We start from the raw sequence: 230,186 nt of genomic DNA, 5'->3' as shown, positions 1-230,186 counted from the left end.
GCTGGATCTTGCCCGTCTGGATCAGCGTCAGCAGCTCGAACAGCTCGTCGAACGTCCCGAACCCACCCGGAAACGCAGCAAGCGCCCGCGCATGCAGCAGGAAGTGCATCTTCCTGAGCGCGAAATAGTGGAACTGCACGGACAGCGACGGCGTGACGTACGGGTTCGGCGCCTGCTCGTGCGGCAGGACGATGTTCAGCCCGATCGACTCGGCACCGACGTCGTCCGCGCCGCGGTTCGCCGCTTCCATGATCGACGGACCGCCTCCCGAGCACACCACGAACTGCCGCCAGCCACGCTCGTCGCGCGGCAGCACGCTGACCTTGGCGGCCAGCTCGCGCGCGACGTCGTAATATTTCGACTTCTCGACCAGCCGCTCGGCGATCTTCTTCGACTTGTCATCGGTGGCAAGCTTCAGCAAAGCCTGCGCCTTGGACGGCTCGGGAATGCGCGCGGAGCCGTAGAACACGAACGTCGAACCGATCTTGGCCTCGTCGAGGACGAGTTCGGTCTTCAGCAGTTCGAGCTGGAACCGCACCGGCCGCAGGTCTTCGCGCAACAGGAAATCCATGTCCTGGAAGGCGAGCCGGTAATGCGGGTGCTGCGTCTGGGGGGTGGAAACGGAGTCGCGGGCGGACTCGGCATCCTGGCTGGCGTTCGGAAAAACGCGCGATGGTACTCGTGTATCGGTCATTCAGGCGCGATTAGAGGAAACACGAGGGGAGGGCTAGAGCGGTGCGCTAGCGGCAGAAATTGGCGTGATCGTCTTCGAGATGGAGGTGGTTGCGGTGCGCGGCGTTGTAGTCGGGGCTGAGCACCGTGCCGAACCGCTTGCAGGCCGACGCGCGGATCGTCTGGAGGAATTGCCGGACCTGCGGGTCGGGCGAGCTCCAGTCGCTGAGCACGGTGATGCGCCGCCCGTCCTTCAGCACGAACCCGCCGATATCGATCGCGTTGGCGATTGCATGGCCCGAGCGGCGGGTGGGACCGCGCGTGGAGCCGACGACGTTGCGGCACGCATAGCTTCCCATGCTGTCGATCCGCGCGAGTTCGCTGCCCAGCATCTGATACGCGGCGGGCGCCACCGCGTTGCGCGTCCAGCCGATAAACGCGCGCGCCGCGCCGCAACGGACCGCGGTGAGGTTGGCGACGGGGACGCCGATGTCGACGAGCTTCACCGTGCCGTTGAGCCCGCAACCCGGCCCCGTTTCGCGGTCGGGCAGGACCTGGAACGACACGTGGAGTTCGCGCAGGTCGGCGAGACACTGCGCCGTTTCGCGGTTGCTCGGGACGGAGAGATTGGGGCGAGTCTTGGTCGGTGCCGTGGGGCGATCGGCGCGTCCGCATCCGGCTAAAGTCAGTGCGAGAGTCGCTACTACCACCCACTCCGTCATGCCGGGCCTGTTCCGGCATCCACTCATCGTCTTGTCCCCCATGCCTAAGGCCGTGAGGCACGGTGGGCCCCGGGACAAGCCCGGGGTGACGGAGCGAGTTTGGCGCACGGTAGGGCGAGTCCCGCCGCCGCGCGCTTGCAATCGAACGCGGTTGACACCCCCGCGAACGCCGTTAGGGCCGGCGACGGGCCACGCGGTCCCAACGCCGCGCGTGCTCTCTGTGAGGAGAGATACATGACTGATACGACCTACGCACCCGCTACAAATGCGCCTGCACTGCCCGCTACGAAGCCGGCACGTCCCTTTTTCAGCTCCGGTCCTTGCGCGAAACCTCCGGGTTGGTCCGCGGACAAGCTCGCCACCGATTCGCTCGGTCGCTCGCATCGCTCGAAGATCGGCAAGACCCGCCTCCAGTACAGCATCGACCTGATGCGCGAACTGCTGAAGCTCCCCGAAACGCACCGCATCGGCATCGTCCCCGGTTCCGACACCGGCGCGTACGAGATGACGATGTGGACGATGCTGGGCGCCAAGCCCGTCACCGCGCTCGCCTGGGAAAGCTTCGGCGAGGGCTGGGTCACCGATGCGGTCAAGCAGCTCAAGATCGACCCCACTGTCGTGCGCGCCGATTACGGTCAGCTGCCTCACCTCGACGCGGTCGACTGGTCGAACGACGTGCTGTTCACCTGGAACGGTACCACCAGCGGCGTGCGCGTGCCGAACGCGGACTGGATCCCGGACGACCGCGAAGGCCTCTCGTTCGCCGATGCGACCTCCGGAGTGTTCGCCTACGATATCGACTGGACGAAGATCGATGTAGCCACCTTCTCGTGGCAGAAGGTGCTCGGCGGCGAGGGCGCGCACGGTGTGCTGATCCTCGGGCCGCGCGCGGTCGAGCGGCTCGAAACGTACACCCCCGCCTGGCCGTTGCCGAAGGTGTTCCGCCTCGTTTCTAAGGGCAAGCTCACCGAGGGCGTGTTCAAGGGTGAGACGATCAACACGCCGTCGATGCTGGCTGTCGAGGATGCGATCTTCAGCCTCGAATGGGCGAAGTCGCTTGGCGAGGACGGCTTGATCAAGCGGTCGGATGCGAACGCCGCGGCTTTGGACAAGATCGTGGCGGAGCGTGATTGGCTGGGGCATCTGGCGGTCGATCCGGCGACGCGGTCGAAGACCAGCGTTTGCCTCACGGTCGAGGGAGCCGACGAGGCGTTGATCAAGGCGATGGCCTCGGCGCTCGAAAAGGCTGGCGCGGCGTATGACGTGGCGGGTTACCGCGACGCGCCTCCGGGCTTGCGGATCTGGTGCGGCGCGACCGTCGACACTGCCGATATCGAAGCGCTCGGCCCCTGGCTCGACTGGGCCTATGCGACCGCCAAGGCGGCTTAAATATTCTCGCTCCCTCTCCCCTCCGGGGAGAGGGCTGGGGTGAGGGGCTGCCACGCACGCCACCTCCCCGTACCACCCCTCACCCCGACCCTCTCCCCGGAGGGGAGAGGGAGAAGAAGGAAATCCCATGCCAAAAGTCCTTATCTCCGACAAAATGGATCCCCGCGCGGCGCAGATCTTCCGCGAGCGCGGGGTCGAGGTCGACGAGATCACCGGCAAGACGCCCGCCGAACTGATGGCGATGATCGGCGAGTATGACGGCCTCGCGATCCGCAGCTCGACCAAGGTGACCAAGGAAATCCTCGAGCACGCCACCAACCTCAAGGTCGTCGGCCGCGCCGGCATCGGCGTCGACAACGTCGATATCCCCGCCGCGTCGGCAAAGGGTGTGGTCGTGATGAACACGCCGTTCGGCAACTCGATCACCACCGCTGAGCACGCGATCGCGCTGATGTTCGCGCTCGCCCGCCAGTTGCCCGAGGCCGACGCATCGACGCAGTCCGGCAAGTGGGAGAAGAACCGGTTCATGGGCGTCGAGCTGACGTCGAAGACGCTCGGCCTGATCGGTGCGGGCAATATCGGCTCGATCGTCGCCGATCGCGCGCGTGGCCTGAAGATGAAGGTCGTCGCGTTCGATCCGTTCCTGACGCCCGAGCGCGCGATCGAGATCGGTGTCGAGAAGGTCACGCTCGACGAGTTGCTCGCGCGCGCCGACTTCATCACGCTGCACACGCCGCTGACCGACCAGACGCGCAACATCCTCTCGGCCGAGGCGCTCGCCAAGGCGAAGAAGGGGGTGCGGATCATCAACTGCGCGCGCGGCGGCCTGATCGACGAGGTCGCGCTGAAGGCGGCACTCGATTCGGGGCAGGTCGGCGGCGCCGCACTTGACGTGTTCGTCGAGGAGCCCGCCAAGGCATCGCCGCTGTTCAACACGCCGAACTTCGTCAGCACGCCGCATCTCGGCGCGTCGACCACCGAGGCGCAGGTCAATGTCGCGATCCAGGTCGCCGAGCAGATGGCTGATTTCCTGATGTCGGGCGGCGTCACGAATGCGCTCAACATGCCGTCGCTATCGGCCGAGGAAGCGCCGAAGCTGAAGCCGTACATGGCGTTGGCGGAGAAGCTGGGGTCGCTGGTCGGGCAGCTGACGACCGGCGCGGTGTCGCGGATTTCGGTGCATACCGAAGGCGCCGCGGCCGATCTGAACGCGAAGCCGATCGTGAGCGCGGTGCTCGCCGGCTATCTCCAGACGCAGACCGCAACGGTCAACATGGTCAACGCGCCGGTGCTGGCGCGCGAGCGTGGCCTCGAGGTCCGCGAAGTGCGTACCGAGCGTGAGGCGGATTACCACACGCTGCTGCGCGTTGCGGTAAAGACCGAGGATGGCGAGCGGTCTGTGGCCGGCACGCTGTTCGGCGATTCGGCGCCGCGTCTGGTCGAACTGCTGGGGATCAAGATCGAGGCCGATCTGGCGGGGCCGATGCTGTACGTCGTCAACGAGGATGCGCCGGGGTTCATCGGGCGTCTCGGGACGGCGTTGGGCGAGGCTGGGGTGAATATCGGAACGTTCCATCTGGGTCGTCGTTCGGCGGGCGGCGAGGCGGTGCTGCTGCTCTCGGTCGACGAAGCCGTGACGCCCGATCTGCTCACCAAGGTCCGCGCGCTCCCCGGCGTGAAGACCGCAATGGGCCTCAACTTCTAACCCTGCTACGCTCTTCTAAAGCCCTCTCCCCTCCGGGGAGAGGGTTGGGTGAGGGGTAGTTGGGATGGGCATCGCTCGCGGCGCCCCTCACCCCGGCCCTCTCCCCGGAGGGGAGAGGGAGCAGTGAAGGTCGACGACCTACTTCTCGATCGCGCCAAGCGGATGCGGCGGCAGCCTACTCCTGCGGAGGCTAAGCTCTGGCGCCACCTCCGTGACCGGCAGATCGCCGACACCAAATTCACCCGCCAATTCATCATCGGCCCCTACATCGCCGACTTCGCCGCACGAGACGCAAAACTCGTCATCGAGGTTGACGGCGATACGCATAGTGACCAAGCGCGCGACGCAAGCCGAACGGATTGGCTCCAACGACAGGGATATCGCGTGATACGGTTCAGCAACGCCGACATCATGTCCGGGATGGACGGAGTCTGGCACGTTATATCTACTGCGCTCGTGGCAGCCCCTCACCCCGGCCCTCTCCCCGCAGGGGTGAGGGAGCAGTGACTGCTTTGCTGCCCGAAGGTTTCCGAGACCGCCTCCCCCCGTTCGCCGATTCGGCGGCGGCGCTGGAAGCTCGCGTGCTCGAAGCAGCCCGTCTCCACGGCTATGAGCGCGTCGATCCGCCGCTCGCCGAATTCGCCGACGGTCTGGAAATGCGCCTCAAAGCCGGCGGGCTGCACGACGCGGTGCGCTTCGTCGATCCGGTGTCGCAGCGCACGCTGGCGATCCGGCCGGACATCACCGCACAGGTCGCGCGGATCGCGGCCACGCGGATGGGGCATCACCCTCGGCCGGTCCGGCTTAGCTATGCCGGCTCCGTCCTGAAACTACGCGCGTCGCAGCTCGCGCCAGCGCGTGAGACCCGGCAGATTGGTTGCGAGCTGATCGGCTTGGACTCGGTTGCCGCCGCGCAGGAACTCGTCGCAGTGGCAGTCGATATGATCGCCGCCGCGGACGTTACCGGTGCGTCCATCGACTTCACGCTGCCTGATCTGGTGCCGACGCTCGCCGCCGGACCTCTTCCCGTCGCGAATGATCTGGTCGCAACCTTGCGCGATCGGCTCGACGCGAAGGACGCCGGTGCCGTCGCTGCGCTCGCCCCCGCTTATCTCCCGCTGATCGAAGCCGCCGGGCCGTTCGACCAGGCGATGGACCGCCTCCGCGCCTTCGACACCACCGGTGCACTCGCCTCCCGCCTCGACGGCCTCGCGCGCATCGCCGAAGCACTCGACGGCCGCGTTGCGCTGACGCTCGACCCGACCGAGCGGCACGGCTTCGAGTACCAGACCTGGCTCGGCTTCTCGCTCTTCGCTGACGGCAGCGCGCGTGAAGTCGGCCGCGGTGGCACCTACACCGTCGTCCATGAAACCGGCGCCGAGGAAGCCGCGACGGGCTTCTCGCTGTTCGCCGACGCACTGGTCGAGCGCGTCGCCACGGTAGACCGCCGCCGCCTCTTCCTCTCGTTCGGCACGCCAGCCAGCGAAGGTGCAGCAATGCGCGCGCAAGGCTGGGTCACGGTCGCCGCTCTGGACGCTGGCGACACCCCCGAAGCACAAGTCTGCACGCATCTATGGGTAGCAGGCGAGCCCCGCGCGCTGTAGGCGCTGCGCGTAATCCTCAGGAGATAGAGTTTGGCCAACGTAGCAGTCATCGGCGCGCAATGGGGCGACGAAGGCAAGGGCAAGATCGTCGACTGGCTCGCCGAGCGTGCCGACATGGTCGTGCGGTTCCAGGGCGGGCACAATGCCGGCCACACGCTGGTCGTCGGCGACAACGTGTACAAATTGTCGCTGCTGCCGTCGGGCATCGTCCGCGGCACGCCGTCGTTCATCGGCAATGGCGTGGTGCTCGATCCCTGGGCGCTGAAGGACGAGATTGCTCGGCTTGGTGCGCAGGGCGTCGTCGCGACCCCGGAGACGCTGCGGATTGCCGATACCTGCGCGCTGATCCTGCCGTTCCACCGCGATCTCGACGGTCTGCGCGAGGATGCGAGTGGCGCTGGCAAGATCGGCACGACCCGCCGCGGTATCGGCCCCGCGTATGAGGACAAGGTCGGCCGCCGTGCGATCCGCGTGTGCGATCTCGCGCATCTCGACGATCTCGGACCGCAGCTCGATCGCCTCACCGCGCATCACGACGCGCTGCGTGCCGGCTTCGGCGAGCCGCCGATCGATCGCGCCCGCCTGATCGCCGAATTGCGCGAGATTGCCGGCTTCGTGCTGCCGTTCGCCAAGCCTGTCTGGCGCGATCTCAACGCCGCGCGCTCGGCCGGCAAGCGCATCCTGTTCGAGGGCGCGCAGGGCGTGCTGCTCGACGTCGACCACGGTACGTATCCGTTCGTCACTTCTTCCAACACCATCGCAGGCGCTGCGGCTGGTGGTTCGGGTCTCGGGCCGTCCGCGGTCGGCTTCGTGCTCGGGATTGCCAAGGCGTACACGACGCGCGTCGGCTCCGGGCCTTTCCCTACCGAGCTCGAGAACGAGACCGGCGAACGCCTCGGCGTCCGTGGCCATGAGTTTGGCACCGTCACCGGGCGGAAACGTCGCTGCGGCTGGTTCGACGCGGTGCTGGTGCGCCAGGCGGCGGCGGTTGGCGGCATCACCGGGATCGCGCTGACCAAGATCGACGTGCTCGACGGGTTCGAGACCGTATCGATCTGTACCGGCTACAGCTTGCGCGGCGAGACGCTCGATTATTTCCCGGCGCACGCGGCGGACCAAGCGCTGGTCGAGCCGATCTACGAGACGATGGAAGGCTGGCAGGAAACGACTGCGGGTGCGCGTAGCTGGGCCGACCTCCCCGCGCAGGCGATCAAGTACATCCGCCGGATCGAGGAGCTGATCCGCTGTCCGGTGACTTTGGTGTCGACCAGCCCGCAGCGTGCCGACACGATCCTCGTCCGCGATCCGTTCTCGGACTGAGCGGACACTAAAAAGCCGGGCGATCGCTCGCCCGGCTTTTCATTTACCGTGGTGGTGATGGATCAGCGCGGCGTCGTCGTGCCGGTCGTCCCGCCCGTGGTCGAACCCATCGTGCCGGTGGTCGTGCCACCCATCGTGCCCGTGGTACCGGTCGTGTCACCCATCGTGCCGGTGGTGCCCGTCGTACCAGTCGTACCACCCATCGTGCTGCCGGTCGTGCCCGACATCGTGCTGCCCGTCGTGCCGGTACCGCTCATGGTGCCCGACGTCGTACCGCGCGTACGGCTACGCGCCTTGGTGCCACGCTGGGTGCGCGTCGTCGTGGTCGATTGGGCGCTGGTCGAGGGGGTGGCCTGATCCATCGTGCCGGTGGACATGCCGCCGGTCGTGCTGGCTGCGGTCGAACCGCCCATGGTACCGCCGCTCATCGTGCCACCCGTGGTGCCGCCCATCGAACCGCCGGTGCCCGTCTGTGCCAGTGCCACGCCTGGAATGATCAGCGCTGCCGCTGCGATCGAAGTCAGAATACGCATTTCGCTCTCCTATGTTATTGAAGAGCAAGCGCTTCAGTCCTGCATAGGTTCCGACGTCAGCCGCACTGTCCCCGATGCAGGAGCGCCTGGTCGGCGAGCACTAGCGCCACCATCGCCTCGACCACGGGGACTCCGCGGATGCCCACGCACGGGTCGTGACGCCCCTTGGTGGCGATCGTCGCGGTCTCGCCGGTCGGGCTGATCGTCTCGACCGGGGTGAGGATCGAGCTGGTCGGCTTGAACGCGACGCGTAGGCGGATCGGCTGACCGGTCGCGATCCCGCCGGCGATGCCGCCTGCATGGTTGGCGAGGAACTCTGGACCATCGGGCCCCGGCCGCATCGGATCAGCGTTCGCCTCGCCCGACAGCGCGGCGGCAGCGAACCCGTCGCCGATCTCAATGCCCTTGACCGCGTTGATACTCATGCAGGCGGAGGCGAGTTCGGAATCGAGCTTGGCGTAGAGCGGCGCGCCCCAGCCTGCCGGCACGCCGGTCGCCTCGCAGGCGATCACGGCCCCGAGCGACGAGCCCGATTTCCGCGCCGCGTCGACGAGCGCTTCCCAGCGGAGCGCTGCCGCGGCATCGGGGCAGAAGAACGGATTCTGGTCGATTTGCGCGTCGTCGAAGTTCGCATGGTCGATCGCATCGCCGCCGATCGCCTCGACCCACCCGCGGACGCGGACCTGCGGGACGACGAGCCGCGCTACCGCACCGGCCGCGACCCGCGCTGCCGTCTCCCGAGCGGAAGAGCGCCCACCACCGCGGAAATCGCGGAACCCGTATTTCGCGTCATAGGCATAGTCGGCGTGGCCGGGGCGATAGGCCTTGGCGACGTCGGAATAATCTTTCGAGCGCTGGTCGACATTCTCGATCATCAGGCTGATCGGCGTGCCTGTGGTGCGCCCCTCGAATACGCCCGAGAGAATACGAACCGCGTCCGGCTCGCGCCGCTGCGTCGTGAAGCGCGAAGTGCCGGGGCGGCGTTTGTCGAGCCAGGGCTGGATGTCCGCTTCGGTCAGCGGAATGCCAGGAGGGCACCCGTCGACGATCGCCCCCAGCGCAGGCCCATGCGACTCGCCCCAGGTGGTGAAGCGGAACAGCCGTCCAAATGTGTTGAAGCTCACTTGCCCCTCTCCCCGACGGGGAGAGGGAGGGGCCCGTGCGAAGCATGGGAGGGTGAGGGCACGCACGTCAGCCCATCGAGGATCACGGCGAGCACGCCGTCCATCCGCTGCATCACGTCGTTGTTCCAGACACGGATCACACGATATCCCTTGGTCGCGAGAAAGGCGGTTCTATCGTCGTCATAGGCGACGTCCTCGATATGTTGGCTGCCATCTACCTCGACAACAAGCATCGCGTCCATGCAGAGGAAGTCGGCGATGAAGGGCCCGATCCATACTTGGCGGCGGAACTTGAAGTTGCCGAGACGACGACTGCGGAGGCGATACCAAAGCCCGTCTTCTGCTTCGGTCGCATCGCGACGTAGCTCTCGGGCTCGGTTCAGTGCTTCGGTGCCGTCGTGTTGCCTCACCTTGCCCTCACCCTCCCATGCTTCGCATGGGCCCCTCCCTCTCCCCGTAGGGGGAGAGGGGTTATACCAGCGCGATATCGGGGGCGTCTTCGGCCTTCATGCCGATCACATTGTAGCCGGCATCGACGTGGTGCGTCTCGCCGGTCACGCCCGAGGCAAGGTCGCTCAGCAGGTACAGCCCAGCGCCGCCGACGTCGTCGATCGTCACGTTGCGCTTGAGCGGCGAGTTCAGCTCGTTCCACTTCAAAATCAGGCGGAAATCGCCAATCCCGCTCGCTGCCAGCGTCTTGATCGGACCCGCCGAAATCGCATTCACGCGGATATTGTCGCGGCCGAGATCGACCGCCAGATACTGCACGCTCGTCTCCAGCGCCGCCTTCGCGACCCCCATCACGTTGTAATGCGGAATGACCTTCTCCGCGCCGTAATAGCTGAGCGTCAGCATCGCGCCGCCTTCAGTCATCATCTTGGCCGCACGCTGCGCCACCGCGACGAACGAATAGACCGAGATGTTCATCGTCATCAGGAAATTATCGAGGCTGGTGTCGACGAACCGACCGCGCAGCTCGTTCTTGTCCGAAAAGCCGATCGCGTGGACGACGAAGTCGATCGTCGGCCATTCCTCGGCGAGCTTGTCGAAGGTCGCATCGAGCGCACCCATGTCCGATACGTCGCAATCGAACAGCCGCGCCACGCCCAATTGCTCGGCGAGCGGGCGGACGCGCTTCTCCATCGTCTCGCCCTGGTAGCTGAACGCGAGGTCCGCACCCGCTTCGGACAGCTTCTTGGCGATCCCCCAGGCCAGCGACTTGTCGTTCGCCAAGCCCATGATCAGCCCACGCTTGCCCGCCATCAAACCGTTCACGCCGTCCCCGCCTATACCTGCATATCCGTAGCAGGCTGCTCTAGCGTTGTTTCGGGTGGTTCCGCCAGTGCCGCGTTCAGATGCGCACCGAATACGAGCCCGAGCCCGATGACATAGAAAAACAACAGCATGATGACGACACCCGCCAGGCTGCCATAGGTGAGGTCGTAACCACCGAGCCGCGACAGGATCACCGGCAGCAACGCGGTCGCGCTGACCCACCAGGCGGTGGTGAACAGCGCACCCGGCCATTTGCGGCATTTCGAGTAGCGATAGCGCGACGGCGTCACCGAATAGAACAGCAGGTACAGCGCACCGAACATCAGCAGGCCAGGGATAAGACGAGAGAGCCCGACCCAGCCGGCGGCGTCCTGCGCGAAGGGGACGAGGCGGTAGATGAACTGCTCAGCCGCGGTCAGGATACCCTGGACCAGGAACGACAATAGCGCGATTACCACCGACAGGATGATCACCGCGGACGAGCCAAGCCGCGATTTCCAGAACGGCGCGGTCGCCTTGATCCCGTAGGCGCGGTGGAAGATATCGCGGATCGTCTCGACGAAGCTGCCGACCGTCCACAACCCGACGAGCGCACCAAGCCACAGCAGCGACCCGGTCCGCGCGGCGAGCACGTCAGCGATCGGCTTGCGCAACAGGTCGCCGACGTTGGGCGGCAGGACGTTTAGGAACGACTCGACCGCGCGCAAAGTCTCGACGCTCTGCCCGAAGATCGACAGGATCGCCGCCGCGACGATGAAGAACGGAAACACCGTCATCAACGCGAGATAGGCGAGGTTACCCGCATGGATGAAGCCGTCGTTGAAGACGCCGACGGCTGCACGTTTGAAAACTTCGAACGCGTAACTGCCCGGCCTGACCTTCGCCATGCCGCGGGTGAGACGGGCGCGCGTCGCACCATGATCATGCGCGCGCGCTTCGGGCGTTAGGGTATTATCATTCACAAGGCGTTCAGACGCCCATGGCCCCCCGAGGGTTCCCCGCGTTGCGCCCATCCCAGCTTTCGACGAACGCGGTCAGTGCCGCATCGCTCGCCGGAATGTCGATCATCAGCGTGACCAACTGGTCGCCCCGCGTGCCGCCCTTCTTGTGGAAACCCTTGCCCTTGAGGCGCAGCGTCTTGCCCGACGTCGTGCCCTTCGGAATCGTCAGCATCACCGGCTTGTCGACCGTCGGCGCCTTGACCGAACCGCCCAGCACCGCTTCGGCGAGCGTGATCGGCAGGTCGAGGCGGACATCGTCGCCGTCGCGCGTGAAGAACTTGTGCGGCTGGACCTCGATCGTCAGGATCGCATCGCCTGCGCCGCCCGGACCCTGCTCGCCCTTGCCGGCGAGCTTCATCTGCGTGCCGGTCTCGACCCCGGCAGGGAGCTTGAGATCGAGCGTCTTGCCGTCTGCGAGCGTCACGCGCTGCGGCTCTAGCGTGGCCGCCTCGACGAACGGGACCTGCAGGCGATACGCGGCATTCTCGCCCTTGGGCTGCGGGCGCCGACCGAAGCCGCCGGAGAACCCGCCGCCGCCGCCACGCTGCGCGCCGCCGAACAGCCCTTCGAAGATGTCGCTCATGTCGGCCCCGCCGGCGCCGCTCTCATAGCCCTCGCTGCGGAAGCCGCCGCCGGGCTGCGGTCGCCCGCCGCCGCCACCGCCGAACCCGAACGGCGACGCGGGATTTCCGTCGCCGTCGATCTCGCCGCGATCGAACCGCGCGCGCTTGTCCTTGTCGTTCAGCAGGTCGTACGCGTTGGTGACCGTGCTGAACCGCTCCGACGCCTTCGGATTGTCCTTGTTGCGATCGGGATGAAGCTCCTTCGCGAGCTTGCGGTACGCCTTCTTGATGTCGGCTTCGGTCGCGTCGCGCGCTACACCCAGAGTCTTGTACGGATCGGCCACTTAGGTCCCCATTCTAACTTGCGCGTCTATGTGGGGCGAGCGCGTCCGCAACGCAATTGCGCGCGGGGTGTTTGGTTGCACGAGAGGAACGATCATGACCAAACAACCGATGCAGGGCGTGCCCAAGAACGACGACGGTGCGAAGGAGAAGGACGGCGTGAACAACGCGCCGGCCAAGGACAAGGGCGGCGAGAGTGGCGGCGGCTCGTATCCGAACCCGCACGACGAGAAGTAAGATCCACCCATTCGGTCATGCCGGGCTCGTTCCGGCATCCACGGTTCCGCACAATCGGGAAAGCTGAGTACGCGGAACGGTGGACCCCGGAACAGGTCCGGGGTGACGGAGTGGGTTAGGAGAGTTGGGTATCCTCCAACGGCGCAACGTCGACACTAACATCCATGTTCTGCGCCCCCGACCCGAGCACCACCCCGTCGACCGGCGCGATCTCGGCATAATCCCGCCCAACCGCCATCACGATGTGATCGCTCGCCATCCAGATCCCGTTGGTCGGATCGACCCCGACCCAGCCGCGCACCGGCCCGCACCACAGCAGCACCCAGGCATGCGTCGCATCCGCCCCGACCAGCCGCGGCTGACCCTCGGGCGGGATCGTCCGGATATACCCCGACGCATACGCCGCAGGCAGCCCCGCCGCGCGTAGCCCTGTGATCATGATCTGCGCAAAATCCTGGCACACGCCCTTGCGCTGGAGGAACGCCTCGTGCGGCGTCGTATCGACGAGCGTCGCGTCGGCGTCGAACTCGAACTCAACCTGGATCCGGCGCGCGAGCGTGATCCCGGCCTCCAGCGCCCCCCGCGAAGGATCGAGATCGACCGCGCAATAGTCCGCGATCGCCTGGTCGAGCGGGATCAGCGGCGAGGGATAGATGTAATTCGCCGGGCTCGCCGCGGAGAGATCGGTGCTCGCCCGCGCCATCGCCGCTATCTCGCCTAGCGTCGGATCGCTGGCATCGGGCACGGGCACGAGGCGGTCCACCGTCATCCGCGACCGGCTCTCGATCGTCAGGTGGCGAACCGGGCTGTCGACGACCAATCGCGTCACGTTGGCCAGCCCCGCCTCCGCCCGCGCCGTGCTGGTACGCCCGGCCGGATGCACCGACAGCGCATAGCTATCCAGATGCTGCCCCGGCCAGTCGATCGGCTTCAACCGCAGATTGCACCGCGCAAACTTCACGCTCGCGCCATAATCGAACGTCGTAACGTGGCGAATATCGTAGATCATGACCGCAAACCGATGCCCGTAGCTGAGAGGGACGCTCTCTTCTTGCCCCCTCTCCCCTCCGGGGAGAGGGCTGGGGTGAGGGGCTGTTCCAGGCGCAGCATTGCTTGGCTGCCCCTCACCCCGACCCTCTCCCCGGAGGGGAGAGGGAGTAGGCCGCGCACAGTCACGCCCACCCTCACGCCAACGTCAGCCCGCTAGTCCGCAACGGCTCGGCCCCTTGCAGGAAATACCGCCGCGCCAGCGCATCCGACACCGCGCCGAGACGCCGCTCGATATCCCCCAGCGTCTCCGCATTCAGTTCCGCCGCGGTCGCGGTCATCACGATCGCCTGCAGCCCGGTCGCCTGCGCCTGTTGCGGCTCCGCCATTTCGTCGTCGCTCAGCACCGGCAACTCCGCCAGTCGCGCCGCGATCCGCTCCGCCGAAAACGCGAGGCTGCGCGGATTGCCTGGATCGAGCGCCACCAGATCCATCACCGGCACGCGCGCGATCCCGGTCGGATAGCGCTGGCGATAACTGATCTGGCTGTCGGCAAGGTCGAGCAGCACCGACAGATCGTCCGGCGACGCCCCCGGCATCCCGAACAACCGGATCGCCCGCGCCATCGCCATCGCCCGCTCAATCCGCCGCCCGAGATCGTGGAAACGCCACGCCGCCGTCCGCCCCATATGCTCCGCCGATAGCCCCGCGATCGCCGCGTACCGCCGTTGCAGCGACCCGGCCCGCTCCAGCATCCCGCGATGCGTCGGGAAGGGCGCCTCGAGCAACCGCACCATGTCCGCCGACAAGCGATCGCGCGAGCCTTCGCCGATCTCGCGCGCGTGGCGGTTGAGCGTCAGGATCGACTGCCAGCGCTCATCCTCCATCGCGGTCCGCGCGAGCGCGGTCAGGTCGGCGCGGCGCAAGCTCGGCGGGTGCGGCGCGCTACCCGCCCCGACGATCAGCCCGACCAGCTTGCCCACCGTAGTGGGCGACAGCACGGCACCCCCGTCGACGTCGATCGAATTGCCAAGCATCACCCGGATCGCGCCGAGCAGAGCCTCACCCCGCTCCAGATAGCGCCCGAGCCAGTAGAAATTGTCCGCCACCCGGCTCGGCAACGTCCCCGGATTGCGCCGCACCTGGAGTGAGTCCGCGGCGGTCAGCAGCGACACCGGCGCGACCGGCTCGGCGCCATAGATGCAGACGTCCGCGGACCAGATGCCTTCGCCCATCACCGCCGCCCGCGCGTCGGGATGCTCGCCGATCCGCGCGAATCCGCCGGGGAGGACGGTCCATTCGCCGTCGCCGTTACGCGCTGCGAACACGCGCAGGGTGAAGGGGCGGGGGACCAGCGCATCGCCGACCACGACCGGCATCGTCGAGAGCTGGACCAGTTCCTGCCCGACATAATCCTGCGGCCGATTCGCCATGTCGGCAAGCAGACGCGTCCGGTCCTCGCCGGTGATGTCGGCCCCCGTGACCGGGCCGCCGGTCATGCCGAGAGGGCGCGAATGGAACGCCGGACCGATCAGCAGGCGATCGAAATTCGCCTCGACCTGCGCCCGCGCGCCGTCCTGCCCGCACCACCACGTCGCGATGTTGGGGAGCAGCAGGTCCTCGCCGAGCAGCGACTTCGCAAGCTGCGGGAGGAACGCGGAGAACGCCGGCGCCTCCAGCACGGCCGAGCCCGGCGCGTTCGATAGCACAACGTTGCCGGCCGCGTACGCGTCGATCAGCCCGGGCACGCCGATCTGCGAATGCGTGTCGAACGCCAGCGGATCGAGCAGTCGCGGGTCGAGCCGCCGCCACAGCGCATCGATCCGCTTGAGCCCGCCGATGGTGCGGACATAGACCTTGTCCTCCAGCGCGGCGAGATCGGCGCCCTCGACCAGCAACAGCCCGAGATAGCGCGCGAGGTGCGCTTGCTCGGGATAACTCGGGTTGAACCGGCCGGGGGTGAGCAGCCCGATCCGCGGGTCGGTCCGCTTGCACATCGCCGCGATCCCGGCGCGGAAGGCTGCGAAGAACGGCGCGTGGCGCTGGACGTTGAGCCGATCCTGCAAACCGCCGAGCGTGCGGCTGACGGCGATGCGGTTCTCCAGCGCGTACCCCGCACCAGCGGGTGCGCGGAGGTGATCGGCGAGCACGCGCCACTCGCCGGTCGGCCCGCGACCGAGATCGATCGCGATGAAATCGAGGTGCCTGCCGCCGGGCGGGTCGAGCCCGACCATCGGTCGCAGGAAGAACGGGCTGCCGGTGACCAGCGCGGCGGGGATATGGCCCTCCGCGACCAGCTTTCCCTCGCCGTAGAGGTCGGCGATCACCGTCTCCATCAACGTCGCGCGCTCGATCACGCCGCGCTCGATGCCGGACCATTCGCCGGCCTCGATCAGCAAGGGTACGGGCGAGACCGGCCAGGGGCGCTCGTCGGGTTCGTCGGCGATGCGGAAGCCGGTGCCAATGTCGACCGCATGCCGCTGGACGCGTTCGCGGATGTGGCCGAGGTCGTCCGAGGCGACCATCGCGAGCTCGGCGAACATCGCCGCCCAGGCGGGGTCGGCGTCCTTGCAGAGCACGTCGGCGCCAGTGGTGCGCGCGCAATAGTCGGCGATCCAGCGCTCGGCATGGATCATCGCGTCGAAAAGGGGCGCGGTGTGCGTCGCCGTGTCCAATGCCTCAAGCCCCCGAATACAGGCGGCGGTGTTTCACCTTTCGACGCGGCGGTGCAACATAAATTGTCGCTTCGGGTCATACCTTACTCTTGTTCCCTCGCGAACGCGGGGCCCCAGGAATCCCAAGCGCTGCGTGCAGTTACCCTGGACCCCCGCGTTCGCGAGGGAACAGTAAGGGGGCAAACTGTCGCCTCCAAAAACCACCACCCCGGCGAAGGCCGGGGCCCAATTGGGGGACGGCGATAATGAAGAGCATCGCTCCGTTACCACCACCTTGCCAATTGGGCCCCGGCCTTCGCCGGGGTGGTTATGGTTGTGGTTGTGGGGAGGGGGAATGGCTCAAAGATCCGGCAGCACCTGATCCGCCACACCCCAACCCGCCAGCGCCCGCGACCCAGCCCGCGCGATCAACTCCGCCCCATCCCGCACACCCCATCTCGCGGCCGTCTCGATATCCCGCAACTCGGTCCAAGACACCGGTGCCGCCACCGGCGCCCCCGCTCTCGCCCGCGCCGAATACGGCATCACCGCGGTCGCCCCGCGCTGGTTGCGCAGCCAGTCGATGAAGATCCGCCCCTTCCGCTTGGCCTTCGCCATTGTCGCGACGAAGCGGTCGGGATCCGCCCCCGCCATCGCCCGCGCGAAGCGATCGGCGAAGTCCTTCACCGCCGGCCATTCCGCGTCCGGCGTCAGCGGCACGACCACGTGCACGCCCTTGCCGCCCGAGAGCATCGGGAAGCTGACCAGCCCGAGTTCGGCGAGCTGGTTTTTCAGATGTTCGGCCGCCTTCTTGGTGTCGCCGAAGTCGAGCCCCTCGTCCGGGTCGAGATCGAATATCAGCCGGTCCGGCTTCTCCAAGGTCGCGTTCGACGATCCCCAGCCGTGGAACTCGATCGTCCCCATCTGCACGCACGCGACCAGCCCGTCGGCATCGTCGACGTACAGATAGTCCTCGGTCGAGCCGTCCTTCTCGCGGATCGGCACCTGATGCACCGCGTCGCCGAAGCTCCCCGCGTCGTGTTTCTGGAAGAAGCACGCGCGCGAGCGGCCCTGGGGGCAGCGGACGAGGCTGATCGGGCGATTGCCTGCAACCGGGAGCATGATCCCCGAGACCGCGACGTAATAATCGGCGAGATCGCCCTTGGTGACGTCCGACCTGTCGAAGATCACGCGGTCGCGGCTGCTGACCTTGATGCTCGTCTCGGGCCGGGCGTCTGGCAGCGGGGCAGGGGTCTCGGCGACGACGTCCTTCGCCGCCTTGTCCTCGCGCAGGCCGATGAAGCTCGAATGGCGCAGCACGCCGTCGGGGGTGACTTCGGCAAAGGCGACCTCCGCGACCAGTTTCGGCGTCACCCATTTCGCGCCGCGGACCGCTGCCTTGGGGGCTTCGACCGTCGGCGTCTTGCGGTCGAGCGCGTCGAGCTTGTCGCGGATCTCGTCCATCAACGCCTGGTCGAACCCGGTGCCGACCTTCCCCGCATACCGATAGCCTTTGCCCTCGCGGACGCCGAGCAACAGCGACTTGAAGCCGCGTTTCTTGTCCGACGGCAGCCAGCCGACGATCACGAATTCCTGGCGGTGCGTGCATTTGACCTTGAGCCACGCCTTGGTCCGCTTGCCCGCATACGGCGCGTCGGCGCGTTTCGAGACGATGCCTTCGAGGCCTTCGCGGCACATCGTCTCGAACAGTTGCTCGCCTGCGCCGATCACGTGGTCGGAGTAGCGGAGACGGTCCTCGTTCTCGGGGATCAGCGGCTGCAGCCGCGCCTTGCGGTCGAGATTGGAGAGGCCGGTAAGGTCTTCGCCGTCGAGTTCGAGCAGGTCGAACGCGAACAGCGTCATGTCGCCGCCCGCGGAGATCGCGTCCTTCAGCGTCGAGAAATCGGGGTGGCCGTCCTTGAACGCGACGATCTCTCCGTCGATCAGCGCGGATTTTACGGGGAGCTGCGCGGCGGCGTCGGCGATCGCGGCGAACTTGTCGGTCCAGTCGAGGCCGGTGCGGGTGAAGACCTTGGCCTTGCCGTTGGCGACGGAGATCAGTGCACGGTAGCCGTCGTATTTCACTTCGTGGAGCCAAGCGGAGCCGGTGGGGACGGCGTCGACGAGGGTGCAGAGTTGTAGGTCCCGAAATTCCTCCCCGGCACGGGGAGGGGGACCGCCGGGACCTTTCGCGGTGGTGAAGGGGGGCTTGGCGCTGGCGACACCTTTACGGCTGGCGGTACTCTTGCGGCCCGCCCCCTCCACCAGCTTCGCTGGTCCCCCTCCCCGTGCCGGGGAGGATTTGCCCTCCTCGATCTCCACCATCGTGCGGCCGGTCGAGACGCTCGTCAGCGCTTCCTCGACCAGCGTGTCGGTGCCGCCGGCCGCGGCATCGTCGATCTTCCGCAGCAGCCAGTTCTCGCGCTTCTCCTTCGCGCGGGGCTTCAGGCGGATCAGCAGCCATTCGCCCTTCATCCGCTCGCCATCGAGGACGAAGTGGAGATGGCCCTTGTCGAGATCCTTGGCGGACTTGCCCTTGATCGGCGACCAGGTGCCGCGGTCCCACAGCATCACCGTGCCGCCGCCATACTCGCCCGCCGGGATCGTACCTTCAAAGGTGGCGTAGCTCAGCGGGTGATCTTCGGTGCGGACGGCGAGGCGTTTCTCGTTGGGGTCGAGGCTAGGACCACGGGTGACGGCCCAGCTTTTAAGGACGCCGTCGATCTCCAAGCGGAAGTCCCAATGGAGGCGGGTCGCGTCGTGCTTCTGGACCATGAAGCTGTTGCCGTTGCCGGGGGCTAGCGTGCCCGCGGGTTCGGCGGTTTTCGTGAAGTTCCGCTTGGCATTGTAGAGAGCGAGGGGATCGTTGACCATCTTCACCCCTCCCTGGAAGGGAGGGGCCGGGGGTGGGTCGGCCGCTTGGCGGGCGGGGCGCTATTACGGTGAGCGACCCACTCCCAACCCCTCCCTTTCAGGGATGGGAGCTTAAGCACGTTTTTTGGCTGGCGCTTTGGCCGCCGTCTTTGCCGGCGCGCGCTTGGCGGGGGCCTTCTTCGCCGGCGCCTTCTCCGCAGTCCCCCCACTCTTCTCCATCGACTTCTTCAACGCAGCCATCAAATCGACCACGTTCGATCCCGTCTTCCCGCCCGTATCCTTGTCCTCGATGATCTTCTTACCGTTCGACTTGCGCTTGCGTTCGATCAGGTCCTTCAGCGCGTCGACATAGCGATCGTGGAATTCCTGCGGATGGAAGTCCGCGCTGCGCTTTTCGATCAGCGCCTCGGCGAGTTCGAGCAGTTCCTCGGACGGCTTGTCGTCGGGGATCTCGCGGAAATACCCTTGCGCCTTGTGGACCTCATCGGCGTAGCGCAGCGTCTCCAGCACCATCCCGCGTCCGCACGGCTTGAGGCTCACGACATATTCGCGCCCGCGCATCGCGAGCTGGCCGAGCCCGACCTTCTTCGTCCGCTTCAACGCCTCGCGCAGAACGATGAACGCCTCCTCCGCGAGATCGTCGGCAGGCACCACGAAATACGGCTTCTCGTAATACAGCACGTCGATCTCGCTCGCGTCGACGAACTGGGTCAGCTCCAGCGTCTTCTTCGACTCGAGCTTCACCGCGTCGATCTCGTCCTGCTCAAGCAGCACGTATTCGCCCTTCGAGACCTCGTACCCCTTCATGATCTCGTCGGCATCGACCGGCCCGACGCCGGTGACGACCTTGTCGTAATGGATCGGCTGGCCCGACGGCTCGTGGATCTGCTTGAACGACACCGCCGCGCCGGATTTCGTCGCGGAATAGATTTCGACCGGGATCGAGACGAGGGCCAGCCGAATCTGTCCCTGCCAATACGCGCGCGCTGCCACCTTGCGTGTTCCTTCGTTGCGGAAACGATTCGATTACCTGGATCAATCATCGGCGAGGTGGAGTCGTTCCAAAGTTTCGTTCCGCCTCAAATCCCGCTATGGCGCGCGGCATGTCAGACGATCCCTTCACACTGTTCGATAGCTGGTACGCCGAAGCCAAGCAGTCCGAGCCGAACGACCCGAATGCGGTCGCGCTCGCGACGGCGGATGCCGAGGGGCGGCCTTCGGTGCGCATGGTGCTGTTGAAAGGCCACGGCCCCGACGGTTTCGTGATCTATACCAACCGCGAAAGTCGCAAGGCAGGCGAGCTCGCCGCCAATCCGCAGGGCGCACTGCTGTTCCATTGGAAGTCGCTGCGCCGTCAGATCCGCATCGAGGGCCCGGTATCATGGGCGACGGACGAAGAGTCGGACGCCTATTTCGCCTCGCGTGGTCGTGATTCGCAGCTTGGCGCCTGGGCGTCGGAGCAATCGCGCCCGCTCGACAGTCGCGAGACGTTCGAGCAGCGCTTTGCCGAAATGACCGCGAAGTTCGACGGGCAGGACGTGCCCAGGCCGCCGCATTGGGGTGGCTACCGTGTCACGCCGACGCGGATCGAGTTCTGGCAGGACCGTGCGCATCGGCTCCACGAACGGCGGCTGTTCACGCGCGAAGGCGGCAACTGGAGCGAAGGGTTGTTGTTCCCATGACGCAGGACGAACGGCGCAGGGTCATACCTCTCGCAACCCGCGCGGCGCTCGCCAGCGTCGCGATGGCGTGTTTCCTGCTGCTGCTGAAGGGCTTTGCGGCGTGGTCGACAGGCTCCGTCGCGATGCTCGGCTCGCTCGCCGATACCGCGCTCGACCTGCTCGCGTCGCTGGTCACGCTGTACGGCGTGCGGCTCGCGGCGACGCCGGCCGACCACGACCACCGCTTCGGCCACGGCAAGGCGGAGGCGCTCGCCGCGCTGTTCCAGGTCATGCTGATCACCGCGTCGGCGGTCGGTATCGCGTGGCGCGCGATCCTGGCGTTCGGCGATCCGCAGCCGACCACCGGCGCCGATTTCGGCATCGGCGTGTCGGTGATTGCGATCGTCGCAACGGTGTTCCTGCTTTCCTATCAGCGCCGCATAATCCGCCAGACGGGCTCGGTCGCGATTCTGGCGGACAACGTCCACTACCAGTCCGACGTGCTGCTCAACGGATCGGTGATCGTCGCGCTCGTGCTCGATCAATATGTCGGGTGGAGCGGCGCGGATCCGATCTTCGGCATCGTCATCGCGTTGTGGCTCGCCTGGGGCGCGTTCCAGGCGTCGTCGAACGCGATCGACCAGCTGATGGACAAGGAATGGCCCGAAGATCTGCGCACGCAGTTTCTCGACGTGGCGGCGCGCCAGCCCGGCATCCGCGGCATCCACGATTTCCGCACGCGACGCTCGGGCAGCCACGACTTCGCGCAGTTCCACATGGAGGTCGCGCGCGACCTGACCGTGGAACACGCGCACGACATCGTCGAGGCGGTCGAGCGCAATCTCCGCACCGCGTTCCCCAAGGTCGAGGTACTGATCCATCTCGATCCCGAGGGACATGTCGACACCGACAATCCGCTGGTCGAAGCGGACGTGACGCCGCATTGGTTCGGCAAGCGGGTTTAAGGATTCAGGCATGAGAATACCGTTCGCGCAGATCGATGCGTTTTCCGACACGCCGTTCGGCGGCAACCAGGCGGCGGTGATGCCGCTGTCGGCGTGGCTCGACGACGCCGTGCTGCTGAACATCGCGCAGGAGAACAACCTCAGCGAGACCGCGTTCATCGTCGCGTCGGACGACGAGGGCGTCGATTTCGACCTTCGCTGGTTCACGCCGGGGGCAGAGGTGGCCTTGTGTGGTCATGCGACGTTGGCGAGCGGGCATTTCGTGTTGTCGTCGGACACCGCGCTCGACCGGGTGCGGTTCCGGACGCGGCAGGCGGGGATGCTCGAGGTCGCTCGGGCGGACAGCGGCTACACGCTCAAGTTGCCGGCATGGGGACCGAGCCCGAAGGCGATCCCGGAGATCGTCGCGGCGCTGAACGTCGCCGAGCCCGTCGAGACGTTGTGGCACGAGAAGGGCTATGCGCTCGTGATCGTCGACGACGAGGCCGTGGTGCGCGAGTTGAAGCCGGACTTCGCGGCGCTGGCGAAACTCCCCATCGTCGCGATCGTCGCGGCGCGGGGCGAGGCGGCCGACATCGTGAGCCGTGTGTTCACGCCGTATTACGCTATCAACGAGGATCCTGTGACGGGTGCGGCGCACGCGGTGATGGTGCCGTATTGGGCGCCCACTTTGGGGAACAGCTTCACCGCGTATCAGGCGAGCGCGCGTGGCGGGAAACTGACGTGCCGCCTCGACGGCGACCGGGTGGTGTTGGGCGGATCGTGCGTGACGACGATCGAAGGCACGTTCCTGCTGCCGTAAACGCAGCCAAAATACCTCCGTCATCCTGACGAAAGTCAGGATCCAGAGCCACGAACGTCGCCGGTTGTTACCCTGGATCCTGACTTTCGTCAGGATGGCGTGGGGGAGGGGACCCTAGCGTTTCCGCCCCTTGGTCATCGGATCGGGCTTCTTTGGCTTTACCCAGCCGGGCGGTGGCGTCATCCGCTGCTGGCTGGTGCCAAGCCCCATCGCCCCCGGCTGCTGGCGGGTCAGACCAGCCGTGTCCGCCACTTCGCCACCGCCCCGCAACACGCTGATCTGATCGCGCAACTTTCCCGCGGTCTCGAAATCCATCGCCGCGGCGGCGGCTTCCATCTGGCGGCGTAGATCTTCGATATCCATGCCACTCCAACGCGTCAGGCGGCGACGAGTGCCGCTTCGGTTTCCGCGATCCAGCCGCCGCCGAGCACGCGCTCGCCCGCATACAGCACCGCGGCCTGACCCGGCGCAACGCCGTATTCGGGCGCATCGAACACCACGCGGTCGCCGACCAGACGGGCGGGGACGGGCTTCGCCATCGACCGCACCTTGGCGGTCAGCGGTCCGGTGAAGTCGCCGCCTAACCAGTTGATGTCGGTCATCCGGGCAGCCTCGACCGCGAGCGCACGCCGCGGACCGACGACCACTCGCTTCGTGGCGGGCTCCACTCGCACGACATAGAGCGGCTCGGGACTGCCGCCGATCTCCAGCCCGCGCCGCTGGCCAACGGTGAAGTGGATAAGCCCGCGATGTTCGCCAAGCTTCGTGCCCCCCAGATCGACGATATCGCCCGCGGTCTCCGCCGCCTCGGGCCGCAGCTTCTTCACGAGCCCGGCATAATCGCCATCCGGCACGAAGCAGATATCCTGGCTGTCCGGCTTGGCCGCGACGCCGAGCCCGAGTTCGGCCGCGATCTCTCGCACGCGCGCCTTGGGTAGCCCGCCCAAAGGAAAACGCAGATAGTCGAGCTGCGTCTGCGTGGTCGCGAACAGGAAATAACTCTGGTCGCGCGCCGGATCCGCCCCGCGGTGAAGTTCGGCACCATGTACGCCTTCGACTCGCCGGACATAATGCCCGGTCGCCAGGCAATCCGCGCCGAGATCGCGCGCGAGCTTCAGCAGGTCGGTGAACTTCGGCCCCATGTTGCACTGGACGCACGGGATCGGCGTGCGGCCGGCGAGGTATTCGTCGGCGAACTTGTCGACGACCTGCTCGCGAAAGCTCGTCTCGTGATCGAATACGTAGTGCGCGATGCCGAGTCGGTCGCACACCGCGCGGGCGTCGCGGATGTCGCGGCCGGCGCAGCACGATCCCGCGCGGCCGACCGCCTCGCCGTGATCGTACAGCTGCAACGTCACGCCGATCGTTTCGGCGCCGGTGGCATGCGCGAGCGCGGCGACGACCGAGCTGTCGACGCCCCCCGACATCGCCACGACGATGCGCTTTCCGGCCATTACTGGCCCGAGCTGAAAATCGGTCTGATCCATCGCCATCACATAAGCGCGACGGCGTGCGGTTGCAAAAAGATGCGGCGGTTGACGTGGATCAGGGTGAAGCGAACGGAAAACGCGACCAGCGATTGGAAAAAAGCGACAGGTTCACGAAGTCTTTCACGACGTTTTACGGTCCATTCACCCCCTTGCGCTACATCGGGCTTCCCAGACGTTGTCGTGAGTATCCCGTTGGACCTGAGTTTCTCCCGTTTCGATCGCGATGCCGAGCTTACCGTTCTTCCCGGTGAGCTTGCTGTCCTGATCGTCGGCATCGCCGCCCGCCAGGCGGCGAGTCCGACGGCGGCGGTGCAGGCGGGGTTCGTGCGAACGACTGTCGATGCGACGCTGTTCGCGCCGCTCCATGGGGCCTTCAACGGTCCGATGGCAAAGGCCTTAATCCGGTGGAAGGACGAATGAAGATGCTGTTTACTGCGGCGTTTCAGCCGATCTTCAAATCTAGCGACTATCTTTCGCGTGTGCGTATCGAGAGGGGGCCCCCCGCCCCGATCAGAGGTTTCAAATGATCGAGAACCAGAAAATCCGTCCCGGCAAGGTCATCGGGCCGCTTGGCGAGCAACTCACGCTGGACACGCTGCCGCCGCCCGGCACTACGCGGTGGGTGGTGCGGCGCAAGGCCGAGGTGGTTGCCGCGGTGAATGGCGGGCTGCTCAGCGTCGACGACGTCTGCGCCCGCTACGGCTTGACCGTCGAGGAGTTCGCCAGCTGGCAGCGGGCGATCGATCGCTCGGGGATGCCCGGCCTGCGCGTTACCCGCATCCAGCACTATAAATCGCTGTACGAGCGCCAGCAGAAGTATTGAGCGGCAAAACTCAAAACGCGGGCGGAACAAATATCGCCGCTCGCACGTCTTTCCGCCATCGCCCCGGCAACGGGATAAACGGAGGGAAATACAATGGGTCTCATTCTTTGGCTGATCATCGGCGGCGTCATCGGCTGGATCGCTAGCATGATCATGCGCACCGACGCGCAGCAGGGCATCCTGCTGAACATCGTCGTCGGCATCGTCGGCGCGTTCATCGGCGGCCTGATCCTGTCGGGTGGGTCGATCAACAGCGCACCGCTGACGCTGACCTCGTTCCTCGTGTCGCTGGTGGGTGCCGTCATCCTGCTCGCGATCGTGAACCTCGTCCGTCGCGGCAGCGTTCGCTAAACTTCGCTCTCGTCACGCGAAACGAAAGGGCCGTCCGGGCAACCGGGCGGCCCTTTTTCGTGGGCGATCGTCGTCGGATCGGTCGCGATCCTCCCCCTTGGAGAGGGAGGATCGCAGACCTTCAGTTCAGCAGGAACCGAACCGACACCGTCACGGTCACATCCTTCTCGCCGGGCGCGATCTGCGTGCTGTCCTTGGCCATCGACGCGCGGGCCATCATGAACATCGGCTGCGCCGGGCCGCCCGCATCCTGGCCCGATTCGGCGATCGAGACGATCCGCGACACCCGCAGCCCCGCCGCCTTGGCGTACAGATCGGCGCGGCGCTTGGCCTGCGCGATCGCATCGGTCCGCGCCTCGTCGAGCGCCGCGTCGGGCTTGTCGATCGACAGGTTCGGCCCGTCGATCTGGTTCGCACCCTGCGCCACCAGCGCGTCGAGGATCGTGCCGGACTTGGCGACATCGCGGAAGCGGATCGAGACGGTGTTGGTCGCCTGATAGCCGGTGATCACCGGCGGCTGGTTGTCCGCGTAGCGATACTGCGGCGAAAGCTGCACCGACGAGGTCGCGATATCGCGCGGCGCCACGCCCGCGCGCTTCAGCGCGGCGAGCACCTTCGCCATCCGCTGCGCATTGTCGGTCAGCGCCGCCGCGGCGGTCGGCGACTGCGATACGACGCCTGCGCGAATCGTCGCGAGATCGGGCACACGCGTCGTGCGGCCCTCGGCGGTCACGTCCAGCACGGTGCCCGCAGCCGGCACCATCGGCTCGACCGTGGTCGGTGCGGCCTGTGCAAGCGCGGTGCCCGGCAGGACGGCCCCCGGCACGGCGACGACGGCGAGGGCGGCAAGGAACGAGGCGGTCTTCATGATATCTCTCCCGGGTAACTACTGGTGTGCGTGTCGCGCGGATCAGGTCAACGCAAGCTGAACGTCGCGCAAACTCTTCGCACCGCCAGACTCTTCGCACCGCATTGCGAATAGATCGAATTCGAAGCATGTCTTCGTTCCATGCTCGTCGAAGGGCTTGAGCATGGTGACTTATTCAGATAACACAGCGTGCGAACGGCGAAGCGGGTCGAGACAAGACCGGTCGAAATGGGGATTGTGACGCGCATGAATTACGAGACGAAGATGGCGGGTCACCTCGGCGCCAGCGAGAGCGAAGAGCAGCTGGCCCTGCCGGATTACACCGCGCCATCGCATCGCCGTCGTAACATCATCATCGCCGTCCTCGTCGTGCTGGCGATCGTCGCTGCCGTGGTCGCATTCAAGTCGGGGAAGAAGGAGGCCGTCGCCGGCCCGGTGATCGAGCAGGTGCCGACCGTCTCGGTGGTCGTGCCCGGTCGCAAGATCGTCGACCGGACGATCTCCGCCACCGGTACGATCGCGGCGCGTCGCGAGATGCCGGTCGGAGTCGCGGGCGAGGGCGGGATGATCACGCGCGTGCTGGTCGAGCCGGGCCAGTGGGTCGCGGCGGGACAGGTGCTCGCGACGGTCGATCGCTCGGTCCAGACCGAGACCGCGGCGTCGCTGGCGGCATCGGTCAACGTCGCCCGTTCGGACGAGACGATCGCGCAGGCCGAACTCGATCGTGCGCAGCAGCTGGTCGATCGCGGGTTCATCTCGAAGGCCGACCTTCAGCGCAAGGCCGCGACGCGTGATGCCGCCGCTGCCCGCGTGAAGGTCGCGCAGGCATCGCTCGGCGAAGCGCGCGCGCGCAACGGTCGCCTCGACATCCGCGCGCCTGCCGCCGGGTTGGTCCTGACCCGCGGCGTCGAATCGGGTCAGGTCGTCGGCGCCGGGACGGGCGTGTTGTTCCGCATGGCCGCGGCAGGTCAGATGGAGATGCGCGCGCAGTTGAGCGAATCCGATCTCGCCGGTCTGCATCGCGGTGCGCGCGCGACCGTCGTGCCGGTCGGCACGACTCAGGGTTTTCCGGGTGAAGTGTGGCAGGTGTCGCCGGTGATCGACCCGCAGAGCCGCCAGGGCATCGCGCGGATCGCGGTCAAATACGATCCTGCGCTGCGTCCCGGTGGTTTCGCGGCGGCGACGATCGTCGGCGGGGCGACCCAGGCGCCTCTGCTGCCCGATTCGGCGTTGCAGAGCGACGAGAAGGGCAGCTTCGTGTATATCGTCGGCGCCGACGACAAGGCGGTGCGCCGCGCGGTCAAGATCGGTCAGGTCTATGACGAGGGCGTGACGATTCTCAGCGGGCTCGACGGGTCCGAACGCGTTGTTTTGTCCGCCGGCGGATTCCTCGCCCCCGGACAAAAGGTGAAGCCGGTCACGAAGAAAGCGAGCTGATCGCATGAACTTCCGCAACATATCGGCCTGGGCGATCCGCAACCCGGTGCCGCCGATCGTGCTGTTCCTGGCGCTGACGCTGGCCGGCATCGTCAGCTTCATGCGGATGGACGTGAACAACGATCCGGACATCGATTTCCCGATCGCTATCGTCGTCATCAGCCAGCCGGGCGCGGCGCCGACCGAACTCGAGACGCAGGTCACGCAGCGCGTCGAAGCCGCGGTGCGGTCGATCCAGGGGATCGACGAGATCACCTCGACCGTGACCGAAGGCCAGTCGCAGACTGTCGTCCAGCTCAGCATCGGCACGCCGATCGATCGCGCCGTCACCGACGTCCGCGATGCGATCGCGCAGATCCGCAGCAACCTGCCCGAGGGTATCCTCGAACCGCAGGTGTTCCGCGCGAACACTACCGACAACGATCTCGCGAGCTATTCGGTGATCGCCAAAGACATGACGGTCGAACAGCTCAGCTGGTACATCGACAACAACGTCGCCAAGGAACTGCTGTCGGTCCCCGGCATGGCCGCGGTCAACCGCAACGGCGGCGTTAGCCGCGAAATCCGCATCATCCTCGATCCGCTCAAGCTCCAGAGCCAGGGTCTGACCGCGAGCGAGGTCAATAATCAGATCCGCCAGGTCAATCTGAATGCAGCCGGCGGTCGCGCGGAAATCGCCGGTTCCGAGCAGTCGGTTCGCGTGCTCGGCAACGCCAAGGACGCGGTCGCGCTTGCCCAGACCCAGATCAGCGTCGGCAACGGCCGCACCGTGCGCCTCGCCGACATCGCGCAGGTCCGCGATCTCTATGCCGAACAGCGCAGCCGCGCGGCGATCGACGGTCGCCAGACGATCAGCTTCGATTTCCAGCGCTCGAAGGGCTCCTCGGACGTCACCGTCTTCAACGAGGCGGTGAAGAAGCTCGCGGCGATGGAAAAGCGCAACCCGAACGTGCATTTCGTGCTGCGCTCGAACAGCGTCAAATACACCGAAGAGCAATATGAGAGCGCGATCCACGCGATGATCGAGGGCGCTGTGCTCGCGGTGATCGTGGTGTTCCTGTTCCTGCGCGACTGGCGCGCGACGGTGATCTCGTCGCTGGCGATCCCGCTGTCGGCGATCCCCGCCTTCTGGTTCATGGATCTGCTCGGCTTCAACCTGAACCAGATGACGCTGCTTGCGCTCAGTCTGGTCGCGGGTGTGCTGGTCGACGACGCGATCGTCGAGATCGAGAACATCGTCCGGCACATGCGGATGGGCAAATCGGCCTATCAGGCGTCGATCGATGCCGCCGACGAGATCGGTCTCGCGGTGCTGGCGACGACGATGGCGATCGTTGCGGTGTTCCTGCCGGTCGGCCTGATGCCGGGTATCTCGGGACAGTTCTTCAAGAATTTCGGCCTCACCGTCGTTGCGTCGGTGCTGATGAGCCTTGCGGTCGCGCGACTCGTGACGCCGATGCTCGCCGCCTATTTCCTGAAGTCCGCCGGCCCCGCCACGCACGGCGAGGGCATGCTGATGGACGGCTATATGGCCACGCTCAAATGGACGTTGGAGACTGGCAGGGCAAAGGCATCCGCCGCGCGCGGTGGTTTCCGCCGCCTTACCAGCCGTGCCTTCGACCACCGGTTCTGGGTGCTCGGGCTCGGCGTCTTCGCGTTCCTGCTGACGATCGTCATGTTCGGCGTCCTGCCGATGACGTTCCAGCCGGCGCAGGACAGCGATACCTCGATGGCGGTGATCGACATGGTCCCGGGCACGACGCTCGCGCAGACCGAAGCCGTCGTCACGAAGGTCGCCGCGCTGATCGGATCGCAGCCCGACGTCCAGTCGGTCTATGCGCGCAGCGGCGCCAACGGCTCGGTCAATGCCGGCCGCGTCACCGCGACGCTCAAGGACGACCGCAAGATGAAGAGCACGGAGTTCGAGCGCAGCCTCGCACCCCAGCTCGCGGCGATCCCCGACGCGCGCGTCTCGTTCCGCTCGCAGAATGGCTGGGGGGGCAGCACGCGCGACATGAGCGTGACGCTCGGTGGTGACGATCCCAAGCTGCTCGACGAGACCGCGCAGAAGATCGTGACCGAGATGTCGCGCCTGCCGACGCTGGTCGCGCCGCGCGTCGCCGGCAATTTGCAGCGTCCCGAAATCGTCATCAAGCCGCGCTTCGATCTTGCCGCCAATCTCGGCGTGACGACGCAGGCACTGTCGTCCGCGATCCGGATCGCGACGCTCGGCGACATCGACCAGAACTCGGCGCGCTTCTCGCTGTCGGATCGCCAGATTCCGATCCGCGTCGCGCTCGATCAGGGTGCGCGCAGCGAGCTGTCGACGATCCAGAACCTGCCGGTGTCGACCGCGACGGGTGGCTCGGTACCGCTCAACCTGGTGGCCGAGATCACGCTTGGTTCTGGCCCGACCAAGATCGACCGCGTCAATCAACAGCGTCAGCTGACGATCGGTGCCGATCTCGCTCCCGGTATCGTTTCGGGTGTCGCGCAGAAGCAGATCGACGCGCTGCCGACGATGATGAACCTGCCGACCGGCGTGAACAGGCTCGTGCTTGGCCAGTCCAAGTTCCAGGCGGAGATGGTCAACAACTTCATCCTCGCGGTGATCGCGGGCACGTTCCTCGTGTTCGCGGTGCTGGTGCTGCTGTACCGCCGCGCGCTGCCGCCGTTCGTCAACATGGGGTCGCTGTTGCTGGCCCCGCTCGGCGGTCTGCTGGCGCTGTGGGCGACGGGTAATCCGGTGTCGATGCCGGTATTCATCGGCATCCTCATGCTGCTCGGGATCGTCGCGAAGAACTCGATCCTGCTGATCGACTTCGCGCTGGAGGAGATGGGCAAGGGCGTCGACGTCTGGACCGCGGTGGTCGATGCAGGCCACAAGCGCGCGCAGCCGATCGTGATGACCACGGTGGCGATGGTCGCGGGCATGATCCCGACCGCCCTCTCGCTCGGCGGCGACGGATCGTGGCGCGCGCCGATGGGCATCGTCGTGATCGGCGGACTGGTCCTGTCGACCATCCTGACGCTGTTGATCGTCCCCGCGGCGTTCAGCCTCGCGGTCGGGATCGAGCGGTATATCGGGCCGCGCCTCGGCCGCAGCCTGCTCACCTATCGTCCCGGCGACGACGGCAGCGAGGTCATCGGCCTGGCCGATCCGCATCCGTCAGGGCCGCCCTTGTCCGGGCCGCATTCGCCCGGACCGCGGCTCGGGCCGGCGACACCCAAGCTCGGCGACGGCACGCAGCCGGCCGAGTGACACGCCCGCGCCGTTGGTGCTGAGCGAGGTCGAGCCATCGAACGCCGGGATGGCAGTGCGACCTTGCCCGGCACGAACGCTGGCACCGATGGCGTCTGACGGACCGGATTTGCGGCGATCGTGCCGCGCCTTGATCCGGTCGGCGAAACCGACTTGAACTATCCCCGTGTTGAGGGATTGTTTCGGGTATGACGCTTTTACCTCGCACGCGCCCGATCGGCGAAGCACCGCCGGCTGCTCTCGTCCGTATGCGGATCGTCGCCACCGGCCTGCTGGTGCTGATGGCCGCGACGTTCTTCGTCAGCCGCGCACTGATCCCGGTGCACCCCGCGTTCGCGTTCGTCCGCGCGTTCGCCGAGGCGGCGATGGTCGGTGGCTTGGCCGACTGGTTCGCGGTGACCGCGCTGTTCCGCCATCCGCTCGGCCTGCCGATCCCGCACACCGCGATCGTGCCGCGCAACAAGGACCGGATCGGGGACACGCTCGCGCAGTTCCTCCGCGCGAACTTCCTGATCCCCGTCGTCATCGCGCGACGCACGCGTCGGCTCGACGTAGCGGGCGCGATCGCGCGCTGGCTGACCGATCCGCCCGAGGGGGCAGGGGGGCGTTTTCGGCAGGGAGCGTCGAAGCTGGTTGCGCAGGTTCTCGAGGGCCTCGATCCGGCGCGGCTCGGCGGGATGGTCAAGGCCGGGATCGGCGCCCGCCTGCGCGCGACGGAGGTGTCGCCGATCCTCGGTCAGTTGCTCAAGGCCGCGATCGCCGAGCGCCGTCACGCGCCGCTGCTCGAAAGCGCGATCCGCTGGGCGGCCAAGACGCTGGCGGCGAACGACCACCTCGTCCGCGCGATGGTCCACGACAAGGCGGGGTCGATCCTACGCTGGACCGGGCTCGACACGACCGTCGCGGACAAACTCATCAACGGCTTCGACAAGCTGCTCGCGGAGATGGCGGAGGACCCCGAGCATCCGCTGCGGCTGAAGGCGGAGGAGGGGCTCGATCGGCTCGCCTGGGACCTGCAATATGACCGCAGGATGCGCGAGCGCGTCGAGACGATGAAGAACGACCTGCTCGACAATCCGGCGATGCAACGCTGGCTGGATGGCCTCTGGGAGCAGGCGCGCGGTGCTTTACTCGCGATCGCGCGCGATCCGGAGCGCGCGATGGCGGGCAAGCTCGGCGACATCCTGCGCCAATTAGGCGAGACATTACAGCATGATCCCCGCATGTCGCGGACCATCAACCGCTTCGTCCGCCGCGCCGCTGTCGGCGCCGCCGCAGACTACGGCGACAACATCGTCAAGCTGGTCTCGGAAACGGTCCGCAGCTGGGACGCTGATACGATCACTTGCCGCCTGGAAAACGCCGTCGGCCGCGACCTGCAATATATCCGCGTGAACGGCACGATCGTCGGCGGTCTGGTCGGGCTGGTGATCCACAGCATCGATGTGCTGTTGTGAGGGGATGGTGTAGGATTCTTTAGATCGCTCGCGGAACGGCGTGTTTCTGAATAATGTGCCGTAGTTTGTCACTGTCTGCGCTAGGTTAGACTTGAAGATGTTGGCTCCCAAAACAGATCAAGATTCGACCGCATTTGCCGACGTCGAAAACTTGGGTCGGGAGGAACGCGGTCCGACCGCTTTGGGGAATGACAGGTAGCATAGCGGACATAGCTTTCACTCGCTTGCGCGCGCCGCATGAAGGAATGATCCCGACTCCATGCTGCGTTCGAATGGCCGACGATTTTAACCGGCTTTGTGACGTCACGCGGATCGATCCGACTGTCCCGATGCCCTCGTCGCAGAAATGAACGAGGGGCTACGGCCTGCTGGTGCACGACGGCGGTGGCAGCGCGATCGAAATCGCATTCTGCCGGTGGTGCGGAGCTAGCCCGCCCCAATGGACCATTGATGAGAAGAAGCGCGGCTAATCAACTGCCCCGACCAATGTTCGCATATCTCTCAGAAAATTTAAATGCGATTGAACGGTACCACGTATTTCATCCTTATTTAACAAGAATTTTACTAATTGGATCCTAGCTTATTTGTTCAGTATGTCGAAGAAATCGGTTTGCGCGGCATTTGTTTTCGGGATGGCTTCGGGAAAAGCTCTATAGAAAGAGCGTTCGAAGTCCGTCTTATCGCGTGACGCGTTACCGATGCCGATAGTTTGCCAAAGATGTTGACGGAGCGCATCGACCCCCACTTCGTTCGTCAGATACTGATGCAGTTTAAACTTTCGGCCACCGCCCGCGTAAACCACGGGGTTGGCTTCGTCGAGCATTTCTAAAATAGCGCCCTTACTATTGGCGAGAGGGTGATAGATGTATTTTCTCGTAAACCAACCAAAAAACTGCGGGTGCTTAAAGGAGTTCGGATTTTTCCTTTTAAGGCCATATATCTTGTAAATCATGTCGGCGAATTGATTAGGAAATTCTTTTTCCCAAGCCCGAAATTCATTCCGAACAAACTCATTCCACTGTTTAAGGTAGTCTTCCCGCTTTGCGTCCTCGATATAACCGGTCGCAGTATCGACCAAAAATATGATGCCCATCTTTGCTGATGAGCGCATAATTATCTCGGCTTGAACCGCGAGAAAGGCTTGAGAAGGCGCAAGCGCCTTGTCATTGCGGGCTTGTATCAGGGCATCACATATTTCGATAAGGGTCGTGGCCTCATATCCGTCCGCGACGCCCCCAGGCCCCGAGTCGGCATCTGAGTGCCTAAAAAATATGGGGTTTTCGATCTTTTCCCACAGAGAATCGCTTATGGCGGATCGTACCCCCTTGCGCCCCATAGTGCGCAAGAATGCGTTGCCACCTTCGGATTGTAGAGTGAGCGCCCGGGCCATCGCGCCCTTCGCGATTACGCGCCTTTTGTCGAAAAGATTATAAACCTCGATCTCGACATCGCCGATCGGCAACTTGCCTTGATGGCTGGCCTTTGGAAGGCCGTCAGGGTCTTTAATTTTAGCCCAGCGCGCTTGTGCTGCTCGCTTGGCAATTGCCCGCCGGTCCTCCTTCGACAACGAAAGAGCGCGTGCTGCGCCGCCTTTGCTTTGAGGTGAGTCGTCCACGAAGAATCTCCATGCTTGCTGCGCGTGCATGGTGGGATGCTTGCTAAATTACAGCAAGCATTATTTCTCCCGGCGCTAATTATGCTTGCTACTCCGCCTCTGTTTGGCTGCGGATTTGGCACACGCTACGTCCGTCGGGCGTCGTATTCGATGCCTGCTTTGTTCCGCCAAAGTGGCCCCAGTTGGACTGCAGGGGGCGATGCGTTGCGTGGGTCCTTAATCTTACCGGTGGCAATCTTTCCGATCATCACCGCAAGGCCAATCGCGTCGGCTTGGCGTTCAATCCTATTCGGCGCGTAACGGGACTACCGTTCCCAATCTGGCATCGGCCAGCCCTTCGCCTTCGCCAATAAGCGGAGCGGGCCATGTGCGTTCACCGCCAAGGGTTCGTCGGCCCACTCGAAAGTCGGGGCGTCCGAAACATGGTCGGAGTAGAAGCGGATGTGGGCGCGGTCTCGCGCGATGCCTTCGCGGTCCATCCAGGCCTGGATCATGCGCAGTTTGGCCGGGCCGTAGCAATTCTCGCCGTCGATCCCGGCGAGCAGGACGCCGTCGCGGTCGCGGAGGCTCTCGGTGCCGATCACCGCGTCGAAATCCAGACGTCGCGCGATCGCCTCGACGTAGAACCGGTACGACGCGGTTGCCATCACCAGCCGGTAGCCGGCGGCGCGGTCCGCCTCGATCTGCGCGCGGGCGCTGGTGAAGACGCCGTCGCGCATCACGCGGTCGGCGAAGGCTTCGGCAGCCCGGCGTTCCTCGGCGGCCGTCATGCGCTTGCCGAGCATCATCCGCTGCATCATATATTTGAGCCGGCCGCGGCTGATCAGCTTGCCGACATAGCCGAGCGCCGCCACCCCCGCGAACGGGACGAGCGCCAGCCGCCACGGCGCGCCGCCTTTCTTTGCGGTGTGGAGCAGGAACGGCGTCCAGGTCGGCGCGTGCGTGATCGTCTTGTCCATGTCGTAGATCGCGAGACGGATCGCCGGCGTGGTCGAGGGCGCGGTCGCCGGCCTGGTTGCCGGTTCGGCCGAGGGGGAGGCACTGGCAGTCGAGGGGGCAGTCGAGGGGGCGGTCGAGTGCGCGATCGAGGTAGGGGGCGAGGGGGTCGGGGAAGAAATAGTCATCGTCGCGACTTACGCCGCATTCACCTTGCCGATCCAGTCGGTTTGCCGCAAAGGTGCGGCCGATGAGCGCGATGGCCGATTTCCAACAGGACGGTGCCGATACCGGCACGCTTCGGTTTACCGGCGACCTGTCGCTGGCCACGATCGGCAATCTGCCCGATCGACTCGAAAAGATCGATGCGTCGTCCGTCCGCCACGTCGATCTCAGCGGCGTCGACCGGATCGATACGATCGGTGCCTGGGTCGTTCACCGCTTCGCCGCGCGCAATGATGCGACGATCGACGGGCTCGACCCGGATGACCAGACGCTGTTCGACCAGGTCGTCGCCTCCGACCAGCCGATCGCGGCGAAGCCCGCCAAGGTCAGCGCGCTCTCCCGTGTGGTCGGCGAGATCGGCGACGCGGTCGTGCTGTCGGGCAAGACGATGTTCGGCCTGCTCGGGTTCCTCGGCGCAACGACGATCGCGTTCGGCAGCGTCATTCGCCACCCGCGCCGCTTCCGGTTCAATGCCGTGGTCCAGCGGTTCGAGGTCGTCGGCGTCGCCGCGCTCGGCATCGTCGGGCTGATGAGCTTCCTGATCGGCATGGTCATCGCGCAACAGGGCGCGGTGCAGCTGCGGCAGTTCGGCGCGGAGGTGTTCACGATCAACCTCGTCGGCCGCCTGACGATCCGCGAACTCGGCCTGCTGATGACCGCGATCATGGTCGCCGGCCGCTCGGGTTCGGCGTTCGCGGCGCAGCTCGGCACGATGAAGCTCACCGAAGAGATCGACGCGATGCGGACGATCGGCGTGTCGCCGATGGAGGCGCTGGTGCTGCCCCGCGTGCTCGCCGCGATCGTGATGATGCCGCTGCTCGGCTTCTATGCATCGATCATCGCGATAATCGGCGGCGGGCTGCTGTGCTGGATCCAGCTCGGGATCCCGCCGGTGACGTTCATCGCGCGCATCCGCGAGGTCGTGCCGATCACCGATCTCTACATCTCGCTGATCAAGGCGCCGGTGTTCGGCGCGATCATCGCGATCGCCGGGTGTTTCCAGGGCATGCAGGTCGAGTCTGACGCCGAACAGGTCGGTCTCCGTACGACGTCGGCGGTGGTCCAGGGCATCTTCCTGGTGATCGTGCTCGACGCGTTCTTCGCGGTGTTCTTCACCTGGTTGGGTTGGGACTGATGCCCCGCAAGCAAGACGATATCATCATCTCCGTGAAGGGGCTGAAGAACGCGTTCGGCGATTCGGTCGTGCACGACGGGCTCGATCTCGACGTGCGGCGTGGCGAGATTCTCGGCGTGGTCGGCGGCTCGGGCACCGGCAAGTCGGTCCTCATGCGCTCGATCATCGGCCTTCAGATGCCGGTCGCCGGCGAGGTTACCGTGTTCGGCGAGCCGAATATCGGCCGCGAGGAAACCGAGGCGACCGAGATCCGCAAGCGCTGGGGCGTGCTGTTCCAGGGAGGCGCGCTGTTCTCGACGCTGACGGTCGCGGAAAACGTCGAAGTGCCGTTGCGTGAGTTCTATCCCGATCTGTCTCCTGCGCTGTTGGCCGAGATCGCCTCGTACAAGGTGGTGATGACCGGACTGCCCGCGGACGCCGCGAACAAGTTTCCCGCCGAGCTGTCGGGCGGCATGAAGAAGCGCGCCGGGCTGGCACGGGCGCTCGCGCTCGATCCGGAACTGCTGTTTCTCGACGAGCCGACTGCGGGGCTCGATCCGATCGGTGCGGCCGCGTTCGACGATCTGATTCAGTCGTTGCAGAAGACGCTGGGGCTGACCGTGTTCCTGATCACGCACGATCTCGATACGCTGTATGCGATCTGCGACCGGGTCGCGGTGCTGGCCGACAAGAAGGTCATCGCGGTCGGCACGATCGACGAACTGATCGCGCTCGACCATCCGTGGATCGAGGAATATTTCAAGGGGCCCCGCGGCCGTGCCGCGGTCGCGACGCAGGAGGCGCACGAGCGCGCCGACCAGATCGCGGATGCCCATCCTACCGAAGTCCAGTCCAAGCAGTCCGCGCCGGACGACGCCGACGCGACATACGCCGAGAAAGAAGCAAGGACGCGCTGATGGAAACCCGTTCGAACCACGTCCTAGTCGGCGCCGTCGTGCTGATCCTGCTGGCCCTGCTGGCGCTGTTCACGGTGTGGATCGCGCGGCTGGGTGGCAAGGAAGAGAAGGAATACGACATCTTCTTCCGCCAGTCGGTCGACGGGCTCGCGCGCGGGTCCGCGGTGACGTTCTCGGGCGTGCCGTCGGGCCAGGTGAAGACGATCTCGCTGTGGAAGAACGATCCGCAGTTCGTCCGCGTCCGGATCAGCGTCGATGAAGCCACGCCGGTACTGCAGGGCACGACCGCATCGATTTCGGGCGTCGGGTTTACCGGGGTCAGCCAGATCTCGCTCGACGGTGCGCGCAAGGGGGCGCCGGCGATCGGCTGCCCGGAGACCAAGACGCCGACCGAATGCCCGTACGGCGTGCCGGTGATCCCGACCAAGCTCGGCGGTCTTGGCGCGATCCTGAATTCCGCGCCGCAGCTGCTCGAGCGACTGTCGACGCTGACCGAGCGGTTGACCGGATTGCTGACCGACAAGAATCAGGCGTCGATCGCGGGGATTCTCGCGAATACGAACCGCCTGACCGATGCGCTCGCCGATCGCGGTCCGGAGATCGCCGCAACGCTGGCGCAGACGCGGATCGCGATCCAGCAGGCCGGCGATGCCGCACAGCAGTTCGGGGTGCTCGCCAAGACCACCAACGGCGTGCTCTCGGAGGACGTGAAGCCGGCGATGGCGAACCTGAACAAGGCGATCGTCTCCGCGCAGCAGAGCGCCGACACGCTGAATTCGGCGATCGGCGATGCGCGGCCGGGGTTGCAGGCCTTCTCCAAGACGACGATCCCCGAGGCCAACCGTCTGGTCCACGACCTGCGGACGACCGCCGCGGCGCTGTCGTCGGTTGCCGAGAAGGTCGACCAGCAGGGTGCGAGTTCGCTGATCGGGCAGCAGAAGCTCCCGGATTACAAGGGTAAGTGAGGCACGCCATGAAGACACCGCTCATCCTGATCGCGATGCTGCCTCTTGCCGGGTGCATCAGCTTCGGCGCGAAACCGCCCCCCACATTGCTGACGCTGACGAGTGCGTCGTCGGTACCGGTCGGCCAGAACCAGGACTCGGCGACCGCGAAGTCGATCACGATCCAGGTCCCGGTCGTGCCGCAGGCGCTGGCGACCGCGCGCGTACCGGTGCAGGCGACGCCGACCTCGATCGCGTACGTGACCGACGCGCAGTGGGCGGAACCGCCTGCGCGGCTGTTCGCGCGACTGGTGTCGGATACGGTCGCGGCGCGGACCGGGCTGGTCGTGTTGTCGACGGCGCAGTCGGTCGGCGATCCGGGTGCGTCGCTGGGTGGCGAACTGCGCAACTTCGGGCTCGATGCGACGGCGCGGCAGGCGGTCGTGACGTTCGACGCGTCGCTGACGCGCGCGGGCAAGGCCACGGTCGAGAAGCACCGCTTCGAAGCGCGTGTGCCGGTCTCGACGATCGATGCGGCATCGGCGGCGGCTGGGATCAACCAGGCGGCGAACCAGGTCGCGACCGAAGTGGCGGACTGGATCGGTCGGTGAACGCCGCGTCGGCCTGAGCGTTGACGCTCTCTGACGAGGAGAGCGACGATGCCACAGGGCGACAAGAGTGCGTATACCGACAAGCAGAAGCGCAAGGCCGCGCATATCGCGGACGGCTATGAAGAGCGCGGCGTCCCTGAGAAGGAGGCCGAGGCGCGGGCCTGGGCTGCAGTGAACAAGGATTCGGGCGGGGGCAATCTGTCCGGCTCGGGGCGCGGCAAGCCCGATACGCATGCGTCTTCGCAGGAGGGCGGAAAGCGGGCGGCTGGGCGTAGCGATGCGGCTAAATCTGCGGCTGCGAAGAAGGGGTGGGAGACCCGGCGGAAGAACGCGGGGTGACGTCGGAGCGTATCATCGAAGCGATCCGTCATCCTGACGAAAGTCAGGATCCAGGGTAACGCGTGGTGCGCTTCATGGCTCTGGATCCTGACTTTCGTCAGGATGACGGGCGGTATTTGCGGACCGTGCTTGTCGGTGCGTCAGCGAGCCAGTGTTGCTTCAGCCTCGGCTAGATGCAGGCGCTCCACCATCTGGCCATCGAGGCGGATGGCCCCCTTGTCGGCATTCTCCGGTTTCGCGAACGTGGCGACGATCGTTCGTGCCCATGCCAACTCTTCCTCGCTCGGCCCGAACCCGGCATTCGCCGCATCGATCTGAGAGGGGTGGATCAGCGTCTTGCCGTCGAACCCTAGCATCGCCCCTTGGGTACATTCGGCCGCGAACCGGGTCGGGTCATCCAGCGCGTTGCAGACGCCGTCGAGCGCGACGATGCCGGCAGCATGGGCGGCCATGATCGTTGCTGTGAGCGCCGGGATCAGCGGCATGCGATCGGCTCCGAGCCGGCAGCGCATTTCCTTGGCGAGGTCGTTGGTGCCGACAATCAGCGCGGTGAGTTGCGTTTCGGCTGCTGCTGCGGAGAGCGAGGGGAGCGCGAGGATCACCGCGCAGGTCTCGATCATCGCCCAGATCGGCGGGCCGTCTTCGCCGAGCGATGCGCGGACTCGCGTAAGGTCAGCGACCGACGAGACCTTGGGGACGAGCACTGCATCGACGCCGCTCGCGTAGATCGCGGCGATGTCGTCGGCATACCAGGGGGTGTCGAGACCGTTGACCCGCACGACCAGTTCTCGCGCGCCGAACCCGCCCACGCGCACTGCTTCGACGACGCGATTGCGAGCCGCGGCCTTTTCGTCGGGGGCGACGGCATCCTCCAGATCGAGGATGACGACGTCGCACGCGAGCGTTCGAGCCTTGGCGATTGCCCGCGCGTTCGAGGCGGGCATGTAGAGCGCACTGCGGCGTCGTCGGAGCGTCATGGCCGACCGGCCATTAGCGCCCGCGTGACGCCGTTGGTCCAGCCGAAGCCGTCCTGGTTGGGATATTCGCCGCCACCGCCGGGCTTGCGCTCGACCACGTCGTATTTCTCGAGCAGCTTGCCGCTCGCCTGATATTCGCGGTCGACCGACGCGAGCCACGCTTTGGTGATCTGCGCGGCTAAGCCGGTTTCGCCGTAGCCGCGCAGGCCTTCGACCGCGATCCACTGGAGCGGGGCCCAGCCATTGGGGTCGTCCCATTGCTGCCCGCTGCCGATCAACGTCGTGCGGAGGCCGCCTTCGCCGACGAATGGGCGCAGGGCAGTGGCGGTTTTCGCGGCCTGCTCGGGTGTTGCGATCCTGGAGAACAGCGGGAACGCCATTGCCGCGCTCGCGAAGTCGTTCGCGCGGTTGGTGTCGAGGTCGTAGTCGGCAAAGAAGCGGCCGTTCCACAAATGCTGGCGGATCGCGGCGGCGCGGGCGGTCGCTTGGGCGGTGTACGACGTTGCGCACGCGGTGTCGCCGAGCGCCCGGCAATTCGCGGCGATCGCCTGCTCCATGCCGACCATCAGGCTGTTGAGATCGACCGGCGCGAACCGCGTGGTGCGGATGGTGGCGAGAGTGCGGCCGTCGGCGAGCCAGCGAGAGGAGAAGTCCCAGCCGCTTTCCGCCGCCGCGCGCAGATCGCGGAAGAGTTCGCCGCGGTTGCGCGACGGCGTACGGTCGGCGAGTTCGGCGTCTTCGCGATAACTCTCGTCGCGCGGATCCGCCCGGTCGTCCCAATAGCGGTTGAGCAGCGCGCCGTCGGGGAGGCGCACGGCGCGGCGCGATTGCTGGCCGGGCTTGAGCGTGTCGGCGCCGGCCATCCAGAACGCGTGCTCCGCGCGGAGCTGGCGGGTGCGGGTGGCGAGCGTCCTGGGATCGCGCGAGAGGCCGGCGATCAGGTAGAAGACCGGCGGTTGCGAGCGGCTGAGGTAGTATGTGCGCGTGCCGTTGGGGATGTGGCCGTAGCGGTCGATCAGGCTGCCGAAATCGACCACCATGTCCTCGACCAGATCCTGCCGGCCGGAGCGTTGGACGCCGAGCAGCGTGAAATAGCTGTCCCAGTAATACATCTCGCGAAAGCGACCGCCCGGGACGACATAACGCTTCGGCAAGGTCAGCGCGGACGAGCCGGCGGGGACACTGGTCTGCGTGCGCGTGAGTTGTGGCCAGAGTGCGTCAATGTGCGCCTTGAGCGACAGCCGTTCGGTGGAAGGTGACGCAGCGGGGGTAGGCGGGATCGTGAAGTTCTGATCGACGAATTTGCGTAGTTCCGGCTCCCCGTTGCAGCGGCATTTGGCGTAGTCGGCGATGATAGCCTTTGCCGGACGCTTCGGCGTCGCATCGGCGAAGGTCTTCGAGTCCGGGAACAGCCCGCGCATCTGGACGGCCTTGTAGAGCGCGCCGAATAACTGGGCCGGCGACTGTGGCGCGGGCGACGCCGCGATCAGCAGCGATGAGAGCGCGAGCAGGCCGAGGCGGCGCATCAGGTGACGACGTCCGGCGCTGTGCGGCCGGTATGCTCGGCGATCCTCGCGATCGACTCCGCAGCGGCGATGATGCTGGCAAGCATCTCGCCGGTGTCGCGGTCGAGGTCGCCGCCGACGGGCTCGTAGCGTTCGAGGTACACGCGCAACGTCGCGCCGGTGGTGCCGGTGCCCGACAGGCGGAACACGACGCGGCTACCGCCTTCGAACAGGATGCGGACGCCCTGGTTGCGGCTGATCGAGCCGTCGGTCGGGTCGGTATAGGCGAACTCGTCCGCGGTCTCGACGGTGAGGTCGCCGAATTGCTGGCCGGGGAGGGTGGCGAGGCTCGCGCGAAGGGCGGTCATCAGCGCGTCGGCGCGCGGGGTCTCGACGCCTTCGTAATCGTGGCGAGCATAGTAATTGCGGCCGAACTTCGACCAGTGATCGCGGGCGATCGTGTCGACGCTCTCACCGCGGACGGCGAGAATGTTGAGCCACAGGAGGACTGCCCACAGGCCGTCCTTCTCGCGGACGTGGTCGGAGCCGGTGCCGGCGCTTTCCTCGCCGCAGATCGTCGCCATGCCGGCGTCGAGCAGATTGCCGAAGAACTTCCAGCCGGTCGGGGTTTCGTAGGCGGGGATGCCGAGCGCTTCCGCGACGCGGTCGGCGGCGGCGCTGGTCGGCATCGAACGGGCGATGCCCTTGAGGCCGGCTGCATATCCCGGCGCGAGGTGCGCGTTGGCCGCCAGCATCGCGAGGCTATCCGAGGGGGTGACGAAGCGGTGCTTGCCGATGATCAGGTTGCGGTCGCCGTCGCCGTCCGACGCGGCGCCGAAATCGGGCGCATTCGGCGCCATCATCGTCTCGTACAAGGCGTGCGCGTGGACGAGATTGGGATCGGGGTGGTGGCCGCCGAAGTCAGGGAGAGGCTCGCCGTTGCGGACGGTGCCGGGCGCGAAGCCGAGGCGGCGTTCGAGGATCTCGGTCGCGTAGGGACCGGTGACAGCGCTCATCGCGTCGAACGCCATGGTCAGCTTGGCGGCACGGATCGCGTCGAAGTCGAACAGCGTCTCCATGAGCGCGGCGTAATCCTCGACCGGGTCAACGACCTCGACCGGCATATCGCCAACCGTGATCTCGCCGTCGCGGTCGAGGTCGATGTCGTCGGCGTCGACTGTCAGCCAGCGGTCGATCTCGAGCGTGCGTGCATTGATTGCGTCGGTCACGGACTCAGGGGCGGGGCCGCCGTTGGCGATGTTGTACTTGATCCCGAAATCCTCGTCGGGACCACCTGGATTGTGGCTTGCCGAGAGGACGAGCCCACCGATCGCGCCACGCTTGCGGATCATGTGGCTGGCGGCGGGGGTCGAGAGGATGCCGCCGCGGCCGACGATCACGCGGCCGAAGCTGTTCGCGGCCGCCATGCGGATCGCGACCTGGATGACCTCGCGATTGAGGAAACGGCCATCGCCGCCGATCACCAGCGTTGCGCCGGCTTTGTCCGCGACGACGTCGAATACGCTCTGGACGAAGTTCTCGGCATAGTTCGGCTGCTGGAAGATCTTCACCTTCTTGCGCAGGCCTGAGGTACCGGGCTTCTGGTCGGTATACGGCGTGGTCGATACGGTGCGGATCATGCGGTCCCCATCAGGCTTGCGTAAAGGTCTGCGTAGCGGCGGCCGCTCTCGTCCCACGAGAAGTCCGCGCGCATCGCGTTGCGCTGCAACATGGACCAGCGATCGGGGCGTGCATAGAGGGCCATCGTTCGACGTAGCGCGTGGCTGAGCGCTTCGGGCGTGACACCGTCGTGCTGGATGCCGGTGGCGACCCCCGCGGCGATCGCGGCTTCGTTCGCATCGATCACGGTGTCGGCGAGCCCACCGGTGCGCGCGACGATGGGGATGCAGCCGTAAGCGAGGCCGTAAAGTTGCGTCAGGCCGCACGGTTCGAACCGCGACGGGATAAGGATCGCGTCGGCACCGCCTTGGAGCAGATGCGAGACGGGCTCGTCATAGCCGATGCGGACTCCGATCCGGCCGGGGTGGCGTTCGGCTGCGGCGAGGAAAGCGAGTTCCAGGGCGGTGTCGCCGGAGCCGAGCAATGCGAGACGGCCGCCGAGCGCGACGAGTTCGTCGAGTGCGTCGGCGAGGACATCCATGCCCTTTTGCCAGGTGAGGCGGCTGATGACGGTGAAGATCGGGCCGTCGCCGACGTCGAGGCCGAACAGGGTTTCGATCGCGCGTTTGTTGGTGCGGCGGCGGGAAAGCGTACGCGCGGTGTAGCGGGCGGGGAGCGACGCGTCGGTCTCCGGGTTCCAGACGGCGGGGTCGATGCCGTTGACGATTCCGGTGACGCGGCCGGCGCGGTCGTTGATGAGGCCTTCGAGGCCCATGCCGAACTCGCCGCGGCGGATTTCCGCGGCGTAGGTCGGGCTGACGGTGGTGATCGCGTCGGCGGCTTCGAGCCCGGCTTTCAGGAAACCGACGCCGCCGTAATATTCGACGCCGTCGAGCGCGAAGGCTTCGTCAGGGAGCGCGAGGTCGGCGAAGATGTCGTGGCCGTAGCGGCCCTGAAACGCGATGTTGTGGATCGTGACGACCGTCTTGGCGCAAACGCCGGGGCCGGGGGCGTAGCGCAGGTAGGCGGGGGCCATCGCCGCCTGCCAGTCGTGCGCGTGGAGGATGTTGAAGTCGTAGCCGGGGACTGCGCCCGAGGCGAGATCCGCGGCGGTGCGGCTGAACGCGGCGAAGCGGCGCCAGTTGTCGGACCAGTCCGCGCCAGTCGCGTCGCCGTACGGGCCGCCGCCTCGGGCGAACAGCGCGGGGGCGTCGAGGACCAGCAGCGCGTGGTTGCCGATCTTCGTCTTGAGGATACGGGCTTCGGTGCCGAGGAGGTCTGTGTAGCGGTGGACGACTTTGGCGCGCTTCGTGACGGCGGCGAGGGCTGGGTAGCCGGGGAGGAAGGTGGTCAGCGCGACGTTGTGCGGCGCCAGCGCGGCCGGAAGCGCGCCGACGACGTCTGCGAGACCGCCGGTTTTTATGAGGGGGTAGGCTTCGGAGGCGACGGAGAGGACACGCATCAAATCCTCCCCGGCACGGGGAGGGGGACCATGCATCGCATGGTGGAGGGGGGCTTCCGCAGATGGTCCGTGTTCGATCGTAGAAGGTCCGCTTGCGTTGGCGGCCGGTACGCTTGCGGTCGCAGAAGGTACGCTTGCGGTGAGCCCCCTCCACCCTTCGCCGATGGCGAACGGTCCCCCTCCCCGTGCCGGGGAGGATTTGCGTTGGTCGTCACGCCGTCAGCCGGTCGATCATGGATTTGGTTACAAGCACGACGCCGTTGTCGGTACGGCGGAAGCGTTGGGCGTCGGATTCTGCGTCCTCGCCTACGACCAGGCCGTCGGGGATTTCTACGCCGCGATCGACGACCACCTTCGACAACCGCGCGCCGCGGCCGATCACGCAGTGCGGGAGGATCACGGCCTGATCCAGCATCGAGTAGCTGTGCGCGCGCGTGCCGGTGAAGATCAGGCTGCGGTGGATCGAGGAGCCGGAGATGATGCAGTCGCCCGAGACGAGGCTCGACACCGCCTCGCCGCGGCGGCCGTCGTCGGCGTGGACGAACTTGGCGGGTGGCGTGACCTCCGAATAGGTCCAGAGCGGCCAGCTGCGGTCGTAAAGGTCGAGCTTGGGTACGACATCGGTGAGGTCGATGTTCGCCTCCCAATACGCATCGACGGTGCCGACATCGCGCCAGTATGCGTCGACTTCGCTGCCCGAGCGGACGCAGCTGTCGGAGAAGCGGTGCGCGACCGCCTTGCCGTGCTTGACGAGGTACGGGATGATATCCTTGCCGAAATCGCGCGACGAGCCGGGCGTCTCGGCATCGCGGCGCAGTTCGTCGAACAGCAATTTGGTATGGAAGACGTAGATCCCCATCGACGCCAGCGCGATGTCCGGGTTGCCGGGGATCGCGGGCGGATCGGCGGGCTTCTCGACGAACGCGGTGACGTTGTCGTGCTCATCGACGGCCATCACGCCGAAGCCGACCGCCTCCATCCGCGGCACTTCGAGGCAGGCAATGGTGACGTCTGCGCCGGTCTCGCAATGCTGTTGCAGGATCAGCTCGTAATCCATCTTGTAGATGTGGTCGCCCGCCAGGATGACCATGTATTCGGGCGCGTGGCTCTCGATGATGTCGATGTTCTGGTAGACCGCGTCGGCGGTGCCCTCGTACCATTGGAACTCGCTGATGCGCTGCGACGCGGGCAGGATGTCGAAGCTTTCGTTGCGTTCCGAGCGCAGGAAGTTCCAGCCGCTCTGCAAATGGCGGATCAGCGAATGCGCCTTGTACTGCGTCGCGACGCCGATCCGGCGGATGCCCGAGTTGATCGCGTTGGACAGCGCGAAATCGATGATCCGCGCCTTGCCGCCGAAATACACCGCGGGTTTCGCGCGCGTATCGGTCAGCTCCATCAGGCGACTGCCGCGGCCGCCGGCCAGCACATACGCCATCGCGTCGCGCGCCAGTGGCTGTCCTCGCCGTTCTACCATCGTAATCTCTCCATAATCGTCGGTGGTATAACCTCCCGGCACCCGCGGGTTGTTCCGTCGTTGCGCCGGATCGGTCTTCGAACTCGATCAGCCTTCGTATTCGAGCATAATCGTCGCAAGCGGGGGCAGCGTGACCCAGGCCGCACCGTCCTTCGCGACGACGCCGCCGAGATTGCCGAGCCCGCTGCCCCAATAGTCGTGCGCGTCGCTGTTGATGATCTCGCACCAGCGGCCGTCGAGCGGTAGCGGCACGCGGTAGGGCGCGCGGGCGATCGGCGTCATGTTGGCGACGATCGCGATCGGCTTTGCACCGGGGGCCTTGCGCAACCACGCGAACACCGAATTGGTGGCGTCGTCGGCAACCAGCCACTCGAACCCTTCCGCCTCGCAATCGCGCGCATGGAGCGCCGGCTTCTCGCGGTAGACGGTGTTGAGATCGCGGACGAGGTTGCGGATGCCCCCATGACTGCGGGAGTTGCGCAGATCCCAGTCGAGCGCGCGCGCTTCCGACCATTCGCGGCGCTGCGCGAATTCCTGGCCCATGAAGAGCAGTTTCTTGCCCGGATAGCCCCACATGAACGCGTAATAAGCGCGCAGGTTGGCAAATTGCTGCCAGTCGTCCCCGGGCATCTTGGTCAGCAGCGAGCCCTTGCCGTGGACGACCTCGTCATGGCTGAGCGGCAGGACGAAGTTCTCGCTGAACGCGTAGACGAGACCGAAATTGATCTCGCCGTGATGGTGCTTCCGGTGCAGTGGATCGCGCGCCATGTACTGCAGCGTGTCGTGCATGAAGCCCATGTTCCACTTGAACCCGAACCCTAAGCCGCCACTCTTGCCATCGTCGCTTACCGGCGCTGAGACGCCGGGCCACGAGGTCGATTCCTCGGCGATCGTGAACACGCCGGGGTGCTGGCCGTAGATCTTGCGGTTCATGTCGCGGAGGAACGCGACGGCCTCCCAATTCTCGCGGCCGCCGTCCGCGTTGGGGATCCATTCGCCGCTTTTGCGCGAGTAATCGCGGTACAGCATCGACGCGACCGCATCCACGCGCAGGCCGTCGATGTGATAGCGCTCGGCCCAGAACAGCGCGTTGTTGACGAGGAACGACGTCACCTCGCGCCGCCCGAAATTGTAGATCGCGGTGTTCCAGTCGGGGTGGAAGCCAAGCCGCGGATCTTCGTGTTCATACAGCGCGGTGCCGTCGAACTTCGCCAAGCCGAACGCGTCGGTCGGGAAATGCGCCGGGACCCAGTCGAGCAGCACGCCGATTCCGGCGAGATGCGCGCCATCGACGAACCGCGCGAAGCCATCGACGTCGCCGAAGCGCGCGGATGGCGCGTAGAGGCCGGTGGTCTGGTAGCCCCAGCTCGGGTCGTACGGGTGTTCGCTGATCGGCAGGAATTCGATGTGTGTGAAGCCCATCTCGACCACGTACGGGATCAGGCGGTCGGCGAGCGCGTCCCAGGTCAGGAACCAGCCGTCGGCATCGCGGTCCCACGAGCCGGCGTGGACCTCATAGATGCTGATCGGCACGCGGCGTGGATCGACCGAGGCCCAGTGTTTGCGGTGATCGGTGTCGGCCCAGTCGTGCGCGAGTTTCCGCGTGATCGAGGCGTTGGCGGGGCGGAGTTCGGCCGCGAACGCGAACGGGTCGGCCTTGAGCGGCTGCAGCTGGCCGTCCGGGCCGACGATCTCGAACTTGTAGGCGCGGTATTCGGCGATGTCGGGGATGAAGATCTCCCACACGCCGACGTCGCCGCGCTTGCGCATCGCGTGGCGGCGGCCGTCCCAGTCGTTGAAGTCGCCAACCACCGACACGCGCTGCGCATTGGGGGCCCAAAGCGCGAAGTGGACGCCGTGTGCGCCTTCGTGCTCGATCAGATGCGCGCCCATCTTGTCGTGAAGGCGGCGGTGCGTGCCCTCGGCCATCAGCAGGTCGTCGATCGGGCCGAGCACGGGGCCGAAGCTGTAGGGGTCGGTGACCCACCACGACGTGTCGCCCGCCTCGGCGTGGTATTTGACCGGCTGTTGCGTGCCATTGATCGGACCCTCGAACAGGCCGCGATCGTCGATCCGGGGGAGGGTGCCGAGCGCGGTGCCGTCGAGCGCATGTGCCTCGGCCTTGTCCGCGCCGGGCAGCCAGACGCGCGCGAACACACCGGTCGGGCCGCTGTGGACGCCAAGCAGCGAGAACGGATCGTCGTGACGCCCTTCGAGGAGGGCAACGATGGCGCCTTCGGGTGGCTTCACATCACCGTCCAGATTTCCCGCGCGTACTCGCGGATGGTGCGGTCGGACGAGAACCAGCCGACGCGCGCGACGTTGCGGACGGTCGAGGCGACCCACGCGTCGCGGTCGTTCCAGCGCGTGTCGACCGCGCGCTGGGCGGCGGCATAACTGTCGAAATCGGCGGCGAGCATGAACCAGTCGCCCTCGTACAACCCGCCCATCAGCCCGGCGTAGCGCGTCTTGTCGTCGGGCGAGAACACGCCGGACGCGATCGCCGACACCGCCTGGCGTAGTTCGTTCGAGCCGTCGATGACGCTGCGCGGATCATAGCCGTTGGCGCGCTTCGCCTCGACCTCGTCCGCGGTCATGCCGAAGATGAAGATGTTGTCGTCGCCGACGCGGTCCTTGATCTCGATGTTCGCGCCGTCGAGCGTGCCGATCGTCAACGCGCCGTTCATCGAGAACTTCATGTTGCCGGTGCCCGATGCTTCGAGCCCGGCGGTCGAGATCTGCTCGCTGAGGTCGGCGGCGGGGATGATCTTCTCCGCCAGCGACACGTTGTAATTGGACAGGAACGCGACCTTCAGCAGGCCACCGACGGAAGGGTCCGCGTTGATCCTCCGCGCCACGTCGTTCGCCAGTTTGATGACGAGTTTCGCGTTGTGATAGCTCGACGCCGCCTTGCCCGCGAACAGCTTCACGCGAGGCGTCCAGTCGCGCTCGGGATGGCTGCGGATCTGGTCGTAGAGCGCGACCGTCTCGATGATGTTGAGCAGCTGGCGCTTATACTCGTGGATGCGCTTGATCTGGACGTCGAACATCGCCTCGGGGTCGACGCGGAGCCCCATCGTCTCCTTGATGTGATTAGCCAGTGCCACCTTGTTCGAACGCTTCACGCTCGAAAAGCGCTCCCTGAAACCGGAATCGTCGGCGAAAACATCCAGATCGACCAGCTTTTCGGCATCGTCGAGGAAGCCGTCGCCGATTGCATCGCGGATCAGCGTGGTGAGGCCGGGGTTGCATTGCTGGAGCCAGCGACGCGGCGTGATGCCATTCGTCTTGTTGTTGATCCGCGTCGGATACAGCTTGTGCAGATCGGCGAAGACCGTCTTCTTCATCAGCTGCGTGTGGAGCGCGGCGACGCCGTTGACGCTGTGCGAGCCGGCAAAGGCGAGGTTCGCCATCCGCACGCGCCGCTCTCCGCCCTCGTCGATCAGGCTGATCGCGGCGATCGCGCGGTCGTCGATGCCGTCTGTGCCGCGCGCCTCGCGCAGTAGCTTGGCGTTGATCGCGTAGACGATCTGCATGTGCCGAGGCAGCAGGCGTTCGAACAGCGGCAGCGGCCAGCTCTCCAGCGCCTCGGGCAGCAGCGTGTGGTTGGTATAGCCGAAGGTGGCGCGCGTGATCTTCCACGCCTCGTCGAACGCGAATTCGTGGTGGTCGATCAGCAGCCGCATGAGCTCTGCGACCGACACCGCGGGATGCGTGTCGTTGAGCTGGATCGCGGCCTTGTCTGGCAGCGTGCGGATGTCGCCGAAATACTGGATGTGACGGCGGACGATGTCCTGGATCGACGCGGACGAGAAGAAATATTCCTGGCGGAGACGTAGTTCCTGCCCCGCCGCGGTGGAATCGTTGGGATAGAGGACGCGGGTGAGCGTCTCGGCGCGCGTCTGATCGGCAAGTGCGCCCGAGAAATCGCCAGCGTTGAAGCGGTCGAGCTTGATCGGATCGAACGCGCGGGCGGTCCACAGGCGGAGCGTGTTGACGTGCTTGCCGCGCCACCCGACGACGGGGGTGTCGACGGCGGTGGCCTCGACTGCCTCGGATGGGCTCCAGTGGACTTGGCCGTTGTCGGCCGCGGTCACTTCGCCGCCGAAGCCGACGAAATAGGCGCTCTCGCGGCGTTCGAACTCCCAGGGATTGCCGTGTGCGAGCCAGTTCTCGGGCATCTCGACCTGCCAGCCATCGTCGATCCGCTGGCGAAACATGCCGTTCACATAGCGGATGCCGTAGCCGTAGGCGGGCAGCGCGAGGCTCGCCATGCTCTCCATGAAGCAGGCGGCGAGCCGACCGAGGCCGCCGTTGCCGAGCGCTGCGTCGGGCTCGATTTCCTCGAGTTCGGCGAGGTCGACGCCGTGGAGTTTCAGCGCCTGCGTGACTTCGTCGTTGCGCTGCAGATTGGTCACCGCGTCGCGCAGCAGCCGGCCGATCAGGAATTCGAGACTGAGATAATAGACGCGCTTGGCGCCGGCCGCGTGCGCTGCCTTGGTCGATGCCATCCAGCGTTCGACGATGTCGTTGCGGACGGTCAGGATCGTCGCGGCGAGCCAGTCGTGGGGGCGGGCGGCCTGCGCATCCTTGCCGATGCGGTGGACGAGCGTGTCGAGGATCGAGTCGGCCAGATCCTGGAAGACGGGTGCTTGAACGGGCGGCTGTACGGCAGGATCTGAGGTCACGCGGTTTCCGAAATCGTTACGGTCGCGGCGATCCTAGCCGTCCGCGAGCCGATGTCACGCGGACTTCCTTCCCGAGACGGAAAAGAATGTTGCCGATCAATGTCTTGAATTCGGGATGATCCATCACCGCGCGGGGGCGGTGGTGGACAGGGTAGGGTTCGAACCTACGTAGGAGAAACTCCGGCAGATTTACAGTCTGCTGCCTTTAACCACTCGGCCACCTGTCCAGGCCGCTTTTGCAAGCGCCGCTCTTTCGAGCGAGGCGGCTCAATGGCGAAGCGCGCCCCGCCTGTCAACGCGGGTTTTGCGAAGTTTCGTGGTTCATAGTTGCCGCGGGAGCGGAATGCCGACAAGGACGCGGCATACACAGACACGATAGAGAGCGAATATGGCACGCAAGGGACACAGGCCGAGCAAGGCACCGGCAGGCCGCCCCCGCTTCTGGGGCAAGCACGCGGTGGGCGCGGCGCTCGCCAATCCGGAGCGCACGGTGCGCAAAATCCTCGGCACGCGCGAGGCGCTGGCCGGGTTCGACCTGCCGGCCGACGTGCCGGTGACCTATGCCGAGGCGATGGATCTGGCGCGGCTGGTGCCGGGCGATGCGCCGCATCAGGGCGTGGTGATCGAGGTAGAGCCGCTCGAGGACATGTGGCTCGCCGACCTGCTCGAGCATGGCAAGGACGACAACCGCCCGCTGGTGATCCTCGACGGCGTGACCGATCCGCATAACGTCGGCGCGATCTTGCGCTCGGCGGCGGCGTTCGATGCGCTGGGGATCATTACGCCGGATCGGAATGCGCCGCCGGAGTCCGGGACGATCGCTCGGGCGGCTTCGGGTGCGCTTGAGAGCGTGCCGTGGATCCGGGTGGTGAACTTGGCGCGCGCTCTGGAAGAGATCGCTGCGGCAGGCTTCTGGCGGATTGGGCTAACCGGCCACGCGACGCAGACGCTGTCGGAAGCGATGGGCACGCAGCGGATCGCGATCGTGCTCGGCGCCGAGGGCGAGGGCATGCGGCAGAATACCGAGCAGCATTGCGACGAGCTGGCGAAACTGCCGATCTCGGAGAAGGTGGAAAGCCTGAACGTCTCGAACGCTGCGGCGATCGCGTTGTACGCCATCACCACACGGTGACCTGAACTCCCTCGCCCCTCTGGGGAGAGGGAAGGTGCCCGCCGCCCTTGCGGTGGGAAGGGAGAGGGGAGTGAGGCTCGGGACGTTCCATCCCAACAGCCCCTCTCCCTTCCGTCGCCTACGGCTCCTCCCTCCCTCTCCCCGGAGGGGCGAGGGACATGCGGAATTAGTCCTCTTCGGCGATCCGGACCTTCAAGCCATCCAAGCCGTCGGTCAGCTCGATCTGGCACGACAGGCGCGAAAACTCGTCACGATCACTCGTCGAATCGAGCAAATCGTCCTCGTCCGGCCCCATCGGCTTCAGTTTGCCCGCAAAGTCCGGGTCGACATGGACGTGGCAGGTGGCGCACGAGCAACAGCCGCCGCACAGCGCTAGGATTTCGTCGATCCCGGCGTCGCGGATGACTTCCATCACCGAAAGGCCCGCCTCGCCGATGATCTCGCGTTCTTCCCCTTCGCGCGTCACGACGATAAGCTTGGGCATGTCATTCTCCGAAAAATCTTCGTGCGGTCATGCCGTTGCGTGCGCCCGGGATCAAGCATCATGGGCCTGAGCGCCGACCAACTCGAAACAGCGATGGCGGCATTGTGCGAAATCGAGCCGGCGTTCGCGGTCGCGGTCGGCAATGCCGGCCACCCCGCGCCGCGGATCAGCGAGCGCGGCTTTGCGACGTTGTTGCGGACGATCGTCGGGCAACAGGTGAGCGTCGCCTCGGCCGCGGCGGTCTGGAACAAGCTCGACGCGGTGGTCGGCGGCGCAGGCGACCCGGCGAAGATCGCCGCCGCCAGCGACGAATTGCTGAAGAGCGCCGGCCTGTCGCGCCAGAAGCTCGGCTATGCACGCAGCCTTGCAGACGAGGTGACGAGCGGCCGGCTCGACCTGACCAACTTGCCCGAGGACGACGAGGAGGCGATCGCCGCGCTGGTTCGCGTGAAGGGGATCGGTCGCTGGTCTGCGGAGATCTACCTGCTGTTCGCGGAAGGGCGGACGGACATCTGGCCGGCGGGCGACCTCGCGATCCAGATCGAGGTCGGGCGGATATTGGGCCACGAGACGCGCCCAAGCGAGAAACTGACGCGCGAAGTGGCGGAGGCCTGGCGCCCGCACCGCGGCGCGGCGGCGATCTTCGCGTGGCATCATTACCAGGCGGACATGAAGGTCATCTGACTTTCTACTCCCTTCCAGGGAGGGGAGACGCTTCCCATATATTCGTTGTGTAACCACGCACACGTCGGCCCAAGGAAAGCTGGGATCTCTCCATTTGTATCGCGATACCCCCCAACCGGGATTCCCCAGCTTTCGCTGGGGCGACGGGATGGAGGTGCGTGCATTGTCGCCCGACTCGCCAGCCACGCCTTGTCCCCTTTCCCTCGTTCCGGCAAAGCACCCCCCGATGTCAGCCCCCGATCTCCCCGCGTCCGGCTTCGCCAACTCGCTCGCCGAGAGCCACCGAACCGTCGTCGTCCCCGAAGGCGCGTCCTTCTGGCGGCGGCTGTTCGCGTTCGTGGGGCCGGGGTATCTCGTTGCGGTCGGCTACATGGATCCGGGCAACTGGGCGACCGACATCGCCGGCGGCTCCGCGTTCGGGTACACGTTGCTGTCGGTCGTCCTGCTGTCGAACCTGATGGCAATGGTCCTGCAAGCCCTGTCCGCACGCCTCGGCATCGTCGCCGGGCTCGATCTCGCCCAGGCCTGCCGCGCGCATTATTCGAAGCCGGTCTCGGTCGCGCTCTGGTTCCTGTGCGAAATCGCGATCATCGCCTGCGACCTTGCCGAAGTGCTCGGCACGGCGATCGCGCTGAAGCTGCTGTTCGGCCTGCCACTGGTCTACGGCGTCGTGCTCACCGCGCTCGACGTGTTCCTGATCCTCGCGCTGCAACGCTTCGGGTTCCGCAAGCTGGAGGCGTTCGTCGTCGCCTTGCTCGTGATCATCGCCGGCTGCTTCGTCTTCGAGCTGTTCCTTGCGCGGCCCGAATGGGGGGGCGTGCTCGGCGGGCTCGTCCCGACGACGCAGATCGTCACCAACCCGGCGATGCTCTACATCGCGATCGGCATTCTCGGCGCGACCGTGATGCCGCACAATCTGTATCTCCATTCGTCGATCGTCCAGACCCGCGCCTTCGCCAAGGACACCGCGGGCAAGCGCGACGCGATCACGATGGCGACGATCGACGGCACCGTCGCGCTGGGGCTCGCCTTCTTCATCAACGCGGCGATCCTGATCCTGGCGGCGGCGACCTTCCACGTCGCCGGGCGGACCGACGTTGCCGAGATTGACCAGGCGTACCAGCTGCTCGCACCGATGCTGGGGATGGGCGCGGCGAGCGTGCTGTTCGCGGTCGCGCTGCTGGCGTCGGGGCAGAACTCGACGGTGACGGGCACGCTCGCCGGTCAGATCGTGATGGAGGGTTTCCTCAACCTGCGCATGCCGGTCTGGGCGCGGCGGCTGGTGACGCGGTTGCTCGCAATCGTGCCCGCGGTGTTCGTGGTCGGTGCTTCAGGTGATGCGGGGGCGACGAAACTGCTGGTGCTGAGCCAGGTCGTACTCAGCCTGCAACTCCCGTTCGCGGTGGTGCCGCTCGTCAAGTTCACCGGCGACCGCACGATCATGGGCGAGCTGGTCAGCCCGGCCTGGCTTAAGGTCCTCGCGTGGGTGATCGCCGCGGTCATCATCGGGCTGAACGGCACGCTGCTGTACGGAATGCTCTAGGCGACCGGCGCGCCCGCATTGGGCAAGGACGGATCTTCGGCCTTTGGCTTTTTGGCGAACAGCGCGCGGTCGGCGGGGCCGAACGCGTATTTCCACAGGATGTAGAGATAGGTCGCGGCGATCGCGGGTTCGCCGATGGCCAGTTCGACCCATTCGTAGCGCTTGGGCAGCGCGGTGAACGCGCCACCAACGACGATCGCGGCGAGTGCGGCCCAGATCAACGGCCAGCGCCACGGCGAGACGCTGGTCCCGAGGAGATGGCCGAGCAGCTTCGACTTGATGATCGACGTGAGGCCTACCGACAGCATCAGCGCGATCGCCGGACCTGCCGCCTGGTAATTGACCGGGTAGCCCAGCGCCCGGATCGTGAAGATCAGTGCGAAGCTCAGGCCAACCTGGAACGCGAGCATTGCCGCCGAGATCATCAGGTTCCGGTGGCGGGCGATGTAGACGAGCGCGGATTCGCTGACCGCGCCGGTCGACGCGAGCACTTCGGCGGTGAGCAGGAACGCGAGCGCTGCGGTGCCGGCGACGAACTGCGGGCCGACCACGCCCATCACCGCTTCGCCGGGGATCGAGCCCATCAGCGCGAGCCCGCCTTGCGCGGCCATGATCCAGAACGCGACCTGGCGGACCTGGTTGGCGATCGCGGCACGGTCGTTGATCGCCAGGCTGTGCGTGATGACGGGGCCGAGGATCGGGTCGAAGCTCGTCTTGAGCTTCTGCGGCAGGCTCGCGACCTGCTGTGCCATGTAATAGATACCGACGACCTTGGGCTCGAACATCACGCCGAGAATGAAGCGGTCGACGTTGCGGCTGCCCCATTCGAGGATGTCCGCGCCGGCGAGCGGCACGTTGGCGCGGGCGAGCGCGTAGAGCGGGCGGAGCTGGGGTTTCCAACCCCGCGGCACGCCGTAGCTGCGTAGGAACGGCACGAGGCTGGCGATCAGCGCCGCGGTCATCGATGCGACGTAGCTCAGCACGAGACCATCGCGGACCGTGAAATAGGAGAATGCCCAGGCCGCGATCGAGATCGTCCAAGGCTCGACTACCGCGCGGGCGGTGACGGCGGCCTTGACGTTGAGGCGGTAGGCGAGCGCGGCGAGGCTGACGTCGGACCAGGCGATCGCGACGATGATCAGCGGCAGGAACCGGTCGAGCCCGGTGATCGCGCTGTTCGGATACATGATCTGCGGGAAGGTGCAGAGGACCGCGCTGGCGATGAGGGAGGCGACAAACGCCACGGCCATCGCGTCCCACACGACGTTGGCGTGCGGGCGATCCGCGCTGCTGAGCGCCTGCGCGAGACCGCGTTTCAGGCCGAGTGTGGCGAGAAGCGCGGCGAGTTCGACCACCACGACCGCGATCGCGAAGCGGCCGACGAGGTCAGGGCCGTAGATGCGGCCGGCGATGAACAGGAACGGGATACGCGCGGCAAGGCGGAGGACGAAGCCGGCGATATTGGTGCGGCCGCCCTTGGCGAGCGTGTCGATATCCTGCGTGGCCTCGGTCACGATGCCGCGCCGTTCGCGGGTCGCGCCGCGGCAAAGACGCGTCGTCGGTCGGAGCAAAGGCTCCGCCGGCCGCGCTTGTGCGAGTCAGCCGGGCGTGGCCGGCTGCCGCCCTGCGCGTTCAATGTGCCGCTCCCCAGCTAAGGCCGGTGCCAATTTCGATGCCGAGTGGGACGTCGAGCGTTACCGCAGGGAGCGCCGCATTGGCCATGACCTGCTCGATCACCGGCTTGGCCGCTTCGACGTCACCCTCCGGCAGTTCGAACACGAGCTCGTCGTGGACCTGGAGGAGCATGCGGACATTGGGCAGACCCGCTTCGAGCAACGCCGGCCCCATCCGCACCATCGCGCGCTTGATGATGTCGGCGCTCGTCCCCTGGATCGGCGCGTTGATTGCGGCGCGTTCGGCGCCTTGGCGTTCGTGCTGGATCTTCGAGCGAATTCTCGGGAAGTGGGTTTTTCTCCCGAACAGCGTGGTGGTGTAGCCGCTCGCGCGGACGCTCTCAGTCGTCTCGACGATGTAGTTCGAGATGCCGGGGAAGCGGTCGAAATAGCGGTCGATCATCGCTTGAGCCTCGTCCGCCGAAACGTCGAGGCGACCGGCGAGGCCCCAGCGCGAGATGCCGTAGAGGATCGCGAAGTTGATCGTCTTCGCGCGGCCGCGGGTGTCGCGGTTGACCTCGCCGAACAGTTCCTGTGCGGTCAGCGAGTGGATGTCGTCGTCGTTTGCGAACGCCGCTTTCAGCGCGGGGACGTTGGCCATGTGCGCGGCCAGCCGCAGCTCGATCTGCGAGTAATCGGCGGCGAGGATGACGTTGCCGGGCTCGGCCACGAACGCGTCGCGGATCTGGCGGCCGATCTCGGTGCGGATCGGGATGTTCTGGAGGTTCGGGTCGGTCGACGACAGCCGGCCGGTCTGCGCGCCGGTCAGCGAGTAGGACGTGTGGACGCGGCCCGTCGCCGGGTTGATCTGCGCCTGCAACGCGTCGGTGTAGGTCGATTTCAGCTTCGACAACTGGCGCCAGTCGAGCACCTTCCGGGCGATCACCGCGCCGGGCGAATCTTTGTCCGCCGCGATCCGCTCGAGTTCGTTGACGTCGGTCGAATAGACGCCCGACTTGCCCTTTCGGCCGCCTTTGATGCCCATCTTCTCGAACAGCACGTCGCCCAGTTGCTTGGGGCTGCCGATCGTGAAGGGTGCGCCCGCGAGCGCGTGGATTTCGGTTTCCAGGCTCGCCATCTGACCGGCGAACTCGGTCGAGAGCTTCGACAGTTTGGCGGCGTCGACCTTGATCCCGTGCATCTCCATCTGCGCGATGACGGGGACGAGCGGGCGGTCGACCATCTCGTAGACGCGGGTCGAGCCTTCGGCGGGGAGGCGGCGCTTGAACCGGCGCCAGAGGCGGAGCGTGACGTCGGCGTCCTCGGCGGCGTAGCGGGTCGCGGCCTTCAGGTCGATTTCGTTGAAGGTCCGCTGCGTCTTGCCGGTGCCGACGACGTCCTTGAACGCGATGCAGCTGTGCGAGAGGTGCGTGGCGGCGAGTTCGTCCATGCCGTGGCCGTGCAGCCCGGCGTCGAGATCGAAGCTCATCACGATCGTGTCGTCGAACGGCGCGATCTGCACGCCGCCGGTGGACGCATAGGCGCGGCCGAGGACGATCATGTCGTATTTGAGGTTGTGGCCGATCTTCAGGACGCTCGGATCCTCCAGCAACGGCTTCAGTTTCTCTAGCACAAGCGCGCGATCCAGCTGGACCGGGTTTTCCGCGAGCAAATCAGTGCCGCCATGCGTGATAGGTACGTAGCAGGCGAGGTTCGGATGCAGCGCCATGCTCACGCCGACGAGATCGGCGCGTGTCGCGTCGATGCCGGTGGTCTCGGTGTCGATGGCGATCCAGCCTTGATGGCGGGCGACGGTGATCCAGCGATCGAGTGCGGCTTCGTCGACGACGGTTTCATAGTCGTCGTGCTTGCAGGGCTCGTCCTCGTCGAATTCGGCCGTGCTTGCCGGTTCCGCGACGGGGGCTTCGGCGACCGCGGAAAGCTTCGCGATCAGCGACTTGAAGCCGTGATGCTCCAGGAATGCCCGCAAGGGGGCGTCGGGAATGCCCTTGAGTTCGAGATCCTCGAGCGGCTCGGGCAGCGCGACGTCGCATCTGAGCGTGACGAGTACCTTCGACAGCCGCGCCATCTCGGCATGCTCGATCAGATTGTCGCGCAGCTTGCCCTTTTTCATGCCATCGGCGGCGGCGAGCACGGATTCGAGATCGCCATGTTCTAGGATCAGCTTCGCCGCCGTCTTGGGGCCGACGCCGGGGACGCCAGGCACGTTGTCGACACTGTCGCCCATCAGCGCGAGCACGTCGCCGAGTTGCGCGGGGGAGACGCCGTGGAATTTCTCCGCGACATGCTCCGCGCCGAGCCGGCGGTTGTTCATCGTGTCGTACATGTCGAGCCCGGGCTCGATCAACTGCATCAGGTCCTTGTCGGACGACACGATCGTGACTTCCCAGCCTTGGGCGAGTGCTGCCTTCGCATAGCAGGCGATGATGTCGTCCGCTTCTAGGCCTTCGGTCTCGATGCAGGGGAGGCTGAACGCACGCGTGGCGTCGCGGATCATCGGGAACTGGGGGACGAGATCCTCGGGCGGGGGAGGGCGCTGCGCCTTGTACTTGTCGTAGAGATCGTTGCGGAAGGTCCTCGAGGACTTGTCGAGGATGACCGCCATGTGCGTCGGGCCATCTGCTGCGTGGACCTCGTCCGCGAGCTTCCACAGCATCGTCGTATAGCCGTACACCGCACCGACCGGCTCGCCATGCTTGTTGGTGAGCGGCGGCAGCCGGTGATAGGCGCGGAAGATATAGCCGGAGCCGTCGACGAGATAGAGATGGGGCATCGCGCGCGGTCTAGCGGATGCGGGGGCCCGCACCAATGGGCGAAGCGTGGTTGTTGGGTATCAGGTGGGGAGAAAAGCGGTGGAGGGATGTGGTACGATCGTGTCCCCATAACGAACCGCCACCCCGGCGAAGGCCGGGGCCCAGTTGGGGGACGGTGATAACGAAGCGATGCGTGTCGTTACTGCAACCTTTCCAACTGGGCCCCGGCCTTCGCCGGGGTGGTGCAGTGGTCAGTGCCAGCGCTTCCTTGTTCTCCAGCGAAGGCGGGAGCCCAGTCTGGGTCCCCGCCTTCGCGGGGAAACATGCTGCCTCTACTTCTTGATGAGCCCGATCTCGACCAGCCGTTCGTACAGGTAGTCATGCGCGGTGATCGGGGTCGGATAGCGGTTCGCATTGTCCGGCGTGATTGTCCCCGGCAGCGTCTCGATCAGGAAGTCCGGCGCGGGGTGCAGGAAGAACGGCATCGAATAGCGCGAGTGGCCGCGGCGTTCGGGGGGCGGGTTGACGACGCGGTGCGTGGTCGAGGGCAGCACGTTGTTGGTCAGCCGCTGGAGCATGTCGCCGACGTTGACGACCATCGCGCCCTCGGGCGGCTTGATCGACAGCCAGCGGCCGTTCGCGCGGTCGAGCAGTTCGAGCCCGGCTTCCTCGGCGCCGAGCAGCAGCGTGATGAGGTTGATATCCTCATGCGCGCCGGCGCGGACGCCTTCCGCATCGGCGGGGATCGGCGGGTAGTGGAGCAGGCGGAGGATGCTGTTGCCGTCCTTCACCGCCGGGTCGAACCAGTCGGGCTTGAGCTTCAGGTGGCGTGCGATCGCCGAGAGGAGCTTGTCGCCGGCGCGGTCGAATGCGGCGAACAGTTCGAGGAAGACCGGCTTGAAACCTTCGGGACGCGTCGGCCAGACGTTGGGGGCCATCGTGTCCGCGTAACGATGACCCTCGGGGAGTTCGCGGCCGACGTGCCAGAATTCCTTGAGGTCGACGACCTTGGCATCCTTGGCGATCTCGGTCTTGAACGGCGTGTAGCCGCGCGCGCCGCCGCCGCCGGGGATATGATAGCCGCGCTTCTCGTCCTCGGGGAGGTCGAACAGGAGCTTGGTCTCGGCCCAGGCGCGCTCGATCAGGTCGGCGGGGATGCCGTGGTCGGCGACGATCGCGAAGCCGAACCGCTCTAAGGATTCGCCGAACGCGGCGGCGAAACCGTCGGGGTCGGTATCCTGCGTGGCAAGGCTGAGCGTCGGGACCTGGGCGGCGGGCGTATCGAGCATGGGGTGCGTGTCCGGTTTGGGGGATGCCCGATATAGGCGATCGGGGGTGGCGTGCCAAATGCCTGGGTTAGGGTGGGGCGAGATTTCAATCCTCTCCTTGGGCGCGCGATCGTAGACTAGCCGCTGATGACGATCGTGCCGGTCGCCTTGTCCTTTCCGTCGGGCGCGAGTTCGAGGCGGAAGGGTTTGTTCTCGTCGGTCGTGCCGATCAGGTTCGCGCCCTCGGGATGGACCTGGTAGCCGACCTTGCCGAGCCGCTGTGCGAACCAGTCGCGGACGATAGTGGGTGTTGCCGGGCTGGCGAAGGCGACGCGTAATCCACCCGCCTTGTCGTCGCCGACGATGTTGAGCGTCTTGATGGACGACCCCGGATACAGGCGCACGCCGTTGAGATCGAAATTGCTCGTGTCGATCTTGATCTTCGGCAGCTTCACCGAGCCCTGAAAGCCCGGCACGTCGATCTTCATCTCGCCGGTCTCACCGTTGATCGCGCCGAGCACGTTCCCGCCATCGGCGTTGATCGAGACCGATGCGCCTTCGTTCGAGCGATCGCAGGCGGACAAAGCGAGCACGCTGGTAAGGCCTACAGCAGCGGTAAAGAGCGGACGGATCATGACTGTCTCCGAAGTGTATTGTTCTGACAATACAGATAGGAGGCGTCGACGTATCGCGCAATCATCTCGGAACTGCGCCGGTTAGCGGGTTCCGCAAGACCAGCCGAGCGGGTAAAGGCGCACGCATCATGCAGACCCAGGATCCCCAATCCGACGCGCCAGCGATGCGCGGCGCGCCGATCGGTTTCGTCGAGTTCGTCGCGCTCGTCGCCTCGCTAATGTCGCTGACTGCGCTTGGCATCGACTCGATGCTGCCAGCACTGCCGGCGATCGGCGACTCGCTCGGCGTCGCGACCGAGAACGGGCGGCAGTTCGTCGTCACCGCGTTCGTGATCGGGTTCGGTGCGGCGCAACTCGTCCACGGGCCGCTCGCGGATCGGTTCGGGCGGCGGGCGGTGCTGCTCTGGTCGCTCGTCCTGTACATCATCGCCAACGTCGCGTGCGCGACTGCGGGCAGCTTCACGCTGCTGCTGGCGGCGCGTGCATTCGGGGGCGCAGTGATCGCCGCGGCGCGCGTTGCGACGATCGCTTTGGTCCGCGATTGCTATCACGGGCGGGCGATGGCGCGGGTGATGTCGATTGCGTTCATGGTGTTCATGATCGTCCCGATCCTCGCGCCGACGTTCGGCTGGACGGTGCTGCAGTTCGGCGACTGGCGCGCGATCTTCTGGACGGTCGCGGTGCTGACGCTGGGCGTGCTGATCTGGTTCTACCTGCGGATGCCCGAGACGCTGGCGCCCGAAGACGTCCTGCCGATCACGCCGGGACGTATCCTGAGCGACTGGCGGCAGACGCTCGTCGATCGCAATTCACTCGGCTACACGCTCGCCTCGACTGCGTTGATGGGCGCGCTGTACGGCTATCTCAATTCGATCCAGCAGATCATGGCGGACGTGTTCCACAAGCCGACTTTGCTCGCGCTGATCTTCGCGACGACGTCGGTGACGATGGCGGCGTGCAATCTGCTCAACTCGCGGATCGTGATGCGGCTGGGGACTCGGTTGATCAGCCATGGCGCGCTGTCGGTGCTGATCCTGGTGTCGCTCGTCCACCTGTTCGCGATCGAGATCGGGTTCGAGACTTTGGTCAGCTTTGCGGTCTTCCAGGCGCTTACGCTCGGCTGTTTCGGGCTGGCGACGTCGAACTTCTCGGCGATGGCGATGGAGAATATGGGGCGGATCGCCGGTACAGCGTCGAGCGTGCAGGGGTTCCTGAGCGTCACCGTCGGCGCGGTGTTCGGCGCGCTGATCGGGCAGGCGTTCGACGGCACCACCGTGCCGCTGGTCGGCGGGTTCCTGCTCGCAGGGCTCGCCGCGCTTGTGTCCATTTTGATCACCGAACGCGGTCGCCTGTTTCGGCCTGCGTCGACGGCGCCCGTCCGCGCTTGAAGGAACCACCGCACGCGTCCACCGTTCGCATCCGGTAGGCCTGCAAAACGCAGGCGTCCTGGAACGAGGGAGTGTGACCATGGGCGGACATCAGGTGCCGAGTGCCGGTTCGGGCGACGACGGCTATGACGAAGAGGGCTATGACGAGAGCCAGCGCGCCGAGATCCTCGAAGCCACGCGCAACGGGCCGAGCGACGGCATCATCCTGACCGACCTCGAACCCGATCTGGGCGAAGACGACACCGACGACGAGTCGATCGACGAGACCAAGATGGACTCAGAAGAGGTCGGCGAGACGGACTCGTCGGTGACGATGGACGAAGCCGACATGGACGAGGACGACGTCCAGGACGAACTCGACGACGACACGATCGACGACGACGAAGACCTGAAGGATGCCGACGACGTCGCGATGAAGCCCTGAACGAACGCCGGGCTGGCGGGCATGGGGAGAAGATCTCCGGTGCCGTCAGCCCGCGTTGGCGAGAATTTGCAAATCGTGCATGTCGAACCCCGAGCCGGTCGCATCTTGCGTGGCCGGCTCGCCTGCATCGGTTTTTGGCGCGGTGGCGTTCGGCGATGCCGCTTCGGGGGCTGGAGCGGGTGCGCTGTCGGCGATGTCATACGCCGTCCACAGGATTCCCGCCGACCAGAACACCGCCGCCCAGCGACTGCGGAAAAGACGCGCGAAACCCATGCAGATGGCCTATCCGCTGATCGTTGCGACGATCTTGAGCGACACGGTTAACGACTCCGCTAACGTGATCTACCGCTGCATTTCTGCCACTATTGCCTTGAGTTCGCCACGATATGTTCATCGCGGCGACAGGAAGCGTTGCTGCATTGCAACACCTTTGGAAGGTTCCGGGGTTCGCGCTCTTTTTGTTGCAACAAAGCGGACGCCCGCCGGTTTCGACTTGCCTGGACCAAGCCGCACATCGTCGGACGGGGGCCACGTAATCAACGATAGAAGGTCTATTTCCATGCGTACGCTTTCCCTGGCTCTCGTCCTCGCTGCCACCGCATTCGCAGCGCCTGTTTTCGCACAGGACATGGCGGCCCCGGCCCCGGTTCCCGCTGACAACAGCGCAGCCCCCGGCGAAGCAGCCGCTCCCGACGGCTCCAAGGCGTTCGGGATCGAGCCCTATGTCGGCATCATGGGCGGCTGGGAGCAGTTCGACAACGTCGGCAACCACGGCATCCCGCGCGCGCTGAACTCGGACGGCTCGGTCCGTAACAACTACCGCGCGGACGGCGCGCTGGTGCAGGGCGTCGTCGGCGTCAACGTGCCGCTCGGCCCGGTCTTCGTCGGTGTCGAAGGCAACGTCATCAAGGGCGTCGATGGCAACATCGATTGGGAATATGGCGCAGCAGGCCGCTTCGGCTTCCGCGCCGGCGACAGCGGCATCTTCTACGGCAAGGTCGGCTACCAGTGGGTCAATTTCGACCACTTCGCGCAGTTCTCGACCAATGGCGGCCGCACCAACCGTGACTACAACGCGGTGACCTACGGCATCGGCGCAGAAGTCGGTCCGCAGAGCATCGGCCTCAAGGGCATCACCGGCAACGCCGGCTTCCGCATCCGCGCCGAGGTCAACACCTTCGGCACGGCGCAGAGCTTCCGTCCGATGCTCGGCATCATCACGCACTTCTGAGCCTTGCGCCCGGCAACGGGCAAGGCCTGATGTGACGGCATGGGGGCGGGGAGTGGCAACACTTCCCGCCCTTCGTGTATCTGGCGTTTTCAACGGGTTGGGCGCTGGAAGTGCACGAAGTGCAGACGCTGGCGCGATACCGTGCATGTCCTGCACGCGTCGTCGATCAATTGGGGGTCGATCCGGTTGGGGAGGGTGCGGGGCCATGCGCCGATCTGCGCACGGTCGCGCGGTGTAGGACAGCAAAACCTCGTCATGCACAGGGGGCGCGCCACTGCCTCTCGGTGTGTCGATCGCTTTCGTGGCCGGCACGATGCGCTCGCCATGTCGAGCTGCCTCTCGCAGAGCGTCCCGCAACCTTTCGGCGTCGTTGCTGGCGAAGATCGGGGCCAGCCGGAAAGCGCGGCTGACCGGCGCGCTGTCGTCGTCGGCACCGTTCGCACACGGGACGCGGACCCTTGCCGAGCGGATGCCCCTAGGGGGCAGGACGTCTTTTCCGGATCGCGACCGCGCTTCGACCCGATTTGCACGCGTCGTTCCCCCGTGAAGCGTGGTGGCAGTTCCACGATATGCCTACCTGCGGTGGGGCACGGCGGCTTCCCGCCTTGACGGGCGCTTTCGGTGAGCATGGCAAAGGGCGGATGGGATACTCGCGAAGCCATGAGGATCGATGTCGGATCGGTGTGGCGGAAGCGGTTTGCCGTCGGCGACCGACCGCACTCGATGTTCACGATGCGTTCGCCTCGTTTCCGACTCCGCTCGGCGCAATGCGACCGGGGGTGAGGGTGACATCCTCGCGCGCGCGCGTACGCGCGACGGACGATGGAGTATGTGTTTGATTTCATGCGGTTGCTCAGTGGCGATCGTGCCGGTGCGACGCGCCGCGGTGGCTCGGGCCGCGGTGCCGCGCCGGGGGTGCTGCTGCAGCTCCGCCTGGTGTTCTACGGCGTGCTGCTCGGGCTGATGATGCCGGTGATCCGCCAGATCGACTGGTCGGCGCTGGTGCCGCCGGGATTGAAAATCGAATGGCCGACCGGGTTCGGCATCGCCTGGCCCGCCGGGCATCTGCGCGTGCCGGGTGGCTGGAGCAAGGCGGCGGATGCCGCCAAGGCGGAGGCGTCGTCCGCTGCAGCCGCGGCTGCCGGCACCGCGACCAAGGCCGGTGCCGCCACCACAGCCACCGGCGCGCTCGCCACCGCGGCGGGTGTCGCCAGCGCGGCGTCGACCGTGGCGGCGGCGGCGTACGCGCTCTCGGGCGGCAAGGCGGTCTCCGCGCGCTTCACGATCTGCGGCCACGCCAAGCGGATCGACTGCATGGTCGACGGCGACACGTTCTGGATGGCGGGTACCAAGATCCGCATCGCCGACATCGACACGCCGGAGACCCACCCGCCGCGCTGCGCCCGCGAAGCGCGTCTGGGGCAGGCGGCGACGCTGAAGATGCAGGCGCTGCTCAACGCCGGCCCCTTCACGCTGACCCCGATCAAGCGCGACGTCGATCGCTACGGCCGCAAACTGCGCATCGTCGAGCGCGACGGGGTGTCACTGGGGGCCTTATTGGTCCGCCACGGTCTCGCGCGCCGTTATGGTGGCGGCAAGCGGGCCGGGTGGTGCGCGGTCAGCCGGGTGTAAGCGTCAGCGGTATCTGGTCCGACCAGAGTTTGCCGGCCCACATGCTGCCGCCATCAAGCGAGAAGCATAATTGCCCTTGTCGATCGGTAACGTCGTCGAAGATCGCCACGTAGCTGGCCGGCGAAGAGGGGCGGGGCCGGCGTTGGACGCGACCATCGTCGCGAAGATAGCCTGCCCGCTGGGCCACGACCTCGCTCGCCAAGGTGTCGCCGGTGCGGCAGTCCGACAACTTTGCTCTGATGAATCCGGCACGCTTGCGCTTCAGTATCGCCTCGATCGTGGTCGGTGTCGAAAAGATGACCACGATCCGTGGCGGTGCGGTAGTGCGACGAGCGTTCTCTACTCTCAGTCCGGAAATGGGTCCCCAAGGGAACAGCAAAGCGATTGCTATCACCAGCCCCGCCGCCAGCAACGCCAGCGCTACAGCTACGATACGTGCGACACGCGCCATGCGACTAGACGCCATGGCCGCCGAGCAGCGACTTTCCGCTGATACCGTTCGAGGTGGAAGTTCGCATCATTTGCGAGAACGCACCATGGGTCGCGTCCGCCGTCAAGGCATAGGTGGGAGCGCCCGGTTGGCCCGGTGCGGGTGGGGGCGGGTATTTGCCGCCAAGGCTTGCGATCGTATCGTCGGTTGAGCGATTCCCTTCGGACGGTTCCGCTCGAACGTTTAGCCAGGTGAGGCAGCGTCCGCTGATCGTGGCCCAAGCAGGTCGAAACCGGCCGACCGGATCGATGCTGATCAACGTGTTGACTGGGCGTCCACGCTGGATTGCGGAAAATGCGGTATCCGCGCCGTAGCTATGACCGATCACTGTGATGAAGCTGCCCTTTGCAGCGTTTTCCAGTGTAGAAACGATTCCGCTACCGGCGGTCCAGCTGAAATACGGACATTGATACGTCGGATTGCTCTTGCGGTATTGCTCCGCATAGCTTTCTACGATGTGACTGAACCAGTCGTCGCCGCCACCTCCGATGAAGATCTTGTAAACGTCTGGCATCGTCGTCTTCTCCCATAAACGTGGTGCCGTAAGTGAGTTCAGCGAGTCAAGCTTCGGCTTGGCGGCCGAGTGCTAAATACGCGGGATCGGCGAGTGGTCGTGTCACTACGCTGTTGCGTGCGATCACATCGGCCGCGGATCAACTGGCAGTACGGTCGTTTAAAAAGCTCAACAGTAAAGTTGCGCTATATTTCACCGAGGCCTGCGCCAGCGATTATCTCCAGCGGCAATAGGTTAATAGGCGCTAAGATTTCAATTTATCATGCTCATCGGCTTTTAGTATTAATTTCGAGAGTCCAAAGGCCTCTAATTTTCGATCGTCGTGACCCAAATCCTGACGAAACGCTTTGAGAAGACTTTCGACATTTCTAAACTGGTCTAATGGATTTTCAGGAGGGTTAATCGCATTTCGCATAAACTGGTTATATTGATTTATCGTTCTTGCGCTCCCCCATACCATCAATCCTTTCGTTATATTATGCATTCGCTCTATCAGATCATCATCGCTATGTTCGATCCCTTTCTTTTGAGCCGAGAATATCTCAAAAAGAAAGTCAAAAAACTTTTGATAGGCTTCCCGTTTGTCGGAAAACTGTCTCGAATTTATCTCACGTGTCTGCTGACGAGAGTTATTAAATACAAACGTTAATACAGATACCGCCGCGGTCAAAACGCCAAGGCGGACGGTGGCTGGAGCGGCAATGAACAAATCAATCGAAACATGGCCAAGCCAAAAAATGGCCGCCAGTATTATTGCTGCGCCCGCATATCCAAGCCACCGCCCTACCTTGATCACCTGATTACTCTGCCGCAACCGAATCGCTGAACATGTCCCGAACCTCACTCAGGTCCACGTTAGCCATTGGCCCCTTCTTCGCGGTCTGGCGCTTGTCGAACGAATCCCATACGTCGTTCCACTGGCCCTTGGTCGCGGCCTTCGAATACTCGGTGGCGCGCTGTTCGAAGAAGTTGGCGTGCTCGACGCCGTTGAGCATCGGCGCGAGCCAGGGCAGCGGGTGCTCGTCGATCATGTAAATCGGCTTCAGGCCGAGCTGAGTCATGCGCCAGTCGGCGATGAAGCGGATGTACTTCTTGATCTCCTTGGGGGTCATGCCGTTGACCGGGCCCATCTCGAACGCGAGGTCGATGAAATTGTCCTCGAGGCGAATCGTCGTCTGGCAGACGTCGGCGATGTCGTCCTTGACCGCCTTGGTCAGGCACTGGCGCTCCTGACAGAAGGTGTGGAACATCTTGATGATGCCCTCGCAGTGAAGGCTCTCGTCGCGGATCGACCAGGTGACGATCTGGCCCATGCCCTTCATCTTGTTGAAGCGCGGGAAGTTCATCAGCATCGCGAACGACGCGAACAGCTGAACGCCCTCGGTGAAGCCGCCGAACATGGCGAGCGTGCGCGCGATGTCCTCGTCGTTGTCGACGGTGAACTGCTGCATGTAGTCATGCTTTTCCTTCATCTCGGCATATTCGAGGAAGGCGCCATACTCGCTCTCGGGCATGCCGATGGTGTCGAGCAGATGGCTGTAGGCGGCGATATGGACCGTCTCCATGTTGCTGAACGAGGTCAGCATCATCTTGATCTCGGTCGGCTTGAACACGCGGCCGTATTTCTCGTGGTAGCAATCCTGCACCTCGACATCGGCCTGCGTGAAGAAGCGGAAGATCTGCGTGAGCAGGTTGCGCTCGTGATCGCTGAGCTTCTGCGCCCAATCGCGGCAATCCTCGCCCAGGGGCACTTCCTCGGGGAGCCAGTGGAGCTGCTGCTGGCGCTTCCAGAACTCGAACGCCCAAGGGTATTCGAACGGCTTGTACTGCTTGGAGGCGTGAAGGAGGGACATGGTAGGCTCCGGTCAAACGATGAGATGGAAGCGTAGCGCGAGATGCAACGTTCCGGTGAGAATGAGGGCGGTTGATGCGGCGATGCGCATGGTGTCCCGCTGCGAAGTGGTAAAACGGGTTGGCTTGGTCAGAACGTACAGCAACGAGACGAGCGCGGCCAATTGTAGCGCATCGAGTACGTCGTTCAGCGAGAGGGTCATGTCTCGGTGCTCCACTGCCACATGGCGGCGGCGGACATGGCGAGGACGATCGCGCCCGAGGTGAGCATGATGCCGATCATGCGGAACGCGTAGGTCTGGGGTTCGGTGATGCTCGGCGAGCGGAGACGGAGCAGCATCGCGACGCCGACGATTCCGAGCACGGCCGCGACCACGAACATGATAGCTGAACCATACGTCATGCGACCAACTCGCGCGGCGCGCGTTCAGCACCCGAACCCCAAACAGGAGAACGACCATGGTCGATGCAACCAAGATCCAGGAACATGCCGAAGTCATCGGCGCGGACGGCGTCCATGTCGGTACCGTCGACAAGGTCGAAGGCAACCGCATCAAGCTGACCAAGAAGGACTCCGGCGCGCAGGTCGTCGAGGGCAAGGGCAGCCATGAAGGGCATCATCACTTCATCTCGCTCGGGCTGGTCGCGGATATCGAGGACGGCAAGGTCCGGCTTTCCGCCAACGCCGACGTGGCGGTGACGTTCGAAGAAGAGGCCTGAGCCGCGGGCGGTACGCTTTACGCGTACCGCCGAGCCTGCCCGAACCCCGGTCCGCGTCGTGCGGGCCGGGGTTTTTTGTTTAATAGATTCACACAAGTTCACGCGCATCGTCACTTTCCGGGTGGAAAATGTGCAAGGCTCGCTTTGCAACTCCACCAATCAGAAGAATTACGATAACGCCCATCGCAATCCAGAATGTAACCTGCTTCTCAGTAGAGAGGCGCGAGAGCCATTCGCCAAATACAAGCCATATTACAATTGCGGCGATTCCTACGAAGCCACAAGACTCGGCAATAAAACGAAGCATCTTTGGCGACATGAAATCAATCCTCAATTATATTATTGGCAGGCAAGGCACTCATCGTAATCCTTCGACTCGACGTCTATCTGACGCAGGTCGATGGTGTTGTCCGCCTCGACCCCGCCGGCGAACCCGGCGCGCTGCACCGACTTCGAGCGCAGATAATAGAGCGACTTGATGCCGAGCTCCCACGCGCGGAAGTGGAGCATCAGCAGGTCCCACTTTTCCACGTCCGCGGGGATGAACAGGTTCAGCGACTGCGCCTGGTCGATGTACGGCGTGCGATCCGCGGCGAGTTCGAGTAGCCAGCGCTGGTCGATCTCGAACGAGGTCTTGTAGCAGTCCTTTTCCTCGACCGAGAGGAAGTCGAGATGCTGGACCGACCCGCCCTGTTCGAGGATCGAGTTCCACACCGCGTCCGAGTTCTTCGACTTCTCGGCGAGCATCTTCTCGAGATACGGGTTCTTGATCGAGAAGCTGCCCGAGAGCGTCTTGTGCGTGTAGATGTTCGCGGGGATCGGCTCGATGCATGCCGACGTGCCGCCGCAGATGATGCTGATCGACGCGGTCGGAGCGATCGCCATCTTGCAGCTGAACCGCTCCATCGCGCCGACGTCGGCGGCATCGGGGCAGGGGCCGCGCTCGATCGCGAGCTGCATCGAGGCTTCGTTGGCCTGGCTGCTGATGTGCTTGAACATCCGCAGGTTCCACGACTTCGCCATTGCGCCCTCGAACGGGATGCCGCGTGCCTGGAGGAACGAGTGGAAGCCCATCACGCCGAGCCCGACCGAGCGTTCGCGGCCCGCCGAATAGGCAGCGCGCTCCATGCCGGGCTCGTGGCGGTCGATATAGTCCTGCAGCACGTTGTCGAGGAAGCGCATGACGTCCTCGATCAGGCCCTTCTCGTCCTTCCACTGATCCCATGTCTCAAGGTTCAGCGACGACAGGCAGCACACGGCCGTACGCTCGTTGCCGAGGTGATCCTTGCCGGTCGGCAGCGTGATCTCGGAGCACAGGTTCGAGGTCGAGACCTTGAGGCCGAGTTCGCGGTGATGCTTCGGCATCGCCTTGTTCACGTGATCGGCGAAGACGATGTACGGCTCGCCGGTCTGGAGACGGGTCTCGACGAGCTTCTGGAACAGCGAGCGCGCGTCGACGGTGGCGCGGATCGCCTGGTCCTTCGGCGAACGGAGATGCCATTCGTCGCCGTTGCGGACGGCTTCCATGAAGGCGTCGGTGATCAGCACGCCGTGATGGAGGTTCAAAGCCTTGCGGTTGAAATCGCCCGAGGGTTTGCGGATTTCCAGGAATTCCTCGATCTCGGGGTGCGAGACGTCGAGATAGACCGCGGCCGAACCGCGGCGCAGCGAGCCCTGGCTGATCGCGAGCGTCAGCGAATCCATGACGCGGACGAACGGGATGATGCCGCTGGTCTTGCCGTTGAGGCCGACCGGCTCGCCGATGCCGCGGACGTTGCCCCAATAGGTGCCGATGCCGCCGCCGCGCGAGGCGAGCCAGACATTCTCGTTCCAGGTGTCGACGATGCCGCCGAGGCTGTCGGGGACCGAGTTGAGGTAGCACGAGATCGGCAGGCCGCGACCGGTGCCGCCGTTCGAGAGAACGGGCGTGGCGGGCATGAACCAGAGCTTCGAGATCGCGTCGTACAGCCGCTGCGCGTGGCCGGCGTCGTCGGCGTAGGCGGAGGCCACGCGGACGAACAGGTCCTGGTAGCTCTCGCCCGGGAGCAGGTAGCGATCCTTCAGCGTGTCCTTGCCGAATTCGGTCAGCAGCGCGTCGCGGCTGTGATCGACCTCGACCGGGTAGATCTGCGCGCGCACGGAATGGCTGTCCTGCGCCTGGCGCGGGGCCTTGGGGGCCTCGGCTTCCGGCGTGGCGATGGTCTGTTCGATCGTGTCTGTGGTCATGTCGCTATCCCGGCTGCTGTCTCTGAAATCCATCGAAACCGCTCCTAGTGTTCTGTATTCGTTCGAATCGGCGTCATGTCGCCATGCTACCATCGGACGGCCCCTAACGGGAGAACAAAAAGTGACCATCGCGGCGGTGGAAGGCGCGCTTACGGTCATATCGCATATGGCTATGCGAGGGTTGTTCTACCAGCGATTGGGTCCGCCCCCGAACGCAACCCCAAGAGATTGTGCCAAAGCGCGAAGAGACGCAAGGGGGTGCGCAGGGTGCAGGGGGCTCGGTTCGTCGCGTTCGGACGCGGGTTGGCCGAGCGGGATATTCGCGACGCGTGGACTTCTGCGGGGTTCGCGAAGCGCAAGGGGGCGAAGCGGGAACGAAAATTTATTTAGAGTGGAAAGATGGCAAATGTTGCTCGCGGAATCTGCGCGCGCGGTCTGAGGCTCTAGGCGCCGACGAGGCGGTCGGCGAGCGCGGCGATGCTGATGGCGGCATGATCCCAGTCCTGTGCTTGGTCCGCATCGGGTGCGGGGCGGCCGCCATATTCCATAGGGCGATCGAGATACGCGGTCATCAATCCGCAGGCCCGTGCCGCGGCGAGGTCGCTGTGATGCGCGGCGACGAGGCAGAGTTCACCGGGATCGATGCCTAGCGTGCGCGCGGTTGCGAGATACGCCTCAGGCAACGGCTTGTAGACCCGGCTGACCTCGGCGCCGAGGATCGCATCCCAGGGGAGCGCCGCACGCCGCGCCATCTCGACCATCAGCGCGATGTTGCCGTTGCTGAGCGTGACGATCGGGTAGCGGGTCTTCAGGCGGGTGAGGCCCTCGACCGAGTCCGGCCACGGATCGAGCCGGTGCCAGGCCTTGGTCAGATGCACCAGCGTCGCCTCGTCGATCGTTGTCGGATCGATCGCGTACTCATGCAGCAGATCCTCGAGCGCCTCACGGTGGAGCGTATCGAGGATGACGAACGGACGCCGCCCGCTGCGCACCTCTTCGAGGGCTGGCTGATAGCGATGCCGCCAACCGTCCGCGAAGCGATGCGGGTCGATATCGGATCGGCCGAGAGCGGCCAGAACGGGGCGTGCGTCGCGCGCGATCCCCGAGCGCCAGTCGACCACCGTGCCGAACACGTCGAAGGCCAAGGCTTTGATCGGCATGGGCAATCTCCTTCGGCACCTGTACCGTTCGACCCTGTATCTGTCATTCCCGCGCAGGCGGGAACCCGTGCGGGCAAGCCTCGCGGTAAAATGCTGGCGCTAGAGAATATGGGTCCTCGCCTCCGCGGGGATGACGATGGGTTACATATCCGACGGCGGCCGGCGCCGTTTCCTTCAAGGCATATGATGGGGCACCCGTAGTTCCGCCTTCCGGCCGCCCGATTGCGCTGCTGGCTTACCCTGTCCGGCGCAGACGGAAGCCCTGCGTCTGGTTCAGCTTCGCGAGGTTGAACGCCTCGTGAAACTCGATCCCGGCCTTGCCGTTGTGCGCCCAGCGGATCCGGGCGGGCACCATCTGGTCCTCGACCAGTTCGATCAACATCTCAAGCCCGTCGGGATCGCCATCGACCGCGATGCCGTCGATCATCGCGCCGGAGGTCGAGATATCGCGGATGCGGACGTCGCCGCGGACGCCGTCGATGAGGATGCCGGCCGAGCGCAGCATCTTGGTCCGCGGCGCGCGACTGACCTTGAAGCCGCTCGGGGTGGCGATCCCGTTTTCCGCGGCCAACTGGAGCAACGCGTCCTCGGCGCTGACCGGGCGGCCATAGACATAGCCCTGGATGTGGCTGCACCCGAGGTCGCGGATCAGATCGATCTCGTCCTGGATCTCGACGCCTTCCGCCGTCGTCTCCATCCCGAGCGTGTCGGCGAGCGTGACGATCGCCTTGATGATCGCAGCGTTGCGGTTGCCGGGTTCGGCGGCGCCCTTCACGAACGACTGGTCGATCTTGATCTTGTCGAACGGGGCGTTGCGCAGATAACCGAGCGACGAATAACCGGTGCCGAAGTCGTCGAGCGCGAGCCGGACGCCGATCCCCTTCAACGACTTGAACATCTGTTCGGACGAGCTGGTCTCGTCGAGGAACACGCCCTCGGTGATCTCGAGTTCGAGGCGGTTGGCGGAAATCCCCGACCGGGCGAGCGCACTGGTGACGAGCGCGGGCAGGACCGGGTTGGCGAACTGGATCGGCGATACGTTGACCGCGACGCGGATGGCGTCGGGCCAGCGTGCGGCTTCGATACAGGCGGTGCGCAGGACCCATTCGCCGATCGCCTCGATCAGCCCGCACTCCTCGGCGACCGGTATGAAATCGGCGGGGGAGACCAAGCCGCGGGTCGGATGGTTCCAGCGGATGAGCGCCTCGTAACCGACCACCCGGGTCGTCTTCGTGTTGACGACGGGCTGGTAACAGAGGTGGAACGCGCCCGTCGCGACGGCGGTGCGCAGATCGTCTTCGAGCAGTTTGCGCGTCTTGGCACCCGCGAGCATGTCGTCCGAAAAGAAGCGATGGACGCCGCGGCCGTCGGCCTTGGCGGCATACAATGCCAGATCGGCATTGCGGACGAGCGTTTCCGCATCGTTGCCATCGCCGGGTGCGATCGCGATGCCGATCGAGCATCCGATCGTGACGGCGGTGCCGGCAACCGAATAGGGCTGCGACAAGGACGCGATCAGGTCACGCGCCAATGCCGCCAACGTGTCGCGATTGTCCATGCTGGGCAGCACGACCTCGAACTCGTCGCCGCCCAGACGCCCGACCAGACCGGCATCGCCGACCCCGCGTTGCAGCCGTTGCGCGACCAGCTTGAGCAGCGCGTCGCCGGCCTGATGACCCAGCGTATCGTTGACCGCCTTGAACCGATCGAGATCGATCAGCAGCAGCGACGTGGCGCGGTACGGCCCGGCCAGCTGCGCGAGCGTCTTGTCGAGCGACAGCCGCATCCGCTGCCTATTGGCGAGCCCGGTCAAGCCGTCGAACAGCGCCAGTCGCGTGATCTCGGCTTCGGACCTGCGCTTTTCGGTCAGGTCGCTGCCCGAACCGATGAACCCCTGGAAGCGGCCGAGTTCGTCGACCACCGGGCGTCCCGAAATCGACCACCATTGCTCGCCGTCCGAGGTCGCCGAACGGACCGAATAGTCGGAGAACGAGGTTCGCGATGCGATGTGGAAGGCCAGTGTGCGTTCGGTGCCTGGCGCATCGCTGTCCATCTTGAACAACCCGGTGAGCGGCTGGCCGATCGCGCCGCCGGCAAGACCCAGATCGTCGACCACCTTGGCCGACAGATAGGTGATCTTGCCCTGACGATCGGCTTCCCAGAACCAGCCGGTGCCTTCGCCCTCGAACTCGGCGATCATCCGGACCGCCAGATCGCCGGCGCTGGCCTGTTCGGTGCGATCGAGTTCGCGATCATGGTCGACCTGTGCAAGCTTGCGGGTGACGACCGCGAGACCGACGAGGCCCAGCAGCGCCATGACGAGCGCAACGCCCGGCCCGGTCAGCGCCGCCACCGCGAGGACCGGGCCGACACCGAAGCCGAGGGTCGCCGCGCGGACCGCGTGGATGCTCACCGCGGAGACGAGGATCGTCCCCGCGACCGCGGTGAAACAGGCGATCTGGAGCGGGCCTGACGGCATCCGCATGGTGGTCCAGAGCAGCGACGCCAGCAGCGCCGACATCGCGACGACGCCGAGCGTGATCATCCGGTTGCGCCGGAACGGGCGCCATCGCCGCAGCGCCGGGACGCGCAGCACGCACAATAGCGCGACCGACACCGTAGCGACGACCGCCACGTGGATTCCGACGAGCGAAGCGAACGCGGCTAACCCGGCGCTGGCCGGTGCGCAGACGCACGTGGCGATCAGGATCGCGCCCGCGACGACCTGCGTCGCCAGCGTATACGGCCACACTGCGGCGACCTGATCGATCTTGCGATCCTGCAATGCTGCGATCTGTTCGCGCGTCTCCTCCGCCAGACCGAACAGCGCGGTCGCAGGCGCTCGATCTCGGGCGCGGCGATCGGCAACGGGGAGGGGAGCATACATAGACCCGGTATGGCGTGGATACCTTGCCGAGATGGTCTGCGATCTAGGTTAACGAACCATTCTCGATCACCGTCGGGCCACCGCCAACCGTGTGCCGATGTGAGGGCGATGGGATAGCTATCGCGGTTGCCGCGTTGAGCGGGGGACTCCCAGCATCACGAGGTATCCCCATGACTACGGTTTCGACGATCGCGTCCGCACTCGGTCTCGGCAAGAAGAAGGTCCGTTATGCGATCGTCGGGCTCGGCGACATCTCGCAGGCGTCGATGATGCCCGGCGTCGCGCATACCGGCAATTCGGAGATTACTGCACTGGTCACCGACGATCCGGTCAAGGCGCGTGAACTCGGCAAGACATACGGCGTCGAGGCGACCTATCGCTACGACCAGTTCGACGAACTGCTGGCATCGGGGCTGATCGATGCAGTCTATCTCGGGACACCGAACTGGCGGCATGCCGAGTTCGCGATCCCTGCGCTGAAGGCGGGCATCCATGTTCTGTCGGAGAAGCCGCTGGAGATTTCGGTCGAGAAGGCGGAGGCGATCCGTAACGCCGAGCGCGCGTCGTCGGCCAAGCTAATGACCGCGTACCGGCTGCATTTCGAGCCGTCGACGCTCGACGCAATCCGGCGCATCCGGGCTGGTGAACTCGGCGAGCTGATCGCGTTCACTTCGTGCTTCACGCAGAAGGTCGATCCGGCCAACCACCGCGTGAAGAACGGCGTCATCGCCGGGCCGCTGTTCGACATGGGTCCGTATCCGATCAACGCGACGCGCTATCTGTTCGGGGCCGAGCCGACCGAAGTGGTCTCGGCGGTCGCGACGCGGCATCCCGACCTGGGACTGGGCGATCTCGACGATACGTTCGCGGTGACGTTGCGCTTTCCCGGCGATCGGCTGGCACAGTTCACCGTCTCCTATGCGGCGAACAATGTCGACAGCCTGACGATCTCGGGCACCAAGGGCAGCATCCATATGGACCCGGCATACGGCTTCGGCGACGCGATGGAACAGCGCGTGACGATCGGCGAAAAGAAGAGCCATGAGAGCTTCAAGCCAACCGACCAGTTCGGCGGTGAGATGCGCTATTTCTCCGACTGCATCCTCGAAGACCGTGATCCCGAGCCCGATGCGGAGGAGGGGCTTGCCGATCTGCGCGTGATCGAGGGCGTGCTGGAGGCGTTGAGGACGCGTGGGCCGGTGACGTTGCCGCCGTTCGTGCGCTCGCGGCGGATTTCGGGGGATCAGGTGCAGACCTTGTCGCCGATCAAGGAGCCGACGCTCGTCAACGCCGCCAGCCCGACCGGCTGAGCGGGATGCTCGCCTTCCTCGATTTCGAAGCGTCGTCGCTGGGGAAGAAGAGCTACCCGATCGAGGTGGCGTGGGTGTTCGAGGATGGGACATCGGAGAGCCATCTGATCAAGCCTGCGCCCGAGTGGACCGACTGGGATCCGGCGGCGCAGGCTATCCATGGGATCGAGCGGCAGGAGTTGGAGGACACGGGGGAGGATCACGTGGTCGTGGCGGCGCGGATGGTCGAGGCGCTGGCCGGGCATGACCTGCTGGCGAGTGCGCCGTCCTGGGATGGCAAATGGCTGAGCGCGCTGTTGCGCGTGGGCGGGCAGCCGCGGCGGGTGTTGCGGTTGCGGGATAGCGACGAGGCGCAACTGGAGGCGGCGCGGGCGTGTCTTTCGGGCGTCGAGCTGGCGGCGGTGCGGGAGGCTCTGGCGCGGGAGGTGGTCGGCGCGGTGTCGCAGCGGCGGAATGGACGGGTGCCGGATCACCGGGCACTGGCCGATGCGGTGGCGGAGCGCACGCAGTGGCTGGAGGTGAAGGCTGAGGCCGTGCGGCGGGCGGGATTGTGGACCTTTACCGTGGAAGCTACGGACCCGGCCTAAGCATGTCTCCCCGCGAAGGCGGGGACCCAGACTGGGCTCCCGCCTTCGCGGGAGAACAAGGAGGGGGTTGCCACGATTATCAGGACCATTACGCCACCCCGGCGAAGGCCGGGGCCCAGTTGGGGGACGTTGCTAACGAAGCGCGGTCCGCCGTTACTGCGACCTTTCCAACTGGGCCCCGGCCTCCGCCGGGGAGGTGGCAGTTGGTCGAGGGCAACGAGGCCCGACGGGCGCCGACACCTCTACGCGATACCCTTGCGTCAGTTCGTCTCAGCTCGCGGTGCACCGCTCATCGTCACCGGTTGCGGTCCGCCGGCGGTGGCTTCCAGCGTCGAGTCCCCGCCCAGCACCCGGTACAGCGTCACGCGGTTGCTCGCGCCGACGAGTTGCGTCGCGACGAGATTGCGCTGCGCGGTGTAGAGCGAGCGTTGCGCGTCGAGCGAGTTCAGGAACGTGTCGATCCCGCCGCGATAGCGCGCGTCGGACAGGCGGTAGGTGTCCAGCGCCGCTTCGGAAAAGTTCTGGTTCGCTTTCAACTGGTCGGCGATCGTGCCTTGGCGTGCGAGCGCGTCGGCGGTTTCCTGGAACGCTGTCTGGATCGTCTTTTCGTAGGTCGCGAGCGCGGCGTCGCGTTGCGCCTTCGAATAAGCGACGCCGGCGATCCCGGCGCCCGCGCGGAAGATCGGGTAGCTGACCGAGGGCGCGACCGAATAGTTGAACGCGCCGCCGCTGAACAGCGAGGTGAGCGAGGTGCTGGCGAACCCGAGGATGCCGGTCAGCGAGATCTTCGGGAACAGTTCCGCGCGTGCTGCGCCGATCTCGGCATTGGTGGCGCGGAGCTGGTATTCGGACTCGACGACGTCGGGACGGCGCAGGAGGATGCTGCTGTCGAGCCCGGCCGGCAGTGTGGCGACGGTCGGTAGCGCCTGTTCGATCGAGGCGGGCAGGAGTGCCGCGTCTACCGGCGCGCCGACGAGGAGTTGCAACGCGTTGATGTCCTGCGCGAGCGCGGTGCGTTGCTGCGCGAGGTCGGATTGCGCGGTGAACAGGATCTGCTGCGCCTGGCGGAGATCGGTGCGTGGGGCGACGCCGCCGCGCAGCCGCGCGTTGGTCAGCGTGACGCTGCGCTGCGAACTCGTCACCGTGTCCTGCGCGATTTTGAGCAGGCTCTGGTCCGACGCGTAGGTGAGCCATGCATCGGCGATGTCGCCGACCAGCGTCAGGCGAGTGGTGCGCGCGGCGGCTTCGGTCGCGAAATAGCGATCGAGCGCGGCGCTGGTCAGCGAGCGAATGCGGCCGAACAGGTCGAGCTCGAACGACGTCGTGCCGAGGTCGACCGAGAAAGAACTGTTCGAGCTGGACGAGCTGACGACCGATCCGGTCGAACCGGTGCCCGTCCCGACGCCGCCCGTACCTGTGCCCGTGCCGGTTCCGCCGGTCCCGGTACCCGTTCCGCCCGTCCCGGTGCCAGTCCCGGTGCCTGTGCCTGTGCCACTACCCGTTCCGCTCGTGACGGTGTTGCGCGTGCCGTTGCCGCCACCCGAATAGGTGTAGCGGCCGCTGGCATCGACCTGTGGCAACAGGTCGCCGCGCTGGATGCGGTACTGCGCGCGGGTCGAGGCGATGTTGGCGGCCGCGACGCGGAGATCGCGGTTGTTGGCGAGCGCCTGGACGATGATCTGCTGGAGCCGCGGGTCGCGGAACACGTCGCGGTAGGTGATCGCTGGCAGCGTCGATTCGGACTGGCGGAGGTAGGCGTCGCCGATCGGCAGCGACGGCGGGACGGGGAGCTCGGTTCGCGCGTATTTCGGCGCGAGCGAGCAGGCGGCGAGGGCTGAGGTCGCGGCGAGCAGCAGAAGCATCCTCACCCTCCCGGCGCTGCGCGCCTCCTTCCCTCTCCCAATTGGGAGAGGGAGAGACGCCGAAGGCGGCGACGGGTGAGGACAGGAATAAGACACCGTCATCGTGCAGGCTCCGGCTTGGGCGGGCCAAGCGGTTCGTTGTGATCGCCATCGGATCCATGGCCGTCGTGGTCGTGGCCGTCATGGCCCTGGAAGCCGGTCGGCTTGCCCCGCAGCTTGGCGATGCCGTCGCGCGCGCCGCGGCGGACGAGGACGAAGAACAGCGGGATGTAGAAGATCGCGAGGATCGTCGCGGTCAGCATGCCGCCGACTACTGCCGTACCGATCGCGATGCGGCTGTTCGCACCCGCACCGGTCGAGAGGGCCAGCGGCAACACGCCGAGGATGAACGCGAACGACGTCATCAGGATCGGGCGCAACCGGATCTTCGCCGCGGACAGTGCCGCCTCGATGACGCGCTTGCCCTTCTTCTCCTCCTGCTCGGCGAACTCGATCATCAGGATCGCGTTCTTGGCCGCCAGCCCCATCGTCGTCAGGAGGCCGATCTGGAGATACACGTCGTTGATCAACCCCCGCAGCGTCACCGCGAGGATCGCGCCGACGAGGCCCAAGGGGATCACGAGCAGCACCGCGATCGGGATCGACCAGCTCTCGTACAGCGCGGCGAGGCATAGGAACACGACCAGCAGCGACAGGCCGTAGAGGATCGGCGCCTGACCCGAGGACAGGCGTTCCTGATACGATAGGCCCGACCATGCGACCGAGGTGCCGGGGATCTGGCCGGCAAGCTGCGCAATCTTCTCCATCGCGTCGCCCGAGCTGACGCCTGGCGCGCCCGAGCCCTGGATTTCGTACGAAGCAATGCCGTTGAACCGTGACAGCGTCGTCGGTGCCTGGCCCCAGCTGGTCTTCGCGAACGACGAGAACGGCGCCATCTGGCCGTTCGAACCGCGCACGAACCACTGGCTCAGGTCTGACGGCTGCGCACGGAACTGTGCGTCGCCCTGGACATAGACACGCTTCACACGGCCACGGTCGATGAAGTCGTTGACGTACTGACCACCCCAGGCGGTCGACAGCGTCGAGTTCACGTTGGCCTGCGTCAGGCCGAGCGTCGACAGCTTCTGCTGGTCGGCATCGACGCGCAGCGTGGCGACGTCGGGCAGTTCGGTGAGGCGGATCGCGGTCAGCGACGAGTCGGCGCGGGCGAGCGCAAGCAGCTTGTCGCGCGCGGCGTTGAACTCGACCTGGCTGAGCCCGCCGGCGTTCTGCAACTCCATCGTGAAGCCGTTCGACGAACCGAGACCACGAACCGCTGGTGGCACCAGCGAATAGACCTGTGCGTCACGGAAGCCGGCGAAAGCCTTCGACGCGCGACCGGTGATCGCTTCGGCAGTGTTTTCCTTGCCGTGGCGATCTTCCCACGGCGCGAACGAGACGAAGCCCTGGCCCGTGTTCTGGCCACTCGCGCCGCCACCGCCGCCGCCGCTGACGGTGAACATCGTGCGGACGTTGGCCTTCTCCTGCGTGAAGTAATATTGCTCGATCTGCTTCTGCAGCGCGAAGGTGCGGCCTTGCGTGGCGCCTGCGGGAAGCTGGAACTGGACGATACCCGAGCCCTGGTCCTCGGTCGGCAGGAAGCCCGTCGGCAGCCGCAGGAACAGCACCGCGAGCACCGCGACGATCACCGCGTAGATCAGCAGGAACAGCCACTTGCGGTCGATCACCGACTGCACGGCACTGGTGTATTTCTGCGTGCCCTTTTCGAACCCGCTGTTGAACTTGTCGCCAGCCCGCGTGAAGACATGCGCGACCTTGGGGAATTTGCGTTCGCCCCAGCTCTTCTCGGTGTTGCCGTCGGCGTCCTTCTGCTTCTGCTTGAGCAGCGTCGCGGTGAGGGCGGGGGAGAGGATCAGCGCGACCAGCACCGACAGGACCATCGCCGACACCATCGTCAGCGAGAACTGGCGGTAGATCACGCCCGTCGAGCCGCCGAAGAACGCCATCGGCAGGAACACCGCGGACAGCACGAGCGCGATCGCGACCAGCGCGACGGTGATCTCGTTCATCGACTCGATCGTCGCCTCCCGAGGCGTCATCTCGGGATTTTCCTCCATCAGGCGCTCGACGTTCTCGACCACGACGATCGCATCGTCGACCAGCAGGCCGATCGCGAGCACGAGCCCGAACAGCGTCAACGTGTTGATCGAGAAGCCGGCGAGATAGAACACGCCGAACGTGCCGAGCAGCACGACCGGCACCGCGATCGTCGGGATCAGCGTCGCGCGCCAGCTTTGCAGGAACACGAACATGACGATGACGACGAGGATGACGGCCTCGATCAGCGTCTTCACGACCTCGTCGATCGACAGCTTGATGAAGTCGGTGGTGTCGTTGGCGTAGGCGAACTTCAGGCCGGGCGGGAAGCTCTTGGCGGACTTGGCGACGAACGCCTTGACCAGTTCGGCGGTCTTGAGCGCGTCGGCGCCCGGCGCGAGCAGCACCGCGATACCCGCGCCGGGATGCGCGTTGACCCGGCTGCGCGCGTTGTAGTTCTCCGCGCCCAGCTCGATCCGGGCGACGTCGCGCAGCTTGACCACCGCGCTGTCGTTGGTGGTCTTCAGGATGATGTTGGCGAACTGCTCGGGCGTCTGGAGGCGCGACTGCGCGGTGACGGTCGCGTTGAGCATTTGCGTGTCGGGTTGAGGTTGCCCGCCGAGCTCGCCGGCGGCGACTTCGGTGTTCTGTGCCTGGATCGCGGTGGTCACGTCGCTCGGGATCAGCTGGTAGCTCGCGAGCTTGTTCGGGTTCAGCCAGATCCGCATCGCGTATTGTGCGCCGAACACGTTGCTGTCGCCGATGCCCGGAATACGGCCGAGCGGGTCTTGCAGGTTCGAGACGAGATAATCCGAGACGTCCTGGTTGGTCAGCTTGTCGGTCTCGTCATAGACGCCGACGATCAGGAGGTTGTCCGGGTTCGATTTGCGGACGACGAGGCCCTGCTGCTGGACCTGTTGCGGCAGGCGGGACAGCGTCTGCTGGACCTGGTTCTGGACCTGGACCTGCGCGATGTCGGGATCGGTGCCCTTCTCGAACGTCACGGTGATCGTCACCGAGCCGCGCGACGACGAGGACGAGCTGAAATAGATCAGCCCGTCGATACCCGTCAGCGACTGCTCGACGACCTGCGTGACGCTGTTCTGGATGGTCTGCGCGTTGGCACCCGGGAAGGATGCGCGGACGGTCACCTGCGGCGGCGCGACGTCGGGGTATTGCGCGATCGGCAGGCTCATGATCGCGCCGATGCCGCCAAGCATCACGATGATCGCGAGCACCCAGGCGAAGATCGGGCGATCGATGAAGACACGGGATAACATAAGGGCTTAGCCGGCCTTTTTCTGGCTGGAGTCGCCACCGGAGGACCCGTCATCAGAGGCGCTCTTGGGCGCTTCGATCTTTTGCGCGGTGTTTTCCGGCACCGGCTTCACGCCCTGGTTCGGGGCGATCTTCGACAGGCCCTGCGTGATGATCCTGTCGCCGGGGTTGAGCCCGCTGGTCACCACCCAGAACGCACCTTGCGTGCGGTCGGCCTTGATCTTCTTCTGCACCGCCTTGTTATTCGCATCGACGACATAGACCGTCGCATTGCCCTTCGCGTCGCGCGACACGCCCGCCTGCGGCACAAGGAACGCGCGCTGGTTGATCGCCTGCGCAAACTTGGCCTGGACGAACATGCCGGGGAGCAGCAGCCCCTGCGGATTGGGGAAGCGCGCGCGCAGCGTCACGGTGCCGGTCTCGGTATTGACCAGCGCTTCGGCGAACTCGACGGTGCCGGTCGCACCGTATTCGCTGCCGTCCTCAAGCGTCAGGCGGACTTCGGCGCGGGTCGCGACGATGCCGTTCTGGCCGAGCGAACGGCGGAGCGCGAGCAGGTCGCCGGAGGATTGCTGGATGTCGACGAACATCGGATCGAGTCGCTGGATCTGCGCGAGCGGATCGGTCTGCGTCGCCGAGACGAGCGCGCCGACGGTGAACAGCGAGCGGCCGATGCGCCCGGTGATCGGGGCGGGGACGGTCGTGAACTTGAGGTTGATCTGCGCGGTCTCCAGCGCGGCGCGGGTCTGCGCGACCGAGGCTGTCGCCTGGCGCGAGGTGGCGACTGCGTTGGTATAGTCCTGCTTGCTGATCGCTTCCATCTCGGCGAGCGGCTTGTAGCGCTGCGCGAGGATGTTTTGCGCCTGCTGGTTGGCGCGCGCGCTTTGCAGGTTGGCCTGCGCCTCGTTGGCGGCGGCGCGGTAGAGGCGCGGGTCGATCTCGTAGAGCGGCTGGCCTTTCTTGACGAGCGTACCCTCGGTGAAGAAGCGGCGGCGGATGATCCCGGTGACCTGGGGGCGGACGTCCGAGCTTTCGAACGCAGTGGTGCGGCCGCTGAGTTCGGTGGTCATCGCGACGCTGGTCGGCTGGACGACGACATAGCCGACGGTCGGCGTGCCCTGGCCCGGTTGGCCGCCGCGGCCTGCCTTGCCCTGGGCCTTGTCGTCCCCGCCGGAGCAGGCCGCGAGCGCCAGTGCGGGCACCAGCAGAATGGCGCACCGCCGCGCAGAAAATCGTGTGGCTATCAAGTTTGGTAATCCGCGATCAGGTGTTGGTCGGGCTAAACCACGAGGATGTACCAGAAGTATGTCAGTTGAAAAGCAGGGGTGAGAAATAGGGAAGAAAGAGTAACCTGTTTCGCCGCTGGGGGGTGTTTTGTGCGTTCGTTGCGCTTCGATGGAGAACAAGGAGGAGTGCGCTCCTGTAATCCCATGCATCACCCAGGATGAACATCGCACCACCCCGGCGGAGGCCGGGGCCCAGTTGAGTGACGGTGCTAACGGAGCGCGGTCCGTCGTTACTGCGACCTTTCCAACTGGGCCCCGGCCTTCGCCGGGGTGGTGCTTTGTGTGGGGGGCCTCCAAACCAAATTGGCGCGAGGGCGTTGAGCAATGGTTGCCGGAACGAGCCCGGCATGACGGATGGGGTGGGCTGATGGCTTTGATCGATGACGACAAGAAGGCGGCTGCCGTTGCGGCCGTGGCCGAGGTGCGGGACGGAATGCTCGTCGGGCTCGGGACGGGATCTACCGCGGCGTTCGCGATCCAGGCGCTCGGCGAGCGGGTCGCCGAAGGGTTGCAGATCCGCGCGGTCGTCACCTCGGAAGCTTCCGGCAAACTCGCCCGCGAACTCGGCATCGAGATCCTCGACTTTGCTGCCATTGCCCAGGTCGATCTCACGATCGACGGCGCGGACGAGATCGACTCGCGCTGCTTCGCGATCAAGGGAGCAGGCGGGGCGATGCTGCGGGAAAAGATTGTCGCCGCAGCCTCGGCACGGATGATCGTAATTGCCGATGGCTCCAAGCGCGTCGACCGGATCGGCGCCGCCAAGCTGCCGGTCGAGGTGCTGCCGTTCGCCATCACCTATGTCATGCGCGTCCTGACCAACATGGGCGCCGCGCCGATCATCCGTGACAACTACCGGACGGACCAAGGCAATCTCGTCGTGGATTGCCACTTCACGACCCTGGAAGATCCCCGCGCGACTGCCGCCACGCTCGCCGCGATCCCCGGCATTCTCGGCCACGGACTGTTCCTCGACGAGGTCACCGCTGCGTATATCGCAACGAACGGCGTCGTTACGCGACTGGAACGGACGGGTGCATCCGACTAAAGGCATCCTATGTTGGCAACCAGATCGGATGCGCGGCGTTCGGTCACCGTCTAGAGCGAGGCTTCTTCCATGACCGATACCGCAATCGCCGCCCCCAAGGCGGACCCCAAGCTGCATGAGGACGGCTCCCCCGAGCGTCTGGCGATCGATACCATCCGCACGCTGTCGATGGACGCGGTGCAGAAGGCCAATTCGGGCCATCCCGGCACCCCCATGGCACTCGCGCCGGTCGGCTACACGCTCTGGTCGAAGTTCCTGCGCTACGATCCCAAGCACGCCGACTGGCCGAATCGCGATCGCTTCGTGCTGTCGGTCGGCCATGCGTCGATGCTGCTCTATTCGCTGATTCACCTCGCCAAGATCGAAGAGATCGACGCGGACGGCAACAAGACCGGCAAGGAGGCCGTCAGCCTCGCCGACATCGAGCAGTTCCGCCAGCTGTCGTCGAAGACGCCGGGCCACCCGGAATACCGCCACACCACTGGCGTTGAGACCACGACGGGCCCGCTCGGCCAGGGTTGCGGCAACTCGGTCGGCATGGCGATCGCCGAGCGCTGGCTCGCCGCGCGCTACAACAAGGACGGCTTCACGCTGTTCGACCATGACGTCTACACGATCTGTGGCGACGGCGACATGATGGAGGGCGTCTCGTCCGAGGCGGCGAGCCTCGCCGGCCACCTCAAGCTCAGCAACCTGTGCTGGATCTACGACAGCAACCACATCTCGATCGAGGGCGCGACCGATCTCGCGTTCGACGAGGATGTCGGCTTGCGCTTCGACGCCTATGGCTGGAACGTCATCCACATCGACGACGCGAACGACACCGATGCGTTGAGCCGCGCGATCGAGACGTTCAAGGCGACCAACGACAAGCCGACTTTCATCATCGTGCATTCGGTGATTGGTTATGGCAGCCCCAAGGCGGGCAGCGAGAAGGCCCACGGCGAGCCGCTCGGCGAGGAGAATATCCGCATCACGAAGAAGGCCTATGGTTGGCCCGAGGACAAGTCGTTCTACGTGCCCGATGGCGTAAGCGAGCATTTCAACGCCGCAATCGCCGATCGCGGCGCCAAGCTGCGCGACGAGTGGGTCGCGCTGACCGACAAATATCGGGGCGCCTATCCCGAGCTGTCCGCCGAGCTGGACCTGTTGCTCAAGGACGATCTGCCCGAGGGCTGGGATGCCGACATCCCGACCTTCGAGGCGGACGCCAAGGGCGTCGCCAGCCGTGACTCGGGCGGCAAGGTGCTCAACGCGATCGCCGCAAAGGTGCCGTGGCTGATCGGCGGTTCGGCCGATCTCGCGCCGTCGACCAAGACCGACATCAAGGGCCAGCCCTCGTTCGAGGCGGATGATTACGCCGGCCGGAACTTCCACTTCGGCATCCGCGAACACGGCATGGGCGCGATCGTCAACGGCATGGCGCTGTCGCATTTGCGTTCGTACGGTTCGACCTTCCTGGTGTTCGCCGATTACATGCGCGCGCCGGTGCGCCTGTCGGCGATCATGGAGGTCGGCGCGATCTGGGTGTTCACGCACGACTCAATCGGTGTCGGCGAGGACGGCCCGACGCACCAGCCGATCGAGCATCTCGCCACGCTGCGCGCGATTCCCGGTCTCGACACGATCCGTCCGAGCGACGCGAACGAAGTCGTCGCGGCATGGAAGGCGGTCCTGAAGGACGCCAGCACGCCGGCTGCGCTGATCATGTCGCGCCAGGCTCTGCCGACGCTCGACCGGACCAAGTACGCAAGCGCCGATGGGCTCGAGAAGGGTGGCTATGTGCTCGCCGACAGCGACGGCACACCCGACGTGATCCTGATCGCGACCGGCAGCGAAGTGTCGCTGGTCGTCGAGGCGCACGAGAAGCTGACCGCGGACGGCGTGAAGAGCCGGGTCGTGTCGATGCCGAGCTGGTATCGCTACGAACTGCAGGACGCAGCGTACAAGGAAAGCGTGCTGCCGCGCGAAGTGCGCGCGCGCGTTGCGGTCGAGATGGCCGGGTCGATCGGTTGGGACCGCTATGTCGGGCTCGACGGCGCGACCGTGACGATGTCGACCTTCGGCGCTTCGGCACCGCTCGCCAAGCTGCAGGACAAGTTCGGGTTCACCGTCGACAATGTCGTCAAGGTCGCCCGCCAAGTGATGGAGACCAAGTGATGGGTGCGCTCAACGATCTCGAAGGCTTCGGCCAGGCGGTATGGCTCGATTTCGTCGACCGGAAGTTCCTGGAGGCCGGTGGTCTCCAGAAGCTGGTCGACGAGGATGGCCTAACCGGCGTCACGTCGAACCCGTCGATCTTCGAAAAGGCGATGGGTCACGGCGATGCCTATGACTCGACGCTGGCCGAGTACGACAAGCAGCATGCCGGCGCGGCGACGATCGATCGCTACGAGCATCTGGCGATCCAGGACATCAAGGCGGCGGCGGAGACGTTGAAGCCGGTCTACGACAAGCTCGACGCGAAGGACGGCTATGTGAGCCTCGAGGTGTCGCCGTACATTTCGGACGATACCGACGCGACGATCGCCGAGGCGAAGAAGCTGTGGGCTGCGGTCGATCGGCCGAACCTGATGATCAAGATTCCGGGGACGCTCGCGGGCGGGCCAGCGATATCTTCGACGATCGCGAGCGGGATCAACGTCAACGTTACGCTGCTGTTTGCGCTCGACGCGTACATTCGCGTTGCCGAGGCGTATGCCGCAGGGCTTGAGGAGCGCGTCAAGCAGGGGCAGCCGATCGACAAGATCGCCAGCGTCGCGAGCTTCTTCGTCAGCCGGATCGATTCGTCGATCGACAAGGAGATCGATGCGCGTCTGGAGAAGGGCGATGCCGAGGCCGACGCGCTGAAGGCGGTCCGCGGCAAGGTCGCGATCGCGAACGCGAAGATCGCGTATCAATGGTATCTCGACTTCCTGAAGTCGGATCGCTGGCAGGCGCTCGCCGCCAAGGGTGCGCAGCCGCAGCGGCTGTTGTGGGCGTCGACCGGCGTGAAGGATCCGAGCTACCCGGACACGCTGTATATCGACACGCTGATCGGCAAGGATACGGTCAACACGATGCCGCCGAAGACGATGGACGCGTTCCGCGACCACGGCACCGCGGCGGAGACGATTACGCAGGACGTCGAGGGCGCGAAGCACACGCTGGCGGAAGCCGAGCGGCTGGGTCTCGACCTCAACGGCGTGACCGGCAAGCTGGTCGAGGAGGGCGTCGCGTCGTTCGTCAAGGCGTTCGACGACCTGCTCGGCTCGATCGCCAAGAAGCAGCCCGCGACGGCGTAAACTTCTGCTCCCTCTCCCCGTTGGGGAGAGGGCCGGGGTGAGGGGCGCCGCGAGCGCTGCCCTCCCCAACTGCCCCTCACCCCAACCCTCTCCCCGGCGGGGAGAGGGGGTAAGCAAGGAATTCCCCATGAAGATCGGACTGATCGGCCTCGGCCGAATGGGCGGCAACATCGCGCGCCGGTTGATGAAGAACGGCCACGAGGTCGTCGCGTTCGACCGCGATGCCGAAGCCGTCAAGAAACTCGCCGCCGACGGTGCGATCGGGGCGGACTCGCTCGACGACATGCACGCCAAGCTCGACACGCCGGCGATCTGGTGGGTGATGGTCCCCGCAGGCGAACCGACCGAGCAGACCGTCCAGGCGATTGCCGCGAAGGCGTCCGAAGGCGACATCATCATCGACGGCGGCAACAGCTTCTACAAGGACGATGTCCGCCGCGCGAAGGAACTGGCTGAAAGGGGCATCCGTTACGTCGACGTCGGCACGTCCGGCGGCGTCTGGGGCCTCGAGCGCGGCTATTGCATGATGATCGGTGGCAACAAGGACACGGTCGACTATCTCGATCCGATCTTCGACACGCTCGCGCCGGGAATTGGGACGATCGTCCGTACGCCGGGCCGCAACGACGACGAGGATCCGCGCGCCGAGAAGGGCTATATCCACGCAGGACCTCCCGGCGCAGGCCACTTCGTCAAAATGGTCCATAACGGCATCGAATACGGCCTGATGCAGGCCTATGCTGAAGGTTTCGACATCCTCAAGGGCAAGTCCGGCGAGCATGTCGCCGAGGACCAGCGCTTTGACATCAACCTGACCGACGTCGCCGAAGTCTGGCGCCGCGGCAGCGTGATCTCGTCGTGGCTACTCGACTTGTCGGCGATCGCGCTGGCGAAGGACGGCACGCTCGAAGGCTTCAGCGGCAGCGTCGCGGACTCGGGCGAAGGCCAGTGGACGATCGACGCGGCGATGGAGGAGAAGGTGCCCGCCAACGTGCTGAGCGCCGCGCTGTATGCGCGCTATCGCAGCCGCGTCGAGCATACGTTCGGCGACAAGCTGTTGTCGGCGATGCGCTATGGCTTTGGCGGTCATGTCGAGATGCCCCAGTGAGCGGTGGCATGAGCGATATCAAGCTCCTCGTCTCCGATGTCGACGGCACGCTCGTCGACAAGGAGAAGAAGGTCACGCCCGCGACCGTCGACGCGGTCAAGCGGCTGAAGGCGGCGGGCCTCGGCTTCACGATCATCAGCGCGCGGCCACGGTCGGGGATGATGCCGATCGCAGAATTGCTCGGCATCGACGAGCCGATGGGCGCGTTCAACGGCGGGATCGTCTTCAAGCGCGACGGTTCCGTGATCGAGCACCACATGATCGACGTCGACGTCGTTCGCGGCGCGATGGAGATCATCGGCGACGCGCCGGTCGATACGTGGTTCTTCGCGGACGACGTCTGGTACGCCAGCACCGACCAGGGCGGGCATGTCGGCAGCGAGAAGAAGGCCTCCGCGCAGGACCCGGTAATCGTCTCCGACTTCACCGCTTTGCTCGCCAAGGCGGACAAGGTCACGTTCGTCAGCGACGACGAAGACCTGTTGCGCGACCTGCACGCGAAGGTCGCCGCCAAGTTCGATGCGCAGGCCACGATCGTCCAGTCGCAGACCTATTATCTCGACATCACGCCGGTGGCCGGCAACAAGGGCAGCGGGATCGAGGAACTGGCGGACGCTTTCGGCATCAGCTTGACGCAGACCGCGGCGATCGGCGATCAGGCCAACGACATCGCGATGCTCAAGCGCGCCAAGTTGGCGATCGCGATGGGCAATGCGCCACAGAATGTCCGTGACGTCGCGCACGAGATTACCAGCGCGAACGATGCCGACGGCGTCGCGCACGCGATCGATACGTTTATCCTTACTGGAGTTTCCGCATGAAAGAACTGGTTGCCTTCGACCTCGATGGAACGCTGGCCGAGAGCAAGCAGCCCTTGCAGGAGCCGATGGGCGAGGCGTTGGCGAACCTGCTCGACGTCGCGCATGTCGCGGTGATCTCGGGCGGCGACTGGCCGCAGTTCGAGAAGCAGGTCGCGTCGCGCCTGCCCGAGCGCGCGGATCGCACCAAGCTGTGGCTGATGCCGACGACCGGCACGAAGCTGTACCGGTTCGATGGCGAATGGCGCGCAGTGTATGCCGAGCTGTTCGAGGAGGACGAGAAGCAGAAGATCTTGCACGCATTCGACGAGTCTTTGGAGGCGACCGGGTTCGTGCCGGAGAAGACCTGGGGCGAGCGGATCGAGGATCGTGGCAGCCAGATCACGTTCTCGGCGCTCGGCCAGGAAGCGCCGATCGACGCCAAGCACAGCTGGGATCCCGATTTCGCCAAGCGGAAAGTGATCCAGGCGGATCTGCAGAAGCGCCTGCCGGGGCTGTCGATCAACATGGGCGGCGCGACCTCGATCGACATCACGCGCGAGGGTGTCGACAAGGCGTACGGGTTGAAGAAGCTTAACGAGGCGAGCGGCATCGCGCTCGACAAGATGATGTTCATCGGCGACGCGATCTTCCCGGGCGGGAATGATTATCCGGCCGAGCAGCTTGGGCTCGACGTCGTGAAGGTGAAGAACGTGGACGGTACGCTGGCAGCGATTGCCGGGATCGTCGCGTGTCTGAAGTGATGGCATGAGCGTCGCCTTCCGTCGCGAGAGTGATGAGGAACATCTCGAGCCGAAGTTCGAACAGCCGATCGCGCCGGGGCCTAATCTGGTCACGGCGCGCGGGCTGCGGATGCTCGGCGAGCGCGTGACCGAGATCGAGGCGGCGGTCGCGGCTGAGACGGACGAGGAAGCGCGCAAGTTGCTACTGCGCGACTTGCGGTACTGGCACACGCGCCAGACTACCGCGGAACTCGCGCCTTCGCCCGAGGATGATGAAGTCGGGATCGGATCGCGCGTCCGGGTTCGGATGAACGGGGTTGAGCGCGTGATCGCGATCGTCGGTGGCGACGAGGCGGAGCCCGGCGAGGACCGGCTTGCGTTCTCGGCACCGCTGGCGCGTGCGCTGATGGGGGCCGCAGTTGGCGAGACGGTCGCGTTCGCGGACAAGGCGGACGCGATCGAGGTTCTGGCGATCGACAAGGATGACGGCTGATGGCTGAAGCGAAATTCGAGCGGCATCGTCAGGCGTGGACGCAGGACGAGATCCAGAAGCTGCACACGCTGGCGAAGAAGGGCATGGCGCTTAAGGCGATCGCCAAGGCGCTGACGCGGAGCGAGGAATCGGTGAAGGTTCGGGCGAAGGAGGATTCGCTGAATATCGCCAAGTTGCGATGAGGTGAAAAAGAGCCCTCTCCCCTCCGGGGAGAGGGTTGGGTGAGGGGCTGTTCCGGGCGATGCACTGCTTGGCTGCCCCTCACCCCGACCCTCTCCCCGGAGGGGAGAGGGAGCAGAAGGGCGCGTAGCAACCCACGCCAAATAGTCGGAGAATCCGGCCCCCATATGGCTCCACCCCGGCGAAGGCCAGGGCCCAATTGGGGGGGAATAATGACGCAGGTTGCGCACCGTTACTCTGACCTTTCCAATTGGGCCCCGGCCTTCGCCGGGGTGGTGTTAGTGTTGGCGGGCCGGAGGGGCCGGACAGATATGGGGGGGCATTCCCTTTGTGGCCAATCCCGATCACGCTACATTGGCAACCCCTTCTTGTTCTCCCGCGAAGGCGGGAGTCCAGTCTGGGTCCCCGCCTTCGCGGGGAAACACTTTTAATTAGCGGTTGCTGACCAAAGCCGCACGGAGCGACGCTTGTCCGACTACGACGCGATAATCCTTGGCGCAGGCGCAGCCGGCCTCATGTGCGCCGCCGTAGCAGGCCAGCGCGGGCGGAAGATCCTGCTCGTCGATCACGCCGACCAGGCGGGCAAGAAGATCCTGATCTCCGGCGGAGGACGGTGCAATTTCACCAACGTCCACACCGCCGCCGACCGCTACATCTCCGCCAACCCGCATTTCGCCAAGTCCGCACTCGGTCGCTACACCGCGCAGGACTTCCTTGCACTCGTCGAATCCTACGGCATCGCGTGGCACGAGAAGACGCTCGGCCAACTCTTCTGCGACGGCTCCGCGAAACAGATCGTCGAGATGCTGCTCGACGAATGCGACAAGGGCCGCGTCGACCTGTCGCTCGGCCGCGCAGTGACAGGGGTCGACCATGCCGACGGCCGCTACCGCGTGTCGCTCGACGGCCGCACCGTCACCGCCCCCGCACTGGTGATCGCCACCGGAGGCCCGTCGATCCCCAAGATGGGCGCGACCGGGTTCGCCTATGACCTCGCGCGGCAGTTCGGGTTGAAGGTCGTCGAGCCGCGCCCCGCACTCGTCCCGCTGACGCTGGGCGGCGACGAGACGCTGTTCCGCGAATTGTCCGGCGTCGCCGCCGAAGTCGTCGCCACCGCCGGCAAGACCGCCTTCCGCGAAGCCGCGCTGTTCACGCATCGCGGCCTGTCCGGCCCCGCGATCCTGCAAGTGTCCTCCTATTGGCGCAACGGCCAGCCCGTCGGGATCGATTTCCTCCCCGATCGCGAGTCCGGCTGGCTCCCCGCGGCCAAGCGTACCACGCCGCGCACGACTCTCCGAAAACTGCTCGGCAGCACGCTCCCGGACCGGCTCGCGGAGACTTTGAGCGAACGATTGGGCATGACGAGCGAGATTTCCACGCTCACCGACCGCAAGCTCCAGGACGCTGAACGCGCGCTAAGCCATTGGCAATTCACGCCGAATGGCTCCGAAGGCTATGCCAAGGCAGAGGTCACCGCGGGTGGAATCAGCACCGCGGAACTGTCATCGCAAACAATGCAAGCCAAACGCGTACCAATGCTGTATGCAGTCGGCGAAGCGGTCGATGTCACAGGGTGGCTCGGCGGCTACAACTTCCAATGGGCATGGGCGAGCGGGTGGGCCGCGGGTCAAGTCCTGTAGGGACCACCACGCCAGTGCCTTGCCGTTGCGTAAGCCGGCCACCAATTAGGACGTACATGCCTTTTACAAATATTCCGTCGCTTCTTTCCGAGGCGCTCGAAGCGCGCGGCTATACCGCGCTCACCCCCGTCCAGGCTCATGTGATCGAGGACAACGCGATCGGTCGCGACCTCGTCGTGTCGGCGCAGACCGGCTCGGGCAAGACCGTTGCGTTCGGCCTGGCGATGGCCGGCGAACTGCTCGGTGAAGCCGGTGAGGACGGCGTTCAGCGCCTGCCCGCGCCGCACAAGCCGCTCGTCCTCTGCATCGCGCCGACTCGCGAGTTGGCACTCCAGGTCAGCCGCGAGTTGATGTGGCTCTATGCCAAGGCCGGTGCGCGGATTTCGACCTGCGTCGGCGGCATGGACGCCTCGAAGGAGCGTCGTTCGCTCGCGCACGGCGCGCATATCGTCGTCGGCACGCCGGGCCGTCTGCGCGATCACCTCGAGCGTGGCGCGCTCGACCTGTCGGCCCTGAAGGTCGCGGTGCTCGACGAGGCCGACGAGATGCTCGACATGGGCTTCCGCGAGGACCTCGAACAGATCCTCGATGCGTCGCCTGAAGCGCGTCGTACGCTGCTGTTCTCGGCGACGATGCCGCGGCCGATCGTCGCGCTCGCCAAGCGTTACCAGAAGGACGCGCTGCGCATCTCGACCGTCGGCGAGGATCGCGGTCATGGCGACATCTCGTATCAGGCCGTCACGGTCTCGCCGTCCGAGATCGAGCATGCGGTGATCAACCTGCTGCGCTTCCACGAGGCGGAGACGGCGATGCTGTTCTGCGCCACGCGTGACAATGTGCGTCATCTGCATGCGAGCCTGGTCGAGCGTGGCTTTGCCGCCGTGGCGCTGTCGGGCGAGCATTCGCAGAACGAGCGTAACGCGGCGCTTCAGGCACTGCGTGACCGCCGTGCGCGAGTCTGCGTCGCGACCGACGTTGCGGCTCGCGGCATCGATCTGCCGACGCTGTCGCTGGTCGTGCACGTCGAGCTGCCGCGCGATGCCGAGACGCTTCAGCATCGCTCGGGTCGTACCGGTCGTGCGGGCAAGAAGGGCACCGCCGTCCTGATCGTGCCGTTCCCGCGTCGCCGTCGCGTCGAGATGATGCTCCGTGGTGCGAAGATCAACGCGGAGTGGGTCAACGCGCCGACCGCCGAGGACATTCGCAAGAACGATCACGAGCGCCTGATCGGCATGCTGTTGCAGCCGGTCGAGGTCGAGGAGGAGGATCGCGCACTCGCCGTCCGCCTGATGGCCGAGAAGACGCCGGAGGATATCGCCGCGGCGCTGGTGCACATGCACCGCGCGACGATGCCGCAGGCCGAGGATCTGATCGACCAGAGCAAGCAGCCGACGCAGGACGAGCGTTCGCAGGGTCCGCGCGCGGGCTTCGAGGACACCGTCTGGTTCCGCATGGACATCGGTCGTCGCCAGAACGCCGATCCGCGCTGGATCCTGCCGCTGATCTGCCGTCGCGGGCACATCACCAAGTCGGAAATCGGCGCGATCCGGATTGGGCCGAACGAGACGGCGTTCGAGATTCCTCGCGCGGTGGCGTCGCGGTTCTCGGCGGCGATCCAGCGTACGGCGCAGGCTGGCGAGGAAGAGAGCGGCGTGGCGATCGAGGCGATGCAGGGCGCGCCCGAGAGCGGTACGCGGCATGACGGCGGTGGCGGTGGTCGCAGCAATGCGAGCGGCCCCCGCTCGACGCTGCACCGTGCGGCACCGCGTGGCGGTCCGGCTCCCGCGCGGAAGCCTCCGTACCGTGGCAATCGCGAGCGTAGCTGAGGGACTCGCGCGTTCTTTCCGCTAGGGAATGGCGCGTCGTCCTCAAGAACTCCGTCATCCTGACGAAAGTCAGGATCCAGAGTAACGAACGCCGCCCTGCTTGATCCTGGATCCTGACTTTCGTCAGGATGACGGGAATGAGTGGGGCGGTTTGGGAGGTGTACGATGACGAACGTATCTTCCAGCGCGATCCGCATCCTCGTCGACGCCGACGCATGCCCCGTCAAAGACGAGATCTACAAGGTCGCGTGGCGCCACGAAGTGCCCGTGACGATCGTCGCGAACAGCCATTTCCGCATCCCCGTCCATCCGCTGATCTCGCGCGTCGTGGTCAGCGACGGCTTCGACGCCGCCGACGACTGGATCGCCGAACAGGCCGATGCGAAATCGGTCGTGATCACCGCCGACATCCTGCTTGCCGACCGCTGCGTGAAGGCCGGCGCGAGCGTGCTCGCCAACACCGGCAAGCCGTTCACCACCAGCTCGATCGGCGGCGCGATCGCGACCCGCGCGATCATGGCCGACCTGCGCGCGGGCGGTGACATCATCGGCGGGCCGGGGCCGTTCTCCAAGACCGACCGTTCCGCGTTCCTGTCTGCGCTCGATGCCGCGCTCGTGCGGCTGAAGCGGCGCTAGTCATACCGCTTCTATCGCTCGACTTATCGGAGCGGTTTGGGCAGGTATCCCAGCATGCAATCGCATCTTCTCGACCGTGACGAATTGCTGGCACGGCAGGCGTTTCAGCTGGCCCTGGTCGATCTGCTGCGCGGGCTCGACGGCCCCGACCTGATCATGGCGGCAGCCGCGGCGACGCTCGGGTCGCATCTCGGCGTGGCGCGGTGCGGCTACGGCGAAGTGGTGCCGGACGGCACGGCGATGCATATCGCTGGCGACTGGACGAGTGGTGCGCTGCACAGCCTGGCGGGCGAGACGCGTCTGCTGAGTGCGTTCGGTACGGGGCTGCTCGACGATCTGCGTGCGGGCAAGACGGTGATCGTCGACGATTGCCATACCGATCCGCGATCGAGCGATCCCGATTACGGCGCGGCGTGGACGAGCATCGGGGCGTGCGCGCTGATCGTGTTTCCGCTCGTGCGGCACGACGAACTGACCGCGATCCTGTACGTCCATGAACCCGCCCCGCGGATCTGGACGCCCGCCGATATCGCGCTGGTCGAGGATGTCGCGCTGCGGACTTCGGACGCGGTCGAGCGGAGTCGCGCCGATGTTGCGCTGAAGGCGAGCGAGGAACGCTTCCGGTCGCTGTTCAATTCGCTCGACGCCGGGTTCTGCCTGATCGAGCTCGCGTTCGAGGGCGATCGTGCGGTCGACTATCGGTTCATCGAGACCAACGCGGCGTTCGAGCGCGAGACCGGGCTAAGCGACGTCGTCGGCAAGTGGATGCGCGATCTCGTGCCCGATCTCGAGGAACGCTGGTACGCGATCTATGCACGGGTCGCGACCACCGGTGAACCCGCCAGGTTCGAGGATCATGTCGAAGCGTTCGACGGACGCTGGTACGATGTCCACGCCTACCGCGTCGATGAGTCCGGGACCAACCGGGTCGCCGTGCTGTTCAACGATATCAGCGAACGCCGCCGCAAGGATATCGCGCTTGCCGAAAGCCAGAACGAACTCGAGCTGGCGACGCGAGTCGCGCAGCTTGGCCGGTTCGACTATCGGCCGATCGTGGGCGTGCTGACCTGGGACGACCGCTGCCGCGCGCTGTTCGGGATCTCGCCGGGCAAGCCGGTCGACTATGCGTCGTCCTTTCTCGCCAATCTTCATCCCGACGACCGGGTCGCCGCCAACGCCGCGGTCCTCGCGTCGCTCGATCCGCAGGGGACGCGCACGTTCGAGGCCGAATACCGCACGATCGGGCAGGAGGACGGGGTGGAGCGTCACGTGTCGGCGCACGGTGCCGCGTTCTTCGACGACGACACGCCGATCCGGTTGATCGGCACGGTGCAGGACGTTTCGCGCGATCGGCAGGCGCAGGCGGCGCTTCGCGAGACGAGCGAACGGCTGCGGCTTGCTGCGCGCGCGACCAACGATGCGATCTGGGACTGGGATCTGCGCCGCAATTACGTGTTGTGGAACGAGGCGCTGACCACCGCCTATGGCCATGATCTTGCGAGAGTCGACCCGACCGGCGACTGGTGGATCGACCACATCCATCCCGAGGATCGGGGGCGGATCGATCGCAGCATCCATGCGGTAATCGACGGCGGCGGCACCGAATGGACCGAGGAATACCGGTTTCTGCGCGCCGACGGCCACTATGCCGATGTGCTCGACCGCGGCTATCTGATCCGCGACGAGGCCGGCCAGCCGCTGCGGATGATCGGCGCGCTGCTCGACCAGTCCGCGCGCAAGGCCGTCGAGCGACAGCTGCGCGCGGTCAACGAGGGGCTCGAAGAGGCAGTCGTGGCGTCGAAGGCGGACCGCGACCGGCTGTGGGACCTGTCGACCGATATCATGCTGCGCGCGGAATATGACGGTACGATCGTCGCGGTAAACCCGGCCTGGACCGAGATGCTCGGCTGGGAAATGGAGGAGATCATCGGTCGGCCGCTGTTCGCGCTGCTCCATCCCGACGACGTGGACCATACCAGCGAGGGCGCGGCGGGGATCGCGCGCGGCCAGATCATCACGCGGATCGACAATCGCTATCGCTGCAAGGACGGGAGTTACCGCTGGATCAGCTGGGCCGCGCAGCCTGGCGACGGGATGATCAATGCGGTCGGCCGCGACATCACCGAGGAGAAGGAGAACGAAGCCCGGCTCGCGCGCGTCGAGGATGCGCTCCGCCAGGCGCAGAAGATGGAGGCGGTCGGCCAGCTCACCGGCGGCATCGCGCACGATTTCAACAACATGCTGACGGGGATCATCGGCGGGCTCGACATGGTCCGCCGCAATCTTCCCGAGGTCCGGCATGAACGCGTCGATCGGTATATCGAGGCGGCGACTGTGTCGGCGAACCGTGCCGCCGGCCTGACGCAGCGCCTGCTGGCGTTCTCGCGGCGCCAGTCGCTCGATGTGAAGGCGGTCGATGTCGGCGAGCTGGTCGACGGGATGGAGGATCTGTTGCGGCGGACGCTCGGCGAGAATGCCGGGTTGGAGGTGCGGCGCACGCCGGGGATCTGGCCGGCGCATACCGACGCGAACCAGCTCGAAAGCGCGCTGCTCAACTTGGCGATCAACGCGCGCGATGCGATGCCCGAGGGCGGGTTGCTGACGATCGAGACCGAGAACGCGCATCTCGACGCACATTATACCGAGACGATCGAAGATCTGGAGCCAGGCGATTTCGTCGTGATCGGCGTGTCGGACACCGGCACGGGCATGAGCGCATCGGTGATCGCCAAGGCGTTCGATCCGTTCTTCACGACCAAGCCGATCGGGCAGGGCACCGGGCTCGGCCTGTCGATGATCTACGGTTTCGCGCGGCAATCGGGCGGGCATGTGCGGATCTATTCGGAGGAAGGGCAGGGCACGACCGTCAAGCTGTACCTGCCGCGGTTCCGTGGCACGGTGGAGGCGCCGGTCGAGATCGCCGATGCCGAGCTGCCGCGTGCCGACGGCGAGCAGGTGCTGCTGGTCGAGGACGACCCGGCGGTGCGGATGCTCATCGTCGATGTGTTGCAGGGGCTGGGCTATGGCGTGCTCGAGGCCGCGGATGGGCGCGCCGCGGTGCCGTTCCTGGAAAGCGAGCAGCGGATCGACCTGCTCGTCAGCGATGTCGGCCTGCCGGGGATCAATGGCCGGCAGGTTGCCGAGATCGCACGCGTGCATCGTCCGGGGCTCAAGGTGCTGTTCGTGACGGGCTATGCGGAGAAGGCGGCGGTGCGCGGCGATTTCCTCGGCGAGGGGATGGACATGATCACCAAACCGTTCGCGCTGGATGTGCTGGCCAACCGGATACGGGCGATGATCGGGCGGTAGTCGGAACGGGTTGATACGATGTGTCGGCGTACGACCATACCTCCCCGGCGGAGGCCGGGGTCCAGTCGGGGAGGCGATGCTAACGGAGGCCGGCCCGTTGTCATTGCCACCTTTCCACCTGGACCCCGGCCTCCGCCGGGGAGGCGCTTTGGGGACAGCAGCGAGGTTATTTGGGCGCATCGGGGATCAGCTTTGGGCGGGTAGAAGTGGCCCGAAACCGACTTTACCGGTTGCCATCCCGCCCTCCGCGTCGGCATAGGCGCGCGTTCATTGAAGGACGACGCATGCAGATGGACGCTGGCGGCCCCGCCCTGGGGCTGGACTTCGGCACGACCAACAGCGTCGTGGCGCTCGGGACGAAGGGTGGCACACCGGAGCTGGTAACCTTCGCCGCGCCCGCCGAGACGAGTCCCGTGTTCCGCTCGGCGTTGTGTTTCTGGCAGGACGACAGCGGCAAGGGACTCGCGTCGGATGCGGGGCCGTGGGCGATCGCGGAATATATGGAGTATCCGCTCGACAGCCGGTTCATCCAGTCGTTCAAGTCGGTCGCGGCGATGAAGACGTTCGAGCAGGCGTCGGTGTTCGACAAGCGCTACCGCTTCGAAGAGATGGGCCAGCTGTTTCTCGAAAAGCTGATTTCGCATGCGGGCGGCAAGCTTGATACGCGGCCACACCGGATCGTGGTGGGTCGCCCGGTCGAATATGCCGGCGCGCGGCCTGACGAAGCGCTCGCCCGCACGCGCTATGACGCGATGTTCAAGGGTTTCGGGGCGGAGATCCATTACGTCTACGAACCGCTCGGTGCTGCCTATAGCTACGCGACGCGACTGACCGAGCCGGCGACGATCCTGGTGGCGGATTTCGGCGGCGGTACGAGCGACTTTTCGGTCGTGCGCGTGGCCGAACCTGGGGCTGCGCGACGCTGTACGCCGCTCGGGCATGCTGGCGTTGGGATCGCGGGCGATCGGTTCGATTACCGGATCCTCGACCGGCTGGTGCTGCCGATGCTGGGCAAGGGCGGCGCGTACAAGTCGTTCGGCAAGGAACTGGAGATTCCGCGCGCGTATTTCGCCGATTTCGCGGACTGGTCCAGGCTGGCGCTGATGCGCAACCGCAAGACGATGACCGAACTGGAGCGGTTGCAGAAGACCGCGATCGATCCGGATGCGATCGGGCGGATGATCGCGGTGATCGAGAACGAACTCGGCTATCCGCTATATGATGCGGTCGGGTCGCTGAAGCGCGCGCTGTCGAGCGGTGAGGATGCGCATTTCCACTTTGCGGGTGCGGGGCTGGAGATCGAGGCGGACGTGACGCGGGCGCAGTTCGAGGGCTGGATCGCCGACGACGTGGTGCGGATCGAGGCGGCGGTCGACCGGGCTTTGGAGGTGGCGAACGTCGGTGGCGGCGAGATCGACCGGGTGTTTTTGACCGGCGGGTCGTCGCTGATTCCGCGTATCCGCCGGATCTTCGTCGAGCGGTTCGGCGAGGCGGCGATCATGAGCGGTGGCGAGCTGACTTCGATCGCGCACGGGCTGGCCTTGATCGGCGAGCAGGACGATATCGCGGCTTGGTCGGCATGATCCCTCGGGTTCTACTCGGGACGGCGCAGGTGCCGGGTGGGGGTGAGCTTCGCTTGCTTCAGCGTGGCGCCGAGTTCTCGATCATGCTCGGTGCGAACGAGTTGATGAACAGCCGGCTGAGCGGATCGGAAGAGGCGCTGGCGGAGCAGGCTTGTGACCGGATCGGCGGGCGGCCGGGAGTTCGGATGCTGATCGGCGGCCTTGGGATGGGGTTTACCCTCCGCGCGGCGCTGGCTCGGCTTGGGCCTGACGCGGAAGTAGCGGTTGCGGAGATCGTGCCGGCGGTGATCGAGTGGGCGCGGGGGCCTATGGCGGCGCTGCACGGGGACAGCCTGACCGATCCGCGGACGCACATTTTTGAGGGCGATGTCGCCGCGGCGATCGCGGAGGGCGATTGGGACGCGATCCTGCTCGACGTCGATAACGGCCCGGACGGGATTTCTCGGCCGGGTAATGACCGGCTTTACGGGGCGCGTGGATTGTCTCTGGCGCGATCGGCTTTGCGGCCGGGTGGGGTGCTTGCCGTATGGTCGTCAGCGCCGAGCAAGCCGTTCGCCACCCGCCTTGCTGAAGCCGGTTTTGCAGTCGACGAAGTGATCGCGCGGGCGACGCGGAAGGGTGGCGCGCGGCACACGATCTGGTTCGCTGCCAAGGCATGATCTGGCGGTGGGCCGTCTTGATCGCACTGTCGGCGGTGATCGCGGGGCTGCTGGAGGTCGTCGGGCTGCCCGCGGGATTGCTGCTCGGGCCGATGGTCGCGGCGGTCGTGCTGGCGGTGCGGGGGTGGTCGCTGAGCGTGCCGACGTCGGCGTTTCGCGGGGCGCAGGCGGCGGTCGGGACGCTGATCGCGGGGTCGATTACCACGGGGATCGTCGCGACCGTGGCGGATCACTGGCCGGTGTTCCTGATGGTCAATTTCGTCACGCTCGCGGCCAGTAGCGTGCTCGGATATTTGCTGAGCCGGTGGCAGGTGTTGCCGGGCACCGTCGCGGTATGGGGATCGACGCCCGGCGCGGCGAGCGCGATGGTGTTGATGGCGCAGGCGTACGGCGCGGATTCGCGGCTGGTCGCGGTGATGACCTACACGCGGGTGGTGAGCGTGGCGGTGGTCGCGTCGGTGCTGGCGGCGGTGATGGTCGGTGGCGGGAGCGGGCATCATGTCGCGGCTACGTGGTTCGCCTCCGTAGACCCGGTCGCCGTGCTGCGGACGATCGCGATTGCCGGTGTCGGTGCGAGTGTTGGCGTCGTGTTGAAGCTTCCCGCCGGTGCGCTGCTCGGGTCGCTGGTGGCGGGAGCGGCGCTCAACGTTACCGGCGTTGCGCAGCCGGTGTTGCCGCAGTGGCTGCTGGCGATCAGCTATGCGGTGGTCGGGTGGCGGATCGGGTTGTCGTTCACGCGCGATACGCTGCGGGTGGCGGGTAAGGCGATGCCGCGGATCCTGCTGTCGGTGGCGTTGTTGATCGCGTTCTGCGGCGGGATCGCGGCGGCGTTGACGCGGTGGTGGGGGATCGATCCGGTCACCGCGTATCTGGCGACCAGCCCTGGTGGGATGGACTCGGTTGCGATCATCGCTGCGTCGAGTCCGGTGGATGTGCCATTCGTGATGGCGCTTCAGGTGTTGCGGTTCCTGGGGGTGTTGCTGATCGGGCCGCCGCTCGCGAAGTTCGTGGCGACACGGCAGGGCGGGGTGCCGCCGCCGGTCATTCCGACTTAGGTCTGATCCTCCCCTTACAGGGGAGGATCTGCGGTCAGCCCTTGGTCGGGCGATACGCTTCTACGTCGATCTCGTGGCGCTTGAGCTTGTCGTAGAACGTCTTTCGCGGGATGCCGAGTGCCGCCAGCGCGGAGCGGACGTCGCCACTTACCTGTTGGAGAACGGCGCGGATCGTCGCTTCCTCGAACTTGTCTACGCGGGCGGGGAGGGGGATGTCGCTGTCCTCGTCGACCGCCTCTTCCGCCTCGACGCGCAACACGAGACGTTTCGCCAGGTTGTCGAGTTCGCGAACGTTGCCGGGCCAGTCGTGCTGGCCGAGATACGCTAGCGTCGCGGTGTCGATCGTCGGGACCTCGCGGCCGAACCGTTCTGCCGCCTGGTGGAGCAAATGCCCAAACAGCAGCGGGATGTCGTCGCGGCGTTCTCTGAGCGGCGGGATGCGCAGGCGGACCGCGTCGAGCCGGAACAGGAGATCCGCGCGGAACCGGCCTTCCTCGACCGCCTGTTCGAGGCCGGGTTTGGCGGCGGCGATCACGCGCAGGTCTAGCGCGCGGGGGAGGTCGCCGCCGACCGGCATCACCTCGCGCTCCTCCAGTACCCGCAGCAGTTTTGCCTGAAACGCCGGCAGCGTGCTCTCGATTTCGTCGAGGAACAGCGTGCCGCGGTTCGAGGCCTCGATCCGGCCGGTGCGCGGCAGGCGCGAGTCGCCGTCGTGGCCGAACAGCTCGATCTCGGCGACCGCCTCGGGCAGCGCGGCGCAGTTGACCGCGACGAACGGGCGTGACCTGCGGTTGCTCCACCGGTGGAGGAGGACGGCGACGAGTTCCTTGCCGGTGCCGGTCTCGCCTTCGACCAGCACGTCGATGTCGGCCTGCGCGATCTGGCGCATGGTTTCGCGGAGGCGGACCATCACCGGGGTCTCGCCGATCAGCGGTTCGGCGCCGATCGTTTCTTCGGCCGCGGCGCGGAGACGGCGGTTGTCGAGCACGAGGCGGCGCATTTCGAGCGCCCGGCGTGCTCCCGCAATCAAATGATCGGTCGCGAAGGGTTTCGGGATGAAGTCGAACGCGCCGTTCTTGAGCGCGGCGACCGCCATCGCGACGTCGCCGTGGCCGGTCATCAGCAGCACCGGGATTTCGTGGTCGATCGCGGCGATCCGGCGGAAGAGTTCGAGGCCGTCCATCTTCGGCATGCGGATGTCGGACACCACCGCGCCATCGAACCCGGCGGTCACGCGGGCGAGCGCGACGGTCGGATCGCGCTCGGCGATCACCGCGATGCCGGCGAGCTCGAACGATTGCTCGAGCGCACCGCGCAACACGTCGTCGTCGTCGACGAGCAGAACGGCTTGCTCGCTCATGCCTTCACCAGGATCATACGGAAAATGGCGCCTTCTGGAGCGGGGACGAGGTCGAGCGTGCCGCCGAACTCGGTCATGATGTCGCGCGCGATGCCGAGACCGAGCCCGAGGCCGTCCTTCTTGCTCGTCGCGAACGGGGTGAAGAGGTGGTCGGCGATGTCGGCCTCGATACCGGGACCGTTGTCGGCGACGGTCAGCACGACGTCGCGGCCTTTACGCCCGACGGTGACGCTCACCCGAGCATCGCGGCGGTCGGCGACCGCGTCGAGCGCGTTCTGGAGGAGGTTGACCAGCACCTGCTCCAGGCGGACGCGGCCGGCGATCACCGTCAGTCGCGCCTCGGGACCGTTTGGCAGGTCGAGCGTCACGCCCTTGGCGCGGAAGCGGTCGCCGATCAGCAGGCGGACGCCGTCGATCGCCTCGTCGAGCGCGACGGGGCCGATCGATCCTGCGCCGCGCCGGGCATAGCGCCTCAGCCCGGCGGTGATCGTGCCGATCCGGCTGGTGAGGTCGACGATCGATTGGAGGTTGGTTGCCGCGCGCGCAGGTTCGCCGCGGTCCAGGAAGGCGGCGGCGTTGTCGGCGAAGGTGCGGATCGCGGCGACGGGCTGGTTGATTTCGTGCGCGACGCTGGCGGTGATCGTGCCGATCGAGCCGACGCGGTTGGCGTGCGCCAGCTCTTCGCGGGCCTGACGGAACCGCTGGTCGGACGCCTCGCGCTGCTCGACCTCGATCTGGAGGCGGTCGGCGGTGGCGCGGAGCTCGGCGGTGCGGCGGGCGACTTCCGCCTCCAGTTCCGCGCGCGCGCCGACGTTGCGCTTGCGCCGCTCGTACAGCCACCATGCGCCGAGCATCGCGGCGATCGTCAGCATCGCGGCGATCGCGGTGGCCCAGCGCGTGCGCGCGGCGGCGGTGCGCAGGGCAGCGTCGAGCGGCTCCATATGCACCAGCCGCCAGCCCGAGATCGGTACCGGCAGCGACACCGTGATCGCCGGCGATCCGTCGGGCAGCCGTGACACCCCCTCGGCAAGCGTCAGCGGGGCGGGGGCCAGCGGCGACGTCCCGAACTGGCGCGTCTCGACCAGCTCGGCGCGACGCGAGGGCGAGAGCGGGCGGGTGGTCCTAAATTCGAGCTTCGGATCGCTGGAGATCAGGATGATGCCGTCGGGATCGGTGACGAAGGTCGCCATCCGGTCCTGGATCCACGCGCGCGCGATCTTCTCGAACTCGACCTTGACCACCACCACCCCGAGCGGTCGACCGGCGCGGTCGATCCGTCGTGACAGGTACAGGCCGGGCCGCCCGCTGACGCTACCGAGCGCGAAGAACTCGGTCGCGCCCGACGCCATCGCCTTGGTGAAATAGTCGCGGAAGCGGTAGTCGTGGCCAAGGAAGCTGTCGGGGCGACCGGCGTTCGAGGCGGCGATCGTCATGCCCTGCGTATCGAGCGCGTAGATCACCGGGGCGCCGGTGCGTTCGGCCAGCAGCGCGAGCTTGGTGTTGAGCGCCTGGTCGACCTTGCCCGATGCCAGCGCCGCGCGAACATCGGGATACTCGCCGAGCATAATCGGCAGCAGGCGATAGGTCTGCAACTCGGCTTCGAGCAGGCGGAGGTTGCTCCGCGTCTGCTGGACCGCGCGCATCCGCACACCCGCGCGCGCGTCTTCGGCGGCGCGCTGGCCGTAGATCGAGGCGACTCCTGCGACGATCGTGCCAAGCGCCGCGAACGCCATCAGCACCGTCAACGCGGTGACGAAAAGGGGAGATCGGAGTCGCGTCATTTTGTGCGGATTATCACACACGCACCGCCCGCACCATTGATGAAATGCGGCGATTTCCACACGTCCGAACAATGGGTATGCTGATAAACGGCTAAAAACCAACGTTCTAAGCGCTGAAGGGGCTGCTCTTGTAGTCCCGGGTTCGGCCCGGCATTACCGTCGCACACAACGTCCCGCGTGAGTGGACGAGGATAGCAGGAGGCGATGTTGACCCTACCCACCCAGACATATGGCGTCGCGGAAACGCCCGCGCGGAAGCGCTGGAGCGGCCAGCTCTATATCCAGGTCCTGATCGCGATCGCGCTCGGCGCGGCGCTCGGGCATTTCTATCCGGCGTACGGCGCGGCGTTGAAGCCGCTCGGCGATGCGTTCATCAAGCTGGTGAAGATGATCATCGCCCCGGTGATCTTCCTGACGCTCGTCACCGGCATCGCCGGGATGAAGGAGCTCGGCTCGGTCGGCCGCGTCGCTGGCAAGGCGTTCGCCTACTTCCTGTTCTTCTCGACATTGGCGCTGATCGTCGGGCTCATCGTGGCCAACGTCGTCCAGCCGGGCGCGGGGATGAACATCGACGCTGCCACGCTCGATACCAAGGGCATCGCCGACTACACCGTGAAGGCGCACGAGACGACGATCACCGGGTTCCTGATGAGCATCATCCCGGACACGATGGTCAGCGCGTTCACCGAGGGCAACATCCTCCAGATCCTGCTCGTCGCGATCCTGTTCGGCATTTCGCTGAGCCTGGTCGGCGAGCCTGCCAAGCCGGTGCTGAACTTCCTCGAGCGCCTCAGCCTGATCGTCTTCAAGCTGGTCGGCATCCTGATGCGCGCCGCCCCGCTGGGTGCGTTCGGTGCGATCGCGTTCACGATCGGCAAATACGGGATCGGCAGCCTCGCCAATCTCGGCGCGTTGGTCGCGACCTTCTACCTCACCGCGGCGCTGTTCGTGATCGTCATCCTCGGCACGGTCGCTCGGCTTACGGGCTTCTCGATCTTCAAGCTGATCAAGTATCTCAAGGCCGAGCTTCTGCTGGTGCTCGGGACGTCGTCGTCGGAAGCCGCATTGCCGAACCTGATCCAGAAGATGGAGGCGGCGGGCTGCGAGAAGTCGGTCGTCGGGCTGGTCGTGCCGACCGGCTATTCGTTCAACCTCGATGGCACCAACATCTACATGACGCTGGCGGCGCTGTTCATCGCGCAGGCGACCAACACGCACCTGACGCTCGGGCAGGAACTGTTGCTGCTGGTCGTGGCGATGATCTCGTCGAAGGGTGCGGCGGGCGTCACCGGCGCGGGCTTCATTACCCTGGCCGCGACGCTGTCGATCGTGCCGACCGTGCCGATCGCGGGGATGGCGCTGATCCTCGGCGTCGATCGCTTCATGAGCGAGTGCCGCAGTCTCACCAACTTCATCGGTAACGCGGTCGCGACGATCGTCGTCGCTCGCTGGGAAGGCGCACTCGACCGCGACAAGCTCGATGCTGCGCTGTCGGGCAAGCTTCCCGAGTTCGTGCCGGCGGCGATCCCCGCCGCTGCTACCGCCCATTGATGCCGGCGGGGGTGGCCAGTCCGTCCCCGTTCGCCAGTACCGGAACTTGCTTATGACCTCGATGACGATGCGCCGCTTGCGGCACGCGGCCGGCCTTGCCACGTCCGCGCTCTCGATCTTCGCGTTCGCGAATGTTGCCACCGCGCAGGCCGAGGCGCCGCCTTCGCGCCCGGCCAATATCGGCGCCAAGGATGTGTCGAGCACCGACGAAGCCTCGCCGATCGCCGAGAGCTATCCCAATGCCGCGGTCGGCGACGGCGTGACGGCGAGCGGCTACAACCAGTCGCGTTGGGCGGAGGACTGGTCGAAGCTGCGCGATCCGAAGAAGCGCAAGGACATCGTCGACCAGCTGAAGTTCATTTCGCTGGCAGGCGACGGCGACGTGTATCTGACGCTGTCGGGCGAGGCGCGGTTGCGCGTCAACGAAACGACCAACCCCAATTTGCGTGATGCCGAGGCACAGCGGCAGGATATCCTTCGCGTGTTCGGGGGCGCCGATCTGCACGTTGGCAAGCACCTTCGCTTCTACGGCGAACTCGCGCACGGTACGCTGGAAGGGCAGAATCTCGGCACCGCGCTGCCGAACCTGCGCAACAAGCTAGCCGTGCAGCAGGCATTCGTCGATCTGACCGGGACGGTCGCCGATGTCGATGTCGGCGTGCGCTATGGCCGCCAGACGTTCGCCGACGGCCCGAACCTGCTAGTCGTGCCGCGCGACAACAACACCTTGTTCTTCGGCTTCAACGGCTTCCGCGCCTGGGCGCGCACCGCTGGCGTCCGCGCCGACGTGTTCGACTTCAAGCCGACCGCGTATGGCAATGGCGGTACTCAGGATGACAATGCGGAGAGCGCGCGGCGGTTCTCGGGCATCTCGACGGGCATCGTCGTGCCGGAGACGCTGTTCGGGGGCTCGAAGTTGTACGTCGATCCGTTCCTCTGGCGCTTGCGCAACCGCGCGGCGGTATGGGGCACGGACAATGCGCGTGAAGTCCGCAATTTTTACGGCCTGCACGTCTGGGGTGACGCGGGGCCGGTCAATCTCGACTGGACGATCAATTACCAGGGCGGTTCGTACGACAACCGCTCGATCAAGGCGTGGCTGATCCTGCTAGCGCAGACCTACAAGCTCGGCGAAGGCAAGTCGGCGCCGCGCGTCGGCTTCCACGCCGATTATGCGAGCGGTGGTGGCGCCTATGGCAAGGGCACGTTGCGCAACTCGCTCGCGCCATTCGGCAACAATATCTACTACAGCTATCAACTGTTCGCGACGCCGACCAACCTGGTCGCGCTGGCGCCGAACGTGACGTTCAGCGTGTTCGACAAGCTGCGGCTGACGGCGGAATATCAACGCTCGTGGCGCGATACGACGAGCGATGCGGTGTACCGTGCGAACGGGACCGCGTTTGCCGACACGCAGAATTTCGGGGGCAAGAAGATCGCCGATACGCTGCGGTTCCAGGCGGTGTATCCGTTCACCTCGCGGCTGTCGTTCACCGGGCGCTACGAGCATCTGATCGCGGGGCCGGCGCTGACCAATTCGGGGTACAAGAACTCCGACTTCCTGGCTGGCTGGATCAGCTACCGGTTCTGATCCGCTCCGTCATCCTGGCGAAAGTCAGGACCCAGAGCCAGGACCGTTAGCGCCTGTTGCCCTGGGTCCTGACTTTCGTCAGGATGACGTGTGGGCGGCGATACCGCCCGGATTAACCTGCGTCGTTCGGCACTGCGTTTTCTTCGTTTCGGACCATACCGGTCCTTCAATTCCGCGATCGACTGTGGCACACAGGCTCCAACATCAGGAGTCACATGGCCATGGATCTCAGCTTCACGCCCGAGGAAGAATCGTTCCGCGAGGAAGTCCGCGCGTTCTTTCGCGACAAACTTCCCGCTCGCCTCTCGACGCTGGTCCGCGAGGGCAAGCGGCTGCGCAAGTCGGACATGGAGGAATGGCACGCGATCCTCAACGAGCGCGGCTGGCTGGCGAACCACTGGCCCGAGGAGTGGGGCGGTCCGGGCTGGAGCGTGATCCAGCGCTTCATCTTCGACAATGAATCCGCGCTCGCGCACGCGCCCCGCGTCGTACCGTTCGGGGTAAACATGCTCGGGCCGGTGCTGATCAAATATGGCTCGGAAGAGCAGAAGAAGCAGTGGTTGCCGCGGATTCTCGACGGCTCCGACTGGTGGTGCCAGGGGTATTCCGAGCCGGGCGCGGGGTCCGATCTTGCGGGCTTGAAGACCACGGCCGTTCGCCAGACGCGGGAGGGGGGCGATGTCTATGTCGTGAACGGCCAGAAGACGTGGACGACGCTCGGCCAGCATGCCGACATGATCTTCTGCCTCGTCCGCACCGACGCGACCGCGAAGAAGCAGGAGGGGATCTCGTTCCTGCTGATCGACATGAAGTCGCCCGGCATCGAGGTCCGCCCGATCACGCTGATCGACGGCGAGCAGGAGGTGAACGAGGTGTTCTTCACCGACGTCGAGGTGCCCGTCGCCAACCTCGTCGGTGAAGAGAATATGGGCTGGACCTACGCCAAATACCTACTGACCTATGAGCGCACCAACATCGCCGGCGTCGGCTTCTCGATCGCATCGTTCGAGCGGCTGAAGGAAGTCGCGCAGATGCAGAAGAAGGGCGGGCGTTCGCTGGCGGATGATCCCTTGTTCGCGGCGCGGATGGCGCGGGTCGAGATCGACCTGGCCAACATGCAGACTACCAACCTCCGCGTGCTGGCAGCAGTCGCGGGTGGCGGTGCGCCGGGTGCGGAGAGTTCGATGCTCAAGATCAAGGGCACCGAGATCCGCCAGGAGATCACCTCGCTGACGCGGCGCGCCTATGGCTCCTACGCGGCGCCCTACATACCCGAAGCTCTGGAAGCCGGGTGGAACGGCGAGGATGTCGGGCCGGAGGACGCGGCGATGGCGGCGCCGAGCTATTTCAACAACCGCAAACTGTCGATCTTCGGCGGGTCGAACGAGATCCAGAAGAACATCATCTCCAAAGCCATCCTGGGTCTCTGATCACATGAACTTCGAACACACCGACGACCGCCGCATGCTGGCCGACACGCTCGTGCGGGCGTTGCGCGACGGCTATCCGATCGAGACGCGCAACGCAGGGGCGTATGGCGAGGCGGGGTATGACCCGGCGGTCTGGCAGCAGTTGACCGAACTCGGCATCGTCTCCGCGCTGTTCGACGAGGCGGCGGGCGGCTTCGGCGGCAGCGGGTTCGACATCATGGTGGTGTTCGAGGCGCTCGGCCGCGCGCTGGTGGTCGAGCCGTTCCTCGGTGCGCTGATGGCGGGGCGTGCGCTGGCGAAGGCTGGCGGGCATGACGAGACGCTCGCCGGGATCGTGTCCGGCGAGACGATCGCCGCGTTCGCGTACGACGACGGCGCGACGCCGGTGACCGCGGCGAAGAGCGGTGACGGCTGGACGCTCAGCGGGACGAAGGCAGTCGTTTCGCAGGCCGGTGCGGCATCGGTGTTCGTCGTGACGGTGGAGCAGGATGGTGAGCCGCTCGTGTTGCTCGTGCCGGCGGATACGGCTGGGGTGTCGGTCCGCAGCTTCAACGTCGTCGAAGGCGGCGCTGCCGGTGACGTCACGTTCGAGAATGTGACGCTCGGCGCCGATGCGCGAGTCGGTGGCGGAGGGCAGGGGCAGGCGATCGTCGATGCGGCGGTCGGGGCGGGGTTGCTCGCGCTGTCGGCCGAAGCGGTCGGCGCGATGGAGTTCGTCAAGGAAGCCACACTCGGCTACCTCCGCGACCGCAAGCAGTTCGGCGTGCCGATCGGCAAGTTCCAGGCGCTCCAGCACCGCATGGCGACAGTGCTGCTCGAGATCGAGCAGGCGCAGTCCTCGGTGATCAATGCCGCTTCGGCGTTCGACGGCGACGATGCCAAAGCGCGCGAACGTACTTTGTCAGCGGCGAAATACACTGTCGGTCGGACCGGTGCGCTGGTCGCGGAGGAGTCGATCCAGCTCCACGGCGGTATCGGCATGACGTGGGAATATGCCGTGTCGCATTATGCGAAGCGGCTGGTGATGATCGACCACCAGTTGGGCGACGAGGATTATCACCTGCAGCGGTACATCGCGCTGGGCTGAACTAAGTCGCAAACACAACGCGTTCCCCTCCCTGGAAGGGAGGGGCTAGGGGTGGGTAGGTCGCTTGGGATCCCGAGGCGTTGGCCAACTGGCCGACCCACCCCCAACCCCTCCCTTTCAGGGAGGGGAGCAGGTCGGCAATCCTCCCGACCGTCTTTCGATCGCTACCGCCGGCGCTTCCCGATCATCGGCCGCAGTCGCACACCGAGACAGATCACCGTCGGCCACAGCAGCGTATTTAGGATATCGAGCGAGGTATCCTCCCACCGCCACGACCCGAACGTCAGGCGGTCCATGATCTCGTTGAACGCCTCGCCCGCGACGACCACCCACCACGGAATGAACGTCCCGAACGACCGGCGCGTCACCAGTCGCGCGAGCATCAACAGCGCCATCCCGGCGTGGATGTGCAGGATCGTGTCGGGTAACCCGGTGCCGTCGCCGATCCAGTCTATCATCTTGTGGTACAGGGTCGGGGTCACGCTGTTGCTCCGGACGAGCGGAATGCCGCCGCCGCGCGCTATACTTGGGTCACTCCGGCGCGGCAAACGACCGGGAGGTGTCGCCCAGCATCAGCGGTTTGAGCTCGCCGATCGTCACGTCCAGCCAGGAGATGAACCGATCGATCCGCGCGATCCGCCGGACGTCACGGTGGACGACAAGCCAGAACGAGCGCTGGATGTCCACCGCCTCGGGCAGCACGCGCATCAGTCCCGGCATTTGGTCGCCGATGAAGCACGGGAGTATCCCGCATCCCGCCCCCGCCGCGATCAGCTCGGCCTGCGCCACGATGCTCGAACTGCGGATCGAGGCATCGAGCCGCCCGTCGATCTCCGCCAGATAACGGAGTTCGGGCGCGTAGATCATGTCGGGCACGTAGCCGATCAGGCGGTGCCGCATCAGGTCCGCGGTGGTCGCAATCGGCCCCGTCCGCGCGAGATGATCGGGATGCGCGTAGAGGCCGAGGTGATAGTCGGTCAGCTTCCGCGCTACCAGCGGGCCGCTCTTCGGACGCGCGAGCATCACCGCGATATCCGCCTCTCGTCGTGAGGGATTGAGGAAGCCGGTCGACGCGATCAGGTCGACCGCGATCCGCGGATGCTGGTTGGTGAACGACGCGAGCCGCGGCGCGAGGATACGGCTGCCGAAGCCTTCCGAGACGCTCAACCGGATCGGGCCGGCGAGCACGCCCGCGTCGGTGCCGACCACCTCCTGGATTCCGAGCGCGGACGCTTCCATCGTTTCGGCATGGTCGAGCAGCGCTGCGCCGCGCTCGGTCAGCGCGTATCCCGCCACGGTCTGCTCGAATAACGTCGTCTGGAGCCGCCGCTCGAGACGTTGCAACCGCCGCGAGACCGTCGTCGCGTCTTGCCCGAGCAGTTTCGCGGCTGGCCCAAGCCGGTGCGTGCGCGCCAGAGCGAGGAAATACCGGACGTCGTCCCAATCCATGAACGCCTCACCCCATGCTGCACATTTGCAGAGCGTATCTGCAAACAGCCCCACTTGGCTGCGAAACGCTTATGGCGGACGATGCGTGCAACAAGAAGAGGATGCCATGCGGACTATCGAGAATTTCGTTAGCGGTGCGGCCAGCACGGCCGAGCGCTTCGGCGACGTATTCGACCCTAATTCGGGCGACGTGCAGGCGCGCGTGCGGCTGTCGGGCGCGAAGGACCTCGATGCGGCGGTTGCGGCCGCGCAGAAGGCGCAGCCGGGGTGGGCCGCGACCAACCCGCAGCGTCGCGCCCGCGTCATGTTCGAGTTCAAGCGGCTCGTCGAAGCGAACATGGACGAACTCGCGCGACTGCTGTCGTCCGAACACGGCAAGGTGATCGCGGATTCGAAGGGCGATATCCAGCGTGGGCTCGAGGTGATCGAGTTCTGCTGCGGCATCCCGCACATCCTCAAGGGCGAATATACGCGGGGTGCCGGGCCGGGGATCGACGTGTACTCGATGCGCCAGCCATTAGGCATTGGCGCGGGGATCACGCCGTTCAACTTCCCGGCGATGATCCCGCTGTGGATGAGCGGAGTCGCGATCGCCACCGGCAATGCGTTCATCCTGAAGCCCAGCGAGCGCGATCCGTCGGTGCCGGTGCGGCTTGGCGAATTGTTCGTCGAGGCGGGGCTGCCCGAGGGGATCTTCCAGGTCGTCCACGGCGACAAGGAGATGGTCGACGCGATCCTCGATCACCCGGCGATCTCGGCGGTCAGCTTCGTCGGCTCGTCCGATATCGCGCATTACGTGTACCGCCGCGGCGTCGAGGCGGGGAAGCGCGTCCAGGCAATGGGCGGCGCGAAGAACCACGGCATCGTCATGCCCGACGCGGACCTCGACCAGGTCGTCGCCGACCTGTCGGGCGCAGCATTCGGGAGCGCCGGCGAGCGCTGCATGGCGCTGCCGGTGGTGGTTCCGGTCGGCGAGAAGACCGCGATTGCGCTCCGCGAGAAGCTGATCCCGGCGATCGCGGCGTTGCGCGTCGGCGTGTCGACCGACAACGACGCGCACTACGGCCCGGTCGTGAACGCGGCGCATCGCACCCGGATCGAGAACTGGATCCAGACCGGCGTCGACGAGGGCGCGGAACTGGTCGTCGATGGTCGCGGGTTTGCGTTGCAGGGGCATGAAAAGGGCTTCTTCATCGGGCCTTCGCTGTTCGATCACGTGACGACGGAGATGTCGGCGTACAAGGAGGAGATCTTCGGGCCGGTGCTCCAGATCGTCCGCGCCGCCGATTTCGAGGAGGCGGTGCGCCTGCCGAGCGAGCATCAATACGGCAACGGCGTCGCGATCTTCACCCGCAACGGTCACGCGGCGCGCGAGTTCGCGGCGCGGGTGAATGTGGGCATGGTCGGCATCAACGTGCCGATCCCGGTGCCGGTCGCGTATCACACCTTCGGCGGCTGGAAGCGCTCGGCGTTCGGCGACACCAACCAGCACGGCATGGAGGGCATGAAGTTCTGGACCAAGGTCAAGACGATCACGCAGCGCTGGCCGGACGGGTCTGCGCTGCCGGCTATGGCCGAGGATGGCGGGCCTGCGCGGAATAACGACGCGTTTGTTATTCCGACGATGGGGTAGGAGGTTGCCATCCCCACATCCTGTCATCCTGGACTTGATCCAGGATCCAGAGTTACGAGGCGCTACGCTCTTGGCTCTGGATCCTGACTTTCGTCAGGATGACGGGCGGTGGTTGGGTAAGGGTTCGAAGCCCCAATCCTCTGCCAGGTCGCGCCACGTCGGGTTATCCGTTTCGATCAGTTCGATCTTCCAGGAACGCTTCCAGACCTTGAGCTGCTTCTCGCGGGTGATTGCCGCGTCCATCGTGTCCGCCATCGCGAACCACACCAGCCGGTTGACCGCGTATCGCTTTGTGAACCCAGCGAATGCGCCCTCGCGGTGCTGAACGATCCGCGCCATCAGGTCGGACGTCACGCCGATGTAGAGCGTTCCGTTACGCCAGCTTGCCATGATATAGACCGCCGGTTGCCTAGCCACATCATTCCCCCAAGTCGTCATCCTGACGAAAGTCAGGATCCAGAACCACAGGTTTCGGCGTTCCTGGCTCTGGATGCTGGGTCGAGCCCAGCATGACGGAAGAGAGACCTATGACCAACCAGTTCGACCTCACCGACGACCAGCGCGAAATCCAAGAGCTGGCACGCCGGTTCACCGCCGACCGGATCACGCCGCATGCGGCCGAGTGGGACGAGAAGCACATCTTCCCGCGCGAGACGATCAAGGCCGCGGCGGAACTCGGTTTCGCGGCGATCTATGTCAGCGAGGAGAGCGGTGGGATCGCGCTCGGGCGGCTGGAGGCGGCGCTGATCATGGAGGCTATGTCGTACGGGTGCCCTTCGACGTCCGCTTTCATCAGCATTCATAACATGGCGGCGTGGATGATCGATCGGTTCGGATCGGCCGCGGTGAAGGACAAGTATCTGCCCGATCTGGTGACGATGGACCGGCTGGCGAGCTATTGCCTGACCGAGCCGGGCTCGGGCTCTGACGCGGCGGCACTCAAGACACGCGCGGTGCGCGACGGCGACGACTGGATCGTGACGGGCTCGAAGCAGTTCATCTCGGGCGCGGGCGAGAACGAGGTGTATGTAACGATGGTCCGCACCGGTGAGGATGGGCCCAAGGGCATTTCCTGCCTGGTGATCGAGAAGGACATGCCGGGCGTGTCGTTCGGGGCGAACGAGAAGAAGCTCGGCTGGCATTCGCAACCGACGCGGCAGGTGATCTTCGACGGCGTCCGCGTGCCGGCGGCGAACATGGTCGGGGGCGAAGGCGAGGGCTTTCGGATCGCGATGATGGGGCTCGATGGCGGGCGGCTGAACATCGGTGCGTGTTCGCTTGGTGGTGCGCAGCGGTGTCTCGACGAGGCAATCGCGTATACCAAGGATCGGAAACAGTTCGGGAAGGCGATCGCGGATTTCCAGAACACGCAGTTCATGCTGGCGGACATGGCGACCGAATTGGAGGCGGCGCGGGCTCTGCTGTACATCGCGGCGGCGAAGGTGACGGCGAACGCGCCCGACAAGACCAAGTTCGCGGCGATGGCGAAGCGGCTGGCGACGGACACGGGCTCGTCTGTGGTCGACCGCGCGTTGCAGCTGCATGGCGGGTATGGGTATTTGCAGGACTATCCGATCGAACGCTTCTGGCGCGACCTACGCGTGCATTCGATCCTCGAGGGGACGAACCAGGTGATGCGGATGATCGTCGGTCGCGAACTGACGCGGCAGTGAGTCTGCGCAGCTGGTATCTTGATCTTCGCGCCTTTGCGCCTTCGCGTGAACAAGAAGGTTTTGATCGCGCGAAGGCGCAAAGGCGCGAAGAGCTTATGCAGTGGAGCAATCGTCGTGACCGATGATCTGATCGTCGACAGTGAAGGGCCTATCGGCCGGGTAGGACTCAATCGTCCCAAGGCTTTGCACGCGCTGAACCTTGGCATGTGCGAAGGCGTGCTTGAGGCGCTGGAGGCGTGGCGTGGCGATTCGGCGGTCGAGGCGATCGTGGTCGATCATGCCGAGGGGCGTGGGTTCTGCGCTGGCGGGGATATCCGCATGCTTGCAGCCTCGGGCGCGACCGATGGCGTCGAGGCGCGGGCGTTCTTTCATGCCGAGTACCGCATGAACCATCGGCTTTTCACCTATGCCAAGCCGATCGTCGCGTTCATGGACGGGATCACGATGGGCGGCGGCGTCGGGCTCGCGCTGCCGTGCCGGTTTCGCGTTGCGACGGAGAACACCAAGTTTGCGATGCCGGAGACGGGGATCGGATTGTTCCCGGATGTCGGTGGCGGCTGGTATCTGTCGCGGTTGCCGGGGCGGATCGGGCAGTATCTCGCGCTGACCGGGCACCGGCTCGATGGCGCGGAGTGTCTCGCGCTCGGGCTGGCGACGCATTTTCTGGCGAGCGATACGCTCGATACGGCCAAGGCGCAGATTGCGGAGACACCGCAGGATATCGCGGGTGTGTTGGACGCATTGGCGACGCCAGCACCCGACGCGAAGATCCTCGCGCGCAAAGACGAGATCGACCGGCTGTTTGCGTCGGACGTGCTGGAGGAGATCTACGCTGCGCTCGACGCCGATGGTGGGGAGTGGGCGACGCAGACGCTCGCGACGCTGAAGACTAAGTCGCCGCAGACGATGAAGGTGTCGCTTCGCCTGCTCCATGAGGGCGCGGGGATGGCGAGTTTCGCGGACGAGATGCGGCAGGAATATGCGGTCGGCGCGCATGTCGTGCAGCGGCATGACTTCATCGAGGGTGTGCGCGCGGTGATCGTCGACAAGGACAATGCACCGCGCTGGGATCCGGCGACGCCCGAGGATGTGACCGATCATGTGATCGATCAGATTTTCGCGCCGTTGCCTGAAGCGGAAGCGTGGACGCCCGGCTGACCCGCTTAATGTTCTCCCGCGAAGGCGGGAGCCCAGACTGGGTCCCCGCCTTCGCGGGGATACAAGGAGTAAGTGAATGACCTACGAAACGATCCTGGTCGAGCAGCGCGGTGGCGTCACGCTCGTTACGCTGAACCGGCCTCAGGCGCTGAATGCGCTGAATTCGCAGGTGCTTGCCGACCTGATCGCTGCGTTTGCCGCGTTCGATGCGGATGCGTCGCAGGGGTGTGCGGTTCTGACTGGGAGCGCGAAGGCGTTCGCGGCGGGGGCGGACATCAAGGAGATGCAGTCGCAGGGCTTCGCCGAGATGTACGCGAGCAACTTTTTCGCGGGCTGGGAGAATTTTACGCGGACGCGCAAACCGGTCATCGCGGCGGTGGCGGGCTATGCGCTCGGCGGCGGGTGTGAGCTGGCGATGATGTGCGACTTCATCCTTGCCGCCGATACCGCCAAGTTCGGCCAGCCCGAGATCAAGCTGGCGGTGTCACCTGGCATGGGCGGATCGCAGCGCCTCACGCGCGCGGTTGGCAAAGCCAAGGCGATGGAGATGTGCCTGACCGGGCGGATGATGGATGCCGAGGAAGCGGAGCGCGCGGGGCTCGTGTCGCGGATCGTGGCCGCCGACAGTCTGGTCGAGGAGGCGGTGAAGACCGCGGCGACGATCGCGGCGATGGCGCCGCTGGCGGTGCTGGCGAACAAGGAAATGGTCAACGCGGCGTTCGAGACGGGGCTGGCGATGGGCGTGCAGTTCGAGCGGCGGCTGTTCCACGGGCTGTTCGGGACGGCGGACCAGAGCGAAGGCATGGCCGCATTCGTCGAGAAGCGCGCCGGGACCTGGACGGGGAAATGATCGTAATTCCCCTCCCGCTTGCGGGAGGGGTCAGGGGAGGGGCGTGCCGCGACCACGCGCGACGTGTTTGCGGCGCTGCCCTCCCCCAACCCCTCCCGTGAACGGGAGGGGAGCAAGATTAGGAGAGAGAACATGGCACGGATCGGTTTCATCGGGCTCGGCAACATGGGCGGCGGGATGGCGGCGAATCTCGCGAAGAAGGGCCACGACGTCCGCGCGTTCGATCTGAGCGTCGACGCTCTGGACAAGGCGAAGGCCGCCGGCTGCCTGCCGGTCGCGTCCGCTGCCGAGGCCGCCGATGGCGCCGAGGCGATCGTGACGATGCTCCCCGCCGGCAAGCATGTCGCCGAGGTCTATGACGCGGTATTCGGCGTCGCTTCGCCCTCCGCGATTCTGATCGACTGTTCGACGATCGACGTCGCCACCGCCAAGGAAGTCGCGGCCGCTGCGCAGGCCAAGGGTCTCGTCGCGGTCGACGCGCCCGTCTCGGGCGGGATCGGCGCAGCGAATGCGGGAACACTGACGTTCATGGTCGGTGGGTCGGCAGAGGCGTTCGACCGCGCGCAGGCGATTCTCGCGGACATGGGCAAGGCGGTGATCCACGCGGGCGCGAACGGTGCGGGGCAGGCGGCGAAGATCTGCAACAACATGATTCTCGGCGCGACGATGATTGCCACCTGCGAGGCGTTCGTGCTGGCGGAAAAGCTCGGGCTCGATGCGCAGGCGTTCTACGATATCGCCAGCGTGTCGTCGGGGCAGAGTTGGTCGATGACGACGTACGCGCCGCTGCCTGGGATCGGCCCTGATACGCCCGCGGACCACGACTATCAGGGCGGCTTCGCGGCGGCGCTGATGCTCAAGGACCTGCGGCTCGCGATGGCGGCGGCGAAGGATACCGGTGCCGATACGCCGATGGGCGCGAAGGCTGCCGAGCGTTACGAGGCGTTTGCCGAGGCCGGGCAGGGTGGACTCGATTTCTCGGCGATCATCCGCACGCTCTGAGCCTCAGAGGAAGCGGATCAGCATCAGGAGCAGGCCGAGGATCGACACCGTCCAGCACAGGCTGCGGACATATTTGATGCCGAACAGGTAGAGCGGGATGTAGGCGATCCGTGCGCCGAACCAGAGCCAGGCGCCGATCGCGCCGAGCCCGCCGGTGCGATCGGTCACCGCCAGCCCAAGCGCGAGCGCGACGAAGACCGGGTAGGTTTCCTGGAAATTCTTGAGCGCGCGTTCGGCGCGGCCGGCCATCTCGCCGAGCGGTTTCTGCTCGCCGTCGCGCGGCCCGGCGTTCCAGTCGAGGCCGCGGTCGCGCGTCGCGGTCTGCCCCTGGATCATGACGTAGGCGAACAGCAGGACCATCGACCAGCCCAGCAACAGCATTTCAGTAGGCAGCGTCATTATCGATCTCCGCGGGGCAGCGGGTCTCGAACGCCGCTATGCGCGCGAGGTTGCGCTCTGTCGAAGAGGAATGGCAAGCTGCTGCGCATCGCGCGCGCGGTGGAACGCGCGATCGGCGTCGTCGATCGCGCCGAGCAGGCTGCCGAAGCACGGCATCTCGTCGATCGGATAGACGCGCGACAGGTCATGGCCAAGCGCGAAGACGTCGCGCTGCGTGAGCAACCCGATCGCGACGATGCGGTCTTGATCAGGCATATGTCACGCTCCTATGGTTTAACACACGTTAACACATTCGCGCGATTATGTATCCTTATTGTCGGACAAAGAGGCCAGCCGAGCCTTAGCCGAGGCCAAGTCGTTCGCGTGCCTGCCAACGGGCGATCATCAGTACCGATACTACCGCCAATCCGGTCGCGAGGCCGGTCCAGATGCCGACTCCACCCCAGCCTCTGCCGAACGCGAGCCATGCGCCGACGCCGATGCCGATCCCCCAATAGCCGATCGCGGCGAACAGCATCGGCACCTTGGTATCGCCGAGCCCGCGCAACATGCCTGCGCCGATCACCTGCGCGCCGTCGACCACCTGGAACACCGCGGCGACCGCGAGCAGCGAGATCGCCAGCGCGACGACGGGTGCGTTAGCGGGCGCGTCGACGTCTAGGATGATGCCGATCAGCATTTGTGGTGCAAGGATTAGGAGCGTTGCGGTCAACACCATGAAGCCTTCGCCGATCGCGAACGCGGCCCAGCCGGCGCGGCCGATGCCTGCGCGGTCGCCGCGACCCGAGGCGAGGCCGACGCGGACGGTGGCGGCTTGGGCGATGCCGAGCGGGACCATGAACGTGACGCTGGCGATCTGGATCGCGATCGCGTGCGCGGCGAGCGGCACGGTGCCGAGCAGGCCCATCAGGAACACCGCGGCGATGAACACGGTGGACTCGAACCCGAGCGTGATCGCGATCGGCAGGCCGAGCGTCCAGACCGCGCGGTATCGCGGCCAGTCGGCGCGCCAGAACCGGCCGAGCAGGCGATAGCGGCGGAACGGCCTGGCATAGACGATGACCACCGCCATCGCGACGAAGCTGAGACCGTTGGCGATGCTGCTCGCCATCCCCGACCCGAGCAGGCCGAGCGCGGGGAGACCGGCGTGGCCGAAGATCAGCAGCCAGTTGAGCCCGGCGTTGACGACCAGCAGCCCGACCATCACCACCAGCGACCAGGCGGGTTTCTCGAGCGCGGCAACGAACGCGCGGAGTACGAGGAAGCAGAGGCTGGGCAGCATTCCCCACATCACCGCGCGGACGAAGCGTGCCGCCTCGTGCGCTAGCGCCGGGTCCTGGTCGAGCAGGTGGACTAGGATCGGTTCGGCGTTCCACAGGATGATCCACGAGGGCAGGCAGAGCGTTGCGGCGACCCAGATCGTCTGGCGCACGGTCCGCCGAATATCGCGCACCGCGTGCGGGCGTGCGCCACGTTCGCGTGCGATCATCGGGACGGCGGCGGTGGTGAGGCCCATCCCGAAGATCAGGAAGACGAGGTAGAGGTTGAGGCCGAGCGTCGCCGCCGCCAGCGTGTCGGAGCCAAGCCGGCCCAGCATTGCGACGTCGGTCGCGCCGACCAGTGCCTGGGCGAGATTGGTCGCTACCAGTGGCCAGGCGAGTTTTAGCGTGGCGGCGAACTCGGTGCGCCAGGGGCGGGGCGGGGTGGACGTCATGCGCAGGCTTTAGCCGGGTTGGGCGGCTTGTCGATTACTCGCGTCGATCCTCGCTTGTTAGGCAGGCGCGTTAGGTGACGGAGGATGAAAACGCGCGACTATGGTTGTCCATGCCGCCCCCTCCGTCAGGCGAAGTGCCTGCCACCTCCCCTTGGCGGGGGAGGATCAGGGCGCGATGCGGTTTGCACGGACTCTGGTCGATCGCGTGACCCTTCCCAACCACTCCGTCATCCTGACGAAGTCAGGATCCAGGTTAACTGATGGTGTCCTGTTTGGCTCTGGGTCCTGACTTTCGTCAGGATGACGGTTGGGGTTTGGTAGGCGCGTCAACATAAGCGCTAGCCAATAGTGGCTTTTACCGCATCAACCCGGCTGCGCGGAGGGCATTCTCGATCGTCGCTTGGATACCGGCGGGCGCTTCGGCGCGTGGCTTCGCCGCAGGTTTCGGTGGCACGGGGATAGCGATCTTGGCGACGCGTTCGACTGGTGCGGGCTTGACCGCAGTCGCCGTCCTCCCAGCTGCAACCAAGCCCCAGGACTTCGCGATCACCGCCGTGCTCGAAAGCCCGACATCGAGCATGAACGGCCCCGGGGCGCCGAGCCGCTCGCCGTGCAACGGATCGATCGGCGTGCCGTGGCCCATGCCCGGGACGGTCCAGTCCTCGACGACGTCACGCCCATGTGCGTCGGACCAGATCCGGTGGACGGCGGTGCCTACCCGCTCCGTCCGCACGGCCTTTGCGTCGACGCCGTGGATGCCGCGCCATTGCCGCGCGATCATGTCTGCGTTCGCCACGCTCACCGTCGCGTCCGCGCCGCCGTGCCAGATCGCGAGCGTCGGCCAGCGTCCGTCGTGGCCACGCGCGCCGCTGCGAACCAAGTCGACCAGCGCGGTATCGCTGGCGTCACCGTGCCCGCGCATCCGGTCGAGCGCCTGCGACACGCCGGTGGCGGTGCCGTAGGCTAGCCCGCCGATCACCGCACCGCCTGCGAACAGGTCGGGGCGCGTGGCGAGCATCGCCATCGTCATCGCGCCGCCCGCCGACAGGCCGGTCACGTACACGCGGCTGCGGTCGAGGTTGTGGCGCGCGATCATCGTCTCGGTCATCTGCGCGATCGATTCGGCCTCGCCGCCCGCCTGTGCGGTGTCCTCCGAGGCGAACCAGTTGAAGCAGACGTTAGGGTTGTTCGCACGCGTCTGCTCGGGGAAGACCAGCGCGAAGCCCGCGCGATCGGCGAGCTTCGACCAGCCTGAACCGTGGTCATACCCGGCCGCGGTCTGTGTGCAGCCGTGGAGGACGACGACCAGTGGCGCGTTCGCTGGCAGGTTGGCGGGAACGTAGCTGAAGCCGAGCAGCGCACCTGGGTTGGTCCCGAACTCGGTCAGCGGCGTCAGGCGGCCGGGCGCGGTGTCGCGCGGGGTCGGTGCTCCGGCGCGCGCCATGCGGGCGAGGGTATCGGCGATGTTTCTCACGTGACTCGAGCCTTTCGTCGCCAGCGTACTCAGCCGCGATCTTATCTCAACGTCGCATGTACATCATTTGTTGCTGCAATGCAGCAATAGCGTCAGAAGTCTTGCCCGATCGTGTCACATGCTTCGGCGATCGCCGCGTAGACTCGGTCGAGATCGTGGTCGTCGATGCAATAGGGCGGCATGACGTAGACGGTGTTGCCGAGCGGGCGGAGCAACAGGTCGCGCCCACCGAAGAACGCGAGCAGGCGAGGGCCGATCTGCGACAGATAGCCGTCCTCGCCGCGGAGTTCGACCGCGGTAATGGTGCCGATCTGGCGCGGGTTCGCGATACGAGGATGCCGGGCGAGGGCTTCCAGCCGCGAGGCTTGGCGTGCGGCGAGGTCTGTGATCCGCTCGCGCACGGGTTCGTCGCGCCAGATCGCGAGGTTCGCGTTGGCGGCGGCGCAGGCGATCGGGTTGGCGGTGTAGCTAGAAGAGTGGAAGAACATCCGCGCGCGGTCGGTGCCGTAATGCGCCTGGTAGATCGCCTCGGTCGCCATCGTCACCGCGAGTGGGATCGCGCCGCCGGTCAGACCCTTCGACAAGCAAAGGATGTCGGGCACCACGCCTGCCTGCTCGCACGCGAGCAAGGTGCCGGTGCGACCCCAGCCGGTCATCACCTCGTCGGCAATGAACAGGACGTCGTGGCGCGCGCAGATCCGCCGCATCTCGGCGAGGATGTGCGGCGCGTAGATGTGCATGCCACCGGCGCCGAGCAGCAGCGGCTCGACGATGAACGCGGCGGGATGCTCGGCGCAGGCGGCTTCCAGCGCGTCGAGCGCCGCCTGTTCGTGCCCGGCGGCGGGGAAGGGGATCGTGCCGACGTCGAACAGCAGCGGCGCGTAGGCGCGGTTGTAGACGCCGCGCGCGCCGACCGACATCGCGCCGATCGTGTCGCCGTGATAGCCGTGTTCGAGCACCAGGATGCGGTGGCGATCCTCGCCGCGGTCGAGCCAGTAGCCGAGTGCCATCTTCAGCGCACACTCGACGCTGGTCGAGCCTGAGTCCGAGAAAAAAACTCGCGTAAGCTCGGGCGGCATGATCGCGGTCAGTCCGCGCGCGAGGTCTTCGGCGGGCTGGTGCGTCCAGCCGGCGAAGATGATCTGGTCGAGCTTGCCCGCCTGCTCTGCGATCGCCGCCATGATCTTCGGATTGGCGTGGCCATGCGTGGTCACCCACCAGGATGAGATCGCATCGACGATCCGCCGTCCGTCCGACGTATAGAGCGCGGCGCCCTCGGCATGCGTGACGAGCGGGATCGGCTCGCGCAGGCCGTGCTGGGTGAAGGGGTGCCAGACGGGGGAGTCGCTCACCGGAACGCCTCCAGATCGAAGTTCGCGGCGAACGCCTCGGCCAGGGTGGCGGCGTTCAGCGGATCGAGGCGGGGCAGGCGGCCAAGCCGGCGGACTTTCCCGAGCGTGGCGATGGTCGCTTCGCTATCCTCGACCGCGTCGCCGACGAAGGCGATGCCGAGGATGGGGACAGCGCGGCTGCGCAGTGCCTCGATCGAGAGCAGGCTGTGGTTGATCGTGCCGAGCCCGGTGCGCGCGACGAGCACGACCGGCGTGTTCCACCGCGCGAACAGGTCTGCGAAGATCAGGTCGCGTGTAATGGGGACCATCACGCCGCCTGCGCCCTCGACGACCAGTGGTCCGTCGATTTGAGGTAGCGCGAGGCGGTCAGAGTCGATCGTGACGCCGTCGATCTCGGCGGCGAGATGCGGCGAGCAGGGGGTCGTCAGCCGGTACGCTTCGGGCAGGACCCGGTCCGCGGGGACGCCGAGCGTTACGACCGATGCTGCGTCGCTGCCGTCCGCGAGCCCGGCCTGCACCGGTTTCCAGTAGCGCGCACCAAGCGCCGCGGTGAGCCCGGCGGCGAACACGGTCTTGCCGATATCGGTGTCAGTCCCGGTAACGACGATCGTCATTGCAACGCTTCTCCCATGACCGTTCCCAACGCCTCGATGTCCGCAACGGTCGCGTTGAGAGTCAACGATATCCGCAGACGCGATCCGCCCTTGGGTACGGTCGGCGGACGGATGCCGCGCACATCGAACCCTGCCGCCTGGATCGCGCCGGCGACGCGCATCGTGCGCGCGGCATCGCCGAGAACCAGCGGCAGGATCTGCGACCCGGTCGCGGCTACACCGTATCGAGCAAGCACGCGCTCGGCCGTCGCAATCAAATTCCAGAGGTTCTTCCGCCGCGCCGGTTCGTCCGCAACGATCCGCAACGCCTCGCCGACCGCCAGCGCCATCAGCGGCGACGGCGCGGTCGAGAAGATGAAGCCGCGCCCGCGATTGACGATGAAGTCGCGCATCACCGCGGGACCGCAGAGTAGCGCACCCTCGCAGCCGAGCGCCTTGCCGCAGGTTCGCAAGCTGATGACGTTCTCGCGGCCATCGTGTCCCTCGGCCAGCCCGCGGCCGTCGGTGCCGAACACGCCTGTTGCGTGCGCTTCATCGATCAGCAGGACGGCGTCATGGCGGTCTGCGATTTCGGCGAGCGCTGCGAGCGGAGCCTGGTCGCCGTCCATGCTGTAGAGGCTCTCGACCGCGATCCACACGCGCCCTGTGCCGCCCGACGCGCGCCACGCGGCGATCGCGTCCTCGAAGGCGTCGGCATCGTTATGCGCAGCGGCTACGAAGGTCGCTCGAGTAAGACGCATGCCTTCGTGCGCGCTGGCGTGGATCAGCGCGTCGTGGACGATCAGGTCGCCACGCTGCGGCAGCGTCGCGAACAGGATCGTGTTGGCGACATAGCCGCTCGCGAAGAACAGCGCCGCGTCGGTCCCGAAGAACCGCGCGGCGTCCGCCTCCAGCGCTTCATGCTCGGGCGCATTGCCGCGCAACAGCCGCGATCCGCCCGAGCCGACCGGCACGCCGCGCGACAGGGCCTCGATCATCGATGCGCGCAGCCGGTCCGATCCGGCGAGACCGAGATAGTCGTTCGAGGCGAAATCGATGCCGCAGCGGGGGGCGAGCGTTCGGCGACGATCCGCTGCGGCGAGGTTGGCAAGGTCTCTGACGTGATCCGCGAACATCATCGTGTCGCCCTAGTCGCAACGTCGGCCGAAGACGATCCCGCGATGAGCACGTCGGCGCAAATCACGCTCGCGCAATCGCTTGGCGTAGTTTATCCGATAAATAAAACCGGGAGAGACTGATTGCCACATCCTACTCGCCGTGCGGTGCTCGGCCAGAGCGCCGCTGCGCTCACCGTTGCCGCCACGCCAGCGTTCGCGGGCTCGGCGGCGCAAGCGCCTGTACCGCGCTCGCCACGATCGACGGAGCGGCTCGACGTCTGGCGTTTCCATCTCGGCCATGCGGCGGATCTCGACCGCGATTTCGGCTTCGGACGCAACCAGCGGACCTTCGCCAAGGCGGGCGCGGCGACTGCGGATGCGGCGCTGCCGGCGTTCGACGACGGCGCGTGGCAACAGGTGCGCGTGCCGCACGACTGGGCGGTGGCGCTGCCGTTCGCAGCGCCTGCAACGCCGGCGTCGAAGGATACCGAGGACGCCGTCGCCGCGCACGGGTTCAAGGCGATCGGCCGCAACTTTCCCGCCAACAGCATCGGCTGGTATCGCTGTCCGATCGCCGTCACCGCAGCGGATCGCGGACGCCGGCTGTGGCTCGAATTCGACGGCGTGTTCCGCGACTGCCTCGTCTTCGTGAACGGCCACATCGTCGGGCGTAACGAGAGCGGCTACGCCCCGTTCCGCGTCGAGATCGACGATTTCCTCGATTACGACGGCGGCCGCAACGTCGTGACCGTCCGTGTCGACGCAACGCTGGGCGAGGGCTGGTTCTACGAAGGCGCGGGGATCTATCGCCATGTCGACCTGGTCCGCGCCGATCCGGTGCATGTCCCGCAATGGGGGACCGTGGTCCGTGCCGAGGTGGGGTCGGACGGCGCGCAGGTGTCGACCGCGACCGAAATCCTCAACAGCGGCGATGCGGCGGTCGAGGGCGTGGTGCGTCAGCGGATCGTCGGCCCGGATCGCCGCCCGGTCGCGGACTTGCCCGAAACCCGCTTTACGCTGCCGGCAGGCGAGCGGCGCGTGCTCGACCAGCAGGCGCACGTCGCGACACCGGTGCTGTGGTCGGTCGAGACGCCCAAGCTGTATACCGTCGAAGCCGAGATCGTCATCGGTGGTCGGGTGGTCGACCGGTACGACACGCGCTTCGGTATCCGCACGATCCATTTCGATGGCGCGCGCGGGTTTCTGCTCAACGGCACGCCGGTCAAGCTGCTCGGCAGCTGCAATCATCAGGATCACGCAGGGGTCGGCACCGGCATCCCCGATGCGCTGCATGCGTGGCGCGTCGCGCAACTGAAGGACATGGGCTCGAACGCGTGGCGCAGCGCCCATAACCCGCCGGCGTCCGCGCTGCTCGACGTGTGCGACGCGGCGGGCATGATGATGATTGTCGAGGCGCGGCTCAACAGCAGCGACGACGAGGCGATGGCGCAGCTCGACCGCATCGTCCGCCGCGATCGTAACCGGCCGAGCGTGATCGCCTGGTCGCTCGGCAACGAGGAGCCGCAACAGGGCTCGGCCAAGGGCGCGCGCATCACCGCCGAAATGCAGGCGGCGGTGCGGAAGCTCGATCCGACCCGCGCGACGACGTTTGCGTTCGACAACAGCTGGGACACGGGTGCGGCGAAGGTGGTCGACGTGGTCGGCTTCAATTACCGCACCGACAAGATCGAGGCGTTCCACCAGCGCTTTCCCGACGTGCCGACGATGGGCACCGAGACCGGCAGCACCGTCAGCACGAGGGGGGCGTATTTCAACGACGCCACGGCGCATGTGGTGCGCGCGTACGACACCGAACATCCGTGGTGGGCGTCAACGGCAGAAGCCTGGTGGTCGATCGCGGCGACGCGGCCGTATATCGCGGGTGGGTTCATCTGGACCGGATTCGATTATCGCGGCGAGCCGACGCCGTTCGCGCAGTTTCCGAGCATATCGAGCTATTTCGGCGTGCTCGACACGTGCGGCTTCCCGAAGGACAATTTCCATTATTATCGCGCGTGGTGGCGACCGGATCTGCCGCAGGTCCATCTGTTGCCGCATTGGACGTGGCCGGAAAAGATGGGGCCCGGCCGCGAGGGGCAGCCGATTGAGGTCTGGGCGCACGGCAATTGCGAGGCGGTCGAACTGTTGCTCAACGGGCGGTCGCTCGGGCGGAAACCGATGCCGCGCAACGGGCATCTCGCGTGGAGCGTCCCTTATGCGCCGGGCAGACTCGAGGCACGTGGCTTCAGCGCGGGGCGGCGCGTGGCGGCGTCGGTGCGGGAGACTGCGGGGGCGGCGACAGCGGTGCGGCTGACCGCGGATCGGCGCGTGGCGAAGGCGGACGGCAACGATGTCGTCATGCTCAAGGCGGAGATCGTCGATGCGCGCGGCCGGCCGGTACCCGATGCGGATACGCTGTTGCGGTTCGAGACGAGCGGCGGCGCGGCGGTGATGGGGGTCGGTAATGGCGATCCGACCAGCCTGGAGCCCGACGTCGCGACGCAGCGCCGCGCGTTCCACGGGCTCGCCCAGGCGATCGTCCGGGTCGGCGAGCAGCCGGGGCCGTTTGCGGTGCGGGTAAGCGGCGAGGGGATCAAGCCCGCTTCGCTGCGGATCATGGCGATGCCCGCGGGAGACCGTTGATGCGTCGTATCGCCCTCGGCCTCGTGCTGCTCGCCTCGACCGCGACCGCGCAGCCGCTCGCGCCCAAGCCGGCCAGCGGACTCTACCTCGGTGCCGACCTGTCCTACGTCAACGAGATGGAGAATTGTGGCGCGGTCTATCGCGCGAACGGCAAGCCGGTCGATCCGTTCGCGCTGATGAAGGCGAAGGGCGGAAACATCGTCCGCGTCCGAATCTGGAAAGACGCGAAGTGGACGAATACAGCGATCTCGCCGATGTGACGAAGACGATCCGGCGAGCGAAGGCGGCGGGGATGCAGGTGCTGCTCGACTTCCATTATTCGGACGACTGGGCGGACGGCGAGAAGCAGATCGTGCCGGCGGCGTGGGCGAAGCTCGACACCGCAGGACAGGCGAAGGCGCTGTATGCCTACACGCGCGATGTGCTGGGCACGCTCGACGCTCAGGGCTTGATGCCGGAGATGGTGCAGGTCGGCAACGAGACGAACCCCGAACTGATGGGGGGCGTGAAGGATCGCACGATCGACTGGACGCGTAATGCGACGTTGCTCAACGCGGGGATCAAGGCGGTGCGCGACGCGGGGAAGGTTGCGACGATCAACCCGCGGATCATGCTGCACATCGCGCAGCCCGAGCATGTCGCGGCGTGGTTCGACGATGCGGCGAAGGCGGGGGTGCGCGATTTCGACGTTATCGGGATCAGCTATTACCGCAAATGGTCGACGCGGACTCCCGCCGAACTGGGCGCGACGATCGCGGCGGCGAAGGCGCGGTACAAGGCGGACGTGATCGTCGTCGAGACCGCCTATCCGTTCAGTCCGGTCGGCGAGGACGCGTCACCGGATCTGCTGGGTGCGGATTCGCTGCTGCCGGGCTATCCCGCGACGCCGATCGGGCAGCGCGACTATCTCGTCGACCTGACGCAGACGGTGGTCGATGCGGGCGGGATCGGCGTGGTGTATTGGGAGCCGGGCTGGGTCTCGACCGGGTGCAAGACGCGTTGGGGGACGGGGTCCAACTGGGAGAACGCGGCGTGGTTCGGGTTGGGCCGGCATGAGGCGCTGCCCGCGTTCGATTTTCTGGGGCGGCGGTATGTGAGGCGGGGGAAGTAGGGTTACCCTCTGCAGGGTTACCCTGTTTCCGTTCGTCCCGAGTGGCCGTCGAGTAGCGCCGTAAGGAGCGTATCGAGACGGCGTATCGAAGGACGGGTTGGCGCGGGGAACCTGTACCTCGATACGCGCCCTTGATACGCCCTTTGCAGGGCTACTCGGTCGCTACTCGGCATGAACGGGGGTGGGGGCGGGGGGAGGAAGGCCCGTTACTCGGCCTTCAACGCCGCGATGAACCCGGCGGCGCGGGCGCCGACGTCCGCTGCGGTCATTCCCGGCGCGTAAAGGGCGGAGCCCAGGCCGAACCCGGCTGCGCCCGCCTGAGTCCAGGCTGCCATGCCTTCCGGCACGATTCCGCCGACCGGCAGCACGCGCGTATCCTTGGGGAGGACCGCGCGCATCGCCTTCAGGACGGTCGGGCTGGAGGCCTCGGCGGGGAACAGCTTCAGCGCGGCGGCGCCTGCGTCGAGTGCGGCAAACGCCTCGGTCGGGGTGGCGATGCCGGGCAGCGCGACATAGCCGCGCTCGGCCGCCGCGGCGATCACGTGCAGGTTCGCGTTGGGGGCGATGATCAGCGTGCCGCCCGCCGCGCCGACGGCTTCGACGTCTTCCACGCGCAGCACGGTACCGGCACCGACGACCGCGCGGCCCTCGAGCTTACGCGCCAGCCGGGCGATGCTGTCGAGCGGATCGGGCGAGTTCATCGGCACTTCGAGGATCGTGAACCCGGCCGCGACGAGTGCCTCGCCGATCGCCTCGACCTCGTCGGGCTTCACCCCGCGCAGAATCGCGATCAGCGGGCATTTGGCGAAGGCGGCGTCGAAGGCCTGGCGGTGGTCGGTCATGCGGCAAGGTCCTGGATGCGAGTGATGCCGGCTACGAATGCGGCCTGGCTCTCTATATGGTGTGCAGTGCCGCCGAGCGCATCGATCGCGCCGGCATACAGCGCGCCGAGTGCGGGATCGGCGAGGATATGGACGATCGCGCCGGGCTCGATCCGCGCGGCGGTATCCGCGCCGATCAGCAGTCCGCTCGCGAACGAGGCGGCGTCCGCGTCGTCGGCCAACCCGAGCACGCCGCGCGCGCGGATCGCGAACAGGCTGGCGGCGAGATCGCGTTTCGCGCCTTCCGCGACGCCTTCGAGGAACGCCGCCCCCGACGCGACCGGATGGCCGAGTTGGCGCGAGAGGACGCCGTGCGCGCGGAGCAGCGCGAACAGTTCGCCGGTCATCGCGGTGGTGAACCGGACGATCGCGCCCGCTTCGACGGCCGCCCATTTGCAGTGCGTCCCCGGCTGGCACAGCAGCGCGTCGGGTGGAACCAGTCCGGCGGCAACCGCGCCGAGCAATTGAACCTCCTCGCCGCGCATGACGTCGGCATGCAGGCCGTCACGGTACGACAGGCCCGGCACGATCGCGGTGCGCGCGTCGATCCGGTCGAGCGCGGCGGCGATCTGCGGCAGGCCCGCGGGCGCTGCGACATAGGGTACGCTGCGCCAGCCGATGTTCGATCCGACCATCCCGGCGAGCAGCATCGGCAGGTCGCCGAGCCGGTCGCGAATGCCCGCGACCTCCGCCTCATACTCGTCGGCAGCGACGGTCGCGGCGCCGCGATCGTCGCGTTCGGTCGCGACCACGCTGCCGTCCTCGATCCGGAATGCACGGCGGTTGGTCGTGCCCCAGTCGACGGCGATAAATGGGCTCATGGTCACGCTCTCGATTCTAGCCCGATCTTGCGATCGCATCTGGCCAGATATTTATACGATAATAGGAGCAAGTCCAGTAAGGAGCCTGGAAACGTGACAGCAGGGGCATGTTGCGTCAGAACTCGGGCGATGGCTACCGACATGACAGACAGCGAGACATTTCCGCCCGGCGCCGTCGCGGGTCGCAACCTCACCCACGGCATGCTCGACACGCTGGGGCGGGCGATCGTGACCGGGCGCTACGAGACGCGGCCGTTCCCGACCGAGGCGGAGATCGCCAAGACGCACGGGGTCAGTCGCTCGGTGACGCGCGAGGCGGTCAAGATGCTGACCGCAAAGGGCCTGGTCAGCGCGCGACCGCGTCAGGGGACGGTGGTGCAGCCAGCCAGCGCCTGGAACCTGTTCGATACCGACGTGCTGCGCTGGACGCTGGAGCGCAAGTTCTCGGTCGAGTTGTTGCGGCACTTCAACCAGTTGCGCGTGGCGATCGAACCCGAGGCGGCGGCGCTGGCGGCCCGGTTCGGCGACGCGGCGGACCTGCAGGCGATCCGCGGCGGGCTGACGCAGATGGAGGCGGGCGAAGCGGGGCTGACCGATCCGCTGGAGGCCGATATCGCGTTCCATGTCGCGATCCTGCGCGCGTCGAAGAACCCGTTCTACGCGCAGTTCCAGTCGGTGGTGTCGACCGCGCTGCGCACGTCGATCCGCTTTACCAACCGGATCAAGGGCCGATCGGCGAACATTGCCGACCATGCCGCGGTGGCCGATGCGATCATCGCGCGCGATGCGGGTGCGGCGAGGGTGGCGATGACTCGGATCATCGGCGACGTGCTGGTGCTGATTGGCGAGGACTGAGGCGTATCGTTCGGTTTGGCTTCCTGTTGTCCGTCGTGCGTGACTGATCATCTATGGCACCGCAGATCCTGAAAGTCCTGGGTTGTGGGCGGCAGATCCCGAACCAGTCGCCGTTGGATAGCATGTTTCCCCGCGAAGGCGGGGACCCGGACTGGGCTCCCGCCTTCGCGGGAGAACAAGGAAGAGCGGGCTGTCGTTTTGAATTGGCGCGCCCAACGCGCTGCATGTCGGTCCGTACTGGCGAAAACCTTGGTGAAAGCGTTTCGCCAGCGTGACGTTTCGCAAGACGGAGTGATGCGGGTTACCGTTGATCGCCGACCTCCTGCCCCCTATGAAAAGTAAGACAAATCTTAGAGGATTCCCGCATGGCTGTTGACCTGTCGTCCCCGAAGCCGATCCGCCTCGCCATCGTTGGAGTCGGCAAGATCGCGCGCGACCAGCATCTGCCGGCGATCGCGCAGGATCCCCGGTTCGAACTGGTCGCGGCGGTCAGTCGCAACGCGGTGGTCGACGGCGTCGCGAACTACCGCGATATCGCCGAACTGGTGGCGGCGGGGCATGACCTCGACGCGGTGTCGCTGTGCACCCCGCCGGTCGGCCGTGCCGAGATCGCGATGGCGGCGATCGATGCCGGGCTCGACGTCATGATGGAAAAGCCGCCTGCCGCGACGCTGTCGGAGGTCGCCCGGATCGAGGCGCATGCGGTCGCCGCGGGCCGGACGCTGTTCGCGACCTGGCATTCGCGCGAGGCGGCGGGCGTCGCGCCGGCGCGCAAATGGCTCGAGGGGCGGCGGGTCGAGCGCGTCACGATCGACTGGCGTGAGGATATTCGTCGCTGGCACCCCGGCCAGGACTGGATCCTGGAGGCCGGCGGGTTCGGCGTGTTCGATCCGGGGATCAACGCGCTGTCGATCGCGACCGAGATCCTGCCCGGCGGCTGGACGGTCGACGATGCCGAGATGCACGTGCCTGAGGGGCGGATGTCGCCGCTCGCTGCCGACCTGCGCCTGTCGTGCGACGGGGCGGCGGGTGCGCGCGTGCCGGTGACTGCTGCGTTCGATTTCCTCCACGAAGGGCCGCAGCAATGGGACATCGTCGTCGACACCGATGGCGGTCGACTGACGTTGCGGATGGGCGGATCGGTGCTGGAGGTGGACGGCGACGTCAGCAAGGCGCCCGATGCCGAATATGCGCGGTTGTACGGCAAGTTCGCCGAGCTGGTACGGACCCGGTCGAGCGCGGTCGACGTCACGCCGTTGCGGCTCGTCGCGGATGCCTTCCTGGTCGGCCGCCGCACGATCGTTCCCGCGTTCGCCTGGTAATACGCGCGGAGGATCGATTTTGCGCGCCCAAGTAACGCAGGATACAAATGCCTTGATCGACGATAAGCGGTCAGGAACGCGCCGATAGGCCTCACGTTCTGTCCTCATGCGAGCCCGGCAAGGGCCGAGGATAAGGATGCGTATCGGTGCTTCAGGTCAGTCCGCAGGTCGAGCAGGAACACGGCATCGCGATGGAGGCGATCGCGGTGGCGCCACTGGCAACCGCGATCGCCGAGCGACTGGCGGACGCTAACCTCGTCTACATCGCGTCCGACGATCGGCGCGCGACCGAGATTGCCGCGATCGTCGTTGCGCTTTCGCCTGCCGCGCTGGTGGTCCACCTGCCGTCGAGCGATGCGCTGCCTGGCGACGACGCGCCCGCATCGCCGGCCAATGTCGGTCTGCGCGTGGCGGCGTTGCGGCGGTTGCGCGCGGGCGTCGAAGCCGAGCGCGCATCGATCCTGCTGGTGACGACCGCGGAGGCCACCGCGGTACGCTATCCGGCGCCTGCGATGTTCGACGTCGTCCCGCCTAGGCTCGCGCCCGGCGATACGATCGATCTCGATGCGTTCGCCGCGACCACCGCGGAGATCGGCTATGTCAGCGACGACCGCGTCGACGAACCCGGCGAGATCGCGGTGCGCGGCGGTGTCGTCGACATCTTTCCGGTCGATCGTGATCTGCCCGTCCGCGTGGAGTTCGCCGATGGCAGGATCACGTCGCTGCGCCGCTACGATCCCGTCTCGCAGTTGAGCCAGGGCGATCTGGACGCGATCGAGATCGGTCGCGCGACCGAGCCTGCCGTCGAACAGGGCGCGACGATCCTCGCGCATCTGCCCGGCGCGGCGGTTGCGCTCGATCCCGATGCCGGACGTCGTCGCGAGCGTTTTCTCGCGGTCGCTGCCGATGGTCTGCCGCGGCGCAAGGCGGCTGCCGAACTGGTCCTCGACAAGGCTTGGGCCGCAGCAATGGCGGGGCGCGAGACGACCGCGTTCGAGATCGCCGACGATCTGCCGCCGCGCTTTATCGAACGCCGCGATCCGACCCGCGCCTTTGCCCGGTTTGCCAAGGATGTGCTGGCTGACGGACGGCTGGTGATCGCCGGGTCGTCGCGCGATCTGCGGTTCCTGCGGCCTCGGCTGGAGCGCGCTGCGAAGACCGCGTTCGATCCGGTCGACGATTGGGCCGGTGTGCTCGCCACCAAGCCGGGACAGGCGCTGCTGCTCGACGCGCCGATCGATCGTGGGTTCGTCGTCGCCGGTGTCACCATCGTCGCGGCCGCCGATCTGCTCGGCGGCCGCGCCGGCAGCCATGAGATGTCCGACGGTCGGATCGCGCAATCGATCCTGTCGAGCGAGCTGCGGTGTGGCGACGTCGTTGTCCACGAAACGTTCGGGATCGGGATCGTCCGTGGCTTGCAGGCGCTGCCCGATACGGGCGGCGACGCGATCGTCCTCGAATATGCCAAGGGCGGACGCCGGCTCGTGCCGGTCGCGGAGGCCGACCGGATCTGGCGCTATGGGGCCGACGAGGACGCGGTGACGCTGGATACGCTCGACGGCGCATCGTGGCAGAAGCGCCGCGGTGCGATCGACGCGACGATCGCCGAGAGCGCGCGCGATCTCGCCAAGCTGGCCGCCGAGCGCGATGCGCGGACGACCGATCCGATCGAACCCGACCGGGCGGCCTATGAGCGCTTTGCGGCCGGGTTCGCCTTTACCGAGACGCCCGATCAGGCGCGGGCGATCGCGACGACGCTGTCCGATCTCGCAAGCGGCAAGCCGATGGATCGGCTGGTGATCGGCGATGTCGGCTACGGCAAGACGGAGGTCGCCTTGCGTGCGGCCGCCGCCGTCGCGCTCGCCGGGCGGCAGGTCGCCATCGCCGCACCGACGACGGTGCTGGTCCGCCAGCATATCGAGACGTTCTCCAAGCGTTTCGAGGGCACCGGGATCGTCGTCGCGGGCCTGTCGCGGCTGTCGAGCAGCACCGACAAGGCGCGCGTCCGTGCAGGCCTCGCCGACGGATCGATCGGCGTCGTGATCGGGACCGGCGCGATCGCCGGCAAGGGCGTGACCTACCGCGATCTGGCGCTGGTGGCGATCGACGAGGAACAGCGGTTCGGGACCGCGGACAAGGCCAAGCTCCACGACCTGGGCGCCGGGCATGTCCTGACGCTAAGCGCGACGCCGATTCCGCGCACGCTGCAATCGGCGATGGTCGGTCTGCAGGGCCTGTCGATCATCGCGACCCCGCCTGCGCGTCGCCAGCCGATCCGCACCGCGGTCTCCAGCTTCGACGACAGCGTCGTCCGCGCGGCGTTGCGGCGCGAACGCGCGCGGGGCGGCCAGAGCTTCGTCGTGGTGCCCCGGATCGAGGACATGGCGCCGCTCGCGGCCAGGCTCGCCAAGCTCGTGCCCGAACTCGGGCTGGTGCAGGCGCATGGCAAGATGCCCGCGGCCGAGATCGACGAGGCGATGGTCGCGTTTGCCGCGGGCGACGGCGACGTGCTGCTTGCCACCAACATCATCGAGGCGGGGCTCGACGTGCCGCGGGCGAATACGATGATCGTTCATCACGCCGACCGGTTCGGCCTGTCGCAGCTTCATCAGTTGCGCGGGCGGGTCGGTCGCGGCGGGCGGCGCGGACAGGTGATGCTGCTGACCGATGGCGATGCGACGATCGCGCCGGCGACGCTGAAGCGGTTGAACACGCTTCAGGCGTTCGACCGGTTGGGGGCAGGGTTCGCGATCAGCGCACGCGATCTCGATCTGCGCGGCGCGGGCGATCTGGTCGGCGAGGCGCAGGCCGGGCACATGAAGCTGATCGGCATCGACCTGTACCAGCACCTGTTCGCGCGGGCGTTGCAGCAGGCGCGGATCGATCACGACGGCGGGGAGCCGATCGACGACTGGGTGCCCGAGCTGCATCTCGAGCTGGGCGGCAGCCTGCCCGAGGGCTGGATCCCCGAGGAGGAGGTCCGGCTGGCGCTGTACGGGCGGCTTGCGCGGATCGCCGACGTGGCGACGCTCGATCGGTTCGAGGCGGAACTCGACGACCGCTTCGGCGCGATGCCCGATCCGGCGCAGCGCCTGCTGCACGTCGCCAGGATTCGGATGCTCGCGCGGCAGGCTGGCATCCAGCGGATCGATGCAGGGCCGGCGGCAATTGCGTTCACCCCGCATGATCGACACGCGGCGAAACCGCTGGAGGAGCTGGTCGAGAAGACCGGGCGGTGGATCGCGCGCGAGACGATTCCCGATCCGGTCGAACGCGGCGCGAAGATCGCGGACCTGCTGGGCGCGATGACCGACTGACGGGTTATTCCGCGGCGAAGGCCAGCGGCGTTAAGCGGGCTTCCTCCGCCAGCGCGTCCAGCATGACGCGGACGAGGTCGACGACGCGCGCGAATCCCGCGCCCGGCGCATGGTGCTTGCGATCGAGATACAGCGTGCGGTCGAGTTCCAGCTGGATCGCGTGGATCCCGGTGCCGGGCGCGGCGTGCCGTTCGAGGATATGCCCGCCTGCATACGGCGCGTTGCGCGCGACCGAAAAGCCGTGCGCGACGCAGGCCGCTTCGACGACGTCGACGAACCGGCCATCCGCCGCATGGCCGAAGCGGTCGCCGATCACGATGCGGGGGCCGCCGGGCGCAAGTGGCGGCATCGAATGCACGTCGAGCAGCACCGCGATCCCGAACCGTGCGCGCGCCGCCTGGAGCGCTGCACCGACCGCGTCGTGATACGGGCGATGATCCTCGACGATCCGCGTGGTGATCTCCGCATCGGTGAACCGCCGCGCCCAGAGATCGCCGGCAGCCGATGTCCGGCGTGGGACGAGGCCGAGGCCGCTGCGCAACTTGGCGGATTGCTGCGCCAGCGGAGTCGTTGCCGCCCCTTCGTCGATCAGCGGATCGCGTTCGTCTTCGCTGCGGTTCAGATCGATCCAAGCGCGGGCGCGCAATTGGACGATCGTGGTCTGGTGCGTGCGTGCCGCCTTGGCGACCGCATCGACGAGCCGATCCTCCAGCGGCAGCAGCCCGGCCACCGGCACGCGCAACGCGGTCTTCAGCGCAAGTGGATAGTCGCGGCCCGCATGCGGCACGGAGATCACCACCGGGCTCGACGGGGGTGTCGTGCCGAAGCGTTCGAACGGGAGCGAGGTAAACGGGGCGGATGGCATCGATCCACGCTAGGGCGACCGTGCGATGCGGGCAATCGATCTGGAAATCTTAACCGCTTTGCGGCTAGGTCGGCTGCAACGATGCTGTGCGAAAACGGGACTTTAGATCGATGTTGCGAATCCTGCTGGCCGAAGACGATCAGGTCATGCGCGAATATCTGACGCGTGCGCTCGAACGGTCGGGCTATGCGGTGACCGCGGTCGACCGTGGCACCGCGGCGATCCCATTGCTTGAAACCGAGACGTTCGACCTGTTGCTGACCGATATCGTCATGCCCGAAATGGACGGGATCGAGCTCGCGCAGAAGGCAGGGGAGATGTGCGCAGACCTGCGCGTGATGTTCATCACCGGCTTTGCGGCGGTCACGCTGAAGGCCGGGCGGGCAATGCCGAACGCCCGCGTGCTGTCGAAGCCGTTCCATCTGCGCGACCTCGTCGCCGAGGTCGATCGGCTGTTCGAGATGGATAATGTGACGGGGATGCATTGAACGCTTGCACGCCGCGATAACCGCGGCTAGTGGAGCCGTCCGGCGGGCGTGTAGCTCAGTGGTAGAGCACTGTGTTGACATCGCAGGGGTCGCAAGTTCAATCCTTGCCACGCCCACCATTAAAACCCCGCCATTCCAGTTGGGATGGCGGGGTTTTTGTTTTTTAGAGCCGCCACTTGTGTTGACGACTTGCGTGCGTTTTGCGTGAAGCGGAACCGTCGCTTTCTGCAGCAAGTCGGCAATCAACTCCTCCAGCATTGCGCGGACGCTCTCTAGGTAGCGGGGGTCTTCAGGGTCGAGCGTCGCATAGCGCTCGGTTGTCGTATTGAGCGCCTGATGGTCCAGGGCGACTGCGAGTTGATCCTTGTCGACGCCTCGACGCCTGAGGATGGACGCCATGGAATAGCGGATCCGGTCATGCTGTCCCGCAACGGGCTCCGCGATCTCGAAGTCCCATCGGTCCCCAATCGTCTTGGCCGGTCGGTCATGACAAGCGATGTGCAGATGACCATTGCGGCGATCATTATGGTGATCAGGCGCATGGATCGCTGCTACGTACATCATGCCGATGGTTTTTAGTTCCGAGCACATCGCTTCGGTGACCGCCCGCCGACCGGCGGCATCAAGGCCATCTGGAAACTCCGCCGTCAGCCGATATTGAGACTGTCCACCATACGCTCCGAAGCCCGTCCGCGCCTTGCGGAAATCCACGGGTTAATGGTTTAGTATGGCACAATTGTCCCAGAAATACCCCAGTCGGGCCAATAAGCTCGACAAGGCGTGTGATCCTGCCCTCCCTAGCCCGGAAGTACCGTCTTCCGACGGTCGAACGACGGAGGTTGTAGACATGAGGCTGATATTACAAGCATTAACGGTTGCAGGATTGCTTTCTGCACCGCAAATCCTCCTTGCGCAAACATCCGGAAATACCGGACTGTGCAACCGCATTAACCGCAACTGTTCAGGGCCGGAATAAGGCGGGTACGAGTCCTTCAACGAATGTTGGGCGGATCAAGGCGCGCCGTATTGCCGTGAATACCAGCCTGATGCTTTTGATCCCCATGACTACAGCGGAAATCCATACGGAGATATCACGAATCCGCAGCCTCCGAGGGGCATAGTTGTAGTGGGGTGATGTCCGCTGCGGCGGAGGGTCTCTCCGCCGCACGAGAACCTATTCGGCAAGAACCAAGAGCGCACGTTCGTCGCGGTACTTCTCGCCGAGCGTCGCATAGACTGCCGCTTGATCTAGATGGCGTCGCCGCTCGCCAGCGGTTTTTGCACGCGATGCGACAGCTAGCTCAATCTCTGTCAGCAGTTCGTAATTGATATTGTGGGGCACAGCAGGTTCCATCGTTCGCGGCGGATTTGTAATGCCGTAGCCACGAGCAAATTGCTGAAAAGACGCGGGTCCGAGATCGTTTTTTACATCCAATATGAACGTATTGCATTAGCGCCGCCTACAGGGGTATCGCCGGGGTCCATCCCCTGTAGCACTTCGAGAACGACGCATTTTCCACGGTTTAGTAAGCCTGCGGCGGATAGGACATCCGCCGCGTAAGGGAAGCAGACCGTGCACGAGTTCGGTGTCCGGGGCGGTGAGGGCAGTGCTGCTCCGCCCCACCTTCAGGTCGGATGAAAAGTTATTTTGTTGTGTGGCTGACACCGAGCTGCTCGGCCAAACTGCTGACGTCGGTAAGCGTTCCAAGAGATTCCTCCGACAGCGTTAGTTGATCAGTGTCAGCAGGGTCGCATATTATGTAGAGTGGGTAAGGGGCCTTAGCAGCATGGTACAGGCGGTAATCTGTATCTTTTGACGACCGAACCGTTATCACGGCAGCGTTGAAGTTATCGTGCGATAGCGTAGTATCATATCCTACCATAGTCATCGGCTTGAGATCGGTGCGGTATCTACGGCTGAGCCTTGAGTCTATTCCGATGACATAGTCGTTATCACGAACGATTACGTCCCATAAGGTGTTTTCGTTTAAGTCATCGTTATTTTCATCAAACTGGACATCTGCGTTATATCCATATGCAACTAAAGACTCAGCAATTCCCCTTTCATATTCATACCAATCTACGTTTGTACTCTCTCTAGTGTAGGCTAGGCAGATAGCGGCAACCTTTTCCGCATTAGATAAAGTGCTAGTATTATTATTAACTAAAGTATTGACAGCAACTCTAGCCTGAGCTGCTGTGGATTCAATCTTTGATCTTATTTGGTTCAAAAGCAATATTGCAAATCCGCAGACGGAAACTATTGCTAGTAGGGCTTCGTCATTATCGAAGTCAAGTTTGTAGTCATGCGCGGAAGGGTTGCGATAATCTTTCCTGTATCTAGTTAACTGCGTTAACACGCGTGGACGCACGGTATTGTTAGATTCAAGATACCCTTCTATCTGAAAGGGGCTAAGTCCGGATGGATCCTTTCCTGCCAGAACGCGATATGCCTCTTTCAGCGATCCCTCGTAAGCTTGATTTGTACGGTAAATAGCATCGGTGCATGAGTCCGGATCGAGATTTTGATCTCTTTCTATATGGCGTATGGCGTTGTTTACGTGGCGGACAATGGCATTTAGACCTTGAGAATGATCTCCACTAGGAATTTTGGCGACCGCGTCGTTTAATAATGCAATAAGATCCAAGTGTTTGCCTTTCGAAAATCCTGAGCGATATGCCGATGCCGCGGGGGATTAGTGATATACAAACCTCTTCTGCGTTGAAGGTGATCTTCGCAAGAGGGGGGCAGCGATCTAAGATGCGATGAATGATCCATTTCTGATCAAGATAATTGGCTAGTGCCAAACATCGTTTCTTTTTATGATCAGATAGGCGGGCCTGAGGGAATAATGGGCGTTTATTGAGAGGTGCTGTCGGCGGGAGCGAGCCTAAAGCAGCAGGCGCTTGATTTCATATCCCACTACATCCTCGAGCACGGCCGCAGTCCTGCAATGCGCCAGATCGCGCTGGTGCTGGCCTTCAGTGACAAGCGCGCCAAGGCGTTGGTCAAGAAGCTGGCGTTCGAGAAGATGATCGAGCGCGGCCGGCGCGCAGCGCGCGGAACGAGCCCGGCATGACGAAGAAAAGTGCTCTTATACGTAAAGCCGATCCGAGCTTGGCAGCGGCATGCGGCAACCGTCGCGGCGTGGCGGCGGCAGTGGGCAGGGACGTTTGGGCATCCAGCACTCTGCGTCACATCGCGCCTGCGATCGAGTTGCGGGTGCTACATATCGTCGCACGACTCTCTTCGCGATCGATCTGGGTGATACCCAGGATCAGGTATCGCTAATCCCCGTGCCGGTTAACTGCCTCGGAGCCGGGTGTCCGACCTGAGCGTCGGGTCCGATAATTCGGCTGTGCGGGCCCGACTATACGCCGGCTATACGCGAAACGCTGGAATCGGTCTCGAATTGCTATGGGCCTTACGCCAGATGCGCTGCCCTCAACACCGTCGCCACGTCGTTCAACGGAGGCCGTTCAACGGTGGTCGATCAAGGGGGAAGTAATGAAGAAAGCTTTTGCTGCGTTCCTGTGCACCTTCGGGCTGCCGGCCGTAGCAGCGCATGCGCAGACGGTCGGCGATGCCGCGGTCGCCGCGCCTGCGGACTCGCCCGCCGGCGTGCCCGCCAACGTATCGAGCACCAACCCGTCGAGCGCCGACCTATCGAGCACCAATCCGTCGAACGCCAACCCCTCGAGCGCGGGCGCGTCGAACGCCAGCGGGGTCTATACGACGGACAATCTCGGCGACGGTGTCCTTACCCGGTTCACGCGCTATTATGCGCTGGAGATGGGGCATGCCAGTGCGCCGTCGGATCCCAATGCGCCGGCGTCGCGCCGCGAAGGATGGCCCGCCCAGCCTGCGACGACGCCGCCCTTGCCGTTTACCGAATGGCCCTATGGCGGTGCGACGAGCATCGGTGCGAACCGGCCAGCATCCGTCGACAGCCCGTTGATGACCGCGATCGCCCCCACCGGCATCGGCCGGGCGCTCGCGAGCGCGCATGTCCAGGTCTATGGTTGGCTCGATGTCGGCGGCAATTACAGCTCGTCGTCCGTGCCGGGGGGCAATGCGCCCGCGGCATACGACTATCAGCCTCGCCGGATCCAGCTCGACCAGGCCGTCGTCTATGTCGAGCGCACGCCCGATACGGTGCAGCAGGACCATGTCGACTGGGGGTTCCGCGTCGCCGGGATCTACGGCGTCGATTACCGCTATACCACCTCGCTGGGTCTGTTCAGCAACCAGCTGCTGAAGCACAACAACGACTATGGCTACGATCTGCCGATGGTCTACGGCGAGGTCTATATTCCGAAGATCGCGCAGGGTCTGGTGATCAGGGTCGGCCGGTTCATCGCGGCGCCGGATATCGAGGCGCAGCTCGCGCCGAACAACTACATGTATTCGCATTCGATGACGTACACGTTCGATAACTATACGAACACCGGCGTCATGGCGACGCTGGCGGTGACGAAGAACTGGTTCGTCCAGGGCGCCGTCACCGATGGCAGCGAGACCGCGTTGTGGAATGTCGGCAAGCGGGTGACGAACCCCTTTCCCAATCCGCTCTACCCCGGCACGACCTATCGCAAGGATCCCGGCGCGCAGGCCTCGTTCACGGGCTGCGTCCGCTACCAGTCGAATAGCGGACGGGACTCGTTTTACGTCTGCACCAACGCGATCAACAACGGCGAGTGGGGCTACAACAATCTGCAGTGGAGCGGTCTGACCTATTATCACCGTTTCACCGACAAGTGGCATGTCGCGTTCGAAAGCTATAATCTCTACCAGAAGAACGTGCCGAACGGGCTGAACCCCGTCGTCCAGAACGCGTATGCGATGGGCGGCACGCCGTTCAGCCCGCAGCGTCTGCCGTTCAACGCCCCCAGCCTGGCGCAGTGCAACAGCGTCGACGTGTTGCGGTGCTCGGCGCATGCGCAATCGGCGCTCGCCTATCTGAACTTCACGCCGACGCCGCTCAACAACATCACCTTGCGCGGCGAGTATCTCGACGACGAGAAGGGTCAGCGTACCGGCGCGAAGACTCGCTACGTCGCGGGTGCGATCGGCTATCAACACTGGTTCTCGCCCCAGATCGAGATACGACCCGAAGTCGCGTATTACCGCGCGCTCGACGCTAACGCCTTCAACGGCAATTCTAATTTAAGCATAGTCGCGAATAAGCGGTATCTCGTTGCCCTGTCGGGCGATGCGATCCTTCATTTCTAGTCGACGCGAGCAGGAGGGCCTAAAAATGGAAGACCTTATTTGGATCCTCGTCATGGTCGGGCTGGTGGCGGCGACGCTTGCTTATGCCCGCCTGTGCGACAACGCATGAGGGGGATGCGATGACTCTCGATCTCTGGCTCGCGGCACTGACTGCGCTTGGCCTGCTCATCTACCTGGTGGCGGTTCTGATCCGCCCCGAACGCTTCTGAAGGAGGCGGCATCATGACATTCCAGGGCTGGTTCCTGATCCTCGGCTTCGTCGCCATCCTGCTCGCGCTGACCAAACCGGTCGGCCTGTGGCTGTTCGCGCTCTACGAAGGCCGCCGCACCCCGCTCCACGTCGTCCTCGGACCCGTCGAGCGCGGTTTCTACAAACTCGCCGGGGTCGATCCGCAGGCCGAGCAGGGCTGGCGGCGGTATGCGCTGCACATGCTCGTGTTCAACGTCGCGTTGATGGCGTTCACCTATGCGGTGCTGCGCCTGCAAGGCGTGCTGCCGGGTAACCCGCAGGGGCTCGCCGGGCTCTCGCCGAACCTCGCATTCAACACCGCGGTCAGCTTCACCACCAACACCAACTGGCAGAGCTATTCGGGTGAGTCGACGATGTCGAACCTCAGCCAGATGCTCGGCCTGACGATCCACAATTTCCTGAGCGCCGCCACCGGCATCGCGCTGGCGTTCGCGCTGTTCCGCGGGTTCGCGCGGCGTGAATCGAAGGCGATCGGCAATTTCTGGGCCGATATGACGCGCATCACGCTGTACCTGCTGCTGCCGTTGTGCATCGTCTATACGGTGTTCCTGATCGCCAGCGGCGTGCCGCAGACGCTGGCCGCCACGGTCAACGTGACCACGATCGAGGGCGTCAAGCAGGTCCTCGCGATCGGGCCCGTCGCCAGCCAGGAAGCGATCAAGATGCTCGGCACCAATGGTGGCGGCTTCTTCAACGCGAACTCGGCGCATCCGTTCGAGAACCCGACCGCGCTGGTCAACCTGGTCCAGATGCTGTCGATCTTTCTGATCGGGTTCGGCCTGACCTGGACGTTCGGCAAGGCGGTCGGCAACACCAAGCAGGGCTGGGCGATCCTGTCGGCGATGGTGATCCTGTTCCTCGCCGGCGTCACCGTGACCTATTGGCAGGAAGCCGCCGGCAACCCCGTGCTGCACCATCTCGGCGTCGCGGGCGGCAACATGGAGGGCAAGGAGGTCCGCTTCGGGATCGCCGCGTCCGCGCTGTTCTCGGTCGTCACCACCGCGGCCTCGTGCGGCGCAGTGAATTCGATGCACGACAGCTTCACCGCGCTGGGCGGGATGATCCCGCTGTTCAACATCCAGCTGGGCGAGGTCGTGATCGGCGGCGTCGGCGCCGGCATCTACGGCTTCCTGCTGTTCGCGATCCTGGCGGTGTTCGTCGCCGGGCTGATGGTCGGTCGCACGCCCGAATATGTCGGCAAGAAGATCGAGAGCCGTGAAGTGAAGCTTGCGGTGCTGGCGATCGCGGTGCTGCCGTTGATGATCCTCGGTCTCACCGCGCTGTCGTCGGTGCTGGCGCAGGGGCTGGCGGGGCCGCTCAACAAGGGGCCGCATGGCTTCTCGGAGATCCTCTATGCCTTCACCAGCGCGGTCGGCAACAACGGGTCGGCGTTCGCCGGGCTGAGCGCCAACACGCCCTATTACAACGGCCTGCTGGGCGTTGCGATGTGGGTCGGGCGGTTCTTCATCATCGTGCCCATGCTGGCGATCGCCGGCAGCCTGGCCGCGAAGAAATACACCCCGGAAAGCGCGGGTTCGTTCCCGACGACCGGTGGCCTGTGGGTCGGTCTGCTCGTCGGCATCGTGCTGATCCTGGGCGGCCTGACCTTCCTGCCGAGCCTCGCGCTCGGTCCCATCGCCGATCATCTCACGATGATCCGCGGCACTTTGTCCTGACGGGGGCGCCATCATGGCCCAGAATTCGCAAAGCCGTTCGCAGAGCAAGAGCCTGTTCACCGCCGACCTGGTGGTGCCGGCGATCACGGCTTCGTTCGTCAAACTCAACCCGAAGGAGCTGATCCGCAACCCGGTGATGTTCGTCACCGCGGTCGTCGCCGCGCTGATGACCGTGCTGCTGGTCGTCGGCCACGACAGCCTGAGCATCGGCTTCAAGCTGCAGCTCGTCATATGGCTGTGGCTGACGGTGCTGTTCGGTACCTTCGCCGAAGCGCTCGCCGAGGGGCGCGGCAAGGCGCAGGCGGCCTCGCTGCGTGCCACCAAGGCGGACCTCGTCGCCAAACGCCTGAAAGGCGATGGTCGCGAGCATGAGAGCGTTCCGGCCAGTGCGCTGAAGGTCGGCGACGTGGTGCTGGTCGAAACCAACGACCTGATCCCGTCCGACGGCGAGGTCGTGTCGGGGGTCGCCTCGGTCAACGAGGCGGCGATCACCGGCGAGAGCGCGCCGGTGATCCGCGAGGCGGGTGGCGATCGCTCGGCGGTGACCGCGGGGACGCGCGTCATCTCCGACGAGATCCGCGTCAAGGTGACGGTCGAACCGGGCAAGGGCTTTCTCGACCGCATGATCGCGCTGGTCGAAGGCGCCGAGCGGCAGAAGACGCCCAACGAGATCGCGCTGACGCTGCTGCTGGTCGGCCTGACGATCATCTTCCTGATCGCGGTCGGCACGATCCCCGGCTTCACCAGCTATGCGGGCGGCTCGATCCCGGTCGCGATGCTCGCGGCGTTGCTGATCACGCTGATCCCGACGACGATCGCCGCATTGCTGTCGGCGATCGGCATCGCGGGCATGGACCGTCTGGTGCGGTTCAACGTGCTGGCCAAGTCCGGGCGTGCGGTCGAGGCGGCGGGCGACATCGACGTCCTGCTGCTCGACAAGACCGGCACGATCACGATCGGCGATCGCCAGGCGAGCGAGTTCCGCGCGGTCGGCGGTGCGAGCGATGCCGAGATGGCGGAAGCCGCGCTGATCGCCAGCCTGGCGGATGAGACGCCCGAGGGCCGCTCGATCGTCGTGCTGGCGCGCGAGCGGTTCGGCGTCACGACGAGCGTGTTGCCCGATGGCGCGGAAGTGATCCCGTTCACCGCGCAGACGCGGATCTCGGGCGTGCGGACCGCGGACATGCTGGTCCAGAAGGGTGCGGTCGACTCGATCCTGAAGGCCAATCCGGGCGTCGGCCAGACCGCGGCCGCGACCGAACTCCGCCGGATCACCGACGAGATCGCGCGCGCCGGCGGCACGCCGCTGGCGGTCGCGAAGAACGGCCGGCTGCTCGGCGCGATCTTCCTGAAGGACGTCGTCAAGGCAGGCATCCGCGAACGCTTCGGCGAGCTGCGGACGATGGGCATCCGCACGGTGATGATCACCGGCGACAACCCGCTGACCGCCGCCGCGATCGCCGCCGAGGCGGGGGTCGACGACTTCCTCGCGCAGGCTTCGCCCGAGGACAAGCTGGCGCTGATCCGCCAGGAACAGCAGGGCGGCAAGCTCGTCGCGATGTGCGGCGACGGCACCAACGACGCGCCCGCACTGGCGCAGGCCGATGTCGGCGTGGCGATGAACACCGGCACGCAGGCGGCACGCGAGGCGGGCAACATGGTCGATCTCGACAGCGATCCGACCAAGCTGATCGAGGTCGTCGGCCTCGGCAAGCAGTTGCTGATGACGCGTGGTGCGCTGACGACCTTCTCGGTCGCCAACGACGTGGCGAAATACTTCGCGATCATCCCGGCGATGTTCGTCGTGCTGTATCCGGGGCTCGGCGTGCTCAACGTGATGCGGCTGGGATCGCCCGAAAGCGCGATCCTGTCGGCGATCATCTTCAACGCGGTCATCATCCCCTGCCTCGTGCCGCTCGCGCTGCGCGGCGTGAAGTACACGCCGATGGGGGCGGGCCCGCTGCTCGCGCGCAACCTCGCAATCTACGGACTGGGCGGGCTGATCGCGCCGTTCGTCGGCATCAAGATCATCGACCTTGTGGTCGGTGGCCTCGGCCTCGCATAAGGACAATACCATGGGCAAGGATCTCACCTCCGCACTGCGACCCGCGATCGTCATGACGATCCTGTTCGCGGCACTTCTCGGGCTGGCGTACCCGCTGGCGATGACGGGGGTCGGCCAGGCCGTGTTTCCGTCGCAGGCGAACGGCAGTCTGGTGACTCAGAACGGCCAGGTGGTCGGCTCGACGGTGGTCGGTCAGGCGTTCGTCGGGGACCGGTATTTCCAGACGCGCCCGTCCGCCGCGGGCAAGGGCTATGACGGGCTGGCGTCGTCGGGGTCCAATTTCGGCCCGGCCTCGCACGCGCTGGTCGACCGGGTGACGCCCGACGTCGCCAAACGCCGCGCCGAAGGGGTGACGGGGCCGCTGCCCGCCGACCTCGTCACCGCGAGCGGATCGGGGCTCGATCCCGATCTGTCGCCGGCCGCCGCCGCCGTCCAGGCACCGCGCATCGCGCGGGTCCGCGGCATCCCGGTCGACCGGGTGAGGACGATCGTCGCCACCGCGACCGAGACGTCGATCCTGGGCGAACCGCACGTCAACGTGCTGGCGATGAACCGCGCGCTGGACGCCCTGCCGCGCTGATGCCGGTCAGCGATCCGGGCAACAGCGACAATCGTCCGGATCCGGATGCCCTCCTGCGTCAGGCCGAGCAGGAGGGGAGGGGGAAGCTCAAGATCTTCCTCGGTGCGGCACCGGGGGTCGGCAAGACCTTCGAGATGCTGTCCGAAGGCGCGGCGCGGCGGCGCGACGGTGTCGACGTCGTTATCGGTATCGTCGAGACGCACGGTCGGGTAGAAACCGGACGGCTGACCCGCGGGCAGGAAATCGTCCCGCGTCGCGACGTCGCCTATGAAGGGCGCGTCCTGGCGGAGATGGACATCGACGCGATCCTCGCCCGCGCGCCCCGGCTCGCGCTCGTCGACGAACTCGCGCATACCAACGCCCCCGGCAGCCGCCATCCCAAACGCTATCAGGATGTCGAGGAACTGCTGGCGGCGGGGATCGACGTCTATTCGACGATCAACATCCAGCACGTCGAGAGCCTCAACGACATCGTCGCCAGTTTCACGCGGGTCCGGGTGCGCGAGACCGTGCCCGACCGGATCCTGGAACTCGCGGAGATCGAGGTCGTCGATATCCCGCCCGACGAGCTGATCGAGCGGCTCAAGGCGGGCAAGGTCTATCTGCCGCACGAGGCGACCCGCGCGCTCAGCCATTTCTTCTCCAAATCCAACCTGTCGGCGTTGCGCGAACTCGCGTTGCGGCGTGCCGCGCAGGCGGTCGACGCGCAGATGCTCGATCATGTCCGCGCGATCGGCATCGGCGGGACATGGGCGGGCACCGACCGGATCGTCGTCGCGATCAACGAACTGCCCGGCGTCGATGGCCTGGTGCGTGCGGCCAAGCGAGTCGCGGACGGATTGCATGGCCCGTGGACGGCGTTGTTCATCGAAACGCCCCGCACCGCGCACTTCACCGATGCCCAGCATCAGCGCGTCGCCGCGGCGATGACGCTGGCGACTCAGCTCGGGGCGGCGGTCGCGACGGTGCCGGCCGCGTCGGTGGTGGAGGGTATCCAAGGCTTCCTGATCCACGCGCGTGCAACCCAGCTCGTCGTCGGCAAGTCGCGCCGCTCGCGTGCGTTCGAATTCATCCACGGATCGATCGTCGATCGGCTGATCCGCGGGACGAGCGGAGTCACCGTCCACGTCCTGCCGATGGAAACCGAAACCAGGACGTCCGCGCTGGCATGGCGGCGGTCGAAGGCGGGCTGGGGCTCGCCGACCGGCTATGCGATCACGCTCGCGCTGGTCGCGGCGATCACGACGGTTGCCAGCGCGTTGTTCCATATCCTCGATCTCGGCAACGTCGCGCTGCTGTACCTGCTGCCGGTGATGGTGGCGGCTAGCCTGTTCGGGTTGCGCACCGGCCTGTTCGCCGGGATCGCGTCCAGTCTCGCGTACAACTTCTTCTTCCTGCCGCCGGTCGGGACGCTGAGCATCAGCAATCCCGAGAACCTGATCTCGATCTTCGTCCTGCTCGGCGTGGCGATCGCGACCAGCCAGCTCACCTCGCGGGTGCGGGCGCAGGCCGACCTCGCGGCGGCGAGCGCGCAGACCAACGCGACGCTGGCGGGGTTCCTGCGACAACTGAGTGCGATCAACGATCCGGCGGTGGCGGCGCGGATGATCTGCGACGACGTCGCGCAGGTCTTCGCGGTGCAGTCGGTCCTGCTCGCCCCGACGACCGGCGCCGGGCTGACCGTGCAGGCCGCGAGCACCGCGGACTACCGGCTCGACACGATGGATCTCGCCGCCGCGAACTGGGCGTTCGATGCCGGCGCGGCGGCGGGCAAGGGATCGGCGACGCTGGCCGCGTCCGAATGGCTGTTCCAGCCGGTCAAGGCGGGCGGGCGGACGCTGGCGGTGCTCGGGATCGCGCGGGAGAACAGCGGCGATCCGGTTCGCGCCGATCAGCTGCCGCTGCTCACCAGTCTGGTCGATCAGTCCGCGCTGGTGCTCGAACGGCTGCGGCTCGAGACCGAGATGCGCGATGTCGACGCGGTGCGGACGCGCGATCGGCTGCGCGCGGCGCTGCTGTCGTCGGTCAGCCACGATCTGCGCACGCCGCTGACTGCGGTGATCGCGGCGGCGAACGAACTCGATCACGGTGCCACTCCCGACCTGATCGCGACGATCAAGACCGAGGCGGCGCGGCTCAACCGGTTCGTCGCCAATCTGCTCGACATGGCACGGGTCGAGGCCGGCGCGCTCAAGCTCAACATCGAGGCGACCGATCTCAGCGATGCGGTCGCCGGTGCCGCGCATGATGCGCGCCGCGCGCTGGAGGGGCATGCCGTCCGGCTCGACGTGCCGCCCGACCTGCCGCTGGTCCGGGTCGATCCGCAGCTGCTGCATCACTGCCTGCTCAACCTGCTCGACAATGCCGGGCGCTACGGCGACCCCGGTACCGAGATCGTCGTCGAGGGGCGGCATCGCTACGGCGAGCTCAGGCTGGCGGTGCTCGACCACGGTGCGGGCCTGCCGCCGGGTCGCGAGGCCGAGGTGTTCGAGACGTTCCGCCGGCTCGAAGGATCGGACCGCGAGATCGTCGGGACCGGGTTGGGGCTTGCCATCGTCAAGGCCTTCGCCGAGGCGATGGGGATGATGGTCGAAGCCGGCAATCGCATCGACGAGCCCGGCGCCGCGTTCACGCTGGTGTTCCCGTCCCCTCTCATCGTGCGCAACGTCGCACCCGAAAGCGCGATCTGATGCCCGCGAAGATCCTCGTCGTCGACGATGAAATCTCGATCCGCCGCCTGCTCCGCAATACGCTGGAGCGCGCCGGCTATGCAGTGGTCGAAGCGGTCGACGCGCGCAGTGCGATCGCCTGCGCGGCGGCCGAGCACCCGAGCGCGATCCTGCTCGACCTGGGGTTGCCCGACCGGGATGGCCTGAGCCTGATCCCGGTGTTGCGGCGCGACGGCGATGCGGTGATCCTGGTGGTGTCCGCGCGCGACGCGACCGACGAGAAGGTCGCCGCGCTCGATCTCGGTGCGGACGATTTCGTCACCAAGCCGTTCGACAGCGACGAACTGCTCGCGCGGTTGCGCGTCGCGCTGCGGCATCGGGCCACTGCCGACACCGCACCGAAGCTCGTGCGGAAGGGTGGCCTGACGATCGATCTCGATCGCCGCGTCGTCACGCGCGACGGCGAGGAACTGCATCTGACGCGCAAGGAGCACGAGGTGCTTGCGGTGCTGGCCCGGCACAGCGGGCGAGTCGTCACGCACGACAAGATCATCGCCGCAGCATGGGGTGGCGACGAGGATCCGCGGATCGAATATCTCCGCATCGTGATCCGCAACCTGCGCCAGAAACTCGAGGCGCCGGATCCGGTCGGCAGCGTGATCGCCAATGAATTGGGGGTCGGCTACCGCCTGCGTACCGATAGCTGAGCGGCGATCGGCCGGTCTGCCCGCTTTCCAGAGACGGGGTAAAGCTGCCATGCGCCGGCGATGATTCGCCTCCCGATCTCTGCACTCGTTTGCGTCCTCCTGTCGTCCGGCGCTGCCATCGCGCAATCGACCCCCGAACCTGCACCCGATATCGTCGTGACCGGGCGCGGGCTGGCGCCGGCGCCGGGCGATCGCGCCTATGACATCGTCACGATCGAGCGCGACCGGATCGACGCCAATGCCAGCAACCGGCTGGAGAGCGTGCTCGCCGATGTCGCCGGCTTGCAGCAGTTCCGCCGCTCGGATTCGCGCAGCGCCAACCCGACCAGCCAGGGCATTTCGTTGCGCGGAATCGGCGGTAACGCGTCGAGCCGCGCGCTGCTGATCCTCGACGGCGTGCCACAGGCGGATCCGTTCGGCGGGTGGGTCGCGTTTCCCGCCTATGCGACCGGACGGCTGGGTCGCATCCGCGTGACGCGCGGCGGCGGCAGTGGGTATCAGGGGCCGGGGGCGCTGGCCGGTACGGTCGAACTCGAAAGCGCAACGCCTGGCGACCTGACGCCGTTTCAGGGCAGTGTCGCCTATGGCAGCCGGGACTCGGTCGATGCGCAGGGTTCGGCTGCGCTGGTCCGCGAGGGCGGGTTCGCGACGCTGTCCGGCGCCTATGCGCGCGGCGACGGTTTCACGCCGACCGTGCCCGACAGTCGCGGGATCGTCGATCGGCCCGCGCCGTACGAGCAGGCATCGGGTGCGATCAGGACCGTCGTCGGGATCGGCGCGAAGACCGAGTTGCAGGTGAACGCCAGCGCCTTCACCGACCGGCGCGATCGTGGGTCCGATTTCACCGATAATAGAAGCGAGGGCGCCGATGCGAGCATCCGGCTGATCGGGCGCGGCGACTGGGGCTATTCAGCGCTCGCCTATATGCAGACGCGCGCGTTCGCGAGCAGCTTCAACAGCGTCAATGCCGCGCGTACGACCGCGATCCAGTCGCTCGACCAGTATAATACGCCCGCCACCGGGCTTGGCGGGCGGATCGAGATCCTGCCGCCGCTGGGCGAGAGCATCACGCTGCGGCTGGGCGCAGATGTTCGCGATGTCAGCGGCAAGACGCAGGAACTCTACACCTTCGTCGCGGCGGTCCCGACGCGGCGGCGCGAGGCAGGCGGGAGCACGACGACGACGGGCTTGTTCGCGGACGGCAGTCTGGTCGCCGGCGACTTCACCTTCAGCCTGGGCGGGCGCGTCGATTGGTGGTCGATCGACGGCGGCTATCTGTCCGAACGGCCGCTCGCCGTCGGACCTGCGCTGACCAACCAGCGCTACGCCGACCGCGACGGCACCGAGACGACCGGGCGCGCCGGTATCGCCTACCAGCCCGCCGAGGCGATCACGCTGCGCGCCGCGGGGTATCGCGGCTGGCGGCTGCCGACGCTCAACGAACTGTATCGCCCGTTCCGCGTCGGCAACGACGCCACCGCCGCGAACGCACTGCTTTCGCCCGAGCGGCTGACCGGGGTCGAGGGCGGCGTCACGCTGACGCCCGCGCGAAGTGTCAACATTGCTGCGACCTATTTCTACAACCGGCTCAAGGATGCGATCGCCAACGTTACGACCACCAGCCCGGCGCAGGTGTTGCCGGGCGTCACGACCTACCGCGTCCGCCAGAATCTCGACTCGATCCGCGCGCACGGGTTCGAACTCGATGCGTCGTATCGTCCCGGCGCGTTCGGCGTGCAGGCGTCGTGGTCGCATACGAATTCGACCGTCGAGGGATCGGGGATCACCGCGGCGCTCGACGGATTGCGGCCGGCGCAGACGCCGCGCGACGCGGTGTCGGGAACGGTCGACTGGCGCCGCGATGCCGCCGCGCTTTCGTTGACGGTGCGCCACATCGGTCGGCAGTTCGACGACGACCAGAATACGCGGGTGCTTGCGCCCGCGACCACGCTCGACGGCTATGCGGCACTGCCGATTATGCGAAGGCTGGTCGCCGAGTTGCGCGCCGAAAACATGTTGAACGAGCGCGTCCAGGCGGGGATCAGCGGGGGGAACATCATCGAGCGCGCGACGCCGCGAACGATCTGGGTTGGGCTCCGCTATGGCCTGCGTTGACCCGTGTCTGGGCTGCGACTAATGGCGGTGACGTGAAGGGTTCCCGGCGACGGGATCAAAAGGGAAGTCGGTGCGCGGGAGGGTCGTCATGACCAGAGCCGCAAGACCGGCGCTGTACCCGCAACTGTGACCGGATAGCGGCCACCCCGAATAGGCCACTGGGTGACAGCCTGGGAAGGCGGGGTGGGCGCGAAGACCCGGAAGCCAGGAGACCTCCCTCTCACGGTCGATCCACTGCGCGGGCGGGTGTCCGGCGCGGACGAGAGGCTCCCATGGGGCATCCTCGAGCGAGAGACGTCTGGCCGCACTGCGAATGGTCGCAGGCGGTTCTGTTCAGGACGTGCCCGATGACGAAAACATTCCTACTTCTGAGCGCAGCGGCAGCGATCGCGTCGCCCGCCTACGCACAATCCATTCCCGACGGCGATACGCCCGAACTGGTCGTCACCGCCGCTCGCGTCGCGCAACCCGCGAGCGAAGTCGGTCAGGCGGTGACGGTGATCGACCGCGCCGAGATCGAGCGCCGCCAGACCACGGTGGTGTCCGACCTGCTCGCGACCACGCCGGGCGTCACCGTCACGCGCAACGGCTCGGTCGGCGCGCTGACCGGCGTGCGGATCCGCGGCGCCGAATCCGACCAGACCTTGGTCGTGATCGACGGCGTCCGCGTCAACGATCCGTCGTCGACCGGTGGCGGCTTCAACTTCGCCAACCTGCTGTCGAGCTCGGTCGAGCGGATCGAAGTGTTGCGTGGGCCGAACTCGGTGCCGTGGGGCAGCCAGGCGATCGGCGGTGTCGTCAACATCATCACGGCGACGCCGACCGAAGGCGTGCAGGCCCGCGCCAACGCCGAATATGGCTATGCCGACAGCGTGTTCGCGAGTGCGGGCGTGTCGGGCGCCAAGGGACCGGTCTCGGGCTCGCTGACCGGCGGCTATCTGCGGACCGACGGCATCTCGTCGGCGGCGAGCGGCACCGAGCGCGACGGCTATCGCCAATATGGCGCGGCCGGGCGGCTGGGCGTCGAGTTCGCGCCGGGCATCGGCCTCGACCTGCGCGGCTATTATGCGGACAGCAAGGTCGACATCGACGGCTTTCCGGCGCCCGATTTCGTCCTGGCGGACGACCCAGAATATTCGAAGACGCAGGAGATCTATGGCTATGCCGGGCTTCATGCGAACTTCGCCGATGGGAGGTTCAACAACCGCGTGGCGTTCACGATCGCCGACATCAACCGCGACAATTACGATCCGACCTTCGGCACGGACCCGAGCTTCATCGGGCGCGGTCGCAGCGAGCGCTACGAATATCAGGGCGACTTTCGCCCGCTCGATCAGGTGCGCGTCGTCGCGGGCGTCGAGCGGGAGAACAGTCGCTATAACGACGGCTTCAGCTCTGCCGACACGGGCATCACCAGCGTCTATGGCCAGCTGATCGTCAAGCCGATCGATATCCTCACGGTCACCGGCGGCGTCCGCAACGACGATCACGACGATTTCGGCAACCACACGACGTTCGGCGCCAATGCGGCGCTCGCGTTGCGGACCGGCACCACCGTCCGCGCGAGCTACGGCGAAGGCTTCAAGGCGCCGACCTTGTACCAGCTGTTCTCCGACTACGGGAACCGCAACCTCGATCCCGAGACCGCGCGTAACTTCGATGTCGGCGTCGAACAGGCGTTTCTCGGCAACCGGGCGCGCGTCGGCGTCACCTATTTCAACCGACGCTCGCGCAACCAGATCGACTTCCGCGATTGCAGCCCTACCGAGCTGACGACACCCGGCTCGATCTGCGCCAACCGTCCGTTCGGCGTGTACGACAACGTCGCGCGTGCCGAGGCCGATGGCGCCGAGTTCACGCTGGCGCTGCGGCCGGTCGATGCTCTAACGCTCACCGCGAACTACAGCTATATCCACACCGAAAACCGGTCGATCGGCGACGATTTCGGCAAGACCCTCGCGCGGCGGCCAGAGCAGACCGCGAGCGTCAACGCGGATTACCGGTTCGCGTTCGGGCTGTCGATCGGCGGCACGGTAACGATGGTCGGCGACAGTTTCGACGACTCCGCCAATGCGGTGCGGCTCGACGGCTATGCGCTGGGCGGCGTCCGGGCGGAGTTCCCGATCGGCGAGCGGTTCGCGGTCTATGGCCGCGTCGATAACATCACCGATGCCTCGTACCAGACGATCGCCGGCTACGGCACCTATGGTCGGGCAGCCTATGGCGGCGTGCGGTTGCGTCTGAAGTGAACCGCGCGGCGATCCTCCTCACGCTGCTGGTCGCGTCGATGCTCGGGGGCTGCTCCGTGCCGCCGGGCGGAAGCGGCGGCGGGGGGATCGTCTCGACCAATCCATGCGTCGATGCGGTGCTGGTGCGGATCGTGCCGGCATCGCGGATCGCGGCGATCAGTCATTATTCGCAGGATCCTGGCGGGACCTCGATCCCGCTGGAGGTCGCGCGGCGGTTTCGCGCGACCGCCGGCACTGCGGAGGAGGTGATCGCGCTGCACCCCGATCTCGTCATCGCCAGCACCTACACGCCCGCGGCGACGCAGGCGGCGTATGCGCGGGCCGGGTTGAAGACGTTGCTGCTCGGCATCCCCGATTCGATTGCCGAGAGCCAGGCGCAGGTGAGGCAGATCGCCGATGCGGTCGGTGCGCCGTCGGGTGGCGCGCGGATCAATGCCGATATCGATCGCGCCGTCGCCAAGTGGACGCGGCACAGCGCCAACCCGCCGGGCGCGCTACTCTATATCACCGGCGATCTGGCGACCGGCGATGGTACGTTGCTGACCGACATGATGACCCGCGTCGGGTTGCGCAACGCGGCGGTGCGCTACGGCCTGACGCATACCGGTACGCTGTCGGCGGAGACGATCGTCACGCAGCCGCCCGATGTCGTCATCGCCTCGGAGCGCGTCGGGCGGGGGGCGGCACTGCGCCACCGGCTGTTGCCGACCACGCCGCAAGCGGTGTTTCCGCGTGTGCTGATCAACTGCGGCGGCCCGACGATTCGGCCCGCGCTCGAGCGGCTGGCTGCGATAAGGGCGGGGCTATGATGGCCCGCCTTTACCACCCCGGCGGAGGCCGGGGCCCAGTTGGGAAGGCCGGAGTAATGGAGCGCTGCGCGCAGTCACGATCGTCCCCCAACTGGGCCCCGGCCTTCGCCGGGGTGGTGGAATTGGGTACGAGCGGGGACTCGCGGCAATGACCCGCACGCTAAAAATGCTCGCGCTTGGGCTGCTCGTGATAGCGCTGTTCGGTGTTTCGCTCGGCTGCGGGAAAGTATCGGTGCCGCCGTCCGCGTGGTTCTCGGCCGATCCGCGCTGGTGGATCATCCTCGAACTGCGCCTGCCGCGCGCGGTGCTCGGGCTCGCCTTGGGGGCGACGCTCGGTCTGTCGGGCGCGGTGTTGCAAGGCTATTTGCGCAATCCGCTGGCGGATCCCGCGGTGGTCGGCGTGTCGTCGGTCGCGGCGCTCGCTGCGGTGGCCGCGATCGTGTTCGGGGTCGGCACCGGACCCGGCATCTTCGTCGCGGCGATGCTCGGGGCGGGCGGCGCGGTCGCGCTGCTCGCCGCGCTGACCTGGCGATCGTCGAGTGCGATCACCTTCATTCTCGCCGGCACCGTGCTGACCAGCCTTGCCGGCGCGCTGACCACGTTCCTGATCTCGATCGCGCCGAATCCCTATGCAGTGGCGGAGGTCATGGACTGGCTGATGGGCGCATTGACCGATCGCGGGTGGACCGACGTATATTCCGCGCTGCCGCCGATGCTGCTCGGGACGATCCTGCTGCTGACGACCGGGCGATCGCTCGACTCGTTGTCGCTCGGCGAGACGGCGGCACGGTCGTTGGGCGTACGGATGGGCCGTATCCGCGTCCTCGTCGTGCTGGGGACCGGCCTCGTTGTCGGGGCGGGGGTGGCGGTGACGGGCGTCATCGGGTTCGTCGGGCTGATCGTGCCGCACCTGCTGAGACCGATATTCGGGCACCGGCCGGGCGCGCTGCTGCTGCCGTCGGCGTTGGGCGGCGCGGCGCTCGTGCTGGCCGCGGACAGCCTCGTGCGGCTTGCGCCGGGTGCGGGCGAAGTGCGGCTGGGCGTCGCGATGGCGATGATCGGCGCGCCGTTCTTTCTCGGGCTGCTGTTCAGGGAGCGAGGCCGCGCATGGATCTGATCGTCGACCGTCTGAGCGTGAAGCTCGGCAAGCGCACCGTGCTGCACGACATATCCGCGCATCTGCGCCCCGGTCGCGTCACCGCGATCCTCGGGCCCAACGGCGCCGGCAAAAGCACGCTGGTCAAGGCGGCAGCCGCGCTCGTCGGCTATGCGTCCGGCAGCGTCAGGCTCGATACGCAGGAGGTCCGGGCGATGGACCCGAAGGTGCGGGCGCGGGCGATCGGCTATCTGCCGCAGGATGCGACGGTGCATTGGAATATCGTCGCGCGCGACGTCGTAGCGCTCGGCCGGCTGCCGCACCGGGGGGCGCATGCCGCGGCATCGCCCGAGGATCACGCGGCGATCGCGCGAGCGCTGCACGACACCGAAACGACGCATCTGGCGGATCGCCCGATCGCCGAACTGTCCGGCGGCGAGCGCGCCCGCGTCCTGCTCGCGCGCGTGTTGGCGGGGGAGCCGCGCTGGCTGCTCGCCGACGAACCGCTCGCCAGCCTCGATCCGTCGCACCAGATCGACCTGCTTGCGCGCCTGCGTACCTATGCGGCGGGTGGGGCGGGCGTGGCGATCGTCCTCCACGACCTCGTCCAGGCCCAGCGCACCGCCGATGACGCTCTGTTGATAGCGGACGGTCGTGTCGTAGCGTTCGGCGCTGTCGCCGACGTCCTCACGCCGGCTACGCTCGGGCAGGTTTTCGGCGTTCGCGTCGCGACGTTGGAGGACGAGGACGGTCGCCTGTTCGTGCCTGTCGGCCGCATCGAACCGGCATAGACGGTCGACGCGCCCCGTTCGGCGGACTATCCCGCACCCGGTGATCGACATTCCTGCCCCGCTCCGTTTGCGCCTCGATGGCGACGCCCTCGTCCAGAACTGGCGCACGCTCGACCGCATGAGCGGGCGCGCAGCCTGCGGTGCGGCGGTCAAGGCGAACGGCTACGGCCTCGGCGCGATCGAGGTCGCGCGCCGCCTCGCTGCGGCTGGCTGTCGAGATTTCTTCGTCTCCAACTGGCAGGAAGCCGCCGAACTCGCGCCGCTCGGGCTGACCGTGTCCGTGCTCCACGGCGTCCGCGACGAGGACATGGCGGCGGCGTCGGCCGGGTTTGCACGCCCGGTCCTGAATACCGTGGGCCAGGTCGCACGCTGGAAGGCCGCTGGCGGCGGGCTGTGCGATGTGATGGTCGACACCGGCATGAACCGGCTTGGGGTGTCCACCGACGACATCGCCGCGGGTCTGCTCGACGGCCTCGAACTCAAGACGCTGATGAGTCACCTGGCCTGTGCGGACGAAGATTCGGCGATGAACGAGGTCCAGCGCAATCGCTTCGCCGCCCTTGCCGGTCGAACGTCGGCGCGCCGGCTGAGCCTCGCCAATTCGGCGGGGATCGGCCTGGGGACGGATTATGCGTTCGACCTGACCCGGCCGGGGCTGGCGCTATATGGTGGCATTCCCCGCGCCGATTTAGCGGACGCGATCCGTCCGGTGGCGGCGATCGAAGCGCAGGTTCTCCAGCGCCGCCAGGTCGGCACTGGGCAGACGGTCGGGTATAACGCAACGTGGACGGCGACGACCGACACGGAAGTCGCGATCGTCAATCTGGGCTATGCCGACGGCTATTTTCGCGGGTTCTCGAACGCAGGAACCGCAAGGGCGGGCGATACGGCACTGCCCGTGATTGGCCGCGTATCGATGGATCTTGTCGCCATCGATGTGTCGAGGGCGCCATCGGTGCATGAAGGAATGTGGCTCGCGCTGGACTTCGTATTTCCCGAAGCGGCTGCGGTATCGGGGGTGTCGCAATACGAATTGCTGACGAGCCTGGGTGCGCGGTTCAAGAGATGGTGGATCTGACATCGTCGGCGGCGCTTTCGGGACCGTTCCAGACGCTAAAGGGCCGAGCGCGTATCCAGCGCGTGGCGAGCCATTTAACGCCATTTGTGACGGGCTCTCCGGCGTGTCTGGTCGTCGGATCGATCGATCCATCGGCGCGAACATTGTCGAAAATGATCGCATCCCCCATCCGCGGGGTCACTCTAAGCGCGTTGTGGACAAAGTACGTGGCCCCGCCCGAGAAACCGTCGTTCAGATAAATGAGCACGGTTCGAATGCGCTGATTACGTGTGGCAGGCAGCGCGTCGATATGCGGCCGGAACTGCTGGCCGGGTCGATAACGGAGAACCGACAGGGCCTCGCCCTGACGCCAGTCGGTATTCGATACGGCAGCGACGCGACGGTTGAGCGCCTGGATAACCAACGTTTCGCGTGTGGGGCCGATGACGGCACTGTCGGAGGTGCGTACGGCGTTCGGAATGCTCGCTCCCGTGCGAGGGTCCGCGACCATCGCCGGCTCCAGTAAATCGGCAGCGCTGTACGCGACGTGAAGACATTCTTCCTGCGTGAACAGCCGGGGAATGTACTGGACGCAAGGGTGCTTGCCGATTTTTTCGGCTGTCGGAATATGTGCCGGCCCGCCGTCGATGGTTAAGGTCATGCGGCGCAGCAGCGCGCGGTGCTCGGCTGCAACAGTATGATGATCGGCAATGCTCTCAAGCAAAGCCAGCGCACCTGGCCAATCATTCGGAGCACCACTGCCATTGGCGGTCAGTGCGATTTCCACGAGCGTCGCATCTGCATTGCCCTGCGTCGACGCTCGACGAAGAAGTGCGCGCGCGCCGGGTAGGTCTCGTGCGATCGGTTCGCCGGCGAGTTTCCACATTGCATTGCGGAATAGTGCGTCGGCGTGACCTGAAGCACTCGCCTCCAGGATCAAATCCACGGCTTCGCGAGCATGGCCTTCACGCAAAAGTTGGTCGGCACGGGCGACGGGGTCTTCGGTCATTCGTCTTCCATGATCAACAGCATGAAAAAGGGGCGGTGGAAAACCACCGCCCCTAAGGTAACTCGCATCGGCTTCGTTTAGAACCGGGCGCGGACGCCGGCATAGAAGCTGCGACCACGGATCGAGTAGATCGAGCTACCATCGCCCGTACCCGTCGAGCCAAGCGGTGGCTCCTTGTCGGCGACGTTATCGATACCGACGTAGAAGTTCATGCCCTTCTTTCCCTCTTCGCCAACCCGCAGGTCCAAGCGAATGTCGTGATATACGACGGACGGATATTTCAGGATGTCGGCATAGTCGGCATTCTCAGGAGGCCTCCCCTGAAGGCCGTTCTGATCCTCGTAGGTGTTGACGAACATCGAGCTGATGTACCGTCCCCGATATCCCAGTGTTACGCGATCGAGCGTCAAATCGGCTGTAAACTGGAACTCGTCCTTTGGATTTCCCAGTTCTCCAAGCAGGCGGTTTTCATAGTTCGGGCGGGTTGGATCCTGATAGTTGCTGTTAGCCAACACGTGCGTGTACAAAAGTCGCGTCGACAAACTGGTAGTTGCACCGATATCCGTGCGGTACGTCAGTTCCGTATCGATACCCGCACGCTTGCGCGATGCAAAGTTGAGCGGAATCTGATTGAGTGTACCGTCCAGGATCTGACCAGGAACTTCGCCATTCGGGCCTCTGGCATCGCCGGTGCCGCGGAAACGCTGGATCAGTGCACAGAACTGATTGTTCAGATCGGGAAGATCGTAGCAGCTGTTGACCACCGACTGCGCCGTCGGTGAAACGATGACGTTCTTCACCTTGATGTTATAATAGTCGACCGTGAGCCCCAGGCCGGGAGCAAAGCGTGGCGTGAAGACGGCACCGAGCGTGTAGGAGTCGGACTTCTCTGCCGTCAGGTTGGGGTTGCTGCCGCTGAGAATTTCCAAAGAATATACCGGAAGGCCTTGGAAATTCTGGTCGTTCAGAAGAGCGCCCAGATCGGCCGCGCAATTGGCTGCGCGGGTCTGGCTGCCGGAACCGATGTTCGTCGGGCGGCAGGGATCCTGGAAGCCCGGTGCGAAATCCTGACCGAGCGGGGAGCCTGTTTCGGTGTAGTTCGGCGCTCGAACGGCACGGCCGTAATTGCCCCGGAACCGGATATCGCGAATGGGCGACCATTCGACGCCGCCGTTGTAGGTGTAGATCGTACCCGTGGTGCCATTATAGTCCGAGACGCGGCCCGCGCCATTCAACGTCAGTTCGTGAATAAACGGCAGATCGCGCAAGAGAGGAATACGCAACTCGCCGTACGCTTCCTTAACTTCGAAGGCTGGCGGATCGAAGGTCTGCAGGGCGTTCAGGAAGGTGCGACCGGACTGAACCAGCGGGTCTGCTTCGAAACGAGCATCTTCACGCCGGTATTCGCCACCGATCGAGAAACTGATCGGGCCGCCTGGCAGTTCGAATAGCTGACTCAAATCGCCGGAGACGAAGCCGCTCAAGACGAGTTGCTGAAGCTTGCCGCGCGATACGGTGTCCTGAACGATGTAGTTGCGTGCGGCTGTATTATTGGGAGCGCCAAAGGGATTATAGGGTACGCAATTCGCGATATCGGCGGCAAGAGCTGCGGCATCACCGGTGCTCGGATCATAGGCGACCGCCGCGGTCGGATCGAACTGCGAGCGGCACTGTATCTGGCCAGTCGCGGGATTGCGGCCCGAGTCCATGGCAAGCAGGAACCGCTGGGTAACGATGTTGCCCTGAACCGTCGTGCGCTGATCGACCCGGCCATAGTTCGCGGACAGCTCGTAGGACCAGTCGGTGTTGAATTCCCCGCGCACTCCGCCGACGATCCGGTAGGTGTCGCGCTTGGCATATTCGTCACGCAGACCGAGATCGAGCAAGTTGCGCGAATTGACGAAACGGAAGGTTCCGTTCGCGATAGCCGCACGATCCGCGGCCGTCAGCGCGGTGCGCGATGACAGGTTGGGGCGGAAGCCAGACGCGAGAACCGCATTGGCAATCGTGGTACGTGCTGCGCCGTTCAGGAACGGGTTGTCGAGGCGCGGGCGCTCGCGTTCATCGCCGAACGTGCCGCCAGCTTTGCTGAATTCGTAGTGACCCAGCATGTTGAAGTTGGCGCGCTCCTGATACGGCAGCACGGAAAGCTGCGTTTCTTCACGACCCGTTTGCCCATTGCCGCCGATGATGCCGCCGATGATCCCAGTACCGGTGCGGCTACCCGTCTGCGGCACCAGCGAGCCGTCGGGATTGAAGATGTACGTGCAGTTATACGGCAGGCCGGCCGAGCTGCCGTTCCGGATACCGGTGCCGCAAAGCGGCGATCCGGCAGCCTGCGTGATCGGAACGAGGCCCCACCGGTGGATGCTCGCGCTGCGGATATCGCGAACGAAGGTCCGATCCGGGATGCCGTCGCTGCCATTGGGCAATCCCGCCGGATCGACCTGTGTGACAGCAAAACCGTTATTCTGGCGGAAGAAGGGGATGTCGGAGCCGTAGACGCGCTGCTGATGTGCATATTCGGCAGCCAGCGTGATGTTGCCGCGGCCCTCGTTGAAATTCTTGCCGGCGATTGCGGAAATGATCTGGTTGCCGCCTGCGCCGTATTCCGAAATACCGGCCCCACCGCGGATCTGAAGACCGTCGAAATCACGCTTGAGGATGAAGTTCACCACGCCCGCGATCGCGTCAGACCCGTACACGGCCGAATTGGCACCCGTTACGATGTCGACGCGTTCGATAAGATCGTTGGGGATCGTGTTGAGATCGACCGAGACGGCGTTGTTCTGAATGTCGGCGGGAACATGGCGACGACCGTTCACCAGCGTGAGCGTACGCTGAGTGCCTAGGCCACGAAGATCCGGAAGGTTCAGACCCTGGATGCCGATACCCAGTCCTGGATTCTGCTGGCCGACGGTGCTGCGCAGCTGGGGAAGATCGTTCAGCGTATCGCCGATGTTATTCTGACCGCGCTGAAAAAACTCCTCACCGCTAATGGATGTGACCGGTAGGTTCGATTCGAGATTCGGGCGGCGGATGCGCGATCCAGTAACGGTGATCTCGCCGCCTTCGCTCCCTTGGCCGTCAGCGCTCGTAGCCTGGCCATCGTCTGGAGCGGATGTTGGCAGGGTGGCCACCGTAGGGTCGGTTTGCGCGAAGCTCGGAGCCGCTACGAATAGCGAACTCGCCAGCGCGGTCGCCCCTAGAAGGTGAGAAAGCGTCATAAAAACCCCCGTTTTACCGGCACTTTTGCCGTTATGGGGGACATACAGCGCGTAAGGCGGCGGACTGGCAAGCCTGTGTTCAGGTTCAGGCCATGTCGCCGTTACGTTTGTAACCGATCGTGACAAAATCGTCACATTGCGCCATGTAAGGTAGCGCTATCGATACAAAATTGCGCTTTATGTGTACCTTACCGTTCCAAACACATAGCAATGCCCATGCCGCCTCCGATGCACAGCGTCGCCAGGCCGCGCTTCGAATCGCGCTTCTGCATTTCGTAGATTAGCGTGGTCAGGACGCGGGCGCCGCTGGCACCGATCGGGTGGCCGATGGCGATCGCGCCGCCGTTGACGTTGACCTTCGATGCGTCCCAGCCGAGTTCCTTGCCGACCGACAGCGCTTGGGCGGCGAAGGCTTCGTTGGCTTCGATCAGGTCGAGGTCGGCGAGCGTCCAGCCGGCCTTCTCCAGCGCGCGCTTGGTGGCGGGAACGGGGCCGATGCCCATCACCGACGGGTCGACGCCGGCCGACGCCCAGCTCTTGATCGTCGCGAGGATGGGCGAGCCGCGGCGTTCGGCCTCGTCGCGGCGCATCATGACGAGGGCTGCGGCGCCGTCGTTGAGGCCGCTGGCGTTGGCCGCCGTTACCGTGCCGTCCTTCTTGAACGCGGGCTTCACGCCGGAGACGCTCTCGATCGTCGCGCCGGCGCGGATGTATTCGTCGTCGGCGACGACGGTATCGCCCTTGCGGCCCTTGATCGTGACGGGGGCGATCTCGTCCTTGAAGCGGCCCGAGCCGCGGGCAGCCTCGGCCTTGTTCTGCGAGGCGACGGAGAAGGCGTCCTGCTCGCCGCGCGTGACCTGGTATTGCTCCGCGAGGTTCTCTGCCGTGATGCCCATGTGATAGCCGTTGAAGACATCGGTCAGGCCATCGCTGACCATCGTGTCGACGAGGCTCAAGTTGCCCATCTTCTGGCCGCCGCGGATCGATTGCGCGTGCGCGGAGAGTGACATCGATTCCTGGCCGCCCGCGACGACGATGGTCGCGTCGCCGGTCTGGATCGCCTGTGCCGCGAGGGCGACCGCGCGCAGGCCTGAGCCGCAGACCTGATTGACGCCCCAGGCGGGAATCTCCTTCGGGACGCCGGCGGCCATAGAGGCCTGGCGGGCGGGGTTCTGGCCTTGGGCCGCGGTGAGGACCTGGCCGAGGATCACTTCGGAGACGTCTTTGCCGGCGACGCCGGCCTGTTCGAGCGCGGCTTCGATCGCGATGCGGCCGAGTTCATGCGCGGGCGTGGTGGCGAACGCGCCGAGGAAGCTGCCGACGGGGGTGCGCTTGGCGGCGGTGATGACGACGTCGTTCGGGTTCAGGTCGGTCATGTCAGGGTCCTCTATGGTTGGACCCCATGTAGGTCAGTCGAGTGCGGCGATCCAGTTGGCGAGCGGTTCCCAGAGGCGCGAGCGTGCGGAACGGCCGACGATCATGCCGACATGGCCGGCGCCGAGGTCGCGGCGGTCGGCGAGGCCGATCGCGGTGGCGGCGGGGACGATGCGGTCGGTCAGCGAGACGAACTCGACGGTCGGGCAGGCGAGCGCGCGCGGATCGACCGGGGTGCCGGCGATCACCCAGCTGCCTTTGCCGGGGAGGTCGTTGGCGATGCAGTCCTCGAACAGCGACGCTGCGGCGGCGTAGGGGAGGGGGGCACCGGCGTTGGCCCAGTCCTCGAGCCGGACGAACGCGCGCGATTGGTCGCTGTCGGGGGGGAGGTCGGCGAACGTTTCGTATTTGGCGATCGTGCGCGCGGGGTCGAGTTGCCAGAAGCCGGCTTGCAGGACTTCCATCGGCAGGACGCCGAGCATCGCGGCGGCGGGCTGGACCGCGGCCCAGGTCGCGGCCAGCGTGGGACGGCCTTCGCCATACCCCGCGAAGTGCCACGGCGCGGCGATCGTCGCGACTCCGGCGGTCGGCGCTATCGCGGCGGCACCGAGCGCCAGCGTGCCGCCGAGGCAATAGCCGACCAGCACCGGTGGCTCGGGGAGTGCCTGGAGGAGCGAGACCAGCAACCGTTCGACATGCGCGGCCAGATCAAGGTCGCGATCCTCGCTGCCGGGCGATCCCCAATCGACCAGCCAGACGTGAAACCCCTGCGCGGCGGTCCATTGCACCAGCGAAGACTCGGGCGAATGATCGAGAATGTCGGGCGGATTTATCAGCGACGGGACGAATACCACGGGGCGTCCGATGCCGCCATAATCGCGCAATGCGACGCGTCCGGCACGGTGGATCGCAGGCTTGGGATCGGGGCGCTTCTCTCGCGGCGCGTCCTGATACGCGCGCAATCCCGCTAGTGCGCGCGCCATCCGGTCGGGCGATGCTGCGGTCTCGTTGCGCAGCACGGACAGGAACAAGGGTAAGGGCCTCGGACCTTGTTGCGGTGCGTCATCAAAGACTGTAGCCTCCGTTTCAAACATAAGACGGGGGATCCATGAAGAAGCAACCGGCTGCCGACGGAATCGTCATCATCAAGAAGTACGCCAACCGGCGGCTCTATAACACCGAGTCGTCATCCTACATCACGCTGGATCATCTCGCGACGATGACCCGCGAGGGGCGCGACTTCAAGGTGGTCGATGCGAAGACCGACGAGGACATCACGCACAACGTCCTGACGCAGATCATCATGGAGGAGGAGAGCCGCGGCGAGACGATGATGCCGGTGAACTTCCTTCGTCAGCTGATTTCGATGTACGGCGATTCGATGCAGACGATGGTGCCGGGGTATCTCGAGGCGTCGATGGACAGCTTCCGCCGCAATCACGACCAGTTCAAGTCGGCGGTCGAGGGTGCGTTCGCGAACTCGCCTTTTGCCGATCTGGCCAAGCGCAACCTCGAGATGTTCGACGTCGCGACCCAGGCGTTCAAGCCCGGTGCCGCGGGGGGCGTCGCACCGGCGGCCGCGCCCGCCAGCAAGGACGACGAGATCGCGGCGCTGCGCAGCGAACTCGCCAAGTTGCAGGAAAAGGTCGAGAAGCTCGGCTGACTGATGGCGCCGGTGTTGTGGAGTGCGAGTGGCGGGCTGGCCGCGCTCGCCGTCATCGCGGGGTTCGGGGAACGGCGCAGGCGACGGCGGCGCGATCCGGACTCGGTCGGCTGGGTGGACTGGCCGACGGTACAGATGCTGGCGCTGATCGGGCTAGCGGTGACGGTGGGGCTGGCGTTCAAGACCTAAAGCGGCGGTCGTTCCGGAGATAGACGACGGTGTGCCAGCTGTTCCGCGGGGTCGAGAGGACGGGGCGGTAACCGCGCGCGAGCGCCGCCTTGACCGCGCGCAGGCTCCCCCGATTCCAGATCGACAGGCGCCGGTCTGACGTGACGATGACCGGTGGTCGCCTGGCGAGGATGCGGCGGACTTCGGCGGCTTCGTCGATCCCGGTCGCGCCCTGTTCGGTGTCGTAGGCGAGCAGATTGGGGAAGGCGTAGGCGGTCGGGAGGCACGCGTGCGCGAGATGATAGGTGATGGTGTCGCCGATGAAGACGTACGGGCATTCGCGGCCGCTGTTCGCTTCGACGACATGCGCGACCGCATAGGCGCCGGCAGCGTCGCTGGGATGGAGCAGGCGTTTGGCGATCAGAATCGCGATCGCCACGCCCAGGGTCAGGATCAGCAGGCGGATCGAACGCCCGAGCGTCGGCGCGGCGAGGATCGCCAGCGGCGCGACCAGCGGCAGCGCGTAATGGTCGAAGAACGTGCCGATCGCGAAGAACCCCGCCAGCGCAAAGCCGAGCCAGGCGTAACCGACCAGCATCGTCTCGCCCGCGATGCCGCCGCGCGGTCGTGTCCGCCACGTCAGGATCGCGGCGAGGATCAGCGGCGACAGCTGTGCGGCGATGCCGAGCAAGCGCATCGCGAGATCGCTTGCCGAATAGCCCCTGCGCAGCGCGATCGAAGTAACGTTGGCGAACCAGAACGCATCGAATGCCGCCGGGCCCTGCGCGCGATACCAGCCGATCGCGGCGAGCGTCGGTGCGAGACCCATCACCGCCCACACCGTCGCCGCCAGCATGACGTGCCGCCATTTTGCGCGGGTGCGCGCGAGGAACCAGATGTGTGCGAGGCCGAACGCCGCGCCTTCGAACATCGGCGTGTATTTCAGCTGGATCGCGATTCCTGCGAGCAGGCAGGCGGCGATACCGCTGACGACGATCGCGCCGGTGCGGCCGGCGGCGGCCTTGGCGGGGAGCTGGAGCGTCAGCAGACCGGCGACCGCCATCGGCAGATTGTAGAAGACGGGGGCCTGCCCACCGATGCCGCCGACCAGCGCGATGACCAGCAGATAGGCGGTCGCTGCACCGAGCGCGCCGCGATCGCTTGCACCGATAGTCCTTGCCGCGCGGCCGACGACGATCGCGGTCGCCCACGCGCACAACGTTGCCATCAGCTGGTAGGCGAGGATGCCGTTGCCGGGGAGCGTCCCGATGCCGGCGAACAGCAGGAACAGCCCGATCGGCTTGCGATCCCAGATGTCGATATACGGGACCGCACCGTGCAGCAGGCGATCGCCGACGAGCAGGTAATATTGCTGGTCGGGATCGATCACCGGATTGCCGAAATCCCATGCCCGGACCGCCAGCGCGACCAGCAGCAGGATCAGCGCCTGCGCCCACCGATTGCGCGGCATCAGTAGAAATTCCGCAGAGTAAGGGCGCGCGTCGAACCATCGCACAGCCCGAGACTGACGACGCGGCCGGGCGCGCCGGCCGACCAGGCGGCGATCGGATTTTTCGCGTAATCTCGGGGTATCGCTGCGCCATCGATCATGCAGATCATCTCGCCGTCCTTCCAGCTAGCGGCTGCGGGGCTGCCGCGCATGACGTGGAGCACCTTCAGCCGATCGTTCTCGATGCCGACGAGCAAGCCGCTGGTCGAGCGTAGCGGCGGCCGGTCGGCGCGGGGGCCTCGGCGGAGGATCATGCGGCGTGCGCCGGGATCGAGCAGCACGCGGTAATTCTGGAGAAAGCCCGAGCCGATCCGGCCGGCGGTGCCGATCGCCTGGGAAAATCCGCCGGCGGGCTCGATCCGCACTTCGGCTTCGCGCGCGACCAACGCGCCGACGCGCAGGTCGGGGACGATTCCGAGGCCGCTGACGGTGGGGCCAGCCAAGCCGAACGCGATCGCGGTGGTGGTTCGCAGCGCCTTCAGGTTCGCGGCGTGCCATCCGGCGGAGGTGACGGTGATCGCCGAGCCGTCGCCGGTATCGACGACGATCGGCGCAAGGCGTCGGCCGCCGAGCGTGATCGTGCTCTCGTAAACGGTGCGTTCGGTCGACACGCGGAGCGGTGCGGTCTCGCCCTTGAACGGCATGCGGCCCGAGCGGAGCAGGCGGAAGCGGTGCGCGGCGTAATCGATGTCGAGCGCGTATCCCGCGAGCAGGTCAGCGCCGACCAGCAGGTCGACCGCGGCGGCGCTGCCGGTGGCGATCGCGGGCAGGCTCGCGACGGTCACGCCGCCGCCGGTTCGCGCGAGGCCGCCGAGTGCCAGCGAGCGCGTCGGCATCCAGCCGAGCGCGACCGATCCGCCGATCGCGGCCGCGCTGCCGCCGGCGACCAGCTTGGCGGGGTCAAGCGCGGGGGAGGCCTTGGCGAGCAGTGTATAGCTGACGCCGGTATCGAGGATCGCGGTGACCTTGCGGCCTTCGAGCTGCATCGTGAAGCGGATCTGGTTGCCGGGGGTGAGGTCGAACGGCACCCAGCGCGCCTCGGCATCGGCGGCGAGATGGTAGACGCCGCGGTCGCGCGCTTCGGGGGAGATGGCGGGCGTCGGCACGGTCGGCTCGCGTGCGGAGACGGTGAAGACCGCAAGGAGCGGGACGAGCGTGAGAAGAGCGCGACGCATGTGGGGGTGTTCGTAGCGGGTCGGTGGCGGCGTACAAGCGGGGGCTTCGCCGGGCGGGTCGGAGGCTTGGAGAGCACTGCGCTCTTCTGGTCGATCCGGTCCTGCCAGTCCTACGCAACAATCCTTGTTCTCCCGCGGAGGCGGGAGTCCAGGGTTACGGGCGGCGGCATTGGGGGCTCCTGGGCCCCCGCCTTCGCGGGGGAACAGAAGACGGGCGAGCCTGCCCAAGATAGCCCTGCGAAACTGGGTTGATGAAAATCAGGTCGATGCAGAGCGACCTTGGATGTGCGCAACGCTCGCAAAGCTCACCACCCCGGCGGAGGCCGGGGCCCAGTCGGGGGACGGTGATGATTGTGGACGGCGCTCCCTTATTGCCAACTTTCCAACTGGGCCCCGGCCTCCGCCGGGGTGGTGGTCAGGGAAGGGCTCCATTCTGTAACAGGCCGTTAGAGACACGCCTCAAGATATGCCTGGTCGAACCCGAACTGCTTGGCCTTTTCCAGCGTATACGGCCGCAACCCCATCGAGCGGTACTCGCCGAGGATCTTCCCGTCGGCAGACTCGTCCATGTACTCGAACTTGAACAGCTCCTGCGTGACGATCACCGGGCCTTCCATGCCGATCACCTCGGTGATGTTGGTCACCCGGCGCGAGCCGTCGCGTAGGCGCTTCACCTGGATGATCAGCTCGACCGAGTCGGCGATCTGGCGCGAGATGGCTTCCTTCGGGACCTTGATGTCGGACATCATCACCATGTTCTCCATACGCGCCAGCGCTTCGCGGGGAGAGTTGGCGTGGAGCGTGCACATCGAGCCATCGTGACCGGTGTTCATGGCGGCGAGCATGTCGAAACACTCGCTGCCGCGAATTTCGCCGAGGATGATCCGGTCAGGCCGCATACGCAGCGCGTTCTTGACGAGATCGCGGATCGAGATCTCGCCCTGGCCCTCCAGGTTGGCGGGCCGCGTTTCGAGCGGGAGCCAGTGCGGCTGCTGCAGGCGAAGCTCGGCGGCGTCCTCAATCGTCAGCACGCGCTCGCCGGGGTCGATCATCTTCGACAGCGCGTTGAGCATCGTCGTCTTGCCCGAGCCCGTACCGCCCGAGATCACGACATTGAACCGCGACGCGCCGGCGATCTTCAGCGCGGTCGCCATCTTCGGCGACATCGAGCCGAAGCCAGCCATCATGTCGAGCGTGATCGGTTTGGCGGAGAATTTACGAATCGAGATCGCGGTGCCGCGAAGCGACAGCGGCGGGACGATGACGTTGACGCGCGAGCCGTCCTTCAGGCGGGCATCGGCGAGGGGCGAGGTCTGGTCGACGCGACGGCCGACCGAGTTCACGATCCGTTGCGCGATCTGGAACAGATGCTCCTCGTCGCGGAACTGGATCGGCGCGAGTTCGAGCTTGCCCTTGCGCTCGACATAGGTCTGCTCGGGGCCGTTCACCATGATGTCGGTGATGTTCGGATCCGCCAGCAGCTCCTCCAACGGCCCGAGCCCGAGCAGTTCGTCGACCAGCACCTTTTCGAGCGCGAACTGTTCGCGACGGTTGAGCGTCAGCTTAAGTTCGGCGAGCACTTCGCCGATGATCGGGCGGAATTCCTCGGCCAGCTCGTCCTTGTTGAGCGTTGCCGCAGCTTCGGGATCGACACGTTCGAGCAGGCGCGGGAGGACCTGTTCCTTGATCTTGTGGATCGACTGTTCGAAGCCCTCGACGCGGCTGTTGCCCGCCTCGCCGCTCGCATTCTGCCGATCGGACAGGCGCTGCATCGCGTCCAGCTGTCCGGCGGGCATCGTGCCGGGGCCGAAGCCGTCGCTCTCGCCGGGCATCGGCAGCGAGTCTATCGGCGGAAATTGCGCGCCGCCTTCGGGTTCGGGCCGCGGTGCAGGACCGCTACCCTGCATGGGACGGGCGACGCCGAATGCGGGACGCACCGCTTGCGCCCCGTTCTGCCCCCCGCTCATGCCACTACGACGCCCGAATGCGCTCATGCCCAAATCCCCGGATGATTGCCTAAGGGGTTACGCGCCAAGGCTTGATAATTCGCTAACCAAACCGGACGTGCGGGGGGCGGCCTATAAGAGCCGAGGGTTGATCGCCGCGCGTAACTCCCCGAAGGCTGGTGCATGATCCGCCTGCTCCTCCTTCTCGCGCTGACTTTCGGGTTGGCGAGTTCCGCGTCCGCGGACGACATCGCCGCCACCGGGCGCGGCGTCGTGCGCGTCGTGACAATCGCGGTGGTCGACGATCAGGTGGTCGGCTTCGGCCACGGCAGCGGTTTCGCGATCGCGCCCAACCGGATCGTCACCAATGCGCACGTCGTCGATCTCGCCGAGCGCTATCCCGACAACGTCGTCGTCGGCATCGTCCCGACCGAGGGCAGCAAGTCGTACCAGGGCAAGGTGATCGCGTATGATTCGCAGCGCGACCTGGCGCTGATCGAGTTCACCGGCGCGCGCCTGCCGTCGAGCGCGCTGTATACCGGGCCGATGACCGAGGGCGATGCGGTGGTGTCGCTCGGCTTCCCGGGGAACGTCGACCTGGCGACGGCGCGGTCGGCGGCAGATTATATCCGGCCGATGACGCCGGTGCGGTCCGAGGGCGTACTTTCCGGGCGGCGTGTGCTGAGCGGTGTCGAGGTGCTGCTTCATACGGCCAGCATTGCGCGGGGTAACTCCGGTGGGCCGCTGCTCGACCGGTGCGGGCGGGTGATCGGTGTGAACTCGGCGATCACCCGCGGCGAGGAGGGCGATTCGACGTTCGGGTTCGCGATCGCGGATACCGAACTGGCCGGCTTCCTCCACGATGCGAAACAGCCTTATGCGTCGATCGGGACGGGGTGCACCTCGATCGAGGATCGCTTGCGGCAGGACGCCGACGCGGATGCGCGGGCGACCGCCGATGCGGCGTCCGCCAAGCGGGACGCAGCGACGCAGGATGCGATGACCCGCGAGGTTGCGCTGGAGAAGGCGCGGACCGAGGCGTCGCGCAGCCGCGAGAATGTGATGGCGATTGCCGGGCTGTTGCTGGTCGCTGGAGCGCTCGTGATCGGCAGCGCGGGGCTCCTCGAATCGCGGGGCCAGCGGCGCCAAGCGATCTGGGCGGTGTCGATCGGCGGCATGGCGGTGCTCGTTGCGATCATCGTGTTCGTGCTGCGACCTTCGGGCGAGGTCGACGTGCCGCTGTCGGCCCTACCCAAGACGCGGATATCGACGCCTGATGCGGCGCTCGGCAAGCTGATGTGCACGCTGATCCCGGAGCGCAGCCGGATCACGATCTCCTCGAGCGAGGACGTGCCGATCGACTGGGGCGCGAAGGGGTGTGTGAACGGGAAGACGCAATATGTCGCCGCGAATGGCCGGTGGGACCGCGTGCTGGTGCCCGATGCCGAGCAGACCGTCTCCGTGCTGTCGTTCGATCCGGCGACGCGGGTCTATTCGAACACGCGCTATCTTATGTCGGCGGCGGGGATGGAGGCGGCGCGGACTGCGCGGGGCGTCGTGCCGAACGTGTGCAACATGGACGACGCCGCATTGGGTCGGCTCGCGGGGCAGCAGGCGGCGGTGCGTGCGGTGTTGCCGCCGCTGCCGAACGAGAAGCTCGTCTATTTCTGCAAGTCGGCGCGCTGAACTTCGCTCGCTAGGAGCGCGCGCTTGCGATCCAGCCCGTAGGCATAGCCGCCGAGTGCGCCGCCGATCCGCTGTGCGCGGTGGCAGGGGATGACGATCGACACGGGGTTCTGGCCGCACGCGGTGCCGGCGGCGCGGACTGCGGCGGGGCGGCCGGCGAGCGCTGCGAGTTCGCTGTAGGTGCGGGTTTCGCCGATCGGGATGGTGCGCAGCGCTTGCCAGATCGCTTCCTGGAAGGCGGTGCCTCGGACGTCGAGCGGGAGGTCTTGGTCGCGGTCGGGGGATTCGACGGCAGCAACGACTTGCGCCGCTAGATTCGCGAGGGCTTCGCCGCCGGGTTCGATCGTGGCGTTGGGGAAGCGGCGGTGGAGTTCGGCGTAATCCTCATCAAAGGATACGCGGCAGAGGCCTTTTTCTGTGGCGGCGACGAACAGCGTGCCCAGGCTCGTGTCGGCGGTGGTCCAGCGGATCGTGGCGCCTTCGCCGCCGCGTGCCCAGGCGCTGGGGGCCATGCCGAGCCGTTTCGCGTCGGCCTCGTAGAAACGGCTGGGGGCGGAATAGCCGGCGTCGTAGATCGCTTCGGTCACGGTTGAATCCTCCGACAAGGCGTTGGCGGCACGGCCGGTGCGGAGCGCCCGCGCGTAGGCGGCGGGGGTGACGCCGGTGGCGCGCTTGAACAGGCGGTGGAAATGATGCGGCGCGTAGCCGACTTTCGCTGCAACTGCGTCGAGCGATAGGCGGTCTTCGGCGGCTTCGAGTAGCGCGACTGCCGCGGCAACGGCGATGCGGTCGCGGCCAACTTCGTCGGGGGTGCAGCGCAGGCACGCGCGGAAGCCGGCGGCGCGGGCGCTGGCTGCGTCGGGGTGGAAGGTGACGTTCTCGCGCTTGGGATGACGCGCGGGGCAGCTTGGCTTGCAGTAGATGCCGGTGGTCTTCACGCCGACCACGAACCGGCCGTCCCACGCGCGGTCGCGGGCTTCGAACGCGGTCCAGGCGGTTTCGGTGTCGAGGGCGATGCTCATTGGACCGGTATAGCCGGTCGCGACGCGTGCGCATCCCGTGGCTTGCGGTCAAAGCGGAGCCAATCGGCGGTCCGGCCGTTCTTCCGTGTATACCCTATAACGAAAGATGTCTCATGGCCTCCGACACGCCCGTCTGGTTCATTTCCGGCTGCTCGACCGGTTTCGGTCGCGAACTCGCCAAGCTCGTGCTCGCGCGCGGTTGGCGTGCGGTGGTGACCGCGCGCGATGCGGATCGCGTTGCGGATCTGGCGGAAGGCGCCGAGGATCGTGCGCTCGCGCTGTCGCTCGACGTGACGGAGCAGGCGCAGATCGACGATGCCGTAGCGCAGGCCAAGGCCAAGTTCGGGCGGATCGACGTGCTCGTGAACAATGCGGGCTATGGCTATCAGGCGTCGGTCGAGGAGGGCGTCGAGTCCGAGATCCGCGCGCAGTTCGACGCGAACGTGTTCGGGTTGTTCGCGCTGACTCGCGCGGTGCTGCCGATCATGCGGGGGCAGAAGAGCGGCAATATCATCAACATTACGTCGGTTGCCGGTCAGGTCGGGTTTCCGGGATCGGGTTATTACGCTGCTTCGAAGCATGCGGTCGAGGGCTGGTCCGACGCGTTGCTGGCGGAGGTGAAGTCGCTCGGGATCGACGTGACGTGCGTCGAGCCGGGGCCATTCCGGACGGATTGGGCCGGGCGGTCGCTGAAGCAGACGCCGGTGAAGATCGCGGACTATGCGGATACGGCGGGCAAGCGGCTCGACAGCACGCGCGAGGTTAGCGGGACGCAGGCGGGCGATCCGGTGCGGGCTGGCGAGGCGATGATCGCGCTGACCGAGAATGCGAACCCGCCGCGGCATTTGGTGCTGGGGGCTTGGGGGTATGATGCGGTTACGACGAAGCTGGCGGCGCGGTTGAAGGAGATCGAGGCGCATAAGGCGGACAGCCTTGGGGCGGATTTCCCGGGGGAGTAATTTCGGAGGATTGGCAGAGAGTTGTTTCCCCGCGAAGGCGGGGACCCAGACTCGGCTCCCGCCTTCGCGGGAGAACAAAGAAGTAAGGGGTGGCCCTCGCGTCTGTGGTGCCGCCGCCCTGCGCCGGAGCCCTTACCACTGCCACCACCCCGGCGAAGGCCGGGGCCCAGTTGGAAAGGTGGCAATAACGAAGGGCCGTCCTCCTTTAGCAACGTCCCCCAACTGGGCCCCGGCCTTCGCCGGGGTGGCGTTAGTGTTGGGGAAAAGGCCGCTCAGCCGCCGTTGGCGTGGAACAGGTCTAGCGTCCGTTGCTTCGCCAAATCCGCGCTAGGCTCGTGGTAATCCTTCCGCCGGTCCGAATTGAACCCGTGGCCCGCCTCATAGACATACACCGTCGCATTCGGCCAATCCTTGGCGATGACCTGCTCGACGCCCTCCATTGGGATGCCGTGATCGTGACGGCCGAAGTGCAGGATCACCGGCACCTTGGGTTCCTCGTCCGCCGCGGCCGGGATCATGCTACCGTAATAGCCGCTCGCCGCTGCGACTCCCGTCAGCTTGGTAGAGGCGAACCACGCGATCGAGCCGCCATAGCAATAGCCGACCACGAACACCGGCCCGGCGGGGGCGAGCGTGTCGATGCAGGTCTGGACGTCCTTCAGCGACAGGTCGAACGGGTGGAGCTGGCGCGCGAGTTCGACACCGCGCGCGAGGCCTTCGCCCGAATAGTCCGCCTCGAAACCGGGATGCTCGCGGTCGAACAGGGCCGGCGCCAGGACTTCGTAGCCGTCGGCGGCGTATTCGTCGCAGAGATCGCGGATGTGGTCGGTCACGCCGAAGATCTCCTGCACCAGCACGAGGCCGCCGCGACGCTCGCCGGTCGGCTGCGCGTGATAGACCGCGACGGTCGTGCCGTCGGACATCGTCATCGTTTCCATCGTGCCGGTCATTCTCTCGTCCTCGTCGATTGGTCGTAACGTCTGCCCAATACCGTCATTCCCGCGGAGGCGGGAACCCATAGTGGCAGGCCGTGCGGTGAAAGCGCCGGGTCCGGAGGATATGGATCCCCGCCTGCGCGGGGATGACGGGGAGGGGCGGATTCGTAACCTTCCAACCTTCGATCAATGACAAAACAGTCACAAACCCGTGCCCACGACCCTCCCGCCGGGTTGCCAATCCGACAACCCGATGCTAACCGCGCCGCGTCCCAGGAGAGGTGCTTTCGCGCCCTTTCTTCCTTTGGGTCGGTTATTCGTTGCAGGCGAGGATAGAGGTTCCGTGGAGACATCCGGCGGTATTCAAGCGAGCTTAGGCGGGCGTTATGCGCTGGCCCTGTTCGAACTCGCGCGTGACGCGAAGACGATCGACACGGTCGAGTCGAGCCTGGCGAACGTGCGCGACGCGCTCGCGCAGTCGGAGGACTTCCGCACGCTGACGTCCAGCCCGATGGTGTCGCGCGGCGCTGCCGTGAAGGCGGTCTCCGCGGTCGCCGACGAGCTCGGCGTCGATGCGACCACCAAGAGCTTTCTCGGCGTGCTCGCCGAGAACCACCGGTTGGGCGCGCTGCCAAAGATCATCAAGGCGTTCCGCGCCCTTGCCGCGCAGCATCGCGGCGAGATCGCCGCCGAAGTGACCTCCGCGCACCCGCTGACCGACGAGCAGGTGATCGAGCTGAAGCATCAGCTCCGCCAGCGCGTCGGCCGTGAAGTTTCGGTCGACCTCAGCGTCGACCCATCGTTGCTGGGTGGACTCGTCGTCCGCGTCGGCAGCCAGATGATCGATTCGTCGATCAAGACGCGTCTCAACACTCTCGCGCACGCGATGAAGGGCTAAGCTAATGGATATCCGCGCCGCAGAAATCTCGAAGATCATCAAGGATCAGATCGCCAATTTCGGCACCGAGGCCCAGGTCAGCGAGACCGGCCAGGTGCTCAGCGTCGGCGACGGCATCGCGCGCATCTTCGGCCTCGACAACGTCCAGGCCGGCGAGATGGTCGAATTCTCGAACGGCGTGCAGGGCATGGCGCTCAACCTCGAGGCCGATAACGTCGGCGTCGTGATCTTCGGGAGCGATTCCGAGATCAAGGAAGGCGACATCGTCAAGCGCACCGGCACGATCGTCGACGTGCCGATCGGCAAGGAGCTGCTCGGCCGCGTGGTCGATGGTCTCGGCAACCCGATCGACGGCAAGGGCCCGATCCACACCACCGAGCGCAGCCGCGTCGAAGTCAAGGCACCGGGCATCATCCCGCGCCAGTCGGTCAGCGAGCCGGTCCAGACGGGCCTGAAGGCGATCGACGCACTCGTTCCCGTCGGCCGTGGCCAGCGCGAGCTGATCATCGGCGATCGCCAGACCGGTAAGTCGGCCGTCGCGATCGACGCGTTCATCAACCAGAAGATCGCCAACGCCGGCGACGACGAGTCGAAGAAGCTGTATTGCGTCTATGTCGCGATCGGCCAGAAGCGCTCGACCGTCGCACAGTTGGTCAAGACGCTCGAAGAGAACGGCGCGATGGAATACACCATCGTCATCGCCGCGACCGCGTCGGACCCCGCGCCGCTCCAGTATCTCGCGCCCTACACCGGTGTCGCGATGGGCGAGTATTTCCGCGATCGCGGCATGCACGCGCTGATCTGCTACGACGATCTGTCCAAGCAGGCCGTCGCCTATCGCCAGATGTCGCTGCTGCTGCGTCGTCCGCCGGGCCGTGAAGCGTATCCGGGCGACGTGTTCTATCTCCACAGCCGCCTGCTCGAGCGTGCGGCGAAGATGTCGGACGCCAACGGCGGCGGCTCGCTGACCGCGCTGCCGATCATCGAGACGCAGGCGGGCGACGTTTCGGCGTATATCCCGACCAACGTGATTTCGATCACCGACGGCCAGATCTTCCTCGAGACCGACCTGTTCTTCTCGGGCGTCCGTCCGGCGATCAACGTCGGCCTGTCGGTGAGCCGAGTCGGTTCGGCCGCACAGACCAAGGCGATGAAGAAGGTGTCGGGCTCGATCAAGCTCGAGCTGGCACAGTACCGCGAGATGGCGGCGTTCGCGCAGTTCGGATCGGATCTCGATGCGTCGACGCAGAAGCTGCTCAACCGCGGTGCGCGCCTGACCGAGCTGCTGAAGCAGGCGCAGTTCTCGCCGCTCCCGTTCGAGGAGCAGACCGTGTCGATCTTCGCTGGTACCAGCGGCTATCTCGACAAGGTACCGGTGGCCGACGTGACCCGCTACGAGCAGGCACTGCTGGCCGACATGCGTGCGAACCATGCCGACGTGCTGAAGCTGATCCGCGATACCCGCGACCTGGGTAACGAGGCGAAGGACAAGCTGAAGGCATCGCTCGAAGCGTTCGCGAAGACGTTTGCCTGATTAACTCCCTCTCCCCTGCGGGGAGAGGGAGCAGAGCGTGTAATCCGACCCTCCTCTGTGAGGAGCGAGGGAGCAGGAAGAGAAGATGGCATCACTTAAGGCCCTCAAGATCCGCATCGGCTCGGTGAAGTCGACGCAGAAGATCACCAAGGCGATGAAGATGGTCGCCGCTGCGAAGCTGCGCCGCGCGCAGGATGCGGCGGTCGCCGGGCGTCCGTATGCCGAGCGTCTCGAAGCGGTGATGGCGAGCCTCGCGGGGCGCGTCGGCATCGCGCCGGGCGCCTCGCCGCTGCTCGCTGGAACCGGCAAGGACCAGGTCCACCTGATCGTCATCGCGACGTCGGAGCGTGGCTTGGCCGGTGCGTTCAACACCAACATCGTCCGTGCGGCACGTCGCAAGGCCGAGGAGCTGATCGCGGCGGGCAAGACCGTGAAGTTCTACGTCGCCGGCAAGAAGGGGCGCGTGATCAAGCGCTTCTTCCCGAACGACATCCTCGCCGATCACGAGATGGGCCAGATCAAGCGGCTCGCGTTCAGCGATGCGCAGGAAATCTCCGAAGACCTGATCAAGCGCTTCGGCGAAGGTCAGTTCGACGTCGCGCATCTGTTCTACGCGAAGTTCGTCTCGGCGCTGGTGCAGGTCCCGACCGGCATCCAGATCATTCCGATCCCGCTGTCGACGATCCCCGGTGCAGAAGCCAAGCCCAACGCTCCGGCGGAGGCTGTCGTCGAGTACGAGCCCGACGAGGAAGCGATCCTCGCCGATCTCCTGCCGCGCAACGTCGCGATCCAGATTTTCCGCGCGCTGCTCGAAAACGCGGCGTCGGAGCAGGGCTCGCGCATGAACGCGATGGACAACGCCACGCGCAATGCCGGCGACATGATCACGCGTCTCTCGATCCAGTATAACCGTACCCGCCAAGCCGCGATCACGACCGAGCTGGTCGAAATCATCTCGGGCGCCGAAGCGCTCAAGTAAGTCCAAGGAAGCAGACAATGGCAACCGCCCCAGAGACCCTCGGAACCACGCTCGCCCCCAAGGCCACCAACAACACCGGCCGCATCTCGCAGGTCATCGGTGCGGTCGTCGACGTGCATTTCCCCGACAATTTGCCCGCCATTCTGTCGGCGCTCGAAACCGACAATAACGGCAACCGGCTCGTCCTCGAAGTCGCACAGCACCTCGGCGAGAACACCGTTCGCACGATCGCGATGGACGCCACCGAGGGTCTGACCCGCGGCCAGACCGTCACCGACACCGGCTCGCAGATCCGCGTCCCGGTCGGCCCGAAGACGCTCGGCCGCATTCTCAACGTCATCGGCGAGCCGATCGACGAGCGTGGCCCGGTCGGCGCAGAGACGACCGCCCCGATCCACGCCTCGGCGCCGCTGTTCGTCGACCAGTCGACCGAGAGCGCGATCCTGGTCACCGGCATCAAGGTCATCGATCTGCTCGCACCCTATGCGAAGGGCGGCAAGATCGGCCTGTTCGGCGGCGCCGGCGTCGGCAAGACCGTGCTGATCCAGGAACTGATCAACAACATCGCCAAGGGCCATGGCGGCACCTCGGTGTTCGCGGGCGTCGGCGAGCGTACCCGCGAGGGTAACGATCTGTACCACGAGTTCCTCGACGCGGGCGTCATCGCCAAGGACGCCGATGGCAATCCGCAGTCGGAGGGCTCGAAGGTCGCGCTCGTGTTCGGCCAGATGAACGAGCCGCCAGGCGCCCGTGCCCGCGTCGCGCTGTCGGGCCTGACGATCGCCGAGTATTTCCGCGACGTCGAAGGCCAGGACGTGCTGTTCTTCGTCGACAACATCTTCCGCTTCACGCAGGCCGGCGCAGAGGTTTCGGCACTGCTCGGCCGCATCCCGTCGGCGGTGGGCTATCAGCCGACGCTGTCGACCGACATGGGCGCGCTGCAGGAGCGCATCACGTCGACCAACAAGGGGTCGATCACCTCGGTGCAGGCCGTGTACGTGCCGGCGGACGATCTCACCGATCCGGCACCGGCGACGTCGTTTGCGCATCTCGATGCGACGACCAACCTCAACCGTGCGATCTCGGAGCTGGGCATCTACCCGGCGGTCGATCCGCTCGACTCGACCTCGCGTCTGCTCGAGCCGCGTGTGGTGGGCCAGGAGCATTACGACACCGCGCGTGCCGTCCAGTCGACGCTGCAGAAGTACAAGTCGCTGCAGGACATCATCGCGATTCTCGGCATGGACGAGCTGAGCGAAGAGGATAAGCTCACCGTCCAGCGTGCGCGTAAGATCCAGAAGTTCCTGAGCCAGCCGTTCCACGTCGCGGAGGTCTTCACCGGCATCAGCGGCAAGTTCGTCCAGCTTGAGGATACGGTCCGCTCGTTCAAGGCGGTGGTCGAGGGCGAGTATGATCACCTGCCCGAGGCCGCGTTCTACATGGTCGGCGGCATCGACGAAGCCGTTGCCAAGGCCGAAAAGATGGCTGCGGAAGCGTAAGACTATCTAGCTCCCTCTCCCCTTCGGGGAGAGGGCTGGGGTGAGGGGCCGCCACGAGCGCCTTCGCCCGGTACTGCCCCTCACCCCGACCCTCTCCCCGCAGGGGAGAGGGAGAAGGCGAACAAGATGCTGCATTTCGAACTCGTCACGCCAGAAAAGCTCGTCCGCTCGGAGGAGGTCTACATGGTCGTCGTCCCCGGCACCGAAGGCGATTTCGGCGTCCTCGAAGGCCACGCGCCCTTCATGTCGACGGTCCGCGACGGCGGCGTCCAGATCTTCCGCACGCAGAACGGCACCCCCGAGATCATCGCGATCAAGGGCGGTTTCGCCGAGGTCAACGCCAAAGGCCTGACCGTCCTCGCCGAACATGCCGGCGAGTAAGCTCTTTAACTAACTGAGATGTTTTTCCCCGTGACGGCGGGAATCCAGATTGGGCATCCGCCGTCTTCTTTCTCCGTCATCCTGACGAAAGTCAGGATCCAGAGCCACGGAGCGCTACCCCTGGTTACCCTGGATCCTGACTTTCGTCAGGATGACGGGAGGGGAATGGCGTAACGTCGAGCTTACAAGAAATTATACGGGTCGACGTCCACCGTCACCCGAACCTTCGACGGCCAGTCGAGCTTCCCCAACCACTCCCGGATCACATCCTGCACATCCAGCGCCCGTCGCGCATGGACCAGCAGTCGATACCGATGCCGCCCGCGCAACATCGCCAGCGGCGCCGGCGCAGGGCCGTAGACGTTCATCCCCTCGACCTCGGGCGCACTCCGCCCCACCAACTTGGCCGTATCGTGCGCGCAAGACTGGTCCTCGGACGACACCACGATCGCCGCATAGCGCCCGAACGGTGGCGCCCCCGCATCCTTCCGCGCATCCGTCTCCGCCGCATAGAACGCATCCGCATCGCCGGTAATCAGCGCCTGCATGACCTGCGCGCCGGGGCTGTGCGTCTGGATGAACACGTGCCCCGGCTTCTCGCCGCGCCCCGCGCGCCCCGATACCTGCCGGATCTGCTGGAATGTGCGCTCCGCCGCGCGGAGATCGCCGCCGTCCAGCCCGAGGTCCGCGTCGACTACTCCGACCAACGTCAGGTTCGGGAAGTGATAGCCCTTCGTCACCAACTGCGTGCCGACGACGATGTCGATATCGCCCGCTTCCATCCGCCCGACGAACTCGGCCGCCTTGGCGGGCGACCAGATCGTGTCCGAGGTCACCACCGCCGTCTTCGCCTCCGGGAACAGCGCCTTCACCTCGTCCGCGATCCGCTCGACCCCCGGTCCACAGGCGACGAGCGTGTCCTCGCCCTTGCACTCCGGACACACGCGCGGCGTCGGCTCGATGTGCCCGCAATGGTGGCACGCCAATCGCCGCGTGAGGCGATGCTCGACCATCCACGCGGTGCAGTTCGGGCACTGGAACCGATGCCCGCAGGTCCGGCACAGCGTCAGCGGTGCGTACCCGCGCCGGTTGAGGAACAACAACGACTGCTCGCGCCGTTCCAGCGTCTCCTGCATCGCCTTGACGAGCCGCGGGGCGAGCCAGCGACCGCGCTCGGGCGGTTCCTTGATCAGGTCGATCGGCTCGATCGTCGGCATCTCCGCCGCGCCGAACCGCCCGGGCAGCTTCAATTCCGCATAGCGCCCGGTCACAACCTGTTGCCGCGTCTCGATCGCTGGCGTGGCGGAGGCGAGGATGACCGGGCACCCCTCGAACTTGCCACGCATCACCGCCACGTCGCGCGCGTGATAATGTACGCCCTCTTCCTGCTTGAAGCTGGTCTCGTGCGCCTCGTCGACGACGATCAGCCCGAGATCGCGGTAGGGTAGGAACAACGCCGAGCGCGCCCCGACCGTCACCAGCGCCTCACCGCTGGCGATCGCCCGCCAAGCCCTGCGCCGCTGGGTCGAGCGAAGCCCAGAATGCCACGCGATCGGCTCGCAGCCGAACCGGTCGTGGAAACGCTTCAGGAACGGCTCGGTCAGCGCGATCTCGGGAAGCAGCACCAAAGTCTGCCGCCCATCACGGATCGCCTGAGCGACCGCCTCGAAATACACCTCGGTCTTGCCCGAGCCGGTGACCCCGTCGAGCAACGTCGGATGAAACGCGTGCTCCGCAACGCCGGAGACCAAGGCATCGGCCGCCGCCCGCTGGTCGTCCGACAGCGTCGGCTCGTGGTGCGATGGATCGGGCACGGGGTAGGGGCTGTCCAGGCTGACTTCGACCGCCTCGATCGCACCGACCTTCACCAGCCCGCGGATCACCGCGTCGCTGACGTCGGCGGTGGTGGCGAGTTCGCGGATCAGGCCCTGGCGATCGCCGATCCGCTCCAGCGCCTGCTCGCGCTGCGGGGTGAGACGAGGCGGCACGACGCCGGTCGCGCGGTACTCGACCGCGGTCCGCGCGCCCTCCAGCGCCGATGTCGACGCGAGCGTCATCCGCAACACCGACGCCGCCGGTGCGAGATAATAGTCCGCCGTCCACTCGACCAGCCGCCGCAGCGGCGCACCCAGTGGTGGCACGTCGGCGACTGCGAGCAGGTTGCGCAACCGGTTGTCGCCGACCTCCATGTCGGACGGCATCCGCTCCGCCTCCCACACCACGCCGAGCAACTGCCGCGGCCCAAGCGGCGCGACCACGACCGAGCCCGGCTCGACGCTCATGCCTTGAGGCACGCGGTAGTCGAGCGGCCCGAGGGCAGCATTGAGGATCAGGACACGGGCGCGGGACGACATCGTACCCGTATATGGGGACAGATCGACTCCACGTGAACCGTCTAAGCAGGCACCGGCTTGATGGCGTCAGGCGTCAGGCGGCGGCGCGGCGATCGCCGCCCCGGCGGCGTTCGCCGACGCGCGCGCGCTTCGCCTTGTAGAGGATCGTATCAGCCTGGTGGATGAAGTCGCGGATCGCATGGCAGTCCGGCTCCAGCGCGGTGATCCCGACCGTCCCGGCGCTGATCATCGCCAGACCGTTCAGCGCGATCGGAAAGCGCAGCGCTTCCTCCAGTCGCGCACTGATGTAGCCGGGCGTAGCGGTCAGACCCGGATCCTCGATCAGCAGTCCGAATTCGTCGCCGCCCAGCCGTGCGGCAAAGCTCTGCTTGAGCCAGGGCGCCTGCAATATCCCGCCGACCGCACGCAGCACGTCGTCACCCGAGGTATGGCCGAGCGTGTCGTTGATCGCCTTGAACCCATCGAGGTCGATGAGCGCGAGCAGCAGCGGCGTGCCGTCGGTGTGCGACCGGGTCATCGCGGCGTCGAGCGCCCGATCGAATGCCGCGCGGTTGGATATTCCGGTGAGCGAATCGGTGTCGGCCGATCGCCGCAAGTTCAGTTCGAGCGCATAGCGTTCGGTCACGTCCTGGAAAACGCCGACGAACCCGATGGTCGTACCCGCGTCGTCCTCGAGTTCGCCCAGCACGCGGACGCGCCGCGGCTCGCCCTGCGCGGTGGTGAAGTCGACCTCGATGTCGAACGGTATGCCGGTTTCCAACGTCGTCGTGAGACAGGCGCTTAAAACGTCTCGGGCATGAGGCGGATAGAACGCCATCGCGACCTCCATCTCCGGCACCGGGCCGACCGGCAGGCCGTAGATGTGAAAGACGCCGTCCGACCAGTCCAGATGCTGGTGATCAAGCGAGGTCCGCCACGAGCCGATCGCCGCCATCCGCTCGGCCTGGCGAAAGATACGATCCTGCCGCGCGAGCGTTGCGGCCTGTCGGTCCGCGGTGGTCGCGATGGCGATCGCCTGATGCGCGGCCGACCGCGCCGCGACGGTCACCTCGGCCAGCGTCGCGAGATGCGTGAGCGCGCGACGGCCTGCGTCGTTCAAGCTGCGCGGCACCGAATCGATAACGCAGATCGAGCCGATCGCATGACGCTCGCCGCGATCGTCGACCGCATGGATCGCCGCTCCTGCGTAGAAACGCGCGCCGCGATCCGCCAGCACCAGCGGATTTTCCACGAACCGCGAATCGGCGTCGAGGTCTTCGATCACGAGGGGGGCCTGATTCTGGATCGTGTACGCGCACATGCCGATGTCGCGGCTGATCTCGCCGCGTTCGCCGCCGGCCGCGGCCTTGATCCACAGACGGTCGCTATCGACGAGAGTCATCAACGCGGTCGGGCATCCGAGCATTTCTGCGGCAAGTTCGACGAGCGCATCGAACTCGCGTTCGGGTGCGCTATCGAGCAGCGCTAGCGCATGGAGCGCGGCAACGCGCCGTTTTTCGTCTGCGAATGCGTTTGTGACGAGGTCTTTCGGCGACATGGCTGTTGGATACCGAAGGGATGTTAATTTTCCTTTGCTGCTGGAGCAGGTTAGTGTCTGTTATGGGGACCACGACAGACCTGCCGCCGTCGATGCTGTGGGCGGACCATTTGACGCGAGATCGGCGACGGTCGGTGCACACGGTGCGTGCCTATCAGGCGTCGGCGGAACGCCTGACGGCATTCCTGATCGATCATTGGGGCGAGCGAGTCGAGCGCGCGACTCTGGCGCGCGTGACCGCCGCCGATCTGCGCGCGTATCTGGCGTATCGTCGAGATTCGGGGCTGGGCAACGCATCGGCGGCGCGCGAGCTGTCCGCGGTGCGGGGCTTCCTGGCCTGGGCGAACGACGGCGCGGAGCAGCCGCGGATCCGGGGCCCGCGCGTGAAGAAGGGCCTGCCGCGACCGATCTCTCCGGGCGAGGCGATCGCGCTGGCCGAAGACGTCGCCGAGGATGCCGCCGAGCCGTGGATCGGCGCGCGGGATTGGGCGGTGCTGTTGTTGCTATACGGTGCGGGGCTGCGGATCGGCGAGGCGCTTGCGTTGCCGGGGGCGATCCTGCCGCTCGGCGAGACGCTGGTGGTTACCGGCAAGCGGTCGAAGGCGCGGATGGTGCCGTTGCTGCCCAAGGTGCGCGCGGCGATCGAGGCGTATGTCGCGCAGACGCCGTGGCCGATCGCGCCCGACGCGCCGCTGTTCCGGGGCGCGAAGGGCGGGCCGCTGTCGGCGGTGGTGGTGCGGCGCTCGGTGCGCGGCGCGCGCGCGCGGCTCGGGCTGGGCGACCGGACGACGCCGCATGCGCTGCGCCATAGTTTCGCGACGCATCTACTGGGGCGGGGGGCGGATTTGCGCGCGCTGCAGGAGTTGCTGGGGCATGCGAGTCTCAGCTCGACGCAGATTTACACGCAGGTCGATGCGGCGCACTTGATGGACGTGTACCGCAACGCGCATCCGCATGGCGGTTAGCCCTTGGGTTTCCAGGTCAGCACGCGCCAGCCATAGCCGATGATGATGACCACGAACGTCGCCACCGCGACCGGGCCGACGTAACGATCGAGTTCGGAGAAATGCGAGCCGAGCAGGATGCCCGCATAGGTGAGCACGACGTTCCAGATCGCGCTGCCCGCAGCGGTCCAGATCACGAACTGCCAGATCGGCATGCGGGTCATGCCCGCGGGGAGCGAGATGACGGTGCGGAAGGTCGGCATGAAGCGGAATACGAAGATCACCCAGCCGCCGCGCTTCGTGAAGAAACGGTGGATCTTCTCGACGTCCGACCATTCCATCGTCAGCCAGCGACCGTTGCGCTCGATGAACGGGCGGAAGCGCTCGTAGCCGATGTTGCGGCCGATATAATACCAGAAGTAATTGCCGACGACCGAGCCCGCGGTACCCCAGGCGATCAGTGGAACGACGCTCATGTCGCCGCGCGCGACGGCCATGCCGCCGAGGCCCATGATGACTTCGGACGGCACCGGCGGCACGATATTCTCGAGCGCCATCAGCAGGAAGATACCGAAATATCCGCCCCAGGCGATGAGATCGAGGATGAATTCGGTCATGGGTATCACATACTGCCGGGAGGCCGGATGTGTTCCACCGACTTCGCACCACCCCGGCGAAGGCCGGGGCCCAATTGGGGGACGGTTATTACGGAGGACGGCGCTCCGTTACCGCGACCTTTCCAATTGGGCCCCGGCCTTCGCCGGGGTGGTAATCTTCGTTCCAGTTACCGAGCCGCGACCTTCACCTCGATCGCATCCCAGATCATCCCCGCGACATCGGTCCCATCGAACTTCTCGATCGCGACGATCCCGGTCGGCGAGGTCACGTTGATCTCGGTCAGCCACGTGCCGCCGATCACGTCGATCCCGACGAACAGCAACCCGCGCTTCTTCAGTTCGGGCCCGAGCACCGCGCAGATCTCGCGCTCCTTGTCGGTCAGCACCGACTTCTCCGCCGAGCCACCGACCGCGAGGTTCGAGCGGATCTCGCCTTCGCCCGGCAGGCGGTTGATCGCACCCGCGACCTCGCCGTCGATCAGCACGATCCGCTTGTCGCCCTTCGCCACGTCGGGGAGGAACGCCTGGACCATGTGCGGCTCGCGCCACGTCATGTTGAAGACTTCCATCAGCGCCGACAGATTGGCGCCGTCCGACTCGACCTTGAAGATCGCCTTGCCGCCGTTGCCGTGCAGCGGCTTGATGACGATCGCGCCGTGCTCGGCGAGAAATTTGCGTGCCTCGTCGAGCGAGCGGGTCACCAGCGTCGGCGGCATGAACTGCGGATAGTCGAGCACGAACACCTTCTCGGGCGCGTTCCGCACCTGTGCCGGATCGTTCACGACGAGCGTCTTGTCGGCGATCCGTTCGAGCAGATGCGTCGCGGTGATGTAGCCGAGATCGAACGGTGGATCCTGGCGCATGAGGACGACATCCGCCTCGTCGCCAAGGTCGAGGTCAACGGGTTCGCCGACGCTGAAGTGATCGCCGACGACGCGCTGCACGGTGACCGGATGCGCCTTCGCCCAGACCCGGCCGTCACGGTAGTTCAGGTCCTCAGCCGAGTAGTGGAAGAGCTTGTGGCCACGGTCCTGCGCGGACAGCATCAGCGCAAATGTCGAATCGCCGGCGATGTTGATGCTGTCGAGCGGGTCCATCTGGACGGCGACGGTGAGGCTCATGCGTCTTCCTTCTGTTCGGTCGAGCGCATGTAGGCGCGGGCGGTCGTTAAGTCATCGGGTGACGTGGCATGCTTAACCCCGTCATCCTGACGAAAGTCAGGATCCAGGATGATCGAGGACATCGTTTCATGGCTCTGGATCCTGACGTTCGTCAGGATGACGGAAGGTTCGCGAGATTTCGCCACGGGTGATCGAGGCATCACCCGATCCAGGCATTCTCGATATGGCGTGGCCGCGTGCCGGGCGCGAGCAGGATGACGTCGACGCGGATGTCGTCGCCGGGTCCGGCATAGCGCGGCATCAGATATTCCGCCGCCGCGGCGACGCGGGCGAGCCGGCGTTCGTCGATCGCGAAGTCGAGTTCGGCGGCGGTCGCGCGGGTTTTTACCTCGACGAATGCGACGAGGTTTCCCTTTCGCGCGACGAGGTCGACCTCGCCGGCGGGTGTGCGGACCCGGCGATCGAGGATGGTCCAGCCTTTGAGGCGCAGCCACCACCCCGCCAAGCGCTCTCCTCTGCGGCCAGCAATCTCGGCGGAACGACGATCACGCATCCCTGCTCCCATCCCTGAAAGGGAGGGGTTGGGGGTGGGTAGGCCCATCGTCTGGCGATGCGGATCCCAAGCAGCCGACCCACCCCCGGGCCCTCCCTTTCAGGGAGGGGGGAAGAAGGGGCGTCACCCTTTCTCCGCTTTCAACTCGAGCGCCCGAGCATAGAGCGCCTTGCGGTCGAGCCCGAGAGCCTTCGCCACCTCACTAGCGGCCTGGCCGGTCGACAGTCGCGTCAACGCCTCCACCAGCGCGGCATCCCCGTCCTCGGCACTCGCCGGCGGCGCCTCGCCCGGTGGTGCGACGACGATCACGATCTCTCCGCGGGGCGGCGCATCCGCATAGCGCGCGGCGAGCATCGAGAGCGTCCCCGTCACCGCCTCCTCGAACTTCTTGCTGATCTCGCGCGTCACCGCCGCCTCGCGGTCGCCAAGTCCTTCCGCCAGGGCCGCGAGACACGCCCCAAGCCGCGGCCCGGATTCATACATCACCAGAGTCGCGCGGATCGTCGAGACCTCCGCGATCGCCTCCGCCCGCGCGTGCATCTTCGACGGCAGGAAGCCGACGAACAGGAACCGGTCGGTCGGCAGTCCCGCCAGCGTCAGCGCCGCCACCGCCGCGCAGGGACCCGGGATCGTCACCACCAGATGCCCCGCCGCCCGCGCATCGCGCACCAGCTTGAACCCAGGATCGGAGATCAGCGGCGTCCCCGCATCCGACACCAGCGCCACCGCCTGCGTCGCCATCCGCGCGATCAGCGCCGGGCGCACGCCTTCCGCGCTGTGATCGTGATACGGCACCATCGGCGTCTTCGTGCCGATGTGGCGGAGCAGCCCGGCGGTCACGCGGCTGTCCTCGACCGCGATCACATCGGCGCGGCGGAGGATGTCGGCGGCACGCGGCGACAGATCGCCAAGATTGCCGATCGGGGTCGCGACGATGTAGAGGCCGGGATCGAGAAGAGTTTCAGGGTTCATGGGGACGGTCATGGCAGACGCGACGACGATAGGGCAATCGACACGTACCATGCGACGAGGGGCCATCGGTCGTTGGGCGACGCTTGCCGCAGCGTGTCTGCTCGGCGCGTGCCAGACGATCGTGCCGCGTGGTCCGGTCGAGCCGTCGCAGCAGCGCCCGACCACGCGTCCTGCCGATCGTCCCAACATCGGTGTCGAGACCGGTATTCCGCGCGATGCCGAGCGTAACCGCGTCGCACTGCTCGTGCCGCTGTCGGGCAGCAACGCGGGCGTCGGTACCTCGATCGCCAACGCGACGATGCTGGCGCTGCTCGATACGCAGAACCAGCGCGTCCGCATCACCAACTACGACACCGCGACCGGTGCCGCCGCCGCCGCGCAGCGCGCGATTGCCGAGGGCGCGCAGTTGATCCTCGGACCGCTGCTCGCCGACGACGTCCGCGCGGTCGCACCGATCGCGCGCGCCGCGAACATTCCGGTGCTGAGCTTCTCCAACGATCTCGGCGTGGCGGGCGACGGTGCGTATCTGATGGGATATGTCCCGACCCAGTCGATCGCGCGCGTGGTCGATTTCGCGAAGGAGCGCGGCGTTAGCAACTTCGCCGGGCTCGTCCCCAACGGTCTTTACGGCGAGCGTGCGTCCACCGCGTTCCTACGCGCGGTCGAAGGCGCTGGCGGCCAGGTCGTCTCGCTCCAGACCTACGCGCGGGGCCCCGGTGGCATTTCCGGCGCCGTCACGCGGCTCGCGGCGAGGGCGCCCTATGACGCGGTCCTGATCGGAGACGGTGGCGCCACCGCAGCCTCGGCGGCGGCAATGGTCAAGCGCGGCAGCGGCGCGACGACGCGCATCCTCGGCACCGAACTCTGGAACTCCGACGCGGGGATCGCCGCCAAGCCGGCGCTGTCCGGCGCATGGTACGCCAGCGTCTCGGACACGCTGTACCGCCAATACGCCGCCAAATACCGCGCGCGATTCGGGGCAGGGCCATACCGCCTGTCGAGCCTCGGCTATGATTCGGTGCTGTTGACGGTCCGCATCGCGCGCGACTGGAAGCCCGGCACGCCGTTCCCGGTGAAACGCCTGCGCGACGGCGACGGGTTTGCCGGCATCGATGGCGCCTTCCGCTTCGGCAAGGACAACGTCGCCGAGCGTGCGCTGGAGGTGAAGGAAATCCGTGGAGGTACGACTACGGTGGTTTCGCCTGCGCCGGCTGGGTTCGGGAAGTAAGCTTGTTCACCCGCGAAGGCGGGTGCCCAGTCTGGGCACCCGCCTTCGCGGGTGAACAAATTAGGCGGTAACGATCTCAGGCAGGATCGCGTCGAGGAGTAGGGCGCCGGCTTCGGTAACCCGCAATCGGCCCGGCGTGTGCGCGATCAGCCCCAACTCCTCAAGCCGAGCCACCGCAGCCAGATCCACCGGCACGACGCCGGCGTTCAGCGCGGTAATCCGGTCCAGATCCACGCCTTCCGCCAGCCGCAACCCCATCAGCAACGCTTCGGTAGCGCGCGTCGAGGGCGTCAGCGGATCCTCGACCTCCATGCCGTGGCCGTTGCGTTCGATCGCCGCCAGCCAGTTCTCCGGCTTTTTCCGCCGCACCGTCGCCAGTCCGCCGCGCCGCCCATGCGCGCCGGGGCCGATGCCCGCGTAATCCTGATAGCGCCAGTAAGCGAGATTGTGGCGGCTCTCCGACCCCGGCCGCGCATGGTTCGACGTCTCGTACGCGGGCAGCCCCGCGGCGGCGGTATCTGCGCGCGTCGCCTCGAACAGGTCGGCCGCCGAGTCGCCGTCGGGGATCACGATCCGTCCCGCCAGCGCTTCGGTCGCGAACCGTGTGCCCGCTTCGATCGTCAACTGGTACAGCGACAGATGCTCCGTCCCCAGGCTCAGCGCGCGCGCGAGTTCGGCGCGCCAGTCGTCGAGCCGCTGGCCCGGCAGCGCATAGATCAGGTCGAAACTGACGCGGGGAAACACGTTCTGCGCGGTAGCGAGTGCGGCCTGTCCCTCGTTGACGTCATGCGCGCGACCGAGGAACTTCAACGCTTGATCGTCGAGCGATTGCAGTCCGAGCGACACCCGGTTCACCCCGGCGCGCGCCAAGTCGGCGAACCGCGCCGCCTCGACCGAGGACGGGTTCGCCTCCAGCGTGATCTCGATTCCTTCCGCGAACCCCCAGGCCTTTTCCGCCGCATCGAGTACCGCGGCGACGGTCGCGGGCGGCATCAGCGAGGGGGTGCCACCGCCGAAGAAGATCGACTGCAGTTTCCGCCCCGGCAACACGCTAGCCTCGTGTGCGAGATCGGTCAGGAGTGCGGCGCGCCACGCAGCCTGATCCACCTCCTCGCGAACATGGCTGTTGAAGTCGCAATACGGGCATTTCGATACGCAGAACGGCCAATGGACGTAGAGCGCGAGATCGCCCGCTGGAGGAGCGTCGGGGCTTGGTGTTTCGAAGACGGGCATTATCTGGCGCATATGGTCGCACGGGGCGACCGAAGGAAGCGCAATGACGGCACGGTTGGGTTGGGCGCTTGCCGCGATGCTCGCGATCGCGGGGTGCGCACAGGGTCCGGAACGCGTCGTCGAGCGCCGCGACACGATGGCGCCGGCCCCCCGCGGGGCGGCGCTGCTCAAGACCGCGATGATGGACGGCCACAACGCCGCGCGTGCCGCGGTCGGCGTGGCGCCGCTGACGTGGAGCGATACGCTGGCGGCGACAGCGGGGGCCTATGCCGAGCAGATGGCGCGGACCCGCAAGTTCGCGCACGCGCCGCAGCCGCAGGGCATGACGCGCGAAGGCGAGAATCTGTGGACTGGCACGCGCTATGCGTACGCGTACACCGAGATGATGGGCCACTGGGTCGCCGAGAAGCGCGATTTCATCAACATGCCGACCCCCGGTTTCAGCCGCACCGGCAATTTCGAGGACGTCGCGCACTACACGCAGATCGTCTGGCGCGGCTCCACGCAGGTCGGCTGCGCGATGGCGAGCAACACGACCGACGACTATCTCGTCTGTCGCTATTCACCGCCGGGAAACGTCGTCGGCGAGCGCGTGTATTGATCTGGAGCAAGCGATGACCGCGGCGGCGGTCGCACTTTCTTAAGTGGACCGAGGTTAACCTGCCTTAATGACCTCACCATCTCATTCTGATGTGCCGCGTTCGGGTGGCTGTGCCGGTTGCCGCGACGGCGCTGGCCTGACCTTCGGCTTCTCGATGGCGTTCCAGCCGATCGTCGATATCGAGACCGAGACCGTCTTCGCCTACGAAGCACTGGTGCGCGGTCCCGAAGGCCAGTCGGCGGCCAGCGTGTTAGGGCAGGTCGATGCGGCAAACCTGTACGCGTTCGACCAGCAATGCCGGGTGCGCGCGATCGAGGCTTCGGTGAAGGCCGGGCTGCTCGATACACCTGCGCGGCTGTCGATCAACTTCCTCCCGAACGCGGTCTATTCGCCAGCTGCGTGCATCCAGTTGACGCTGAAGACCGCGGCGGCAGTGGGCATGCCGACCGATCGCCTGATCTTCGAGTTCACCGAGAACGAGGAAATGCAGGATCCGGCGCACGTCGCGAACATCATCGCGACGTATCAGAAGATGGGTTTTGGCACCGCGCTCGACGATTTCGGCGCGGGGCATGCGGGATTGAACCTACTCGCGCGGTTCCAGCCGGATATCATCAAGCTCGACATGGAACTGATCCGCGACATCGACACCAGCCTGCCGCGGCGGATGATCGTCGAGGGCATGCTGCGGATGTGCACCGCGCTGGGAATCACGGTGATCGCCGAGGGGGTCGAGACGCTTGGCGAGTTCGAGGCTTTGCGCGGTCTCGGCGTGCGGTACATCCAGGGATATTTGTTGGCGAAACCCGCGTTCGAGGCGCTGCCTACGGTGAGGTGGCCCGAGAAGCAGGCGTTAGCAGTCTGAACTACACCTCCACCGTCATCCTGACGAAAGTCAGGATCCAGAGTAACGGGCGGTGCCCTTAATGGCTCTGGATCCTGACTTTCGTCAGGATGACGGGTGAGGCGTCAGGATGACGGACAAGAGAGGTTTGCGGCAGGTTTCCCGCTGCAAATTTTCAGAACACCGCGGCTTCGAGCAGCTTGAACGCCTCGCTGCGGTGGCTGATCGCATTCTTGGTTTCATGCGGGAGTTCGGCGTAGGTCTGGTCGTAGCCGAGCGGCACGAACACGGGGTCGTAGCCGAACCCGACATTGCCGCGTGGCGGCCAGACGAGCGTCCCCTCGGCGCGGCCCTCGAACCATTCGACATGACCATCGGGCCATGCGAGCGCGAGCACGCTGACGAAGTGTGCGCCGCGCGTTGCCTCCGGGCCCTTTGCGACCACCGCGTCCTCGACCTTCTGCATCGCCATCATCCAGTCGCGACCGTTCGGCGTTTCCGCCCAGTCGGCGGTGTACACGCCCGGATCGCCGTTCAGCGCATCGACGCACAGCCCGCTATCGTCCGCGAGCGCGGGATAGCCCGACAGGTCGGCGGCCGAGCGCGCCTTCAGCTCGGCATTCGCGAAGAAGGTGGTGCCGGTCTCGATCGGCTCGGGCAGGTCGAGCTCGGCGGCGGAGACGACTTCGAGCCCACGCCCTTCGAGCAACGCGGCGATCTCGCGCACCTTGCCCTTGTTGTGGCTGGCGATGACCAGCTTGCCCGGCTGGAGCTTGCGGATCGCCTGCGGTTCCTTGCCTTCGCCGATCACTTGGCGACCGCTTTCGACTGCGCCGCAAAGATATCCGTGCAGCCGATCCGCGCGAGACGCAGCAGGCGGAGCAGCGCCTCCTCGTCATAGGTCGCGCCCTCGGCGGTCGCCTGCGCCTCGGCGATGTTGCCGTTTTCGAGCAGCACGAAATTCGCATCCGCATCCGCGCCCGAATCCTCGATATAGTCGAGGTCGAGCACCGGATTGCCCTGGTAGATGCCGCAGCTGATCGCCGCGACCTTCTGCGTCAGCGGGTCGGCGGTCAGCTTGCCGCTCGCCAGCAGGCCGTCGATCGCGAGCCGGAGTGCGACCCAGCCGCCCGAGATCGACGCGGTGCGCGTGCCGCCATCCGCCTGGATCACGTCGCAATCGATCACGATCTGGCGCTCGCCGAGCAGCTTCAGGTCGACGACCGCGCGGAGCGACCGCCCGATCAGCCGCTGGATTTCCTGCGTGCGGCCCGACTGCTTGCCCTTGGCGGCCTCGCGGTTGTTGCGCGTGTTGGTGGCGCGCGGGAGCATGCCGTATTCGGCGGTCACCCAGCCTTCGCCCTTGCCGCGCATGAATGGCGGCACCTTCTCCTCGACGCTGGCGGTGACGAGCACTTTCGTGTCGCCGAAGCCGATCAGGACGGAGCCTTCGGCATGCTTGGTGAAGCGCGGCTCGATCGTGATCGCACGCATCTGGTCTGGGGCGCGGCCGGATGGGCGCATAGTCTTATCCTAACGGGAGTGAGTGGTTGCCCGCTGCCTAGCCTTTCGTTTGGTCGCTCGCCAGCCTTCCCCGTCATCCTGACGAAAGAGCCCGTCATCCTGACGAGCCCACCGTCATCCTGACGAAAGTCAGGATCCAGAGCCACGAAGGACAGCACTCGGTTACTCTGGAGCCTGACTTTCGTCAGGATGACGGGTGGGGGTGAGGCGGGGTTTGCATTCCCTCTTTGTACGCCCGTCGATCCGCCTTAGATCAAAGCGATGGCCACGCCCCCCGTCACCGAACTGACCGATCGCGCGCGCGACATTTTTCGCGCGGTGGTCGACAGCTACCTCGCCAGCGGCACGCCGGTCGGGTCGAAGACGATCGCGCAACTGACCGGCCTCAGCCTCTCCCCCGCCTCGATTCGCGGCGTGATGGGCGAACTCGAAGGTCTCGGCCTGCTCGCCAGCCCGCATACCAGCGCCGGTCGCATGCCGACCGACCGGGGCTTGCGGCTGTTCGTCGACGGCATGATGCAGGCAATGGAGCCGTCGTTCGAGGAACGCCAGACGATCGAGGCCCGCGCCGGCGTCGGTGGTCCGGTCGAGGAGGCGCTCGCCGCGACCACGCTCGCGCTTTCCGGGCTCTCGGCCTGCGCGGGGCTGGTGATGGTGCCCAAGCGCGAGCTGAAACTGCGCCAGATCGCGTTCGTCGCGCTGTCGCCCGAGCAGGCGCTGGCGGTGCTGGTCAGCGAGGACGGCTCGGTCGAGAATCGCGTGATTGCGCTGCCGAAGGGTATGTCGCCGTCCGCGCTGATCGAGGCGGGTAACTACATGTCGGCGACGCTCGGCGGCCTGACGCTGGCCGATGCGCGGACCCGGATCGAGCGCGAGCTGGCGGACGGGCAGGCGGCGCTCGACGGCGCGGCGCGGACGCTGGTCGAGCGCGGGATCGCGGTGTGGAGCGAGGATGCGGATCGCCGCCCGGTGCTGATCGTGCGCGGGCAGGGACGGCTGATCGACGCCGCCGCCGCCGCCGACCTCGACCGGGTCCGCGACCTGCTCGACGATCTCGAGGGAAAGCAGGAAGTCGCATCGCTTTTGGATAGCGCGCGCGCCGGAGATTCGACGCGGATTTTCATCGGCGCGGAGACCAAATTGTTCGCGTTGTCAGGGTCTTCGGTGATCGCGCGACCGTTCCGTGGATTGGACGGTCGGGTGGTCGGCGTGGTCGGTGTCATAGGCCCGACGCGGTTGAACTATGCGCGCGTCGTGCCCATGGTGGATTTCACGGCTGCAACGCTCGCCCGGTTGATGGGTTGAGCCGGCCCAATTTATAGGGAAAACCATGTCCGAGACCGACCAGAACACGCCTGCAGACCTGCGCGAAGAGACCGCTGAAGACGCGCCCGAAGTGGCCGCGAACGACCGCGTCGCCGAGCTGGAGAACCAGCTCGCCGAGGCCAAGCAGAACGTCCTCTACGCGCAGGCCGAGATCCAGAACGTCCGCCGTCGTGCCGAGAAGGAAGCGCAGGACGCGCGTGCCTACGCCGCGACCGCGTTCGCGCGCGACGTGTTGTCGGTTGCGGACAACCTCTCGCGCGGCCTGTCGGCGATTCCGGCGGACCTGCGCGCGGACGACAAGATGAAGGGGCTCGTCACCGGGCTCGAGGCGACCGGTCGCGAACTGGAGAGCGTGTTCCAGCGCCACGGCATCACCAAGATCGCGGCGGAGGGCCAGATGCTCGATCCGAACAAGCACCAGGCGATGATGGAAATTCCGAGCGACCAGCCTGCCGGGACGATCGTCCAGGAGATGCAGGCGGGCTACATGATCAAGGACCGCCTGCTGCGTCCGGCGATGGTCGGCGTCGCCAAGGCTGGCTGAATCCTCCCCGGAACGGGGAGGGGGACCGCCAACCGCTTGGTTGGTGGTGGAGGGGGCTCTCCTCCCGAGTACCATCTGCGGCCGGGCACGTTTACGTCGAGCGTGACGTCCGCGGCACGCCCCCTCCACCAGCTGCGCTGGTCCCCCTCCCCTTGCAGGGGAGGATTTGAAAGTCAGTCCATGAACCAGAACCTCACCACCGATCGCGAGACCTTCGTCACGCATCTCGAATGCTCGATCACCGGCGAGCGGTATGAGGCGGACCAGCTTCATGGGCTGTCGCGCGCCGGGCGACCGTTGCTCGTCCGCTACGACCTCGACGCGGTGCGGTCCGCGGTTTCTCGCGACACGATCGAGGCGCGGCCGACCGACCTGTGGCGGTGGCGCGAACTGCTCCCTGTTCGCTACACGGCCAACATCGTCAGCCTCGGCGAGATCGAGACGCCGCTGGTGCCGCTAACCAAGTCCGGCGGCCCTAACGTGCTCGTGAAGGACGAAGGCCGCCTCCCGACCGGTAGCTTCAAGGCCCGAGGCCTCGTCATGGCCGTCGCGATGGCGAAGGAACTCGGCGTCACAAAGATCGCGATGCCGACCAACGGCAATGCGGGCGCCGCGCTGGCGGCCTATGCCACGCGCTGCGGGATCGAGACGATCGTGTTCTGTCCCGACGACACCCCCGAGATCAACGTCCGCGAGATCGCGATGCAGGGTGCGCGAGTCTGGCGGGTCAACGGCCTGATCGACGATTGCGGCGCGATCGTCGGCAAGGGCGCCGCGGAGGGCCGCTGGTTCGATTTCTCGACGCTGAAGGAGCCGTATCGGATCGAGGGCAAGAAGACGATGGGGCTCGAACTCGCCGCGCAGTTCGGCTGGAAACTGCCGGACGCGATCTTCTACCCGACCGGCGGCGGCACCGGGCTGATCGGGATGTGGAAGGCGTTCGACGAACTCGAGAAGCTCGGCTGGATCGGCTCGAAGCGCCCCAAGATGTTCGCGGTGCAGGCGAGCGGGTGTGCGCCGATCGTCCGCGCGTTCGAGGCGGGCGAGGAGCATGCCGAGCGTTGGGAAGATGCGAGCACGGTCGCGGCGGGCATTCGCGTGCCGAAAGCGGTCGGCGACTTCCTGATCCTCCGCGCGGTTCGCGAGAGCGGCGGGCAGGCACTCGCGGTCGGCGATCCGGCGATCCTGAAGGCGGTTGACGCGGCGGCGAAGCAGGATGGGCTGCTGTTGTGTCCCGAGGGCGGCGCGACGCTGGCGGCGTATCATCAGGCGCTGAACACCGGGCTGGTCGACGAGGACGACAAGGTCGTACTTTTCAACTGCGCGACCGGGTTGAAATATCCGATGCCAGAGGCACCGCAAGCGCTTGATAGAACACGACCTATCGATTTCGACGCGCTGTAAACGGCGCATTTCTGCCGATCGGGTGGGTCTCGATCTACCAGATCGGTGGTTGAAATTGATCCATGTTGGCTGCAACGGGGCGCCCTTGTTTACAAAAGGGGTCTTCAATGCAGAAAATCATCCAGGTCGTTTGTGTCGTGCTCATCGCCGCGGCGGTGATGTTCGGCGGACGTTGGTACATGTACGTCGCGCAGGGTTCGAGCCCGTATGACGAGGTCGGCATCGCGTTGAACGGCTATGCACCGGGGCCGATGCGCGCCTGGGGCTGCCACAAGATGCAGGCGCGGTTCCCGGGCCAGTTGCCGCCTTATGGGTGTGCCGGGCCGGATGGTCGTAACTGGCTCTGAAGCCAGACTCGTCATCGCATAATCCGTCATCCTGACGAAAGTCAGGATCCAGAGCCCCGATCGTCTCGCTGAGTCACTCTAGATCCTGACTTTCGTCAGGATGACGAAGTGTGTCGGCGGGACGAGCGGGCGTGAACGGCAGCACCGTCTCATACTGCGCGAGCGGCGGCGCGCCCGCCACCTTCGCGCCCGCACGCAGCAGGAAGGCGTGCCGCACGATCTCGCCCTGTTGCTCGATGCCGTAGCGGTGCAGCGCCACCCCAGGCCGGAACGTATAGTCGTACCGACACCAGGGATGCCGCGCCAAGGGCAGGAACACGCCGCGCTGGTGCTGCCAGATGTGCGTCATCTCGTGGACGAACAGCCCCTGCAACGTCAGGTTCGCCTGCGAGAAGTCGTCGCACCACAGATTGCCCTTGGGGTGAAAGTGGATGCACCCGCGGGGTGCCATCACCGTATCGCGCGGCTGGAAGAACGCCCATTTGCTCCGAGCCAAACTCACCGAAGAGTAATCGATCGCGCCCCCGAACACCGATGCCGCGAGCGCCGTCTCCGCCTCGGTAAGTCCGCGCTTCACTTACCCGCCGGGGTCCCCGCCGCGACCACGGTCGCGTTGTTTATGATGCGCGTCCCATCTGCGAACGCGAACGTGAGCGTCACGCGATCAGCGGGTTTGATCCCCGAGTTCATGTTGAACAGCATCACATGCCGCCCACCCGGCGCGAACGTTACGTCCGTCTTCGCAGGGATTTCCACGCGGGTCAGCTGCGCCATCGTCGACAGGCCGCCCTCGTCCATCGTCTCGTGCATCTCCGACTTGATCGCGACGTCGGTGGTGACCGAGATCAGCGTCGCCGGGGTCGGCCCGCCATGCACCGTAAAATATGCTGCCGCCGGTCGACCAGTCACCGCGCCGAGCCGCACCCACGCCCCGTCCACGGCGAGTTCCTTGGGCTGCGAACACGACGCCAGTGCCATAGCGGCAACACCCAGTCCGAAAACGATACGCATAGGTTAACTTTCCCCGGGGGTTGCCTCTTGTGCATCCTATGACCGGTACAATCTTGCGGCAAGCGCGAGGCCACCTATATCGCGCCCATCATCAGAAAGGTTCCGCCTCCGAAACGGGGTGGAGCGGATTTCGTATTTTCGTTTCAAGTGAGGGGCTAATCAGAACTCATGGCTAAAGTAATCGGTATCGATCTCGGCACGACCAACAGCTGCGTTTCCGTCATGGAAGGCGGCAAGCCCAAGGTCATCGAGAATTCCGAGGGCGCGCGCACCACGCCGTCGATCGTCGCCTTCGCCAAGGATGGCGAGCGACTGGTCGGCCAGCCGGCCAAGCGCCAGGCAGTGACGAACGGCGACAACACCATCTTTGCGGTGAAGCGCCTGATCGGCCGTCGTTTCGACGATCCGATCACTAAGAAGGACACCGAGCTGGTTCCGTACAAGATCTCGCGCGGCCCGAACGGCGACGCCTGGGTCTCGGCGGGCGGCAAGGATTACTCGCCGTCGCAGATCTCGGCGTTCACGCTGCAGAAGATGAAGGAAACCGCCGAGTCGTATCTCGGCGAGACGGTCACGCAGGCGGTCATCACCGTTCCCGCGTACTTCAACGACGCGCAGCGCCAGGCGACCAAGGACGCCGGCCAGATCGCTGGCCTCGAAGTGCTGCGCATCATCAACGAGCCGACCGCGGCGGCGCTGGCTTACGGCCTCGACAAGCAGGACGGCAAGACGATCGCGGTCTACGATCTCGGCGGCGGCACGTTCGACATCTCGGTGCTCGAGATCGGCGACGGCGTGTTCGAGGTGAAGGCCACCAACGGCGACACGTTCCTCGGCGGTGAGGATTTCGACAACAAGATCGTCCAGTATCTCGCCGACGAGTTCAAGAAGGCCGAGGGCATCGACCTCGCCAAGGACAAGCTGGCGCTTCAGCGTCTGAAGGAAGCGGCCGAGAAGGCGAAGATCGAGCTCAGCTCGGCGCAGTCGACCGAGGTCAACCTGCCCTTCATCACCGCGGACCAGAACGGCCCGAAGCATCTGGTGAAGTCGATCACCCGCGCCGACCTGGAGCGGATGGTCGAGGACCTCGTCAAGCGCACGCTCGAGCCTTGCCGCAAGGCGCTCGCAGACGGCGGCCTGAAGCCCGAGGACATCTCGGAAGTCGTGCTGGTCGGCGGCATGACGCGCATGCCGCGCGTGCGTGAAGTCGTGAAGCAGTTCTTCGGCAAGGAGCCGCACACCGGCGTCAACCCGGACGAGGTCGTCGCGATGGGCGCGGCGATCCAGGCCGGCGTGTTGCAGGGCGACGTCAAGGACGTGCTGCTGCTCGACGTGACGCCGCTGTCGCTCGGCATCGAGACGCTGGGTGGCGTGTTCACCCGCATGATCGATCGCAACACGACGATCCCGACCAAGAAGTCGCAGACCTATTCGACCGCCGACGACAACCAGGGCGCGGTGACGATCCGCGTGTTCCAGGGCGAGCGCGAGATGGCGGCCGACAACAAGATGCTCGGCAATTTCGATCTCGTCGGCATCCCGCCCGCACCGCGCGGCGTGCCGCAGATCGAAGTCACGTTCGACATCGATGCGAACGGTCTCGTCAGCGTCTCGGCCAAGGACAAGGGCACCGGCAAGGAGCAGCAGATCCGCATCCAGGCGTCGGGTGGTCTTTCGGACAACGACATCGACCAGATGGTCCGCGACGCCGAGACCTTCGCCGAGGAGGACAAGAAGCGTCGTGCGGGCGCCGAGGCGAAGAACAACGCCGAGTCGCTGGTCCACACCACCGAGCGTCAGCTGGCGGATAACGGCGACAAGGTCGACGAGTCGCTGAAGACCGAGATTCAGGCTGCGATCGACGCGACCAAGGCTGCGGTCGAGAGCGGCGATGCGGATGCGATGACCGAGAAGAGCACCGCGCTCGCTCAGGTCGCGATGAAGCTCGGCCAGGCGATCTACGAGAAGCAGGCCCAGGCGGACGCATCGCCGTCGGCTGATGGCGACGCGGCGAAGAAGGACGACGACGTCGTCGACGCCGAGTTCTCGGAAGTCGACGACAACCCGAAGGCGTAACCGAAACTCCCTCTCCCCCTCTGGGGAGAGGGCCGGGGTGAGGGGCAGTTCCGCGCGCTGCCGTGTGGAACGGCCCCTCACCCAACCCTCTCCCCGGAGGGGAGAGGGCTAAGAGGGCCGCTATGAGTACCCAGACAGATTATTACGAACTGCTCGAATGCGAGCGGACCGCGGATGCGGGGACGATCAAGTCGTCCTACCGCAAGCTCGCGATGAAATATCACCCGGACAAGAACGCCGGCTGCAAGGATTCCGAGGCGCAGTTCAAGGCGGTCAGCGAGGCCTATGAGTGCCTTAAGGATCCGCAGAAGCGTGCAGCCTATGATCGCTTCGGCCATGCCGCGTTCCAGAACGGTGGCGGCGGCGGTCACGGTGGCGGCGCGCAGGACTTCGGCGGCTTCAGCGACATCTTCGAAAGCGTCTTCGGCGAGTTCATGGGCGGCGCGCAGCGTGGCGGCGGCCGGTCTGCGGCCCGGCGCGGCGCGGACCTTCGCTACGACATGGAAGTCAGCCTGGAGGAAGCCTTCCACGGCAAGACGACCGAGATCACGATCGACGTCTCGGCGCTTTGCAACACCTGCGACGGCTCGGGTGCCAAGGCTGGCACTCGCGCGAAAACCTGCCAGCATTGCGGTGGTCATGGGAAAGTCCGTGCGCAGCAGGGCTTCTTCGTGGTCGAGCGCGCCTGCCCGGTCTGCAACGGCGCGGGCGAAGTCATCGCCGACCCATGCCCCGATTGCCGCGGCGAAGGTCGTGTCGAGAAGACCAAGACGCTGTCGATCAACGTCCCCCCCGGCGTCGACGAAGGCACGCGCATCCGCATGTCGGGCGAAGGCGAGGCGGGCGCCCGCGGTGCGCCGTCCGGCGATCTCTACATCTTCCTCCACGTCACCAAGCACAATCTGTTCGAGCGCGAAGGCACGACCTTGTTCGCGCGCGCGCCGATCAGCTTCACGGTCGCGTCGCTCGGCGGGGCGCTGTCGATCCCCGGTCTCGACGGCCGCACGCACGAGGTGAAGATCCCCGCCGGCATCCAGTCGGGCAAGCAACTCCGCCAGCGCGGCGCCGGCATGCCCGTCCTGCAAGGGCGCGGCCACGGCGACCTCGTCGTCCAGATCGACGTCGAAACCCCCACGCGTCTCAGTAACCGCCAGAAGGAACTGCTCGAGATGTTCCGCGAGACGGAGACGGGTGACGAGTGCCCGGCGAGCCAGGGCTTCTTCGCCAAGCTGAAGGGCGTGTTCGCGGGGGAATAAGTCGAGTTACGATACTGAAGCAAAGGGGGGCGCAATGCTGGCATGTCTTTTCACCGCAGTCGCATGTTGGCTGGCCATGGCCACCGCCCCCCAGACGCCGATCGGCAACGCGATGCGCCGAGTGCTGATCGACAAGCCTGCGGCGCGGTTGGCACGGTTCACGCGGGGCGATGCCGCGGTCATGGTCCTGCTGATGCTGACGGCCGCAATGGTCACGCTCGTCGGCGAAGGCGACGGTATCAGGCTGCTCACTCTGGCCGCTCCCGATGTCGCGATCTGGATCACGACGTTCGAGATTTCAGCCTATGTCGACATTCTCATGGCGCTGGCCGCTGCAGCATCCAGCCTGCGTGTCCGGAGCTTAATGACCCGTTGGCTCAGCGTCTTCACTCGGCGCCCGGGTGCGAAGGCGCACAAGCGTGCGATCCGCTCGCGGAAAATGCAATCGACAGATGCAGACAACGACGACGACAGACATTGGCGTCAAACCCCGCTCGCCGCCTAATCTGGCAAAGCATGAGTTCAAGCTTGCCTGATCCGCATCATCCGCCAGAATGCGAAACGAACACCGAGGAATGACATGCGCGGACAGGTTTTAGGCGTCGATCCCCGCACGGGCGAAGGGCTCGTCGCAGGACAGGACGGACAGCGGTACCGGTTCGCCCGCGAGGATTGGGCGCATCGCGGCGAACCTGCGATCGGCCTGGAGGTCGACTTCGAGGCTGCCAATGACCGTGCGCTCAGCGTCTTCCCGATGCCGACTGCGCCGGGCCAACGTCGCGCCGTTCCGCCCGAGGCCCTCCCCACCAACGATCGCAACAAATACGTCGCGGCGGTGATGGCGTTCGTGATCGGCACGCTCGGCATCCACCGCTTCTACCTCGGTCGGACCGGCTCGGGGATCGTCATGCTGGTGCTCACCATCACGGTGATCGGTCTGGTCATCAGCGCGCCGTGGGCGTTGATCGACATGATCCGCTATCTGGTGATGTCCGACGAGGAATTCGCCGCGCGCTATCCGCGCAAGCGGTAGTCGTTAGCGGGTCTTGAAACTCCCGGCCTAGCCGCGCCCCCTTGGAAGGGGGCGGGCGGGCCGATGGATCAGAAGGCGGTGATGACCACCCCGACCACCAGCGCTTGAGCCGCGATCGCCAGCATGGTGCTGGTCACGGTTTCGAACATGCGCATGGGTAGGTCTCCGATGCCGGAACAATATCCGGCAAGCGGGATATGGGCATAGTTGCGCGTTGTCGCAATTTTGTAACGCGAAATCGCAATTGCGTTGCGTGCACGTTGGTGTTCATGGGCCGTCCACCGTCCCGCTCCATTTGTCATCCTGACGAAAGTCAGGATCCAGAGCCAAGCAGGACGGTGTTTCGTTACTCTGGATCCTGACTTTCGTCAGGATGACGAGGGGAGTCAGGCCGCGCCGAACACCCGGGTGAAGATCGTGTCGACGTGCTTCAGATGATAGCCGAGGTCGAACTTGTCCTCGAGTTCGACATCGCTCAGCGTCACTTCCGGGTCCGCCTTCAGCAATTCGAGCAGCGACAGCGCGCCGTCCGAATCCCACACCTTCATCGCGTTGCGCTGCACCAGCCGATACGCGTCCTCGCGGCTCACGCCCGCCTGCGTCAGCGCCAGCAGCACGCGCTGCGAATGGACGAGGCCGCCCATCTTGTTGAGGTTCTTCAACATCCGCTCGGGATACACGACCAGCTTGTCCATCACCCCGGTCAGCCGTGCGAGCGCGAAATCGAGCGTGATCGTCGCGTCTGGTCCGATGTACCGCTCGACCGACGAGTGCGAGATGTCGCGCTCGTGCCAGAGCGCGACGTTCTCCATCGCCGGCGTCACATACCCGCGGACCATCCGCGCGAGACCGGTGAGGTTCTCGGTCAGCACAGGGTTGCGCTTGTGCGGCATCGCCGACGACCCCTTCTGCCCGGGCGAGAAGAACTCCTCCGCCTCAAGCACTTCGGTGCGCTGCAGATGGCGCACTTCGGTCGCGAGCCGCTCGATCGAGCTGGCGATCACGCCCAGGGTCGCGAAGAACATCGCATGGCGATCGCGCGGGATGACCTGCGTCGAGACCGGCTCGACCGACAGGCCGAGCTTGCCGGCGACATACTCCTCGACGAACGGATCGATGTTCGCGAACGTCCCCACAGCGCCCGAGATCGCGCAGGTCGCGACATCCTCGCGCGCCGCCACCAGCCGCGCCCGATTGCGGGCGAACTCGGCATGCGCCTGCGCGAGCTTCAGCCCGAACGTCACGGGTTCTGCGTGGATGCCGTGGCTGCGGCCGATCGTCGGCGTCATCTTGTGCTCGCGTGCGCGGCGTTCGAGCACCACCAGCAGCGCGTCGAGATCGGCGATCAGGATGTCGCTCGCCTTCGCCAGCTGCACGGCAAGGCACGTGTCGAGCACGTCGGACGAGGTCATGCCCTGGTGCATGAAGCGCGCTTCGGGGCCGACATGCTCGGCGACGTTGGTCAGGAAGGCGATGACGTCGTGCTTGGTCTCGCGCTCGATCTCGTCGATGCGGTCGACCTCGAACGCGCCCTTTTCCCAGATCGCGGCGGCCGCTTCCTTGGGTACCACGCCCAGTTCGGCGAGCGCGTCGGTGGCGTGTGCCTCGATCTCGAACCAGATCTTGAAGCGCGCTTCGGGCGTCCAGATCGCGACCATGTCGGGGCGGGAATAGCGGGGGACCATCGGGTTTCCTCGGGGCTGATATCGGGCGTGAAAGCGATGCTGCGGTGGCGGTCCCCGTTACGAGGCCTCGCCGATGCAGGCTGAAAACGCGGTAGCAGGACGCAGGAAAAGGTTCAAATACCCCTCGCTGCGTAGCAAGCCGGCGATCGTGCGCGTATAAAGTTGGTGAGTGGTTCGCGGTGCCGAGTATATGTTGGGCTCGATCGTCGAACGACCTAGTAGATGCGTAGAACAGTACCGGAGAGACGCAATGTTGAAATATGCTATGCTGGCTGGCGCGGTGATGATTGCTGTACCCGTATTAGCACAGACCGCTGCGACATCCCCGCAAGCGCCCGCGTCCGGTGGCGGTGTTGCTGCGCAGGCGGCACAGTCTGATGCGGTGGCGACTCCGCAGTCCGGTGCACCGACCGACCCGGTGCCGATGCAGTCCGCCGCGCGCGAGCAACCGGCGACGGGGAGTCAGGTCGCGCAGGTCGTCGACACCGAGTTTCCGACCTATGACAAGAACGGCGACGGCAAACTCAGCGCGGCGGAGTTCGCCGGCTGGATGGTCGCGCTGAAGACCAAGACCGATCCCTCGACCAAGCCCGATGCGCCCGAGACCAAGAAATGGGTCTCTGCCGCCTTCGCGCAGGCCGATACCGACAAGAACAAGTCACTGACTAAAACCGAAGTGACCAGCTTCCTGACGCAAGGCTGATCGATACAGCGGATCAGGGGGCGACTTTCAACAATCCCTGATCCGCAAAACAGGCCTGCCGATCAACTCGATTTGCGGGCGGCGCGTTCCTTTTCGACCTGCGCCTCGATCAGGATCTGGCCTTGCGCTTCGACCGCGGCGTCCAACAGCCGGTCGGATGTCTCGACGGCGGCATCGGGCGTCAGCGATACCGCAACGCCGTCCGGCCCATCGACCAGGACTTGGCCGTGTTCCGCGGTTACGATCGAGGCTTCGTCGTGTAGCTTGTTGTCCACATGCAATTCCTTCGGTGAGACAACGAAGGCGCGCGCGAAACGGCCCGGACTTTGAAGGAACTTACACGCTTATCTAGTTGCGTCAGATCAACCCCTGCGCGCGCAGGCTGACATGGCCGCCGGTGCCCATCACGATATGGTCGTGGACGGTGATGCCGAGCCGCTTGCCCGCCTCGGCGATCGTCCGCGTGATGTCGATATCGGCGCGGCTGGGGGAGGGGTCGCCGCTCGGGTGATTGTGGACGAGGATGATCGACGCGGAGCCGAGGTCGATCGCGCGGCGGATGACTTCGCGAACATACACCGCGGCCTGGTCGATCGACCCCTTGCTCATCACCTCGTCGCGAATCAGCATGTTCTTGGTGTTCAGATGCAAAACCCGGAAGCGCTCGATCGCGTGGTGCGCCATGTCCGCGCGAAGATAATCGAGCAACGCCTGCCAGTTGGCGAGCACGGGGCGGTCGCTGACCTGCGACTGGAGCAGGCGGATTGCGGCGGCATGCGCGATCTTGATCGCCGCGGTCGAGATCTCGCCCATGCCCTTAACCCGGCCGAGCGCCTCGGCGTCCGCGGTCAGCACGCCGCCGATCCCGCCGAACTCGCGCATCAGCGCCTTGGCGAGCGCCTTGGTGTCGCCGCGGGGGATGGCGATCGCGAGCAGGTATTCGATGAGTTCGTGGTCGAGCAGTGCGTCGCTGCCGCCCTCGAACAGGCGTTTGCGGAGGCGGCCGCGATGGCCCTTCAGATCGTCCCCCCGGACGTCAGCGTCTTCGTCCGGTTCGGCCATTTTGCGATGCTAGCACATCCCTGGGCAATTGCATGAGAGCCACGCTCCCGCCTATGCAGGCCGCGAAAGCGTAGCGGAGTGAGTGGGTGACCGAGACGAGCGAGACGGGGGCCGACCCCGGGGCCGACCCTCGCCGTCCTGCGACCGCCCGCCGCGCTGCGCTGGTGATCGCGCTGCTGCTGATCGCGGGGCTGGTCGTGCTGTGGCTGGTACGGAAGCCGATCGCCGAGGGGTTCATCGACCGCGAACTCGCCAAGGCCGGCGTGCCCGCGCGCTACGACATCGCGGACCTCGCGCTGGGTGGCCAGCGATTGACCAACGTGGTGATCGGCGATCCGGAGCATCCCGACTTGGTCGCCGACTGGGTCGAAACGCGGACCGGCGTCGGGTTGTCGGGCCCGTATCTGGAGGGCGCGCGCGCGGGGAAGGTCCGGCTGCGCGGGCGGCTGGTGGACGGGAAAGTCTCGCTCGGCGCGATCGACAAGCTGCTGCCAGCGCCGTCGGGGAAGCCGTTCGCGTTGCCCGCGCTCGACGTCTCGGTCGCCGACGGGCGGATGCGGCTGGAGACACCGCAAGGGATCGTCGGGCTGAAGCTGGCGGGCTCCGGCAAGCTCGACGACGGGTTCCGCGGGTCGCTGGCGGCGATCAGCGAGCGGCTGGATCTCGGCGGGTGCGTGATCGATCGGCTGGCGGCGACGGTGAAGCTGCAGATCGACGCGGTGAAACCGACGATCACGGGGCCGGTGCGCGTGTCGCGACTCGCCTGCGGGACGACGCAGGCGGAGCGGATCGTGGCGAATCTGGACGTCGGCCTCTCCGCCGCGCTCGATCGCTGGCAGGGTAAGGCCACGCTCAAGACGGGCGCAGCACGGACGCCGAGTGCGACTTTGGCCGGCGTCGAGGGCACGATCGACTTCACCGGCACCGCGGCGGCGACCGGCGGCAAGGCGGACATCGCCGCCGACACGGTTCGCACCACCGAGGGCGGGGCGCGGCGGGTCTCGTTCGCGGGCACCTACCGGATAGGCCAACAGATCGCGTTCGACGGGCGCGTCCAGGCGAGCGGGGCCGCGATGGCGCAGAAGCGACTTGCAGGGCTGGTGGGAATAGGCAGGGCAGCCGCGGGGACGCCCGTCGCGCCGTTGGCGAGTGCGGTGACGCAGGCGGTCCAGAAGGCCGGCCGCGGATTTGCCGCGGACGCCGACGTTCGCGTGCGGATCGAGGGCGGGCGCGGCAAGGCCTTGCTGTCGCGTCTGGCGCTCGCCTCCGCCAGCGGTGCGCGCGTGGCGCTCGGTGGCGGGAGCGGGGTCGCGTTCGGCTGGCCGAACGGCGGGGTGCGGCTCGACACGGTTCTCGCGATGCGCGGCGGCGGCTTGCCCGAGGCGCGCGTGTCGTTGGCGCAGGCGAAACCAGGCGCGGCGATCCGCGGCGTCGCCACCATCGCGCCCTACGTGGCCGGTGGCGCGCGGCTGGCGCTCACGCCCGTTACCTTCAGCGCGACGCCGGGCGGAACGACCTCGATTACGACGCGAGTCACGCTTGGGGGACCGATCGGTGCGGGCGGTGCTGCCAACCGTGTCGATGGCCTGTCGATGCCGGTTGCGGCGCTTTGGGACGGTCGCGGGCGGCTGGTCGTCAACACCGGTTGCGTGCCTCTGGCAATCCAGCGCCTGGCGATATCCGGGTTGGTGCTCGATCCGTCGCGGCTGACCTTGTGCCCTGTCGACGGCGCGCTGGTGCAGATCAACGGTGCTCGGGTCAGCGGCGGCGCGAAGATCGCTGCGGCCAAGTTGGGAGGGCGACTCGGCACCACCGCGATCACGCTCGCGATCGCCGGAGCGACCGTGCGGCTGGCGGATCGCGGCTTTGCCATCGACGGCGTGCAGACCCGCATCGGCGCGCCGGAACGTGTCACGCGACTCGATTTCGCCACCGTCACGGGCCGCATGACCGGGCAGGGCGTGGCGGGCGCGTTCACGGGTGGCTCGGGACAGATTGCCAACGTGCCGCTGTTGCTCGGCGAAGCCGCCGGCGACTGGACGCTCGTCAAAGGCGCGCTCAACCTCACCGGCGCGATGGGTGTGTCCGATGCCGCGCCGACGCCGCGGTTCAAGCCGCTCGCCGCACGCACCGTGACGCTCGCGCTGGTTAACGGCACGATCACCGCGGCCGGAATGCTGTTCGAGCCGACCACCAACACCAAGGTCGCCGACGTCACGCTAACCCACGCGCTGGGTGCCGGCGCAGGCAAGGCCGACCTGAACGTGCCCGCGATCGCGTTCGCCAAGGACAAGCTGCAACCCGACGCGCTTACTCCGCTGACCTTCGGTGTTATCGCCGACGTCAACGGATCGGTCAGCGGCGCGGGGCATATCGCCTGGAACCCCGACGGGGTGACGAGCACCGGCGTGTTCCGCACCGCTGGCACCGATCTCGCCGCTGCGTTCGGCCCGGTCACGGGAATCGCCACCGAGATCCGCTTCACCGACCTGCTCAACCTCCAGAGCGCGCCGGGGCAGGTCGCGACGATCCGCACGCTCAACCCCGGCATCCCGGTCACGGACGGCACGATCCGTTACCAGACGCTGCCCGGCGCGCGCGTGCAGGTCGAGGGCGGCGCATGGCCGTTCGCGGGCGGGTCGCTAACGCTCGACCCGACCTTGCTCGACTTCTCCTCGCCAAAGGAGCGGCGGATGACGTTCCACGTCGTCAACATGGCCGCCGACCAGTTCCTGCAACAGTTCGATTTCAAGAATCTCGACGCGACGGGGATCTTCGACGGCGTGCTGCCGATGATCTTCGATGAAACGGGCGGCCGGATCGAAGGCGGCGATCTGCAGGTGCGCAAAGGCGGCGGCACGCTCGCCTATGTCGGCGATCTCAGCCAGAAGGATCTCGGCATGTGGGCGAACATCGCGTTCCAGGCGCTGAAGTCGCTGCGGTATCAGTCGTTGCGGGTCGGCATGAACGGGCCGCTCGCAGGCGAGATGGTCACCGACGTGCGCTTTGCCGGGATCAGCCAGGGTGAGGGGGCGAAGTCGAACTTCATCGTCCGCCGCCTGCAAAAGCTGCCGTTCGTGTTCAATATCCGGATCAAGGCGCCGTTCCGCGGGCTGCTCGATTCGGCGCAGAGCTTCTACGATCCGAAGCGGCTGATCCAGCGCAACCTGCCGGCCTTGCTCCAGCAGCAGTCGGCGCCGCCTCCTCCCAAACTTCCAACCATTCAGCCTCCCGCAAGCAGGATCGTGCCATGACCGAAACAGGATTGAAGAAGCTGGAGCAAAGGCCGATCTTGCATAGGATGACGAGGACGATCGCGATTATCGGGCTGACGGCGGCCTTGCCGGGCTGCATCAACGTGTCGGCGCCCGACAAGCCGATCGAGATCAACCTCAACATCAACGTCACGCAGGAAGTGGTCTATCGTCTCGATGGCGAGGCGAAATCGTTGATCCAGCAGAATCCGGGGATATTCTAAGATGAAGACCAAGGTCCTTATGATGGTTGCCGCAGCGGCGGCTCTCGGTGGCCTGTCTGTCGCGGCAACCGCGCAGCGCGATCCGGCCTATGCCGCGGCGCGTGCCGGGGGCGAGGTCGGTGAGCAGCCCGACGGCTATCTCGGCCTGGTCGGCGCTGCGAGCGGCGATCTGCGTGCGCTGGTCAACAACATCAATATCCAGCGCAAGTCGGCGTACACGGCAAAGGCGCAGGCGAGCGGCGCGACGGTCGAGCAGCTCGCGTTCACGAGCGGGTGCAACCTGATCATGCAGACCAACCCCGGCGAGAAGTACAAGACGCCCAACGGTGTCTGGAAGACCCGCACCGCTGGCGCCCCCGAACGCGATTCGCGCTGCGTCTGAGCGACCCGGGTAAGGGCGCGACGCTTTCCTAGTTCGTCATCCTGGGCTCGACCCAGGATCCAGAGCCAAGCACGGTTCGCTTGTGGCTCTGGATCCTGACTTTCGTCAGGATGACGGGCTGGGCATCAGTCGCCATCCTGCTACCTAGCGCCAGTAACCCAACCGGACATTGATGACGCCCGTGTCACACCGGTTGACTTGCCCCCCCCCCTTTTCTAAACGGACCGCGCCTTGGCGGGATCGCTCGTCGCTGCTTGCTTCCTCCCCGATGCGAAATCAGGTGGAGGAACGTGCGTGGCGGAGATCGAACCCGGACAGGACCCCCAGGGTGTTGAAGATCCGCGACTTTCCGCGCTCGATGAGCGATTGCGAGAGGCGCAGCATCGGGAAACGCTCGCTAAGGGGCAGAAGGGGCCGGATGCCGAGCGGGGATACTCGCAAGGCAATCGCGTCATTTCGGCTCTTATCGGGAGTCTCGTCGGCAGTGCGCTGATCGGGTGGTTGATAGACCATTGGTTCGGCACTGGCCCTTGGGGACTGATCGTGCTGCTGTTCCTCGGGATAGCGGTCGCGTTCAGGCAGATCATTCGAATTTCAGGCGAACGCCCGGAGTAACCGGGCGTTTGTCGTATCAAGACGGCAGGGATTCCACGTGGCGGCAGAACAGGGCGGCAAGATCGATCCGATGCACCAGTTCCTGATCGAGCCGGCGTTCGGCTCGCACTGGATCGTTGGTGGCTATGACCTGTCGTTCACCAATTCCGCATTGTGGATGGTGGTGACGCTGGTCGCGCTTTGGGCGTTCATGATCGGTGGCATGAAGCGCGAGCTCGTGCCCGGTCGCTGGCAGATGGCGGTCGAGGGCTTCACCGGCTTCATCTCAGGGATGCTCGAGCAGAATGTCGGCCCCGGCGGCAAGCGCTTCGTGCCCTATGTCTTCTCGCTGTTCATGTTCATCCTGTTCGCGAACATCATCGGGCTCCTGCCGTTCGGCATCGTCCCCGGCGTGCACCCGTTCACCGTGACCAGCCACATGACCGTTACGGGCGTACTGGCGCTGATCAGCTTCGCGATCGTGCTGCTGGTCGGCTTCGGCAAGCACGGCTTCCACTTCTTCTCGCTGTTCGTGCCGAGCGGTACGCCCGCACTGATGATCCCGCTGATCTTCGTGGTCGAGCTGATGTCGTTCCTGGTGCGTCCGTTCTCGCTCGGTCTGCGACTGTTCGTGGCGATGACCGCGGGGCATATCCTGCTCAAGGTGCTCGCCGCGTTCGTGATCAACGGCCTGAACCTCGGCGGGATGTACATCGGTCTGGTGAGCGCGCCGAGCATGCTGCTGATGATCGGCATCACGCTACTGGAACTGCTGGTTGCCGCGATCCAGGCATACGTGTTCGCGTTGCTGACGTCGGTCTATCTGAACGACGCCGTTAACCTTCACTAAGTTTTCCATTACCTAACTGATTTTCAAAGGGAATTTATCATGGACGTCAACGCAGCAAAGATGATCGGTGCCGGCCTCGCAGCGATCGGCATGGGCCTCGCGGCACTCGGCGTGGGCAACGTGTTCGCACAGTTCCTCGCCGGCGCTCTGCGCAATCCGGGCGCAGCCGACAGCCAGCAGGGCCGTCTGTTCATCGGTTTCGCAGCAGCCGAGCTTCTCGGTCTGCTCGCCTTCGTCACCATGATCATCCTGGTGTTCGTCGCCTAACCACTCGCTGATTTGGCCGGGCAACCGCGCCCGGCCGGATTAACGCAGGACAGACCAATGCCCCAGATTGCCCAGATAGCCGCTACCTACGCCTCGCAGATCTTCTGGCTGCTCCTCACCTTCGGCATCCTGTATTTCGGGATCGGCAAGGGAATGGTGCCAAAGATCGTGTCCAACGTGGACTCGCGCGAAGGCAAGATTGCAGGGGATCTGGCAGCGGCGGTCGCTGCCCGTACGCAGGCCGATACGGTCCAGGCGAACTGGCAGGCCGAAATGGACGCGGCGCGTACTGCGGCGCAGGCGGAGACGGCGGCCGCTGCAAAGCGTGCCGCAACGGCGTTCGAGCAGCAGGTCCATGCGGCCGATGCCGAACTCGCCGAGCGCCTGGGTCATCACGATCTTGCGGTAGCGAACGCCAAGGCCGAGGCGCTCTCGAACTTGCAGGGCGTCGCCGCCGAAGCAGCACAGCAATTGGCCGCCAAGGTCGCTGGTCTCCAGGTCAGCCTGGACGCGGCGACCGACGCGGTACGCAGGACGACGGCGCATGGCTAATCCAGATTCGGCCGCAAAGGTCATCCACGGCGAGGGCATGGAGCCCGAGGGTGCGATCGACAACCAGGGCCTCCAGGGTCACACGACTGCGCCCGGCGGCGTTGAGCATGTGTCCGATCCGACCGCGCTCGGCCTGACTTCGACCGGCTGGGTCGCGGTGGCGATGATCGTCGTCATCCTGCTGATGATCTGGAAGAAGGTTCCAGGCATGATCGGCAAGATGCTCGACACGCGCATCGCCGGCATCCGTACGCAGCTCGACGAAGCCAAGGCGCTCCGTGCCGAAGCCGAAGCGATCCGCACCGAATACGAGGCGAAGGCCAAGACCGCGCACGTCGAGGCCGAAGCCATGAAGGCCCACGCGCACCATGAAGCCGCGGCGATCATCGCCAAGGCCAAGGCTGGTGCGGAAGACCTCATGACCCGCCGCGCCAAGATGGCCGAAGACAAGATCGCCGCCGCCGAACGCGCCGCGATTGCCGAGGTTCGCGCGCGGGCTGCCGATGCCGCGGCCAAGGCTGCCGGTATCCTCATCGCCGAGCATCACGACGCCGCCGCCGACCGCATGATGGTCGACCGCTCGATCTCGGGTCTCAGCCGCCTCAACTAACCGGGGGCGGCGCTCGAAGCGCTGCGGTTCCCCCGCGAAGGCGGGGGCCCAGGATCTCATAGGACAGCGCCTGCAACCCGGGACCCCCGCCTCCGCGAGGGAATGGTAGTTGGCTTGGCGCTTTTCCTGTTTTGCACAGACGGCCGTCTCTTCCCGGGTTTCCGGCGGCCGGGTCTCCAATCTGAGCCCGTTGGAGAACATTCATGTCTTGGCTCATCCTCGCGGTCGCCGTCGTCACTGAAATCTGCTGGGCGCTCAGCCTGAAATGGGCGGCCACCGTCGCCACATGGCAGGCCTCCAGCGTCCCGATCATCCTCAGCTTCATCAACATGGGCCTGCTCGCGCTCGCGATGCGCGGCCTCCCCGCCGGCACCGCCTATGCGATCTGGACAGGAGCCGGCGCGATCGGCGTCATCATCGGCGGCGTCGTCCTGTTCGGCGACAAGGTCAGCGGCATCCAGGCCTGCTTCATGGCCCTGACCGTAGTCGGCATCGTCGGCACCAAGGTCTTCGCCCAAACCTGATCGTCTGCCTTCGCCCGTAGGGCGCGGAAGATTGATTCACGCGAAGGCGCAAAGGCGCAAAGGCACGAAGAGAAGGTTGGTTCACGCGGAGACGCGGAGACGCGGAGCCGCGGAGGTGTTGCGGCTCGGGATGATGTACCGAGCAGCCACGAGTGGCTGTAAGCCTTCGGCAGGTTGAGAACGAACGCTGGGTGCTCTAACCTTCTGTCCGCGGCTCCGCGTCTCCGCGTGAACCAACTCCTCCCTTCTCTTCGCGCCTTTGCGCCTTCGCGTGAAAATCACTTCTCCAGCGCCAAAGGCGACCGCTGGCGTAACCCCCTCGCACTCCCTAGATTCCTCAGCGATGTCCTCCCCCAATTCCCCCGACCGGTTCAACGAAGACAAATCCACATTCGCGGTCCGCGGTGGTGGTGAAGCGCCAGACCTCGCGGCCGGCGTAGCGGCGATCCGGAACGTGCTCGATACGCTGCCGATCCGCCCCGGCGTCTACCGCATGCAGGACGCGCGCGGCGACGTGCTCTACGTCGGCAAGGCGCGTGCGCTCCGGAACCGCGTCGCCAATTACTGCCAGGTCGAGCGCCTCACCAAGCGCCTCCAGCGGATGGTGTCGCAGACCCGGTCGATGACGATCGTCACCACCAACAACGAAGCCGAGGCGCTGCTGCTCGAATCGCAGCTCATCAAGCGCTACCGCCCCGCCTACAACGTGCTGTTGCGCGACGATAAGAGCTTCCCCTTCATCCTTCTCCGCGACGACCACGCCTTCCCGCGCGTCCAGAAACACCGCGGCGCGCGTCGGGCGAAGGGCAATTACTACGGGCCGTTCGCCAGCGCCGGGTCGGTCAACAACACGCTCAACGCGCTCCAGAAGCTGTTCCTCCTGCGCAGTTGCACCGACAGCTTCTTCAAGACGCGCGACCGGCCTTGCTTGCTCTACCAGATCAAGCGCTGCTCCGCGCCGTGCGTCGGCCGGATCGACGAGGCCGCGTACGGGGAGCTTACCGAAGATGCGAAGGCGTTCCTCGGCGGCAAGTCGACCGGCGTGCAGGCCAAGCTCGGCGCGCAGATGCAGGCCGCCGCGGAGAACATGGACTTCGAACTCGCGGCGCTGCTCCGCGATCGTCTTCGCGCGCTCACCTTCATCCAGGGCACGCAGGCGATCAACGCGGAGGGCGTCGGCGATGCCGATATCTTCGCGATGGCGTGCAAGGACGGCCTGATCGGCATCCAGGCGTTCTTCATCCGCGGCGGCCAGAACTGGGGACATCGCAGCTTCTTCCCGCAGCACACCAACGACGTCCCCGAGGACGAAGTGCTGACCAGCTTCCTTGGCCAGTTCTACGAGGAGGTCCCGCCGCCCAAACAGATCCTGCTCGACCGCGAACTGACGGAAGGTGCATTGCTGGCCGAAGCACTAGGCGAACGCGCCGGCTACAAGATCACGTTGCAGGTCCCGCAGCGGGGTGATCGCCGCCGCCTGATGGACCAGGCCAAGCGCAACGCGATCGAGGCGATCGAGCGGCGCCAGGCCGAATCGACCACGCAGGCCAAGCTGCTGCGCGAGGTCGCCGACCTGTTCGACCTCGCCGAGCCGCCCGAGCGCATCGAGATCTACGACAACAGCCACATCCAGGGCACCGCCGCGACCGGCGCGATGGTCGTCGCGGGGCCGGAGGGCTTCCGCAAAGGCCAGTATCGAAAGTTCAACATCAAGAACAAGGATACCGCGCCGGGCGACGATTTCGCGATGATGCGCGAGGTCTTCACGCGGCGGTTCTCGCGCGCCCAAGCCGAGGATCCCGATCGCGATTCGGGCGACTGGCCGGATCTGGTGCTGATCGACGGTGGCAAGGGACAGCTCAACACCGTGAAAGCCGCGCTCGAGGAGATCGGCGTCGAGGACGTGTGTCTGGTCGGCATCGCCAAGGGCCCCGAACATGGCCGCGATGGCCGCGAGGTGTTTCACATGCTCGACGGCCGCGAGTTCCAGCTCCCCGTCAATGCGCCGGTTCTGTTCTACCTCCAGCGCCTGCGCGACGAGGTCCACCGCTTTGCGATCGGCGTCCACCGCGACAAGCGCAGCAAGGCGATCGGCGCCAGCCCGCTCGACGAAGTCCCCGGCATCGGCCCGGCGCGAAAAAAGGCGCTGCTGATGCATTTCGGCACCGGCCGCGCGGTCCGCAATGCGAGTTTGCAGGATCTTCAGCAGGCGCCGGGCGTGTCGGCGGGCGTGGCGCAGCAGGTCTACGATTTCTACCATTCGCGCTGACCTCAGGCGAGGATATGGATTCGCTCGACCGGGCTAAACAGAATCTTCATCACGAATTGTTACAGGCTGCGGCAGTGACGACATCCGTTTTCCTCACCGTCGATACCGAGTTCGCCTGGCGGCACCACGCGGCGGGTCTGGATTGCGAGGCGATCTATGCGAAGTCGCTCGAACCCGCGGGGGTGGGGCTCGGCTATCAGCTCGCCGAGCTGGCGCGGCACGATCTGAAAGCCTGTTTCTTCGTGGACCCGATGCCCGCGATCACCTTCGGGATGGCGCCGGTCCGCCGCATGATCGAGACGATTCTCGAGGCCGGGCAGGAGGTTCAGCTTCACATTCACCCCAACTGGACGGGCGCCAAGGCGGGCGATCGCGGCGCCGCGCATGCGCGCTTCGAACTGTTCGACTACAGCCTGACCGAACAGCGCGACCTTCTCGGTCAGGCGAGAGACCTGCTGATCGAGGCCGGCGCGCCCAAGCCGATCGCCTTTCGCGCGGGAAGCTATGCCGCGAACGACGATACGCTGACCGCGTTGGCGATGCTCGGTTTCAGCTATGACAGCAGCCATAACGGGTCTGAAGCACCGGGGACGAGCCGCATTTCGTTGGCGGCCGATCAGATCGCGCCGGTCGCATGGTGCATCGACGATACCGCGGGCGGCGGCGAACGCTGTATCATCGAAGTGCCGGTGACCGTGATCGAGGATATCCGCGGGCGGGTGCGGACATTCCAGCTCTGTGCGCTGTCGGCAGGCGAAAGCTATGACGCGCTGGAGCACGCTGCGGTGGCGGGCCATTCGGCGGTGACGATCGTCAGCCACGGCTTCGAACTCGCCAACCGGCGCGGCACGCGGCCGAACGCGGTCCATGTCCGGCGTTTCCAGGCGCTGTGCGGCACCTTGTCGGAGATGCGCGAAGTGCTGCCCACCATGCACTTCGCCGATCGTCCGACCTTGGCGCTGGGACGCGCCGACGTGCCGCTTGGTCCCGATGCGCTCCGGACGCGCTGGCGGCAGGCCGAACAGCTCTGGTCGAACTGGGTCGAGGAGCGACCGGGATCGATGCGTCGCGGATGACGCCGCGTATCGCGCTGAAGTTCCAGGTTGGCGCGCGGACTCTGGCGACGATCCCGCGACGGCTGGTGCGCGTGGCGTTTTCGCTCGATGCCGTGCTGGCGCCGGCTGCGACAGCGACCGGGCTGGTCCTGCCGCCGCTGCCCGACGATGCCGACGGATATCTGGTGACGTCGTTGCCCGAGCCGATGCTTGCCGGTCTCGATCGCCGCGGCCTGCTCGCGTTCGTCCGGCAGCGATACGTGCGGTATCATGTCGATCTGGCAGCGGGCGAGGCGGCGTGGCTGGCGGGTCTTTCGGGGAGCGCGCGGTCGGGGATCAAGCGCAAGGCCAAGAAGCTCGCGGCGGCGAACGGCGGCGTGCTCGATATCCGGCGCTATCATGATGCGGAGGCGTTTGCGGCCTTCCATCCGCTCGCCCGCGCGGTGTCCACGACGACGTATCAGGAGAAGCTGCTCGGATCGGGACTGCCCGACGATGTTGTTTCGGTGCGCCATCTCGGATCGCTCGCGGCCCAGGGCGGACTGCGCGCCTGGCTCCTGTTTATCGCGGGAACCCCGGCCGCATATCTGTGCTGCACGGCCGATGGCGAGTCGCTGTGCTACACCTATGTCGGGCATGACCCGGTGCATAACGACCTGTCGCCGGGGGCGGTTCTGCAGGTCGAGGCGATGCGCGAGCTGTTCGCCGGGAGGCGCTTTGCGCGGTTCGACTTCACCGAGGGCGAAGGTCAGCACAAGCGCCAATTCTCGACCGCGGGGACAGCGTGCGTAGATGTGCTGTTGCTGCGGCGGACGCTAGCGAACCGCGCGACGGTGGCGGCGTTGCAAGGGTTTGATAGTGCGATAGCCTCGGCAAAGCGCGCGGCGACCCATCCCGCCCTAGCCAAGCTCGCGCAGAACATCCGACACTAGGATCGGAATAGTTTCTCCTATCCGCGCCTTGGATCGCATTTTCCTAAAGACCCACCACCGTCATCCTGACGAAAGTCAGGATCCAGAGCCACGCAGGGTGGCATTCGTTATTCTGGATCCTGACTTTCGTCAGGATGACGGGGCAGGCGGAACAAGAGGCCTCCCACGCACCGCAGGAGAGGCTAAGAACACCCCATGCATCTCCGCGCAGCCGCCATCGTCGTCGCCGTCCGCCAACACGGCGAGCATGGCGCGATCGTGCGCGCGCTGACCCGTAACGACGGCATCCAGCCCGGCTACGTCCGCGGTGGCCGCTCGCGCGCGATGCGGCCGGTGCTACTCCAGGCGAACGTCATCCAGGGCGAGTGGCGCGCGCGGACCGGCGAGCAACTCGCCTCGCTGACCGCCGAGCTGATCCACAGTCGCGCGCAGATGCACGGCGAGCCGCTCGCCGCGGGCGCGCTCGAATGGGCCACCGCGCTCACCGCCGCCGCGCTGCCCGAAGCGCAGCCCTATCCGCACATCCACGATGCGCTGGAGGGCGTGCTCGGCGCGATCGAGGCGGCGCCGTCCGCGCGCGGCTGGGCGGCGGCACTGGTGCGGTACGAATTGCTGCTGCTCGCCGAACTCGGTTTCGGGCTCGATCTGGATCGGTGCGTTGCCAGCGGCACCGAGGACGATCTCGGCTTCGTCAGCCCCAAAAGCGGCGCGGCGGTCTCGCGCGGGGCGGCGTTCGGCTACGAGGCCAAGCTGCTGAGATTGCCGCCCTTCGTCAAGGCCGGCGGCGAAGCGGACTGGCCCGACATCTTCGACGGCCTGCGCCTGACGGGACATTTCCTCGCGCGCGACATCCTCGTCGACCGTCGCGCCGACCCGTTGGCGGCGCGCGACCGGCTGGTCGATCGGCTCAAAAGGGCGGTTGCGTGAGCGCGCCTCGCCCGGCAAGGCCCGCGCAGGAGGAACGCACATGCCTTTGATTGCGATACTGGCCGGCGACGGCATCGGACCCGAAGTCACCGCGGAAGCGCGGCGGGTGCTCGATACGCTCGGTCTCGACCTCACCTACGAAGAGGGCCTCGTCGGCGGCGCCGCATACAAGGCCGCGGGTCATCCGCTGCCGCCCGAGACACTCGAACTCGCCAAGCGCGCGGACGCGATCCTGTTCGGTGCAGTCGGCGATCCCGACTGCGATGCGCTCGAACGCCAGTTTCGCCCCGAGCAGGCCATTCTCGGCCTGCGCAAGGAACTCGGCCTGTTCGCCAACCTGCGCCCTGCGAAACTGTTCGCCGGCCTTGAGGACGCCTCCGCGCTCCGCCCCGAGATCGCCCGCTCGATCGACATGGTCATCGTCCGCGAACTGACCGGCGACGTGTATTTCGGCGCCAAGGGCATCCGCACGACGGCCGAGGGCCTGCGCGAAGGCCATGACGAGATGCGCTACGACGAGGCCGAGATCGCGCGCATCGCTCGCGTCGGTTTCGAAACCGCGCGGACGCGGAAAGGCAAGCTGCTCTCGGTCGACAAGGCCAACGTGCTCGAGACCTCGCAGCTGTGGCGCGACGTCGTGATCGAGGTGTCGGCCGACTATCCCGACGTCTCGCTCAGCCATATGTACGTCGACAATGCGGCAATGCAGTTGGTGCGCAATCCGGGGCAGTTCGACGTGATCGTCACCGGTAATTTGTTCGGCGACATCCTCTCGGACGAGGCATCGATGTGCGCCGGCTCGATCGGCATGCTGCCGTCCGCCGCGCTGAACGACTCGAACAAGGGCATGTACGAGCCGATCCACGGCAGCGCGCCCGACATCGCCGGGCAGGGCAAGGCCAATCCCTGCGCCGCAATCCTGTCCGCGGCGATGATGTTGCGCCACTCGCTCGACCTGCCCGAAGCCGCCGACCGGATCGAGGCAGCGGTCGCCGCCGCGATCCTGAAGGGCGCGCGCACGCCAGATCTTGGCGGCACGCTCTCGACCTCTGCGATGGGCGACGCCGTTCTCGCCGAACTCGGCTGACCCGGTGATCGCCGACCTTCTCGAATTTGCGATCGTCATCCCGACGTTCAACGAGAAGGCCAACGTTCCGACGTTGATCGCCAAGCTCGACCAAGCGCTGGCCGGGCGCAACTGGGAGGCGATCTTCGTCGACGACGACAGTCCCGACGGTACGGCGGATGCCGCGCGCGAGATCGCCCGGCTCGACAAGCGGGTCCGCGTGATCCAGCGGATCGGCCGGCGCGGGCTGTCGTCGGCGTGCATCGAGGGGATGTGCGCCACAGCCGCCCCGATCGTCGCGGTGATCGACGGCGATCTCCAGCACGACGAGACATTGCTGCCGACGATGCTCGATCTGCTCAAGGACGGCGAGACCGACGTGGCGATCGGCTCGCGCTTCGTCAGCGGCGGCTGCACCGGGGAGTGGGACAGCGACCGGGTCGCCAAATCGGCGCTCGCCACCAAGCTGTCGCGCCGCGTGCTGAAGTGCGACCTCAACGATCCGATGAGCGGCTTCTTCATGATCCGCACCGACATCGTCCGCCGCCTCGCGCCCTCGCTGTCGGCGATCGGCTTCAAGATCCTGCTCGACCTGCTCACCGCGTCGCCGACACCGCTGCGTTTCGTCGAGGTACCCTATACCTTCCGCTGTCGCACCGAGGGCGAGAGCAAGCTCGATCACGTCGTCGCGATGGAATATCTGATCGCGATCTACGACCGGATGTTCGGGCGGGTCGTGCCGGTGCGGTTCGCGATGTTCTCGGCGATCGGCGTGCTCGGCGTCGGCATCCACATGGCAGTGCTGACCGCGCTGTTCGTCGGGCTCGGCACGAATTTCGTGATCGGCGAAATCGGGGCGACGCTTGCCGCGCTCACCTTCAATTTCTTCCTCAACAACGCGCTGACCTATCGTGATCGGCGTCTGAAGGGCTGGCGGCAACTGGTCGACGGCTGGGTGTCGTTCGCGGTGATCTGCTCGGTCGGCGCGATCGCCAACGTCGGCATCGCCGCGTTCTTGTACGAGATGCGCGACGGCGCATGGGCAGCATCGGCGCTGATCGGCGTGCTGGTCGGTGCGGTGTGGAACTACGCGCTGTCCTCGAAATTCACCTGGGGCCGGTACTGAACCTTCTCACCCCCCTCCCTTCCAGGGAGGGGAGAATGACGCCCCCCGTAACAGGGTCACACACCCGCAAGGCTTGTGCCCGGGCTTGTCATCGCGGCTCCCCCCCGGCAAAGCGGCGCGCATGAAGCGCAAGACCGGCCAGGATCGTTCGATCACTCAGCATTGGCGTCCCGCGACGCGGGCCATCCGCGGCGGCACCGCCCGCAGCGAATATGGCGAGACGTCGGAGGCGTTGTTCCTCACCTCGGGCTATTGCTACGACAAGGCGGGCGACGCCGCGGCGCGCTTTGCGGGCGAGCAGGAGGGGATGACCTATTCCCGGCTCCAGAACCCGACCGTGCAGATGCTCGAGGAGCGGATCGCCCTGCTGGAGGGCGCCGAGGCGTGCCGGACGATGGCGACGGGCATGGCGGCGATGACCGCGTCGCTGCTGTGCCAGCTCCAGACCGGCGATCACCTCGTCGGCGGCCGCGCGGCGTTCGGCTCGTGCCGCTGGCTGACCGACACGCTGCTGCCGAAGTTCGGGATCGCCACGACGATCGTCGATGCGCGCGATCCGCAGGCGTTCCTCGACGCGGTCCGTCCCGAGACGAAGGTGTTTTTCTTCGAGACGCCCGCCAACCCGACGATGGACATCGCCGACCTGAAGGCGATCTGCGACATCGCGCGCGAACGCGGCATCACGACGGTGGTGGACAACGCCTTCGCGACGCCGGCGCTTCAGCGGCCGATGGAGTTCGGCGCGGATGTCACCGCGTACAGCGCGACCAAGATGATGGACGGGCAGGGCCGCGTGCTCGCCGGCGCCGTCTGCGGCACCGAGGATTTCATCACCAACACGCTGTTGCCGTTCACGCGCAACACCGGGCCGACGCTGTCGCCGTTCAACGCCTGGGTGGTGCTCAAGGGCCTCGAAACGCTCGACCTGCGCATCCACCGCCAGTCCGAGAACGCGATGAAGGTCGGCGAATTCCTCGAAGGCCGCGTGCCCCGCGTGCTGCATCCCTTCCTGCCGAGCCATCCGCAGCACGAACTGGCCAAGCGCCAGATGGACGCATGCGGGCCGATCTTCGCGTTCGAGGTCGAAGGGCGCGAACAGGCGCACGCACTGCTCGACGCGCTCGAGCTGGTCGATATCTCGAACAACATCGGCGACTCGCGCTCGCTGATGACGCACCCGGCGTCGACGACGCATGCCAGCGTCTCGCCCGACAAGCAGATCGAGATGGGTGTGACCGAGGGGCTTCTCCGGATCAACGTCGGGCTCGAGGATGCGCAGGACGTGATCGACGACCTTGATCAGGCGCTGCGCCAGGCGGGCCTATGAAGGCGCTGTTCCCCAACGCGGCGACGACCGATGGGGTGACGGTGCGCGTGTCGGTCAGCTATTTGCCCGAACAGTCCGAGCCGGAGCGTGGCCGTTGGTTCTGGGCGTATCATATCCGCCTCGAAAACGAGGGCACCGAGACCGTCCAGCTGCTCACCCGCCACTGGGTCATCACCGATGGCCGTGGCGCGCGCCACTCGGTCGAGGGCGAAGGCGTGGTCGGCGAACAGCCGGTGATCGAACCGGGCGCGAGCTTCGACTATGTCTCGGGCTGCCCGCTCGCGACGCCCTCGGGCGCGATGCAGGGGAGCTACCAGATGGTCCGTGAAGACGGCGCCGTGTTCGCGGTCGAGATTCCCCGCTTCTCGCTGTTCGCCCCCGCGGTGCTCAATTGAAGCGCACGCATCTCCCGCTCAACGGCCTGCGCGTGCTCGACGCTGCGGCGCGGCATCTGTCGTTCACGCGCGCTGCGGACGAACTCGCGGTGACGCCGGCCGCGGTCGGCCAGCAGATCCGCGCGCTGGAGGATACTCTTGGCGTCGTGCTGTTCCGCCGCACCACGCGCGGGCTGGAACTGACGCCTGAGGCGGAAGCGGGTCTAGGCGCGCTCCGTGGCGGGTTCCTCCAGTTCGAGGAAGCGGTTCGCGCGATGCAGGCGGGGCAGTCCTCTAAATCGCTGACGATCGCCGCGCCGCGCGACCTGACCGAGAAATGGCTGATGCCACGGCTAGCGCAGATCGCCGAGGCCGATCCCGAGTTGCGCTTCGTGCTGATCACCGCCGACGAGAATGTCGACTTCACCGAAGCCAATCTCGACCTCGCGATCCGCTGGGGCGATGGCCCCGGCGAGCACGAGGGCGAGGCGCTCGAATCCGAAGGCATGGTGACGATCGCCAAGCCCGGCACGGATAGCGAAGCCGCGATCGCATGGTCCGGTGAAGACGGCGTAGCGCTAGTCCGCGTCACCGATGCCGGACTCGCGATCGACGCGGCGGCGGCGGGGCTTGGTCGGGCGACGGTGCCCGAACTGCTCGCGCGGCGCGATCTGGCGCAGGCCCGCGTACGGCTTATCGGGGAGTCGCAGCCCTCGAAGGGGGGGTACTGGCTCGTTGCGCCACTCCCGCAGTGGCGCCAGAAGAAAGTCCGCGCGCTCGTGGATGCCCTGACCGCGTGAGGCAACCCGGGCGCCGACCCCGTCGCGCTGGCGTGTCGCCGGTGTTGAAGACGCGTCGGCTGCGCCTGCGGCCGCTCGTCGAGGGCGACGCGACCGCGTTGCACCCGATGCTCGCCGACGCGGAGCTGATGGCCTATTCCGCCGATGGCCCCCTGGGTTCGGTCGACGACGTCCGCACCTACCTCGCCGAGGAAGCCGCCCCCGGCAACCAGCGTACCTGGGCGATCACCCGCACCGGCGACGACCGCGCAATCGGCTGGGTCTCGGGGAGCGAGGCGGACGGCGCAGGGGTGACGGAGATCGGTTTCATCCTCGCGCGGGAGGCCTGGGGGCGAGGGATCGCGCGCGAGGCTGTGTCGGCAGTGATCGATCGGTTGTTCGCGGAAGGCCGGAGTAGGGTGTTCGCCGACGCGGACACTGAGAATACTGCGTCGATCACGTTGCTGGAACGTCTCGGTTTCCGCCGCGAGCGTCTGTTGCGCGACGAGTGGGAAACGCATCTGGGGTTGCGCGACAGCCTGATCTACGGGCTCTGCGCGGATAGCTGGCAGGCGGCTGGGCGGGCCTGAGCCACCGCCGCTATCCCCTCTGATAACACCACCCCGGCGAAGGCCGGGGCCCAATTGGGAAGGTGGAAATAACGAGGCGCTACCCGCCGTTAGCAGCGTTCCCCAATTGGACCCCGGCCTTCGCCGCGGTGGCGGCCCTTGATATGGGGCGGGGCAGCGAACCCTACCGCGCCGCCAACAACGCCAGCGCCCGCCCCATCAGCCCCGCGAACCGAACCTCGTTCACGCCATCATCAGCCCGGTGCCAGTTCCCGGTCGCCGCATACCAGCGCCCGTCCTTCGCCTGCACCAGATAGTTCAAGGTCAGCACGCCAGGCTCGCCACCACCCTTGAACCCGACATACCCAAACCGCTTGGCGATAGCCGGATCGACCCCGGCATTGACCGCCATCACCGCGTGGGTCGTGACGTCCGCCCGTCGCAACCGATCCAGCAGCCCCGCCATCGCCGAAGGACTTGCGAACCATTCGACGCTGTCGATCGCTACCGGCTTGCCGGCGAACACGGTCGGATCGAGCTTGGCGGTGGAGATCTTCACCGCATTGTCGACCAGCAGCGCTCGCCGCTCGTCCACCGACCCCGCCGCCCAAGCCTTGGTCAGCGCCGGATCCCCCTTCAACGCGAACATCTCTCGCGTAGTCATCACCGGCGCGCTCCCGCCCGCCGTCTCCGCCATCGCATCCACCTTCGCGCGTCCGAGCGTCGTCAGCAGCGTATCCGTCGCGGTGTTGTCGCTGATCGAGATCATCATCGTCGCGAGCGTCTGCACCGTCACCGGCGATCCGGCGGGCCAGGTCTGCAACACGCCCGACGGCAAGGACGGCGCTCCGACCTTCACGACGTCCTCCCAATGCCGCTCGCCGGCTGCAACCTGACGCGCCAACTCCGCCAGCACCCAGAGCTTGAACGCCGACCCAAGTGGCGCCGCCACATCCGCTCGATATTCCAGGATCGGGGTCGGTCTGCCGTTGCCCAGCGCGTAAAGCCCGAACCCGCTAGCCCCCGGCAGCGCGCGAAACTCCGCTTCGAGCTTGGCGAGGCTGTCGTCACGCGGCGCTGTGCCGGTAATCAGCAGTCCGGTCGCGGCATGCGGCGGGGCGGGATCGATCACCAGGCGGACGCTCGCCGTACCGCGCGCGTAGCCAACGGTCAGGTCCGCCGACCATGCCGAGGTCGCGGTCAACGTCTCGATCTTCTGCGGGGCGCCGAGCGCGGTCTTCAATTGCGCAGCGATGACCGACAGTTGCGCCGCGGGGACCTTGTCGCGGAAGCTCGCCGCGAAATATGTTTCGTACGACCCCCGACCGTCCAGTATCGCGACCAGCGCGTCCGCCTTGGCGCGCAACGCCGGGTCTGGCGCTATGCCCTGCGCCGCGACCCCGACCGGCAGTACCGCCAGCAGGAGCGCGAACAGCCGGAGCGCCAGTTTCTTCATTAGTTCTTCAGCTTCCAGCCGCTCTGCAACAGTCGGTAGCACAGCGTGGCCAGCACAAGATCGATCACGAGGATCACGATCCCGCCGATCATCACCGGCGAGTCGGCGATTCCGAGGAACCCGTATCGGAACCCCGAGATGATATAGAAGAACGGGTTGGCATGGCTGAACGCACGAAACGCCGGCGCCAGCTTGTCGACCGAGTAGAACGTCCCCGACAACAGCGACAACGGCGCGATCACGAAGTTGGTGACCGCCGCGGCATGATCGAACTTGTCCGCCCAGATCGACGTCAGCACGCCCAGCAACGCGAGGAACGTCGCGCCGAGCAGCCCGAACCAGATGATCGCGAGCGGCGCATGCGGCGTCACGTGCACGCCCGGATACAACGCCATCGCGCCCCATACGACGATCCCGACGATCACCGCACGCGTGATCGCACCGCCGACCAGCGCGGCTAGCAATTCACCCGTCGACAGCGGCGGCTGGAGATAATCGACGATCGTCCCCTGCATCTTGCCGGCCAGCAGCGAGAAGCTCGCATTGGCGAACGCCGGCCCCATCATGCCCTGCGCGATGATCAGCCCCGGCGCGATGAAATCGGCGAAATCGACGATCTGGCCATCGACCGGAACCGGGCTTTTCGCGCCGGTCGCAATGGTGAACACGATCAGAAACAGCAGCGTCGTGATCGCCGGCGCCCACACCGTCTGAAGCTGCACCTTGAAGAACCGGCGCACCTCCTTGATATAGAGGGTTCGCAATCCCTCCCAGTTCACGCTCTTGATGACGGGAACGCCGGGGGCGGAGTGCACCGCCGAATGGATTTCACCGATTGGGGGCTGGCTGCTCATAGGCGTTGCGGGTAATCGCTGCCGCTGCCGCCCGCAACCCGGCTGACGTAGACTAAGGAACGAACATGTCCTGGACCGACGAGCGCATCGCGACGCTCAAGACGATGTGGGAGGCCGGCCAGACCGCCAGCCAGATCGCCGAAGCACTGGGTGGCGTCAGCCGCAACGCCGTCATCGGCAAGGCGCACCGCCTCGAGCTACAGGCGCGCCCGTCGCCGGTGAAGCCGAACGATCCCGAGGCGAAGGCGGCTGCTGCCGCCGAAGCATCGGCATCGGCTGCTGCGGCGGCCTCCGAGCCGGTCGCGCCATCGGAGCCGGTCGAGGTAGAGGCCCCCAAGCCTGCGCCGGTCGCAGCACCCGTCGTTGCAGCGGCCAAGCCCGCGGCACCGGTCGAACCAGAGCCGGTCGCCGACGAGCCTGAGGACGACGAAGACGAGGATGAGGACGAGGCTGCTCCCGCAGTTGCCGCGCCTGTCCGCGCGCCGCAGCCGATCCTGCGCTCGGTTGGCCCAGGCGGCTTCCTCCGCCAGGCGCCCGGCGAGCAGCAGCCGCCGAGCACGCCGGCCCCGCCGCGTCGCCTCGTCCCCGCCAAGCCGTCGGCCGAGATGGCGAACAAGACGAGCCTGCTCGAACTCAACGACCGCATCTGCAAATGGCCGCTCGGCCATCCCGGCGAGCCCGACTTCCACTTCTGCGGCAAGGCGGTGAACCCCGGCTTCCCGTATTGCGTCGATCACTGCGGCCATGCGTACCAGGCACAGCTGCCGCGCCGTGATCGTCGTCCGACCCCACCGCTGCCGTTCGGCGGTCCGCGTCCTCGATAAGCCTGTTGATGCGGGCGGGCCGTAAACCCCGTCCGTCATCCTGACTAAAGTCGGGACTCAGGATATCGAGAGGCTATCCTGTTTGGCTCTGGGTCCTGACTTTCGTCAGGATGACGAGGCGGGTGATACCTCGATCGTGACATGGAAAAGGCCGCTTCCTCGTGTGGGGAAGCGGCCTTTTCTATGTCAGCTAGCCATGGGCAAAGCCCATGTCGTCGGTCGCGGCGAGCCGCGCCGGCCGAGCTTGGGCGAGTCCGCTGCCAGCGTGGCAGCGGCCGCCCTTCGCCTTAAAACCGGAAAGCGGCTGTTGCGCGCAGGCTGTGCCAGCGGAAATAGTCGAAGTTGCGACGGAAGTCGGTGCCCGACGCATTGCCGCGCGTGAAGGGACCGCCGGCGGGGCCGCCCGAGGCGCGGACGCGGTAATCGTCGTCCTTGTAGCGGTGGAACAGATATTCGAGACCGATCGAGAAGTTCTTGCCGAGCTTCTGCTCGATCCCGCCGCCGCCGACGAGGCCCCACTGCTTGCTGTCGCCGTTGGTGGTGAAGGTGTTGGCGGTGTTGCCGGTCGTGAAGCTGTTGTCGATGTTGGCGTAGCCGCCGCCCGCGGTGCCGTAGAACAGCGTGGTGTTCGCGGCATAGCCTGCACGAACGCGGGCCGAGGCTTCCCATTTAAGGTCGCGGGTCATCGTGTAGAACGCCGGCGTCGTGCTGAACGCGGAGACGCTGTCGCTGATCTCGCTCTTGCCGAATTCGCCGACCACGCCGAAGACGATGTTGCCGCGCTGGATATCGGCGCCGACGCGACCGTAATAGGCGATGCCTTCCTTGTCGTTGCGGCACCGCGGCCCGCCATTGGTCGGCGCGACGTTGTTGACCGCGCGGCCATTGCAGAAGCCCGGCGAGAAGGCGTTGGCGACGGTCGCAGTCGAGATGGTGTCGGTGAAGACGCCGTCCAGATTGCGATCGAACTCGATCGTCTCGCCGACATCATTGGGCTGCACGTCATAACCGAACGACCCGCCGATATAGACGCCGCTGAACGGCGCATCCGCGGTCGTTTCCTGTGCTGCAGCCGGTGCCGTCAGCCCGAGAGCCGCACCAAGCGCCGCTGCACCAGCAAGCGCCGCCTTCATCGTTTCGTTCATAGTCCACTCCCGGAAAGTTTCATGACAGGTTTGTTAGAAACGGTGGATGCAGCGAGAATTATCCTTTGTTGCCAACAATAAACGGCAGCGTGACTTTTTTGTAACAGGCGGAGCAAACGGAGGCTGTGGCTTTGTCCGACGGCTGCGGCTACGCTTGCGTCATGGCTGAAGATCTGTTCGCGTCTCCGGGCGCACCCGGCGCCGGCAAACCCGCCGCCAATACCTATGACGCCTCCTCGATCGAGGTGCTCGAAGGCCTCGAACCCGTCCGCCGCCGCCCCGGCATGTACGTCGGCGGTACCGACGAGCGCGCGCTGCATCACCTCGCCGCCGAAGTGCTCGACAATGCGATGGACGAGGCGGTCGCCGGCCACGCGACGCGCATCGAAGTCACGCTGGAGGCGAACAACCGCCTGACGATCGTCGACAACGGCCGCGGCATCCCGGTCGATCCGCACCCGAAGTTCCCCGACAAGTCCGCGCTGGAGGTGATCCTCTCGACGCTCCATTCGGGCGGCAAGTTCGCCGGCAAGGCCTATGCGACCTCAGGCGGCCTGCACGGCGTCGGCATCAGCGTCGTCAACGCGCTATCGTCCGACACCGTCGTCGAGGTCGCGCGCGATCGGCAACTGTACCGCCAGCGCTTCGCTAAGGGCCTGACGCTCGGACCGATCGAGCATCTCGGCCCCACGCCCAACCGCCGCGGCACCAGCGTCGCGTTCACGCCCGACACCGAGATCTTCGGCACCGAACTGAACTTCAAGCCGCAACGCCTCTACAAGCTCGTCCGCTCGAAGGCGTATCTGTTCGCCGGCGTCGAGATCCGCTGGCACTGTGCGCCCGACCTGATCGGCGACGACACCCCCGCACAGGCCGTGTTCCAGTTCCCGGGCGGCCTCGCCGATCACCTCCGCGACCAGATCGCCGGCCGCGAATGCGCGACCTCGGACTTCTTCTCCGGCTCGCAGGATTTCCCGAGCGCAAACGGTGAAACCCAAGGCCGCGTCGAATGGGCGGTCGCATGGCCGCTGTGGAGCGACGGCTCGTACAGCTGGTATTGCAACACCATCCCCACCCCCGATGGCGGCACGCACGAACAGGGCCTCCGCCAGGCGCTGGTCCGCGGGCTTCGTGCGTTCGGCGATCTCGTCGGCAACAAGAAAACCAAGGATATCAGCGCGGACGACGTGATGGTCGGCAGTGAACTGATGCTGTCGGTGTTCATTCGCGAGCCGCAATTCCAGAGCCAGACCAAGGATCGCCTCACCAGCCCCGAAGCCGCCGGCCTCGTCGAGAAGGCGGTCCGCGATCATTTCGACCATTTCCTCAGCCACAACATGGAGCGCGGCAAGGCGCTGCTCAACTACGTGCTCGAGCGGATGGACGAACGCCTGCGCCGCAAGCAGGAACGCGACGTCAAGCGCAAGACCGCCACCTCCGCGAGGAAGCTGCGCCTCCCCGGCAAGCTGACCGACTGCTCGGCCAACTC

At 66.0% G+C, this 230,186-nt stretch carries 205 protein-coding genes, 2 tRNA genes, 1 pseudogene and 1 riboswitch (2 of these 209 only partly in view); of the genes and pseudogenes, 120 read left to right on the top strand and 88 right to left on the bottom strand.

All coding sequences use genetic code 11. The features are described 5' to 3' along the window. Both C8J47_RS10460 and C8J47_RS10455 read right to left on the bottom strand, forming a co-directional pair. Positions 1-694: the 5' portion of a TIGR00730 family Rossman fold protein gene (locus C8J47_RS10460; protein WP_121885610.1), read on the bottom strand. It extends 191 nt beyond the left edge of the window; only the first 694 of its 885 coding nucleotides appear in the window; its start codon is at positions 692-694; the stop codon falls past the left edge of the window. A 46-nt stretch (positions 695-740) separates the two neighbouring features. Continuing rightward, positions 741-1,394 carry an extensin family protein gene (locus C8J47_RS10455; RefSeq protein ID WP_121885609.1) on the bottom strand — a complete coding sequence of 218 codons (654 nt, stop codon included), beginning with the start codon at positions 1,392-1,394 and terminating at the stop codon, positions 741-743. Positions 1,395-1,628: 234 nt separating this feature from the next. Here C8J47_RS10455 and C8J47_RS10450 point away from each other — a divergent pair, with 234 nt between their 5' ends. From C8J47_RS10450 to C8J47_RS10430, 5 genes are all read left to right on the top strand, one after another. Beyond that, entirely contained in the window at positions 1,629-2,783 is a 1,155-nt protein-coding gene (locus C8J47_RS10450) for a phosphoserine transaminase (RefSeq protein ID WP_121885608.1), read from the top strand. 127 nt (positions 2,784-2,910) lie between these two features. Then, the gene (serA, locus tag C8J47_RS10445; RefSeq protein ID WP_121885607.1) at positions 2,911-4,488 is read left to right on the top strand and encodes a phosphoglycerate dehydrogenase; all 1,578 of its coding nucleotides are present in this window, start codon (positions 2,911-2,913) and stop codon (positions 4,486-4,488) included. Between the two features lie 123 nt (positions 4,489-4,611). Continuing rightward, a complete protein-coding gene (locus C8J47_RS10440; RefSeq protein WP_259467479.1) occupies positions 4,612-4,995 on the top strand; it encodes an endonuclease domain-containing protein in 384 nt (127 codons plus the stop codon). Next, a complete protein-coding gene (locus C8J47_RS10435) occupies positions 4,992-6,092 on the top strand; it encodes an ATP phosphoribosyltransferase regulatory subunit (protein ID WP_121885605.1) in 1,101 nt (366 codons plus the stop codon). The genes C8J47_RS10440 and C8J47_RS10435 overlap by 4 nt, the downstream gene beginning before the upstream one ends. A gap of 30 nt (positions 6,093-6,122) precedes the next feature. Next, positions 6,123-7,412: an adenylosuccinate synthase gene (locus tag C8J47_RS10430; RefSeq protein ID WP_121885604.1), complete on the top strand. Its 1,290-nt coding sequence runs from the start codon at positions 6,123-6,125 to the stop codon at positions 7,410-7,412. Positions 7,413-7,474: 62 nt separating this feature from the next. On the opposite strand, the gene C8J47_RS10425 is transcribed toward C8J47_RS10430, so the two are convergent. From C8J47_RS10425 to C8J47_RS10400, 6 genes are all read right to left on the bottom strand, one after another. Beyond that, positions 7,475-7,945, bottom strand: a complete 471-nt coding sequence (locus C8J47_RS10425; protein WP_121885603.1) for a hypothetical protein — start codon at positions 7,943-7,945, stop codon at positions 7,475-7,477. Positions 7,946-8,001: 56 nt separating this feature from the next. Then, positions 8,002-9,069, bottom strand: a complete 1,068-nt coding sequence (aroC, locus tag C8J47_RS10420) for a chorismate synthase (RefSeq protein ID WP_121885602.1) — start codon at positions 9,067-9,069, stop codon at positions 8,002-8,004. Beyond that, positions 9,066-9,479 (bottom strand): endonuclease domain-containing protein, encoded by a 414-nt coding sequence (locus C8J47_RS10415; protein ID WP_121885601.1) that lies wholly within the window; start codon positions 9,477-9,479, stop codon positions 9,066-9,068. Before C8J47_RS10415 ends, aroC begins: the two co-directional genes overlap by 4 nt. A gap of 61 nt (positions 9,480-9,540) precedes the next feature. Further along, positions 9,541-10,332 carry an enoyl-ACP reductase FabI gene (fabI, locus tag C8J47_RS10410; protein ID WP_183129089.1) on the bottom strand — a complete coding sequence of 264 codons (792 nt, stop codon included), beginning with the start codon at positions 10,330-10,332 and terminating at the stop codon, positions 9,541-9,543. Positions 10,333-10,355: 23 nt separating this feature from the next. After that, complete coding sequence (locus C8J47_RS10405) at positions 10,356-11,231, bottom strand: YihY/virulence factor BrkB family protein (protein ID WP_231420838.1); 876 nt, start codon at positions 11,229-11,231, stop codon at positions 10,356-10,358. 82 nt (positions 11,232-11,313) lie between these two features. After that, a complete protein-coding gene (locus C8J47_RS10400; RefSeq protein WP_082471017.1) occupies positions 11,314-12,252 on the bottom strand; it encodes a DnaJ C-terminal domain-containing protein in 939 nt (312 codons plus the stop codon). Between the two features lie 94 nt (positions 12,253-12,346). On the opposite strand from C8J47_RS10400, the gene C8J47_RS19180 reads away from it, so the two are divergent. After that, complete coding sequence (locus tag C8J47_RS19180; protein ID WP_181321287.1) at positions 12,347-12,487, top strand: hypothetical protein; 141 nt, start codon at positions 12,347-12,349, stop codon at positions 12,485-12,487. Positions 12,488-12,602: 115 nt separating this feature from the next. On the opposite strand, the gene C8J47_RS10390 is transcribed toward C8J47_RS19180, so the two are convergent. From C8J47_RS10390 to C8J47_RS10375, 4 genes are all read right to left on the bottom strand, one after another. Continuing rightward, positions 12,603-13,496: a transglutaminase family protein gene (locus tag C8J47_RS10390; protein WP_121885597.1), complete on the bottom strand. Its 894-nt coding sequence runs from the start codon at positions 13,494-13,496 to the stop codon at positions 12,603-12,605. Between the two features lie 175 nt (positions 13,497-13,671). Then, positions 13,672-16,110 carry a circularly permuted type 2 ATP-grasp protein gene (locus tag C8J47_RS10385; RefSeq protein WP_121885852.1) on the bottom strand — a complete coding sequence of 813 codons (2,439 nt, stop codon included), beginning with the start codon at positions 16,108-16,110 and terminating at the stop codon, positions 13,672-13,674. A gap of 378 nt (positions 16,111-16,488) precedes the next feature. Next, positions 16,489-19,002 carry a DNA ligase D gene (ligD, locus tag C8J47_RS10380; RefSeq protein WP_121885851.1) on the bottom strand — a complete coding sequence of 838 codons (2,514 nt, stop codon included), beginning with the start codon at positions 19,000-19,002 and terminating at the stop codon, positions 16,489-16,491. Between the two features lie 111 nt (positions 19,003-19,113). After that, complete coding sequence (locus tag C8J47_RS10375) at positions 19,114-19,995, bottom strand: Ku protein (RefSeq protein WP_121885596.1); 882 nt, start codon at positions 19,993-19,995, stop codon at positions 19,114-19,116. Between the two features lie 110 nt (positions 19,996-20,105). Here C8J47_RS10375 and pdxH point away from each other — a divergent pair, with 110 nt between their 5' ends. The 3 genes from pdxH to C8J47_RS10360 are packed head-to-tail and all read left to right on the top strand — an operon-like array spanning position 20,106 to position 22,430. Beyond that, the gene (gene pdxH / locus C8J47_RS10370) at positions 20,106-20,684 is read left to right on the top strand and encodes a pyridoxamine 5'-phosphate oxidase (RefSeq protein ID WP_121885850.1); all 579 of its coding nucleotides are present in this window, start codon (positions 20,106-20,108) and stop codon (positions 20,682-20,684) included. After that, positions 20,681-21,628, top strand: a complete 948-nt coding sequence (locus tag C8J47_RS10365; protein WP_056055013.1) for a cation diffusion facilitator family transporter — start codon at positions 20,681-20,683, stop codon at positions 21,626-21,628. The genes pdxH and C8J47_RS10365 overlap by 4 nt, the downstream gene beginning before the upstream one ends. 10 nt (positions 21,629-21,638) lie before the next feature. Continuing rightward, a complete protein-coding gene (locus C8J47_RS10360) occupies positions 21,639-22,430 on the top strand; it encodes a PhzF family phenazine biosynthesis protein (protein WP_121885595.1) in 792 nt (263 codons plus the stop codon). Between the two features lie 114 nt (positions 22,431-22,544). Here the strand turns inward: C8J47_RS10360 and C8J47_RS10355 are convergent, their stop codons facing one another. Then, positions 22,545-22,793 carry a UvrB/UvrC motif-containing protein gene (locus C8J47_RS10355; RefSeq protein WP_056061094.1) on the bottom strand — a complete coding sequence of 83 codons (249 nt, stop codon included), beginning with the start codon at positions 22,791-22,793 and terminating at the stop codon, positions 22,545-22,547. 14 nt (positions 22,794-22,807) lie between these two features. Beyond that, positions 22,808-23,917 (bottom strand): tRNA 2-thiouridine(34) synthase MnmA, encoded by a 1,110-nt coding sequence (gene mnmA / locus C8J47_RS10350; RefSeq protein WP_121885849.1) that lies wholly within the window; start codon positions 23,915-23,917, stop codon positions 22,808-22,810. Between the two features lie 183 nt (positions 23,918-24,100). On the opposite strand from mnmA, the gene C8J47_RS10345 reads away from it, so the two are divergent. From C8J47_RS10345 to C8J47_RS10335, 3 genes are all read left to right on the top strand, one after another. Then, entirely contained in the window at positions 24,101-24,340 is a 240-nt protein-coding gene (locus tag C8J47_RS10345; protein WP_231420839.1) for a hypothetical protein, read from the top strand. A gap of 103 nt (positions 24,341-24,443) precedes the next feature. Beyond that, positions 24,444-24,743 (top strand): DUF1153 domain-containing protein, encoded by a 300-nt coding sequence (locus tag C8J47_RS10340; protein ID WP_056055024.1) that lies wholly within the window; start codon positions 24,444-24,446, stop codon positions 24,741-24,743. Positions 24,744-24,836: 93 nt separating this feature from the next. Beyond that, positions 24,837-25,094, top strand: a complete 258-nt coding sequence (locus C8J47_RS10335) for a GlsB/YeaQ/YmgE family stress response membrane protein (RefSeq protein WP_056055026.1) — start codon at positions 24,837-24,839, stop codon at positions 25,092-25,094. Positions 25,095-25,215: 121 nt separating this feature from the next. On the opposite strand, the gene C8J47_RS10330 is transcribed toward C8J47_RS10335, so the two are convergent. Then, a complete protein-coding gene (locus C8J47_RS10330) occupies positions 25,216-25,962 on the bottom strand; it encodes an SIMPL domain-containing protein (protein ID WP_121885594.1) in 747 nt (248 codons plus the stop codon). A gap of 246 nt (positions 25,963-26,208) precedes the next feature. On the opposite strand from C8J47_RS10330, the gene C8J47_RS10325 reads away from it, so the two are divergent. The 4 genes from C8J47_RS10325 to C8J47_RS19795 all read left to right on the top strand — a co-directional run bounded on the left by C8J47_RS10325 (position 26,209) and on the right by C8J47_RS19795 (position 32,588). Beyond that, complete coding sequence (locus tag C8J47_RS10325; RefSeq protein WP_183129071.1) at positions 26,209-27,399, top strand: efflux RND transporter periplasmic adaptor subunit; 1,191 nt, start codon at positions 26,209-26,211, stop codon at positions 27,397-27,399. A 4-nt stretch (positions 27,400-27,403) separates the two neighbouring features. After that, positions 27,404-30,661: an efflux RND transporter permease subunit gene (locus C8J47_RS10320; RefSeq protein ID WP_121885593.1), complete on the top strand. Its 3,258-nt coding sequence runs from the start codon at positions 27,404-27,406 to the stop codon at positions 30,659-30,661. A gap of 188 nt (positions 30,662-30,849) precedes the next feature. Continuing rightward, complete coding sequence (locus C8J47_RS10315) at positions 30,850-32,118, top strand: DUF445 domain-containing protein (RefSeq protein WP_121885592.1); 1,269 nt, start codon at positions 30,850-30,852, stop codon at positions 32,116-32,118. Between the two features lie 365 nt (positions 32,119-32,483). Further along, positions 32,484-32,588: a hypothetical protein gene (locus tag C8J47_RS19795; RefSeq protein WP_404969276.1), complete on the top strand. Its 105-nt coding sequence runs from the start codon at positions 32,484-32,486 to the stop codon at positions 32,586-32,588. A 110-nt stretch (positions 32,589-32,698) separates the two neighbouring features. Here C8J47_RS19795 and C8J47_RS10310 read toward each other — a convergent pair whose 3' ends face one another. Together C8J47_RS10310 and C8J47_RS10305 are read right to left on the bottom strand one after the other, a co-directional pair. Beyond that, entirely contained in the window at positions 32,699-33,733 is a 1,035-nt protein-coding gene (locus tag C8J47_RS10310) for a P63C domain-containing protein (RefSeq protein ID WP_183129070.1), read from the bottom strand. A 305-nt stretch (positions 33,734-34,038) separates the two neighbouring features. Beyond that, on the bottom strand, positions 34,039-34,857 hold the full coding sequence (locus C8J47_RS10305) for an HAD family phosphatase (protein WP_310886126.1): 819 nt from the start codon (positions 34,855-34,857) through the stop codon (positions 34,039-34,041). A gap of 62 nt (positions 34,858-34,919) precedes the next feature. On the opposite strand from C8J47_RS10305, the gene C8J47_RS10300 reads away from it, so the two are divergent. Genes C8J47_RS10300 through C8J47_RS10280 form a run of 5 tightly spaced genes read left to right on the top strand, consistent with a single transcriptional unit; the run spans position 34,920 to position 38,819 of the window. Next, positions 34,920-36,029 (top strand): ABC transporter permease, encoded by a 1,110-nt coding sequence (locus C8J47_RS10300; protein ID WP_060527277.1) that lies wholly within the window; start codon positions 34,920-34,922, stop codon positions 36,027-36,029. Next, on the top strand, positions 36,029-36,925 hold the full coding sequence (locus C8J47_RS10295) for an ABC transporter ATP-binding protein (protein WP_121885589.1): 897 nt from the start codon (positions 36,029-36,031) through the stop codon (positions 36,923-36,925). The genes C8J47_RS10300 and C8J47_RS10295 overlap by 1 nt, the downstream gene beginning before the upstream one ends. Then, entirely contained in the window at positions 36,925-37,890 is a 966-nt protein-coding gene (locus tag C8J47_RS10290) for an MlaD family protein (protein WP_056055046.1), read from the top strand. The genes C8J47_RS10295 and C8J47_RS10290 overlap by 1 nt, the downstream gene beginning before the upstream one ends. Before the next feature lie 8 nt (positions 37,891-37,898). Continuing rightward, on the top strand, positions 37,899-38,480 hold the full coding sequence (locus tag C8J47_RS10285; protein ID WP_056055050.1) for an ABC-type transport auxiliary lipoprotein family protein: 582 nt from the start codon (positions 37,899-37,901) through the stop codon (positions 38,478-38,480). A gap of 48 nt (positions 38,481-38,528) precedes the next feature. After that, positions 38,529-38,819: a plasmid stabilization protein gene (locus tag C8J47_RS10280; protein ID WP_121885588.1), complete on the top strand. Its 291-nt coding sequence runs from the start codon at positions 38,529-38,531 to the stop codon at positions 38,817-38,819. Positions 38,820-38,959: 140 nt separating this feature from the next. Here C8J47_RS10280 and C8J47_RS10275 read toward each other — a convergent pair whose 3' ends face one another. From C8J47_RS10275 to C8J47_RS10235, 8 genes are all read right to left on the bottom strand, one after another. Then, the gene (locus C8J47_RS10275) at positions 38,960-39,796 is read right to left on the bottom strand and encodes a CoA ester lyase (RefSeq protein ID WP_121885587.1); all 837 of its coding nucleotides are present in this window, start codon (positions 39,794-39,796) and stop codon (positions 38,960-38,962) included. After that, entirely contained in the window at positions 39,793-41,322 is a 1,530-nt protein-coding gene (gene treA / locus C8J47_RS10270; RefSeq protein WP_220683368.1) for an alpha,alpha-trehalase TreA, read from the bottom strand. The genes C8J47_RS10275 and treA overlap by 4 nt, the downstream gene beginning before the upstream one ends. Further along, positions 41,322-42,941, bottom strand: coding sequence for an alpha-D-glucose phosphate-specific phosphoglucomutase (locus tag C8J47_RS10265; protein ID WP_121885585.1), 1,620 nt, complete (start codon positions 42,939-42,941; stop codon positions 41,322-41,324). Before C8J47_RS10265 ends, treA begins: the two co-directional genes overlap by 1 nt. Continuing rightward, complete coding sequence (gene glgA / locus C8J47_RS10260) at positions 42,938-44,383, bottom strand: glycogen synthase GlgA (protein WP_121885584.1); 1,446 nt, start codon at positions 44,381-44,383, stop codon at positions 42,938-42,940. The genes C8J47_RS10265 and glgA overlap by 4 nt, the downstream gene beginning before the upstream one ends. Before the next feature lie 211 nt (positions 44,384-44,594). Continuing rightward, on the bottom strand, positions 44,595-45,857 hold the full coding sequence (gene glgC / locus C8J47_RS10250) for a glucose-1-phosphate adenylyltransferase (RefSeq protein ID WP_082471019.1): 1,263 nt from the start codon (positions 45,855-45,857) through the stop codon (positions 44,595-44,597). A gap of 87 nt (positions 45,858-45,944) precedes the next feature. Beyond that, positions 45,945-48,107: a 1,4-alpha-glucan branching protein GlgB gene (glgB, locus tag C8J47_RS10245; RefSeq protein WP_121885582.1), complete on the bottom strand. Its 2,163-nt coding sequence runs from the start codon at positions 48,105-48,107 to the stop codon at positions 45,945-45,947. Further along, positions 48,104-50,491, bottom strand: coding sequence for a glycogen/starch/alpha-glucan phosphorylase (locus C8J47_RS10240; RefSeq protein WP_259467508.1), 2,388 nt, complete (start codon positions 50,489-50,491; stop codon positions 48,104-48,106). The genes glgB and C8J47_RS10240 overlap by 4 nt, the downstream gene beginning before the upstream one ends. Before the next feature lie 194 nt (positions 50,492-50,685). After that, a tRNA-Tyr gene (locus C8J47_RS10235) sits at positions 50,686-50,772 on the bottom strand. A 161-nt stretch (positions 50,773-50,933) separates the two neighbouring features. Here C8J47_RS10235 and rlmB point away from each other — a divergent pair. Beyond that, the gene (gene rlmB, locus C8J47_RS10230) at positions 50,934-51,677 is read left to right on the top strand and encodes a 23S rRNA (guanosine(2251)-2'-O)-methyltransferase RlmB (protein ID WP_056055070.1); all 744 of its coding nucleotides are present in this window, start codon (positions 50,934-50,936) and stop codon (positions 51,675-51,677) included. A 166-nt stretch (positions 51,678-51,843) separates the two neighbouring features. On the opposite strand, the gene C8J47_RS10225 is transcribed toward rlmB, so the two are convergent. Beyond that, a complete protein-coding gene (locus C8J47_RS10225) occupies positions 51,844-52,161 on the bottom strand; it encodes a 2Fe-2S iron-sulfur cluster-binding protein (protein WP_121885580.1) in 318 nt (105 codons plus the stop codon). Positions 52,162-52,221: 60 nt separating this feature from the next. On the opposite strand from C8J47_RS10225, the gene C8J47_RS10220 reads away from it, so the two are divergent. Further along, a complete protein-coding gene (locus C8J47_RS10220) occupies positions 52,222-52,845 on the top strand; it encodes a DNA-3-methyladenine glycosylase (protein WP_121885579.1) in 624 nt (207 codons plus the stop codon). Positions 52,846-53,071: 226 nt separating this feature from the next. Further along, a complete protein-coding gene (locus tag C8J47_RS10215) occupies positions 53,072-54,388 on the top strand; it encodes an Nramp family divalent metal transporter (protein WP_121885578.1) in 1,317 nt (438 codons plus the stop codon). Here C8J47_RS10215 and C8J47_RS10210 read toward each other — a convergent pair. The 4 genes from C8J47_RS10210 to C8J47_RS10190 form a co-directional block, all read right to left on the bottom strand. After that, positions 54,385-55,902 carry a lipopolysaccharide biosynthesis protein gene (locus tag C8J47_RS10210; RefSeq protein ID WP_121885846.1) on the bottom strand — a complete coding sequence of 506 codons (1,518 nt, stop codon included), beginning with the start codon at positions 55,900-55,902 and terminating at the stop codon, positions 54,385-54,387. The genes C8J47_RS10215 and C8J47_RS10210 overlap by 4 nt on opposite strands. Before the next feature lie 118 nt (positions 55,903-56,020). After that, entirely contained in the window at positions 56,021-58,795 is a 2,775-nt protein-coding gene (gene polA, locus C8J47_RS10205) for a DNA polymerase I (RefSeq protein WP_121885577.1), read from the bottom strand. A gap of 312 nt (positions 58,796-59,107) precedes the next feature. After that, on the bottom strand, positions 59,108-60,064 hold the full coding sequence (locus C8J47_RS10195; RefSeq protein ID WP_121885576.1) for an isopenicillin N synthase family oxygenase: 957 nt from the start codon (positions 60,062-60,064) through the stop codon (positions 59,108-59,110). Positions 60,065-60,180: 116 nt separating this feature from the next. Further along, positions 60,181-60,678, bottom strand: a complete 498-nt coding sequence (locus C8J47_RS10190; protein ID WP_107963779.1) for a hypothetical protein — start codon at positions 60,676-60,678, stop codon at positions 60,181-60,183. Positions 60,679-60,806: 128 nt separating this feature from the next. Here C8J47_RS10190 and C8J47_RS10185 point away from each other — a divergent pair, with 128 nt between their 5' ends. Together C8J47_RS10185 and C8J47_RS10180 are read left to right on the top strand one after the other, a co-directional pair. Further along, positions 60,807-62,066, top strand: coding sequence for a multidrug effflux MFS transporter (locus C8J47_RS10185; protein WP_121885575.1), 1,260 nt, complete (start codon positions 60,807-60,809; stop codon positions 62,064-62,066). A gap of 79 nt (positions 62,067-62,145) precedes the next feature. Beyond that, complete coding sequence (locus tag C8J47_RS10180; RefSeq protein ID WP_121885574.1) at positions 62,146-62,490, top strand: DNA primase; 345 nt, start codon at positions 62,146-62,148, stop codon at positions 62,488-62,490. 45 nt (positions 62,491-62,535) lie between these two features. On the opposite strand, the gene C8J47_RS10175 is transcribed toward C8J47_RS10180, so the two are convergent. Next, positions 62,536-62,763 (bottom strand): hypothetical protein, encoded by a 228-nt coding sequence (locus tag C8J47_RS10175; RefSeq protein ID WP_121885573.1) that lies wholly within the window; start codon positions 62,761-62,763, stop codon positions 62,536-62,538. 286 nt (positions 62,764-63,049) lie between these two features. On the opposite strand from C8J47_RS10175, the gene C8J47_RS10170 reads away from it, so the two are divergent. Together C8J47_RS10170 and C8J47_RS19505 are read left to right on the top strand one after the other, a co-directional pair. Continuing rightward, positions 63,050-63,721, top strand: a complete 672-nt coding sequence (locus C8J47_RS10170) for an opacity protein (RefSeq protein WP_121885572.1) — start codon at positions 63,050-63,052, stop codon at positions 63,719-63,721. 843 nt (positions 63,722-64,564) lie between these two features. Then, positions 64,565-65,353: a thermonuclease family protein gene (locus tag C8J47_RS19505; protein ID WP_259467478.1), complete on the top strand. Its 789-nt coding sequence runs from the start codon at positions 64,565-64,567 to the stop codon at positions 65,351-65,353. Here C8J47_RS19505 and C8J47_RS10160 read toward each other — a convergent pair. From C8J47_RS10160 to C8J47_RS10140, 6 genes are all read right to left on the bottom strand, one after another. Further along, the gene (locus C8J47_RS10160; RefSeq protein ID WP_147454312.1) at positions 65,340-65,804 is read right to left on the bottom strand and encodes a hypothetical protein; all 465 of its coding nucleotides are present in this window, start codon (positions 65,802-65,804) and stop codon (positions 65,340-65,342) included. The two genes, C8J47_RS19505 and C8J47_RS10160, sit on opposite strands and share 14 nt — an antisense overlap. Positions 65,805-65,808: 4 nt before the next feature. After that, complete coding sequence (locus C8J47_RS10155) at positions 65,809-66,357, bottom strand: hypothetical protein (RefSeq protein ID WP_121885570.1); 549 nt, start codon at positions 66,355-66,357, stop codon at positions 65,809-65,811. Between the two features lie 244 nt (positions 66,358-66,601). Next, on the bottom strand, positions 66,602-67,153 hold the full coding sequence (locus C8J47_RS18910) for a hypothetical protein (protein ID WP_147454311.1): 552 nt from the start codon (positions 67,151-67,153) through the stop codon (positions 66,602-66,604). A 4-nt stretch (positions 67,154-67,157) separates the two neighbouring features. Further along, positions 67,158-68,210 carry a ribonucleotide-diphosphate reductase subunit beta gene (locus C8J47_RS10150; protein ID WP_121885569.1) on the bottom strand — a complete coding sequence of 351 codons (1,053 nt, stop codon included), beginning with the start codon at positions 68,208-68,210 and terminating at the stop codon, positions 67,158-67,160. Positions 68,211-68,222: 12 nt separating this feature from the next. Further along, positions 68,223-68,411, bottom strand: a complete 189-nt coding sequence (locus C8J47_RS10145) for a hypothetical protein (protein WP_147454310.1) — start codon at positions 68,409-68,411, stop codon at positions 68,223-68,225. Further along, complete coding sequence (locus C8J47_RS10140; RefSeq protein ID WP_259467477.1) at positions 68,408-68,590, bottom strand: hypothetical protein; 183 nt, start codon at positions 68,588-68,590, stop codon at positions 68,408-68,410. The genes C8J47_RS10145 and C8J47_RS10140 overlap by 4 nt, the downstream gene beginning before the upstream one ends. Positions 68,591-68,667: 77 nt before the next feature. On the opposite strand from C8J47_RS10140, the gene C8J47_RS10135 reads away from it, so the two are divergent. Beyond that, positions 68,668-68,928, top strand: a complete 261-nt coding sequence (locus tag C8J47_RS10135; RefSeq protein ID WP_107952002.1) for a DUF2171 domain-containing protein — start codon at positions 68,668-68,670, stop codon at positions 68,926-68,928. An 88-nt stretch (positions 68,929-69,016) separates the two neighbouring features. On the opposite strand, the gene C8J47_RS18905 is transcribed toward C8J47_RS10135, so the two are convergent. From C8J47_RS18905 to C8J47_RS10120, 4 genes are all read right to left on the bottom strand, one after another. Beyond that, positions 69,017-69,247: a hypothetical protein gene (locus C8J47_RS18905; RefSeq protein WP_147454309.1), complete on the bottom strand. Its 231-nt coding sequence runs from the start codon at positions 69,245-69,247 to the stop codon at positions 69,017-69,019. Positions 69,248-69,267: 20 nt separating this feature from the next. Further along, on the bottom strand, positions 69,268-71,154 hold the full coding sequence (locus C8J47_RS10130) for a ribonucleoside-diphosphate reductase subunit alpha (RefSeq protein ID WP_404969268.1): 1,887 nt from the start codon (positions 71,152-71,154) through the stop codon (positions 69,268-69,270). A gap of 443 nt (positions 71,155-71,597) precedes the next feature. Next, the gene (locus C8J47_RS10125) at positions 71,598-72,314 is read right to left on the bottom strand and encodes a haloacid dehalogenase type II (RefSeq protein WP_121885566.1); all 717 of its coding nucleotides are present in this window, start codon (positions 72,312-72,314) and stop codon (positions 71,598-71,600) included. Between the two features lie 235 nt (positions 72,315-72,549). Further along, positions 72,550-75,201: an EAL domain-containing protein gene (locus tag C8J47_RS10120; protein WP_121885565.1), complete on the bottom strand. Its 2,652-nt coding sequence runs from the start codon at positions 75,199-75,201 to the stop codon at positions 72,550-72,552. 170 nt (positions 75,202-75,371) lie between these two features. Here C8J47_RS10120 and C8J47_RS10115 point away from each other — a divergent pair, with 170 nt between their 5' ends. Continuing rightward, positions 75,372-76,511 (top strand): Gfo/Idh/MocA family protein, encoded by a 1,140-nt coding sequence (locus C8J47_RS10115; RefSeq protein ID WP_121885564.1) that lies wholly within the window; start codon positions 75,372-75,374, stop codon positions 76,509-76,511. Between the two features lie 5 nt (positions 76,512-76,516). After that, a complete protein-coding gene (locus C8J47_RS10110) occupies positions 76,517-77,098 on the top strand; it encodes a transcriptional regulator (protein ID WP_121885563.1) in 582 nt (193 codons plus the stop codon). Positions 77,099-77,358: 260 nt separating this feature from the next. Here C8J47_RS10110 and C8J47_RS10105 read toward each other — a convergent pair whose 3' ends face one another. The 3 genes from C8J47_RS10105 to C8J47_RS10095 all read right to left on the bottom strand — a co-directional run bounded on the left by C8J47_RS10105 (position 77,359) and on the right by C8J47_RS10095 (position 83,540). Next, positions 77,359-78,960 carry an efflux transporter outer membrane subunit gene (locus tag C8J47_RS10105; RefSeq protein ID WP_121885844.1) on the bottom strand — a complete coding sequence of 534 codons (1,602 nt, stop codon included), beginning with the start codon at positions 78,958-78,960 and terminating at the stop codon, positions 77,359-77,361. 98 nt (positions 78,961-79,058) lie between these two features. Next, entirely contained in the window at positions 79,059-82,337 is a 3,279-nt protein-coding gene (locus tag C8J47_RS10100; protein ID WP_121885562.1) for a multidrug efflux RND transporter permease subunit, read from the bottom strand. A 6-nt stretch (positions 82,338-82,343) separates the two neighbouring features. After that, the gene (locus tag C8J47_RS10095) at positions 82,344-83,540 is read right to left on the bottom strand and encodes an efflux RND transporter periplasmic adaptor subunit (RefSeq protein WP_404969275.1); all 1,197 of its coding nucleotides are present in this window, start codon (positions 83,538-83,540) and stop codon (positions 82,344-82,346) included. A gap of 448 nt (positions 83,541-83,988) precedes the next feature. Here C8J47_RS10095 and rpiA point away from each other — a divergent pair, with 448 nt between their 5' ends. The 15 genes from rpiA to C8J47_RS10020 all read left to right on the top strand — a co-directional run bounded on the left by rpiA (position 83,989) and on the right by C8J47_RS10020 (position 101,982). Next, on the top strand, positions 83,989-84,669 hold the full coding sequence (rpiA, locus tag C8J47_RS10090; RefSeq protein WP_121885560.1) for a ribose-5-phosphate isomerase RpiA: 681 nt from the start codon (positions 83,989-83,991) through the stop codon (positions 84,667-84,669). A 69-nt stretch (positions 84,670-84,738) separates the two neighbouring features. Next, positions 84,739-86,829, top strand: coding sequence for a transketolase (gene tkt / locus C8J47_RS10085; protein ID WP_121885559.1), 2,091 nt, complete (start codon positions 84,739-84,741; stop codon positions 86,827-86,829). Then, on the top strand, positions 86,829-87,953 hold the full coding sequence (gene tal / locus C8J47_RS10080) for a transaldolase (RefSeq protein WP_121885558.1): 1,125 nt from the start codon (positions 86,829-86,831) through the stop codon (positions 87,951-87,953). Before tkt ends, tal begins: the two co-directional genes overlap by 1 nt. Before the next feature lie 127 nt (positions 87,954-88,080). Then, positions 88,081-89,061: a phosphogluconate dehydrogenase (NAD(+)-dependent, decarboxylating) gene (gene gnd, locus C8J47_RS10075; protein ID WP_121885557.1), complete on the top strand. Its 981-nt coding sequence runs from the start codon at positions 88,081-88,083 to the stop codon at positions 89,059-89,061. Positions 89,062-89,069: 8 nt separating this feature from the next. Continuing rightward, positions 89,070-89,882: a Cof-type HAD-IIB family hydrolase gene (locus tag C8J47_RS10070; protein ID WP_183129069.1), complete on the top strand. Its 813-nt coding sequence runs from the start codon at positions 89,070-89,072 to the stop codon at positions 89,880-89,882. Then, positions 89,879-90,622, top strand: coding sequence for an HAD-IIB family hydrolase (locus C8J47_RS10065; RefSeq protein WP_121885555.1), 744 nt, complete (start codon positions 89,879-89,881; stop codon positions 90,620-90,622). The genes C8J47_RS10070 and C8J47_RS10065 overlap by 4 nt, the downstream gene beginning before the upstream one ends. Before the next feature lie 4 nt (positions 90,623-90,626). Then, entirely contained in the window at positions 90,627-91,094 is a 468-nt protein-coding gene (locus C8J47_RS10060; RefSeq protein ID WP_121885554.1) for a GreA/GreB family elongation factor, read from the top strand. Then, a complete protein-coding gene (locus C8J47_RS10055; RefSeq protein WP_055881387.1) occupies positions 91,094-91,276 on the top strand; it encodes a hypothetical protein in 183 nt (60 codons plus the stop codon). The genes C8J47_RS10060 and C8J47_RS10055 overlap by 1 nt, the downstream gene beginning before the upstream one ends. 465 nt (positions 91,277-91,741) lie before the next feature. Further along, positions 91,742-92,914, top strand: a complete 1,173-nt coding sequence (locus C8J47_RS10050; RefSeq protein WP_121885553.1) for an NAD(P)/FAD-dependent oxidoreductase — start codon at positions 91,742-91,744, stop codon at positions 92,912-92,914. A gap of 56 nt (positions 92,915-92,970) precedes the next feature. Further along, positions 92,971-94,740, top strand: a complete 1,770-nt coding sequence (locus C8J47_RS10045; protein ID WP_121885552.1) for a DEAD/DEAH box helicase — start codon at positions 92,971-92,973, stop codon at positions 94,738-94,740. Positions 94,741-94,905: 165 nt separating this feature from the next. After that, positions 94,906-95,376 (top strand): YaiI/YqxD family protein, encoded by a 471-nt coding sequence (locus tag C8J47_RS10040; protein WP_121885551.1) that lies wholly within the window; start codon positions 94,906-94,908, stop codon positions 95,374-95,376. Positions 95,377-95,430: 54 nt separating this feature from the next. Beyond that, positions 95,431-98,685 carry a PAS domain-containing protein gene (locus C8J47_RS10035; RefSeq protein ID WP_121885550.1) on the top strand — a complete coding sequence of 1,085 codons (3,255 nt, stop codon included), beginning with the start codon at positions 95,431-95,433 and terminating at the stop codon, positions 98,683-98,685. Positions 98,686-98,975: 290 nt separating this feature from the next. Next, positions 98,976-100,268, top strand: a complete 1,293-nt coding sequence (locus C8J47_RS10030; RefSeq protein ID WP_121885843.1) for an Hsp70 family protein — start codon at positions 98,976-98,978, stop codon at positions 100,266-100,268. Next, positions 100,265-100,927 (top strand): spermidine synthase, encoded by a 663-nt coding sequence (locus C8J47_RS10025; RefSeq protein ID WP_121885549.1) that lies wholly within the window; start codon positions 100,265-100,267, stop codon positions 100,925-100,927. Before C8J47_RS10030 ends, C8J47_RS10025 begins: the two co-directional genes overlap by 4 nt. After that, on the top strand, positions 100,924-101,982 hold the full coding sequence (locus C8J47_RS10020; RefSeq protein WP_121885548.1) for an AbrB family transcriptional regulator: 1,059 nt from the start codon (positions 100,924-100,926) through the stop codon (positions 101,980-101,982). Before C8J47_RS10025 ends, C8J47_RS10020 begins: the two co-directional genes overlap by 4 nt. A gap of 34 nt (positions 101,983-102,016) precedes the next feature. Here the strand turns inward: C8J47_RS10020 and C8J47_RS10015 are convergent, their stop codons facing one another. Further along, on the bottom strand, positions 102,017-103,342 hold the full coding sequence (locus tag C8J47_RS10015) for a sigma-54 dependent transcriptional regulator (RefSeq protein ID WP_107954365.1): 1,326 nt from the start codon (positions 103,340-103,342) through the stop codon (positions 102,017-102,019). Further along, complete coding sequence (locus tag C8J47_RS10010; protein ID WP_220683367.1) at positions 103,339-105,123, bottom strand: ATP-binding protein; 1,785 nt, start codon at positions 105,121-105,123, stop codon at positions 103,339-103,341. The genes C8J47_RS10015 and C8J47_RS10010 overlap by 4 nt, the downstream gene beginning before the upstream one ends. Before the next feature lie 204 nt (positions 105,124-105,327). Between C8J47_RS10010 and C8J47_RS10005 the strand changes: the two genes are divergently transcribed. The 4 genes from C8J47_RS10005 (at position 105,328) to C8J47_RS09990 (ending at position 110,782) form a co-directional block, all read left to right on the top strand. Then, positions 105,328-106,674, top strand: coding sequence for a dicarboxylate/amino acid:cation symporter (locus tag C8J47_RS10005; protein ID WP_121885547.1), 1,347 nt, complete (start codon positions 105,328-105,330; stop codon positions 106,672-106,674). 61 nt (positions 106,675-106,735) lie between these two features. Then, positions 106,736-108,265 carry an alginate export family protein gene (locus C8J47_RS10000; RefSeq protein WP_404969274.1) on the top strand — a complete coding sequence of 510 codons (1,530 nt, stop codon included), beginning with the start codon at positions 106,736-106,738 and terminating at the stop codon, positions 108,263-108,265. Positions 108,266-108,486: 221 nt separating this feature from the next. Next, positions 108,487-109,695 carry an acyl-CoA dehydrogenase family protein gene (locus tag C8J47_RS09995; protein ID WP_121885840.1) on the top strand — a complete coding sequence of 403 codons (1,209 nt, stop codon included), beginning with the start codon at positions 108,487-108,489 and terminating at the stop codon, positions 109,693-109,695. 4 nt (positions 109,696-109,699) lie between these two features. Next, on the top strand, positions 109,700-110,782 hold the full coding sequence (locus C8J47_RS09990) for an acyl-CoA dehydrogenase family protein (RefSeq protein WP_121885546.1): 1,083 nt from the start codon (positions 109,700-109,702) through the stop codon (positions 110,780-110,782). A gap of 164 nt (positions 110,783-110,946) precedes the next feature. Here the strand turns inward: C8J47_RS09990 and C8J47_RS09985 are convergent, their stop codons facing one another. Both C8J47_RS09985 and C8J47_RS09980 read right to left on the bottom strand, forming a co-directional pair. Next, positions 110,947-111,264, bottom strand: coding sequence for a hypothetical protein (locus C8J47_RS09985; protein WP_056055194.1), 318 nt, complete (start codon positions 111,262-111,264; stop codon positions 110,947-110,949). 49 nt (positions 111,265-111,313) lie between these two features. Beyond that, positions 111,314-112,231 carry a LysR family transcriptional regulator gene (locus C8J47_RS09980; RefSeq protein ID WP_121885545.1) on the bottom strand — a complete coding sequence of 306 codons (918 nt, stop codon included), beginning with the start codon at positions 112,229-112,231 and terminating at the stop codon, positions 111,314-111,316. Between the two features lie 106 nt (positions 112,232-112,337). Between C8J47_RS09980 and C8J47_RS09975 the strand changes: the two genes are divergently transcribed. Further along, positions 112,338-113,864 carry a CoA-acylating methylmalonate-semialdehyde dehydrogenase gene (locus C8J47_RS09975; RefSeq protein WP_121885544.1) on the top strand — a complete coding sequence of 509 codons (1,527 nt, stop codon included), beginning with the start codon at positions 112,338-112,340 and terminating at the stop codon, positions 113,862-113,864. 93 nt (positions 113,865-113,957) lie between these two features. Here the strand turns inward: C8J47_RS09975 and C8J47_RS09970 are convergent, their stop codons facing one another. After that, complete coding sequence (locus tag C8J47_RS09970; RefSeq protein WP_121885543.1) at positions 113,958-114,281, bottom strand: GIY-YIG nuclease family protein; 324 nt, start codon at positions 114,279-114,281, stop codon at positions 113,958-113,960. Between the two features lie 110 nt (positions 114,282-114,391). Here C8J47_RS09970 and C8J47_RS09965 point away from each other — a divergent pair, with 110 nt between their 5' ends. The 4 genes from C8J47_RS09965 (at position 114,392) to mmsB (ending at position 118,547) form a co-directional block, all read left to right on the top strand. Next, positions 114,392-115,537, top strand: coding sequence for an acyl-CoA dehydrogenase family protein (locus tag C8J47_RS09965; RefSeq protein ID WP_121885542.1), 1,146 nt, complete (start codon positions 114,392-114,394; stop codon positions 115,535-115,537). Positions 115,538-115,651: 114 nt separating this feature from the next. Continuing rightward, a complete protein-coding gene (locus C8J47_RS09960) occupies positions 115,652-116,695 on the top strand; it encodes an enoyl-CoA hydratase/isomerase family protein (protein ID WP_121885839.1) in 1,044 nt (347 codons plus the stop codon). Between the two features lie 76 nt (positions 116,696-116,771). Then, the gene (locus C8J47_RS09955) at positions 116,772-117,545 is read left to right on the top strand and encodes an enoyl-CoA hydratase (RefSeq protein WP_121885541.1); all 774 of its coding nucleotides are present in this window, start codon (positions 116,772-116,774) and stop codon (positions 117,543-117,545) included. 132 nt (positions 117,546-117,677) lie between these two features. Further along, the gene (gene mmsB, locus C8J47_RS09950; RefSeq protein WP_121885540.1) at positions 117,678-118,547 is read left to right on the top strand and encodes a 3-hydroxyisobutyrate dehydrogenase; all 870 of its coding nucleotides are present in this window, start codon (positions 117,678-117,680) and stop codon (positions 118,545-118,547) included. A gap of 3 nt (positions 118,548-118,550) precedes the next feature. Here mmsB and C8J47_RS09945 read toward each other — a convergent pair whose 3' ends face one another. The 7 genes from C8J47_RS09945 to C8J47_RS09915 all read right to left on the bottom strand — a co-directional run bounded on the left by C8J47_RS09945 (position 118,551) and on the right by C8J47_RS09915 (position 125,218). After that, positions 118,551-118,946, bottom strand: a complete 396-nt coding sequence (locus C8J47_RS09945) for an MAPEG family protein (RefSeq protein ID WP_121885539.1) — start codon at positions 118,944-118,946, stop codon at positions 118,551-118,553. 36 nt (positions 118,947-118,982) lie between these two features. Then, positions 118,983-119,201, bottom strand: a complete 219-nt coding sequence (locus C8J47_RS09940; protein ID WP_056055220.1) for a hypothetical protein — start codon at positions 119,199-119,201, stop codon at positions 118,983-118,985. An 85-nt stretch (positions 119,202-119,286) separates the two neighbouring features. Then, the gene (locus C8J47_RS09935; protein WP_121885538.1) at positions 119,287-120,660 is read right to left on the bottom strand and encodes an MATE family efflux transporter; all 1,374 of its coding nucleotides are present in this window, start codon (positions 120,658-120,660) and stop codon (positions 119,287-119,289) included. 355 nt (positions 120,661-121,015) lie between these two features. Next, a complete protein-coding gene (locus C8J47_RS09930; RefSeq protein ID WP_183129087.1) occupies positions 121,016-122,104 on the bottom strand; it encodes a PHB depolymerase family esterase in 1,089 nt (362 codons plus the stop codon). A gap of 122 nt (positions 122,105-122,226) precedes the next feature. Then, a complete protein-coding gene (locus C8J47_RS09925) occupies positions 122,227-123,486 on the bottom strand; it encodes an adenosylmethionine--8-amino-7-oxononanoate transaminase (protein ID WP_121885537.1) in 1,260 nt (419 codons plus the stop codon). Continuing rightward, complete coding sequence (gene bioD, locus C8J47_RS09920) at positions 123,483-124,100, bottom strand: dethiobiotin synthase (RefSeq protein WP_121885536.1); 618 nt, start codon at positions 124,098-124,100, stop codon at positions 123,483-123,485. The genes C8J47_RS09925 and bioD overlap by 4 nt, the downstream gene beginning before the upstream one ends. Continuing rightward, positions 124,097-125,218 (bottom strand): 8-amino-7-oxononanoate synthase, encoded by a 1,122-nt coding sequence (locus tag C8J47_RS09915; protein WP_121885535.1) that lies wholly within the window; start codon positions 125,216-125,218, stop codon positions 124,097-124,099. Before C8J47_RS09915 ends, bioD begins: the two co-directional genes overlap by 4 nt. A gap of 120 nt (positions 125,219-125,338) precedes the next feature. On the opposite strand from C8J47_RS09915, the gene galA reads away from it, so the two are divergent. After that, positions 125,339-127,840 (top strand): beta-galactosidase GalA, encoded by a 2,502-nt coding sequence (gene galA, locus C8J47_RS09910; protein WP_220683366.1) that lies wholly within the window; start codon positions 125,339-125,341, stop codon positions 127,838-127,840. After that, positions 127,840-128,951, top strand: a pseudogene (locus C8J47_RS09905) (arabinogalactan endo-beta-1,4-galactanase). Before galA ends, C8J47_RS09905 begins: the two are co-directional and overlap by 1 nt. A 206-nt stretch (positions 128,952-129,157) precedes the next feature. On the opposite strand, the gene C8J47_RS09900 reads toward C8J47_RS09905, so the two are convergent. Together C8J47_RS09900 and C8J47_RS09895 are read right to left on the bottom strand one after the other, a co-directional pair. Beyond that, entirely contained in the window at positions 129,158-129,793 is a 636-nt protein-coding gene (locus C8J47_RS09900; protein WP_121885533.1) for a 2-dehydro-3-deoxy-6-phosphogalactonate aldolase, read from the bottom strand. Continuing rightward, positions 129,790-130,653, bottom strand: coding sequence for a 2-dehydro-3-deoxygalactonokinase (locus tag C8J47_RS09895; protein WP_121885532.1), 864 nt, complete (start codon positions 130,651-130,653; stop codon positions 129,790-129,792). The genes C8J47_RS09900 and C8J47_RS09895 overlap by 4 nt, the downstream gene beginning before the upstream one ends. A gap of 141 nt (positions 130,654-130,794) precedes the next feature. On the opposite strand from C8J47_RS09895, the gene C8J47_RS09890 reads away from it, so the two are divergent. From C8J47_RS09890 to C8J47_RS09880, 3 genes are all read left to right on the top strand, one after another. Next, positions 130,795-131,508 (top strand): FadR/GntR family transcriptional regulator, encoded by a 714-nt coding sequence (locus C8J47_RS09890; RefSeq protein WP_121885531.1) that lies wholly within the window; start codon positions 130,795-130,797, stop codon positions 131,506-131,508. Between the two features lie 365 nt (positions 131,509-131,873). Next, entirely contained in the window at positions 131,874-132,830 is a 957-nt protein-coding gene (locus C8J47_RS09885; protein ID WP_121885530.1) for a Gfo/Idh/MocA family protein, read from the top strand. A 191-nt stretch (positions 132,831-133,021) separates the two neighbouring features. Continuing rightward, positions 133,022-136,147: a TRCF domain-containing protein gene (locus tag C8J47_RS09880; RefSeq protein ID WP_121885837.1), complete on the top strand. Its 3,126-nt coding sequence runs from the start codon at positions 133,022-133,024 to the stop codon at positions 136,145-136,147. Between the two features lie 4 nt (positions 136,148-136,151). Here C8J47_RS09880 and C8J47_RS09875 read toward each other — a convergent pair whose 3' ends face one another. Then, on the bottom strand, positions 136,152-137,012 hold the full coding sequence (locus tag C8J47_RS09875) for an N-formylglutamate amidohydrolase (RefSeq protein WP_121885529.1): 861 nt from the start codon (positions 137,010-137,012) through the stop codon (positions 136,152-136,154). A gap of 110 nt (positions 137,013-137,122) precedes the next feature. Here C8J47_RS09875 and cpdR point away from each other — a divergent pair, with 110 nt between their 5' ends. From cpdR to C8J47_RS09860, 3 genes are all read left to right on the top strand, one after another. Next, the gene (gene cpdR, locus C8J47_RS09870; protein WP_060527212.1) at positions 137,123-137,500 is read left to right on the top strand and encodes a cell cycle two-component system response regulator CpdR; all 378 of its coding nucleotides are present in this window, start codon (positions 137,123-137,125) and stop codon (positions 137,498-137,500) included. Between the two features lie 44 nt (positions 137,501-137,544). After that, positions 137,545-137,619 (top strand) — tRNA-Val (locus tag C8J47_RS09865). Between the two features lie 217 nt (positions 137,620-137,836). Then, positions 137,837-138,079 carry a hypothetical protein gene (locus tag C8J47_RS09860; protein ID WP_121885528.1) on the top strand — a complete coding sequence of 81 codons (243 nt, stop codon included), beginning with the start codon at positions 137,837-137,839 and terminating at the stop codon, positions 138,077-138,079. A gap of 595 nt (positions 138,080-138,674) precedes the next feature. Here C8J47_RS09860 and C8J47_RS09855 read toward each other — a convergent pair. Further along, positions 138,675-138,935 carry a hypothetical protein gene (locus tag C8J47_RS09855; RefSeq protein WP_147454308.1) on the bottom strand — a complete coding sequence of 87 codons (261 nt, stop codon included), beginning with the start codon at positions 138,933-138,935 and terminating at the stop codon, positions 138,675-138,677. A gap of 208 nt (positions 138,936-139,143) precedes the next feature. After that, a complete protein-coding gene (locus C8J47_RS18900; RefSeq protein WP_147454307.1) occupies positions 139,144-140,148 on the bottom strand; it encodes a hypothetical protein in 1,005 nt (334 codons plus the stop codon). Between the two features lie 222 nt (positions 140,149-140,370). Here C8J47_RS18900 and C8J47_RS18895 point away from each other — a divergent pair, with 222 nt between their 5' ends. The 14 genes from C8J47_RS18895 to alr all read left to right on the top strand — a co-directional run bounded on the left by C8J47_RS18895 (position 140,371) and on the right by alr (position 158,818). After that, positions 140,371-140,580 carry a hypothetical protein gene (locus C8J47_RS18895; protein ID WP_147454306.1) on the top strand — a complete coding sequence of 70 codons (210 nt, stop codon included), beginning with the start codon at positions 140,371-140,373 and terminating at the stop codon, positions 140,578-140,580. 428 nt (positions 140,581-141,008) lie between these two features. Beyond that, positions 141,009-142,733 (top strand): outer membrane beta-barrel protein, encoded by a 1,725-nt coding sequence (locus C8J47_RS09850; RefSeq protein ID WP_220683365.1) that lies wholly within the window; start codon positions 141,009-141,011, stop codon positions 142,731-142,733. 119 nt (positions 142,734-142,852) lie between these two features. Beyond that, the gene (kdpF, locus tag C8J47_RS09845) at positions 142,853-142,942 is read left to right on the top strand and encodes a K(+)-transporting ATPase subunit F (protein ID WP_022685962.1); all 90 of its coding nucleotides are present in this window, start codon (positions 142,853-142,855) and stop codon (positions 142,940-142,942) included. A 13-nt stretch (positions 142,943-142,955) separates the two neighbouring features. Next, positions 142,956-144,659: a potassium-transporting ATPase subunit KdpA gene (kdpA, locus tag C8J47_RS09840; RefSeq protein WP_121885526.1), complete on the top strand. Its 1,704-nt coding sequence runs from the start codon at positions 142,956-142,958 to the stop codon at positions 144,657-144,659. A gap of 13 nt (positions 144,660-144,672) precedes the next feature. Beyond that, on the top strand, positions 144,673-146,724 hold the full coding sequence (gene kdpB / locus C8J47_RS09835) for a potassium-transporting ATPase subunit KdpB (RefSeq protein WP_056055255.1): 2,052 nt from the start codon (positions 144,673-144,675) through the stop codon (positions 146,722-146,724). A gap of 10 nt (positions 146,725-146,734) precedes the next feature. After that, positions 146,735-147,304, top strand: coding sequence for a potassium-transporting ATPase subunit KdpC (gene kdpC, locus C8J47_RS09830; RefSeq protein ID WP_121885835.1), 570 nt, complete (start codon positions 146,735-146,737; stop codon positions 147,302-147,304). After that, positions 147,304-149,994, top strand: a complete 2,691-nt coding sequence (locus C8J47_RS09825) for a sensor histidine kinase KdpD (RefSeq protein ID WP_121885525.1) — start codon at positions 147,304-147,306, stop codon at positions 149,992-149,994. The genes kdpC and C8J47_RS09825 overlap by 1 nt, the downstream gene beginning before the upstream one ends. Further along, positions 149,994-150,680, top strand: coding sequence for a response regulator transcription factor (locus tag C8J47_RS09820; protein ID WP_060527207.1), 687 nt, complete (start codon positions 149,994-149,996; stop codon positions 150,678-150,680). The genes C8J47_RS09825 and C8J47_RS09820 overlap by 1 nt, the downstream gene beginning before the upstream one ends. 60 nt (positions 150,681-150,740) lie before the next feature. After that, the gene (locus tag C8J47_RS09815) at positions 150,741-152,795 is read left to right on the top strand and encodes a TonB-dependent receptor (protein ID WP_121885524.1); all 2,055 of its coding nucleotides are present in this window, start codon (positions 150,741-150,743) and stop codon (positions 152,793-152,795) included. Between the two features lie 19 nt (positions 152,796-152,814). Continuing rightward, positions 152,815-153,031: riboswitch (cobalamin riboswitch) on the top strand. A 111-nt stretch (positions 153,032-153,142) separates the two neighbouring features. Then, complete coding sequence (locus C8J47_RS09810) at positions 153,143-155,044, top strand: TonB-dependent siderophore receptor (RefSeq protein WP_121885523.1); 1,902 nt, start codon at positions 153,143-153,145, stop codon at positions 155,042-155,044. Next, entirely contained in the window at positions 155,041-155,853 is an 813-nt protein-coding gene (locus C8J47_RS09805) for an ABC transporter substrate-binding protein (protein ID WP_259467472.1), read from the top strand. Before C8J47_RS09810 ends, C8J47_RS09805 begins: the two co-directional genes overlap by 4 nt. A 148-nt stretch (positions 155,854-156,001) precedes the next feature. Continuing rightward, a complete protein-coding gene (locus tag C8J47_RS09800) occupies positions 156,002-156,970 on the top strand; it encodes an iron ABC transporter permease (RefSeq protein ID WP_121885522.1) in 969 nt (322 codons plus the stop codon). Next, positions 156,961-157,740, top strand: a complete 780-nt coding sequence (locus C8J47_RS09795) for an ABC transporter ATP-binding protein (RefSeq protein WP_121885521.1) — start codon at positions 156,961-156,963, stop codon at positions 157,738-157,740. Before C8J47_RS09800 ends, C8J47_RS09795 begins: the two co-directional genes overlap by 10 nt. Before the next feature lie 49 nt (positions 157,741-157,789). Continuing rightward, positions 157,790-158,818 (top strand): alanine racemase, encoded by a 1,029-nt coding sequence (alr, locus tag C8J47_RS09790; RefSeq protein WP_121885833.1) that lies wholly within the window; start codon positions 157,790-157,792, stop codon positions 158,816-158,818. On the opposite strand, the gene C8J47_RS09785 is transcribed toward alr, so the two are convergent. The 4 genes from C8J47_RS09785 to C8J47_RS09770 form a co-directional block, all read right to left on the bottom strand. Beyond that, positions 158,799-159,806, bottom strand: coding sequence for a 2OG-Fe(II) oxygenase (locus C8J47_RS09785; protein WP_121885520.1), 1,008 nt, complete (start codon positions 159,804-159,806; stop codon positions 158,799-158,801). The genes alr and C8J47_RS09785 overlap by 20 nt on opposite strands. A 77-nt stretch (positions 159,807-159,883) precedes the next feature. Then, positions 159,884-163,033: a TonB-dependent receptor domain-containing protein gene (locus C8J47_RS09780; protein WP_121885519.1), complete on the bottom strand. Its 3,150-nt coding sequence runs from the start codon at positions 163,031-163,033 to the stop codon at positions 159,884-159,886. Between the two features lie 188 nt (positions 163,034-163,221). Further along, positions 163,222-164,409, bottom strand: coding sequence for an acetyl-CoA C-acetyltransferase (locus C8J47_RS09775; protein ID WP_121885518.1), 1,188 nt, complete (start codon positions 164,407-164,409; stop codon positions 163,222-163,224). A gap of 33 nt (positions 164,410-164,442) precedes the next feature. Beyond that, entirely contained in the window at positions 164,443-165,438 is a 996-nt protein-coding gene (locus tag C8J47_RS09770) for an alpha/beta fold hydrolase (protein ID WP_259467471.1), read from the bottom strand. A 77-nt stretch (positions 165,439-165,515) separates the two neighbouring features. Here C8J47_RS09770 and phaR point away from each other — a divergent pair, with 77 nt between their 5' ends. Both phaR and C8J47_RS09760 read left to right on the top strand, forming a co-directional pair. Further along, positions 165,516-166,070: a polyhydroxyalkanoate synthesis repressor PhaR gene (phaR, locus tag C8J47_RS09765; protein WP_060527198.1), complete on the top strand. Its 555-nt coding sequence runs from the start codon at positions 165,516-165,518 to the stop codon at positions 166,068-166,070. Between the two features lie 3 nt (positions 166,071-166,073). After that, positions 166,074-166,259: a hypothetical protein gene (locus tag C8J47_RS09760; RefSeq protein WP_121885516.1), complete on the top strand. Its 186-nt coding sequence runs from the start codon at positions 166,074-166,076 to the stop codon at positions 166,257-166,259. Here the strand turns inward: C8J47_RS09760 and C8J47_RS09755 are convergent. The 3 genes from C8J47_RS09755 to C8J47_RS09745 form a co-directional block, all read right to left on the bottom strand. Then, positions 166,249-167,709, bottom strand: coding sequence for a hypothetical protein (locus tag C8J47_RS09755; RefSeq protein WP_121885515.1), 1,461 nt, complete (start codon positions 167,707-167,709; stop codon positions 166,249-166,251). The two genes, C8J47_RS09760 and C8J47_RS09755, sit on opposite strands and share 11 nt — an antisense overlap. Beyond that, entirely contained in the window at positions 167,709-168,923 is a 1,215-nt protein-coding gene (locus tag C8J47_RS09750) for a hypothetical protein (RefSeq protein ID WP_121885514.1), read from the bottom strand. Before C8J47_RS09750 ends, C8J47_RS09755 begins: the two co-directional genes overlap by 1 nt. 446 nt (positions 168,924-169,369) lie before the next feature. Then, positions 169,370-170,917: a CpaF family protein gene (locus C8J47_RS09745; RefSeq protein WP_056055300.1), complete on the bottom strand. Its 1,548-nt coding sequence runs from the start codon at positions 170,915-170,917 to the stop codon at positions 169,370-169,372. Positions 170,918-171,052: 135 nt separating this feature from the next. On the opposite strand from C8J47_RS09745, the gene C8J47_RS09740 reads away from it, so the two are divergent. Next, positions 171,053-172,555: a S1C family serine protease gene (locus C8J47_RS09740; RefSeq protein WP_121885513.1), complete on the top strand. Its 1,503-nt coding sequence runs from the start codon at positions 171,053-171,055 to the stop codon at positions 172,553-172,555. Here the strand turns inward: C8J47_RS09740 and ada are convergent. Continuing rightward, positions 172,531-173,577 (bottom strand): bifunctional DNA-binding transcriptional regulator/O6-methylguanine-DNA methyltransferase Ada, encoded by a 1,047-nt coding sequence (gene ada / locus C8J47_RS09735; RefSeq protein ID WP_121885512.1) that lies wholly within the window; start codon positions 173,575-173,577, stop codon positions 172,531-172,533. The two genes, C8J47_RS09740 and ada, sit on opposite strands and share 25 nt — an antisense overlap. A gap of 113 nt (positions 173,578-173,690) precedes the next feature. On the opposite strand from ada, the gene C8J47_RS09730 reads away from it, so the two are divergent. Further along, on the top strand, positions 173,691-174,536 hold the full coding sequence (locus tag C8J47_RS09730; RefSeq protein ID WP_121885511.1) for an oxidoreductase: 846 nt from the start codon (positions 173,691-173,693) through the stop codon (positions 174,534-174,536). A gap of 272 nt (positions 174,537-174,808) precedes the next feature. Here C8J47_RS09730 and C8J47_RS09725 read toward each other — a convergent pair whose 3' ends face one another. Then, entirely contained in the window at positions 174,809-175,486 is a 678-nt protein-coding gene (locus C8J47_RS09725) for a dienelactone hydrolase family protein (protein WP_121885510.1), read from the bottom strand. A gap of 328 nt (positions 175,487-175,814) precedes the next feature. Here C8J47_RS09725 and C8J47_RS09720 point away from each other — a divergent pair, with 328 nt between their 5' ends. The 5 genes from C8J47_RS09720 to C8J47_RS09700 all read left to right on the top strand — a co-directional run bounded on the left by C8J47_RS09720 (position 175,815) and on the right by C8J47_RS09700 (position 180,762). Next, complete coding sequence (locus C8J47_RS09720) at positions 175,815-176,369, top strand: F0F1 ATP synthase subunit delta (protein WP_121885509.1); 555 nt, start codon at positions 175,815-175,817, stop codon at positions 176,367-176,369. Between the two features lie 4 nt (positions 176,370-176,373). Then, positions 176,374-177,903, top strand: a complete 1,530-nt coding sequence (gene atpA, locus C8J47_RS09715) for a F0F1 ATP synthase subunit alpha (RefSeq protein WP_060527189.1) — start codon at positions 176,374-176,376, stop codon at positions 177,901-177,903. An 85-nt stretch (positions 177,904-177,988) separates the two neighbouring features. Next, a complete protein-coding gene (locus tag C8J47_RS09710; protein WP_060527188.1) occupies positions 177,989-178,882 on the top strand; it encodes a F0F1 ATP synthase subunit gamma in 894 nt (297 codons plus the stop codon). Positions 178,883-178,899: 17 nt separating this feature from the next. Further along, complete coding sequence (atpD, locus tag C8J47_RS09705) at positions 178,900-180,381, top strand: F0F1 ATP synthase subunit beta (protein ID WP_056065176.1); 1,482 nt, start codon at positions 178,900-178,902, stop codon at positions 180,379-180,381. A gap of 126 nt (positions 180,382-180,507) precedes the next feature. Continuing rightward, positions 180,508-180,762, top strand: a complete 255-nt coding sequence (locus C8J47_RS09700) for an ATP synthase F1 subunit epsilon (protein ID WP_056488477.1) — start codon at positions 180,508-180,510, stop codon at positions 180,760-180,762. 182 nt (positions 180,763-180,944) lie between these two features. Here the strand turns inward: C8J47_RS09700 and C8J47_RS09695 are convergent, their stop codons facing one another. Together C8J47_RS09695 and C8J47_RS09690 are read right to left on the bottom strand one after the other, a co-directional pair. After that, positions 180,945-183,116, bottom strand: coding sequence for a primosomal protein N' (locus tag C8J47_RS09695; protein ID WP_121885508.1), 2,172 nt, complete (start codon positions 183,114-183,116; stop codon positions 180,945-180,947). A 73-nt stretch (positions 183,117-183,189) separates the two neighbouring features. Beyond that, entirely contained in the window at positions 183,190-184,653 is a 1,464-nt protein-coding gene (locus C8J47_RS09690) for a diguanylate cyclase domain-containing protein (RefSeq protein ID WP_121885507.1), read from the bottom strand. 62 nt (positions 184,654-184,715) lie between these two features. Here C8J47_RS09690 and C8J47_RS09685 point away from each other — a divergent pair, with 62 nt between their 5' ends. Beyond that, positions 184,716-185,618: a tyrosine recombinase XerC gene (locus tag C8J47_RS09685; protein ID WP_259467470.1), complete on the top strand. Its 903-nt coding sequence runs from the start codon at positions 184,716-184,718 to the stop codon at positions 185,616-185,618. Here C8J47_RS09685 and C8J47_RS09680 read toward each other — a convergent pair. The 4 genes from C8J47_RS09680 to rsmI all read right to left on the bottom strand — a co-directional run bounded on the left by C8J47_RS09680 (position 185,615) and on the right by rsmI (position 188,872). Beyond that, positions 185,615-186,214 carry a DedA family protein gene (locus C8J47_RS09680; RefSeq protein WP_121885506.1) on the bottom strand — a complete coding sequence of 200 codons (600 nt, stop codon included), beginning with the start codon at positions 186,212-186,214 and terminating at the stop codon, positions 185,615-185,617. The two genes, C8J47_RS09685 and C8J47_RS09680, sit on opposite strands and share 4 nt — an antisense overlap. Before the next feature lie 167 nt (positions 186,215-186,381). Then, entirely contained in the window at positions 186,382-187,335 is a 954-nt protein-coding gene (gshB, locus tag C8J47_RS09675; RefSeq protein WP_121885505.1) for a glutathione synthase, read from the bottom strand. 199 nt (positions 187,336-187,534) lie between these two features. After that, complete coding sequence (locus C8J47_RS09665) at positions 187,535-187,888, bottom strand: YraN family protein (RefSeq protein ID WP_082444357.1); 354 nt, start codon at positions 187,886-187,888, stop codon at positions 187,535-187,537. Between the two features lie 123 nt (positions 187,889-188,011). Next, entirely contained in the window at positions 188,012-188,872 is an 861-nt protein-coding gene (gene rsmI, locus C8J47_RS09660) for a 16S rRNA (cytidine(1402)-2'-O)-methyltransferase (RefSeq protein WP_259467469.1), read from the bottom strand. A 37-nt stretch (positions 188,873-188,909) separates the two neighbouring features. Between rsmI and C8J47_RS09655 the strand changes: the two genes are divergently transcribed. Next, the gene (locus tag C8J47_RS09655) at positions 188,910-190,088 is read left to right on the top strand and encodes a penicillin-binding protein activator (RefSeq protein WP_259467468.1); all 1,179 of its coding nucleotides are present in this window, start codon (positions 188,910-188,912) and stop codon (positions 190,086-190,088) included. A 60-nt stretch (positions 190,089-190,148) separates the two neighbouring features. On the opposite strand, the gene hemW is transcribed toward C8J47_RS09655, so the two are convergent. After that, positions 190,149-191,321 (bottom strand): radical SAM family heme chaperone HemW, encoded by a 1,173-nt coding sequence (gene hemW, locus C8J47_RS09650; RefSeq protein WP_121885829.1) that lies wholly within the window; start codon positions 191,319-191,321, stop codon positions 190,149-190,151. A 43-nt stretch (positions 191,322-191,364) separates the two neighbouring features. Here hemW and C8J47_RS09645 point away from each other — a divergent pair, with 43 nt between their 5' ends. Both C8J47_RS09645 and C8J47_RS09640 read left to right on the top strand, forming a co-directional pair. Continuing rightward, positions 191,365-191,922, top strand: a complete 558-nt coding sequence (locus tag C8J47_RS09645; protein WP_121885503.1) for a CAP domain-containing protein — start codon at positions 191,365-191,367, stop codon at positions 191,920-191,922. A gap of 154 nt (positions 191,923-192,076) precedes the next feature. Further along, the gene (locus tag C8J47_RS09640; RefSeq protein WP_121885828.1) at positions 192,077-192,787 is read left to right on the top strand and encodes an EAL domain-containing protein; all 711 of its coding nucleotides are present in this window, start codon (positions 192,077-192,079) and stop codon (positions 192,785-192,787) included. A 154-nt stretch (positions 192,788-192,941) separates the two neighbouring features. On the opposite strand, the gene rdgB is transcribed toward C8J47_RS09640, so the two are convergent. Both rdgB and rph read right to left on the bottom strand, forming a co-directional pair. Further along, complete coding sequence (rdgB, locus tag C8J47_RS09635; RefSeq protein WP_121885502.1) at positions 192,942-193,577, bottom strand: RdgB/HAM1 family non-canonical purine NTP pyrophosphatase; 636 nt, start codon at positions 193,575-193,577, stop codon at positions 192,942-192,944. Next, positions 193,574-194,290 (bottom strand): ribonuclease PH, encoded by a 717-nt coding sequence (gene rph / locus C8J47_RS09630; RefSeq protein WP_121885501.1) that lies wholly within the window; start codon positions 194,288-194,290, stop codon positions 193,574-193,576. Before rph ends, rdgB begins: the two co-directional genes overlap by 4 nt. Positions 194,291-194,551: 261 nt before the next feature. Between rph and hrcA the strand changes: the two genes are divergently transcribed. The 4 genes from hrcA to C8J47_RS09610 all read left to right on the top strand — a co-directional run bounded on the left by hrcA (position 194,552) and on the right by C8J47_RS09610 (position 197,911). After that, complete coding sequence (gene hrcA / locus C8J47_RS09625; protein WP_093399755.1) at positions 194,552-195,595, top strand: heat-inducible transcriptional repressor HrcA; 1,044 nt, start codon at positions 194,552-194,554, stop codon at positions 195,593-195,595. A gap of 25 nt (positions 195,596-195,620) precedes the next feature. Further along, positions 195,621-196,160 (top strand): nucleotide exchange factor GrpE, encoded by a 540-nt coding sequence (gene grpE, locus C8J47_RS09620; protein WP_121885500.1) that lies wholly within the window; start codon positions 195,621-195,623, stop codon positions 196,158-196,160. Between the two features lie 180 nt (positions 196,161-196,340). After that, positions 196,341-197,564, top strand: a complete 1,224-nt coding sequence (locus C8J47_RS09615; RefSeq protein ID WP_121885499.1) for a threonine synthase — start codon at positions 196,341-196,343, stop codon at positions 197,562-197,564. A 107-nt stretch (positions 197,565-197,671) separates the two neighbouring features. Next, the gene (locus tag C8J47_RS09610) at positions 197,672-197,911 is read left to right on the top strand and encodes a hypothetical protein (protein ID WP_121885498.1); all 240 of its coding nucleotides are present in this window, start codon (positions 197,672-197,674) and stop codon (positions 197,909-197,911) included. Between the two features lie 73 nt (positions 197,912-197,984). On the opposite strand, the gene C8J47_RS09605 is transcribed toward C8J47_RS09610, so the two are convergent. Continuing rightward, the gene (locus C8J47_RS09605) at positions 197,985-198,488 is read right to left on the bottom strand and encodes a vgr related protein (RefSeq protein WP_121885497.1); all 504 of its coding nucleotides are present in this window, start codon (positions 198,486-198,488) and stop codon (positions 197,985-197,987) included. Continuing rightward, the gene (locus C8J47_RS09600) at positions 198,485-198,922 is read right to left on the bottom strand and encodes a copper chaperone PCu(A)C (RefSeq protein ID WP_183129067.1); all 438 of its coding nucleotides are present in this window, start codon (positions 198,920-198,922) and stop codon (positions 198,485-198,487) included. The genes C8J47_RS09605 and C8J47_RS09600 overlap by 4 nt, the downstream gene beginning before the upstream one ends. Positions 198,923-199,090: 168 nt before the next feature. Between C8J47_RS09600 and dnaK the strand changes: the two genes are divergently transcribed. The 4 genes from dnaK (at position 199,091) to C8J47_RS09580 (ending at position 203,287) form a co-directional block, all read left to right on the top strand. Then, positions 199,091-200,998, top strand: a complete 1,908-nt coding sequence (gene dnaK / locus C8J47_RS09595) for a molecular chaperone DnaK (protein WP_056055380.1) — start codon at positions 199,091-199,093, stop codon at positions 200,996-200,998. Between the two features lie 122 nt (positions 200,999-201,120). After that, positions 201,121-202,254 carry a molecular chaperone DnaJ gene (dnaJ, locus tag C8J47_RS09590; protein ID WP_121885496.1) on the top strand — a complete coding sequence of 378 codons (1,134 nt, stop codon included), beginning with the start codon at positions 201,121-201,123 and terminating at the stop codon, positions 202,252-202,254. Between the two features lie 76 nt (positions 202,255-202,330). Then, on the top strand, positions 202,331-202,759 hold the full coding sequence (locus C8J47_RS09585) for a hypothetical protein (protein ID WP_121885495.1): 429 nt from the start codon (positions 202,331-202,333) through the stop codon (positions 202,757-202,759). A gap of 75 nt (positions 202,760-202,834) precedes the next feature. Continuing rightward, a complete protein-coding gene (locus C8J47_RS09580) occupies positions 202,835-203,287 on the top strand; it encodes a TM2 domain-containing protein (protein ID WP_121885494.1) in 453 nt (150 codons plus the stop codon). Between the two features lie 68 nt (positions 203,288-203,355). Here C8J47_RS09580 and C8J47_RS18890 read toward each other — a convergent pair whose 3' ends face one another. Next, positions 203,356-203,589: a hypothetical protein gene (locus tag C8J47_RS18890; RefSeq protein WP_147454305.1), complete on the bottom strand. Its 234-nt coding sequence runs from the start codon at positions 203,587-203,589 to the stop codon at positions 203,356-203,358. 84 nt (positions 203,590-203,673) lie between these two features. Beyond that, complete coding sequence (gene purB / locus C8J47_RS09575; RefSeq protein ID WP_121885493.1) at positions 203,674-204,972, bottom strand: adenylosuccinate lyase; 1,299 nt, start codon at positions 204,970-204,972, stop codon at positions 203,674-203,676. A 250-nt stretch (positions 204,973-205,222) separates the two neighbouring features. On the opposite strand from purB, the gene C8J47_RS09570 reads away from it, so the two are divergent. Then, on the top strand, positions 205,223-205,675 hold the full coding sequence (locus C8J47_RS09570) for an EF-hand domain-containing protein (protein ID WP_121885492.1): 453 nt from the start codon (positions 205,223-205,225) through the stop codon (positions 205,673-205,675). 62 nt (positions 205,676-205,737) lie between these two features. Here C8J47_RS09570 and C8J47_RS09565 read toward each other — a convergent pair whose 3' ends face one another. Both C8J47_RS09565 and radC read right to left on the bottom strand, forming a co-directional pair. Then, positions 205,738-205,950 carry a hypothetical protein gene (locus tag C8J47_RS09565; protein WP_121885491.1) on the bottom strand — a complete coding sequence of 71 codons (213 nt, stop codon included), beginning with the start codon at positions 205,948-205,950 and terminating at the stop codon, positions 205,738-205,740. A gap of 82 nt (positions 205,951-206,032) precedes the next feature. Beyond that, positions 206,033-206,737, bottom strand: a complete 705-nt coding sequence (gene radC / locus C8J47_RS09560) for a DNA repair protein RadC (RefSeq protein WP_121885490.1) — start codon at positions 206,735-206,737, stop codon at positions 206,033-206,035. Between the two features lie 86 nt (positions 206,738-206,823). Here radC and C8J47_RS09555 point away from each other — a divergent pair, with 86 nt between their 5' ends. The 19 genes from C8J47_RS09555 to C8J47_RS09460 all read left to right on the top strand — a co-directional run bounded on the left by C8J47_RS09555 (position 206,824) and on the right by C8J47_RS09460 (position 224,439). Next, a complete protein-coding gene (locus C8J47_RS09555; RefSeq protein ID WP_259467467.1) occupies positions 206,824-209,991 on the top strand; it encodes a YdbH domain-containing protein in 3,168 nt (1,055 codons plus the stop codon). Positions 209,992-210,038: 47 nt separating this feature from the next. Next, complete coding sequence (locus C8J47_RS09550) at positions 210,039-210,215, top strand: YnbE family lipoprotein (RefSeq protein WP_082444354.1); 177 nt, start codon at positions 210,039-210,041, stop codon at positions 210,213-210,215. A gap of 1 nt (position 210,216) precedes the next feature. Then, on the top strand, positions 210,217-210,597 hold the full coding sequence (locus C8J47_RS09545; protein ID WP_093399745.1) for a YdbL family protein: 381 nt from the start codon (positions 210,217-210,219) through the stop codon (positions 210,595-210,597). A 294-nt stretch (positions 210,598-210,891) separates the two neighbouring features. Then, positions 210,892-211,212: an AtpZ/AtpI family protein gene (locus C8J47_RS09540; protein ID WP_121885489.1), complete on the top strand. Its 321-nt coding sequence runs from the start codon at positions 210,892-210,894 to the stop codon at positions 211,210-211,212. Between the two features lie 70 nt (positions 211,213-211,282). Then, on the top strand, positions 211,283-212,041 hold the full coding sequence (locus tag C8J47_RS09535; protein WP_056056028.1) for a F0F1 ATP synthase subunit A: 759 nt from the start codon (positions 211,283-211,285) through the stop codon (positions 212,039-212,041). A gap of 39 nt (positions 212,042-212,080) precedes the next feature. Beyond that, the gene (locus tag C8J47_RS09530; RefSeq protein WP_031394300.1) at positions 212,081-212,308 is read left to right on the top strand and encodes a F0F1 ATP synthase subunit C; all 228 of its coding nucleotides are present in this window, start codon (positions 212,081-212,083) and stop codon (positions 212,306-212,308) included. Between the two features lie 57 nt (positions 212,309-212,365). After that, on the top strand, positions 212,366-212,860 hold the full coding sequence (locus C8J47_RS09525) for an ATPase (RefSeq protein WP_121885488.1): 495 nt from the start codon (positions 212,366-212,368) through the stop codon (positions 212,858-212,860). A gap of 37 nt (positions 212,861-212,897) precedes the next feature. After that, positions 212,898-213,470 carry a hypothetical protein gene (locus C8J47_RS09520; protein ID WP_183129086.1) on the top strand — a complete coding sequence of 191 codons (573 nt, stop codon included), beginning with the start codon at positions 212,898-212,900 and terminating at the stop codon, positions 213,468-213,470. Between the two features lie 203 nt (positions 213,471-213,673). Next, the gene (locus C8J47_RS09515) at positions 213,674-213,994 is read left to right on the top strand and encodes a multidrug efflux SMR transporter (protein WP_121885486.1); all 321 of its coding nucleotides are present in this window, start codon (positions 213,674-213,676) and stop codon (positions 213,992-213,994) included. A 343-nt stretch (positions 213,995-214,337) separates the two neighbouring features. After that, entirely contained in the window at positions 214,338-216,263 is a 1,926-nt protein-coding gene (uvrC, locus tag C8J47_RS09510; protein ID WP_121885485.1) for an excinuclease ABC subunit UvrC, read from the top strand. Positions 216,264-216,337: 74 nt separating this feature from the next. After that, entirely contained in the window at positions 216,338-217,339 is a 1,002-nt protein-coding gene (locus C8J47_RS09505; RefSeq protein ID WP_121885825.1) for a polysaccharide deacetylase, read from the top strand. Beyond that, entirely contained in the window at positions 217,336-218,250 is a 915-nt protein-coding gene (locus C8J47_RS09500; RefSeq protein ID WP_121885484.1) for a GNAT family N-acetyltransferase, read from the top strand. Before C8J47_RS09505 ends, C8J47_RS09500 begins: the two co-directional genes overlap by 4 nt. 195 nt (positions 218,251-218,445) lie before the next feature. Beyond that, the gene (gene recO / locus C8J47_RS09490) at positions 218,446-219,177 is read left to right on the top strand and encodes a DNA repair protein RecO (RefSeq protein WP_121885482.1); all 732 of its coding nucleotides are present in this window, start codon (positions 218,446-218,448) and stop codon (positions 219,175-219,177) included. A gap of 40 nt (positions 219,178-219,217) precedes the next feature. Beyond that, the gene (gene leuB / locus C8J47_RS09485) at positions 219,218-220,264 is read left to right on the top strand and encodes a 3-isopropylmalate dehydrogenase (RefSeq protein WP_121885481.1); all 1,047 of its coding nucleotides are present in this window, start codon (positions 219,218-219,220) and stop codon (positions 220,262-220,264) included. Between the two features lie 7 nt (positions 220,265-220,271). Next, entirely contained in the window at positions 220,272-221,369 is a 1,098-nt protein-coding gene (locus tag C8J47_RS09480; protein ID WP_121885824.1) for a glycosyltransferase family 2 protein, read from the top strand. A gap of 121 nt (positions 221,370-221,490) precedes the next feature. Beyond that, positions 221,491-222,696, top strand: coding sequence for a PLP-dependent aspartate aminotransferase family protein (locus C8J47_RS09475; RefSeq protein ID WP_107954438.1), 1,206 nt, complete (start codon positions 221,491-221,493; stop codon positions 222,694-222,696). Then, positions 222,693-223,091, top strand: coding sequence for a Co2+/Mg2+ efflux protein ApaG (gene apaG, locus C8J47_RS09470; protein ID WP_056488567.1), 399 nt, complete (start codon positions 222,693-222,695; stop codon positions 223,089-223,091). Before C8J47_RS09475 ends, apaG begins: the two co-directional genes overlap by 4 nt. Continuing rightward, the gene (locus C8J47_RS09465) at positions 223,088-223,870 is read left to right on the top strand and encodes a LysR family transcriptional regulator (RefSeq protein ID WP_056055436.1); all 783 of its coding nucleotides are present in this window, start codon (positions 223,088-223,090) and stop codon (positions 223,868-223,870) included. The genes apaG and C8J47_RS09465 overlap by 4 nt, the downstream gene beginning before the upstream one ends. 41 nt (positions 223,871-223,911) lie before the next feature. Next, positions 223,912-224,439 (top strand): GNAT family N-acetyltransferase, encoded by a 528-nt coding sequence (locus C8J47_RS09460; RefSeq protein ID WP_235529861.1) that lies wholly within the window; start codon positions 223,912-223,914, stop codon positions 224,437-224,439. 163 nt (positions 224,440-224,602) lie between these two features. Here the strand turns inward: C8J47_RS09460 and C8J47_RS09455 are convergent, their stop codons facing one another. Beyond that, the gene (locus C8J47_RS09455) at positions 224,603-225,874 is read right to left on the bottom strand and encodes a serine hydrolase (protein ID WP_231420822.1); all 1,272 of its coding nucleotides are present in this window, start codon (positions 225,872-225,874) and stop codon (positions 224,603-224,605) included. Beyond that, positions 225,874-226,728, bottom strand: coding sequence for an ABC transporter permease (locus C8J47_RS09450; RefSeq protein ID WP_121885480.1), 855 nt, complete (start codon positions 226,726-226,728; stop codon positions 225,874-225,876). The genes C8J47_RS09455 and C8J47_RS09450 overlap by 1 nt, the downstream gene beginning before the upstream one ends. 65 nt (positions 226,729-226,793) lie before the next feature. Between C8J47_RS09450 and C8J47_RS09445 the strand changes: the two genes are divergently transcribed. Further along, positions 226,794-227,552 carry a GcrA family cell cycle regulator gene (locus C8J47_RS09445; RefSeq protein ID WP_121885479.1) on the top strand — a complete coding sequence of 253 codons (759 nt, stop codon included), beginning with the start codon at positions 226,794-226,796 and terminating at the stop codon, positions 227,550-227,552. A 287-nt stretch (positions 227,553-227,839) separates the two neighbouring features. Here the strand turns inward: C8J47_RS09445 and C8J47_RS09440 are convergent, their stop codons facing one another. Continuing rightward, positions 227,840-228,697, bottom strand: coding sequence for an outer membrane protein (locus tag C8J47_RS09440; RefSeq protein ID WP_259467466.1), 858 nt, complete (start codon positions 228,695-228,697; stop codon positions 227,840-227,842). A gap of 161 nt (positions 228,698-228,858) precedes the next feature. Here C8J47_RS09440 and parE point away from each other — a divergent pair, with 161 nt between their 5' ends. After that, on the top strand, positions 228,859-230,186 hold the 5' portion of the coding sequence (gene parE / locus C8J47_RS09435; RefSeq protein ID WP_056055454.1) for a DNA topoisomerase IV subunit B. It continues 682 nt past the right edge of the window; 1,328 of the gene's 2,010 nt are visible here — the first part of the coding sequence; the start codon lies at positions 228,859-228,861; its stop codon lies beyond the right edge, outside the window.

Origin of the sequence: Sphingomonas sp. PP-F2F-G114-C0414, assembly GCF_003688595.1 — a bacterium.
GTDB lineage: Bacteria > Pseudomonadota > Alphaproteobacteria > Sphingomonadales > Sphingomonadaceae > Sphingomonas.
The sequence above is the reverse complement of the archived record's forward strand: the minus strand, read 5'-3'. Positions and strand labels throughout refer to the sequence as shown.

Bases quoted from the DNA above. Each gene is read 5' to 3' on its own strand.
- C8J47_RS10455 (WP_121885609.1), bottom strand. From the start codon at position 1,394: ATGACGGAGTGGGTGGTAGTAGCGACTCTCGCACTGACTTTAGCCGGA.
- C8J47_RS10450 (WP_121885608.1), top strand. From the start codon at position 1,629: ATGACTGATACGACCTACGCACCCGCTACAAATGCGCCTGCACTGCCC.
- serA (WP_121885607.1), top strand. From the start codon at position 2,911: ATGCCAAAAGTCCTTATCTCCGACAAAATGGATCCCCGCGCGGCGCAG.
- C8J47_RS10425 (WP_121885603.1), bottom strand. From the start codon at position 7,945: ATGCGTATTCTGACTTCGATCGCAGCGGCAGCGCTGATCATTCCAGGC.
- fabI (WP_183129089.1), bottom strand. From the start codon at position 10,332: ATGGCGGGCAAGCGTGGGCTGATCATGGGCTTGGCGAACGACAAGTCG.
- C8J47_RS10405 (WP_231420838.1), bottom strand. From the start codon at position 11,231: ATGGCGAAGGTCAGGCCGGGCAGTTACGCGTTCGAAGTTTTCAAACGT.
- C8J47_RS19180 (WP_181321287.1), top strand. From the start codon at position 12,347: ATGACCAAACAACCGATGCAGGGCGTGCCCAAGAACGACGACGGTGCG.
- C8J47_RS10390 (WP_121885597.1), bottom strand. From the start codon at position 13,496: ATGATCTACGATATTCGCCACGTTACGACGTTCGATTATGGCGCGAGC.
- C8J47_RS10385 (WP_121885852.1), bottom strand. From the start codon at position 16,110: ATGATCCATGCCGAGCGCTGGATCGCCGACTATTGCGCGCGCACCACT.
- ligD (WP_121885851.1), bottom strand. From the start codon at position 19,002: ATGGTCAACGATCCCCTCGCTCTCTACAATGCCAAGCGGAACTTCACG.
- pdxH (WP_121885850.1), top strand. From the start codon at position 20,106: ATGTCAGACGATCCCTTCACACTGTTCGATAGCTGGTACGCCGAAGCC.
- C8J47_RS10365 (WP_056055013.1), top strand. From the start codon at position 20,681: ATGACGCAGGACGAACGGCGCAGGGTCATACCTCTCGCAACCCGCGCG.
- C8J47_RS10360 (WP_121885595.1), top strand. From the start codon at position 21,639: ATGAGAATACCGTTCGCGCAGATCGATGCGTTTTCCGACACGCCGTTC.
- C8J47_RS10355 (WP_056061094.1), bottom strand. From the start codon at position 22,793: ATGGATATCGAAGATCTACGCCGCCAGATGGAAGCCGCCGCCGCGGCG.
- mnmA (WP_121885849.1), bottom strand. From the start codon at position 23,917: ATGGATCAGACCGATTTTCAGCTCGGGCCAGTAATGGCCGGAAAGCGC.
- C8J47_RS10340 (WP_056055024.1), top strand. From the start codon at position 24,444: ATGATCGAGAACCAGAAAATCCGTCCCGGCAAGGTCATCGGGCCGCTT.
- C8J47_RS10335 (WP_056055026.1), top strand. From the start codon at position 24,837: ATGGGTCTCATTCTTTGGCTGATCATCGGCGGCGTCATCGGCTGGATC.
- C8J47_RS10330 (WP_121885594.1), bottom strand. From the start codon at position 25,962: ATGAAGACCGCCTCGTTCCTTGCCGCCCTCGCCGTCGTCGCCGTGCCG.
- C8J47_RS10325 (WP_183129071.1), top strand. From the start codon at position 26,209: ATGAATTACGAGACGAAGATGGCGGGTCACCTCGGCGCCAGCGAGAGC.
- C8J47_RS10320 (WP_121885593.1), top strand. From the start codon at position 27,404: ATGAACTTCCGCAACATATCGGCCTGGGCGATCCGCAACCCGGTGCCG.
- C8J47_RS10315 (WP_121885592.1), top strand. From the start codon at position 30,850: ATGACGCTTTTACCTCGCACGCGCCCGATCGGCGAAGCACCGCCGGCT.
- C8J47_RS10305 (WP_310886126.1), bottom strand. From the start codon at position 34,857: ATGACTATTTCTTCCCCGACCCCCTCGCCCCCTACCTCGATCGCGCAC.
- C8J47_RS10300 (WP_060527277.1), top strand. From the start codon at position 34,920: ATGAGCGCGATGGCCGATTTCCAACAGGACGGTGCCGATACCGGCACG.
- C8J47_RS10295 (WP_121885589.1), top strand. From the start codon at position 36,029: ATGCCCCGCAAGCAAGACGATATCATCATCTCCGTGAAGGGGCTGAAG.
- C8J47_RS10290 (WP_056055046.1), top strand. From the start codon at position 36,925: ATGGAAACCCGTTCGAACCACGTCCTAGTCGGCGCCGTCGTGCTGATC.
- C8J47_RS10285 (WP_056055050.1), top strand. From the start codon at position 37,899: ATGAAGACACCGCTCATCCTGATCGCGATGCTGCCTCTTGCCGGGTGC.
- C8J47_RS10280 (WP_121885588.1), top strand. From the start codon at position 38,529: ATGCCACAGGGCGACAAGAGTGCGTATACCGACAAGCAGAAGCGCAAG.
- C8J47_RS10275 (WP_121885587.1), bottom strand. From the start codon at position 39,796: ATGACGCTCCGACGACGCCGCAGTGCGCTCTACATGCCCGCCTCGAAC.
- treA (WP_220683368.1), bottom strand. From the start codon at position 41,322: ATGCGCCGCCTCGGCCTGCTCGCGCTCTCATCGCTGCTGATCGCGGCG.
- C8J47_RS10265 (WP_121885585.1), bottom strand. From the start codon at position 42,941: ATGATCCGCACCGTATCGACCACGCCGTATACCGACCAGAAGCCCGGT.
- glgA (WP_121885584.1), bottom strand. From the start codon at position 44,383: ATGCGTGTCCTCTCCGTCGCCTCCGAAGCCTACCCCCTCATAAAAACC.
- glgC (WP_082471019.1), bottom strand. From the start codon at position 45,857: ATGGTAGAACGGCGAGGACAGCCACTGGCGCGCGACGCGATGGCGTAT.
- rlmB (WP_056055070.1), top strand. From the start codon at position 50,934: ATGGCACGCAAGGGACACAGGCCGAGCAAGGCACCGGCAGGCCGCCCC.
- C8J47_RS10225 (WP_121885580.1), bottom strand. From the start codon at position 52,161: ATGCCCAAGCTTATCGTCGTGACGCGCGAAGGGGAAGAACGCGAGATC.
- C8J47_RS10220 (WP_121885579.1), top strand. From the start codon at position 52,222: ATGGGCCTGAGCGCCGACCAACTCGAAACAGCGATGGCGGCATTGTGC.
- C8J47_RS10215 (WP_121885578.1), top strand. From the start codon at position 53,072: ATGTCAGCCCCCGATCTCCCCGCGTCCGGCTTCGCCAACTCGCTCGCC.
- polA (WP_121885577.1), bottom strand. From the start codon at position 58,795: ATGCCCCATCTCTATCTCGTCGACGGCTCCGGCTATATCTTCCGCGCC.
- C8J47_RS10195 (WP_121885576.1), bottom strand. From the start codon at position 60,064: ATGCTCGATACGCCCGCCGCCCAGGTCCCGACGCTCAGCCTTGCCACG.
- C8J47_RS10190 (WP_107963779.1), bottom strand. From the start codon at position 60,678: ATGATCCGTCCGCTCTTTACCGCTGCTGTAGGCCTTACCAGCGTGCTC.
- C8J47_RS10185 (WP_121885575.1), top strand. From the start codon at position 60,807: ATGCAGACCCAGGATCCCCAATCCGACGCGCCAGCGATGCGCGGCGCG.
- C8J47_RS10180 (WP_121885574.1), top strand. From the start codon at position 62,146: ATGGGCGGACATCAGGTGCCGAGTGCCGGTTCGGGCGACGACGGCTAT.
- C8J47_RS10175 (WP_121885573.1), bottom strand. From the start codon at position 62,763: ATGGGTTTCGCGCGTCTTTTCCGCAGTCGCTGGGCGGCGGTGTTCTGG.
- C8J47_RS10170 (WP_121885572.1), top strand. From the start codon at position 63,050: ATGCGTACGCTTTCCCTGGCTCTCGTCCTCGCTGCCACCGCATTCGCA.
- C8J47_RS19505 (WP_259467478.1), top strand. From the start codon at position 64,565: ATGCGGTTGCTCAGTGGCGATCGTGCCGGTGCGACGCGCCGCGGTGGC.
- C8J47_RS10160 (WP_147454312.1), bottom strand. From the start codon at position 65,804: ATGGCGCGTGTCGCACGTATCGTAGCTGTAGCGCTGGCGTTGCTGGCG.
- C8J47_RS10155 (WP_121885570.1), bottom strand. From the start codon at position 66,357: ATGCCAGACGTTTACAAGATCTTCATCGGAGGTGGCGGCGACGACTGG.
- C8J47_RS10150 (WP_121885569.1), bottom strand. From the start codon at position 68,210: ATGTCCCTCCTTCACGCCTCCAAGCAGTACAAGCCGTTCGAATACCCT.
- C8J47_RS10145 (WP_147454310.1), bottom strand. From the start codon at position 68,411: ATGACCCTCTCGCTGAACGACGTACTCGATGCGCTACAATTGGCCGCG.
- C8J47_RS10140 (WP_259467477.1), bottom strand. From the start codon at position 68,590: ATGTTCGTGGTCGCGGCCGTGCTCGGAATCGTCGGCGTCGCGATGCTG.
- C8J47_RS10135 (WP_107952002.1), top strand. From the start codon at position 68,668: ATGGTCGATGCAACCAAGATCCAGGAACATGCCGAAGTCATCGGCGCG.
- C8J47_RS18905 (WP_147454309.1), bottom strand. From the start codon at position 69,247: ATGTCGCCAAAGATGCTTCGTTTTATTGCCGAGTCTTGTGGCTTCGTA.
- C8J47_RS10130 (WP_404969268.1), bottom strand. From the start codon at position 71,154: ATGACCACAGACACGATCGAACAGACCATCGCCACGCCGGAAGCCGAG.
- C8J47_RS10125 (WP_121885566.1), bottom strand. From the start codon at position 72,314: ATGCCGATCAAAGCCTTGGCCTTCGACGTGTTCGGCACGGTGGTCGAC.
- C8J47_RS10120 (WP_121885565.1), bottom strand. From the start codon at position 75,201: ATGTATGCTCCCCTCCCCGTTGCCGATCGCCGCGCCCGAGATCGAGCG.
- C8J47_RS10115 (WP_121885564.1), top strand. From the start codon at position 75,372: ATGACTACGGTTTCGACGATCGCGTCCGCACTCGGTCTCGGCAAGAAG.
- C8J47_RS10110 (WP_121885563.1), top strand. From the start codon at position 76,517: ATGCTCGCCTTCCTCGATTTCGAAGCGTCGTCGCTGGGGAAGAAGAGC.
- C8J47_RS10105 (WP_121885844.1), bottom strand. From the start codon at position 78,960: ATGCTTCTGCTGCTCGCCGCGACCTCAGCCCTCGCCGCCTGCTCGCTC.
- C8J47_RS10100 (WP_121885562.1), bottom strand. From the start codon at position 82,337: ATGTTATCCCGTGTCTTCATCGATCGCCCGATCTTCGCCTGGGTGCTC.
- rpiA (WP_121885560.1), top strand. From the start codon at position 83,989: ATGGCTTTGATCGATGACGACAAGAAGGCGGCTGCCGTTGCGGCCGTG.
- tkt (WP_121885559.1), top strand. From the start codon at position 84,739: ATGACCGATACCGCAATCGCCGCCCCCAAGGCGGACCCCAAGCTGCAT.
- tal (WP_121885558.1), top strand. From the start codon at position 86,829: ATGGGTGCGCTCAACGATCTCGAAGGCTTCGGCCAGGCGGTATGGCTC.
- gnd (WP_121885557.1), top strand. From the start codon at position 88,081: ATGAAGATCGGACTGATCGGCCTCGGCCGAATGGGCGGCAACATCGCG.
- C8J47_RS10070 (WP_183129069.1), top strand. From the start codon at position 89,070: ATGAGCGATATCAAGCTCCTCGTCTCCGATGTCGACGGCACGCTCGTC.
- C8J47_RS10065 (WP_121885555.1), top strand. From the start codon at position 89,879: ATGAAAGAACTGGTTGCCTTCGACCTCGATGGAACGCTGGCCGAGAGC.
- C8J47_RS10060 (WP_121885554.1), top strand. From the start codon at position 90,627: ATGAGCGTCGCCTTCCGTCGCGAGAGTGATGAGGAACATCTCGAGCCG.
- C8J47_RS10055 (WP_055881387.1), top strand. From the start codon at position 91,094: ATGGCTGAAGCGAAATTCGAGCGGCATCGTCAGGCGTGGACGCAGGAC.
- C8J47_RS10045 (WP_121885552.1), top strand. From the start codon at position 92,971: ATGCCTTTTACAAATATTCCGTCGCTTCTTTCCGAGGCGCTCGAAGCG.
- C8J47_RS10040 (WP_121885551.1), top strand. From the start codon at position 94,906: ATGACGAACGTATCTTCCAGCGCGATCCGCATCCTCGTCGACGCCGAC.
- C8J47_RS10035 (WP_121885550.1), top strand. From the start codon at position 95,431: ATGCAATCGCATCTTCTCGACCGTGACGAATTGCTGGCACGGCAGGCG.
- C8J47_RS10030 (WP_121885843.1), top strand. From the start codon at position 98,976: ATGGACGCTGGCGGCCCCGCCCTGGGGCTGGACTTCGGCACGACCAAC.
- C8J47_RS10025 (WP_121885549.1), top strand. From the start codon at position 100,265: ATGATCCCTCGGGTTCTACTCGGGACGGCGCAGGTGCCGGGTGGGGGT.
- C8J47_RS10020 (WP_121885548.1), top strand. From the start codon at position 100,924: ATGATCTGGCGGTGGGCCGTCTTGATCGCACTGTCGGCGGTGATCGCG.
- C8J47_RS10015 (WP_107954365.1), bottom strand. From the start codon at position 103,342: ATGAGCGAGCAAGCCGTTCTGCTCGTCGACGACGACGACGTGTTGCGC.
- C8J47_RS10010 (WP_220683367.1), bottom strand. From the start codon at position 105,123: ATGACGCGACTCCGATCTCCCCTTTTCGTCACCGCGTTGACGGTGCTG.
- C8J47_RS10005 (WP_121885547.1), top strand. From the start codon at position 105,328: ATGTTGACCCTACCCACCCAGACATATGGCGTCGCGGAAACGCCCGCG.
- C8J47_RS10000 (WP_404969274.1), top strand. From the start codon at position 106,736: ATGACGATGCGCCGCTTGCGGCACGCGGCCGGCCTTGCCACGTCCGCG.
- C8J47_RS09995 (WP_121885840.1), top strand. From the start codon at position 108,487: ATGGATCTCAGCTTCACGCCCGAGGAAGAATCGTTCCGCGAGGAAGTC.
- C8J47_RS09990 (WP_121885546.1), top strand. From the start codon at position 109,700: ATGAACTTCGAACACACCGACGACCGCCGCATGCTGGCCGACACGCTC.
- C8J47_RS09980 (WP_121885545.1), bottom strand. From the start codon at position 112,231: ATGGATTGGGACGACGTCCGGTATTTCCTCGCTCTGGCGCGCACGCAC.
- C8J47_RS09975 (WP_121885544.1), top strand. From the start codon at position 112,338: ATGCGGACTATCGAGAATTTCGTTAGCGGTGCGGCCAGCACGGCCGAG.
- C8J47_RS09965 (WP_121885542.1), top strand. From the start codon at position 114,392: ATGACCAACCAGTTCGACCTCACCGACGACCAGCGCGAAATCCAAGAG.
- C8J47_RS09955 (WP_121885541.1), top strand. From the start codon at position 116,772: ATGACCTACGAAACGATCCTGGTCGAGCAGCGCGGTGGCGTCACGCTC.
- mmsB (WP_121885540.1), top strand. From the start codon at position 117,678: ATGGCACGGATCGGTTTCATCGGGCTCGGCAACATGGGCGGCGGGATG.
- C8J47_RS09945 (WP_121885539.1), bottom strand. From the start codon at position 118,946: ATGACGCTGCCTACTGAAATGCTGTTGCTGGGCTGGTCGATGGTCCTG.
- C8J47_RS09940 (WP_056055220.1), bottom strand. From the start codon at position 119,201: ATGCCTGATCAAGACCGCATCGTCGCGATCGGGTTGCTCACGCAGCGC.
- C8J47_RS09935 (WP_121885538.1), bottom strand. From the start codon at position 120,660: ATGACGTCCACCCCGCCCCGCCCCTGGCGCACCGAGTTCGCCGCCACG.
- C8J47_RS09930 (WP_183129087.1), bottom strand. From the start codon at position 122,104: ATGGCGCGCGCCGGAGCACCGACCCCGCGCGACACCGCGCCCGGCCGC.
- bioD (WP_121885536.1), bottom strand. From the start codon at position 124,100: ATGACGATCGTCGTTACCGGGACTGACACCGATATCGGCAAGACCGTG.
- C8J47_RS09915 (WP_121885535.1), bottom strand. From the start codon at position 125,218: ATGATGTTCGCGGATCACGTCAGAGACCTTGCCAACCTCGCCGCAGCG.
- C8J47_RS09900 (WP_121885533.1), bottom strand. From the start codon at position 129,793: ATGACCGACCACCGCCAGGCCTTCGACGCCGCCTTCGCCAAATGCCCG.
- C8J47_RS09895 (WP_121885532.1), bottom strand. From the start codon at position 130,653: ATGAGCCCATTTATCGCCGTCGACTGGGGCACGACCAACCGCCGTGCA.
- C8J47_RS09890 (WP_121885531.1), top strand. From the start codon at position 130,795: ATGACAGACAGCGAGACATTTCCGCCCGGCGCCGTCGCGGGTCGCAAC.
- C8J47_RS09885 (WP_121885530.1), top strand. From the start codon at position 131,874: ATGGCTGTTGACCTGTCGTCCCCGAAGCCGATCCGCCTCGCCATCGTT.
- C8J47_RS09880 (WP_121885837.1), top strand. From the start codon at position 133,022: ATGGAGGCGATCGCGGTGGCGCCACTGGCAACCGCGATCGCCGAGCGA.
- C8J47_RS09875 (WP_121885529.1), bottom strand. From the start codon at position 137,012: ATGCCATCCGCCCCGTTTACCTCGCTCCCGTTCGAACGCTTCGGCACG.
- cpdR (WP_060527212.1), top strand. From the start codon at position 137,123: ATGTTGCGAATCCTGCTGGCCGAAGACGATCAGGTCATGCGCGAATAT.
- C8J47_RS09860 (WP_121885528.1), top strand. From the start codon at position 137,837: ATGGTCCAGGGCGACTGCGAGTTGATCCTTGTCGACGCCTCGACGCCT.
- C8J47_RS09850 (WP_220683365.1), top strand. From the start codon at position 141,009: ATGAAGAAAGCTTTTGCTGCGTTCCTGTGCACCTTCGGGCTGCCGGCC.
- kdpF (WP_022685962.1), top strand. From the start codon at position 142,853: ATGACTCTCGATCTCTGGCTCGCGGCACTGACTGCGCTTGGCCTGCTC.
- kdpA (WP_121885526.1), top strand. From the start codon at position 142,956: ATGACATTCCAGGGCTGGTTCCTGATCCTCGGCTTCGTCGCCATCCTG.
- kdpB (WP_056055255.1), top strand. From the start codon at position 144,673: ATGGCCCAGAATTCGCAAAGCCGTTCGCAGAGCAAGAGCCTGTTCACC.
- kdpC (WP_121885835.1), top strand. From the start codon at position 146,735: ATGGGCAAGGATCTCACCTCCGCACTGCGACCCGCGATCGTCATGACG.
- C8J47_RS09825 (WP_121885525.1), top strand. From the start codon at position 147,304: ATGCCGGTCAGCGATCCGGGCAACAGCGACAATCGTCCGGATCCGGAT.
- C8J47_RS09820 (WP_060527207.1), top strand. From the start codon at position 149,994: ATGCCCGCGAAGATCCTCGTCGTCGACGATGAAATCTCGATCCGCCGC.
- C8J47_RS09815 (WP_121885524.1), top strand. From the start codon at position 150,741: ATGATTCGCCTCCCGATCTCTGCACTCGTTTGCGTCCTCCTGTCGTCC.
- C8J47_RS09810 (WP_121885523.1), top strand. From the start codon at position 153,143: ATGACGAAAACATTCCTACTTCTGAGCGCAGCGGCAGCGATCGCGTCG.
- C8J47_RS09800 (WP_121885522.1), top strand. From the start codon at position 156,002: ATGACCCGCACGCTAAAAATGCTCGCGCTTGGGCTGCTCGTGATAGCG.
- C8J47_RS09795 (WP_121885521.1), top strand. From the start codon at position 156,961: ATGGATCTGATCGTCGACCGTCTGAGCGTGAAGCTCGGCAAGCGCACC.
- C8J47_RS09785 (WP_121885520.1), bottom strand. From the start codon at position 159,806: ATGACCGAAGACCCCGTCGCCCGTGCCGACCAACTTTTGCGTGAAGGC.
- C8J47_RS09780 (WP_121885519.1), bottom strand. From the start codon at position 163,033: ATGACGCTTTCTCACCTTCTAGGGGCGACCGCGCTGGCGAGTTCGCTA.
- C8J47_RS09775 (WP_121885518.1), bottom strand. From the start codon at position 164,409: ATGACCGACCTGAACCCGAACGACGTCGTCATCACCGCCGCCAAGCGC.
- phaR (WP_060527198.1), top strand. From the start codon at position 165,516: ATGAAGAAGCAACCGGCTGCCGACGGAATCGTCATCATCAAGAAGTAC.
- C8J47_RS09760 (WP_121885516.1), top strand. From the start codon at position 166,074: ATGGCGCCGGTGTTGTGGAGTGCGAGTGGCGGGCTGGCCGCGCTCGCC.
- C8J47_RS09755 (WP_121885515.1), bottom strand. From the start codon at position 167,709: ATGCCGCGCAATCGGTGGGCGCAGGCGCTGATCCTGCTGCTGGTCGCG.
- C8J47_RS09750 (WP_121885514.1), bottom strand. From the start codon at position 168,923: ATGCGTCGCGCTCTTCTCACGCTCGTCCCGCTCCTTGCGGTCTTCACC.
- C8J47_RS09745 (WP_056055300.1), bottom strand. From the start codon at position 170,917: ATGAGCGCATTCGGGCGTCGTAGTGGCATGAGCGGGGGGCAGAACGGG.
- C8J47_RS09740 (WP_121885513.1), top strand. From the start codon at position 171,053: ATGATCCGCCTGCTCCTCCTTCTCGCGCTGACTTTCGGGTTGGCGAGT.
- ada (WP_121885512.1), bottom strand. From the start codon at position 173,577: ATGAGCATCGCCCTCGACACCGAAACCGCCTGGACCGCGTTCGAAGCC.
- C8J47_RS09730 (WP_121885511.1), top strand. From the start codon at position 173,691: ATGGCCTCCGACACGCCCGTCTGGTTCATTTCCGGCTGCTCGACCGGT.
- C8J47_RS09725 (WP_121885510.1), bottom strand. From the start codon at position 175,486: ATGACCGGCACGATGGAAACGATGACGATGTCCGACGGCACGACCGTC.
- atpA (WP_060527189.1), top strand. From the start codon at position 176,374: ATGGATATCCGCGCCGCAGAAATCTCGAAGATCATCAAGGATCAGATC.
- C8J47_RS09710 (WP_060527188.1), top strand. From the start codon at position 177,989: ATGGCATCACTTAAGGCCCTCAAGATCCGCATCGGCTCGGTGAAGTCG.
- atpD (WP_056065176.1), top strand. From the start codon at position 178,900: ATGGCAACCGCCCCAGAGACCCTCGGAACCACGCTCGCCCCCAAGGCC.
- C8J47_RS09700 (WP_056488477.1), top strand. From the start codon at position 180,508: ATGCTGCATTTCGAACTCGTCACGCCAGAAAAGCTCGTCCGCTCGGAG.
- C8J47_RS09695 (WP_121885508.1), bottom strand. From the start codon at position 183,116: ATGTCGTCCCGCGCCCGTGTCCTGATCCTCAATGCTGCCCTCGGGCCG.
- C8J47_RS09690 (WP_121885507.1), bottom strand. From the start codon at position 184,653: ATGTCGCCGAAAGACCTCGTCACAAACGCATTCGCAGACGAAAAACGG.
- C8J47_RS09685 (WP_259467470.1), top strand. From the start codon at position 184,716: ATGGGGACCACGACAGACCTGCCGCCGTCGATGCTGTGGGCGGACCAT.
- C8J47_RS09680 (WP_121885506.1), bottom strand. From the start codon at position 186,214: ATGACCGAATTCATCCTCGATCTCATCGCCTGGGGCGGATATTTCGGT.
- gshB (WP_121885505.1), bottom strand. From the start codon at position 187,335: ATGAGCCTCACCGTCGCCGTCCAGATGGACCCGCTCGACAGCATCAAC.
- C8J47_RS09665 (WP_082444357.1), bottom strand. From the start codon at position 187,888: ATGCGTGATCGTCGTTCCGCCGAGATTGCTGGCCGCAGAGGAGAGCGC.
- rsmI (WP_259467469.1), bottom strand. From the start codon at position 188,872: ATGACCGTCCCCATGAACCCTGAAACTCTTCTCGATCCCGGCCTCTAC.
- C8J47_RS09655 (WP_259467468.1), top strand. From the start codon at position 188,910: ATGCGACGAGGGGCCATCGGTCGTTGGGCGACGCTTGCCGCAGCGTGT.
- hemW (WP_121885829.1), bottom strand. From the start codon at position 191,321: ATGCCCGTCTTCGAAACACCAAGCCCCGACGCTCCTCCAGCGGGCGAT.
- C8J47_RS09645 (WP_121885503.1), top strand. From the start codon at position 191,365: ATGACGGCACGGTTGGGTTGGGCGCTTGCCGCGATGCTCGCGATCGCG.
- C8J47_RS09640 (WP_121885828.1), top strand. From the start codon at position 192,077: ATGGCGTTCCAGCCGATCGTCGATATCGAGACCGAGACCGTCTTCGCC.
- rph (WP_121885501.1), bottom strand. From the start codon at position 194,290: ATGCGCCCATCCGGCCGCGCCCCAGACCAGATGCGTGCGATCACGATC.
- hrcA (WP_093399755.1), top strand. From the start codon at position 194,552: ATGGCCACGCCCCCCGTCACCGAACTGACCGATCGCGCGCGCGACATT.
- grpE (WP_121885500.1), top strand. From the start codon at position 195,621: ATGTCCGAGACCGACCAGAACACGCCTGCAGACCTGCGCGAAGAGACC.
- C8J47_RS09615 (WP_121885499.1), top strand. From the start codon at position 196,341: ATGAACCAGAACCTCACCACCGATCGCGAGACCTTCGTCACGCATCTC.
- C8J47_RS09610 (WP_121885498.1), top strand. From the start codon at position 197,672: ATGCAGAAAATCATCCAGGTCGTTTGTGTCGTGCTCATCGCCGCGGCG.
- C8J47_RS09600 (WP_183129067.1), bottom strand. From the start codon at position 198,922: ATGCGTATCGTTTTCGGACTGGGTGTTGCCGCTATGGCACTGGCGTCG.
- dnaK (WP_056055380.1), top strand. From the start codon at position 199,091: ATGGCTAAAGTAATCGGTATCGATCTCGGCACGACCAACAGCTGCGTT.
- dnaJ (WP_121885496.1), top strand. From the start codon at position 201,121: ATGAGTACCCAGACAGATTATTACGAACTGCTCGAATGCGAGCGGACC.
- C8J47_RS09585 (WP_121885495.1), top strand. From the start codon at position 202,331: ATGGCCACCGCCCCCCAGACGCCGATCGGCAACGCGATGCGCCGAGTG.
- C8J47_RS09580 (WP_121885494.1), top strand. From the start codon at position 202,835: ATGCGCGGACAGGTTTTAGGCGTCGATCCCCGCACGGGCGAAGGGCTC.
- C8J47_RS18890 (WP_147454305.1), bottom strand. From the start codon at position 203,589: ATGACAAATGGAGCGGGACGGTGGACGGCCCATGAACACCAACGTGCA.
- purB (WP_121885493.1), bottom strand. From the start codon at position 204,972: ATGGTCCCCCGCTATTCCCGCCCCGACATGGTCGCGATCTGGACGCCC.
- C8J47_RS09570 (WP_121885492.1), top strand. From the start codon at position 205,223: ATGTTGAAATATGCTATGCTGGCTGGCGCGGTGATGATTGCTGTACCC.
- radC (WP_121885490.1), bottom strand. From the start codon at position 206,737: ATGGCCGAACCGGACGAAGACGCTGACGTCCGGGGGGACGATCTGAAG.
- C8J47_RS09550 (WP_082444354.1), top strand. From the start codon at position 210,039: ATGACGAGGACGATCGCGATTATCGGGCTGACGGCGGCCTTGCCGGGC.
- C8J47_RS09545 (WP_093399745.1), top strand. From the start codon at position 210,217: ATGAAGACCAAGGTCCTTATGATGGTTGCCGCAGCGGCGGCTCTCGGT.
- C8J47_RS09535 (WP_056056028.1), top strand. From the start codon at position 211,283: ATGCACCAGTTCCTGATCGAGCCGGCGTTCGGCTCGCACTGGATCGTT.
- C8J47_RS09530 (WP_031394300.1), top strand. From the start codon at position 212,081: ATGGACGTCAACGCAGCAAAGATGATCGGTGCCGGCCTCGCAGCGATC.
- C8J47_RS09525 (WP_121885488.1), top strand. From the start codon at position 212,366: ATGCCCCAGATTGCCCAGATAGCCGCTACCTACGCCTCGCAGATCTTC.
- C8J47_RS09520 (WP_183129086.1), top strand. From the start codon at position 212,898: ATGGAGCCCGAGGGTGCGATCGACAACCAGGGCCTCCAGGGTCACACG.
- C8J47_RS09515 (WP_121885486.1), top strand. From the start codon at position 213,674: ATGTCTTGGCTCATCCTCGCGGTCGCCGTCGTCACTGAAATCTGCTGG.
- uvrC (WP_121885485.1), top strand. From the start codon at position 214,338: ATGTCCTCCCCCAATTCCCCCGACCGGTTCAACGAAGACAAATCCACA.
- C8J47_RS09500 (WP_121885484.1), top strand. From the start codon at position 217,336: ATGACGCCGCGTATCGCGCTGAAGTTCCAGGTTGGCGCGCGGACTCTG.
- recO (WP_121885482.1), top strand. From the start codon at position 218,446: ATGCATCTCCGCGCAGCCGCCATCGTCGTCGCCGTCCGCCAACACGGC.
- leuB (WP_121885481.1), top strand. From the start codon at position 219,218: ATGCCTTTGATTGCGATACTGGCCGGCGACGGCATCGGACCCGAAGTC.
- C8J47_RS09475 (WP_107954438.1), top strand. From the start codon at position 221,491: ATGAAGCGCAAGACCGGCCAGGATCGTTCGATCACTCAGCATTGGCGT.
- apaG (WP_056488567.1), top strand. From the start codon at position 222,693: ATGAAGGCGCTGTTCCCCAACGCGGCGACGACCGATGGGGTGACGGTG.
- C8J47_RS09455 (WP_231420822.1), bottom strand. From the start codon at position 225,874: ATGAAGAAACTGGCGCTCCGGCTGTTCGCGCTCCTGCTGGCGGTACTG.
- C8J47_RS09450 (WP_121885480.1), bottom strand. From the start codon at position 226,728: ATGAGCAGCCAGCCCCCAATCGGTGAAATCCATTCGGCGGTGCACTCC.
- C8J47_RS09445 (WP_121885479.1), top strand. From the start codon at position 226,794: ATGTCCTGGACCGACGAGCGCATCGCGACGCTCAAGACGATGTGGGAG.
- C8J47_RS09440 (WP_259467466.1), bottom strand. From the start codon at position 228,697: ATGAACGAAACGATGAAGGCGGCGCTTGCTGGTGCAGCGGCGCTTGGT.